The sequence below is a fragment of the Microbulbifer maximicatervae (SeqCode) genome (assembly GCF_052467325.1).
The window spans coordinates 4,036,936-4,267,621 of the sequence record NZ_CP174310.1 but is presented as its reverse complement, the minus strand read 5'-3'; the positions used below and the strand labels follow the sequence as shown (position 1 = coordinate 4,267,621).

Annotated in this window: 179 protein-coding genes, 1 tRNA gene and 1 pseudogene (2 of these 181 running past the window's edge); 57 read left to right on the top strand and 124 right to left on the bottom strand. The window is 51.4% G+C overall.

Translation table 11 applies throughout. From position 1 onward, the window contains the following. On the bottom strand, window positions 1-739 hold the 5' portion of the coding sequence (locus tag ACJJIE_RS19040; protein ID WP_444892671.1) for a DUF3667 domain-containing protein. 416 nt of this gene lie to the left of the window's left edge; the window shows 739 of its 1,155 coding nt (coding positions 1-739); it begins with the start codon at window positions 737-739; its stop codon lies beyond the left edge, outside the window. Window positions 740-971: 232 nt separating this feature from the next. Continuing rightward, window positions 972-2,261 carry an aminopeptidase PepB gene (gene pepB / locus ACJJIE_RS19035; protein ID WP_444892670.1) on the bottom strand — a complete coding sequence of 430 codons (1,290 nt, stop codon included), beginning with the start codon at window positions 2,259-2,261 and terminating at the stop codon, window positions 972-974. A 165-nt stretch (window positions 2,262-2,426) separates the two neighbouring features. Here pepB and ACJJIE_RS19030 point away from each other — a divergent pair, with 165 nt between their 5' ends. Then, window positions 2,427-3,845: a hypothetical protein gene (locus tag ACJJIE_RS19030; RefSeq protein ID WP_444892669.1), complete on the top strand. Its 1,419-nt coding sequence runs from the start codon at window positions 2,427-2,429 to the stop codon at window positions 3,843-3,845. Window positions 3,846-3,902: 57 nt separating this feature from the next. Here the strand turns inward: ACJJIE_RS19030 and ACJJIE_RS19025 are convergent, their stop codons facing one another. From ACJJIE_RS19025 to ACJJIE_RS18975, 11 genes are all read right to left on the bottom strand, one after another. After that, window positions 3,903-4,268: a thiol-disulfide oxidoreductase DCC family protein gene (locus tag ACJJIE_RS19025; protein WP_444892668.1), complete on the bottom strand. Its 366-nt coding sequence runs from the start codon at window positions 4,266-4,268 to the stop codon at window positions 3,903-3,905. 34 nt (window positions 4,269-4,302) lie between these two features. Continuing rightward, complete coding sequence (locus ACJJIE_RS19020; protein WP_444892667.1) at window positions 4,303-4,770, bottom strand: cupin domain-containing protein; 468 nt, start codon at window positions 4,768-4,770, stop codon at window positions 4,303-4,305. 53 nt (window positions 4,771-4,823) lie between these two features. Then, window positions 4,824-6,227 carry a rhomboid family intramembrane serine protease gene (locus ACJJIE_RS19015; protein WP_444892666.1) on the bottom strand — a complete coding sequence of 468 codons (1,404 nt, stop codon included), beginning with the start codon at window positions 6,225-6,227 and terminating at the stop codon, window positions 4,824-4,826. Between the two features lie 138 nt (window positions 6,228-6,365). Further along, complete coding sequence (locus ACJJIE_RS19010; RefSeq protein WP_444892665.1) at window positions 6,366-8,528, bottom strand: mechanosensitive ion channel family protein; 2,163 nt, start codon at window positions 8,526-8,528, stop codon at window positions 6,366-6,368. A 99-nt stretch (window positions 8,529-8,627) separates the two neighbouring features. Then, window positions 8,628-9,212 (bottom strand): DUF6515 family protein, encoded by a 585-nt coding sequence (locus ACJJIE_RS19005; RefSeq protein ID WP_444892664.1) that lies wholly within the window; start codon window positions 9,210-9,212, stop codon window positions 8,628-8,630. Window positions 9,213-9,327: 115 nt separating this feature from the next. Further along, window positions 9,328-10,584 carry a PepSY-associated TM helix domain-containing protein gene (locus ACJJIE_RS19000; protein WP_444892663.1) on the bottom strand — a complete coding sequence of 419 codons (1,257 nt, stop codon included), beginning with the start codon at window positions 10,582-10,584 and terminating at the stop codon, window positions 9,328-9,330. A gap of 77 nt (window positions 10,585-10,661) precedes the next feature. Then, window positions 10,662-12,761, bottom strand: a complete 2,100-nt coding sequence (locus tag ACJJIE_RS18995; protein ID WP_444892662.1) for a TonB-dependent siderophore receptor — start codon at window positions 12,759-12,761, stop codon at window positions 10,662-10,664. Between the two features lie 238 nt (window positions 12,762-12,999). Next, window positions 13,000-14,118, bottom strand: coding sequence for an efflux RND transporter periplasmic adaptor subunit (locus tag ACJJIE_RS18990; RefSeq protein ID WP_444892661.1), 1,119 nt, complete (start codon window positions 14,116-14,118; stop codon window positions 13,000-13,002). Next, complete coding sequence (locus ACJJIE_RS18985) at window positions 14,115-17,210, bottom strand: efflux RND transporter permease subunit (RefSeq protein WP_444892660.1); 3,096 nt, start codon at window positions 17,208-17,210, stop codon at window positions 14,115-14,117. Before ACJJIE_RS18985 ends, ACJJIE_RS18990 begins: the two co-directional genes overlap by 4 nt. 232 nt (window positions 17,211-17,442) lie before the next feature. Further along, complete coding sequence (locus ACJJIE_RS18980) at window positions 17,443-18,258, bottom strand: LytR/AlgR family response regulator transcription factor (protein ID WP_444892659.1); 816 nt, start codon at window positions 18,256-18,258, stop codon at window positions 17,443-17,445. A 4-nt stretch (window positions 18,259-18,262) separates the two neighbouring features. Further along, entirely contained in the window at window positions 18,263-19,351 is a 1,089-nt protein-coding gene (locus ACJJIE_RS18975) for a sensor histidine kinase (protein ID WP_282934512.1), read from the bottom strand. A 121-nt stretch (window positions 19,352-19,472) separates the two neighbouring features. Here ACJJIE_RS18975 and ACJJIE_RS18970 point away from each other — a divergent pair, with 121 nt between their 5' ends. Next, entirely contained in the window at window positions 19,473-19,943 is a 471-nt protein-coding gene (locus tag ACJJIE_RS18970) for an EVE domain-containing protein (protein ID WP_444892658.1), read from the top strand. Here ACJJIE_RS18970 and ACJJIE_RS18965 read toward each other — a convergent pair. The 3 genes from ACJJIE_RS18965 to bioD all read right to left on the bottom strand — a co-directional run bounded on the left by ACJJIE_RS18965 (window position 19,940) and on the right by bioD (window position 22,814). Next, the gene (locus ACJJIE_RS18965; protein ID WP_413664201.1) at window positions 19,940-20,131 is read right to left on the bottom strand and encodes a DUF3094 family protein; all 192 of its coding nucleotides are present in this window, start codon (window positions 20,129-20,131) and stop codon (window positions 19,940-19,942) included. The two genes, ACJJIE_RS18970 and ACJJIE_RS18965, sit on opposite strands and share 4 nt — an antisense overlap. Window positions 20,132-20,240: 109 nt before the next feature. Continuing rightward, complete coding sequence (locus tag ACJJIE_RS18960) at window positions 20,241-22,022, bottom strand: acyl-CoA dehydrogenase C-terminal domain-containing protein (protein WP_444892657.1); 1,782 nt, start codon at window positions 22,020-22,022, stop codon at window positions 20,241-20,243. 105 nt (window positions 22,023-22,127) lie between these two features. Continuing rightward, window positions 22,128-22,814 (bottom strand): dethiobiotin synthase, encoded by a 687-nt coding sequence (gene bioD / locus ACJJIE_RS18955; RefSeq protein WP_444892656.1) that lies wholly within the window; start codon window positions 22,812-22,814, stop codon window positions 22,128-22,130. A 232-nt stretch (window positions 22,815-23,046) separates the two neighbouring features. On the opposite strand from bioD, the gene ACJJIE_RS18950 reads away from it, so the two are divergent. After that, window positions 23,047-23,535 (top strand): L,D-transpeptidase family protein, encoded by a 489-nt coding sequence (locus ACJJIE_RS18950; protein WP_282934516.1) that lies wholly within the window; start codon window positions 23,047-23,049, stop codon window positions 23,533-23,535. A 46-nt stretch (window positions 23,536-23,581) separates the two neighbouring features. Here ACJJIE_RS18950 and bioC read toward each other — a convergent pair whose 3' ends face one another. From bioC to bioB, 3 genes are read right to left on the bottom strand one after another with little or no spacing between them, the layout of a single operon-like run. Next, window positions 23,582-25,126 (bottom strand): malonyl-ACP O-methyltransferase BioC, encoded by a 1,545-nt coding sequence (gene bioC, locus ACJJIE_RS18945; protein ID WP_444892655.1) that lies wholly within the window; start codon window positions 25,124-25,126, stop codon window positions 23,582-23,584. After that, a complete protein-coding gene (gene bioF, locus ACJJIE_RS18940) occupies window positions 25,123-26,316 on the bottom strand; it encodes an 8-amino-7-oxononanoate synthase (RefSeq protein WP_444892654.1) in 1,194 nt (397 codons plus the stop codon). Before bioF ends, bioC begins: the two co-directional genes overlap by 4 nt. After that, window positions 26,313-27,362, bottom strand: coding sequence for a biotin synthase BioB (gene bioB, locus ACJJIE_RS18935; protein WP_444894787.1), 1,050 nt, complete (start codon window positions 27,360-27,362; stop codon window positions 26,313-26,315). The genes bioF and bioB overlap by 4 nt, the downstream gene beginning before the upstream one ends. A gap of 180 nt (window positions 27,363-27,542) precedes the next feature. Here bioB and ACJJIE_RS18930 point away from each other — a divergent pair, with 180 nt between their 5' ends. Both ACJJIE_RS18930 and ACJJIE_RS18925 read left to right on the top strand, forming a co-directional pair. Then, entirely contained in the window at window positions 27,543-28,235 is a 693-nt protein-coding gene (locus ACJJIE_RS18930; RefSeq protein ID WP_444892653.1) for a ComF family protein, read from the top strand. 159 nt (window positions 28,236-28,394) lie between these two features. Continuing rightward, window positions 28,395-29,540, top strand: coding sequence for a beta-ketoacyl-ACP synthase III (locus tag ACJJIE_RS18925; RefSeq protein ID WP_413664188.1), 1,146 nt, complete (start codon window positions 28,395-28,397; stop codon window positions 29,538-29,540). A 135-nt stretch (window positions 29,541-29,675) separates the two neighbouring features. Here the strand turns inward: ACJJIE_RS18925 and ACJJIE_RS18920 are convergent, their stop codons facing one another. Both ACJJIE_RS18920 and ACJJIE_RS18915 read right to left on the bottom strand, forming a co-directional pair. Further along, on the bottom strand, window positions 29,676-30,164 hold the full coding sequence (locus ACJJIE_RS18920; RefSeq protein WP_444892652.1) for a DUF1203 domain-containing protein: 489 nt from the start codon (window positions 30,162-30,164) through the stop codon (window positions 29,676-29,678). 96 nt (window positions 30,165-30,260) lie between these two features. Further along, a complete protein-coding gene (locus ACJJIE_RS18915; protein WP_282934523.1) occupies window positions 30,261-30,806 on the bottom strand; it encodes a PadR family transcriptional regulator in 546 nt (181 codons plus the stop codon). Between the two features lie 242 nt (window positions 30,807-31,048). Between ACJJIE_RS18915 and alaE the strand changes: the two genes are divergently transcribed. The 5 genes from alaE (at window position 31,049) to ppc (ending at window position 37,501) form a co-directional block, all read left to right on the top strand. Next, window positions 31,049-31,546, top strand: coding sequence for an L-alanine exporter AlaE (gene alaE / locus ACJJIE_RS18910; protein WP_282934524.1), 498 nt, complete (start codon window positions 31,049-31,051; stop codon window positions 31,544-31,546). Window positions 31,547-31,584: 38 nt separating this feature from the next. Continuing rightward, the gene (locus ACJJIE_RS18905; RefSeq protein ID WP_282934525.1) at window positions 31,585-32,286 is read left to right on the top strand and encodes an aspartate/glutamate racemase family protein; all 702 of its coding nucleotides are present in this window, start codon (window positions 31,585-31,587) and stop codon (window positions 32,284-32,286) included. A 586-nt stretch (window positions 32,287-32,872) separates the two neighbouring features. Beyond that, a complete protein-coding gene (locus ACJJIE_RS18900; RefSeq protein ID WP_282934526.1) occupies window positions 32,873-34,033 on the top strand; it encodes a response regulator in 1,161 nt (386 codons plus the stop codon). A gap of 168 nt (window positions 34,034-34,201) precedes the next feature. Beyond that, window positions 34,202-34,555, top strand: coding sequence for a DUF4870 family protein (locus ACJJIE_RS18895; protein WP_282934527.1), 354 nt, complete (start codon window positions 34,202-34,204; stop codon window positions 34,553-34,555). A gap of 282 nt (window positions 34,556-34,837) precedes the next feature. Further along, window positions 34,838-37,501, top strand: a complete 2,664-nt coding sequence (gene ppc / locus ACJJIE_RS18890) for a phosphoenolpyruvate carboxylase (RefSeq protein WP_444892651.1) — start codon at window positions 34,838-34,840, stop codon at window positions 37,499-37,501. Window positions 37,502-37,572: 71 nt separating this feature from the next. Here the strand turns inward: ppc and ACJJIE_RS18885 are convergent, their stop codons facing one another. Then, complete coding sequence (locus ACJJIE_RS18885) at window positions 37,573-38,817, bottom strand: DUF945 family protein (protein ID WP_444892650.1); 1,245 nt, start codon at window positions 38,815-38,817, stop codon at window positions 37,573-37,575. A gap of 680 nt (window positions 38,818-39,497) precedes the next feature. On the opposite strand from ACJJIE_RS18885, the gene ACJJIE_RS18880 reads away from it, so the two are divergent. The 3 genes from ACJJIE_RS18880 to ACJJIE_RS18870 all read left to right on the top strand — a co-directional run bounded on the left by ACJJIE_RS18880 (window position 39,498) and on the right by ACJJIE_RS18870 (window position 41,605). Next, the gene (locus ACJJIE_RS18880; RefSeq protein ID WP_282934530.1) at window positions 39,498-39,884 is read left to right on the top strand and encodes a hypothetical protein; all 387 of its coding nucleotides are present in this window, start codon (window positions 39,498-39,500) and stop codon (window positions 39,882-39,884) included. Window positions 39,885-40,019: 135 nt separating this feature from the next. After that, a complete protein-coding gene (locus tag ACJJIE_RS18875) occupies window positions 40,020-40,958 on the top strand; it encodes an NADP-dependent oxidoreductase (protein ID WP_444892649.1) in 939 nt (312 codons plus the stop codon). 47 nt (window positions 40,959-41,005) lie between these two features. Continuing rightward, entirely contained in the window at window positions 41,006-41,605 is a 600-nt protein-coding gene (locus ACJJIE_RS18870; protein ID WP_444892648.1) for a DUF1287 domain-containing protein, read from the top strand. A gap of 27 nt (window positions 41,606-41,632) precedes the next feature. Here ACJJIE_RS18870 and ACJJIE_RS18865 read toward each other — a convergent pair whose 3' ends face one another. From ACJJIE_RS18865 to ACJJIE_RS18855, 3 genes are all read right to left on the bottom strand, one after another. Beyond that, a complete protein-coding gene (locus ACJJIE_RS18865) occupies window positions 41,633-42,487 on the bottom strand; it encodes an AraC family transcriptional regulator (protein ID WP_444892647.1) in 855 nt (284 codons plus the stop codon). Between the two features lie 80 nt (window positions 42,488-42,567). After that, a complete protein-coding gene (locus ACJJIE_RS18860; protein WP_444892646.1) occupies window positions 42,568-42,870 on the bottom strand; it encodes a DUF1330 domain-containing protein in 303 nt (100 codons plus the stop codon). 58 nt (window positions 42,871-42,928) lie between these two features. After that, window positions 42,929-43,360 carry a DUF4345 domain-containing protein gene (locus ACJJIE_RS18855; protein ID WP_444892645.1) on the bottom strand — a complete coding sequence of 144 codons (432 nt, stop codon included), beginning with the start codon at window positions 43,358-43,360 and terminating at the stop codon, window positions 42,929-42,931. A gap of 209 nt (window positions 43,361-43,569) precedes the next feature. On the opposite strand from ACJJIE_RS18855, the gene ACJJIE_RS18850 reads away from it, so the two are divergent. Next, complete coding sequence (locus tag ACJJIE_RS18850) at window positions 43,570-44,484, top strand: SDR family NAD(P)-dependent oxidoreductase (protein WP_444892644.1); 915 nt, start codon at window positions 43,570-43,572, stop codon at window positions 44,482-44,484. 117 nt (window positions 44,485-44,601) lie between these two features. Then, window positions 44,602-46,497 (top strand): multicopper oxidase family protein, encoded by a 1,896-nt coding sequence (locus ACJJIE_RS18845; RefSeq protein WP_444892643.1) that lies wholly within the window; start codon window positions 44,602-44,604, stop codon window positions 46,495-46,497. 67 nt (window positions 46,498-46,564) lie between these two features. On the opposite strand, the gene ACJJIE_RS18840 is transcribed toward ACJJIE_RS18845, so the two are convergent. Further along, window positions 46,565-47,413, bottom strand: a complete 849-nt coding sequence (locus ACJJIE_RS18840) for a putative porin (RefSeq protein WP_444892642.1) — start codon at window positions 47,411-47,413, stop codon at window positions 46,565-46,567. 579 nt (window positions 47,414-47,992) lie between these two features. Next, window positions 47,993-48,361, bottom strand: coding sequence for a hydroxymethylglutaryl-CoA lyase-like TIM-barrel protein (locus tag ACJJIE_RS18835; RefSeq protein WP_353057063.1), 369 nt, complete (start codon window positions 48,359-48,361; stop codon window positions 47,993-47,995). A gap of 146 nt (window positions 48,362-48,507) precedes the next feature. Between ACJJIE_RS18835 and ACJJIE_RS18830 the strand changes: the two are divergent. The 3 genes and pseudogenes from ACJJIE_RS18830 to ACJJIE_RS18820 all read left to right on the top strand — a co-directional run. Then, window positions 48,508-48,591, top strand: a pseudogene (locus ACJJIE_RS18830) (hypothetical protein); the annotation flags it as partial. A gap of 13 nt (window positions 48,592-48,604) precedes the next feature. Then, the gene (locus ACJJIE_RS18825; RefSeq protein WP_444892641.1) at window positions 48,605-48,859 is read left to right on the top strand and encodes a multicopper oxidase domain-containing protein; all 255 of its coding nucleotides are present in this window, start codon (window positions 48,605-48,607) and stop codon (window positions 48,857-48,859) included. 175 nt (window positions 48,860-49,034) lie between these two features. Continuing rightward, on the top strand, window positions 49,035-49,475 hold the full coding sequence (locus ACJJIE_RS18820) for a nuclear transport factor 2-like protein (RefSeq protein WP_444892640.1): 441 nt from the start codon (window positions 49,035-49,037) through the stop codon (window positions 49,473-49,475). A 271-nt stretch (window positions 49,476-49,746) separates the two neighbouring features. On the opposite strand, the gene ACJJIE_RS18815 is transcribed toward ACJJIE_RS18820, so the two are convergent. From ACJJIE_RS18815 to ACJJIE_RS18785, 7 genes are all read right to left on the bottom strand, one after another. Further along, window positions 49,747-50,646, bottom strand: a complete 900-nt coding sequence (locus ACJJIE_RS18815; RefSeq protein ID WP_444892639.1) for a hydroxymethylglutaryl-CoA lyase — start codon at window positions 50,644-50,646, stop codon at window positions 49,747-49,749. Further along, window positions 50,646-52,646 carry an acetyl/propionyl/methylcrotonyl-CoA carboxylase subunit alpha gene (locus ACJJIE_RS18810; protein ID WP_444892638.1) on the bottom strand — a complete coding sequence of 667 codons (2,001 nt, stop codon included), beginning with the start codon at window positions 52,644-52,646 and terminating at the stop codon, window positions 50,646-50,648. The genes ACJJIE_RS18815 and ACJJIE_RS18810 overlap by 1 nt, the downstream gene beginning before the upstream one ends. Window positions 52,647-52,651: 5 nt before the next feature. Next, window positions 52,652-53,449, bottom strand: coding sequence for an enoyl-CoA hydratase/isomerase family protein (locus ACJJIE_RS18805; protein WP_444894786.1), 798 nt, complete (start codon window positions 53,447-53,449; stop codon window positions 52,652-52,654). A gap of 72 nt (window positions 53,450-53,521) precedes the next feature. Then, the gene (locus ACJJIE_RS18800; protein ID WP_371838961.1) at window positions 53,522-55,129 is read right to left on the bottom strand and encodes a carboxyl transferase domain-containing protein; all 1,608 of its coding nucleotides are present in this window, start codon (window positions 55,127-55,129) and stop codon (window positions 53,522-53,524) included. A gap of 118 nt (window positions 55,130-55,247) precedes the next feature. Next, entirely contained in the window at window positions 55,248-56,417 is a 1,170-nt protein-coding gene (locus ACJJIE_RS18795; RefSeq protein WP_282934543.1) for an isovaleryl-CoA dehydrogenase, read from the bottom strand. A gap of 109 nt (window positions 56,418-56,526) precedes the next feature. Continuing rightward, entirely contained in the window at window positions 56,527-56,943 is a 417-nt protein-coding gene (locus ACJJIE_RS18790; RefSeq protein WP_413664166.1) for a MerR family transcriptional regulator, read from the bottom strand. A gap of 98 nt (window positions 56,944-57,041) precedes the next feature. Beyond that, window positions 57,042-58,154 (bottom strand): hypothetical protein, encoded by a 1,113-nt coding sequence (locus ACJJIE_RS18785; protein WP_444892637.1) that lies wholly within the window; start codon window positions 58,152-58,154, stop codon window positions 57,042-57,044. Between the two features lie 310 nt (window positions 58,155-58,464). Here ACJJIE_RS18785 and serB point away from each other — a divergent pair, with 310 nt between their 5' ends. Beyond that, window positions 58,465-59,574 (top strand): phosphoserine phosphatase SerB, encoded by a 1,110-nt coding sequence (gene serB, locus ACJJIE_RS18780; protein WP_444892636.1) that lies wholly within the window; start codon window positions 58,465-58,467, stop codon window positions 59,572-59,574. A gap of 428 nt (window positions 59,575-60,002) precedes the next feature. On the opposite strand, the gene ACJJIE_RS18775 is transcribed toward serB, so the two are convergent. Then, entirely contained in the window at window positions 60,003-61,946 is a 1,944-nt protein-coding gene (locus ACJJIE_RS18775) for a M1 family metallopeptidase (protein ID WP_444892635.1), read from the bottom strand. 311 nt (window positions 61,947-62,257) lie between these two features. Between ACJJIE_RS18775 and ACJJIE_RS18770 the strand changes: the two genes are divergently transcribed. After that, a complete protein-coding gene (locus tag ACJJIE_RS18770) occupies window positions 62,258-63,919 on the top strand; it encodes an alkaline phosphatase D family protein (RefSeq protein ID WP_444892634.1) in 1,662 nt (553 codons plus the stop codon). Window positions 63,920-63,987: 68 nt separating this feature from the next. Here ACJJIE_RS18770 and ACJJIE_RS18765 read toward each other — a convergent pair whose 3' ends face one another. Both ACJJIE_RS18765 and epmB read right to left on the bottom strand, forming a co-directional pair. Further along, a complete protein-coding gene (locus tag ACJJIE_RS18765; protein ID WP_444892633.1) occupies window positions 63,988-66,075 on the bottom strand; it encodes a GGDEF/EAL domain-containing response regulator in 2,088 nt (695 codons plus the stop codon). Between the two features lie 381 nt (window positions 66,076-66,456). Beyond that, entirely contained in the window at window positions 66,457-67,497 is a 1,041-nt protein-coding gene (gene epmB / locus ACJJIE_RS18760) for an EF-P beta-lysylation protein EpmB (protein ID WP_282934551.1), read from the bottom strand. A 751-nt stretch (window positions 67,498-68,248) separates the two neighbouring features. Between epmB and ACJJIE_RS18755 the strand changes: the two genes are divergently transcribed. From ACJJIE_RS18755 to epmA, 4 genes are all read left to right on the top strand, one after another. Further along, complete coding sequence (locus ACJJIE_RS18755) at window positions 68,249-68,959, top strand: iron-containing redox enzyme family protein (protein ID WP_444892632.1); 711 nt, start codon at window positions 68,249-68,251, stop codon at window positions 68,957-68,959. A 202-nt stretch (window positions 68,960-69,161) separates the two neighbouring features. Further along, complete coding sequence (locus ACJJIE_RS18750) at window positions 69,162-69,956, top strand: aldolase (RefSeq protein WP_444892631.1); 795 nt, start codon at window positions 69,162-69,164, stop codon at window positions 69,954-69,956. 313 nt (window positions 69,957-70,269) lie between these two features. Beyond that, entirely contained in the window at window positions 70,270-70,842 is a 573-nt protein-coding gene (gene efp / locus ACJJIE_RS18745; RefSeq protein ID WP_108731510.1) for an elongation factor P, read from the top strand. A gap of 53 nt (window positions 70,843-70,895) precedes the next feature. Next, window positions 70,896-71,849 (top strand): EF-P lysine aminoacylase EpmA, encoded by a 954-nt coding sequence (gene epmA, locus ACJJIE_RS18740; protein ID WP_444892630.1) that lies wholly within the window; start codon window positions 70,896-70,898, stop codon window positions 71,847-71,849. On the opposite strand, the gene ACJJIE_RS18735 is transcribed toward epmA, so the two are convergent. From ACJJIE_RS18735 to ACJJIE_RS18685, 11 genes are all read right to left on the bottom strand, one after another. After that, window positions 71,836-72,648, bottom strand: a complete 813-nt coding sequence (locus tag ACJJIE_RS18735; protein ID WP_282930216.1) for a GNAT family N-acetyltransferase — start codon at window positions 72,646-72,648, stop codon at window positions 71,836-71,838. The two genes, epmA and ACJJIE_RS18735, sit on opposite strands and share 14 nt — an antisense overlap. Window positions 72,649-72,740: 92 nt before the next feature. Then, window positions 72,741-73,568, bottom strand: coding sequence for a serine O-acetyltransferase (gene cysE / locus ACJJIE_RS18730; RefSeq protein ID WP_413664156.1), 828 nt, complete (start codon window positions 73,566-73,568; stop codon window positions 72,741-72,743). Window position 73,569: 1 nt separating this feature from the next. Continuing rightward, complete coding sequence (locus tag ACJJIE_RS18725) at window positions 73,570-74,556, bottom strand: SrkA family protein kinase (protein ID WP_444892629.1); 987 nt, start codon at window positions 74,554-74,556, stop codon at window positions 73,570-73,572. A gap of 159 nt (window positions 74,557-74,715) precedes the next feature. Next, entirely contained in the window at window positions 74,716-75,186 is a 471-nt protein-coding gene (locus tag ACJJIE_RS18720) for an ankyrin repeat domain-containing protein (RefSeq protein ID WP_444892628.1), read from the bottom strand. A gap of 56 nt (window positions 75,187-75,242) precedes the next feature. Continuing rightward, a complete protein-coding gene (locus tag ACJJIE_RS18715) occupies window positions 75,243-76,742 on the bottom strand; it encodes a catalase (protein WP_444892627.1) in 1,500 nt (499 codons plus the stop codon). Between the two features lie 165 nt (window positions 76,743-76,907). Beyond that, window positions 76,908-77,294, bottom strand: a complete 387-nt coding sequence (locus ACJJIE_RS18710; protein ID WP_444892626.1) for a DUF6632 domain-containing protein — start codon at window positions 77,292-77,294, stop codon at window positions 76,908-76,910. Window positions 77,295-77,319: 25 nt separating this feature from the next. Next, window positions 77,320-77,697, bottom strand: coding sequence for a VOC family protein (locus ACJJIE_RS18705; protein WP_444892625.1), 378 nt, complete (start codon window positions 77,695-77,697; stop codon window positions 77,320-77,322). A gap of 146 nt (window positions 77,698-77,843) precedes the next feature. Then, entirely contained in the window at window positions 77,844-78,260 is a 417-nt protein-coding gene (locus ACJJIE_RS18700) for a hypothetical protein (RefSeq protein WP_444892624.1), read from the bottom strand. A 197-nt stretch (window positions 78,261-78,457) separates the two neighbouring features. Then, window positions 78,458-80,395, bottom strand: a complete 1,938-nt coding sequence (gene acs / locus ACJJIE_RS18695; RefSeq protein WP_444892623.1) for an acetate--CoA ligase — start codon at window positions 80,393-80,395, stop codon at window positions 78,458-78,460. Window positions 80,396-80,611: 216 nt separating this feature from the next. Further along, a complete protein-coding gene (locus ACJJIE_RS18690) occupies window positions 80,612-80,977 on the bottom strand; it encodes a cupin domain-containing protein (protein ID WP_282930222.1) in 366 nt (121 codons plus the stop codon). Window positions 80,978-81,017: 40 nt separating this feature from the next. After that, window positions 81,018-81,512 (bottom strand): 2-thiouracil desulfurase family protein, encoded by a 495-nt coding sequence (locus ACJJIE_RS18685; protein WP_282930223.1) that lies wholly within the window; start codon window positions 81,510-81,512, stop codon window positions 81,018-81,020. Between the two features lie 169 nt (window positions 81,513-81,681). Between ACJJIE_RS18685 and ACJJIE_RS18680 the strand changes: the two genes are divergently transcribed. Continuing rightward, the gene (locus ACJJIE_RS18680) at window positions 81,682-82,599 is read left to right on the top strand and encodes a polysaccharide deacetylase family protein (RefSeq protein WP_444892622.1); all 918 of its coding nucleotides are present in this window, start codon (window positions 81,682-81,684) and stop codon (window positions 82,597-82,599) included. 44 nt (window positions 82,600-82,643) lie between these two features. Here the strand turns inward: ACJJIE_RS18680 and panD are convergent, their stop codons facing one another. Beyond that, a complete protein-coding gene (gene panD / locus ACJJIE_RS18675; protein ID WP_226647099.1) occupies window positions 82,644-83,030 on the bottom strand; it encodes an aspartate 1-decarboxylase in 387 nt (128 codons plus the stop codon). A 13-nt stretch (window positions 83,031-83,043) separates the two neighbouring features. Further along, window positions 83,044-83,892, bottom strand: a complete 849-nt coding sequence (panC, locus tag ACJJIE_RS18670; protein WP_444892621.1) for a pantoate--beta-alanine ligase — start codon at window positions 83,890-83,892, stop codon at window positions 83,044-83,046. A 293-nt stretch (window positions 83,893-84,185) separates the two neighbouring features. On the opposite strand from panC, the gene ACJJIE_RS18665 reads away from it, so the two are divergent. From ACJJIE_RS18665 to ACJJIE_RS18640, 6 genes are all read left to right on the top strand, one after another. Next, entirely contained in the window at window positions 84,186-84,854 is a 669-nt protein-coding gene (locus tag ACJJIE_RS18665; RefSeq protein WP_444892620.1) for a DUF6515 family protein, read from the top strand. A 236-nt stretch (window positions 84,855-85,090) separates the two neighbouring features. Continuing rightward, complete coding sequence (gene speA, locus ACJJIE_RS18660; RefSeq protein WP_282930227.1) at window positions 85,091-87,013, top strand: biosynthetic arginine decarboxylase; 1,923 nt, start codon at window positions 85,091-85,093, stop codon at window positions 87,011-87,013. A gap of 71 nt (window positions 87,014-87,084) precedes the next feature. Continuing rightward, entirely contained in the window at window positions 87,085-88,278 is a 1,194-nt protein-coding gene (locus ACJJIE_RS18655) for a saccharopine dehydrogenase family protein (protein WP_282930228.1), read from the top strand. A gap of 70 nt (window positions 88,279-88,348) precedes the next feature. Further along, entirely contained in the window at window positions 88,349-89,542 is a 1,194-nt protein-coding gene (gene nspC / locus ACJJIE_RS18650) for a carboxynorspermidine decarboxylase (RefSeq protein WP_282930229.1), read from the top strand. A 63-nt stretch (window positions 89,543-89,605) separates the two neighbouring features. Continuing rightward, window positions 89,606-90,478: an agmatinase gene (gene speB, locus ACJJIE_RS18645; RefSeq protein WP_444892619.1), complete on the top strand. Its 873-nt coding sequence runs from the start codon at window positions 89,606-89,608 to the stop codon at window positions 90,476-90,478. 111 nt (window positions 90,479-90,589) lie between these two features. Beyond that, complete coding sequence (locus ACJJIE_RS18640; RefSeq protein ID WP_444892618.1) at window positions 90,590-91,279, top strand: DUF6515 family protein; 690 nt, start codon at window positions 90,590-90,592, stop codon at window positions 91,277-91,279. On the opposite strand, the gene ACJJIE_RS18635 is transcribed toward ACJJIE_RS18640, so the two are convergent. From ACJJIE_RS18635 to rpsF, 8 genes are all read right to left on the bottom strand, one after another. Continuing rightward, on the bottom strand, window positions 91,269-92,354 hold the full coding sequence (locus ACJJIE_RS18635; RefSeq protein WP_282930233.1) for a winged helix-turn-helix domain-containing protein: 1,086 nt from the start codon (window positions 92,352-92,354) through the stop codon (window positions 91,269-91,271). The two genes, ACJJIE_RS18640 and ACJJIE_RS18635, sit on opposite strands and share 11 nt — an antisense overlap. Window positions 92,355-92,906: 552 nt before the next feature. Beyond that, window positions 92,907-93,095, bottom strand: a complete 189-nt coding sequence (gene csrA / locus ACJJIE_RS18630; protein ID WP_282930234.1) for a carbon storage regulator CsrA — start codon at window positions 93,093-93,095, stop codon at window positions 92,907-92,909. A gap of 664 nt (window positions 93,096-93,759) precedes the next feature. Continuing rightward, window positions 93,760-94,338 (bottom strand): hypothetical protein, encoded by a 579-nt coding sequence (locus ACJJIE_RS18625; protein WP_444892617.1) that lies wholly within the window; start codon window positions 94,336-94,338, stop codon window positions 93,760-93,762. A gap of 576 nt (window positions 94,339-94,914) precedes the next feature. Continuing rightward, the gene (gene dnaB, locus ACJJIE_RS18620; protein WP_282930237.1) at window positions 94,915-96,357 is read right to left on the bottom strand and encodes a replicative DNA helicase; all 1,443 of its coding nucleotides are present in this window, start codon (window positions 96,355-96,357) and stop codon (window positions 94,915-94,917) included. A 109-nt stretch (window positions 96,358-96,466) separates the two neighbouring features. After that, window positions 96,467-96,913, bottom strand: a complete 447-nt coding sequence (rplI, locus tag ACJJIE_RS18615; protein ID WP_282930238.1) for a 50S ribosomal protein L9 — start codon at window positions 96,911-96,913, stop codon at window positions 96,467-96,469. Window positions 96,914-96,949: 36 nt separating this feature from the next. Further along, window positions 96,950-97,792, bottom strand: a complete 843-nt coding sequence (locus tag ACJJIE_RS18610) for a hypothetical protein (protein ID WP_444892616.1) — start codon at window positions 97,790-97,792, stop codon at window positions 96,950-96,952. 43 nt (window positions 97,793-97,835) lie between these two features. After that, window positions 97,836-98,066, bottom strand: coding sequence for a 30S ribosomal protein S18 (gene rpsR / locus ACJJIE_RS18605; protein ID WP_108731487.1), 231 nt, complete (start codon window positions 98,064-98,066; stop codon window positions 97,836-97,838). Window positions 98,067-98,078: 12 nt separating this feature from the next. Beyond that, the gene (gene rpsF, locus ACJJIE_RS18600; protein WP_282930240.1) at window positions 98,079-98,522 is read right to left on the bottom strand and encodes a 30S ribosomal protein S6; all 444 of its coding nucleotides are present in this window, start codon (window positions 98,520-98,522) and stop codon (window positions 98,079-98,081) included. 307 nt (window positions 98,523-98,829) lie between these two features. Between rpsF and ACJJIE_RS18595 the strand changes: the two genes are divergently transcribed. Both ACJJIE_RS18595 and ACJJIE_RS18590 read left to right on the top strand, forming a co-directional pair. Beyond that, the gene (locus ACJJIE_RS18595; RefSeq protein WP_282930241.1) at window positions 98,830-99,657 is read left to right on the top strand and encodes an alpha/beta fold hydrolase; all 828 of its coding nucleotides are present in this window, start codon (window positions 98,830-98,832) and stop codon (window positions 99,655-99,657) included. A gap of 231 nt (window positions 99,658-99,888) precedes the next feature. Continuing rightward, window positions 99,889-100,695, top strand: a complete 807-nt coding sequence (locus tag ACJJIE_RS18590) for an isocitrate lyase/PEP mutase family protein (protein WP_282930242.1) — start codon at window positions 99,889-99,891, stop codon at window positions 100,693-100,695. A gap of 453 nt (window positions 100,696-101,148) precedes the next feature. Here the strand turns inward: ACJJIE_RS18590 and ACJJIE_RS18585 are convergent, their stop codons facing one another. From ACJJIE_RS18585 to rnr, 3 genes are all read right to left on the bottom strand, one after another. After that, window positions 101,149-103,077, bottom strand: coding sequence for an RCC1 domain-containing protein (locus ACJJIE_RS18585; protein ID WP_444892615.1), 1,929 nt, complete (start codon window positions 103,075-103,077; stop codon window positions 101,149-101,151). A gap of 588 nt (window positions 103,078-103,665) precedes the next feature. Further along, the gene (gene rlmB / locus ACJJIE_RS18580; protein ID WP_282930244.1) at window positions 103,666-104,421 is read right to left on the bottom strand and encodes a 23S rRNA (guanosine(2251)-2'-O)-methyltransferase RlmB; all 756 of its coding nucleotides are present in this window, start codon (window positions 104,419-104,421) and stop codon (window positions 103,666-103,668) included. Window positions 104,422-104,433: 12 nt separating this feature from the next. Further along, window positions 104,434-107,172, bottom strand: coding sequence for a ribonuclease R (gene rnr / locus ACJJIE_RS18575; RefSeq protein ID WP_444892614.1), 2,739 nt, complete (start codon window positions 107,170-107,172; stop codon window positions 104,434-104,436). 243 nt (window positions 107,173-107,415) lie between these two features. Between rnr and ACJJIE_RS18570 the strand changes: the two genes are divergently transcribed. Next, window positions 107,416-107,502: transfer RNA gene (locus ACJJIE_RS18570), tRNA-Leu, on the top strand. Window positions 107,503-107,665: 163 nt separating this feature from the next. On the opposite strand, the gene ACJJIE_RS18565 is transcribed toward ACJJIE_RS18570, so the two are convergent. From ACJJIE_RS18565 to ACJJIE_RS18555, 3 genes are all read right to left on the bottom strand, one after another. Next, entirely contained in the window at window positions 107,666-122,053 is a 14,388-nt protein-coding gene (locus ACJJIE_RS18565) for a filamentous hemagglutinin N-terminal domain-containing protein (RefSeq protein ID WP_444892613.1), read from the bottom strand. 59 nt (window positions 122,054-122,112) lie between these two features. Further along, a complete protein-coding gene (locus tag ACJJIE_RS18560; protein ID WP_282930247.1) occupies window positions 122,113-124,074 on the bottom strand; it encodes a ShlB/FhaC/HecB family hemolysin secretion/activation protein in 1,962 nt (653 codons plus the stop codon). Window positions 124,075-124,154: 80 nt separating this feature from the next. Beyond that, the gene (locus tag ACJJIE_RS18555; RefSeq protein ID WP_444892612.1) at window positions 124,155-126,788 is read right to left on the bottom strand and encodes a bifunctional serine/threonine-protein kinase/formylglycine-generating enzyme family protein; all 2,634 of its coding nucleotides are present in this window, start codon (window positions 126,786-126,788) and stop codon (window positions 124,155-124,157) included. A 589-nt stretch (window positions 126,789-127,377) separates the two neighbouring features. On the opposite strand from ACJJIE_RS18555, the gene ACJJIE_RS18550 reads away from it, so the two are divergent. The 6 genes from ACJJIE_RS18550 to ACJJIE_RS18525 all read left to right on the top strand — a co-directional run bounded on the left by ACJJIE_RS18550 (window position 127,378) and on the right by ACJJIE_RS18525 (window position 133,179). Then, window positions 127,378-127,866, top strand: coding sequence for an Hcp family type VI secretion system effector (locus tag ACJJIE_RS18550; protein ID WP_282930250.1), 489 nt, complete (start codon window positions 127,378-127,380; stop codon window positions 127,864-127,866). Between the two features lie 163 nt (window positions 127,867-128,029). Beyond that, window positions 128,030-129,937 (top strand): type VI secretion system Vgr family protein, encoded by a 1,908-nt coding sequence (locus ACJJIE_RS18545; RefSeq protein WP_282930251.1) that lies wholly within the window; start codon window positions 128,030-128,032, stop codon window positions 129,935-129,937. A 13-nt stretch (window positions 129,938-129,950) separates the two neighbouring features. Beyond that, a complete protein-coding gene (locus tag ACJJIE_RS18540) occupies window positions 129,951-130,529 on the top strand; it encodes a DUF6931 family protein (protein ID WP_108731475.1) in 579 nt (192 codons plus the stop codon). 3 nt (window positions 130,530-130,532) lie between these two features. Then, entirely contained in the window at window positions 130,533-130,826 is a 294-nt protein-coding gene (locus tag ACJJIE_RS18535) for a PAAR domain-containing contractile injection system baseplate protein (RefSeq protein ID WP_282930252.1), read from the top strand. 692 nt (window positions 130,827-131,518) lie between these two features. Beyond that, window positions 131,519-131,998 (top strand): DUF6795 domain-containing protein, encoded by a 480-nt coding sequence (locus ACJJIE_RS18530; RefSeq protein ID WP_444892611.1) that lies wholly within the window; start codon window positions 131,519-131,521, stop codon window positions 131,996-131,998. A gap of 26 nt (window positions 131,999-132,024) precedes the next feature. Next, window positions 132,025-133,179, top strand: coding sequence for a lipase family protein (locus ACJJIE_RS18525; RefSeq protein ID WP_282930254.1), 1,155 nt, complete (start codon window positions 132,025-132,027; stop codon window positions 133,177-133,179). A 97-nt stretch (window positions 133,180-133,276) separates the two neighbouring features. Here the strand turns inward: ACJJIE_RS18525 and tssH are convergent, their stop codons facing one another. The 18 genes from tssH to ACJJIE_RS18435 all read right to left on the bottom strand — a co-directional run bounded on the left by tssH (window position 133,277) and on the right by ACJJIE_RS18435 (window position 157,563). Continuing rightward, on the bottom strand, window positions 133,277-135,943 hold the full coding sequence (gene tssH / locus ACJJIE_RS18520; protein ID WP_444892610.1) for a type VI secretion system ATPase TssH: 2,667 nt from the start codon (window positions 135,941-135,943) through the stop codon (window positions 133,277-133,279). 41 nt (window positions 135,944-135,984) lie between these two features. After that, window positions 135,985-137,115 (bottom strand): type VI secretion system baseplate subunit TssG, encoded by a 1,131-nt coding sequence (tssG, locus tag ACJJIE_RS18515; RefSeq protein WP_282930256.1) that lies wholly within the window; start codon window positions 137,113-137,115, stop codon window positions 135,985-135,987. Beyond that, entirely contained in the window at window positions 137,079-138,908 is a 1,830-nt protein-coding gene (gene tssF, locus ACJJIE_RS18510) for a type VI secretion system baseplate subunit TssF (RefSeq protein ID WP_282930257.1), read from the bottom strand. The genes tssG and tssF overlap by 37 nt, the downstream gene beginning before the upstream one ends. Then, a complete protein-coding gene (gene tssE / locus ACJJIE_RS18505; protein ID WP_282930258.1) occupies window positions 138,908-139,381 on the bottom strand; it encodes a type VI secretion system baseplate subunit TssE in 474 nt (157 codons plus the stop codon). Before tssE ends, tssF begins: the two co-directional genes overlap by 1 nt. A gap of 5 nt (window positions 139,382-139,386) precedes the next feature. Then, window positions 139,387-140,901: a type VI secretion system contractile sheath large subunit gene (gene tssC, locus ACJJIE_RS18500; protein WP_282930259.1), complete on the bottom strand. Its 1,515-nt coding sequence runs from the start codon at window positions 140,899-140,901 to the stop codon at window positions 139,387-139,389. A 108-nt stretch (window positions 140,902-141,009) separates the two neighbouring features. Further along, entirely contained in the window at window positions 141,010-142,497 is a 1,488-nt protein-coding gene (tssC, locus tag ACJJIE_RS18495) for a type VI secretion system contractile sheath large subunit (RefSeq protein ID WP_282930260.1), read from the bottom strand. Continuing rightward, window positions 142,494-143,015 (bottom strand): type VI secretion system contractile sheath small subunit, encoded by a 522-nt coding sequence (gene tssB / locus ACJJIE_RS18490; protein WP_282930261.1) that lies wholly within the window; start codon window positions 143,013-143,015, stop codon window positions 142,494-142,496. The genes tssC (ACJJIE_RS18495) and tssB overlap by 4 nt, the downstream gene beginning before the upstream one ends. A 44-nt stretch (window positions 143,016-143,059) precedes the next feature. Next, window positions 143,060-144,355, bottom strand: a complete 1,296-nt coding sequence (tssA, locus tag ACJJIE_RS18485) for a type VI secretion system protein TssA (RefSeq protein ID WP_444892609.1) — start codon at window positions 144,353-144,355, stop codon at window positions 143,060-143,062. A 178-nt stretch (window positions 144,356-144,533) separates the two neighbouring features. Continuing rightward, window positions 144,534-145,304 (bottom strand): hypothetical protein, encoded by a 771-nt coding sequence (locus ACJJIE_RS18480; protein ID WP_282930263.1) that lies wholly within the window; start codon window positions 145,302-145,304, stop codon window positions 144,534-144,536. A gap of 145 nt (window positions 145,305-145,449) precedes the next feature. Beyond that, window positions 145,450-146,175 (bottom strand): SapC family protein, encoded by a 726-nt coding sequence (locus tag ACJJIE_RS18475; protein ID WP_444892608.1) that lies wholly within the window; start codon window positions 146,173-146,175, stop codon window positions 145,450-145,452. An 18-nt stretch (window positions 146,176-146,193) separates the two neighbouring features. Then, a complete protein-coding gene (gene tagF / locus ACJJIE_RS18470; protein ID WP_444892607.1) occupies window positions 146,194-146,868 on the bottom strand; it encodes a type VI secretion system-associated protein TagF in 675 nt (224 codons plus the stop codon). A gap of 14 nt (window positions 146,869-146,882) precedes the next feature. Continuing rightward, window positions 146,883-150,425, bottom strand: coding sequence for a type VI secretion system membrane subunit TssM (gene tssM / locus ACJJIE_RS18465; RefSeq protein WP_444892606.1), 3,543 nt, complete (start codon window positions 150,423-150,425; stop codon window positions 146,883-146,885). Between the two features lie 57 nt (window positions 150,426-150,482). Beyond that, on the bottom strand, window positions 150,483-151,346 hold the full coding sequence (gene icmH, locus ACJJIE_RS18460) for a type IVB secretion system protein IcmH/DotU (protein WP_282930267.1): 864 nt from the start codon (window positions 151,344-151,346) through the stop codon (window positions 150,483-150,485). A gap of 1 nt (window position 151,347) precedes the next feature. After that, window positions 151,348-152,685 (bottom strand): type VI secretion system baseplate subunit TssK, encoded by a 1,338-nt coding sequence (tssK, locus tag ACJJIE_RS18455; protein ID WP_282930268.1) that lies wholly within the window; start codon window positions 152,683-152,685, stop codon window positions 151,348-151,350. Between the two features lie 70 nt (window positions 152,686-152,755). Beyond that, on the bottom strand, window positions 152,756-153,415 hold the full coding sequence (gene tssJ, locus ACJJIE_RS18450; RefSeq protein WP_444892605.1) for a type VI secretion system lipoprotein TssJ: 660 nt from the start codon (window positions 153,413-153,415) through the stop codon (window positions 152,756-152,758). Continuing rightward, the gene (gene tagH, locus ACJJIE_RS18445; RefSeq protein ID WP_444892604.1) at window positions 153,393-155,177 is read right to left on the bottom strand and encodes a type VI secretion system-associated FHA domain protein TagH; all 1,785 of its coding nucleotides are present in this window, start codon (window positions 155,175-155,177) and stop codon (window positions 153,393-153,395) included. Before tagH ends, tssJ begins: the two co-directional genes overlap by 23 nt. Window positions 155,178-155,266: 89 nt before the next feature. After that, window positions 155,267-156,763 carry a type VI secretion system contractile sheath domain-containing protein gene (locus tag ACJJIE_RS18440; protein ID WP_444892603.1) on the bottom strand — a complete coding sequence of 499 codons (1,497 nt, stop codon included), beginning with the start codon at window positions 156,761-156,763 and terminating at the stop codon, window positions 155,267-155,269. An 80-nt stretch (window positions 156,764-156,843) separates the two neighbouring features. Next, the gene (locus tag ACJJIE_RS18435) at window positions 156,844-157,563 is read right to left on the bottom strand and encodes a transposase (protein ID WP_282930273.1); all 720 of its coding nucleotides are present in this window, start codon (window positions 157,561-157,563) and stop codon (window positions 156,844-156,846) included. Window positions 157,564-157,754: 191 nt separating this feature from the next. On the opposite strand from ACJJIE_RS18435, the gene ACJJIE_RS18430 reads away from it, so the two are divergent. From ACJJIE_RS18430 to ACJJIE_RS18420, 3 genes are all read left to right on the top strand, one after another. Further along, window positions 157,755-158,618 carry a Stp1/IreP family PP2C-type Ser/Thr phosphatase gene (locus tag ACJJIE_RS18430; RefSeq protein ID WP_282930274.1) on the top strand — a complete coding sequence of 288 codons (864 nt, stop codon included), beginning with the start codon at window positions 157,755-157,757 and terminating at the stop codon, window positions 158,616-158,618. Window positions 158,619-158,641: 23 nt separating this feature from the next. After that, window positions 158,642-161,725 (top strand): DUF6531 domain-containing protein, encoded by a 3,084-nt coding sequence (locus tag ACJJIE_RS18425; RefSeq protein ID WP_444892602.1) that lies wholly within the window; start codon window positions 158,642-158,644, stop codon window positions 161,723-161,725. A gap of 93 nt (window positions 161,726-161,818) precedes the next feature. Then, window positions 161,819-162,841 (top strand): succinylglutamate desuccinylase/aspartoacylase family protein, encoded by a 1,023-nt coding sequence (locus ACJJIE_RS18420; RefSeq protein WP_444894785.1) that lies wholly within the window; start codon window positions 161,819-161,821, stop codon window positions 162,839-162,841. A gap of 7 nt (window positions 162,842-162,848) precedes the next feature. Here the strand turns inward: ACJJIE_RS18420 and ACJJIE_RS18415 are convergent, their stop codons facing one another. From ACJJIE_RS18415 to ACJJIE_RS18355, 13 genes are all read right to left on the bottom strand, one after another. Beyond that, window positions 162,849-164,069, bottom strand: coding sequence for a lytic murein transglycosylase (locus ACJJIE_RS18415; RefSeq protein ID WP_444892601.1), 1,221 nt, complete (start codon window positions 164,067-164,069; stop codon window positions 162,849-162,851). Window positions 164,070-164,246: 177 nt separating this feature from the next. Further along, window positions 164,247-164,900, bottom strand: coding sequence for a PAQR family membrane homeostasis protein TrhA (trhA, locus tag ACJJIE_RS18410; protein WP_282930278.1), 654 nt, complete (start codon window positions 164,898-164,900; stop codon window positions 164,247-164,249). 141 nt (window positions 164,901-165,041) lie between these two features. Then, window positions 165,042-166,364 carry an adenylosuccinate synthase gene (locus ACJJIE_RS18405; protein WP_413664100.1) on the bottom strand — a complete coding sequence of 441 codons (1,323 nt, stop codon included), beginning with the start codon at window positions 166,362-166,364 and terminating at the stop codon, window positions 165,042-165,044. A 112-nt stretch (window positions 166,365-166,476) separates the two neighbouring features. Then, window positions 166,477-167,670, bottom strand: a complete 1,194-nt coding sequence (locus ACJJIE_RS18400; RefSeq protein ID WP_413664099.1) for an ATP phosphoribosyltransferase regulatory subunit — start codon at window positions 167,668-167,670, stop codon at window positions 166,477-166,479. A 199-nt stretch (window positions 167,671-167,869) separates the two neighbouring features. Continuing rightward, window positions 167,870-168,742, bottom strand: a complete 873-nt coding sequence (hflC, locus tag ACJJIE_RS18395; protein ID WP_413664098.1) for a protease modulator HflC — start codon at window positions 168,740-168,742, stop codon at window positions 167,870-167,872. 11 nt (window positions 168,743-168,753) lie between these two features. Beyond that, complete coding sequence (gene hflK, locus ACJJIE_RS18390) at window positions 168,754-169,908, bottom strand: FtsH protease activity modulator HflK (RefSeq protein ID WP_282930282.1); 1,155 nt, start codon at window positions 169,906-169,908, stop codon at window positions 168,754-168,756. A 186-nt stretch (window positions 169,909-170,094) separates the two neighbouring features. Then, complete coding sequence (gene hflX, locus ACJJIE_RS18385; RefSeq protein WP_444892600.1) at window positions 170,095-171,405, bottom strand: ribosome rescue GTPase HflX; 1,311 nt, start codon at window positions 171,403-171,405, stop codon at window positions 170,095-170,097. Window positions 171,406-171,536: 131 nt separating this feature from the next. Beyond that, window positions 171,537-171,821, bottom strand: coding sequence for an RNA chaperone Hfq (hfq, locus tag ACJJIE_RS18380; protein ID WP_020413623.1), 285 nt, complete (start codon window positions 171,819-171,821; stop codon window positions 171,537-171,539). Between the two features lie 191 nt (window positions 171,822-172,012). Continuing rightward, window positions 172,013-172,936 (bottom strand): tRNA (adenosine(37)-N6)-dimethylallyltransferase MiaA, encoded by a 924-nt coding sequence (miaA, locus tag ACJJIE_RS18375; RefSeq protein ID WP_444894784.1) that lies wholly within the window; start codon window positions 172,934-172,936, stop codon window positions 172,013-172,015. Window positions 172,937-173,006: 70 nt separating this feature from the next. Beyond that, entirely contained in the window at window positions 173,007-174,893 is a 1,887-nt protein-coding gene (mutL, locus tag ACJJIE_RS18370) for a DNA mismatch repair endonuclease MutL (RefSeq protein ID WP_444892599.1), read from the bottom strand. 45 nt (window positions 174,894-174,938) lie between these two features. Next, a complete protein-coding gene (locus ACJJIE_RS18365; RefSeq protein ID WP_444892598.1) occupies window positions 174,939-176,249 on the bottom strand; it encodes an N-acetylmuramoyl-L-alanine amidase in 1,311 nt (436 codons plus the stop codon). Between the two features lie 55 nt (window positions 176,250-176,304). Beyond that, a complete protein-coding gene (gene tsaE / locus ACJJIE_RS18360) occupies window positions 176,305-176,799 on the bottom strand; it encodes a tRNA (adenosine(37)-N6)-threonylcarbamoyltransferase complex ATPase subunit type 1 TsaE (protein ID WP_444892597.1) in 495 nt (164 codons plus the stop codon). After that, window positions 176,799-178,280: an NAD(P)H-hydrate dehydratase gene (locus tag ACJJIE_RS18355; RefSeq protein ID WP_444892596.1), complete on the bottom strand. Its 1,482-nt coding sequence runs from the start codon at window positions 178,278-178,280 to the stop codon at window positions 176,799-176,801. The genes tsaE and ACJJIE_RS18355 overlap by 1 nt, the downstream gene beginning before the upstream one ends. Before the next feature lie 134 nt (window positions 178,281-178,414). Here ACJJIE_RS18355 and queG point away from each other — a divergent pair, with 134 nt between their 5' ends. Beyond that, on the top strand, window positions 178,415-179,524 hold the full coding sequence (gene queG, locus ACJJIE_RS18350) for a tRNA epoxyqueuosine(34) reductase QueG (protein WP_413664092.1): 1,110 nt from the start codon (window positions 178,415-178,417) through the stop codon (window positions 179,522-179,524). A gap of 13 nt (window positions 179,525-179,537) precedes the next feature. Here the strand turns inward: queG and orn are convergent, their stop codons facing one another. Further along, a complete protein-coding gene (gene orn, locus ACJJIE_RS18345) occupies window positions 179,538-180,077 on the bottom strand; it encodes an oligoribonuclease (RefSeq protein WP_444892595.1) in 540 nt (179 codons plus the stop codon). Between the two features lie 86 nt (window positions 180,078-180,163). Between orn and rsgA the strand changes: the two genes are divergently transcribed. From rsgA to asd, 3 genes are read left to right on the top strand one after another with little or no spacing between them, the layout of a single operon-like run. Beyond that, entirely contained in the window at window positions 180,164-181,204 is a 1,041-nt protein-coding gene (gene rsgA / locus ACJJIE_RS18340) for a small ribosomal subunit biogenesis GTPase RsgA (RefSeq protein ID WP_444892594.1), read from the top strand. Beyond that, a complete protein-coding gene (locus tag ACJJIE_RS18335) occupies window positions 181,201-181,995 on the top strand; it encodes a sulfurtransferase (protein ID WP_444892593.1) in 795 nt (264 codons plus the stop codon). The genes rsgA and ACJJIE_RS18335 overlap by 4 nt, the downstream gene beginning before the upstream one ends. 25 nt (window positions 181,996-182,020) lie before the next feature. Next, the gene (gene asd, locus ACJJIE_RS18330; RefSeq protein ID WP_444892592.1) at window positions 182,021-182,884 is read left to right on the top strand and encodes an archaetidylserine decarboxylase; all 864 of its coding nucleotides are present in this window, start codon (window positions 182,021-182,023) and stop codon (window positions 182,882-182,884) included. A gap of 64 nt (window positions 182,885-182,948) precedes the next feature. On the opposite strand, the gene ACJJIE_RS18325 is transcribed toward asd, so the two are convergent. From ACJJIE_RS18325 to ACJJIE_RS18275, 11 genes are all read right to left on the bottom strand, one after another. Further along, on the bottom strand, window positions 182,949-184,301 hold the full coding sequence (locus ACJJIE_RS18325) for a cyclic di-GMP phosphodiesterase (RefSeq protein WP_444892591.1): 1,353 nt from the start codon (window positions 184,299-184,301) through the stop codon (window positions 182,949-182,951). Between the two features lie 170 nt (window positions 184,302-184,471). Next, window positions 184,472-185,551 (bottom strand): uroporphyrinogen decarboxylase, encoded by a 1,080-nt coding sequence (gene hemE, locus ACJJIE_RS18320; RefSeq protein WP_413664086.1) that lies wholly within the window; start codon window positions 185,549-185,551, stop codon window positions 184,472-184,474. Window positions 185,552-185,711: 160 nt separating this feature from the next. Then, on the bottom strand, window positions 185,712-187,130 hold the full coding sequence (locus tag ACJJIE_RS18315) for a glutamate synthase small subunit GltD family protein (protein WP_282930294.1): 1,419 nt from the start codon (window positions 187,128-187,130) through the stop codon (window positions 185,712-185,714). Between the two features lie 20 nt (window positions 187,131-187,150). After that, a complete protein-coding gene (gene gltB, locus ACJJIE_RS18310; protein WP_444892590.1) occupies window positions 187,151-191,599 on the bottom strand; it encodes a glutamate synthase large subunit in 4,449 nt (1,482 codons plus the stop codon). 343 nt (window positions 191,600-191,942) lie between these two features. Then, entirely contained in the window at window positions 191,943-193,028 is a 1,086-nt protein-coding gene (aroB, locus tag ACJJIE_RS18305) for a 3-dehydroquinate synthase (protein WP_444892589.1), read from the bottom strand. A gap of 67 nt (window positions 193,029-193,095) precedes the next feature. Next, window positions 193,096-193,617, bottom strand: a complete 522-nt coding sequence (gene aroK / locus ACJJIE_RS18300; protein ID WP_444894783.1) for a shikimate kinase AroK — start codon at window positions 193,615-193,617, stop codon at window positions 193,096-193,098. Then, a complete protein-coding gene (locus ACJJIE_RS18295; protein WP_444892588.1) occupies window positions 193,617-195,797 on the bottom strand; it encodes a type IV pilus secretin PilQ in 2,181 nt (726 codons plus the stop codon). The genes aroK and ACJJIE_RS18295 overlap by 1 nt, the downstream gene beginning before the upstream one ends. After that, window positions 195,797-196,327 (bottom strand): pilus assembly protein PilP, encoded by a 531-nt coding sequence (locus ACJJIE_RS18290; RefSeq protein WP_444892587.1) that lies wholly within the window; start codon window positions 196,325-196,327, stop codon window positions 195,797-195,799. The genes ACJJIE_RS18295 and ACJJIE_RS18290 overlap by 1 nt, the downstream gene beginning before the upstream one ends. Then, complete coding sequence (locus tag ACJJIE_RS18285) at window positions 196,324-196,941, bottom strand: type IV pilus inner membrane component PilO (protein WP_444892586.1); 618 nt, start codon at window positions 196,939-196,941, stop codon at window positions 196,324-196,326. Before ACJJIE_RS18285 ends, ACJJIE_RS18290 begins: the two co-directional genes overlap by 4 nt. Before the next feature lie 11 nt (window positions 196,942-196,952). Then, on the bottom strand, window positions 196,953-197,528 hold the full coding sequence (locus ACJJIE_RS18280; RefSeq protein WP_444892585.1) for a PilN domain-containing protein: 576 nt from the start codon (window positions 197,526-197,528) through the stop codon (window positions 196,953-196,955). A 1-nt stretch (window position 197,529) separates the two neighbouring features. After that, on the bottom strand, window positions 197,530-198,606 hold the full coding sequence (locus ACJJIE_RS18275; protein WP_444892584.1) for a pilus assembly protein PilM: 1,077 nt from the start codon (window positions 198,604-198,606) through the stop codon (window positions 197,530-197,532). Window positions 198,607-198,754: 148 nt separating this feature from the next. Between ACJJIE_RS18275 and ACJJIE_RS18270 the strand changes: the two genes are divergently transcribed. Beyond that, a complete protein-coding gene (locus ACJJIE_RS18270; RefSeq protein WP_444892583.1) occupies window positions 198,755-201,415 on the top strand; it encodes a penicillin-binding protein 1A in 2,661 nt (886 codons plus the stop codon). A 63-nt stretch (window positions 201,416-201,478) separates the two neighbouring features. Here ACJJIE_RS18270 and ACJJIE_RS18265 read toward each other — a convergent pair whose 3' ends face one another. From ACJJIE_RS18265 to pilG, 6 genes are all read right to left on the bottom strand, one after another. Continuing rightward, window positions 201,479-201,958 carry a chemotaxis protein CheW gene (locus ACJJIE_RS18265; RefSeq protein ID WP_282930302.1) on the bottom strand — a complete coding sequence of 160 codons (480 nt, stop codon included), beginning with the start codon at window positions 201,956-201,958 and terminating at the stop codon, window positions 201,479-201,481. Between the two features lie 35 nt (window positions 201,959-201,993). Then, entirely contained in the window at window positions 201,994-208,257 is a 6,264-nt protein-coding gene (locus tag ACJJIE_RS18260; protein ID WP_444892582.1) for a hybrid sensor histidine kinase/response regulator, read from the bottom strand. Between the two features lie 139 nt (window positions 208,258-208,396). Continuing rightward, window positions 208,397-210,538: a methyl-accepting chemotaxis protein gene (locus tag ACJJIE_RS18255; protein WP_413664075.1), complete on the bottom strand. Its 2,142-nt coding sequence runs from the start codon at window positions 210,536-210,538 to the stop codon at window positions 208,397-208,399. 160 nt (window positions 210,539-210,698) lie between these two features. Beyond that, window positions 210,699-211,238 carry a chemotaxis protein CheW gene (locus tag ACJJIE_RS18250; RefSeq protein ID WP_444892581.1) on the bottom strand — a complete coding sequence of 180 codons (540 nt, stop codon included), beginning with the start codon at window positions 211,236-211,238 and terminating at the stop codon, window positions 210,699-210,701. Window positions 211,239-211,254: 16 nt separating this feature from the next. After that, window positions 211,255-211,617, bottom strand: coding sequence for a twitching motility response regulator PilH (gene pilH / locus ACJJIE_RS18245; protein ID WP_108731421.1), 363 nt, complete (start codon window positions 211,615-211,617; stop codon window positions 211,255-211,257). A gap of 235 nt (window positions 211,618-211,852) precedes the next feature. Next, window positions 211,853-212,248 carry a twitching motility response regulator PilG gene (pilG, locus tag ACJJIE_RS18240; RefSeq protein WP_020413651.1) on the bottom strand — a complete coding sequence of 132 codons (396 nt, stop codon included), beginning with the start codon at window positions 212,246-212,248 and terminating at the stop codon, window positions 211,853-211,855. Window positions 212,249-212,598: 350 nt separating this feature from the next. Between pilG and gshB the strand changes: the two genes are divergently transcribed. From gshB to ACJJIE_RS18195, 9 genes are all read left to right on the top strand, one after another. After that, a complete protein-coding gene (gene gshB, locus ACJJIE_RS18235) occupies window positions 212,599-213,555 on the top strand; it encodes a glutathione synthase (protein WP_444892580.1) in 957 nt (318 codons plus the stop codon). Between the two features lie 92 nt (window positions 213,556-213,647). Next, window positions 213,648-214,559 carry an energy transducer TonB gene (locus ACJJIE_RS18230; protein ID WP_444892579.1) on the top strand — a complete coding sequence of 304 codons (912 nt, stop codon included), beginning with the start codon at window positions 213,648-213,650 and terminating at the stop codon, window positions 214,557-214,559. 34 nt (window positions 214,560-214,593) lie between these two features. Beyond that, window positions 214,594-215,178: a YqgE/AlgH family protein gene (locus ACJJIE_RS18225; protein ID WP_282930307.1), complete on the top strand. Its 585-nt coding sequence runs from the start codon at window positions 214,594-214,596 to the stop codon at window positions 215,176-215,178. 20 nt (window positions 215,179-215,198) lie between these two features. Then, a complete protein-coding gene (gene ruvX / locus ACJJIE_RS18220; protein ID WP_282930308.1) occupies window positions 215,199-215,621 on the top strand; it encodes a Holliday junction resolvase RuvX in 423 nt (140 codons plus the stop codon). A gap of 77 nt (window positions 215,622-215,698) precedes the next feature. After that, entirely contained in the window at window positions 215,699-216,616 is a 918-nt protein-coding gene (gene hemC / locus ACJJIE_RS18215; RefSeq protein ID WP_282930309.1) for a hydroxymethylbilane synthase, read from the top strand. Between the two features lies 1 nt (window position 216,617). Next, window positions 216,618-217,400 carry a uroporphyrinogen-III synthase gene (locus ACJJIE_RS18210; RefSeq protein ID WP_282930310.1) on the top strand — a complete coding sequence of 261 codons (783 nt, stop codon included), beginning with the start codon at window positions 216,618-216,620 and terminating at the stop codon, window positions 217,398-217,400. 120 nt (window positions 217,401-217,520) lie between these two features. Beyond that, entirely contained in the window at window positions 217,521-218,849 is a 1,329-nt protein-coding gene (locus ACJJIE_RS18205) for a uroporphyrinogen-III C-methyltransferase (protein ID WP_444892578.1), read from the top strand. Beyond that, on the top strand, window positions 218,846-220,096 hold the full coding sequence (locus ACJJIE_RS18200; protein ID WP_444892577.1) for a heme biosynthesis HemY N-terminal domain-containing protein: 1,251 nt from the start codon (window positions 218,846-218,848) through the stop codon (window positions 220,094-220,096). The genes ACJJIE_RS18205 and ACJJIE_RS18200 overlap by 4 nt, the downstream gene beginning before the upstream one ends. Window positions 220,097-220,184: 88 nt before the next feature. Continuing rightward, window positions 220,185-221,213 (top strand): alpha/beta fold hydrolase, encoded by a 1,029-nt coding sequence (locus ACJJIE_RS18195; protein WP_444892576.1) that lies wholly within the window; start codon window positions 220,185-220,187, stop codon window positions 221,211-221,213. A gap of 195 nt (window positions 221,214-221,408) precedes the next feature. On the opposite strand, the gene ACJJIE_RS18190 is transcribed toward ACJJIE_RS18195, so the two are convergent. The 11 genes from ACJJIE_RS18190 to metX form a co-directional block, all read right to left on the bottom strand. Beyond that, a complete protein-coding gene (locus ACJJIE_RS18190; protein WP_444892575.1) occupies window positions 221,409-221,738 on the bottom strand; it encodes a hypothetical protein in 330 nt (109 codons plus the stop codon). 307 nt (window positions 221,739-222,045) lie between these two features. Then, the gene (locus ACJJIE_RS18185; protein WP_444892574.1) at window positions 222,046-222,549 is read right to left on the bottom strand and encodes a hypothetical protein; all 504 of its coding nucleotides are present in this window, start codon (window positions 222,547-222,549) and stop codon (window positions 222,046-222,048) included. Window positions 222,550-223,132: 583 nt separating this feature from the next. Then, window positions 223,133-224,599 (bottom strand): 4-hydroxy-3-polyprenylbenzoate decarboxylase, encoded by a 1,467-nt coding sequence (gene ubiD / locus ACJJIE_RS18180; RefSeq protein WP_444892573.1) that lies wholly within the window; start codon window positions 224,597-224,599, stop codon window positions 223,133-223,135. 156 nt (window positions 224,600-224,755) lie between these two features. Further along, a complete protein-coding gene (rbp, locus tag ACJJIE_RS18175) occupies window positions 224,756-225,025 on the bottom strand; it encodes an RNA-binding regulator (RefSeq protein WP_020413665.1) in 270 nt (89 codons plus the stop codon). A gap of 275 nt (window positions 225,026-225,300) precedes the next feature. Then, a complete protein-coding gene (gene rho / locus ACJJIE_RS18170; protein ID WP_108731406.1) occupies window positions 225,301-226,560 on the bottom strand; it encodes a transcription termination factor Rho in 1,260 nt (419 codons plus the stop codon). Window positions 226,561-226,925: 365 nt separating this feature from the next. Next, window positions 226,926-227,255, bottom strand: coding sequence for a thioredoxin TrxA (trxA, locus tag ACJJIE_RS18165; RefSeq protein WP_282930316.1), 330 nt, complete (start codon window positions 227,253-227,255; stop codon window positions 226,926-226,928). 147 nt (window positions 227,256-227,402) lie between these two features. Continuing rightward, window positions 227,403-228,626, bottom strand: a complete 1,224-nt coding sequence (hemW, locus tag ACJJIE_RS18160) for a radical SAM family heme chaperone HemW (protein ID WP_444892572.1) — start codon at window positions 228,624-228,626, stop codon at window positions 227,403-227,405. Continuing rightward, window positions 228,610-229,227, bottom strand: a complete 618-nt coding sequence (gene rdgB / locus ACJJIE_RS18155) for an RdgB/HAM1 family non-canonical purine NTP pyrophosphatase (RefSeq protein WP_444892571.1) — start codon at window positions 229,225-229,227, stop codon at window positions 228,610-228,612. Before rdgB ends, hemW begins: the two co-directional genes overlap by 17 nt. Window positions 229,228-229,319: 92 nt before the next feature. Beyond that, window positions 229,320-229,769 carry a DUF4426 domain-containing protein gene (locus ACJJIE_RS18150; protein ID WP_282930319.1) on the bottom strand — a complete coding sequence of 150 codons (450 nt, stop codon included), beginning with the start codon at window positions 229,767-229,769 and terminating at the stop codon, window positions 229,320-229,322. 140 nt (window positions 229,770-229,909) lie between these two features. Further along, window positions 229,910-230,500 carry a methionine biosynthesis protein MetW gene (gene metW, locus ACJJIE_RS18145; protein ID WP_444892570.1) on the bottom strand — a complete coding sequence of 197 codons (591 nt, stop codon included), beginning with the start codon at window positions 230,498-230,500 and terminating at the stop codon, window positions 229,910-229,912. After that, window positions 230,500-230,686, bottom strand: the 3' end of a protein-coding gene (gene metX, locus ACJJIE_RS18140; RefSeq protein WP_444894782.1) for a homoserine O-succinyltransferase MetX. It continues 998 nt past the right edge of the window; 187 of the gene's 1,185 nt are visible here — the last part of the coding sequence; its start codon lies beyond the right edge, outside the window; the stop codon is at window positions 230,500-230,502. Before metX ends, metW begins: the two co-directional genes overlap by 1 nt.

The following is a 230,686-nucleotide window of genomic DNA, read 5'->3' as shown; positions in this document are numbered from 1 at the left end:
TTGGATCATCGGTCACCCTTTCTACATTTTTATGGGCACTCTCTACTTTGCGATTAATCCAATCTTCTACTGGATTAGGAAGCCACCCAATTTGCAAGAATTCTCTATCTAGCTCACTAATAGTCTCATTCAATCCTAAGGCCAGTTCCTCTTTAGAAAAATTCTCGGATCCATTTTGACCTCCATCAATCTCGCTTAAGCTTTCATTGAGCTCATGCAATTCACCGGTAAGGTTCGTATGACCGCTAATGAGATCTTTTTCAACATCTTCCAAGATAGCGATAGCATAACTATTATCAGCGTGCTTTTTTTTGCCTTCTCGAATATTTTCAATAGCATCGTTATAACCTTGGCTCGCTTTTTCAACATCTACTGACTCAGCCTTTACATTTCCGAAATTAATAGCCCAATCACTATTTATCTGGGTTACAAAGAAGCTGGTGAGACATAGAAAGATAAACAAGCGCACAGGGCTGACATAACGCACCCGTCGACCGGAGAAATACTCAGCGGTTAAAAATCCAGGTCTAAAAAACAGAGAGGGTATTGTTTTCCATGTGCGGGAATCAAAAGCAAGCAGGGTATCAAAAAAGTCTCCAATTACTGAGGAGAAATGACGAACCATGCCTTTAACCGGTTGACCACAGGCATAGCAATGGGGCCCCAATAGCTCTGCATGACAATTGGCACAATGGTTTGGATTATAATCCGAATTATTTGTAGAGGTTGCAGTGCTCATTACCGCTCACCGAATCACTGATTATCTTATTCACCTGGCAAAAGCTTCCAGGCCCAAGTATCTGCTAACGAACCAGAACTGAAATACCTCAATTAGCAGAACTCTACTAATATCCCGAATATCAGCTGGAGTACAATTTTTTTAATGACTTATAGGTATTAAGAGAGAGGTAAAAGAAACGCGCCGACTATTAGGCGCGTTTCGAAGGGAATTTGGCATAAATTGCCGGTTGCTAATTATCCAAAAGGAAGCGTGCAATTGTACGCAGGCCGTGCCCTTTAGCACCTGGCGCCCACTGATCATTGCCACTGGGCTGGTAAGAGCCTGAAAGGTCCATATGCACCCAATTGCGACCTTCATCCCGTACAAAGCGAGCCAGGAAGGAGGCTGCCGTAGATGCACCAGGACTTCCCTCAATACCAACATTGGCGATATCGGCAAAGTTGGACGGGGTTTGCTCAAGGTGGAAAGGCTCTAAAGGCAGTCTCCACGCCTTTTCATTTTCCTCAGAAGCTGCAGACAATACCTTTTGGGCTGCTTCATCTTCAAAACTAAAGACAGAGTTGAAATCCCGACCTACAGCCATCTTTGCTGCACCGGTCAGAGTAGCGGCATCCAATAACCAGCGAGGATCTTCTTCCGAAGCTGCAATTAAACCATCGGCCAGCACCAGGCGCCCTTCAGCATCGGTATTCAGTATTTCTACACTCACTCCGTTTTTATATTTAATAATATCGCCCAATTTAAAGGCATGACCGGAGATCAGATTTTCTGCGCAGCAGAGATAGAGTTTGACCCGCTTGTTGAGACCTCTGGCTATTGCAAGAGCCAAGCCTCCAGTTACCATGGCCGCGCCACCCATATCGGATTTCATTGTGGCCATGTTGTTGGACGGCTTAATGCTGTAGCCGCCGGAGTCAAAAGTAATTCCTTTACCCACCAAACACATATCAACCGGCGCCTGGTCATCACCCGTCGGGTTGAAGTCCACTTGTAACATCACCGGCTCACGTACACTACCACGCCCAACGTTATGGATACCGACAAACCCTTCACGCAGCAGGTCATCCCCGGCAACTATACGGTAAGTTACCGCACTGGGAGCCAGCTTTTGCAGCATTTCTGCAGCGCTCTCCGCCAATACACGCGGAGACACATCATCAGGAGTACCATTAGTAATTTCACGAACCCAGCGACTGGCATTTTCACGGGCGGCGAGTTCTTTTAACTCGGCGCTGTCATCAGTCCCCCAGTCAATTTTGTTGGATTTACGCGGGTTAAAAAAACCTGCCCAAAATGCCCAGCGGCTTTCAATGCTCCAGCTTTCTCCTTTGAGGACAACATCGTTGACCCCCATACCATCGAGCTTTCGGGCAGCTCGCTGCGCTGCAACCAACACAGCGCCTTTCGCAGCGCTAATATGAATATTGGCAGCGCTACCATCAAAGCTCAGCAGTGCTGATTCTCCCCAGGGTTCCGGCGCAAAGCCCTCAACCAAATGAATATGCATAGCCTTTGTCATACAACACCTATTTTGAAACTTGTGTACCAATTTTATCGGTATTTCTCCTGCATTCTAACAGGACATCAAAAATACTTGATGATTGCACCGCCACCGAGTCGACAGATAAACTGTGAACCAAGACAAAATAACTATTAAGTAGAGAAATTCGTTAGGGAAGAATAAATGGCTGATTCCTGCCACTATCACACTAGCAAGACTGCATCCTGGCAGTGCCAGCCCTGCAACCGTCAGTTCTGTGGCGAGTGTATTCCGGGTTCGAGTACCAATTACCATGGGCAGGGTCCCGAATGCCCGCTCTGCCGCGATAGCCTGGAATATATTGGAGCCAGTAACAACGCCAAGCCTTTTTGGCAAATGGGGCTATTTTACTTTCTCTATGCTTTTAAGCCTGGCCCTCTAACAATCATGGCTGTTGCAGCAGCGGGCAGTATGGCAATAACGTCAATGGGTCTTCTGGCTCTTGTCGCTTTGGTAGCCATTGTAGCTGTTGTATCCCGCTACAATCTCTTGGTCATCGAAAGACTCGCAGGAGGCCAACTGGAAGCCCCTCCACTGGCAGATGCACTTGATGGCAATGGTGCAATGTTATTTCTGAAAGTCATTGGAATGACATTGATCGCCGGTTTCGTTGGCTACAAGCTTGTACAATTTACTGGAAGCCTCAATGTCATAATGATTTATGCAGCCGCCCTGTCATTTTTAGCGCCGGCTGCAATGATTGCCTTAGCGCTTACCCATAGTTTGAGATCCGCAATCAACCCTCTCAAATTATTGGAATTTACCCTAATCATTGGCTGGCCCTATTGGTTGCTGTTAATTATTACCAATATCATTTCTTTCGCACCCAATATACTAATGGCCGTGGTCAGCGATAAACTGCCGGCTTGGGCAATTTTCCCGACCACGGCAGCCATTGTCTCTTACTTTTCCATCGTCTCAAGTGCTGTGATGGGATATATCTGCTTAACTCGACAGCAAAAACTGGGAATAGCTTCAATACAAGAAGATGATGAAAATTACTTAGAAGAAAATGAATTCCTGTGTAAGCGCGCTCGGGCTGAAGCGCAAATATTTTTACGCGAAGGGGACTTCAAGGGCGCTCGCCAGGCTTTGGTTGAAGGGTTGCGCCGCTTCCCTAACGACGAAACTCTTAATGAGCGCTACTACCGCCTTTTACTTGCTACTGATGATAAAAAAGCCCTTCAGGAGCTGGGGCCACATCTGTTAGAAAAATTTGTACAGATAAATCGCCCACATAAGGCAGCTGAACTGTATATGGCCACAGAGCCCAGCCCGCCTGTGGCTAAGCCCGAGATACGCCATGCACTAGCCAAGGTGCTATACCAACAGCATAAGTACCAATTGGCAGCACAGCTGCTCAATAATTTACATAAAGAGGCCTATCCACAACTCGATGCTGCCTATCTGTTATTGGCACAAGTGTATATGGATGGATTGGGTAGAGAAGACTTAGCAAAAAAACTACTGCACTTTGTCCGACAGAAATTTCCAGAGAGTACTTTGCGTTCTGAAATCGATACCCTGTGGAAAGTACTTAACAGCACTGCCGAAATTCACTAAATAGCAAAATATGGGTAGCCATCTATGGTGGCTACCCTAAACCTAGCCCGACATTCGCTACCAATGCTTTAGCGCCCGATTCCATAGATACAAACCTCGCGCAAAAACGTTGTAACCTTTATTCAAAAACCACCTAAGGCCGGCTAGCTTCGACACCCTAGCCTTCCATTGCTCCTTGGGAGAATTCTCCCAAATCGTAATAAAAGCCTCGTAGCCCACTTTCAGATTTCCATCCGCATCCAATACATGCAGCCGCTCACGGACGAACTCTAAATCTGTATTCAGTTCCTTGGCTTTATCTTCATCAATATGAACATCCTCCCAATCCACTTGGCAGGTGACGGACTTTTTCTTTTGTGCTGAAATTCCTGCGTTACAGACTGGACAAGCAGAATTATAAAAAACCCGAATCTTTTCAGGCATAAGCTAAAAATCCATTCTTTTCTACCGGCGAAAACTACTTAGGGTGGTCAATATCATCGCGGTTCACCAACTCCCAAGGTAAACCACTATTTCGGTAGATCCGCTGATTTTTTTCTGGGTAGTCGGCAACATCATGTTGCAGTCGCTGGCCTACAACTATGCAACGCAAGGTCACTTCTCCCACATTGCGCATCACATGAGCTGGGCCGCCAGCGGGGTAGCCAATAAAATCCCCTGCAGAAACCTGGTGGTGATCGTCATCAATACGCACCTCGGCCCTACCCTCCAGGATATAAACACATTCGTCTTCAAAATAGTGACAATGGAATTCTGTGGATTCATAACCTGGCTCGATTTCAATCATATGGAAACCAAAGCCGGATATGCCGGTAAGATCACCCAGGGACTTGTTTTTACGCACCGCATTGGCATTGAGGAAATGTACCTTGCGCTCCCCTTCCATCCCTGCAATTTCGGTCCCAGTCAAAATATAGCGACTCACTCTGCCCCCAATACATTACTTAATTATTTATAAGACATACCGAATTATGTTCTTCAACCTGAGGCAGCCATATCTTGGGTCATCTCTTTCACCTCGCGCGCGCGGCCTTCCTCACCCAGGCGACGATAGTAATTGACCAGAACCATTCCCAGCTTGGGAATCAAGGGGTGATTCACTCGCTGCTGTTTCAAGTGGCGCAGTAATTCCTCTAGCCACGGCCAGTCCTTTTCCTCCGCTGCACGCCGTGCCATCAATAAGTTTGCCTTTCCGGTGAGCGCCTTTGGACTTTTTGTTGCTGCCAAGTAGCGGCGATAGCCACTTGCCAGGGTATGGCCATCGATCTCCAGGTTTCCTGCCTGGGCAAATAAAGCGAGATTGGCCCGGTGGTAACCTTCACTCTCTGGCGCAGCTGAGGTCAGTTCTATATAGCGCTCAATCAGTGTTAAAGCCTGTGGATATTGCCGCACCGCTGAGGCTGCCGCTTCAGTGGCTTCCAGAATTTTTCCCTCTTCCAAAAAACGATCAATCCGCGACAAGGCTACCCTTTGGGGGGACGGGGCCTCCCCTTCCTCCGGCATAGGTTCCACCATCGGGCGCCAATACAACACCGCCAAAGTCAGGGCAAAACCCGCAAGTAAACCACCAGTATGGGCCCAGTAGGCAATGCTGGCATCTCCATACAAATAACCGAAAATCTCTTTACCCAACCACAGCGGTAACACCAGCAGCGCCGGTGCACTGAATTCGCCAAACATAAAACCAATGGTGTAAAAGAAACGTAGCCGGCGCACACCGTAAACCGCGACGAACATGCCCATAATTGCCGAGACCGCACCGGAGGCACCCACCATCGGTACATGGCTGCCGGATTCCACCAGCACATGCAGACCTGCTGCCGCCAATCCTCCCACCAGGTAGAGCCCTATAAACCACAACCCTCCCAGGGCCAACTCAACAGACAAGCCAAACAACAGCAGAAACACCATATTGCCGATAAGGTGATCCCAGCTTCCGTGTAGAAACATATGGCCAAAGGCCCCAGCAATACTCGGGTCTGCCGGTATCAGCCCCAGTGCGTTGCTACTGACCCTATCCCGCAGTTGGGCAAACTCCTGCCTCTGTCGTAACCACTCGGTCTCACCCTCTGCTTCGAGCTTCGGCAACAGCCAATGGTGGAATTCAGGGTTACCGAGGGATTCCCGGTAAAAAAACTCTTCCCCTTCCACACCCATCTGCGCTCTCCACTCTGGGTGCATTTCATTGACATACACAAGAAATCGTTGCTCTTCGAGGTCCGGTAAGTCACTCTCAAAATAGTAATCTTCAGCTTCCTGCCAGCGAGCTTCATCCCCCCCTTGATAGAAAACAAACATCAGCAAGTTAAGGGCAATCAACGCAAAACACATTAATGGCGGCCGGCGCCAGTCGGGTTTGTTTTGGATGGGGATGATCAGCACGGGCTTCCCTTATTGTGATTTCATCAGCGCCCTGTGAGAAAACGCAGTAACACCGGTAAATGAACTTGCACCGACACAAAGGCCAGTGGGCTGAAAATACTATGAAATCCCGGAGGTGTCATGCCAGCCGGACCTCACTTACTTCCTGGCGGTACGGCCAATGATCGCCGGAACATCCCAACTGCGCAGATGCAGATCTCTCTGAGGGAAAGGTACCTCTATACCCTTATCGCGAAATTCCCGCAACAACTCCAAGTTGTACAGGGCATAGGAGTCTCCCAGGGAAGTCACCATATTGCTGTTGACCCACACCACCAACTTGAAGTCGAGGGCATTATCTCCGAACCCCATCAGCCACACCTCGGTTTTTCGCTTCCAGTCTGTATGGGTGATATTGACTCGAGCGGCAGCTTCCAGGGCAGCTTCCCGCACCAAATCTGGGTCCGAGGCATAAGACACACCAAAGGGTACATGAATACGGCGCACAGGATCATCCAGTGTATGGTTAATAACCCGGCCCGCAACAAACTCAGTGTTGGGCACCAAGATATCCACATTGTCCCGCGTGGTAATACGGGTTGAGCGCACGCTGATATCGCGGATGCGGCCAAAAACGCCCGACTCCAGCTCCACCAGATCACCCACTTTGAGAGGGCGCTCAAACAGCAAAATCAAACCGGAGATAAAATTCGAGAAGATCGCCTGGAGCCCAAAGCCAATACCTACCGACAGGGCTCCAGCGACCAGGGCCAACTTGGAGGTATCCAGGCCCAACATGCTGAGCACCACAATCAGGGCCGCGGAAATAAAGATGTAGTGCAACACCCGCCCAAGATTGTACATGGAGGATTCACTGGCATGCTCCCTGCGCACAAGCCGGCGCAGGAAGGCCTGGGTGAGTCCAGACAATAGCCAGGCCCCCACCAAGACCACAATCATCTTGGCGATCAACCGCAGGGTTATCGGGTTCTGAGCAACGGTAAATAGCTGATAATCCGCCAACTTACGCCAGCGGTTATAAGCTTGTCTTGCTCCCAGTGCGACTCGTTCGCGCACTGTTGCCCACCACCCCTGGCGCTCCTTATAAACCTCCAGCTGGGCCTTTTCATAGCGCTGAATATCCTGTTCGAAGTCATTGGCGCGGGCCAAGCCACTGCCAATACGCTCAAAGTAAGACCACCAGCGACTCAGGTCTTCATTCTCTTCATCTTCGCGCCAGGCCACCACCTGGCGCTGGCGCACCGCCAACTCCCGTGACGCACTTTCAATCACAGAGTTGGCGTTTTCCAATAAATCCCGACTGATAATCAGGGGGCGCTCTTCGCCCTCTTCATTCAGGACCTCATTGATGGATTGCAGCAACTCACTTTTGCGTTTTTCCAGCTGCTCCTCCAACAAGTCCACTTCAAGCTGCATCAGGGTGAGGTCTTTCTGCATATTGATGGTGGGGTCAGTGGAGGGTTCTGTAGTGCTTTGAATACTGGTGCGGGTCGCAGAAATACGTTCGATTTTCTTTTCGTTCGCGGCAATATCCTTATCTATTTCCTCTGCATCTTTACTGGAGTAGACGAGGGTATCCAGAAGTCTCCGCAATTTAATTTCTGCGCTGTTAATCTTTTCCCGCCAGGTTCCCAGGAAAGTATTAACGGTACTCAACTGCTCAATAATATTCAGGTGATTTATTTGAGCTAAAAGTAGAGCCTGCGCCGCCTCATCCTCCTCTCGTCCACTGGAATCGCGCAGTACAATCACTTGTTTACGCAGTAAAGATAGAGACTGGGACTGGGTTGATTTAAGTTGGCGAGCCTCCAGTTCTACGCCTTTCAACCTACGTCGGCCACGGCTGATGGCAGAATCAGCCTTGGCCCAGTTCAATACCGTTGGGCTTTCTGGAAAATCCACATCCGGCATTAAAGGGACTTTCAGGTACTCCTCTCGTTTTTTCCAGGTAATTGCGATCCCTTGTAAACTTTGGCTAATCTTTTCTGCGCCTTCCTGTAAGGCCTCATCCTCCGGCAAATCCTTTTCCCACTCCTCCCAGCTCTTTGTGACCAAGCTAAGCCATTCTCGTCGCTCTTCGGGAGAAGCACTGGTCCATCCAGTCCACCAATCTGCAGAGGGGTCAGCAAAATCTGGAACCTCCGGCTTAAACTCCTTGGGTTTACTACCGGGAAGCTGGGCGACACTGGAAACAGAGACACAGACGACACTAAAGAAAAGGAGAAATGAAAGGGCGAGGTGAGGAAAAGAAAATTCTTTGCCGGCACTACAACGAGGGATGAAAAGGCTGGCACCCGGCATAAAATACTTCTATCCGTGAAAAAATCCGGCACTAATAAAATAGGCGCCTACTGGGCCATATTGTTCAGTGTAGCCCAGGGACTTCCCTGCCCCATGCATTTACCTGAAGCGCCGACTTTGACGCAAACATTTTCTGTATACCTTGCGATATTCACGCATAGCCTGCCTGGTTGTTTTACCAGGCTCACCCGTACGGCGCAGCAAATTTGCCGCCCGGGCTTCACAGTAAATATCCCAATCCTTACGATCGACTCGTTTACCCTCTGAGCGGTGCCGCAAATGGCGGGGCGGATACGCTCGGGGGTATATTTTCTTTTTCGGAGCTAGGGGATTGCGATTAACATGCTGCCAATTGGGAGGGGGCGTGACCACCACATATTGATTGTCCCTGGGGTCTAATAAGAAAAAGGTACCATTACCCGCAAGCATATAATGCTTGTTACCCAAGTTAATGGGGGTTCCAAAAGGTACTCGGGAGACCCGAGCTCCCAGAGGCGGCTCAATCCGGGTATAGGCGTCGGGGCCTTTGCGGTAGAAATAACCATTTTTATAAAAAACTGTCTGGTTATTCACTTCGATAGGCTCAGCTCCGGGAGGCAGGTGGTCCGATCGAACCTGAGACTCCGAAACAGAACAGAAGAATACAAGAAATAGGGTAAGCAGGGATCGCATGGCTAATGTCATCAGCAAATTGCAATCCGCTAAGGGTATGGTGCGAACAAGTCATCCCCAAGGCTATCCCAAGCGGTAACTAGAGCGCCATTAATTGCTCCAATTACCACTGGTCTAACCAATAGAGTTATACAGCTGTACTCGGCAAGGGAGACCTGCTATCCACCCGACTACTGACTGCCACACGACGTTTACGTAACCAGATTAAAACTCCAGTCACACTCAACATCGCAATCACCACCCCCATAATTGAAATAAGTATGCGACCAGGGAGACCGAGGATCCTACCGGAATGCACTGGAAATTGCGCCTGTACAAATAAGTCTGCTGCCGTCCCTTCCCAGGGGATAAAGTCTCCGAGATATTCGCCGCTGTGGCCATCAAAAAATAGAGCCTTGTGACCAACACCCCCGGCACCATGCCCTGCACTGGCATCAAAAAATTCAGCCCGATATATCCCCCACTCCCGGGCATACCACAGGGAATTCAGCGGTTGCTGCCAGCCAATCTGCGCAGCTTGGTTCTCTCCAATCGCGGCTATATCCCGAAAAGACAACGACGGGGTAATTGGATTGCTGTGATCGTTAGGTGTGCGCTCTTCCAAGGGCGACGGAGTCACATCTGATACCAGCGACATCAGAGGAAAAAACACTTCTCGATAGAGATTCAGCGAAAAGGCCGTAAATGCAATTGTCAGCAGCAGCGCCCAGGTCCACAGACTGAACGCACGATGTAAATCAAATGTGAGCCTGGCACGCCCAGCGCCGGCCTTAATCATCCATGCGGACTTCCAGCGCTGCCACCAAGTCCGAGATGGCTTGCGGGTGGATTTCTTGCGGCGAGGGAAAGTCACCGCTAACCCCACAAAGCAATCAATTGTCCATACCAGTGCAATAACACCCAGCAGCCAAATCCCCCAGTGATCAGTGCCCCAAAATTCAGGGATATGAAAACTGTAATGCAGCTTGTACAAAAACGACATTAGGGTTTCAGTTGTTATCGGCCAGACACGTCCCCACTCGCGCTTACCAACAATTTCTCCACTGGCCGGATCCACAAATACCTGGTTGTAATCCACCGCAAAGAATTTACCGGTAGCCGGGTCAATTCGAGGCTCTACCCAGAAATACTGGGTATGCCCAGGCTCCTGTACCAATTCAAAATAGGATATTTGGACTTGCGGCAAGGACTCTTCAAGCCGTTCTGCCAACTCGATAGAGGCTAAGGGTTCGCCGCTGGAAGTAGTTTTATATAAGTGGGGATTGAGCCACTCATCCAGTTCGTGATCCCAGGAGATAATAGCGCCGGTTAGCCCGGTGACTATCAGGAAGACCGCAGTAGCAAGCCCCAGGTAACGATGTAAAAGAACCAGGGTTTGACGCATAACATTTACCTAAAACTAAAAAACAGAAAACCCGGCACAAGTACCGGGTTAAACTGCAACGGAGTTAACTAGGCGCCTTAGTAGCGCCAGCTCACACTCAACTGTGCCTGACGCGGAGCGCCATAATAGCCCTGGGTCCAATAGAGGCTGTTGATATATTTCTCGTTGGTCAGGTTATCAATATTGAGGCCAACCGTTAAAGCATTAGAAATATCGTACTTGGCAAAGGCGCTAAGCAACGCATAGCTATCCTGCTCTACACGAACACCCTCGACAGGCTCAATGTAAATATCATCCTGCCAATTGATACCGCCGCCGAACTTCAAGCCTTGAACTTGAGGTAAATCGTAAGCCACGGCCACCTTCAGGGTGTTGCGCGGAATATAAGTGCGGACATCCTCACCGTCATCACCCACCACTTCACTTAAATGAGTGAAACCAAAGCTGATATTGAAGTTCTCAGTAATAGCACCGATTAATTCCAGCTCAGCACCTTTAGTGGAATAATCGAGCCCATTATAGGTATTTACACCATCAACAGTCCCAGCATACTCGCCAAGATTATTCAGGTTGGATTCGAACAGTCCAAAGCTGCCTGTTGCCTGTCCGCCTGCAAGGGAATATTTAACCCCGACTTCGGAACTATCCCCCTCTGCGACACCTAGCGGTGTAAATTCAGGGCTAACCCAAGACTGCGGAGTAAAGACTTCGGTAAAGCTACCATAGAGGGAGAAACTATCGTTCAGGTCAAAAGTGGCCCCCACATAAGGAACAGTTTCATCCGCCGAAGTGTCAGCATCAACGCCATAACTATAGCCGGATTGTTCCACTTCCATTTTGCGCGCACCGGCTAACAGGGACAGGCTATCAGTAACGTTCAGGCGAGTAGCAAAGTATAAAGACTTGTGCTCTTGATCGTCGTAGTGGCCAGTGTAATAAGCGTCGGTATCGACAAAGTCAGGCCGCGCCGTTGTGCCATTAGCCCAGTCACTGCCAAGAACCGGATAGCCGTCGAAGTAGCTGTAGAAAGATTGGCCGGTTAGTTCGATATCTGCATAGTTGGCACCCACCACCAATTCGTGATCGCGGCCGAACAAATTGTAGGTTCCTGACAGGAATACATCCGCAATCTTCTGCTTTTCATCCAACTTGTAGCCAAATGCATATCCATATAAACCCAGTTCAGTCTCTCTGTCTGGAGTACCGTAGACATACATCTCCTCGACATCCATATCGATTTCATTCTGGGTCAGTAATGCAGTGACGGACCAGTTTGCGGAAAGATCCTGCTTCAGTTCAACAAAAGTCTGGGCTCTGTCTACATTGCGGAAAGCCCAGTCCGGTGCCGTGCTTGTGGAAATATCGTAATCGGTAGCGCTGCCATTGGTATAGAAAAGTGGCAGGGCACCTGACATACTGCCATCGGCTTCACTGCGATTTTGGCTGTGGCCTAAGGTCAGGGTGGTGAAATCAGTCAAATCTGCTTCCACAATACCGTAGTAGACACTGCCGTCAGTTTCGTAGCGGTCAAGATAAGAGTCAGCCTGATCCTCTGCAACCACCAACCGTCCTCGGACGTTATCGCTGATAGAACCTGAGATATCTCCCTGGGTGCGCAAACGTCCCTCTTCACCGGCAACCAGATCTACACCCGCCTTGAACTCTTCTGTCGGACGCTTACGGATAAAGTTAACCGTCGCTGAGGGGTTAGCCAGACCTGTGGTCAGAGCTGCTGCGCCCTTCACCACTTCAACCTGGTCGAATGTCGCGGTGTCTTGATGCCCATGGGATAAACCAGAGGAAAAGGGAACACCGATTCCATCGTACTGGAAGTTCACAATATCAAAGCCGCGAGCTGTGTAATAAGTACGATCCGTCTCTACGTTCTCTACGGTTACCCCTGGGGTATATTTCAGCAGCTCATTAATATCCTGTAGGGCAAAGTCCTGGATTTGAGCTTGGGATACAGTTGTTACCGTTTGCGGAGTATCGTAAACAGATAGGCTTAGGCGAGAGGCAGTACTGGTCTCCTCCTGCTCTCCGTAGACACTGACTTCTTCCATGGTTTCAGCAGTTTCGCTTTCAGCAGACCAAGCAGAACTTCCCAGCGGGGCGAGCACGGCAGCAGCAATCCAGGCTGACAGCGCTTTTTTCTTCATTAAGCCGTTAATTTTCATCGGCTAAAACCTCATTCCAAATCAGTGAACGGTGCAGGGGCACCATAAACGGAGCGGATGATATTTGAAGAAATATACGCCAGTCAATGCGAATGATTATTATTTAGTCGATGTACCCACAAATAGTTTGGATGGGGAGGGAACATCATTGCTTGGTGAAAGATTAGGAGGGCCAGGGCGATCACTAGCAGCGGGTCACCCTGTATTTGATCAGAAGGCCTTCAGGAAAAATCAGGAATTAGCCACTGCCCGCCTGTAATGGCTCTTTATCTCGTACCACTTCCGACAGCACTTTAACTTCCTGTCCAGGCTGCAAGCGCTCAGCACCACGCACTATCACACGATCGCCCTTGGTGAGATCACCGCTTACCGACACCCATTCACCATCGCCACTGCCGATACGCACAGATAATCGCTCAGCCTTATCCTCCTCGCCCACTCGATATACGAAGGTATCGCCATTTCTTAAAACCAAGGCATCCCTTGGCACAGACATGGTGGCCTGCGCCTGCGCAATGGGCACAGAGACCTGTACCGGCATACCGACAATCCAGTCCCACTGCTCCGGCGCACTCTGTGGCAAAGTTACCATCAGCTTAACTCGCCGGGAGCGATCGCTGGCCACAGGCACAAATTGACGTACCCGTCCGCTAAATAATTGATCATCCACCCGAGCCTCTCCCGGCAGAGAGACAGAATCACTGCGCAGCGCCACTGTGTCACCGATGCGAATCAGCGGCAGGGCCGTCAGGGGAATATCCGCCTCCACTTCCATCTGTGACATATCCAGGGCTCGCAGTAATTCCGAACCGGTGCGCACATATTCTCCCGCCTGTAATTCGCGGCTCACCACTAGAGTGTCAAAGGGCGCGTCAATGGCTGTTTTAGATAATTCATAGGCCCGTCGGTCGCGCTCAATTTGAGCCGCAATCAGGTCCTGAGCCATTGCCTCACGCTCAGCCTGCTGCTCTTCCAATGCGGCTCGGGAGGTACTATTGGTTTCCGCCAACTTACTCAGTCGATTTAACTGAGCATCCATATAAGTCAACCGCGCACGCAATTGTGCGATACGACTGTCACTGTTGCGCAGCTGTAATCGCCAATGAGTACTGTCCAACTCGGCCAGGCGCTCACCCTTTTTAATAAAGCTGCCGGGTTCAGCGACAAATTCCAACACACCATCCAGTTCAGAAGAAACTAGGATATCCCGTCGGCTCACCACCTCACCTGCAGACCACTGGCTCGGAGCAATTTCCCGAACTTGGGCCCGATCCACCAATACCGCAATAGGGTCGCCCTGCGCCCATACGCCATTGGCACCCAGAGATAAAACGATTCCTGCGAGCAATTTCTTCATTGTGAACTCCTCAGGGCAAACCTTTCGCGCATAGCCGTAAATTTGGGTAGTGGCAGGCTGCCGGTTTGCAGTAATGCCGGCAATAAAACCAGGGTAAAGAGCGTGCTCACTGCCATGCCGCCCACAATCACTGCGGCCAGGCCGCGGTAGATAACACTGCCCTCACCGGGAGCAACCAACAGTGGCAACATGCCAAATACACTGGTCAGGGTACTCATAAAAATAGGGCGCAAGCGCAGGCGCAAGGCCTGCTCTACAGCGTCGACCCGAGTGCTACCCGCCATTTCTGCCGCTCGCGTCTGGTGTACCAGCAAAATAGCATTATTCACCACCAGGCCTAGCAGTATCACAAAGCCAATCATGGTGAGCAGATCCAGTGGTTGGAAATTGATCAGGTTTAAAATTTGTAGCGCCAACACGCCGCCCACTGTCGCCAGGGGCACGGTGAGCAATACCAGAGAGGCGTCCCGCAAGGAGCGGAACAGTGCACTCATCAGCAGGAATAAAATTAGCAGCGCTAACAGGAAATTCTTGGAAAGCGAAGCCAACGCCTTATCCAGGTCACTGGCATTCCCTCCCACCAAAATACTCCCGTCAGCGGGCAGAGCTTCGCGAATCTTCGGCAATACATCCGTTTCCAGCTGTGCGCGCACCTCTTCGAGGGACACATCTTCCGGCGGTACTATATTCAGTGTAATAGTGCGCCGGCCATCGACCCGGCGCAAACTGCCCGGCCCCACAGTCCGCTCCACACTGGCCAGCTGACTGAGTGGCACCACTTCTCCACGGGGCGTTACCAAAGGCGTATTTTGCAGTTGTTCGGGAGTACTCCAGGGCTGCGCTTTAAAAATAATATCCAGGCGCTTTTCACCGTCAAAATACTCGCCGACATAAAGACCATTGCCTAGCGTTCGAACCAGTCCGCCCATATCCTGGCGATTCCAACCCTGCTCCAGCATTGCGCGATCATTGGGGCGCACTGTCAATTCAGGTTCTGATAAAGATAAGCCTGGGTTGGTCTGCACCGGCGTTCCCGGCATCACCTCTTCAACAACCTCAACCCCAAGGGCAGCCGCACGCATCAATGCTTCGGCATCACGGGATTGCAGATGTAAAGCAATGTTTCGGTCACCACCGAATTGGCCAAACAGATTACCCCGGGCGGCGAATCCCTGGAAATCAGGAATATCCACCAGGATTTCTTCCCGCAGGATTCTCTCCATCTCCTTGGCTTGATCCATATCCTTAACCCGCACTCCCATAGTGCCGCCATTGGGCCAGGTGATCACGTAGTAGTTCTTCAGGGCTGGTTCGCGCTCACCACTCATGTAGGGTGCCATGCGCTTATCCAACTCGTTGACGATTTCTGTTTCTAAAGTTTTGGTATTAGTGGATGCAGGGAAATTCATCCACACATCGACCGCATCCCTTTTTACCGGCGGTAAATAATCCAGGTTTGGTAAGAATAAATAAGTCGCAACCATGGGCATTAATAAAAGCCCCCCGATCACCTGCCAACGGCGGGTCCTGGTACTCGTCAAAGCCATTACCCGCGCTGTTATTTTTTCCCACACTCGGGAGAGACGGTCTTCAGTAGAGATAGAGGGTAGCCACAGACGCGCAGCCAGGGGAACCACAGCCACCGCAACCAACAGGGAAAATACCACAGCCACAGCAATAGTCAGGGCCAGGTCACCGAAGACCTGCCCTTCGACACTGTTAAGGAAAAATACCGGCAGGAATATCGCAACGGTTGTCGCAGTACTGGCCAACAGTGCACCCCACACCTGGCCCGCACCCTGCTCCGCAGCCTCCTCTGCCCCCCGACCTTTTTCTCTCAGGCGCACAATATTTTCCAACACTACTATCGCAGCATCGAGCACCATACCGGTAGCGAAGGCCAGTCCCGCCAGAGAAATTACATTCACGCTGCGGCCTGCGGCCGACAGCATCACAAAGGTCGACAGTAATGAAATTGGAATCGCTGCGGCAACGATCAAGGTCGCACGCATGCGTCGCATAAACCACCAGAGGACTCCGACAGCTAATACGATACCCAAAATCATATTACCGCCGAGCAAGTTTAAAGCCCGATAAACAAATACCGATGCATCAAATGATTGCACCAGCACAAGCTGCTCAGCTTTCAATTTAGTTTCATTCAGCTCAGCGACTTTTTGCTTAACCCGCTCCAAAGTAGCCAGCATATTGGCATTGTTGGTACGGTTAATACGGAGAGAAACTGCCGGATTGCCATTTTGCGTGGTGACACCGCGGGATTCTGAAGGCCCCACCTTGACCTCGGCAATATCGCCCAGGCGCACCGGCTGTCCATTGCGCCACTCCAACACCAGTTCGGATAAGTCTTTGGGTTCATACTCGCCGACAAAGCGCAGTGTATAGCGACGCCGCCCAACGTCGGTAAATCCGCCGGAGACATCCCTGGCAGACGCCAGCTGCCGACTCACTGTAGGCAGCTCTACTCCCAGTTCAGCAGCTTTCCAGGGATCAAAAATAATCTGTAACTCTTCCTGTGCCGCACTCCCAGACTGGGCCTGGACACTGGCAACCCCGGGCACCGACTCCAACTCCGGGCGCAGTACATCTTCAATCAGGCCAGCGTAGTCATCCAGGTTATTCTGATTATCAGGTAATTTTTGCAGAAAGAAATAGGTCAGTGCTGTGGCATCGCCACCCCAGCCACCCAGCATTACTCGCGGTGGTTCCGCATCCCTAGGCAGTGGCGGCAGGCTGCTCATACGGCTGATAACGTCAATTAGCACCTTATTCATATCGGTGCCCATGGCAAATTCCAGATTTGCCCAGGCGCCGCCGCGACCCGCGTTGACTTGCATCATTTCCAGACCGGTAAGGCCCTGTAATACGGATTCGATCGGCTCGACAATTTCCGCTTCCACCTCTTTCGGTGCGGCCGCTCTCCAGCCCGCCTGAATAGCGATACGAGGATTGTCGATATCGGGGAAAAGTTGAACCGGCAGCTGGCTGGCGAGGAAAGCTCCAAGCAGAACAGCCATAACCACTGCGACCCCCGCAGCAGCGGGATTTTTTAAAGCGGCGCGTGTTAATGCCATTACTTCAGCCCCAGTTTTTTATTGGGACTGAAGGCTAGCGGAATATGAATTCCTTACAAGGCAATTGCGACTAGTTGCCAGGAAAATTCGATCAGGCCATGAAGAGCCCGTTTATTCGCCGGAAAGAAAATACAAATTCACAAAATAAAATCCATGTATTTAGAGGCAGCGCTATAGCTGAAAAACCCAGCTGCTTTGCTGCCTCAACCGAGAGCCATATAAAAGTTATGAATCAGAGGAAGTGCTGGACTTTATTTTTATAGCTGCGGCTCATTTTTAAACATTCACCGCTATCTAACACCAGATGGTATTCGCCATTAATATGGGCACGTATTTCCCTTACCCGACTTAAATTGACGATGGTTGAACGGTGTATGCGCTGGAAAAGTTTCGGATCCAACTGCTGCTCCAGTTCTTTCATGGTGATACGCATCACATGGGTCTCACCCCGAGCGTGCACACACATATAATCACCGGCAGCATCGATCCAGTCGATTTCACTGGAGGGCACTAAAGTTATTTTGCCCGCATCTTTCACTGCAATTTTGTCCGGATAGGCACTGCCGGCAAATTGCCCGCTAACCAGCTTCTGCTCCAGAGCCTCCGGGGATTCCTTGGTCAGGTCGGCAACAGCTTCGAGTAGTTGCTCTCTTTGGTTAGCGATATCAGCGTTGGCTCTCTGTTCCCTGACCCGGGTAAGGGCCAACTCCAAGCGCTCTTCTTCGATGGGTTTTAATACGTAGTCCACCGCATTGATTTCAAAAGCCTCTACCGCATACTGGTCGTAGGCCGTGACAAAAACTACATGAGGTAGAGAGTCCACCGGAATCAACTGAACCAGTTGCAAACCGTTTACGCCAGGCATCTGGATATCCACAAATGCTACATCGGGCTTCAGATCCAGTATTTTGTCTAACGCATCGCGACCATTGCCGCTCTCTGCAACCACCTCGATATTAGCCATCTGCTCCAGGCGCAGCCGCAAGCCGCGACGAGCCAGGGGTTCATCATCGACAACGATCGCCCTCAGGGTCTCTACTCCACTCATCTCTTTATTCCTGTTCAAAGGGAATACGAATATTTACCGACAAGCCCCCTTCTGGGCGGTTGCGGAAACGCACTCTCTGGTCATCGCCATAAAGGGCCTTAAGGCGCTCACAGGTATTGCGAATACCCACTCCGTAGCCTTTGCCAATCAGGCGCAGCTCCTCTTCCGACATGCCGGGGCCGTTATCGCTGACTTCCAATAACAATTCGCCGGCGAAAACCCGTGACTTGATGCCAATCTCACCGCCCCACTCCAGCTGTGAAATCCCATATTTGATCGCGTTTTCAACCAGCGGCTGCAACAGCAGGCTCGGCACCAAGGCCTGGGGGGACTCCCCCTGCAAATCCAGATTCACCCCTAAGCGATCGGCGAAGCGCACCTTTTCAATGTCCAGATACAACATCAGCGCCTCAACTTCCTTCGCCAGGGTGACCTTCTGCATAGGATCATTATCCAGGGAGTGGCGCAAGAATTGGGACAGGCGCGTCACCATATTGTTGGCCGTGCGCCCGTCATTATCGAGGATCAAAGTAGAAATTGCGTTGAGCGTATTAAACAGGAAGTGCGGATTTAACTGGTAGCGCAGCATTTTTAATTGAGCCTGGTGCGCCATTGATTCCGCCCGCAACGCCTTCTCCTGCTGGGCCTGAGAGGAGCGGTAATACTTGATGCCGTAATAGAGCGCCGCCCAGGTCATCAGAATCAGAAATGAATAGGTGAACCAGTAGATAGCCAGGAGTGCCGGGTGCTCATCACCATCGTGACCATAAAGCCACAGGGAGCCGGCGAATTTTATTGCTGCCCAAATCACCGCCGCCATGACCACCAGCAGTAAAGAGCCTAGCAATCGCATTGCTGGAGGCTTGCTCCACAGGCGGTGAAAACCCAAGCGCATGCTCTCGCTGAGAACAACCCCCGCTGTAGTGGCAACTATGATGTAGCCAGAGTGAATCCAGTGATCATTCACCCAGAAAAAACTGCCTACAAAGGTCAACAGCGTATAGCCCCCCCAACCAGAAAGCTGCAAGGCCCAGTACTGTGAGCGACGACTGGCCAGCTTCTGTGAGAGCCACTGAAGTGTTTTGCTTCCCATAATCTCCCGCTTATTGGGTAAAAATCTATGCGCCGATTTGACACTAATCGGCAGCTTCATACTAAATGGCGTCGAAAGCCGGCGAAACACCAACCGGCGCAGCAAAGAGACAAACTGCCGCATGACCTACTGGTTATTTAAATCTGAACCCGATGAATACAGCCTCCAGGACCTCGCTGCCGAATCCGGCGGTTGCGGTCGCTGGGATGGTATCCGCAATTACCAGGCACGCAATTTTTTGCGCGATAAGGTGAAGGAAGGAGATGGCGTGCTGTTTTATCACAGTGCCTGTAAGGTGCCGGCAGTTGTGGGCACCGCTGAAGTGGTTCGCTCTGCCTACCCCGATCCGGCCCAGTTCGACCCGGAAAGCAAGTACTTTGACCCCAAGGCCAGCGAGGATAAACCGCGCTGGTACTGCGTGGATATTCGCTGGCGAAGTGAGTACCAACGGCCGGTGCCCCTCGCAGAAATCAAGGGCATCCCCCAATTGGCTGAGATGGTGCTGGTAAAACAGGGGCGCCTGTCTGTCCAGCCAGTTTCCGGTGACGAGTGGCAGCTACTCCAGCAACTGGGAAGCTCCACGCCGCGCTAAACGATACCTTTTGTCTGGGCGATATACAGGCTCAGCAACGATAGCAGGGTCAATAACGCTAACAAGCCGAGTAACAGTACCCAGGGGCGGAAAGGCTTGCGTTCGACACTGTTGATGCCGGACTGCAGGTATTTATCGACCTTGGCTTGGTCTTCATCGGAGAGTTTCTTTTCGGAGGGATCTAACATGGGCACTTTCGCTCGTTATTTTTGTGCCCTGAGTTTAGGAGAAAGCTTTCTACAGCTCCACAAAAAAGCCCCGCAATGCGGGGCTTTTTAACACTTTCGCAGGGAGCGGTTAGAACAGCTCTTCCTCCAAGTCCATCAAGCTAGCGCTACCTGCATTGACACTGCCGGCCAATGCCTGGGTGCGTGGCAACAGGCGAGCGAAGTAGAAGCGCGCTGTCTTTATCTGGCCGTTGTAGAAGCTATCCGCTTCCGCTTTCGGCAGCGCCGCAGACACAATTTTCGCCCACATAAAGGCGTAAGCGACGTAGCCGAACAGGTGCAGGTACTCTACAGAAGCCGCACCCGGTGCGTGGGGGTCTTGCTGAGTAGCGGCAACCATATTCTCAGTTGCTTCACGCAGGCGTTGCATCTCTGCGATGAGCGGCTGGATAAACTCTGCCATTTCCTCGCGATCAATCTGGGCATCGATAAAGCCCTGTACATCTGCAGCAAACAACTCGAACAGAGCACCGCCAGTGGCTACAGTCTTGCGGCCCACCAGATCCAGAGCCTGGATACCATTGGTTCCTTCATAGATCTGGGTAATACGCACATCGCGCACCAACTGTTCCTGGCCCCATTCGCGGATATAACCGTGGCCACCGAAGACCTGCTGACCGAGGATGGTGCAATCCAATCCCATATCGGTAGTAAAGGCTTTGGCTACCGGGGTCAGCAAGGCAACCATATTCTCCGCGTTCTTTTTCTCTTCACCCTCGCCGAACTTGGAAATATCCAACCACTTGGCCACGTAAGTGGACAGGGCGCGGCCGCCATTGACCAAGGCTTTTTGGGTGAGCAGCATGCGGCGCACATCCGGGTGCACAATGATGGGATCTGCGGCTTTCTCCGGCTGCTTGGCGCCCGCTGGAGAGCGGCTCTGGATACGGTCGCGAGCGTATTCAACAGCATTTTGATAGGAGCGATCTGAGGCGCCGAGGCCCTGGATACCGACACCCAGACGCTCGTAGTTCATCATGGTAAACATGGCCGCGAGTCCTTTGTTCTCCTCGCCGACCAGCCAGCCCTGGGCACCGTCGAAGTTCATCGCGCAGGTAGCGGAGGCCTTGATGCCCATTTTGTGCTCGATCGAGCCACAGTTCACATCGTTGTGCTCGCCGATGCTGTTGTCTTCGTTCACCTTGTATTTGGGCACCAGGAACAGCGAGATGCCTCTCGGTCCCTTGGGCGCGTCCGGCAATTTTGCCAATACCAGGTGGATAATATTTTCGGACAGATCCTGGTCACCGCCGGTAATAAAGATCTTGCTGCCGCTGATGCTAAAGCTGCCATCGCCACGGGGCTCGGCCTTGGTGCGGATAATACCCAGGTCTGTACCGGCGTGAGGCTCGGTAAGGCCCATAGCACCAGCCCATGTTCCCTCATACATTTTGGGCAGGTATTTTTCTTTCAGTTCATCACTGGCGTGGGCATCAATCGCCAGGCAGGCGCCGTTAGTCAGAACCGGGTAGAGTGCAAAAGAGATATTTGAAGCATTGATCATCTCCTCAACCTGAGCGCCCAGCATTTTCGGCATACCCATGCCGCCGTATTCCGGGTTGCCCAGCAGTCCACCCCAACCGCCTTCACAGAAGGTGGCATAGGCTTCTTTAAAGCCTTTCGGCGTGGTCACCACACCGTCATTCCACTGGCAACCCTCTTCGTCGCCAGTGCGATTGATCGGATCCAGGGTGTTGGCAGCCAGCTTGGCCATCTCTTCGAGAATCGCATCTGCGGTCTCACGATCTACCGCTCCAGCCAACCCGGGCAATTCCGCCCAGAGTTTTTCCGCAGCAAATACCTCGTGAAGTAGGAAGTTCATCTCCCTTAGTGGCGCCTTATAGTCGGCCATACTCCCGGTCCTCATTCAAGTGTTTCAAACGCTCGTTTGAATCTAGGGCCGAAGCGTCCCAATGTCAACAGTCTCGGGCCCTTACAAGCCCGACATCTGCAGCGATCAGTGAGGTAGAAGCGGAGTTATATCCAGATATTGGGCACCATTGCGATAGTCCGCAGCGGTGTCGAATGGAAGGGTACCTAGCAGGGGGGCGGGCAAGAGAGCCTTCAATGTCTGCAGATTCTCATCGGCTCGAGCCATCCCATCACGGGTGAAATTAGCTACCCAACCCGCCAGCGGCAGACCGTCGCGACGGATCGCTTCAGCGGTGAGCAGTGCGTGGTTGATACAACCGAGCTGCATACCCACCACCAGTATCACCGGTAAATTCAGCTCCCGTGGCAATTGTGAAAGAAAGCTTCTTGGGCCCAGCGGGGTGCGCCAGCCACCAGCGCCTTCAATCAAAACCAGGTCGGCCCCTGCAGACATCACTCCCCGGCAGACGCCAGCCATCCGCGCAACATTTAACTGCTTACCCACCTCTGCGGCCGCTATATGCGGAGCAATAGCGGGCTCCAGGGCAAAGGGGTTTACTTGCTGGTAAGGCAGCTTCAGAGTCATCGCTTCCTGGAGCAAAAGGGCATCTTCATTGCGCAGGCCATCATCCGTGTGCTCACATCCAGACGCCACAGGCTTCACTGCCGCCGTTTGCAAGCCTGCCTCCGCCGCTGCTGATAACAGTGCGGCGCTCACATATGTCTTGCCGACCTCGGTGTCAGTACCGGCGATAAAATAGGTTTTTGCCAAGGCCTAACCCCCTCCTCCAATAAAAGTTAACTTTTTTCATGACGTGACTTTTCACGCCACTTAGATGGTGATAAATTAACCCGGTAGCGCAAATTTTGAACAAATCAAGCCGTACATCGATAAGAAGGCACGGGGTTGCGCTCACACAATAACCCCCTTTTAAAGGGGACAGACAGCAGGGATGCGGTGTCATTGCGAAATAACCGACAACTACCCGAACTGCTTAAAGACCATGCGATACCTGACCTTTGCCCTGCTCCTGCTGGTGCCAATCTTTGCTTCAGCGAAAGTTGATCCCGTTGACCACGTCGTAGTTTATAAGTCCAAGAAACTCATGCAGCTGATACGGGACGGCCGTGTCGTGAAAAGCTATACCGTGTCTTTTGGCGATAACCCCAGGGGACACAAGGTTCGCCAGGGGGACGAGCGTACCCCTGAAGGCCGCTACACACTGGACTGGAAGAATCCCAACAGCCGCTTTTATCGTTCAATCCACGTGTCCTATCCCAACAAGCAGGACCGTGCACGGGCAGCCAAAATGGGGGTCAGTCCCGGCGGTGACATTATGATCCACGGTATCAAGCCCCAGTGGTCCTACATGGAAAGGCACCTGCGCCGCACCAACTGGACCGATGGTTGTATCGCGGTGGCCTCCAACCGTGAAATGGACGAAATCTGGGCTCTGGTGAAGACGCCAATCCCTATCGACATCTACCCCTGATCTCTTCAATCTTGCACCCGGCTCCCTGCGTTGCGATAGGCGCAGGTCAGCCGGATTTTTTTGCCCTGCAAGCGGTGAGATTCATATAGATCACCTCGTAAGTTACCGGCAATCCACGCTCTTCCCGCTTATTCTCATAGGCCACGGACAAGCGCTGCAGTTTGCGTCGACCGGTCATACCTTTATCCGCCGCCCGGTTAATATTGTGTGCACCCACTCCCTTAAGCTCCCGCATCAACCGTCTCAGGCTATCAAAGTGCAGTAGGCGCAATTCATCCGTAACCAATCCGCTGAGACCACTGTGCAGTGCCGCTTCACGCCATTGCTCGGCGGGCAGGAACTGATTGACATGTACACCCCCATCCACTTGAGCCCAACTCTGTTTCAATTCCACCAGGGTTTTAGGGCCAAGGGTGGCAACCAGGCACCGCCCTTCAGGGGCCAGTATTCGCTGCAACTCAGCAAACAATTGCGGCAGGCGGTAGCACCATTGCAGCGCCATACTTGAAAACACCAAATCAATACTACCCGCCGCCAGAGGTAACTGTTCGGCATCGGCCGCAATGTAACCATCAGCTTCGGGTCTTTGCGTCCGGGCAAATTTCAGCATCCCCTCCGCCAGATCCAGGGCAATAATTTGCGCCTTCGGAAAATGCCGCCGCAACAGTTCAGTACCGAATCCGGTGCCACTGCCCAAATCGAGGATCGTACGGGGTGCCCAGCTGTCATCGGCTTGGGCCAACAGTTGCCGGCAGACTGCCCGCTGCAGATGGGCGCAATCATCGTAGCCCTGTGCTGCCCGGGTAAAAGAGCGAGCTACCGCAGCCTTATCAAACGGCTCATCCGGGGGATTTCCAATAGACTCGTGAAGCTCGAGTAGATATTCAGCAACGATGTCAGCCTTGGTGCAATGGGGTAAATGGCCCGTCTCGGGTATAACTTTAATAGTGCCCCCACACGCCTCAATGGACCGAGCAGCTTCAATGGGAACCAGGGCATCCCTGTCACCAAACAGGTGCAGTGCCGGCACGGACAGATGTTCCAGGTATTGGCGGTTATCCAACTCTGCCAGACAGCACAATGCTTCCCGCCAGGCATCACTATTTATTTGAGGTTTTTGTGCCTTAAGGTCTTTAAGCAAAGAGCGCATGGCGCTATCACCCCGTGCCAGTAGTGAGCAAAATCGCTCCCAGGTACTCTCCGGAGATGATGTAAAAGCATCGAAAAATGCCTTGAAAGTGCTCTCGGCCATGCCCGGCCAGCCATCTCGTTCCACAAAGCAGGCATTGGCAGCTATGGTCACTAACCCCAGAACTTTGTCCTGCTTCGCTATAGAAGCCAGGCGAACAGCAAGCATACCGCCGAGGGAGTGGCCAACCAGGATACAGCGAGGAGGAAGTTGCTGGTAAAGCTTCTGCAGCAAAGCTTCTAGTGGGGGCCAGTCTTCAGCACCTTGTGTAGCAAATCCAGGTAACTCAATACAGTGAAGTTGCACTTCTGTACGACGCGCCAGGGATTCTATAAGCGGCTGCCAAAGGTCTGCACTCCCGCCCCACCCATGCAGGAAAACCAAGTGTTCAACCCGTGTCACTTATCCAGTACCCCTGCGTCCTGCAAAATCTGCTGCAGCGCGCCTAGTAGCTCATCGATATCCTCGGCCCGGTGAGCCGCGCTCAGGGTAATGCGCAAGCGTGCAGTGCCCAGCGGCACTGTAGGCGGGCGAATGGCACCCACCAGGAACCCGCGCTCCTGCAATTCTCTGGCAACCGCCATCACGGTGTTTTCACAGCCCAACACCAGCGGCTGTATCGCACTGGCCGACGCCTGTAGAGGTAGGCCGAGCTGTAGTGCCCTGCGGCGGAAATAAGCGATATTTACCCGCAAGCGCCCTTGTAACTGAGGCTCATCGCGAATCAATTCGATAGCAGCCAAGGCGCCGGCAGCCACTGCTGGCGTCATTCCGGTGGTATAGATATAGGGCCGCGCAAACTGGGTGAGAAAATCTATCAGTGCCCGGGAGCCCGCAACAAAGGCACCGGCATTGCCAACCGCTTTACCCAAGGTACCCATCACAACCGGGGCTTGTTCCTGGGACAGCCCCGCCAGGGCACAGCTGCCCGCCAGTGGGTATGCTTCGCTACCCATTACGCCAAAGCCGTGGGCCTCATCAACCATTAGCCAGGCGTTGTATTGCTTACACAGGGTGGCAATCTCAGCCAGAGGGGCCAAATCACCATCCATGCTGTAAACGCCATCCACCGCTACTAAAGTAGCGCCACCCCGGCTAGTAGCGCGCTGCAATTGGCGTTCAAGGCCAGCGAGATCGTTATGGGCAAAGCGCAGACTGTTGGCGCCACTCAATCGGGCACCGTCAATCAGTGAGGCGTGATTAAGCCTATCCGAAACAATATTGTCGGCTCGCCCCAACAGGGCACAAATAGTGCCGATATTCGCCATGTAGCCACTCGAGAATATCAGTGCCGCTTCTCGCCCGGTTACCTCGGCGATGCACTGCTGCAAGCGGTGATGAATATCCAGGTGACCATTAACCAGGTGAGAGGCTGTGGCGCCTGCACCACACTCCGCTCCCGCCTTCTGTGCTGCGATGACTTCCTCGCGGCTGGCAAGCCCCAGGTAGTCGTTACTGCTAAATACCAGTAGCTCCCGCCCATCGACCCGGGCTCGCGGCCCGGGTGCGCGATCGAGGGTTTTTAGTTCCCGGTACAGATTCTGCTGGCGGCGCTCGGCGAGGCGCTGTTGCAGGACTTCATTCAGGGTCATTTGGCCGCGTCGTAGAAGAAGGCATCATTTTGCTGTTCGGTGATCTGCGCGTTCAATTCCGCTTCCACCTCAGCCTCATCGGCGTACTGCTGATACTCTTCTGGCTTAATACCCAGGCGACTGAACAACTGCATATCTTCGTTAGCTTCCGGATTTGCGGTCGTCAGCAGTTTTTCACCGTAGAAAATAGAGTTGGCGCCGGCGAGGAAAGCCATTGCCTGCATCTCATCGCTCATCTGCTCGCGACCGGCGGATAGGCGCACATGGGATTTCGGCATCATGATACGGGCCACAGCAATGCAGCGAATAAATTCGAAAGGATCCAGGTCCTTTTGTTCTTCCAGCGGGGTACCTGCGACTTTTACCAGCATATTGATGGGCACTGATTCGGGGTGCTCCGGCAGGTTCGCCAATTGCATCAATAACCCGGCGCGATCTTTATCGCCTTCACCCATTCCCACAATGCCACCAGCACAGACCTTCATTCCCGCTGAGCGCACTCGCCCCAAGGTTTCCAGGCGATCCTGGTAAGTGCGAGTGGTAATAATCTCACCGTAATATTCCGGCGAAGTATCCAAATTGTGGTTGTAGTAATCGAGGCCTGCATCCGCCAACTCCTGGGCCTGATCATCATTTAGCATGCCCAGGGTCATACAGGTTTCCATACCCAACGCCTTTACTTCTCGTACCATCTGGGTCACGTAAGGCATGTCTTTTTTCTTGGGGGAGCGCCAGGCGGCCCCCATGCAGAAGCGGGTAGCACCGCCGGCCTTAGCTGCCCTAGCCTCCTGCAACACCTTTTCAACCTTCATCAGTTTTTCCCGCTCCAGCCCGGTGTCATAGCGGGCACTTTGGGGGCAGTAGGCACAGTCCTCAGGGCAAGCACCGGTCTTGATAGAGCAAAGGGTACTGACCTGTACTCGATTGGCATCAAAATAAGCTCTGTGCACTTGCTGCGCGGTAAACATCAAGTCGCTAAACGGCATGGCGAAGAGGTCCAGTACCTGCTCGCGGGTCCAGTCGTGGCGGATCTCTGCGGCGGGCATTTGCTGGGCGGCAGTCACAGGGCGTACTCTCTCTGTTGCTTATTAAAATCGGATACTCACAGCCTGTTAGCAGGCTCTAGCGGCATCGATCAGCGGGCTTTAATTCAGCCTCTGCCGTTCAATCCACCAGACTGGCCAGTTTAGCCACGGCCAAACCGCTGTCAACTCGGAAGAGACGATATGGTTTACAAGCTTTTCAGTAGAAAACTTGCTCAAAGTCTGGCCCGCTGCCTGCTGTGCGGCGGAGCATCGGGAGAGGTTGGAGTCTGTTCTGCCTGCACTCAGGAACTACCGGCGCTAGGCAGCGGCTGCCGCTACTGCGCCATACCCTTGGCGGCGGCAAAAGATAATATTTGCGCGGCCTGTTTACAGAGGCCACCCGCCTTAAAGAAGATCAGTGCTGCCTGGCAATACGCTTACCCAATCAACCACTTAATCCAACATTTCAAATACCACCGGGACTTGGCCGCCGGACACAGCCTTATACAGCTAGCGGCCCGCCAATTGGGGCTTCCAGAGGATATGCCTGACATACTTACCCCGGTTCCTCTGCACTGGCGTCGCTATTGGCTGCGCGGTTACAACCAGGCTCAACTTATTGCCAGTGGGCTGGGGCAATACTGGTGCCTGCCAGTAGATCTGCAACTACTGCGCAAAACAACTTCCACCAAAACCCAGTCTCAACTCAGCCGCAACCAACGGCTGAAAAACCTGTCTGACAGCTTTGCCGTGCGCGGAGAAATATCGGGTGCCCATATCGGCCTGGTAGACGATGTTGTAACCACGGGAGCGACCCTAGAAATCATCACTCGCCAGCTACTCACAGCCGGGGCAAAACAGGTCAGCGCCTTCGTTTTGGCCAGAACGCCATGACTGTTCGGCGCGACTACAAATAGACCCATAGTCACCCCAACGTCACAATAGCTTACCTTGCCGTTCTGGCGCCTCAGTCCCCCACCTGCCAGCACTGCTAAGGTTCTAACAGCGACTAAATTGCCCGCATTTCTGTTGTCGCGGGCCAGGAATTCAGCGATGAGTGAATACAAGTTGCCACGGGGCATTGTCATCAGCGGCACAGGCCTGTGGACCCCACCGGAATCTATTAGCAATGAAGAGTTGGTAGATGCCTATAACACCCATGCCGAGCAGTACAATCTTGAGCATGCTCAAGAGATTGAGGCCGGTGAGCGCGCAGCAAAACCTTTCTCTTCTGCAGAATTTATCGAGAAGGCCTCAGGCATCAAGAGCCGCTATGTGGTGACCCGCGATGGCATCCTTGATCCGAAGCGTATGCGCCCCCTTATTCCCGAGCGCGCAGATGACGAGCTGAGTGTACAAGCCGAAATGGGCTTAAAGGCCGCCAGACTAGCCCTGGAGAAAGCCGGTAAGCAGGCGTCTGACATTGATTTGGTCATTGTCGGTGCCTCCTATATGCAGCGCGCCTACCCCGCTATTGCTATTGAAATCCAAGGTGCACTGGGTATCGATGGGTTTGCTTTTGATATGGAAGTGGCCTGCTCCTCAGCCACCTTCTCACTTCAGCGTGCGGTGGATGCGATCTGCTCAGGCTCAGCCAAAACTGTGCTGGTCATCAATGCCGAACTGGCCTCACCACAAGTAGATTACACCGACCGAGACAGCCACTTTATCTTTGGCGATGTAGCCGTAGCCAGCATTATCGAGCGCAGAGAAACCTGTACTGTCGAAAGCGCCTGGGAAATTCTCGGCACCAAAGCGAAAACCGTTTTCTCCAACAATATCCGTTCGAACTTTGGCTACACCGCTCGCGCCGCCGATGTAGACCCTTTTGGCCCCGGTAAATTGTTCCGTCAGAATGGCCGAAAGGTATTTAAAGAAGTTTGCCCCATGGCGGCATCTCATATCGAAGCCCACCTGCAAGAGACGGACACCGATCCTCACAGCGTGCGCCGCTACTGGCTCCATCAGGCCAATATCAATATGAACAACCTGATCGCCAAGAAGCTAATGGGTGACAATGCAAGCGTTGAACGCGCGCCCATCGTTCTGGACCGCTATGCCAACACGGCAAGTGCCGGTTCAGTTATCGCGTTTAATTTACACAGCGATGACTTGCAGGTTGGTGACCGGGGAATTATCTGCTCCTTTGGCGCAGGCTATTCCATTGGCAGCTTGGTATTGGAAAAAATCTCCATTTAATTTTGAAATCTTTTCGGAGTTCGGGAATAAATACTGAACTCCGAAACAACCACTAAAAAGACCGGTGGTTCTCACTACCAGTGACATCAGGATTTTATTAACCGGCGACCTGGCCTTCACAAATATCCATTAAAACTATGCGCGATCCAGCCGCAGCGCATAGCAACCATAAGCAGCGAAGCGCAGCAGAGCGAAATCAATCTCATCCTGCATGAAATATTCACTCACTTCTGTTTTTATTTGTTCGGGACCCACCAATTTCGCAGACACGATATGCTCTTCAGCGCTATAGGCGCGAAGCACTAGTGGCACATCACTCTTGAAATAATCTTCCGCATTATTATTTAGCGAGGGGAAGCTGTTCTGTGCTCTGAAGTTTTGTTCCGGCTGTGGCTGCGCCAGTACAAATACAGGCCCGTACTCCCGATAAGGACCGGCAAAAGAGAAAGGGCAGTAGCTGGCCAGGAGGATTTTCTCCCCGGGCCGTGCGCGCCGCCGCACATCACGACATGGCTCACCGCCCTGGGCGCTCAGCTGCCGTACCGGCTGCCCTAGATCATCTAGACCTGCTTGACGAACCTTTTCTAAAAAGTCTTCGCGGATAGGTGTTACGGTAAAAGTCATGGCTAAAGTCGCCCCACTTGCTAAAAGAGCGAGGTTACTGAACACCAAACAGCATCGCTGGCCAGATTCGGGCGCGTCATTCCAAGCGAGTAGCGGTCATTTTTTTACGGACTCTTCAAGCTCACTCAGCAGACCTTCCGCCCAACTGATCCAGGTCTTTTCCGCCTCAATACCCAAAAGCAGGGTTTGATGTGCCAACCAGTAGCGCTCCTGGAGCGCTGTATCACTCTTTAATACCCGCTCATTTTGCTCCTGGTAACTTTCCAGAGAGCTGCGATGTTGGCGCAGTTGGCCCTCCAGAGCATCTCGCATTTCATCCTTGCTCAGGTTGTGGCCGGCGAACATACGCACCAGGAAAGGCTCGCGAATCTTCTGCGGCGCACTGGGCTGAATGACCCAGTCACGCAGCTCGGCGCGGCCTAGATCCGTGAGGCTATAGACCTTCTTGTCCGGCTTGCCTTCTTGGGCCTGCTCCTCACAGTCCAGCAGGCCCTCCTCATGTAACTTGTGCAGCTCGCGATACATCTGCTGATGGCTGGCACTCCAGAAGTGGGAGACGCTGCGCTCAAAGCGCCGCTTAAGGTCATATCCACTGCCGGGCTCAATATCCAGCAAGGTGAGAACGGCAAAGCGCAGAGACATGTAAACTCCAACTCATCTTATGCAAAGAGTTGCATATTAACCGGAGCCAGCCATTTATGACCAGCTGCCGGGTTTTCATAACAAGATAATTAGATTAATAAAACATTAAAAAATAGGACAAATGTATCGACAGAAACTAACAGTCGAGATGTAAGGCTAGCTTTTATGCAAATTGGAGATATAATCGCCGGCTTGTCGCCAAAGTCGTTTAGGCGGCCACTGTCTACGAGGTTGTTTGCCCAATGTCCGCGCCCGCACTATCCCCATCCAGTCCAGATGCCCCAGATGAAAAGGCTTCTGGTGCGCGCCGGTGGGACTTTATGCTGGACATCTTCGCCATGAATAGCTTCTCTTGGGCTGTAGCGATCCCCATCGAGCTGGTTCTGGCGGGTATGAGTTGGAGCGAACACCTGAAAGTTCGCCTGATGGCCCTGGTATTCAATACCCTTATTGCCCGCCCATTCAGTATGTACCGCAACTGGATTGTGAACCGTTTCGGTGGTGGCGGTTTTATCAATGCCTACCTGGTAGACACCTTTGTATTTCTCAGCTTCCAGTTCCCACTTTATTTAGCCAATATGCGCCTCGGTGGCGTCAGCTGGGACGAAATAGCCACCGCCAGTATTACTTTTATACTAATCGCGGGGGCACTTGGACGACCCTATGGAATTTATCTCGACTGGGTGCGTCGAGTGTGGATTAATACGCTGGTGCCCCTGTGGAGCAAACGCGCAGCCTAGGGTTACCGAGACTCGATTAAGCATTACGAGAGAGGAACATGATTGTGTTGACCGATAACGCCATTGAAAACAGTTCCATGACCGTTGGCGTGGTCGCTGGCACTCCCACTGATACCCGCTTCGGATTGGATTTCCTCGCAGCACGCCAGCTTCGCGGAGTGGGTCTGTCCCTATCCTCGTCTCCCCAAGCTCAAACCCAATTACAGGCACTGGAGCGCGACGCCCTCACTCAGCAGCTGATCGAAGCTATAGAACAGCTTTATCAGGCTGGCGCCGAAGCGGCGATGATCTATTGCAACTCACTTTCCGGTGCAGTGGATATGTCGGCGGTGAAAGCTGCCTCCCCCATTGAGGTGGTATCCCCTCTCGAGGTGTATGCTGAACTTACCCAGCGCTACCGCAACTTTGGACTGCTCGCCGCCAACTGCCAGAGCTGCGCCAATATCGAGCGGGAAATACTCGAGCGCAATACAACCGCCAAAGTCATCGGTATTGGCAACTTGCAAATTGTGGAAGATATCGAGGACGGCCTCGCCGCAGAAATGATTGTTCGCCAACACGCTCTTGATGACTTGGTCGCGGCGCTGGTGAAAAGCGGCGTACAGATCCTGATTTTGGGCTGCACCCATTTCGATTATTTTTATCCGGAATTACTGGCTCACTGTGATGGTATTCGCCTATTCCTACCCTCTGAGCGTATGCTGCAATTACTGCAGGAACGTATTCCCCAGGCTGCCTGAATGCTAGATTCCGGCAGCAGTCCTGGCGCGATTTTCTCCAGGAGAGTTGCCGGACTACGCCCCCATCTAATAATTTGCCGCTAGATCCCTCTATGTAATCCGATGCAATCTGAGGATTACCTCTCCGCCAAATGCCACCCCGATCGAGCCCAGGGCAGAGTATCCGGGGCCGCCAAGCAACTCCTATATTGGTACAATCACTAAGGCGCCAACATTTACCACTTGGCAGAGAAAAAATTTCTCTTGTACCAAAAGCAGCCTTATTGCAGTATCAAAAATCTCCAATGTATCTGGATACCCATTACAGTAAGTCGTATTAAAACCCTTTTGGACTGCAGGATTTAGTCCAATTTAAATAACGTTGGTTACAAGGATGATAGAAACCACTTTATCTGGGGAAGCTCCCTCGTGTCACGTATTTTCGCGTGCCATCTATTTCGGTCTATTGGTATCGGGCTCAGTATTTTTATCAAGTACTGCACAAGCCGATGTTATCACCTCACTAAAAAGTCAGGTCCCGCTATTTTGGCTAGGAATTCCCACAGTACTTCTTTTACTAATTTGTGCAGTTGCAATAAATAGACATGTGAAATTTCGCCAGTTAGATCGCGACAGCAAAACCCAACTTAAAAATTTGAGTAAGGAAAATAGTAACCTTTTTCAACAAATGCACAGCCGAAATAGCGAATTTACCGCATTGGAAAAGCGGCTGTCCGATGCTCGCACTGAACTGGAACAATTGCGCCAAGAGAAATCAGACCTCCTGACCATAACCCGCCACCACTTACAGCACCCCTTGGATACGCTCCTGGGCACGTTAAATTTATTGGCTCGCAGTGAAGATAATAATACTCGCGCTCTGGTAGAGATCGGGAAAAGACAATTAAACAGTGCCCTAAAGTCCCTTGATAATTTACATCAATGCGGCGATGTCGAAACGGTGGAATTAAAACTACCCACTGAGAACCACCGCGTTCCCGGTAAGCAATTATCGGTTTTACTCATTGAGAACAATAAGCATGACACCCTTCAACCCACCTTGGAAACCATGGGGCATGAAGTGCAAAGGGAGTGCAATGGAATCGATGGAAGCAGCGCTGCGCTGCAAAAAGCATTCGATCTCATTTTAACTGATACTCACCTCCCACTAATGGATGGCGTTGAAGCAGTACGGGAAATCCGCCGAGAGAGAGGTGCAGAATTACCTATTTTTGCTCTATTACAAAATGCGAGCTCCGGCGACAAGGAGCGCTATCAAGCTAGAGGATTTACCGGCGTATTGACCCACCCCATCGGCGATCGACAATTAATGCAGTTATTGAGCTGGGCCGTTCGCCGGAGCCAGGGGGTCGCTGTTCCTCAAGGAGCGAAACCTACACGCCTTCTGAATACCAATACCCTATTCCGCTTGCGGGATACTCTGGATCATCATACGTTTGCTGAATTACTCAGTGAACGCACAGCCACCTTGCCCAAAAATATTACATCACTGACCAGTGCTATCACTGGTCGTCACTGGCTAGATGCTGAGCAGCAAGCACAAAAATTGGCTCGATCTTCTATTGAAGTCGGCCTCGAAACAATAGCAGCTCGCCTACGGACCCTGGCCGCAAACCTCTCTATCGATAGTGAGAGAGAGTACTGTCGCCAACAGCGCACAGAGTTACTTCAGTTGATGCGGGAATCCGTGCGCCAGCTAAAGTCCTGGCGCGAACGTAATGTACACACCGAGTGGGCGCTGAAGTGACTAACCGAACTGTGGCCCAATCATGAGCCACAGTTCTACCTCAGAGCACTGGCACGATGGCAAGGGCAACTGCAACCCATCGCACAAATAAGCCATCCCAGCGCAGCTAAGTTGAAAAGCGCTACTTGCACCACACTATATTGAGGTGAATAGCGAAGAGAAAAAATTATGTCAGAGCAGTATCCCGAGCGCACCCAGGAAGCCCGTGAACAAAGCGGGCGCGACCTGGCCATCATGGTTTACCTGATCCAGGCGATCAGTTTATTTACAGCAGTGCCATTTTTTATCGGGGTATTAATCAACTACTTTAAGCGCAGTGATGTTCGCGGCACCCTGGCCGAATCTCACTTCCGCTGGCAAATTCGCACCTTCTGGTTTTGGCTGCTATGGACCATTGTTGGCTCCCTAACCATTTGGGTGCTGGGGCTGGGCTATCTGATTCTGGCAATTAACTGGGTATGGGTAATCTATCGGGTTATTCGCGGCTGGTTGACACTGGTTGACCGGCGCCCAGCTTATTAATAGCAATTATTCCATTTGATGGGCCCAGTATCTTGGGCCCATCTACTTCTCAGTAAGAAATGAATCCAAGGTTTCCTTACTGAAATTACTGACTTTCACACCTCGTAAAAGACAAAAGCAGATTGACTAGCCATAAGGCTATACCAACTTTTCCTCATTTACTTTCTCAAGCCCTTATTCGCCAAAAGTTGCAGCTGCAACATTGCATGCTTCATCACAAAGTGTGCGAATATGCCTATCCGATTGACTTTCACCGCGTTGTTAACAGGGAGAAATAGATTCGTGAACCAGGACCAGAATGCCCCCTTGCGGGAAGATGTACGCCTGCTGGGTGAAGAGCTCGGCGCAGTATTGCGAAACCAAGTTGGCGAGCCACTATTTGATACCGTTGAGAATATTCGTCAGGCGGCTGTTGAAAGCCGCAGCAAAGGGGCTATGCAGGCCGATCACTTACGAGAGCTACTCGACCCCCTGGATGATGCGACCCTATTGGAAGTTGCCCGGGCATTCAGCCAGTTTCTAAACCTGGCCAATATTGCCGAACAGCGCCATCGCGAGAGACTGCACCGCCAGCACCAGCGCTTTCCCGGAGATCCCGATACAGACCGCGGCCTGCGACAGGTACTGGCAGAGTTAAGCAAAGCGGGGAAGTCTCCCGAGGAAATCCACGGGACACTAAAAGAGTTATCCGTAGAACTGGTCCTAACCGCTCATCCCACCGAAGTGACACGCCGCACCCTAATTCGCAAATACGATCGAGTTGCAGACCTGCTCAACACACTGGACAGGCCCGACCTGACCCCTGAAGAATCCCAGGATTTACGTCGCCACCTACAAGAACAGATCCTTTCCGCCTGGAGCACCGACGAGATCCGCCGCTCCAGGCCCACCCCAGTTGATGAAGCCAGGTGGGGCTTTGCCACCATCGAACAATCCCTGTGGCAGGCAGTTCCGAGGAGTATGCGGGAAATAGACAGTGAATTGGCCCTGGCCAAGCTGCCCCCATTACCGGTTGATTGGGTTCCCATCCACTTTGCCTCTTGGATGGGGGGAGACCGGGACGGCAACCCCAATGTCACCGCCAGCGTCACCCGGGAAGTTCTGCACCTAGCCCGCTGGATGGCCGCTGACCTCTATCTGCGCGATGTGGAAAACCTGCTCGCAGACTTGTCCATGCATCGCGCCAGCGAAGAACTTTTACAGCGCACTGGCCCCAGCCACGAGCCCTATCGCCTGGTGCTGCGCCAGGTTCGCGACCGTCTCAAAATAACCCGGGAAAAAATGGAGGCCCGCATTGGTCGACGTGCAGAGCCTTCCGGCCTCGCGTTTACCAGCAGCGAGCAGCTGGCCGACGAGCTGCGCCTGATCGACCGCTCCCTGCGCGATGTGGGCCTCTCAGCCATCGCCGATGGCCAACTTAAAGATACCCTGAGGCGACTCAACTGCTTCGGCATCACTTTATTGCGCTTGGATATACGACAGGAATCCACCCGCCACGCTGACACCCTGGATGCTATTACCCGCTATCTGGGTATGGGCAATTACAGCAGTTGGAGCGAAGAGGAGAAGCAGGAGTTCCTGGCGTCCGAGCTGGATAGCCGCCGCCCACTGGTAGACGAAAGCTTTTACCGCAGTGACTTTTGTGACGAAGAGGTAAGCGAAGTCTTACAGACCTGCAAGGTCATCGCCGAACAGGGTCCCGAGGGATTAGGTGCCTACGTTATCTCAATGGCGACCACACCTTCCGATGTACTCGCTGTAATGCTGCTACAAAAAATTGCCGGGGTGCAGGTGCCAATGCGAGTGGTTCCCTTGTTTGAAACCCTCGACGATCTCGATGGTGCAGCTACCACTATGAGTACTCTGCTGAATATCCCCCTGTACAAGCAGCGTGTGCTCGATGGCCAGGAAGTGATGATCGGCTACTCGGACTCCGCCAAGGACGCCGGCTTCCTGGGCGCCGCCTGGGCCCAGTACCGCACACAGGAAGCTCTCACCGGAATATTCCGCAACCACGGTATCCCCCTAACTCTGTTTCACGGCCGTGGCGGCTCCATATCCCGGGGCGGCTCTCCTACTCGTATGGCCCTGCTGTCGCAGCCACCGGGATCAATAGCCGGGCGTATTCGCGTTACCGAACAGGGAGAAATGATTCGCTTCAAATACGGCCGTCCCTCTGTAGCCGCCTACAACCTGGAGCAGTATGTCGCCGCAACTCTGGAGGCGACACTGATGCCCCCGGCAGAGCCGCGTTCGGAGTGGCGCGCGGAGATGGACCGGCTCACGGAAGTCTCCGTCGGCAACTATCGGGAAGTCGTGCAGGATGATCCAGCCCTAGTGGCTTACTTGCGCACTGTCACCCCGGAAACCGAGCTGAGCCGCCTGGCCCTGGGCAGTCGCCCGGCAAGGCGTAAACCCGGTGGCGGTGTCGAATCACTGCGGGCGATTCCGTGGGTGTTCGCCTGGACCCAGATACGACTGATGTTACCGGCCTGGCTGGGCACTGGCGCCGCCTTGGAGAATGCCCTCAAGCACGCAGATGAAACTGATATCTTGCGGGATATGAGCCGCCAATGGCCCTTTTTCCAAGGCGTTGTGGATATGCTAGAAATGGTACTGGCCAAGGCCGATCCCCGCGTTGCCTCCTGGTACGAAGAACGACTCACCCAGGATGCAGACCTAATCCAACTGGGTGTCAGTTTGAGAGAGCGACTGGCTCACACCGTAGAGGCCCTAAAACAGCTTACCGGGCGGGAGAGCTTGTTGGATAACAATCCCGTGATGCGCTGGTCCATCCGCGTGCGCGACCCCTACACTGACCCTTTGCACCTATTGCAGGCCGAGCTGATGGCACGTTTGCGCGAACGGGAAAGTGATGCGGTACTGGAAAGTGCGCTGATGGTCACTATCGCAGGGATTGCAGCGGGCATGCGCAATACGGGTTAAAAGACCACGGTAGCTGTGATGATACTGGGATTTGAGGCCTGCTTTTTTCACAACAGCAGGCCCCCAAGCAATCAGAATCTGCCGGTAAGTGCCATCACGAACAGGTCTGCCGGCAACTGCTCTCCATTCACCTCCAACTGGCCTCGGTTGACCTTGAGATACATTTGCAGCTCACCCTTGTCTTCGATCAGCAGGCCATAATCTCGCAGAAGCATTGCCTGCCCTACCAGGGGGGACTGCAAAAGCGCCTGCTCTGCAGCGCTAACGGTCATACTACCTACCAGCGGTTTGAGCCACTGATCGATCTCACTGGCACCTCGGCGGGAGGATTTGCGCATACCCCGCCAATCGATATCAGCATCTACTAACACAGGGCCATTGCGAGATTGAATCGCCAGCTGTTGCTCCAGGCGCAGCGGGCGACTCATTTCACGGGCCCAATTCCGTTCAGGGGCCGGCAACAATACACGCAGGTAGTGCCCCAGATCCGCAGTCTTAATTCTCGGCAAGGTCATCTGCTGGCGCACAGAGGTAATCGGTGTTGCCGAATCCACCGTGGGAAGCTTCAGGTCACTGATAATTTTCAGGGTCTGTGCCGCCAATTCTTCCAAGGTCAGGTCCAGGGTAACATCGCGCAATTGAACCGGCCCGGAATCTGATTCTGCCCTCAGCAACGACAATCGCAGCTCCGCATTACCGCCCTCGCCGGGCATATATTCAAACTCGCCTTCAAGGGGCTCGGTAAACAGTACTTCGATACCTTCATGAATATGGCGCAAGCTTCCCAGCTCCACGACACCGTTCAGCACAGCACCGCTGTAATCCGTAGATACGGCAATCTCCCCACCGTCAAACTCCAGCTCCCCGAGTGGGCCAGTATTTTTGAAAGGGTCTAAGCGGAGGGTATTCAGCACCCGGTTGTCGGCGGTAACCAGGGTCTCCAGAACTACCGGACTCGCCTGTAAAGCGCCATAAATGGACTCCAATTGAGCGCGCAATTCAGGCTGTAGTTGATCCAGCTCCAGCCGGGTCTCGGTATAAACCACACCCAGGCGCGGCCCCTTAGAGGTAAGCAACACCGGCCCATGATGGATCTCTGTATTGAGCTGGGTAGTGCCATCCGGCAATGCCACTTCAGTATTGGTTTCAGCACCAAACCATCCGCGTTCGTAACCCGTGGAATTCCCCCCCTGCAAGCGGCCCAACTGCTGCTTCCAAATTTCCTCTACTTTGGGGCCGATAAAACCCGGCGCAGCCAGCGCAGATATCACCATTAGGGCAAGCACAATAAATAGAAGTGAACGCAGTAGTTTCATAAAAAATCATCTAGCGAAGGGGTTTGCGCCGATGGTATCAGATTATGCAGCTATTAGTGCGACAAGAGCCTCGTTACTTGGTACGAGTGCTGAACATTCATCAACCACGGCATAAGGACCTACGACCCATTTCTAAAGAGCAGAATCTCGGCTTGTAAATTAGTAAATCTATATTTCAAAAGCTCTGATCAAGCCTAAGAAGAGGGGTTTGTAAGCGGCCATAAATTGAAATTGACCATTATGCTGGAGATCAGCTCACAAGTCTCTTGATCTCCTGTGGCACGCCTGAGTAATTTAATGGCTCGTTGACAGTTTTAAACAACAATGTAATTTTTTAAACCACCCTTTAACTTCCCCTTAATCAGAGCAATTTAAAATGGTAGGTAACAATCTATTTTTCTTGTATTTCAATCTAACCCAGATTCTTATCTCCACGATTTAGCTTTCTTACAAATACCTCAACAAAATAAAGGTCCTGATTACTATAAGAAAACCGCTATCTAGGAAATTTTTTGTTTTTTACCTATTCATGTAAAAAATAATTATTGAATTCATAACCGTTATCTCGATCGGATCTTAAAAGATACCTTTACAACAACCGAAACTTCCATTACCGCACGTTGGGACACTCCCCCAGTTTGAGTAGACTTGTGGCCAAACTAGGAGAAGGAGAAGACGTTATGCGATATCTTGTTTCAATGGTGCTCTTGTGTTCTCTCGCAGGTTTCAGTTATGCAGATGACCGCATGACGCGCCTCCCATCCAACGCTGAACCCGTGCAAATTCTCGGCAAGACTTATTATCAAAGTGGTAATACTTTCTATGCCTTTAATGAGCAGGGCCGTTATTTCTACAGAGTACAGCCCCCCACCTCTATTCGTAGTTATGAGAATCCCCGGGATATGTATATCCGCGGCTCACAACCTCGCCCCCAAACTTGGGGACTGACTAGAGACCAGGTAGAAGGCTGTATGAATGCCGCTGCAGATATGGCAAATGCTAACCCTGCAGTAGGTGGTAAGATTTATATTCGCGAATATAACCGCTGTATCAGTAACTTGCGCTAGCCATTGTGGCTATATTTACTGCTACAAGGGGCCTTCGGGCCCCTTTTTTCAATCGTTATTTTTTTACAGTTACTAAACTAGCAAGTCTTTCAACACACTAAAGCTATCAATCCTCTAATTTTAGAGCTGTGAAATATGCAAGCCGCTATTATCAGGTCTTATGGCAGCCCCATCGAAATGGCAGAGATGCCTAAACCTTCACCGGATAAAAATAGTATTTTAGTAAAGGTACAATCGGCCAGTATCAACCCCCTCGATAACTGGGCAATATCGGGGGCTTTACAAAACGTAATGCCTGTAAAAATGCCGCATATTGTCGGGTACGATGTTACTGGGAAAGTAGTAGAAATTGGCAGCGCTGTCAGAAATTTTAAAATTGGCGATCTGATATTTGCACGCCCCGATACAAATCAAGCGGGTACGATTGCCGAATACACTTCAATCAAAGCAATGGATGCAGCTATCCGCCCCTGCAATCTTTCCAACAATGAGTGTGCCGCTTTCCCTCTCGTGGGTTTAACAGCCTGGCAATCTCTCATTGAAGTGGGAAAATTACAGAAAGGGCAAAGAGTTCTTATCCACGCCGGCTCCGGCGGAGTCGGTACTATCGCTATACAAATAGCCAAATATATTGGCGCCTTCGTAGCCACAACCACCAGTGATGCCAACTTTACATTAGTCAAACGACTCGGTGCCGACACTGTTATCAATTATAAAACCGAAAAATTTGAGGAATTACTCAAGGATTATGACCTTGTACTCGACTCTTTAGGCGGAGAAGTATTAGAAAGGTCTGCCAAAGTTCTTAACAAACATGGTCTATTAGTATCAGTCTCCGTCAAAGCTAAAGGGTCAGATACCTTAATTGAAAAGATGAGGCAGCGCCTCCAACTAGTCTATTCATGGCCAAGTGGCACTACTCTCGCAGAACTTGCTTCATTACTTGAGAAAGGATTTTTGAAACCGGTTATTGATAGAGTCTACCCCATACATGAAACTCAAGCCGCACTCGACTACCTAAAAAAGGGAAGAGCCAAAGGTAAAATAGTTATTGATGTGTTGCAGGGTAAATAAACGATAGTATAGGATTTCAGCCTAGACTCAAAAAAACTGGAGCCCTAGTGAAACGGATATTTCTATTTTTGGGTACCCTGATTTCTGCCGCCAGTTATGCACAAAATATAACTTTGGCCGAAGCTGCTCTGGAGCGAACCTATCATAAAGTACGCTACGATCCTGCTTATGTGTCTATCCCCTATCCAAATGGAGATGTGCCGGCTGATACCGGTGTTTGTACCGACGTAGTGATTCGATCATATAGGAAGCTGGGGATCGATTTGCAAAAAGAAGTTCACGAGGATATATCGGGCCATTTTCAAGCCTACCCGTCTAAACGCATATGGGGACTTTCCAGGCCAGATAAAAATATTGATCACCGGCGAGTACCCAATCTACAGGCTTTTTTTACTCGCAAAGGGCAGTCACTCTCAATAAGTGACAAGGCAGAGGATTATCTACCGGGGGACATCGTTACCTGGATGCTGCCCGGTAATTTACCGCATATCGGTATTGTGACTGCGAAACGCTCTCAAAAAACCAACCGGTACTTGGTCGCACACAATATCGGGGCTGGACCCGTGCTGGAAGATATGTTGTTTTCCTTTAAAATTACCGGGCATTACCGATACAACGCCGGCCAGGCAACCGAAAAGATTGAGTAGCGAAAAAACTACGCTATTTCCAAGCGATTACGGCCTTTCTTTGACCGGGATATGGAGAAACATTTCCGCTGTCGGGCTGGCAACCTGATATCTGGGTGGGTACAGCTCAAAGTCTGGCCTCTCAATATAGTCGTAATTGGACTTTGGCAACCAGCTTCCCCAAATATACTTCAATGTCTGTTCCAGGGTGGTAATAGATCCACGGTGAACAAATTTTGCATATAGCTGCTCCGGTAGTTCCCGCGCCACCATACCCTCGGGTACCTGAGTCAGGTCAGCAACCGGCGCACAGCAGACATACTTAAACTGAATTTCATCACCAGCTTCCTCATAACACTCATAAATACCAAAAGATTCATCGCTGATACGATTGGGGATTTTATCCCTGTAGGGCCGAAATGCAGACCAGAGCTTTGGCAAGCTGAGATTTTCATGATCATATTCCTGCGCTACCCCCACCAATTGCATCGCAGGCCGAGAAATAATTTGTGGCTCCATGGATAGCTCATTTTGCAAAAAGTGCAGCATATGAGGGCTAAATTGATCCTTATACAACAACCGAAAAGGATCCTGCTGCTTTCGATACTGCGCCGGGGTTACATTAAATAAAGCTTTAAACGCGCGAGTGAAGGCTTCTTGGGAATCAAATTGGCACTCCATGGCAAGCTCAAGAATACCAATATCTTCACTCAACAACCTCTTTGCGGCGACGGTCAATCGGCGCTTACGCAAGTACTCTTTCGGTGAGTCCCCCACTAATGCCTTAAAAATACGACTGAAGTGATAGGTTGAGTAATGAGAGGCCGCGGCAATTTCATGAACAGAAATTTTGTCGTATAGATGCTGCTCTACGAAGTTGATACTTTTAAAAAATCGCTGCATGAGAGGCTCCTTTACTGCCTGTTTACGTTGGGACGGTGAGATTTTCGAGCAACACCTTCCCGCATTAGCTTGCCTTTAAATCAAATTCGCTCACTAGTGATAAAAAAGCGTAAATGGGTAAATGCCTTGTCCCTCAAAGGAATAATTGCCTGGTAGGCTGGATCATTAAAGAATGCATAGATCGCCTCCCGATCCGGAAAAGATACCACAACAAATGCCTTTGGTGACCGACCTCCGTCCAAGACCTCTTCCACATCATAAGAGGCAATAGGCACTCCTCCATACTGTTGCATTAATTGCGGTGCCAGACCTATATACTGATCAAATGCCTGCGATTCTTTCAGGTTTGGTGAAGACTCTATATGTAAAAATACTGGTAACAAAGCAATAACCTCTTAAGCGTAAATAACTTTTAGTTGCTTAACTAATAGCTTCTAATGACTAACCTTCAGAGGCTACTCGCCTATGCCAAAAAACCAGAAGTGGAACTATCGCAAGCTCAATAATCGTAGGGGGTAAGACCTGATCATCCACCAATCCAAATTCCAGAATATTGCTTAAGCGGCCCAGACCGCCAATAAAGAGGGATAAAGCCACGAAGTAAAACAATGCTTTATGTTTTTCGATATTGCTCAGGAAATACAGTAGAACCAACCCCTGGGCAAAGAAAACACCAAAGGCAAATCGATATTGATTATCCCCAAATCCTCTCAAGGGGCTATCCGGGCCAAAAATCATAGCACCACCACTCAGGGCAGCACTGCCATTCAGCCCTCCAAATGCACTGATACCACCGGGTACAAAACAGATCACCGCTAGCGCTACCACTAACAATTGGAAAATTTTTCTTTCTATAGAACTCGCCTGATTCATAGTGTCACCTTAGTTTGCCGTATTTGGAGTGATGACCTAATCATATTGGCCAGTAAGGCCCTATTTTTGATATTTCTTGCGGTCTTGGTATCCCACTAAGACAGCAAGAAATGTCAAAAGACGAGGCGCTTAACCGCTTATCTTTCTCTCCAACAGCCGGGTATATCCATATCCGGGCACCAGTTCCCAATATCCACAGAGACAGAAAGATGATTAAGAGTGTTTTGATTACCGGAGCGAATGCAGGCTTAGGCAGGGAATGCGCCAAGCAACTGGCGGAATACCAGCAGATTAACAAGATCTATCTCGGCTGCCGCAATCTGCACAAAGCCAAGGAAGCCCAGGCCGAGCTTGTGTCGGAAACAGGCAGGAATATCTTCGAAGTATTGCTGATCGATGTCGCGGATCAACAATCCGTGAAAGAGGCAGTTAACAACCTAGGCTCCCCAGTTGATGCCCTGGTTATGAATGCTGGTGGTACCGGGGGGAAAGAGTTTTACAACAAGACCCCCGAAGGAGTCACACAAATTTTCGCCGTCAACCTGCTTGGGCATGCTCTACTGACTAACGAGTTACTGAAAGCCAATAAATTAACCCAGACTGCTATCTATGCCGGCTCCGAGGCCGCTCGCGGCGTAGAAGAGATGGGTATGAAGCGACCAGACCTGAAAAGCGCCTCTGTGGAGGAATTTATGCAGATCTGTGAAGGAAAGCTCTATGCCAGTACCAAAGACGCTACGGTACCCTATGGTCCGATAAAGTATATGGGCGCCCTGTGGATGTCTTCCATGGCGCGAGAATTCCCCCATATCCGCTTCGTAACCATGAGTCCCGGGGCTACGGTAGGCACAGAGGGCTTCAATACACTGTCGTTATTCAAGCAATATATGATGAAGGGCATGATGCAGATTATGCTGCTACTTGGCAAAGTCCACAAAGTAGAAATAGGCGCCAAGCGCTATATCGATGCCCTACTGGATACAAGATCCTTCCGCACAGGTATTTTTTACGGCAGTGAACGCGGATTGACTGGACCTCTTGGTGAACAGCGGAAGCTTTTCCCGGACCTGGACAATCCTACCTATCAAGACAATGCCAAAACGGCGATCAATCGCTTTATCTAATGAAGGGTCGCATCAGGGAAGGGCCCTGTACACCCTTCCCTGCCCCCAAGTTAACGCCACCGATACCGCTTGTTTACCTATACTTGACTGTTAAATACTTACTGCTAAAAACAGCCAATGTTTCGGGTAATCTTTTCCCTGCTGTTGTTAATTCCCCTTGCCCTGACTGCTGCTGAAGATGTAGCTAAAGCAACTCCCCTGCGGCTGCTGGATCCAGCAACTGTGGATAAGTTCGTCAATGAACTGCCAATACCCGCAGAAATCCGCCCTCAGGGCTCAGCCCCGATTAAACTACCCGCCCGCCCCACTGAAGTTTGGATGGGGCTACGGGATAAGGAAGGCAAACGTTTAATGACAAAAGCCTGGGGTTTTGAATATGCAGGTCGCATCCACTCTCCTGGCCCTACTATTCGCGCCCGAGAAGGCCAACCGGTATTTGTACACTGGGCCAATGAGCTACCGGGTCCACATCTATTTCCTGTGGATAGATCCATTCACCTCGCCGACGTAAAAGATCCAAAAGCTGTACCTATGGTTATCCACCTTCACGGCGGGCATACAGAGTGGAAAAGTGACGGCAATCCCCTCGCTTGGTACACCCGCAATTATCGTGAGACGGGACCATTATTTGAGAAAAGGATTTACGAATACGACAACTCCCAGGATGCCGCCACTATCTGGTATCACGACCACACCCTGGGCATGACGCGCCTTAATGTTTACGCAGGTCTATTCGGTTTTTACCTGGTTGGCGATGACAATGAAGACCATCTGATACAGGAGAAGCTGCTCCCTGCAGAAGAGCGCACTTTTGTAGCCGCTATTACAGACAGCTTGTTTAGCTCCGATGGGCAGCTGTATTTTCCTGGCTGGAGGGACCAGCCTCCATCACCGGTTTCCCATGAGGTGGTTAAGGCCAATTGGCCCAATCCGTCCCATCTCGACGAATTTTTTGGCAATTTTATTCTGGTAAACGGTATGACCTGGCCCAAAGTCAGTGTCACTCCACACGTCTATCGATTGCGATTACTCAACGCATCCGATACCCGCACACTGATACTCAGGATCGACGAAAATACACCCTTTGTACAAGTCGGCGGTGACGGCGGATTTCTCGATTACCCTGTAAAATTGAACGAGTTGATATTGGCACCCGCAGAGCGAGCAGATGTTTTAGTAGATTTCAGCGGTTATGAAGGGCGTGAACTGACACTGCGAAACTTTGGACCGGATGTCCCTTTTAAAGGCTTTGTAGAGGCCAATGACCCAAAGAGTTCGATTCCACTTGTCTACAACCCGGGAGGTAAACGCGTATTAAGCGATGGACGCGGCGGCATCACACCAGCTACCGATCCAAATACTACAGGCCAGATTCTACAATTTCATATTGCTTCAGCACCGATCCCCCCCCCTTCTAATAAACAGAAATCAGAGATTAAAAATACCACTGGAGATTTAAAACTCAGCCTAAATACTCCCTTAGGCGCCCCACTTAATAGGCTTAACCAAGCCAGCCATACACGACAACTTGCCACCTACCGGTTGGACGATCCCTACGGCCGCAATCTACTCATGTTAGGTCCAGTAAAGGAGGGCTCCCTATTTTTTGAAGACCCTACTACAGAAATAATCCAACACAACGCCGTTGAGATCTGGGAAATATACAACCCTACAGTATCGGCTCATCCAATCCATATTCATCTGGTGGAATTCCAGGTACTGGATCGCCAGCCTTTTAAAGGAAAACTTATTGCCAAGCAGCAGAAATTTATGCATACAGATAAGATATTTCAGGGTGCACGCCTGGAAATAGAATCTCTACAGGGAAAACCCCTTCCACCACAACCAGAAGAAAGCGGCCCCAAAGATACGGTCATCGCCCTTCCCGGCCAAGTAACACGGGTAATTGCGCGCTTTGATCGAGAAGGCCTCTATGTATGGCACTGCCATCTACTTTCCCATGAGGATTACGATATGATGCGACCGTTTAAGGTTTTGCCGCCTAAACCATGAAATAGCCTTAGTTTCAAGCAATAACTGCAAAAGGATTTTGCCGGTCAAACCCTTTTGCCTTCTTCAATTAGAATTGCACCGTAACTCCCAATTCAAACTTATCTACTTCCGTATCCGTATTCCAACTGTTTTTGTAGATATCACTTCCAAAGCTGGAGTACTTAAATGGACTTCCTAACCTAGTACTATAAGAAGCCTCCACCGCAACGTTCCGGTTAAAAAAGTGAGATAAACCTACCTTGTAATCATTATTTTCATCATAACTAGCACCAAGGGAAGTACTCTTAGTAAAATAGTAATTGCTTCCAACTTCCCAGAAATCATCCCACTCATTATAATTTAAATAGCTAAACTCAATAGAGATGTACTGGACATCACCAATTTTTGAAAAGTATTTAGAGGAAAAAATCTGCCAATCAAAAACAATATCGGCAGAAAAGTCGAAACCAATATAATCAGTTTCATTTAAATCATAATTATAACGAAATTTACTATATGTATTGCCGTCAGTATTATAAAACTTCATCAAAAAGTTAGGAGTAAACATGTAACCTAAAGCTATAGTATTAAAGCTCTCACCTCCAAGATCTGCTATGTTAGCTCCCAGCACAAATCCATTTTCGGCAAAATATTCACCAGCGATTGCAAAACTATCGCTATTTGTAGACCCAATACTTCGATGGTAGTAAGCCCCAGACAAATTACTTGCATTATTAATAAACTCAAACTCTCTTAGAGGCCCAAGAGTTTCCTTGCCAGAAAAATAATAAGTTGATTCCGTAGAGAGTTCATCCCCTCCTCTTGCATTGAAATCCAAATTAGAATAACCGGCAGTAGTAATTGACTTATACTCTTCAGCAGTGGCATTAACAGCCATAAAAAAAACCAACGAGAGAGCTGCGAAATATATTTTCATTTTGATATCCTATTTTTTGAGCACTGAGTATGACCATCCACTCAAAAAAAGTTCAAAAAAATAAATCAAATTATATCCACTAACAGTGAAGGTGCGCCCAACAAACTCTATAGATCACTATCATTTTCTGTGGGAAATTCTGATGATTATCTCACCCCAAGGTTAGGTAATAAAAAGCGTGAAGGAAGGTCTACCCCAACGAAATATTCAAAGAATTCAACCTGAACCCACAAGAGATGCTGTATAGTCATAATTGTCAGCACAGCTCAAACAATGAAGTTGATAATAGAAAATCCAGCTACAGAAAGTGTGAGCATCAACCCACCTAATATTTAATCGACACTAGATAAAGGCAGAATCTATCTCTAACGGCCTTTAATCACAGGAGTATAATTTTTAAATCAGGTAAAGGTGGCCCCAACAAAGACGGCTTGTTAATATGTGAAGCGGGTTGTACACCGTGAAGAAAATTTTAACTTGTAGATAACGGGTTATTATTCTCCGTTATGTAGACTGCTACAAACTTGTAATTTCAGTAGTAAAAAACGTAGGATATAGCTTCTAGAGAGGTGTTTCACTCTAAACTCTAGCGATTAAATTCACATCAGGATAAATATAATCCCGATGTGAACCTATCAAAAACTCAACAAGGCACCAAAGTCTTAGCCACACGGGAGTTAGTCTCCCGCCCCTGCTGTTCAGAAATAAAGTTCCCAGCAACTGTATATCCACGCCAGTTCCAATACCCATGCCATTGAGCATATAAAGCACATCCTCACTGGCAACATTACCGGAAGCGCCACGGGCATAGGTGCAGCCGCCCAAACCAGCTAAGTCGGAATCTACTACTGCGACACTCATTTGTAAGGCCGCGTAGATATTGGCCAAGGCCTGGCCGCAGGTATCGTGGAAGTGCACCGCAAGTTTTTCCACGGGTACGCGGGCCATCACCTGTTTCAGTATACGCCTGGATGCCCCTACGACCCTAACTTGCTGATGGTAGGTCCAGTAAAGGAGGGGTCCCTTTTTTTGCGGACCCTACTAAAGAAGTAGTTCAGCACGACGCCATAGAAACCTGAGAACTATACAATCCCACCGTATCGGCCCATCCTATCCATATTCACCTTGTAAAATTTCAGGTGCTAATCCCTCAGCCTTCAAATGGAGCTTATCCCTAAGCCACAGAAATTTATGCATGTCGATAAGATATTTCAGGGTGCACAACTGGAAATAGAATCTCTACAGGGGAAACTCCTTCCACCACAACCAGAAGAAAGCGGCCCCAAAGATACGGTCATCGCCCTTCCCAGCCAAGTAACACGGGTAATTGCGCGCTTTGATCGAGAAGGCCTCTATGTATGGCACTGTCATCTGCTCTCCCATGAGGATTACGATATGATGAGGCCGTTTAGGGTGTTGGCGCCAAAGCCAATAAACAACCAGTAATCTATTAACCTTTAATCTCAGATAAAAAGTAAACACCTAAAAACTTATCGACAAGCCGAACAATAAATAAGACAGCAAGAAAAAGAATAGAACAAAACAACATTATCAATGGTTACAATCATCCAAGAAAACCAAAAACAACTCGGAATTGATCTGCACAAAATAAGTAATTACGATGAAAACACTAATAATATTAGTATTTTTTACACTGGCATCAGGGACAATTGCCGCTGAAACACCGGAATTAACAAAGGAAAACTTGAAGAAAAAAGCTGTCCTTATCAATGAGTTACAAAACAAAATGCTGATGAAGGGATCGACAGTCGAAGATATCGACAAACTATTTTCTCACTACACCGACGACTTTATCTATATCCATGAAGTTTATGGCGGAACCTATACCAGAGAGCACCTATACAACAACTCTATAAAGTATTTAAAGGAGGGAGAATATCAAATGACTGGCGCTAGATATAAAATTATATCAATCATCGCTGGTTACAAAGCAGTCTCACTTGAGCGGCAACAAATCTATCAAGGCGTTACCTCTAATCACTTAACAGTATTTGAATTTGAGGGTGATCAGATTTCTAGGATTATTGAATACTGGAAATAGGAATCTAATAAAATGTTAGATTAAAGAGCACTCTACATATCGTTAATTTCTGGCAATAAAAATCAACAACCAAGAGGGGATATTATTTCTCTAAGCGGGAAGCTGAGCAGACGCTTAAGGATTGAAATTTAAGAATTAACTGAGAAGGGGGGAGGCAAAATATCTTAGAACAGGCAACCCTGTTTATTTTAGCTCGGACAGAAATGATTCTAAAATTCTCTAAAAGGTCCTCTCCAGAAAAAACACTCTCTGGAGAGAACCCACTACTCACTCAGCAAGGCGCCAAAGCCTTAGCCACACGGGAGTTAGTCTCCCGCCCCAGCTGTTCAGAAATAAAGTTCCCAGCCTCTGCCAGCAACTGTAAATCCACGCCGGTTTCAATACCCATGCCATTGAGCATATAAAGTACATCCTCACTGGCAACATTACCGGAAGCGCCACGGGCATAGGGGCAGCCGCCCAGACCGGCTACGGCGGAATCTACTACTGCGACCCCCATTTGTAAGGCCGCGTAGATATTGGCCAAGGCCTGGCCGTAGGTATCGTGGAAATGCACAGCAAGTTTTTCCACAGGTACACGGGCCATCACCTTCTCCAGCATACGCTTGGCGGATTCCGGGGTGCCGACACCGATGGTGTCGCCGAGGGAAATTTCGTAGCAACCCATTTCCAATAGAGCGGCACTAACTTCTGCCACTTTGGCCGGATCAATATCGCCTTCATAGGGGCAACCAAGTACGCAGGATACGTATCCGCGCACGGGTATGCCGTCTTGCTTGGCTTTTTCCACCAATGGACGGAAGCGCTCAAGACTCTCAGCAATACTGCAATTAATATTTTTCTGGGTGAAGGCTTCTGAGGCCGCGCCGAATACGGCGACCTCATCGGCTTTGGCTTCCACTGCGCGCTCATAACCTTTTAAATTTGGCGTGAGCGCGCTGTAGATAACACCGTCTTTGCGCTGGATACCCACCAGCACTTCCTCGCTGGCGGCCATTTGCGGTACCCACTTGGGGCTGACAAAACTGCCGGCTTCAATAACCGACAGCCCACTGGCACTGAGCTTGTCCACCAAAGCGATACGGGTCTCCACAGAGATAGGCTGCTTTTCATTTTGCAGCCCATCGCGGGGCCCCACTTCGACGATTTTAACCTGTTTGGGCAAAGTCATTATTGCTCCTCCCCGGCAAAATCCACCAGCAGACTGCCGCCATCCACTAATTCACCTTCGGCACAGAAGAACTGCTGCACGGTGCCAGCGGCCGGAGCCCGCAGGGTGTGTTCCATTTTCATGGCTTCCATTACCAGTAGCGGCTGGTCTTTTTCCACCGTAGAGCCCGGCTCAACCAGCAGCGAAATTATGGTGCCGTTCATGGGGGCATCGAGGCCGTGGGCCTGGTCATTGCTCTCACCGATATCCGGTGGCAACAGCTTGAATTCCACCTGGGTGCCATCGATAAATACAGCACCGCCATCGCGGGTATCTACGGCGGAGAAACTCATGCGACGGCCATCCACCAACATCAAGTCCCGTCCCGGCAGAAGGCGAATCTCACCGCTGTTTTGTTCCTCAGGCATGGCATCACAAGTCCAGCGCAGGCTATCGCCCTCCGCAACAAAGCGAATTTGAGCGTGCTGGCCACGGTAGTCCACCGTCTGGGTGCGACTGCCAGCCAGAGCATTGCGCCAGTTATCGCCATTGTGCCAAGGAGAGAAACGATCCCGCTGAGGTGCGCTATTGCGCAGATCGCGCTCTTCACGCTGCTGCAAATAAGCGGCAATAGCAGCGCATTTCAGCGGCGTCAGTGTCTGCTCCTGATGCAGTACTTCCGCCTCGTAGTCCTCGATAAAGTGCGTCGAAATACAACCGCTGGCAAATGCCTGGTGATTGATCACTCGGCGCAGGAATTCAATATTGTGGCGCACACCGGCAATCTGATAATCGCGCAGTGCGCGATCCAATTTGGCCAGGGCTTCTTTGCGGGTGCGGCCGTGGCAGATTAATTTGGCGATCATCGGGTCGTAATGCACGCTGATTTCATCGCCGGTCTGCACACCGGTATCCACTCGCACACCCTCGCCTTCCGCCGGGGGCTGGTGGCGCACCAACACGCCGGTTGCCGGCAGGAAATCATTGTCCGGGTCTTCGGCGTAGATGCGCACTTCCATGGCGTGGCCGTTGATCTGCAGTTCATCCTGGCTCATGGGCAGGGTATCGCCAGCGGCAACTGACAGCTGCCAGGCCACCAGATCCTGGTCGGTGATCATTTCCGTCACCGGGTGCTCCACCTGCAGGCGGGTATTCATTTCCATAAAGTAGAAGGCACCGCTGGCATCCAGCAAGAATTCCACCGTGCCGGCCCCCACGTAACCAATCGCGTGGGCCGCGCGTAGGGCCGCTTCACCCATGCGGGCGCGCAGCTCCGGAGTCATGCCCGGTGCGGGAGCTTCTTCCACTACTTTTTGGTGGCGGCGCTGCACCGAACAATCCCGCTCAAACAGGTAGACGCCATTGCCCTGCTGATCACAGAACACCTGGATTTCCACATGGCGGGGACTCACCACATAGCGCTCTAGCAACATAATGTCGTCGCCAAAGGCATTCATGGCCTCACGCTTGGCAGCGGCCAGAGCTTCGTGGAATTCATCGGCACTGTCGACACGGCGCATGCCCTTACCACCGCCGCCGGCAGCAGCTTTCAGCAATACCGGATATCCAATGCGATTGGCATGGCCTTCCAACAGCTCTTCATTTTGATTGGTGCCGTGGTAACCGGGTACCAGGGGCACATTGGCCTCTTCCATAATACGCTTGGCTGCGGACTTGGAGCCCATCGCCTCAATCGCGCCGGTGGGTGGGCCGACAAAAATAATGCCGGCGCTATCGCAGGCGCGGCAAAACTCGGCATTTTCCGACAGGAAGCCATAACCCGGATGGATGGCATCGGCACCAGTCTGCTTGGCAGCACCCAATACTTTGTCGATATCCAGATACGAATCCCTGGCCGGGGCCGGACCCAGGTGCACCGCTTCGTCCGCCATCTGCACATGCAGAGCGTCGGCATCCGCATCGGAATAAACGGCGACAGTGGCCACCCCCAGGCGGCGCGCGGTCTTGATAATGCGACAGGCAATTTCGCCGCGATTAGCTATTAACAGTTTGCGAATCATAAAAATTACCCTTCGCTACCATTCATCCAACTGGGTGCACGCTTTTCCAAAAATGCACTCAACCCTTCCTGTCCTTCCGGCGACACACGCACGGCAGCGATCAGCGCGCTGGTCTGGCCCTGCAATTCATTGTTGATAACCCGGTTGGACATGGACATAGCCAGTTGCTTGGCCATGGCGACCGCTTTAGGGCCGTTGTCGGCAATGGCGTTCACTAATTTCTGCACGTGCAGATCCAGATCGGCCTCGGCACAGACTTCGGATACCAAACCGATCTGTTCCGCGCGCTCGGCGGAGAAACGCTCCGCTGTGACAAAGTAACGACGCGCATGGCGGGTGCCGATAGCATTGATGACATAGGGACTGATGGTGGCGGGCAGCAACCCGATTTTGACTTCAGATAAACAGAAGCTGGCGCGCTCAGAGGCCACCGCCATATCGCAGCAGCTCACCAGACCCACGGCCCCGCCAAAAGCGGCGCCCTGTACTCGCGCAATGGTGGGTGCAGGGAAAGTGTCGAGCTTGTACAGCATCGCAGCGAGCGCAGCTGCGTCGCGGCGGTTTTCCTCTTCTGAATAAGTCGCCATGCGCTTCATCCAGTTGAGGTCGGCTCCGGCAGAAAAGCTCTTGCCATTGGAGGCCAGTACCAACACACGTACAGCGGGGTTTTGCGCCAGGGTGTCAAAGGTGGTGGCCAGCTCGTGGATCAGTTCATCATCAAAAGCGTTGTGGATTTCCGGCCGGTTCAGGGTGACCGTGGCCACGCCCTCGCTATCCACTTCGCACAGCAATTTATCGCTCATTGTAATTCCTCGATTGGGGCGTCTCTCAAAAGCGGCTCCGGAACATTTCGCTGGCGCCGCAACCACGGTTCCTTACATACGGAACACGCCGAACTTGGTCTCTTCCGGCTCCTTGTGGCTGGCCGCAGCCAGGCATAGACCGAGCACACGGCGGGTATCCGCCGGATCGATAACGCCGTCATCCCACAAGCGCGCGGAGGCGTAGTATGGGTGCCCCTGGTGTTCGTAGTTATCCACAATCGGCTGCTTAAACTGGCGCTCTTCCTCTTCGCTCCAGGATTCACCCCGGGCGGCCATCTGGTCGCGCTTCACCTGGGCCAATACGCCAGCAGCTTGTTCACCCCCCATAACCGAAATGCGCGCATTGGGCCACATAAACAGGAAGTTGGGATCGTAGGCGCGGCCACACATACCGTAGTTACCGGCGCCGAAAGAGCCGCCGATAAGGATGGTAATTTTGGGCACCTTGGCGGTAGCGACAGCGGTCACCATCTTGGCGCCGTGTTTGGCGATACCGCCCGCCTCGTACTGCTTGCCCACCATGAAACCAGTGATATTTTGCAGGAAAACCAATGGAATCTTGCGCTGCGCACACAGCTCAATAAAGTGCGCGCCCTTCTGCGCACTCTCCGCAAACAGGATGCCGTTATTGGCAACAATTCCCACCGGATAGCCCTGGATACGGGCAAAACCGGTTACCAGGGTGGTGCCGTACAACGCTTTAAATTCATCGAACTCAGATCCGTCCACAACCCGCGCGATAATCTCGCGTACGTCAAACGGCTGGCGCGAATCTTTGGGCACCACGCCGTAAATGTCTTCCGGTGGATAAATCGGCTCAACAGGCTTTTGGATATCCAGACCAGGATTTTTGATACGGTTCAGGCGAGCTACAGAGCGGCGCGCTAACTGCAGGGCGTGTACATCATTATTGGCGTAGTGATCGGAAACCCCGGAAGTGCGACAGTGCACCTCGGCACCGCCGAGTTCCTCAGCGGAAACTTCTTCACCGGTGGCCGCCTTCACCAGGGGCGGGCCCGCCAGGAAGATGGTGGCCTGCTCTTTCACCATAATGGATTCGTCTGCCATGGCCGGCACATAGGCTCCACCGGCGGTGCAGCTACCCATAACCACCGCGATCTGCGGAATATTCTGTGCAGAGAGATTGGCTTGGTTAAAGAAGATGCGACCGAAGTGCTCACGGTCTGGGAAGACGTCGTCCTGGCGTGGCAAATTGGCACCACCGGAATCCACCAGGTAAATGCACGGCAGATTGTTCTGTTCGGCGATGGTCTGCGCGCGCAGGTGTTTTTTTACTGTGAGGGGATAATAGGTTCCACCTTTTACAGTGGCATCGTTAGCCACTATCACACAGGGCTGACCGGAAACGGTGCCGATGCCGGTAATAATACCCGCGGCCGGAACATCCTCACCGTAAACCTCGTGAGCGGCCAGCTGGGAAAACTCCATAAAAGGGCTACCCGGATCGAGCAGCGCATCGATACGGTCCCGTGGCAATAATTTTCCTCGCGCCAGGTGTTTTTCCCTTGCGCGCTCGCCGCCGCCCTGGGCGATGGCTTCCACTTTTTCGCGCAGGTCTGCCACCAGCGCCTGCATCTGCTCGCGGTTTTCGCCAAAGGCGGCGTCGCGCGTGTTTATTTTGCTCTGCAACTGATTCATAAAGTCCGATTCACTTTCCCGGAGAAAAGACCTCCACAGGGCGCAGCTTATTGCCGCAGTGCCCGGCTGGAGACAGCTGCCGCCGACAGGCGCCGGCGGCGAGAAGAAATGCCCAGCCTTAGCGGGTCTCTTTAAACAGCTCGCGACCAATCAGCATACGGCGCACTTCAGAAGTGCCCGCGCCGATTTCGTAGAGCTTGGCATCGCGCAGCAGACGACCAGTGGCGTACTCGTTGATGTAGCCATTGCCGCCCAGTGTCTGGATAGCCTGCAGGGCCATCTGGGTTGCGCGCTCCGCAGTAAACAGGATTACAGCGGCGGCGTCCTTGCGCGAGTCCTCACCGCGATCACAAGCCCGGGCCACAGCGTACAGGTAAGAGCGGCTGGCATTCAGGTCAGCGTACATATCGGCGATCTTACCCTGCATCAGCTGGAACTCACCGATGGCCTTGCCGAACTGCTTGCGCTCGTGAATATAGGGAACCACCACATCCAGGCAGGCCTGCATAATGCCAACAGGGCCTCCAGAGAGAATCGTGCGCTCGTAGTCGAGACCGCTCATCAATACGCGCACACCGCCGTTCAGTTCACCGAGGATATTTTCTTCCGGCACTTCACAGTCTTCGAACACCAGCTCACAGGTGTTGGAACCGCGCATGCCCAGCTTGTCGAGCTTTTGCGCCTGGGAGAAGCCGGCGAAACCGCGCTCAACGATAAATGCAGTGATACCACCGGAGCTGATGCCCGGCTCAGTGCGAGCGTAGATCACATAGGTATCGGCATCGGGACCGTTGGTGATCCACATTTTATTGCCGTTCAAAATAAAGCGATCACCGCGCTTTTCCGCGCGCAGTTGCAGACTTACCACGTCGGAACCGGAGTTGGGTTCACTCATGGCCAAGGCGCCTACATGTTCACCGGAACACAGCTTGGGCAGGTACTTGAGCTTCTGTGCATGGGTACCATTTTTGCGAATCTGGTTTACACACAAGTTGGAGTGGGCACCGTAGGACAAGCCCACAGAAGCGGAGGCGCGGGAGATTTCTTCCATGGCCACAGCGTGCGCTAGGTAACCCATATTGGAACCGCCGAACTCCTCTTCCACGGTCATACCCAGCAGGCCCAGCTCACCAAACTTTTTCCACATGTCCGCTGGGAACAGGTTGTCTTCATCGATCTGTGCCGCGCGCGGGGCCAGCTCCGCCTGGCAGAACTTGTACACCATGTCACGGAGCATATCGATGTCTTCACCGAGACCGAAATTCAGGGTTGGGTAGGAGGTGTTCATAACGGCTCCACTGATATTTAAAATGTCTTTAATTCAAATGACCGCCTTGGCGGCTGTTCAATACCACATGAGGCAACCGCGCCACTCTTGGCGCAGTGCCGAAATCTGTTCAGGAAGCGCTGCTGTCATCGCTTTGCGCCAGGGACTCACGGGCCCTGGATTCAGCTTCATCCAACTCTTCCATCAGGCTTTCGATATCCCGCAGTTGCTGTTGTAACTGCAGACGCTTTTGCGCGATCCGCTCCAATAGACGGTGCAACTGCTCCACATTGCCGTGGGCCGGGTCGTACATATCGATAATTTCGCGGCTCTCATCCAGAGAGAATCCCAGCCGCTTTCCCCGCAGGATCAGCTTTAGGCGCACTCGCTCCTCGGGGCTATAAATTCGAGTCTGGCCGCGACGCTCCGGATTGAGCAGGCCCTTGTCCTCATAGAAGCGGATGGCGCGAGTAGTGATATCGAACTCCCGCGCCAGCTCGGAAATGCTGTAACTATGGGGCTCCATTTGGCTTGCTTCTGCTTTCATAACGACTTCCTCAAGATGCCATCAAGCCTAGCAAGAGTTTACGTTAACGTAAACGTAAAGCACGCGCCAAAAAAGAACCCTGAGGCACTTCCAGTCACTTAGCCCACGGGGGTCCTGTGGGGAGTAGCCTCAGCACCAAGCAATTGTTGCAGCTGATTGTTGAGAAGTTTTTGATAGGAAGGAGTGAGGCCCGTCACTTCCAGCGCCCAACCGGCACCGTGATGCTCAATTCGCCCCACCAGGGAACTGTCCTCAAGAAGCTCCGGGTGTAAAAACATGCCGCGGGACTGGTTAAGTAGCTGATCGGCACAGAAATCCGGACTCTGTGGCTGGGATGGGACTACCGCCAGAGCCAGCTTCAAACCGGTCGCACGGCTAACGCTCTGCATCTCCCGCAGCAATAAACCACAGCAGACTGCGCGGAAGGCCGCATCAGTGCCAGAGAAATCCAGGCCGATCTGTGGCCCGGCGCAACTCAGGGGGGTGGCACCGTATATGCGCTGCAGCAAACGCATACGTCCATCTAGCTCCCGCTGCAAACCCTCCAGGGCGCTGCGACTTAACTGGTTGCCCAACTGCGCCCAGTTGAGGGGGCGAAGATAAAGCCCAACGCTGGGCTCGGTAACTTCAGCTACAGCTTGAGCAGACTCAGTGACTTGTGCGGGCAATTTGCGCTCCCGGGACAAGCTACCGGTAAGCAGGGCCGCAGCTGCACTAAATGGCAGGGCAAAAACGAGGGTCAGCAACAAGCTGGCCCAAGGGAAGGTAACGGAATTACCGGGCTCAAACGCTACGGTAATATTGCCGGCAATACTATCGTGCAGGACCACTGGCTCGGTGATCGTCTCCCCCTCTTTCAGGTCCCCCACTTCGGCCAGGGAATTCGATTCCACATCCTCAATTAAAATGCCGGAAACCATTGGAAGCTCCAGCAGTTGGCGAGCGATCAGCTGTAAGCTGATACGATCCCCGGCCACAATACTCTCCAGGCTCTGCCCCGCGAGAATAGTCGCAGCCGCCTTTGCAGTAATTCTGTCTCGCTCTATCTGACCATCGCGCTGCTGACCATAAAAATGCCCCAGTGCCGCCGCACAGAATATTGCCAGTGTCACCCAGATAACCAGTGCCAATAGGCGCTGACGGGCGCGTTTGGACAACTGTGCTAATTGAGCCGGTATTTTGCGAAGAATAGATACAATGGAAACTGACATAAACGGCGGCAGACATCTTGCGTATTGTTTTTTTACTATTGCCCCAGCTGTTTTGGAGCAGCGAGCATTTTAACGGTAGGCACCAAAATTGTGCATACCCAATTAATTCCTGAGCGATTGGTAAAGCAGGCGGCGAATTAGTTCAACTCAACTCGCACAATTCGAAAAGAAATTTTACTCCCCATTCGAACTGAGCCCATTAAAATCCCTGCTGACCGGCAATCAATGAAATTAAAGCCCGGCAATTTTAGCGAAGAATCTCATAAGAGCTATAATGCGCCGGACATTTAATTCAATCGGGACAGAGCTTATGGGTGATCAAATAAATTCACAGGAATTCCACCTCTCCCTGAAACAGATTTCCCAGGCTCCAGGAAGTGGCACCCTGCGCTACCTGAGCTATCGAGATCATACCGCCAAGCTCGGCCTGGAGTATTCCGGTGAAGCCCCTTTTCCCGGTGAGGCTACGGACTTTACCCCGCCCCCCGAAGAACCGAGTGCACTTGAAGCCATTTGGTGTATCACCCTGCTGAGCCCCTCTGCCTCCCTATCCCAACTCCAATACCTTCTGCGATTTTTTGATGAACAACAGTGGAGCCTATTCGCCGCTGATACTTTGGCACAAAGATGCGATCGCACCGTAATCCGCTTCCAAATTGATGGCGATCTCGATTTTGACACCGCGCGCCTGGCCTGCCTTGGAGTGGCCGATGAGTTGGGAGTAGACCTAACAATCCAGGCTTCTGTTACCCAGAGGGTGCCAAAGCTGGCGGGCTTTGATATGGATTCAACCCTCATCGATGCCGAGGTTATCGATGAACTGGCAAAAATTACCGGTATCGGTGATCAGGTCGCCGCCATTACTCAGGCCACAATGGCCGGTGACATGGATTTCTGCGAGAGCTTTAAACGGCGCATGGCCTTGCTAAAAGGGTTTTCAGAGCAGCGTTTGGCAGAAATTGCCCGGGAATTGCCGTTAAAAGAAGGGGCCTATGAATTGCTGGCAGCCTTGCGCGCACTGGGCTGCAAAACGGCACTGCTTTCTGGCGGCTTTACCTACTTCGCAGAATTCCTGCAGCGAGAGCGCCTGCCCCTGGATTATATCCATGCCAATGAACTGACATTTGCCGAAGGGGCCCTCACCGGCGAAGTAGTGGAACCCATTATTGATGGCGATCGTAAACGCAAGTTACTGCAGGAAATTGCCGGAAGCTTAGATTTGGCACTGGAAAGTGTGGTTGCTATGGGTGACGGCGCCAACGATATTCCCATGTTGAATTTAGGGGAGCTGGGTATCGCCATTCACCCCAAGCCCAAGGTGAGGCTACAGGCCCCCCAGGCCATCAATCTGTTTGGCCTGGACGCCGCCCTCTACTTATTTGGTCTCAATGACCAACAAATTGCCAAGCTCGGGGTATAACCCGGCTTAGCTCTTAAAGCATCGCGTGAGGAAAAGGGAAACTCGGCCGCTTGTTGTGATCTGTGCAAGCACTGGGCCCGGGTTTCTGCCCACAACTGGCAAGAAAAAGCCCCAGGACAACTATTAATAAAGCCCGTTTATACATAGGTGCCTCCCTTCCTGAGTAAAATCTCTGGGCAGCAGAGTACGCAAAGGCAATCCATTTGAACAGCCGTTTAATGATTTTTATGCCAGAAATCTGGCGTATTAATCACGCTACCGTACCAGTTCACTTAGCTATAAAAACAAACTGAAAGAATGCCCATAAAAAATATTTTGTGGAGCACAACTTTAGCATTAGCCAAAGTGGAAGGGAAAAAGAAAGGGGAGAGTTGCCGCAACTCACATATTGACCTATGGGAATTGCGACAACTGGGAAAAGAGAGCGATTAACTCTCTTTCTTACCGTAAATTACCAGGCTATTTACTTTCACCGTCAGCGGGTGATAACCCACCTTGGCGCGCTCAAAAATGCGTGCAGCCACATCTTTTTTACCGGTCTCAACCATATTGCGATACAGCGGGCGCAGGAACTTGTTGCGGCCGATACTGGTGAGGAAATTCTCAAGGCGCTCGAAGGCCGGCTCGTAGTCGTTGCGCACTGCAATCATCAGCCAGCTGAAAGCCACTTCGTTATTGCGGGATTCGGTCAGGCCAAAGGCGCCGTCCAATTCCTTCAACTGCGCTTCCGTCAGTTTCTCCGGCATACCATCGAGGAAGTACTTCCACTGGTGGAAAGTCCAACCTTTGGTATCGATATCCTTCGCCGCCAGTTTGCCGTCCAACCACTGTTGACGCACTGGATCTAATTTAGTGAAGGCATCGGACTGCGGATGCGGCGCACCTTCGGGAATACCCGGATCGAAGATCCACTGAAGGATACGATCGCGGTCCAGCTTGTCAGCGTGCTCAACCAGCAGGGTTTTGTCGAGGTACTTAACGAAGTCTTCGGTGGTGATGCTCTGGAAGGAGAAGTGGTTGAAGTACTCCATCAGGAAGCGGTCAAACGCTTCGCGACCTACTTTCTGCTCCAGCTCATACAGGAACAGGGAGCCTTTCTCGTAGGGAATATTGGAGAAGACTTCATCGGGGTCACGTCCGCGCAGGTCGATCGCCATAATCTCATCGCGAGGCTCTTTATCAGCCAGATCCGCTTGCAGGTCGTCATAGCCCAGGGCCATTTCCATCTGGTAGCGCTCATCACCGTAGACGAACTGCATAATGCGGTTAGTCAGGTAGGTGGTGAAACCTTCATTCAGCCAAAGGTCTCGCCAGCTGGCATTAGTCACCAGGTTGCCGGACCAGGAGTGGGCCAGTTCGTGGGCAATCAGGGCTACTAGGCTCTTATCGCCGGCGATCACCGTCGGAGTGATAAAGCTAAGGCGCGGGTTTTCCATACCGCCGAAGGGGAAGCTGGGCGGCAGAATCAGCAGGTCGTAACGATCCCAGTGGTAGGGGCCATAAGCCTTTTCGGTCACTTCCAGCATAGATTCGGTATCGGCAAACTCCGCCGCTGCAGATTCCAGCATGGAGGGCTCAGCGTAGACACCAGTGCGCTCGCCCATGGGCTTGAACTTCAGGTCACCAACCGCCAGGGCAATCAGGTAGGAGGGAATGCGCTGGGGCATTTCAAATTCGTAGACGCCATCTTTGGCCGCCTGCGGGTCATTGTTCGCACTCATGACTGCGCGCAGTTCTTTCGGAGTGCGTACAGTGGCGTTGTAAGTGATGCGAACTTTCGGGGAGTCCTGCAGTGGAATAAAGCTGCGCGCGTGAATCGCCTGGGCCTGGGTAAACAGGAACGGATGCTTTTTACCCGCAGTCTGCTGAGGCTCCAGCCACTGCACGCCAGAGGCGCCCGGCGCTGTACGGTAGCGGATAGTAATGCTGTCGGCATCTTCCGGCAGCTCAATATTCAGCGGAGTGCCCAGGTGACTGTCTTTCTCGCCCATGGAGAATTTTACTGGCGCGCCATTAGCGGATACAGAAACCACTTCCAGTTCGCGGGTATCCAGTACCATCGGCAGGTTCTTGTCGTTGAGACGCTTGAAGTCCAACTTGGCTTCACCTTCAAGAACCTTGCGGGAGAAGTCGACAGTCAGGTCCAGATCCAGGTGCTGAACCTGGTAATCATTGCTGTTGGCAAAAGAGTGGTAATCCACTCCGGACTGGGGCGCTTTTTCAACACCCGGCTTCTTCTCGATCACAGCGGACGCCTTCATCGGCGCGCTCGCACTGTCTAATTCGGCCTTGGAAGGCTCCGACTTGGAACAGCCACCGGCAACGGCAAGGCCGCCAACGATCAGACTGGTACACAGTAAACGGGGCAACATGGGTCTACTCCCTGAGTTCAGCTTTTCAATTTGCGCCACAGGATACCTGACAGAGCGCAGATGAGAAACGACAGGGGACTCTGCACCCACCGTAAGCGGGCACACCGATCCCCCGCTCGAGCCACAGCTACCGACGGTCATGCCGCGTTTTGCCAATAAACCAGATTAATGTCTCACTTTCGTCGCCTTAGGACGAATTTCATGACTAATAGCAGCAAGGGAAGAAAAATACTGACCAGGAATTAATACATCGTTCACTTTCCAGATTCAGACTGCGGCTCTTTTATAACAAGCACTATAAGGAGAACCCCATGTCTCTGTCCCGGAGGCGGTTTCTACAATTTTCCGGCGCAAGCCTGGCGGCCCTGCCCCTACTGAAAGCCTACGGTTCCGGCCAGGAGCCTTTCCAGCACGGCGTGGCCAGCGGTGACCCCCTGGCAGATCGCGTAATTCTCTGGACCCGTATCACCCCATCCGCCGATCCGGAATTCCAGTCCATGGTGCCCTACACCTGGCAGATCGCCCTGGACCCGGAAATGGCCATGGTGATCAATAGCGGCAGCGGTATTACCGGGCCCGATGTGGACTACACCATCAAAGTGGATGCCAGCGGTCTGCAACCCGGCACCAGTTACTACTACCGTTTCTACTCTAACGGTATCGACTCGCCCATAGGCCGCACCCGCACCCTGCCCATCGGCCATGTGGATAAGCTGCGCTTTGCGGTTACCAGCTGCTCCAACTATCCCATGGGTTATTTCAATGTTTACCGGGAAATTGCCCTGCGTGCAGACCTGGATGTGGTACTGCACCTGGGGGATTACATCTACGAGTACGGACCCGGTGGCTACGGTACCGGCACGGGCCTGGGGCGAGAGCCAGTCCCCGCCAAGGAAATGGTGGATATTCAGGATTACCGCCTGCGCTACGCCCAGTACCGCTCCGACCCGGATTTACAGGAGGTACACCGCCAACACCCATTTATCTGTGTCTGGGACGACCATGAAACCACTAACAACGCCTGGGCCGGCGGGGCTGAAAACCACAATGTCCAAGATGGCGAGGGCGACTGGTTTGTACGCCGCTCGGTAGCCAACCAGGCCTACTTCGAGTGGATGCCCATCCGCGATAACGGCATCTTTGATCTATTTGGTGACAGGGCCATCTACCGCAGCTTCCGCTTCGGCAACCTGATGGACCTGATGATGCTGGATACCCGCATCGCCGCGCGCTCCGAGCAGGCCAACTGGTTCGATCAGCAGACCGCCGACGACCCGGAGCGCAGCATCCTCGGTACCCAGCAGGAACAATGGCTGCACAGTAGCCTGACCCAGTCCCAGTCGGATGGCGTACGCTGGCGGGTATTAGGGCAACAAGTAATGATGGCGCAACTCACCCTGGCTCGGGATTTGTCTGTGAATATGGACCAGTGGGATGGTTACACCGCATCCCGCGAGCGCCTGTTCGACCACATTGCCGACAATAATATCGACAATTTTGTCGTCCTCACTGGAGATATCCACAGCTCCTGGGCCTGGGACCTGGCCAGCAATCCTTTCAGTATTTTGAAATACGGGCGCCTGACCGGACGCGGCGCCCTCGGCGGAGAATTTGTCACCCCCGGAGTAACCTCCAGCTTCCTGGACAAATCCCACCTGACGGATGTTGCAGCGATTGCTATGGACGGGTTAATACCACACCTCAAGTGGGTGGAGATCACCCAGCGCGGTTACCTGTTGATGGATGTTTCCCACTCCCGCGCCAAGGCCCACTGGTATCACGTGGATACAGTCACCAGTCAGAATTACAACGCCAGCCTGGCAAGGATTTATAAGCAGGAAGCCGGGCAGAACCATATCCAGCGTGCCTGGAGTGAGAGCACTTCCGGCGAGCTGGTGCCGGAGCCGGCACCGCAGTATGGCGCCCTGGCTCGCAATACCATTGCGGCCCTACGCAGCCGCTACAACGTCTGATTTACAGGCAATAAAAAACCGCACCCCTGTAAAGATGGTGCGGTTTTTTAAAGGCCTACCGCGAGAGTTTATTCGAGACTGAAATCGAAGTTCATATCCTCCGCCGGCGCCTGCACATAGTACCCCTGAATATAATCAGTACCGGTCTGCCACAAAGTCGGCAGCATACTGGCCTGCTCAATATGGGGCACTATCACCTTGGTATCCGCCTCACCCAAGCGCTGTACCAATCCTGCCAGGGAGTCACTGCTCTCGCCTTCATCCTGGACCTCGCGCACGAAGGAGGGATCGATCTTGGCGATATCCACTTTCACATGCTCAAGAGCCTTGAACGGATTGAGCCCGGTGCCGAAATGACAGACTGAAACGCGACAACCCAATTGCTGGACCTGAGTGGTAAAGTCCCGGGCCGCGTGCAGGTTGCTGTTGATATCCTCCTGACGCAACTGGAAGATCACCGTTCCCGGCGCAACCTTGGCAGCTTTGAAGGCAACCCCCAGCCAGCCGGGTAAGCTGCTGTCCACCAGTGAAGCAGTGGTGATATGCAGCATCAAAGAAATATTCTTACCCTCAGCCCTGGCGGCTGCAGCGGCCTTGATCGCGGTAATAATTACCCAGCGATCCATTTTCGCCGACAGGCCCGCATCGCCGAGTTCCTGCAGGAAGGCCAGCGGCGCCAGCTCTTCCTTGTCATCGAGCATACGCACCAATACTTCGTACAGTTGCTCGCCAGTTCCCTGCAAACTGAGAATTGGCTGGTAGAGCAGCTTCAGGCTGCCAGCTTCCAGCGCTTGTACCACCCTTGCACGGTGATAGGTATCGGCGTCGGCACCACCTTCAGTATCCGGCTCGTAGAGCGCAAAATTCCCACCTTTCTTCTCTTCACCCAAGGCCTGCTTGTGAGCAGATAGCGCTTGGTCCAGCACCTGTTGCGCACCACTGGAGGCCTCACTCATCAGGGAAATGCCGATAGAAGATGTAATTTGCAGGGTTTTGCCATCTGCATCGAAGATGGTGTCGGAAATCTTCTTCAATATATCCTGCGCGCGTTGCTCGATGCTGTCCGGAGTTGTATTCGGGCTGAGCAGGCAGAAGGCATCTTCACTGTAGCGGGCCAGGGTATCGCCACTGCGTTGGCAGGACTTGAGTAATTCCGCCATGCCTTTTTGCAGAGCATCGGCACCGGCCACCCCAACAACTTTTAACACTTCATCTTCAAAGCGATCCACTTCTATCAGCATCAGACCGCCGGTATTGTGGGAGTCCGCTGCAGATTTGATGCTGGAATCCAGTACCTGCAGGAAGTGCTGACGGTTGAAAAGCCCGGTCAGCGGATCGCGGTTCTTGATATCGCTGAGCTGCGCTTCCAATTGCTCTGTATCACCCCGGCGCGAGGCAATACGCACCTGCAGACAACGCTCATCGTCGTAGGTGGTACTGAGTACCTCTGCGCGAGTGGGCAGGGATTCGCCAGAGGCGGTCTTAGCGGTAAATTTCCACTCTTTCGCCTCCAGCTCATTGTTGTCGATAGCGCAGCTTTTGAGGAATTCACGCCCCTCTTCCTGCTCATTTTCAGCCAGCATATCAATCAGTGGCTGGTATTCGATGTCCTCGCCAGAATCGTAACCAAAGCGCTCTGCAAGGGAGTCATTGGCGTAGACAATCAAGCCATCAGAAATATAAGCGATGGCATCTTTGGAGCTATCAAGTAGCTCCTTGGCACGGTTAAGGGTCGCGTGATAGCGGCGGTCGTGTAGGCGAGCCTGACGGCGATTGGCGAGCGCCCCCAGCTCCCGCTGTATCACAAAGAGAAGGTGTTGGTCTTCATCCACCACTACGACATCGCGGGCTCCGAGCTTCAAACCTTCCACCACGGGTTGGGCACCGGTGCGCTCGGTCAGCATAATTACCGGGACATCTTTTTGCAGCTTGCTGATGGTGCGCAACGCCACTGAGGGGGGCACCTGAGTACTGCTTTCAGCCGCGATCACTAAATCCCAGGTTTTATCCTGGAGCAGGCGGTTAAACACAGCCTCGCTGGCCACATGCTGTGCTCGGTTGGGACGGCCTGCGTTGTGCAGCATACTCACAAGGCGCTGGGCTTCCGACGGGGTATCGTGAATCAGGAGAAGTCGTATTGTGTCGTTGCTACTCATTATTTGCTCTATTTTTTTAATGGCGGCACACAGCTACCGCTGGCGGTAATTTTAGGGGGCGTCAAGGATGGCATACAAGGGTAGATCAAACTGGTACCTGTGATCTAAATCACACAACGCTCCCCTATAAAAGCTTCCGCCTTTCCCATTTGCGAAACCACAGCCGCTAACCAAACTTTCCCAACCTAAGAAGCCCCTGAATACAGCGCTATAAAGCGAAATAGCAGCTGCTGAATAGGTCGACCGGCCAACTATATCTGGCACGGGCGTTACGGGGTTAGCCTAGATCAATTTGGCGATATTTATTCGCCCAACCTATTTCTCTTCATGAAAATCCCTGTCGAATACACAAAGACAACCCTTACAGCTATCAGCTGAGGTTTAGCTATGCTCAGCAACTACCGGGGACTTTGATGGGACGCCGGGGATTTCACGCACCAGTTTGGGTACCAGATAACCGGGTAACTGCTGGCGGAGATGTTCGATTAACTCCAGCGCTTTCGCATCAGAGACTTCAAAATGTGCGGCACCATTTACTCGATCCAGCTGATGCAAATAGTACGGAAGTACTCCTACTGCAAAGAGGGATTCGCTCAACGCGCCCAGCGCCTCACGACTATCATTGACGCCTTTCAATAGCACCGCCTGGTTGAGCAGGGTAACCCCTGCGCTTCGCAACTTTTGCAGTGACTCCCGCACCTCACTATCAATTTCATTGGCGTGGTTGCAGTGCAACACCAGCACGGGCTTCAAGCGGGAACCAGTAAACCAATCCAGCATTTTCTGGTTTACCCGGCTGGGAGCAACTATCGGGAGGCGGCTGTGAATTCGCAGCTTATCCACATGGGGAATGTCGGCCAGCTCATCAGTGAGCCAGGCCAATTGACGGTCACTCATTACCAAAGGATCACCGCCGCTCAGAATCACTTCGCGCAGCTCAGTGCGCGCGCGAATGTAGTCTAGAGCTGCCAGGCTCTGTCTGCGAGTTAAGTGGTTGTCGCCGTATGGGAATTCACGTCGGAAACAGTAACGACAATTGACCGCACACTGGCCCGCAGTGATCAGCAGTAGGCGCCCGTGGTATTTGTGAACAACTCCAGGCAGAGGGTTAGCTTCTGCCTCTTCGAGAGGATCTGAACTAAATCCCGGCACTTTCTCCAACTCATCCGCACCGGGTAAAACCTGTAACAACAATGGGTCTTCGGGATCGCCGCAACGCATGCGCCGGACAAAGGGGCGCGGCACGCGCAGGGAAAAGCCAGAAGCTGCTTGCAAGGCCTTCGGGAGCTTATGCGGGTCTAGCTGTAGTAATTGAATCAACTCTGCCGGATCAGTGACCAGATCAGACAACTCATCCTGCCAGCAGCGGGATTCCTGTGTGTCGATTAGCTCTATACCGGGGGCCGATGATGACGCCATCATGGGAATACACTACAAAATAAGAGATTGTATCAGATCCCCCGCTGCATTCTCCCGCTACCACTGACAGTGACGCCCCACATAGGGTGCCGTGACCAAGTAGACATGAGAATTCGCACAACTTCATTAAATAAACGGTATCTGTTTCAGCCCCTATCTAGCGAGTTAGTTAAGCCCTCAAATCGATTTCCCAGGGTAATTACATAAACTGAATTTATCTTTTCAGAAACTCCATAAACATAACCAACAAATCTCCATCAATCTTCTACGGAAAAATATCGGATAGTTGGACTATATCTTTAAGCAACCAGAACCTTAACTCTTCTTTACCTGATTTTAGGAGTAGACTCATTATCGGCGAAGCAAGTATTCACTCCACCTACCAATAAAAACTCCTACCTCACAAAACACTCCACTGCAATAAAGAAAATCTACACAGTCGACATTTCTACAGTGAATTCAGGGAGCAAAAAACATCCCCCCTTGATAAATCCGGCAAGGATAAAGCAAAGCAAAAATTATTTATTAATAAAATTTTTATCACTAGAAAAAACATCTTCCAAAAACCATCAGCAAATATCAAAAAATTCATAATTCCCTTATTCACAATAGGGATAATTCGGTGTTAATTTAAACGTCGACAAAGAGAAACCACTTTGTCAGCCCTGCCATAGGCGGGCACTACCAAGAAATAAATAAAACACCTAAAAGGTGTTCAAACAGTAAGTTTAGAATTACAAAAAGGAATTACTCAATGGAAATGCAGCTTGAATTGCTTGAAGCCAATAAAGACCTACTGATTGAGCAAACTCGCGCACATCCTTTCTTGAAGCGTTGCCGTGAAGGTTCCATTACGCTGGACGAATTAAAAATATTTTTGGTTCAACAAGGGATCTACAGTGGATTTTTTGTTAGATACCTCTGTGCAATGATGGCAAACCTCCCGAGTAACCACGAAGTCCTGGAGCTAGCCGAAAACCTAATGGAAGAGCTGGGCCTGGAACCAGATAGCCCCAAACCCCACGCAGAAATCTATCGCGAAACCCTCGAGCATTTTAATTTGACCCTGGAAAACGCGGAAGTTTTACCAGGCACTCAGCACCTGATCGATACCATGTTCAAAAACTGCCGGGACCTCAGGGCCAGTGCAGGGTTGGGTGCCCTATGCCTGGGAGCCGAAGCCTTGGTACCCGATTTATATACAGATATTGTTGCCGGATTCCGCTCTTGCGGCGTATCCGATGCAGAAATGCAATTTTTCCTGCTGCATATTGAATGTGATGACGGCCATGCAGAAACCATTCGCAATATTATGGTGGATATCGGCTCCAAGGATCCCAGCCAACTGGACATAATGCTTGAAGCCGGGCGCCACCTTGTAGAGGCCCGCTTACAATTCTTCGATTCTATTGAAACCGCCTACCACTCCACTAAACATAAAAAAGCTGAAGCTGTTACAGCTTAACTAGCAAGTACTTATCAACCCACTCACAGGTGTTGTTGGAGAAAGCACGGGCATAGGGAAATGCCACCAACATAAATTCGACAGAGATCGAATCATTTTGAGTTAGGTTTTTGAAAATTATTCTGCGATAAGAAAATAAAAAAGGAAAATTTATTAAATATCACAGAATTAATATGACTTGCTGTGAGAATTGGAGATAACAATGGCTGAAACACTATCACTGGCAAAAAACGAACTGGTTGAACGAGCCAGTGAAGCAATGAAACAGCACCTCAGCACCCCCGAGTGGTCTCTGAGAGAAAAGCTTGCGCTGACTTGTCGAATTTTATTTAACGATGGCCACGACTCCGGCCTGGCTGGGCAAATTACCGCCCGCGCAGAAAAACCCGGTACTTATTACACTCAACGCCTGGGCCTCGGCTTCGATGAAATTACCTCATCCAACTTATTGGAGGTCAACGAAGACCTCGAAGTACTGTCCGGAGAGGGCATGGCCAATCCAGCCAATCGCTTTCACTCCTGGATCTACCGGGCGCGCCCCGATGTAAACTGCATCGTGCATACCCACCCCATGCACGTATGTGCGCTTTCCATGCTGGAGCGCTCGCTAAAGATTTCCCATATGGACGCCTGCATGTTGTATGAGGATATTGCCTTCCTCAAAGACTGGCCGGGTGTACCCGTGGGTAACAGCGAGGGCGAGCTGATTTCCGCCGCTATTGGGGACAAGCGCGCAATCCTACTGGGACACCACGGCCTGATTATGGCCTGTCGCTCTGTAGAGGAAGCCTGTGTAATGGCGGTTCAGTGCGAGCGCGCTGCCAAACTGCAAATACTGGCTGAATCCGCCGGCACCATCCAGGATATTGATCCCGAACTGGGCCGCGAAGCCCACGACTGGATTCTCCAGGAAAAACGCACGCAAGCGACTTTTGCTTACTTTGTGCGCCGGATGCAGAGAAAAGGTTATGGCGGCGGGGACGACCCATTAAGTTAAGTGCTTTTGTGCAATGGGCCAAGGCCCATTGCACTGCCGGTTGCAGCAATAATTGCAGCTTGGCTATAACAACCGAAGCGCCTCCCCTCCATTTCTCTCTGGCTATTCGTTCAAGCTCCCACCCTCCTGTATAATCCCGCTCCATCATGCAGGGCTGGCGGTGAAGTCTCTTTTCCCCAGCCAGACGAGTTACCTGCGGCTACCATTTGTGGCGGAAGCGGAGGGCGTTAGCCCAGCCTTGGCCGGAATCGGCTAGAAACAAAAAACTCGTTAAAAATCATATAGATAAATGACTTAAAGGGCTCTATTTGCTATGGCTAGTTACTCCACTAACGAATTCAAGGGCGGCCTCAAGGTGATGCTGGACGGCGACCCCTGCTCAATCGTGGAAAACGAATTCGTCAAACCTGGTAAGGGCCAGGCGTTCAACCGCGTGAAGCTTCGCAACCTGAAAACCGGTCGCGTATGGGAACGCACCTTCCGCTCCGGTGAAAGCCTGGAAGCTGCGGACGTGATGGATCGCGAAATGGAATACTTGTACAACGATGGCGAGTTTTACCATTTCATGGAGCCCGAGACTTTTGAGCAGCACCAAGCCAGCAGCGATGCTGTGGGCGATGCTTCAAAATGGCTCAAAGAGCAGGATATCTGCACTGTAACCCTGTACAACGGCTCTCCGCTGGCAGTTACTCCGCCCAACCACGTTATCCTGGAAATTACCGATACCGATCCGGGCCTGCGCGGAGACACCGCCCAGGGCGGCACCAAGCCGGCCACTTTGGCTACCGGCGCTGTTGTGAAGGTTCCTCTGTTCCTGGAAATCGGTGAAACCATCAAGGTAGACACCCGCACCGCCGAATACCTGGGCCGTGCCAAGGAAGACTGAGCACCTCCTCTCCTCGAGCGGCCTACGGCCGCTCACCTCCAGAGCTACCCCCCATGAGCACAGATACCTGGCGCCCCACCGCCACTATTGCAGCCCTGCGCCAACGCGCTGCGCTACTCGCTGAAATACGCACATTTTTTGCTGAGCGAAATGTTGTAGAAGCCGAAGTTCCGGTGCTATCCCAGCGCGCCACCAGCGACCCCCATATCGAGTCCATCACCACCGAATGCCGGGGTGAAAGCGCCTACCTGGCCACCAGCCCGGAATTTGGTTTAAAGCGTTTACTCGCCGCAGGACTCGGAGATTGCTACTACTTGGGTAAGGCTTTTCGCCAGGGCGAATCCGGCGGTCGACACAACCCCGAGTTCACCATGTTGGAGTGGTACCGCTGCGGTTGGGACGATCACCAACTGATGGAGGAGGTCGCCAAGCTGCTCTGCGGTATTTTGGCGACGGACCAGGTTCAGTCCCTCAGTTACCGGGAATTGTTTTTACAAGAGCTGCAACTGGACCCCCACAGTGCCAGCGAAGCCGAGCTGATTTCCTGCGTTAAGCGGGAAATGGAATTGTCTTTTGTACCCCGTGAACGCAGTGAGTGCCTGGACCTGCTGATGAGCCACCGCCTGGAACCCACCATGAGGGAGGGCATCACCCTGCTCTACGACTTCCCCGCAGAGCAAGCGGCACTGGCAAAAGTCGTAGCGGACGAACAGGGGACCCCCGTCGCCAGGCGCTTCGAAGCCTATGTCGGTGGATTGGAACTGGCCAATGGCTATTGGGAGCTGACCGACAGCGTGGAACAGCAGCGCCGCTTTGAAAAGGATCTGGAATACCGCCGTGCTAACCAGCGCCCTGTACACCCCTTTGAAGAACGTCTGGTTGCGGCCCTGGATCAAGGCATGCCCGAGTGCGGCGGGGTCGCGCTGGGAGTCGACCGACTGCTGATGTTAAAAGCCGGTTACCAATCGATTGATGAAGTTATCGCCTTCCCTTTCAGTCGGGCTTAGCGGCCGCCGGCGCCGGAGTGTATTGATAGCGGGCAACCTCGCCAACTGCAAAAAAGCCACTATCGAGCAGTAGCTGCTGACGATCCGCCGGCACTAAAGCCACCAGATTTTTATGGTGGCTACCCTGGGCAGCGGTTAGCAGATGCTTGAACAGGGCCCGACCAATCCCGCGACCCCGGTAGTCCGGAAGCGTCACCATGTCATAGAGTCCCAGTGCATCCGCTGCCGCAAACAGGCACCCAGCGGCAACCGGCACACCATCCAGCTTAGCGAGAAATAATTTCAGTCGCCCGCGTCGCTGCTCGGGAATTTCCTGCAGGCCCTGATAGAAGTGCGCCAACTGTGCCCCCTCCAGCTCCCCTGCCGCCGCTGCCTGCACCGCGCCGTAATCAGGCAAGGCCTCCTTTTTCACCGCACTAATAGTCAGCTGTTCCACTACCGGAACCTCGGCAACGCTGAGTCGGGGTATCTCGGCGGCCATAGCTACCAGGGACTGGCGCCGCTTTAGCCCAAGCTCATCCAAAGCGTCATTGTCCAGGGGTTTGGAGGCACTGTGCCAAAGAGTGAAGGGGCTGTGCCGCTCGGCAAAATAATCCAGCGCAAAACGCTGAATAATGCGCGGTGGCATTACCATATTGGAAATCACCTGATTGAGCCCAATGGAAGGCAGGCCGCTATCACTGCGGACAATACCTGTAATTTCCTTGGTGCAATCCGGAGTTACCAGGCTCGCGCGGTAATCCGCATAAGCCTCCAAATTTCGGCAGGTAAGATTTTTAGCGCTGAGACTATATTTCATGGGTCAAAGGATAGTGCCAAGAACAGTGCCGTTGCATCATTTCCCCAGTGATCCCAGCCCCGCAGCCGGTGTTCGCTACGGGGCGACAAGCCTTACTTCTGTACTTGCGACAGGGCACACTGATCCATGGATAATGCCGGTTCAGCACAGGTGGCTGCCCCGACAACTTTTGCCGGCACTCCGGCCACTAACACCTTTGCCGGTACCGTTTTAAGAACCACACTTCCGGAAGCAATTTGGGCGCACTCGCCAATTTCAATATTGCCCAGCACCTTGCTGCCCGCACCGATTAAAACCCCGTGGCGGATTTTCGGGTGGCGGTCCCCGCTCTCTTTGCCAGTGCCGCCCAGTGTAACGGACTGCATGATGGAAACATTGTTTTCCACTACAGCCGTTTCACCTATAACGATACCGGTCGCGTGATCCAGCAATATACCGTCACCCATACGCGCAGCCGGGTGAATATCCACACTGAATACGACAGAGACACGGTGCTGTAAGAACATAGCCAGGGAGCGGCGCTGCTGCTGCCACAGCCAGTGGGCCACACGGTGAACCTGCAAGGCGTGAAAGCCCTTAAAGTACAGGAAGGGCTCGTGCAGGGAGTGACAGGCGGAATCCCGCAGGTAAATTGCGTTCAAATCCGCTCGCGCCGCATGCCCTATGGAAGGGTCAGCTTGTAGCGCCTCATCGATAACCTCGCGAATTAACAGCGCCGGTGCCACCGCATTGTCCAGCTTGTTGGCCAGGTGAAAGCTGAGCGCCGCCTCCAGGGAATTGTGGTTCAGGATGGTCGCGTGTAGAAAGCTGGCCAGGATCGGCTCCCGCTCTACCTGCTGCGCCACCTCTATACGAATCTTCTCCCAGATCAGATCCGCCTCAGCCTCGGTGCATGTCGCATCCATTATTGCTTTCTCCATGTTACACAGCCCCCAGGGTCAACGGGGGCTCCAGCAGCGCAGACTGCTGCTCGCGCAATGCCAGTATATGCTCTGCCCAGTAACGGGCAGTATTAAACCAGGGAAACGCCTGGGGAAAAGCCGGGTCCTGCCAGCGTCGCGCCAACCAGGCGGCGTGGTGCATCTGCCGCAGGCAGCGCAGAGGCTCCACCAGCTGCAACTGCTGGGGATCAAAACTATAGAAGGTTTCATAGCCTTCCAACACTGCATCCAGGTAAGCGGTTTGCTCTGCGCGATTGCCGGAAATCAACATCCAGATATCCTGGATCGCCGGCCCCATCAGGCAGTCGTCCAAGTCCACAAACCAGGGAGTCTCATCCCGCCACAGGAAGTTGCCACTGTGACAATCACCGTGCAAGCGCAGCATATCCCAGTCCCGCTCAAACAGCGGGGCTATCTGTTCGATAATGTGGCCCGTGACGGAAGCGTAAGCCTCGCGGTTCTCACGTGGCAGGAAATCTCCATTCAGGATAAATTCCCGGCTATCGATTGCGAATCGCTGCAAAGTGAGGGATGGGCGATAGCTGAAAGGTTTGGCGCTGCCGGCCGCATGAATGCGACCCAACATGGTCCCCACCTGCTCCAGGTGATCAAAGTTATCCAGCTCCAACTGGCGACCACCCCGTCGGGGGAAAAGCGCAAAACGGAATCCAGCGGACTCCATTAGGGTGCGCCCATCAAACTGTATCGGTGCCACCACAGGAATTTCGGCCTCTGCCAGCTCCAGGGTGAACTGATGCTCCTCTAATATCTGCTCATCACTCCAGCGCCCCGGGCGATAGAACTTGGCAATCAACGGCTCAGCATCCTCAATACCCACCTGATAGACGCGGTTTTCATAACTGTTCAGAGGGAAAATACGCGCATCGGAAATCAGCCCGGTAGTCTCAACACAGTCGATCACCACGTCCGGCGTGAGGGCTTCATAAGGATGATGATTCGAGGTCATAGTGGGTACCAACTGGATTGCAGCTGGCTATGCTAACGCGGTCGCGGGGGCCGGGACAAACTGAGAAATGTGCCGCAAGCTAAAGCGGCCAACTCAAGAGGATTCCACGCAGGACAGGAGCGGTGACACCATCCAATGCCAACCGCACAAAAAACTGTCTTAGTCGCCATCTGCCCGCTGTTGCTGCAATAGTCGAACCATCTGGTCACGACCAAAGACTTCGGCAAAATCCTCTGCGGAGTGGCCGGCCTTATTCACCTGTTGCGAATCGCAATCCTGCTTTAGCAGGGTTCGTGCAAGGGCAAACTCACCGCGAAAAATCGCTGCCATCAGCGCAGTATTGCCACGGCGATCCTGGGCACAGGCATCTGCACCTCTCTGCAACAGGTAATCCACAGCTTCCCCGTTGCCGTTGTAAGTGGCAATCATCAGTGCGGTGTAACCTTTCGGGTTGCGGACATCCAGGGGAAAACCCGCTTGCGAAAATTCACGCAGCACCTCGGTATCGCCAATCCTGGCTGCAGCAAAATAATACTGGGAGAGTTCGGTAAAATCAGATTCCGTTTTTTCCGGCTCCCCTGCCTGAACCCCCAGGGTGAGAAAGAGTAGTGCGAATAAAAATGATCTCATAATTTCACCTGTATAAATTTAGCGGGCGACAGAGGTCGCCCGCACTTGGGTAAAAATTACCGGGCCAGTTTTTTCACGCGATCCAGATTTCCACCAACTGCTTTGGTTAAGCGCTGTCCGTAGTCCTTGTCCGCTTGGTAGAAGTGACTCAGCATAATGTGCTTAGTGTTTTCATCACTCACTTTACCCAGATCACCAGCGAGGTTTTCAATCAGATTCTGACGCTCTTCAGAACTCAGGCTGCGGTAGAAAGCACCCGCCTGGGAAAAAGGAAGTTTCTTTTCAATGGCCTTTTGCTGGGTGCTGCCATTCAATGCCTTGTTGCTATAAAGACCTTTGGGGTCCTCGGTGCGCGCATCGATACGGCTCGGCTGATAGTTCACATCTGAAGTCTGTTGGCCGTAATTACCCGCCCCATCCTGGTTCCAGTTACTTACTGCAACACGGGGACGGTTGATAGGCAATTGCTGGTGGTTGGCCCCCAGGCGATACATTTGCGTATCGGAGTATGAGAATACACGGCCCTGTAACAAGCGGTCTTCCGAAGGCTCAATTCCCGGAACAATATTGGCCGGCGCAAACGCGGATTGCTCAGTTTCCTGGAAGAAGTTAGTGGGTACACGGTTGAGTGTCATGGTGCCCACTTTGGTTTCCTTCACGTCCAACCACATTTTGGTGGCGTCCAAGGGGTTGTAATTAAAGCTGTTAAGCTGGGAGGGCTTCAGTACTTTAATAAACAGATCCCACTGAGGGTACTCGCCTTTTTCAATCGCGGCATACATATCGCGAGTTGCGTGACTGAAGTCCTTGCTCTGAATTTCTGCTGCCTCTTCCGCAGTCAGGTTCTTGATACCCTGACGGGTTTTCCAGTGGAATTTCACATAGTTCACTTCACCCTTGTCATTGATAAATTTATAGGCGTGAACACCCCAGCCATCCATCTGACGCAAGTTGGCCGGTGTACCGTAATCGGAATAGACCCAGCTCAGCATATGGGTGGATTCCGGCACATGGCTGAAGAAATCAAAGAAACGGTTGGGGTCCTGTTGATTAGTCACCGGGGAGGGCTTCAGGGAGTGAACCATATCCGGGAATTTAATCGCGTCGCGGATAAAAAATACCGGCAGGTTGTTACCCACTAAATCCCAGTTGCCTTCTTCCGTATAAAACTTGGTGGCAAATCCACGGGGATCGCGCAGGGTTTCCGGGGAACCTTTTGAGTGGATTACTGTTGAAAAACGCACAAACACTGGCGTTTTACTACCGCGCTCAAACACCGCTGCGCGGGTTAAATCACTGAGGTCAGCCGTCGCAACAAATTCACCGTGAACACCAGTTCCACGAGCATGAACTACACGCTCGGGAATACGTTCACGGGCAAAACGCTGCAATTTTTGAATCAGTTGAACATCTTGCAGCAAATTACCGCCATTTTCTCCAGCAGTTTGTGCGTTCTGGTTGTCTCCGACAGGTGCGCCATTATCGCGAGTCAATGTCTCTGCATTGGCACCGCCTATCAGACCGATAGTTAATGCAAATAAGGGTAAGTATTTCATGGGATTATTTATCTCTACTGCCATCTCTATTACAGGAGTAGAGCTTATAGGGGAGAACAATAAGCGGGAAATTAGACCTTGTTATCGCTCTTATAGCAGGGATCAATAACGGTGAGTCAGAAAGAGCAATTCAGATTTTTTAGCAAGTCAAAATAAAGTAAATGCTCAATCAGATTTTTCTTGCTTGGGCATAAGGTACCAAAGTACAGCGGCAATCAAAAAAAGTGCGGGAATATCTCCCATCAAATTGATGCGCTCTGTTTTATCCACCAATGCCTGCACCAACATAATGACGGCGTGTACAAGGCTAGACCATATAGTGAACCAAATTAAACTGGCATTTGCGGCGGGATTTTTTGCAGCGCGTATCAAGAACACCCCCAAGGTAACATAAATACCGATAATCATTTGCTCGTATTCTGGCTGCCGTGGGGTCCAGCCCCACCCTTCCGGCCAAATCCACATCATCATCGGGTAAATCGCCAGAATAAAAAGCACTCCTACAACGACCAGCGCTATTGGCAGGTATTTTGCTCGAGTTACCTCGTTCATAAATTACTCCCAAATCTCGATCGACTTATTCCTGTAAGTCCCCCGGTAAATGACACACCACTTCCAGGTTATGTCCATCGGGATCAAGTACGTAGGCGGCGTAATAATCCGGGTGATATTGTTCGTAGACAGCCGGTGCGCCATTGTCTTTACCCCCGGCCTCCAGGGCCAAGCGATAGAACTCCCTGACCACCTGCCGCTCTTCAGCGCGAAAGGCGATATGCAATTGTGGAGTGGTGCTGGTCCCTCCACGAATCCAGAGTTCCGCTTTATCCGCCCAGCCAAAGCCCGCCCAATCCTCAAACTCCATCACCAACTGGTATCCCAGCGGCATCAGCGCCTGCTGATAGAAGTCCTTACTGCGTTCATAGCTGTGCACATAAAGGCGAATATGATCAAGCATCGTATAAACCTCGGGAGGGAAGCGGATACTTCTGCAAGATAGCCTAGAGAGGGCGGCAGCGCCGACTTTTAAACGTACGAGACAAAGAGGAGGTTGTGGCAGGTGGTTCACTTCATGCAATCATACCCGCCACTGCAAGGTTGGGATTAGGGGGAGATATACCAGTGATAAATACCGTAAGAAGCGACGCCCAGACCAAAGAACAGCTGCCCCACCAACAAAACCCTGAAAGCGAAAGTGTAACGGGCCAAGTCACCTCGACGAATGGCATCGTTGGAAAAAATTCTCGCTTCCTCCGGGAATCCCATTTCCAGGGTTTTCAGTGCCGGAACTGCAAGCTTGAGAAGCTGGCGGCTGCGAATGTCCATCAGCCAAAATACAGTGACCAGTATGACCACAAACCCTCCCAGCAACGCCAGGATTAGAGGGTGGAACTCTTTCTCCATGGCAGTGAAAATCCCGCCCTCAACAAACATCGTTAACACAACAAAAAAATTAAAAACCTTGAGACGCTGATCGGCAGCGAAGCGGTAGTGATCGCAGAGGTACTGTCCCTGTTCCAAACGGAATCTCCTTAGCTGTAAATACCCTTAAAACATTATCCGGAGTTAGAGGGTTACTAACTGTGCAAAGCAGCAAGCATTTACTTGTCTATTTAGCTGAAAATGGCGCAAAAACCGGGGAGGAATTTAACTTCCTGCCCCAATGAAAAAGCCGGGCTATGCCCGGCCAATAAAGCCTTCACGCGCCAAACCTATGGTCAGCGATTTTCGCGGTGATCAATCAATGCGTCAACCACAGTGGGATCGGCAAGAGTGGAAACGTCTCCCAGATTATCCAGCTCATTGCAGGCAATCTTCCTCAGAATACGCCGCATGATTTTGCCGGAACGGGTTTTTGGCAGTGCAGGCGCCCATTGGATAAAGTCAGGCTTGGCAATTGGCCCTATCTCCTTGCGGCAGAGCTCAATTAATTCAGCCTTCAGCTCATCACTGGGCTTATGGCCAGATTTGAGCATTACAAAGGCATAAATCCCCTGCCCTTTGATATCGTGGGGATAACCTACCACCGCCGCCTCCGCCGTATCATTGTGCAGTACCAGGGCGCTCTCGATCTCCGCTGTTCCCAGGCGGTGTCCAGAGACATTTAACACATCGTCAATGCGCCCAGTAATCCAGTAATAACCGTCACTATCGCGGCGGGCGCCATCACCGGTAAAGTAATAACCGGGGAATGCGGAAAAATAAGTATCCAGCATTCTCTGGCGATTGCCGTACACATCCCGAATCATGGAGGGCCAGCTCTTTTTAATCACCAGAGAGCCTTCACCCTCCCCTTCAATCTCCCGGCCTTCACTATCCAGCAGCGCGGGCTGGACGCCAAAGAAGGGCCGGGTTGCCGACCCGGGTTTCAGAGCCATGGCACCGGGCAGTGGAGTGATCATCTGTGCACCGGTTTCAGTCTGCCACCAGGTGTCCACAATCGGGCAGCGCTCATCGCCCACTACGCTGTAATACCACTCCCAGGCTTCCGGGTTTATGGGCTCACCCACGGTGCCTAAAAGTCGCAGGGAACTGCGCTCGGTGGCTTTTACAAACTCGTCACCAGCGCCCATCAGCGCCCGAATCGCTGTCGGCGCGGTGTAGAAAATATTGACCTGATGCTTATCCACAACCTGCCAGAAGCGTGAGGCATCCGGGAAAGTGGGCACGCCCTCAAACATCAGACTGGTGGCCCCAGCGCACAGGGGTCCATAGACGATATAGCTGTGCCCAGTGATCCAGCCCACATCGGCAGTACACCAGAAAATCTCTCCCTCGCGATAATCAAAGGTATATTTGAAAGTCATGGTGGCCATCAGCAGATAGCCGGCAGTGGTATGCAGGACCCCTTTGGGTTTACCGGTAGAGCCCGAGGTATAAAGGATAAACAGCGGGTCCTCCGCTCCCATTACTTCAGGCGCGCAGTCCGGCTCCATCTCACCTATGGATTCGCCATACCAGATATCCTGCTTGCTATCCCAGTCTACTGGTGTGCCCGTATGTTTAACCACAATAGTCGTATGCACATTAGGGCAATCCACCAGCGCTTTATCCACATTGGCTTTCAGCGGTACTCGCTTACCGCCGCGAACCGCTTCATCAGCAGTGATCACCAGGCGACAATCGGAATCGAGAATACGGTCTTTCAGGGACACCGGGGAGAAACCACCAAATACTACCGAGTGCACAGCGCCGATACGGGCACAGGCGAGCATGGCGTAGGCCGCCTCCGGGATCATCGGCATATAAATACACACCCGATCCCCCTTTTTAACTCCCCGGGATTTCAGCAGATTGGCCAAGCGACACACATTTTCGTACAGGCTCTGATAACTGATCGCCTTACTGTCAGCGGGATTATCTCCCTCCCACAGAATTGCGGTCTGCTCGCCACGGCTTGCCAGGTGCCGATCGATACAGTTCACGGTCACATTCAACTGGCCATCGGAGAACCAGGCGGTATGGCCTTTGTGCAGATCCTCCTCAAGAACCTGGGTGAACGGCTTGTCCCACTGCAAAAAGTCCTTGGCCTGTTGTGCCCAAAACGCCTCTGGGCTTTCCACCGACTGGCGGTACATTGTCTCGTAGTCTTCGGCGCTAATAAGCGCATTGGCAGCAAAACCGGGGGAGACTGGGCGGGTATGCACTTCAGACATCATCTTCTCCTTTATTATTAGCGTGGCATGGCTAGCCTAGAGAAATCTGAGTTTATTAGAGCTTTATTCTTGTCACTTTATAACATAGCCGCTGCGAAACAGTCCCCTCATCTCAAAATTAGGCATGGGCCGAGGACAATCCAACGCAGGCCCTGAAAGGTGCAAGTTAATCAGACAAGCAAACAGCAAAAGAAAGTTGATTAACAGCTCAATCACTTAGATCCAGACATCATTTTTCGCAGTTAGATCTCCACCGGCATCGCCCGTATTAACAACCCCTTTAGGCTCAATCAATAGTACTTCACATTCCTGTTCAGCTCTGGGTTTATGCTCCACACCCTTAGGTACTACCGTCATCTCACCAGGTCCAAGGGATATGACACCATCGCGAAACTCGATCTGCATATGCCCGGAAACTACAACAAACACCTCATCGGTAACGGGATGATCATGCCAGGTAAATTCACCCTGGATCTTAACCAGTTTAAACTGGTAATCGTTCATCTCGGCAATCACTTTAGGGGACCAGTGCTCTGAGAACAGGTTCAATTTTTCTTTAAAATTGATAACTTTAGAATTCACTTTTATACCTACCTTTAATATGACTATATATCTGGAAAACTTATTTATCTCTGGATACTTCCAAAAGTTTTCTAAGCCTGCCCACAATATTCTGGTTAAATACCTGTATACCCTCCCTCTTCAGTAGCGCAGATACAACGCCAGAACCAACTATTTTCGCACCAGAAAAACTACCATCGTAAATATAATCACTACCACATGATGGGCTATTTTCCGTAAGTACTGCGTACTTAATATTGTGCTGCAGACACAGCTGTAATGCCCGTTTAGCTCCCCGTATAAATTGCTCAGTTAAGTCTTCGTTATTTATCCCTAAAACTTTGGCTGAGCCCGCTAAAACCTCTACACCCCTACCGCCGCTAATCTCAGCCGGCACCCTGGGAACAGGCAGTCCGGCTACAACCTCTGGACATAGAGGTACTATCTCTTGAGTTTCTATAATCCAATCAAAGTGATTGTTGTGGACCTCAACATGACTACCGTTGTAACGCACAGCACACCCCAGGAGACAAGAACTCACTAATATTTTTGCCATATACACCCGCGACCAAAGTGGACACAATAGAGAACAATGTTTAAACGATGCTTAGATTACCCATATAGATTGCCCAGCAAGTAAATTAAGACAGAAAACCGGCGAACCGAGACAAATAAATCCAAACTTAGCAAACGGCCTCTATATTAACTTACAAGAGAAATAAACCATGCAGCGCTCAATCTTTATTTTGATAAGCTACCTGTTAATAATTCCTGTGGTTAATGCCAAACAACTGGCCATCACATTCGATGACGCTCCCCGCAAAGCCGACGGTTACTTTGACGGGCCCACTCGGGCCAAAACGCTCATTGAAAGCCTGGAACAGCATAAAATCGGCAAAGTAGCCTTCTTTTCCAATACCCAATCCTTCGATAAAGAAGGATTGGAACGGATGCACCGCTACGATAAGGCTGGGCATATTATTGGCAATCACACCCATAGCCATCCCAATTTTCTGGAAACAGGGCTATCCACTTATCAAGAGGATTTTTTGCAGGCCCACCAGCTGCTTCAACAATTTGACAACTTTAAACCCTATTTTCGCTTTCCCTATCTGCGCGAGGGAGAAACTGTCGAAAAACGCGATGGTATCCGGGATCTACTACAGAAAAATAACTATCAAAATGCCTATATCACCTTAAATAACTACGACTGGTATATCGAGGAACTTTTCCAAACAGCAGTGAAAGACGGAAAACCAGTTGATATGGAGAGACTCTCCAACTTTTATGTCGACGTTCTTATGGCGAGCATTAAGTACTACGACGATATGGCAATTAAATATCTCGGGCGATCCCCAAAGCACGTGATACTGTTGCATGAAATGGATATTTCAGCCCTGTTTATTGGTGATCTGGCTGAACGACTGAGGAAGGAAGGCTGGGAGATAATTCCTTTAGAGGAGGCCTATCGGGACCCCATCGCCAAATACCAACTCGCCCAACCGATTAAATATAACCCTGGCAGAATCGGCGAAATCGCTTTAGCTAAAGGACAAAAGAAAAATCTCTGGCACTACACCCTGGACGAGTCCTACCTGGAAAAGAGGTTTAATCAGGAAGTGTTATTAATGTCTGGTCAATAAGCAGCGGGGATGCTACAGGGCACAACGCCCTGTAGCGAGAAGAATCAGGCTTCGGCTAGCTGAACCGGAATGGTATTAGTGCTGCGTTCTACCTTGTTGTTCTCATCCAGGTAGACCAGCTTGGGCTTATGGCTATCGGCCTCTGCCTCATTCATCTGCGCATAGGAGGCGATAATAATACGGTCACCCACCTGCACCCTGCGGGCAGCAGCACCGTTCATGGAAATAATACCGGAGCCGCGCTCGGCGAGGATCACATAGGTGTGGAAGCGCTCACCATTGCTCACATTGTAAATATCGATTTTCTCGAATTCGCGCAGGCCAGCCAGCTCTACCAGGTCCTCATCAATTGCACAGGAACCGTCATACCAGAGTTCGGCCTGAGTCACTGCGGCCATGTGCAACTTGCACTTCAACATTTCAATTTGCATAGTTGGATGCCCCTCAGAGTTCCAGGGAAACATTGTCGATCAGGCGCGCTGCACTGGTGTACATAGCTCCCAGGATCGTGATTTCTTTATCGTCATCTGCCGCTGGCTGTAAATCCTTGCTGTAACAGATGGAGAAGTAGTCAACTCGAAAGCCACTCTCTTCAATTCGCTTGCGCGCCTCTGTCTCGAGGTCGGCGAAATCCCGGCGTCCAGCCACAATTTCATCCTTAGCCCAGTTAAGTAACTGGTTGAGTACAGCAACCTTCGGTCGCTCTTCCGCAGTGATATAACCATTGCGAGAGCTCAATGCCAAGCCATCTTCCTCACGGTGCACCGGCGCCGCCACAATTTCCACCGGCATACACAGGTCTTCCACCATACGGCGAATCACTGCCAACTGCTGGAAATCCTTGATTCCGAAAATGGCCTTATCCGGCTGCACAATATTGAAAAGTTTCGCCACTACGGTGGTAACCCCTTCAAAGTGACCGGGGCGACTGGCGCCGCACAGGACATCGGTCATTGCCGGACAAACCACGCGGGTCTGCTGGTCCATGCCATTGGGGTAAATTTCACTCTCATCCGGATGAAACAGGAAGTCACAGTCCGCTTCGCGCAGCCTGGCCATATCCCGCTCCATAGTGCGCGGATACTTATCCCAATCCTCGTTCAAACCGAACTGCAGTCGGTTGACGAAGATGGATACCACAACCAGATCGCAGTGTTGCTGGGCGATTTTGACCAGCTCTATATGGGCATCGTGCAAATTGCCCATGGTTGGCACAAAACCGACGGTCTTGCCGTCTTTGCGGGCCTGGGCCAGCGCCTCGCGCAGACTTGCTACGTGGTGGAAGACTTGCATCTTGCTACCGCTCACTATGAATCAGCGCGGCATCATACTCGCTGAGACCAGGTGTCTCAACATAGCAAAATTGCCGTTCTCTATAAGGTTTCGCCGCAGAATCCCGCCTGTGGCCCCACCAGCCAGTCACCGCCAAAACCTGAACTACTGGTCACCAGAAGCATTATCGGCTGCCGCCGAATTTTAACGCATTCAGTTCAGGAAGTGTTCAGACCCGCCAAGGCAAACTTCACGCCAAGATACACAAAAGACCTGAATTGAAAGAAAAGAGCCCAGTGCTCGGGAGAGATGTTATGAGACACCTCACTACGGCTATCGCCACCCTAAGTCTGCTGCTGATCGCGGCACCCGCCCTGTCCGAGTCGCATCGCGGGCACCAGCGCGCCATGGACGACCACCACAAATATGGGAGAGCCGAACGCGAGCAACGCCATATAGAGCGCAACCACAGTAAGCAGCATCAGAAGCAGGAAAAAAAGCAACGCAAACAGGAACGCAGGGAAGAACGTCAGCACCGCCGCGAAGTGCGCAATGCCTATAAAGCAGGCTATAGCAAAGGTTACGATAAAGGACATCGAAAAGGGCACAATAGCGGCCATCGTCACGAGTACCGCGCCACCTACAGGCCCCGATACCGCCATGGGTACAGTGGACACCGCCCTCACTACCGTCCCTCACACTACGGTTACGGCTACCGCTGGCGTCACCTGCCAAAAAATTTCGTCAGCATCAGTATTGGTGCTGCGGGTTTCTACTACAGCGATGGGATTTTTTACCGCCCAGCTACTTCTGGCTACGTAGTAGCACAGCCCCCCCACGGCGCTATCGTGCACAGCCTGCCGGCTTCAGCGCTAACCGTAGTTGTGGGTGGACACAATTACTACGTGGCCTACGACACCTACTACCTGTGGGACCACAGCCATCGCGGCTACCGGGTTGTCCCCAGACCCGGCGTGATTTAGTACCCAATACCATCCCCCCTGCGTGCGGCCTCCGGGCCGCCTTTTTTCCAGTCTGCCTCCCTGTATTAATTGCCAATTACGGCACCCTGTCACTGCGAGCAAAAGCACCGCTGTAATACTGCTTGTCCATTTACTTTTTTATACACAAAAATTAGCGTTTTTTTATCTATAGTTATTGCTTTCCGGCCCTGCTGGGCCCAAGATTCGCGCCCGCCAAATATCAACAGAAAGGCGCCATGAAGAAGCAACAAGTAAAAGACTGGACTTGCGAAGATTCGGCCGAACTCTACGGCATCCGCAATTGGGGCGCCGGATATTTCGATTTGAACGAAAATGGTGAAATTTCACTGCAAGTCGACGGCCCCAACGGGGTATCACACAGCGTTTCCCTAATGGACATTGCCCGAGGCGCCACCGAGCGCGGCCTGGGAATGCCCCTGCTATTGCGTATTGAGAATTTACTCGAAGCGCAGATTGCCCGGATTAACGAATCCTTTGCCCGCGCTATCGATGACTGCGGCTACGGCAACGTTTTTCGCGGTGTATTTCCCATTAAGGTGAATCAGCAGTGCCAGGTGATTGAAGAAATTGCCAATGCCGGCCGCCGTTTTAATCACGGACTGGAAGCAGGCAGTAAAGCGGAGTTAATTGCCGCGCTGTCCATTCTGGATAACACCGAATCCCTGATCGTCTGCAACGGTTACAAGGACGAGGAATTTATTAACCTCGGTCTACAGGCCCAGCGCCTGGGCGTGCAGGTTTTCTTCGTCGTGGAAACTCCCTCGGAAGTAGAAACCATTATCCGCTGCGCCGAGCGCGAGCAGGTGCGCCCGAATATTGGCGCCCGGGTAAAGCTCGCCTCGAAAGTTGGCGGCTACTGGAATGCAACCAGCGGCGACCGCAGTATTTTCGGCCTGGGCAGTAACGACCTGATCGCCATGGTCGATCAACTGCGCAATCACGATATGCTCGACTGCCTGAAACTACTGCACTACCACCTGGGATCACAGGTACCCAATATCCGCGATATCCGCACCGGAGTTTTGGAAGCCTGTCGCTACTACGCCGATCTGGTGGAAGAAGGCGCGCCCATGGGCTACCTGGACCTGGGCGGTGGCCTGGCAGTGGATTACGATGGCAGCAAGACCAATTACACCCACTCCAAGAATTACTCCCTGGATGAGTACTGTGTCGATGTAGTGGAAGCCATTATGGGCACCCTCGATAGTGAGGGGGTCGAGCACCCGGTAATTATCACCGAATCCGGCCGCGCCACTGTGGCTTACTCCTCAGTGCTGCTGTTCGATATTCTCGACACCACCCGTTTCGAACCGGTGGAACTCGAACACACCAGGATCAGCGAGGGCGACCACCAGATGCTGCTCAACCTGCAGGACGCAGTGCGCAGTATCACCCCCAAAAACCTGCAGGAGAGCTACAACGACGCCCTCTACTATCGCGACGAGGTGCGCTCCCTATACCTGCACGGCCAGGTGAGCCTGCGCGAGCGCGCCAATGCGGAAAACTTGTTCCTGCAGGGCGCCCAGGATATTCGCAAACTACTGGATGAAGCCGAGGAGATTCCTGCAGATCTGCAAGCGCTGCCGGAGGTACTGTCGGATATCTACTACGCCAATGTGAGCGTATTCCAGTCGGTGCCGGATATCTGGGCTATCGACCAGGTATTTCCATTGTTGCCGATCCACCGCCTCGACGAAGCACCGACCCGCTCCGCCATCATCGCCGATATCACCTGTGACTGTGACGGAAAGATCGACCGCTTTATTGGCCGGGAAAAAGAGCAGAAAACCCTGCCGTTGCACGAACTAAAAGATGGCGAAGACTATATCCTCGGCACCTTCCTGATCGGCGCCTACCAGGAAACCCTGGGCGACCTGCACAACCTGTTTGGGGACACCAACGTGGTGAGCGTGCGCATTCAGGAAGACGGCAGCATCGACTTCAGCCATGAGATTCACGGCGACAGTATTTCCGATGTACTGAGTTACGTAGAATATCAACCCAAAGCGCTGTTCGAGCGCTTCCGCCGCCTGGCGGAACGCGCCGTTAAACAGGGGCTGATTACCGCTGCCCAGCGCAAGCAGATTCTGCAGACTTATACCGCCAGCATGAGCGGATACACCTATTTCGAAAAGTAAGTTTGAATAATAAGGCGCCAGCGCCTTTGAAAAGATAGCGGCAGTAAAAGCCGCAGATTAAGGAGATCTTTATGGCCAACGTACTGATCATCGGCGCCGGCGGTGTCGGCCAGGTGGTTGCACACAAGTGCGCACAGGTTGCTGAAGTATTTGAAAATATCACCCTGGCAAGCCGCACCAAAAGCAAGTGCGACAAGATTGCCGCTATGCTGCCGCGCAAAATCGACACCGCTGAAGTAGATGCGGACAATGTGCCTGAATTGGTAAAGCTGATCGAGAAAGTGAAGCCGGACTTGGTCATCAACGTGGCCCTGCCCTACCAGGACCTGCACATTATGGATGCCTGTTTGGAAACCGGCGTGCACTACCTGGACACCGCCAACTACGAGCCGCCGGAAGAGGCCAAGTTCGAGTACAAATGGCAGTGGGCCTACCAGGAAAAGTTCGAGAAAGCCGGCCTGATGGCTCTGCTGGGCAGCGGTTTCGATCCCGGCGTCACCAGTGTATTTACTGCCTACGCCAAGAAGCACCACTTCGATCGTATCCACACCCTGGATATCCTCGACTGCAATGCCGGCGACCACGGCCTGCCGTTCGCCACCAACTTCAACCCGGAAATTAATATCCGCGAGATCACCGCCAACGGTCGCTACTGGGAAAATGGCCAGTGGGTTACCACCAAGCCGATGGAAGAAAAACGCGTATTCAACTTCCCCGAAGGCATTGGCGATAAGGATATCTACCTGCTGTACCACGAAGAGCTGGAATCCCTGTCCAAGCACTTCCCGGAAATTGAGCGCGCGCGTTTCTGGATGACCTTTGGCGAGAGTTACCTGAAGCACCTGGAAGTCCTGCAAAACGTCGGTATGACCGGCATTGAGCCAGTGGAATTCCAAGGCCAGCAAATTGTACCTATCCAGTTCCTTAAAGAGCTGCTGCCAGACCCCGCCAGCCTCGGCCCACTGACCAAAGGCAAGACCTGCATCGGCAACATTATCCGTGGCACCAAAGACGGCGAAGAGAAAATCTACTACGTCTACAACACCTGCGACCACCAGGACTGCTACAAAGAAGTTCAGTCCCAGGCGATCTCTTACACCACCGGTGTCCCGGCAATGATCGGTGCCAAGATGATGCTGGAAGGCAAGTGGATGAAACCCGGCGTGTGGAATATGGAACAGATGGACCCAGATCCCTTTATGGACGACCTGAACAAGTACGGCCTGCCCTGGCAGGAAACCTGGCTGGATAAACCTTTCCAGTAAGCCGTACTTTTCTCAGACCTCCGGGGTGGGCCCCAGCGCCCTCCCCAACGCACCAGGATATAACGCCCCCATGGACCTCACTCCCCGCGTTGACTACTTCGGACACTTTGATCCCTACCGCGTACCCTCACCCTGCTTCGTCGTGGATGAGATCGCCCTACGCGACAATTTGGCACTGCTCGCCGACGTACAAGAGCGCAGCGGCGCCAAGGTACTGGCAGCGCTCAAAGCCTTTTCCATGTTCAGCACTGGACCCATCGTGGCTGAATACCTTTCCGGCACCTGTGCCAGTGGCCTGCACGAAGCCAAGCTGGGTTACGAAGAGTACGGCGGTCGCGACAAAGGCAAGGAAGTCCATGTATTTAGTGCCGGTTACAAGGACGAGGAACTGCGCGAAATACTGCAATTCGCCCACCATGTGGTTTTTAACTCTTTTTCCCAGTGGAAGCGCTATCGGGAACTGTGCCTGGATATGCAGAAGCAGCGGCCAGAGCTAAGTTTCGGCTTGCGGATTAACCCGGAGCACTCCGAGGGCCACACCGATCTCTACGATCCCTGTGCCCCCTGCTCACGCCTGGGAATCGTGCGCTCGCTGTTTGAAAACGAGTCCCTTGAGGGCATTAGCGGCCTGCATTTCCACACTTTATGTGAGCAGGATTTCAAACCCCTGGAGCGCACTATCGCTGCGGTAGAGGAAAAGTTTGGCGACCTGATTCCGCAGATGGAGTGGATCAATTTTGGTGGTGGCCACCACATTACCCGCCGCGACTACCAGGTGGACGAACTAGTCGAAGCGGTGCGCAATTTTGCCGAAAAATACGATGTGCAGGTTTACCTGGAACCCGGCGAGGCAATTTCCCTTTTCGCCGGTATCCTTGTGGCCGAGGTAGTAGACATCACCTGGAATGGCGAAAACCAGGCCATCCTGGACGCCTCCGCCACCTGCCATATGCCCGATGTGCTGGAAATGCCCTACCGACCGGAAATTACCGGCGCCGCTCGCCCCGGTGACCTTCCCCATACCTATCGCCTGGGTGGGCAAAGTTGCCTCGCCGGCGATAGCATCGGCGAATACAGTTTCAGTCAACCATTGCGGATTGGCGAACGCCTGGTATTCGAGGAAATGGCCTATTACACCATGGTAAAAACCAATACCTTCAACGGTATCCCCCTACCCGCAATTGCCCTGTGGAACTCGGATACCGACGATTTGAAGATGATCAAAGCTTTCGGCTACGAGGATTTCAAGGAACGCCTCTCTTAAATAGTGCCGATAGAGATAGATGCGGCAGGCAATGAGTTCTTGCCTCCGCCAGAGGACCAGTAGATGTTGTCAGAAAACGAATACCCCATTTTTCTCGGCTCCGAGATCGAGCAGCCGAAGCCGGAAGACGCCCTCTTTCACATTATCCCCATCCCCTATGAAGAGACCGTCTCCTACGGCGGCGGCACCGGCAAGGGCCCAACTTCCATTCTGGAAGCCTCCTGGCAGCTGGAGACTTTCGACAATTTCTCCAATCCCTGCGATCTGGGCATTTACACTCGCTCACCGGTCTCGGTTTCCGGCCCCGCAGAACAGGTGATGGACAATATCGCGGCAGCCACCAAAGAGGTATTGGCACTGGGCAAGATGCCGGTGGGTATCGGCGGCGAACACTCCGTGACCTGGGGCATTATCAAGGGGCTACTGGACGCCGGTGAAACAGACTTTGGCGTAGTGCAAATCGATGCCCACGCCGACCTGCGCGATCGCTATGAAGGTCACAAACACAGCCACGCCAGCGTGATGCGTCTAGTGGTAGAAGCCGGTGTTCCCCTGTTCCAGCTGGGAATCCGCGCCTATTGCGAAGAGGAAGTACAGGCCCGCAAGGACCACAACGTAGGCTACCTGGATGCCCACCAACTGGTGCCCAACAACGTGCAGGAATTCCAGTTACCGGAGAATTTCCCCAAGAAAGTCTTCTTTACCCTGGATGTGGACGGTATGGACCCATCGGTCTTCCCTTCCACCGGCACCCCGGTACCCGGCGGTCTCGGCTGGTACCAGACCCTCAACTTATTCGAATCTGTTGCGCGACAAAGAGAGATAATTGGCTTCGATCTGCTGGAATTTGCGCCGATCGAGGGCTTTCACGCCTATGACTTTGCCGCCGCACAACTGATGTACAAATTGATGGGAATCATCCAGCGCAACCGCTGACTGCAGCTCCAGGCTCCGGCACTTTGACAATTCTTAACCAATTAACCTGTCTTTAATGTCAGTTTAAGAGTTAGTATGTCAAATGTGAGTAATCACTTCGCTGGAGAGACTGTGAATAAACTGAATGTCGTAATTGGCGCCAGTGCGTTCCTGGCACTGGCCGCTTTTGCCTTTAGCCCACCCGCCGATGCGCGCGGTTATGAGCGCGGGGGAGATCATCGCCACCACCACCGTGGTGGAGGTTATCGCGGACCACGTATTTCGATCGGATTCATTGCACCCGTTCTACCTGTGGGCCATGTGCGTGTCGCAGTCGGCGGACGCCCCTTTTACTACCATGGCGGACATTTCTACCGCCACGGCCCTCGTGGTTATGTGGTTGTCGCTGCCCCCCTGGGCGCCTCGGTAGTCACCCTGCCAACTAGTGCTGTGAGAGTCCAAGTAGGCGGAATTACTTATTACCAGTACGCCGATGCCTATTATCAATGGCACCCGGCTACGCGCACTTATGTTGTGGTAGCACCACCCGCAGTGGCTGTAGCTCCAGCACCCGTGGCCGTTGTTCCTGCGCCAGCGCCGGCTGTAGCAGTCCCCGTTGCAACGGCAGCAGCTCCCGCTACTGTGCCTGCAACCCCGGACCCTGGCCCCCAGGGCTTCCAGCCCGGACAAGTGGTGGAAACCTTACCCAAAGGCTACGCCGCTGAAATTATCAATGGCATCCAGTACTACCGCTATGGCGGCAATTACTTTATGCCGACCCAGCGCGATGGCCAGGAGGTCTACGTAGTCGTCAAGCTGTAAGCGCGGCTTCGCTTTGCAGCCCGTGAAAACGGGCAAACTGCCCCAGAGCCCGGTGGTAGCTCGCCTCTAGCGAGACACCGGGTTTCTTATTCCAGTGCAGGGCCTCTACCCTCAATACACCCGCATCCCGATCAGCCTTCAAGTCCACCTGCCCCACGAATTGGTCGCCATATAAAATCGGTAGGCAAAAATAGCCATAGCGGCGCTTGGCCGCCGGCACATAGCACTCCAATTGATATTCAAAATCAAACAACCGGCGCAGGCGTTTGCGCTGCAATATCAGCGGATCAAATGGGGATAACAGGCGCACTTTGCGAGATGGTCGTACCGGCTCCCAGTCCAGGTGCTCAGTGAGCATCAGCTCTTTTCCCCACTGCGTGAGTTCGCCGGTTGCCAGCATACGCTTAATTGCCAGCTGGATTAGGGGTTTGTCTTCCCGGCGCAAGTAAGCAATTTCCTCCGCTCGGCCAATCCCCTGGCACCCCAGAAAAGTGCGCACCAGATGGCTGCCGTACTCAATTTCCGAGGCGGCATTGGTCGGGATATTTGCCGGCAGTATCCGCTCCGGGAGATCAAAGACTTTTTGAAAGCCCTCCCGGTGGCTGACCATCAGCTCACCTTCATGAAACAACTGCTCCAGGGCTTTCTTCTCATCGGACCACTCCCACCATCCACTCTTGGTGCGCACAAAATCGCTGGCCCTCAGCGCGCCCTCCTCTCGCACACGATCGAGAACATAGCGGCACAACTTGGCATTCTTCTCAAACCAGTGGCGCTGACCCGCGCGGATACGATCCATACGCACCCGTGCATAGTGGTAATGGGCCATTGGCAGATAGGCGGCGGCGTGGGACCAATACTCGAATATTTCGCGACGTTGCTCCGCTTCAGCCAGGTGTGTCTCGCGGTAGCGGGGCAGGCGATTGTAGAGCTGGTGATGGTGGGCCCGGGTAATTCGCTGAATGGCATCCAACTGCAGGGCCCCCAGATGTTGTAACAACTGCGACAGCCCACCGCTCCAAGGGTTGTGGATAAATTGGCGCTGCAGCACCAGTGCGCGGATCTTTTGCTCCATTAGCAAAGTGCGGTTCCCCTTTACCGATGAACAGTAAATACTCTAAAACTCTCAAGGTATAAATTAAAGAGCCCCTGAATAACTCCGCAATATCCCTGCGGGTATTGCAGGCTACCGATGTTAGGCGCAACTCGCCGCAAATGGCTAGCCCTTTGCAAGAACTGCACTTTAGGGCTTGCAGAGACATCACGGAGGTGTGCAGAAATTTCCTGATTTAAAACAAATCGATAAACCTATATATATCCCGAATTCAGATGCCCATGCTTTCAACATATTTGAAGAAATTACTACTGGGGAGGAAGGAAAGAATACACTTCACTCGAGACACGCTGTGAATACATCCCTGTAAGCTCCTAATCGGCATCCATGCCTCATAGGGTCCCGAGCGCAGTGTATTATTTCCTTCTCCCTTTTTAGTAAATATAACCAGAAGTGAAAAGAAAGTGGCAGCAGCGGATGAGTCAAACCATTACCTTTTGTGCCGTGGGCTGCACGAAAACTGTAGATTAAACTTACCGCTGTGCCAGGCAGTCCATAGCCACAACTAGACTCTCAACAACTTCCATTCCTCTGTGTTACTTCCTTTCGGACACGTATATATATTTCTTCACGGTGCACGGGTAAGGATTTTGGAGCACGTATTCCTATCTTCACCTGATTACCCTTAACTTCCAATACGGTGACTGACACATTACTCCCTATCCTTAAGTTTTCACCTGTACGGCGCTTTAAGATCAACATAGTTATTGCCTACTGATACTCAAATCATGGGTAGCCCCTCCGTAATGGAAGGCCAAAAAATAATGTTTTAGGGAAATACGGGGTGGTGCGCGGGAACGGTAGGCGAAGAAGAAGAAAAGGCGGGCACTACGCTCCCAGAGCTTGGGGAATCGCTCCAAGCCGCTGAATGTTCTCCACTTTATTGAAGACGAGCGGGTTTCTAGCGTACTATGCATATAGCCATCTTGATAGGGTCTTTATCAATTTGGTCAGCTGGCCCCTGGTGTTCGCCCACCTTGGGTCAGCGCCTTTTACTTACTCTTACGTCACACTACCGTTCTCCTTTGAGGGGAGGGTTGTTGAGAAAACTCTTAGATATTTTGATTCTCTCGAATCCCTTTGGCCACCGGCCTTCAGAAAGCCACTAAATCACAGCCAAAATACCGATAAATATCTATCGATTCTACGCAGCTTTGATACTAAAACAAACTTAATAAAATCCAATAAGATAATTTTTGTGCCAATTTTTCATGTGCAACTATAAAAATTTATCTCACTACAAAATTGAAAATTAGAAATATAAGAACGAGCTTTTAAAAACAGCCGTAAGATAGTATATAAATTATTTATTGATGCTCCATGGCAGGCCGCTCCCGAGCTCTTAAGCTATATTGATAAGGCGAGACTATTTTGAATTGGCAGAAAGAAGAGCTGTACTAAAGCTCAAGCCTTCCAGATCGAATTCTTCGCAAAGATTTTTGAATTTTTCATTGCAAAAGCAAACTGAACACCCTTCCCAATAGCTCCTGAATAATAGCTTTTCCCTGGCCTCTTCACCAAATACTAACGATTTAATAGTCTGTGTGTCTGGCTCGCTATAGAAACTACGCGATAAATCTGGACTCAAATCAGTCAGGTTATTAAATAAGTAATAGTTATACCCTGAAACATTTAAAGGAAGAAATTCACCATAGTCATCCAGCATCAGGCGAAAGACAGCATGCGCCCTCTCTGAAAAAACAAGGTTGGGTCCCGACCAGATACAAATACTGGGGATCTTAACTGCCTCAGGAAATGCTGGTGAAGACTGGAAAACTGTTTTTATTGGCCCCCAATAGCCAGCTAGCTTCTTTTCCTTTATCCCCATATAGACAAAATCCATAATATGATCATCAGCATTTAGTTGATCAGCAATATCCTCCACATCAAGGGGTATCTCCTTGTATATTGCAGGATTGGTAGTTAACCTATAAATCTGTTTCATACCCTGTTCCAATCTATATTCTCAGGCTCTAAAATCTCCCTTGGATATCCACTGCCTTTTAGCTTTAAATCCTTTAAAGCTCTTAAAAAAAACCATCAACTAATGTGAGTTCCATATTCACAACGACCCCTGCTTCATAATTATATCCATATAATGGATTGTGGATGGGGCGGTCAGGGATTGACCAGGAAACGGCCTTAAAAAGGGAGGCTATTTCTTACCTATGATTATTTATAGATTTCCTGAAGAAAAAGAATACGCAGAGTACTACGCTGAACGCCCATCCCCCTTAATCCAGTAACGCGCAGAACAATCTTGAGCATCCATAGACTTAATTTAGCGGCACTGCTCCCTTTCAGCCGGGTGGGACTCGCGGCAAAGGGAGGCAATGGTAGAGCTGGTGGTGGACCCGGGTAATTCGTTGGAGGGGGCCCAGGTGTTGCACCAACCCCAACAGCCCTTCAGTCCAGGAGCTATGGATAAATTAGCGTTTTAGCACCAATCTTTTTTTTCGCATAACAAGAGGTGGCTCCCCTAGGTTCGGATATTCGACAGCCGCAAACCTAGCAGAAAGGCTTATTCGCCCTGGTAGTATTCCGGCGCCAGATTATCGAAGCGAGTGTATTTGCCCACAAAGGCTGCGCGGCAGGTGCCGATCTCACCGTTACGCTGCTTGCCGATAATCAACTCGGCCATCCCTTTATCCGGGCTGTCCTCGTTATAGTATTCATCGCGGTAGATAAACAGGATCACGTCAGCGTCCTGCTCGATCGCCCCGGATTCCCGCAGGTCCGAGTTCATCGGCCGTTTGTTGGGGCGCTGCTCTACTCCCCGGTTAAGCTGCGACAGGGCAATCACCGGGCACTCGTATTCTTTCGCCAGCGCCTTGAGAGAGCGGGAGATCTCGGAGATCTCCTGGGTGCGGCCCTCGGTAGACCCCTTCACCTGCATCAGCTGCAAGTAGTCCACCATAATCATGGCGGGCATACTCTTGGCCTCGGCGTCTTCGCGGCTTAACTTGGGATTCTCGCGCATCAATTTGTTGATGTGATCGCGCACTGTGCGCTTGGTACGGGCGCGCACCTCGCTGGGACTCAGTGCCGGCGTATCGTCGATATACAGGGACTTGCCTTTCATCTTCTGCACGGCGCTGGATAGCTTGGGCCAATCCTCTTCCTGCAGCTTGCCGTTCCTGATGCGCCCCTGGTCGATACGACCAATAGAGGACAACATCCGCATCACCAGGCTGTCCGAGGGCATCTCCATACTGAAGACCAGAGTCGGGCTCTCCTGGCAGAGCATGGCGCTCTCGATAAAGTTCAATGCCAGTGCGGTCTTACCCATGGAGGGACGCGCGGCGAGAATAACCAGTTCGCCCGGCTGCCAGCCGGAGGTGCGCTGGTCCAATTCGGTAAGACCGGTGCTGATACCGGTGATATCACCCTCGGTCTTGAACAGCTCATCGATGCGCTCGACAGTCTTTTTCAGCAGCGTATCCACGCCGACAAAGCCGCCCTCTTTGGCGCGCCCCTCGGCGATTTCCGCCACGCGGCGCTCGGCCATCTGCAGCAGGTCGGCGGAGGCAAGGCCGCCGGGATTAAAACTGGTGCGGCTGATCTCACCGGCAGCGGCGATCAGCTGGCGCAGCATGGAGCGCTCACGCACGATCTTGGCGTAGGCGACGATATTCGCTGCGGAGGGAGTGTTTTCGGCCAATTCCGCCAGGTAGGCAGGGCCACCCACTTCACCGAGTAGGTCGCGGCTGGCGAGGCCTTCGGCGAGGGTAACGATATCCAGGGGCTGTTCGCCATTACTCAGCTCACCCATAACCGCAAAGATCTTGCGGTGACTGGCGCTGAAGAAATCCTCTTCACTCAGCTGTTCGGCAACGGCATCAATACGGCCCGGGTCCAGCATCAGGCCGCCGAGCACAGACTGCTCCGCCTCTACCGAATGCGGCAGGGGTGAACTCTCTTCGCTGTGGATCTCTTCTTCAGGGGCGGCGTATTCGTCGATCATGGAACTTTACTGGATAGTAAAAACAAAACAGGCGCTGGACCCGATAGGGTGCAGCGCCCGATTGTAGCGCGGCTGGCGCCCGAAGCACCAACCGTTCGTCAACAAAACCTTACTCGGCTTCGATAACGACTTTAACTGCAGCAATTACGTCGGAGTGCAGCTGTACGTCTACGTCGTACTCGCCCACTTCGCGCAGCGCGCCTTCCGGCAGCTTAACTTCAGCTTTAGCTACTTCAACGCCACCAGCAGAGATCGCTTCAGCGATGTCGCGAGTGCCGATAGAACCGAACAGCTTGCCTTCGTCGCCAGCGTTAGCAGCGATGGTAACAACCAGGTCGGCCAGCTTGGTAGCGCGGCTCTCAGCTTCAGCCAGCTTAGCGGCAGCAGCGGCTTCCAGTTCAGCGCGCTTAGCTTCGAACTCAGCAATGTTAGCGGCGGTAGCAGCAATTGCCTTACCAGTCGGCAGCAGGAAATTGCGGCCAAAACCGGCTTTAACATCAACGCGGTCACCCACGTTGCCCAGTTTGCCTACTTTATCGAGCAGAATAACTTCCATCTCGGTTTCCTCAATTTCTGTATTGTGCGGGCGCGCTTATTTGGAAGAGCGTCCGCGAATATCTATCCAGCTATCTACCAGGGCCAGGCCGCAGAGGAAGCCCGCCAGGGGCAGCCCTCCAATCACCAGCATGATGTACATCGCCACCAGGGGACCTACCCCCCAACCGCGACTGGCAACCAACCAGTGGACCAGGGCAATACCAGCTACCACCATCGGGAACGCAATCACCGCTCCCCAAAATGCGTAGCCTGGGGTTACCAAGCTGACTACCCACAACAACATGCTTGTCGCTGACAGCCACAGGGGCAGGCGCAGCTGGTGGAACTCCTGGCGGAAACCGCCGGGGTTGTACAGCAGGGCCTGCCAGTAACGCCCCAGTACCAGAGCCAATGTGGCACTTATCGCCGAAATCAGGCTCAGGTAACCGGTAATTTGCAATTCACCCGCAAATATCTGCTTCAGTTCATCCATTGGAACAGTATTGGGCTGTTCCGCTGCATTCTCGACTGCCTGCAAGAACCCTTGCATCAGTCCTCCACTGAAGAGAGAGGTCAGCAATATGCCTGCTGCCGATACCGCCGTTACAGCCACCAGGCCAGTGGCCCAGGAGCGACTGCTGCGCAATGCCATGGCGCCGCAAAAAACTGCAACAAAATGGCCTGCGGATATACCAGTCACCAGTGGTGGTACATGACCACTCATACCCATAACGACAATCGGCAACAGAGCCCAGGCCAAAACCATCAGGCCGTCACTGCCGCCTCGACGCAAACTCACCAGAGCGAGAATTGCCGGGCTTATCAGCGGAATCCCCAACATGGTGAGGATTACCGCCCTGACGCGTCCGCGCATAATAAATTCAGCTACGGCGCGCATATCTAGATAGCTTCTCTATTAATGAGTCTAAGCAAACTGCGGCTTAGGCTTCGTGGCTGTCCGTGTACGGCAGCAGGGCCAGGTAGCGAGCGCGCTTGACCGCAGAGGCCAGCTGACGCTGATACTTGGCTTTGGTACCGGTAATACGGCTAGGAACAATTTTGCCAGTCTCGGAGATGTAGGCTTTCAGGGTATCGAGATCTTTGTAGTCGATACGCTTAACACCTTCAGCGGTGAAACGGCAGAACTTGCGACGACGGAAAAAACGTGCCATCTGATAATCCCCTTACTCTTCGCTTTCAGCGTTATCGGAAGAAGCTTCTGCAGCGTCGGAAGAAGCTTTCTCTTCTCCGGCGCGCTCGCGACGCTCGGTGCGCTCTGCACGGGCAGCTTTGCGCTCACGGCTTTCTTTTTCCGCTTTCATGATCGGGCTCTCTTCAGTGATCGCCTCGTCTTCACGAATTACCAGATTACGGATAACCGCATCGTTGTAACGGAAGTTGGTAGTCAGTTCCTCAAGGGCTTCTTCAGAACATTCTACGTTCATCAGAATGTAGTGAGCCTTGTGGATCTTGTTGATCGGGTAAGCCAGACGGCGACGGCCCCAGTCTTCCAGACGGTGAACCTGTCCACCGCTCTCCTTGATGGACGCAGTGTAGCGCTCCACCATGCCAGGTACCTGCTCGCTCTGGTCCGGGTGAACCAGGAATACAATTTCGTAATGACGCATTTTAGCTCCTTACGGGTTAATCAGCCTCTCGGACAGTCCGATGAGGCAAGGAGTACAACGGGCACGGATAAACCGGGCCCATTGCGGGCGGCGTATTCTAGGCAGTTGTGGGATTGGTTGCAAGTTGATCAATTAATTCAAGCCCAGTGCCTTCGCCCACCCAGTTGCAAGTTGATCAAGATGACCACCCTGCCACCTTTTTGATTTCCCTGATTTGGCGGATTGGGACACAGCACTGCGCGGTCTGGTCATGGGTTTGGCAAGCTGGCTTCGCCTATGATGCCGGACTGCTAACGGGAGAAGTACCATGCCCCAACAAACCCACCAATTAGAATTTGGCGCCTTCCAGGTACCAGTAACCACAGTACACAACGGCGAAGGCCCCCTGGTATTGGTACTTCCCGCGATGGGCGTACCGGCCAACCGCTACCGCCTGCTCTTGGAAGAATTGCAAAAGCTCGGTTACAGCACCGCTATCAGCGAACTGCCCGGCACCGGGGAGAGCCTGCCGCGCCCCCACCGAAATGCAGACTACGGTTACAACGATCTGGTGTTTTCATTTATCCCACAGTTAATCCAACTGCTGGAACAGCAATTCCCCCAGGGGCCAACACTGATTCTCGGCCACAGTATCGGCGGCCAAACCAGTACGCTGGCGGCCCGCGCCGGCCTCACCGGTAACGCCAAGGTTGTCAGTATCGCCTCCGGCCATGTGGACCACCGCAGCTGGAGTGGCCTGCACAAGTACGCCATCCTGCTCTTCGCCTCAATTGCCAGTGTGACCTCAAGCCTGCTGGGTTATTTCCCCGGTGCGCGCATGGGATTCGGCTGGCGCGAAGCCCGCAGACTGATGAAAGACTGGGCACGATCCATATTTAGCGGCCGCTTTGCACCGGAGGATCGCTTTGGGCAAATGGAAAAGACAAGCCAGCCCACCCTGCATATTGCGCTGGACGGCGACCCCTTCGCCCCTATCCAGGCCGCCCGCAAATTAGCGGCAATCGTCGGCGGTGAAACCCGGGAGATGCAACCTACCTACCCCAAAGGCAATCCTCACCTCAGCTGGATCAAGAATCCCGCCCCCGTAGTTGAGGCGGTACAGCAGTGGCTACATAAAGATCCCGCTCTCAACTGATTTTCCTTTTTTCCTTTTTCTGTCTCTTTCCTACATGGCTAAGAAAGTAATTCACAGCTTTCTCGGCCATGCATTAATAACACTTGTCTGCTCCCCCCTCTCCCACATCGCAACCAACAACCTTAATTGCCCTTCCAGTTTTCACGGTTCAGTTCCGATTGTGGCCAGTGAACCAATCTCTTGAGCGGTAAATTCACTACTCAAACAACATCGCTCAAGTAGGTTATCCCCATGAACAACAGCCCATTCAATACCTTCATCAAGTTGCACCAAACTGACTCCCCATTGATCCTGCCAAATGCGTGGGATGCTGCCAGCGCTTTAATCTGCCAAAACACAGGCGTCCAAGCAGTGGGCACCAGCAGTGCCGCCGTCGCCTGGTCGCTGGGTTATGCCGACGGCGGTACCCTGCCAGTTGAGGAACACTTAAGCGCTATCGCACGAATTGCCCGGGTAACCTCTTTACCTCTGAGTGTGGATATTGAAGGTGGATATTCCCAAAATCCCAAACAGGTAGCTGAGCTGGCCTGTAACATGGTTGCGCTGGGCGTTGCAGGCATCAATATTGAAGATGGTAATGACACCCCCGAATCTCTTGGCGAAAAAATCAGCGCTATTCGCCAAGCGCTTAACGGCCGCCCGCTTTTTATTAATGCCCGTACCGATGTTTATCTCAATGCACTCGCCAGCGGTGATAAAGCGGTAAATATGTGTGCAGAGAGGTTAGAGCTTTATCAGAGTGCCGGTGCTGACTGCGGCTTTGTGCCTGGGCTCTCTTCCATTGAGGAGGCAAGGAGTTTGGCAGCGGGTATCGACCTGCCAATCAATATTATGCTGCTTCCGGATATGGCCCCTCTATCGGATTTTTCTGCCGCAGGTATAAAACGTTTTAGTACCGGACCGGCTTTATTCCAGTCTGTCTACGGGCACTTAAGCGAATCATTAAAGCCGCTGACAGTGGTTAAAAGTGATAACGGTTTGTTTGGCAATGCGCTGGACTACGGTACATTGAATTCTGCATTTGTTGAGAGTATTTAGAGAGAAGCTTATAGCCAGGGTATATCAGTTTATGGCTTTTAGCTATTTACGGGGATTCTTTAGCTAACCTTCTGCACAAAACAAAAAGATAAAATAAGAAAGGGTCAGAAGAAAATATTGGGGGTATATGATTCTAATAGCGGACTGGAACAGAAATCCCAATAAAAGATCCATCAGAAAACTGCTGTCACGCAAATAGCTATTACCGGGATACCCCACTAAAAATATGAAGTAATCTTTTGAGCTGCAAATAAAATATTATTTGTACGAGGTATATTTAGCAAAGCAGATGGATGCTAGACAGCTAATATATTTATCTTGGCAAGCCGACAATCAATAGCTACCTGATTGTCGGCTTAAGGCATACCAGTCTGTAATATCCACCAGATCAACCGGCAGCATTACCATCAGAAGTCAGTAAACCGCTCCCAATTCCAGCAATATAATTTCTATTTAATAGAAATCAATCTCACTGCTGTCGCCAGCCCCTGTTTCATCGCCCCAAGTCACCACAGACTTGTCATCTTTTATTGCTGCAAAGGATGAATAATTGGTAAAAACCTCCAACACCCCACTCTCTAATTGATCACTGACACTGCTAGTATCAGTATAGTCACTGAGCCCCCAACTAATTACCGATCCATCAGCTTTTAGCGCGGCAAAACCCACATTACTCGCACCACTATAGGGATAAATCATTGCCACATCTCCAGTTAACTCAGCACTAACCTCGCTGCTATCGCCACCCCGGTCAGAAGAACCCCAGGTAACGACCGAACCATCTGATTTTAAAGCGGCATAAGCATAATTAGCAGTAAAGAGAGTTTCGACATCGCTCGCAATCTGATCACTCACTTCACTACTATCGCCACCATAGCCAGAACCACCCCAGGTAACCACCGAGCCATCTGATTTAAGGGCTGCTATAGCTCCGGCAGTTGCAAATACATCAACAACACCGCTGGAGAGTTCTGTGCTCACAGTACTGCTATCGCCACCATAGCCAGATGCACCCCAGGTAACGACCGAACCATCTGACTTAAGTGCGGCAAAGGAAACTTCCGATGCAAAGATAGTTTCGACTTCACTGGAGAGTTCCGCGCTAACGGCACTGCTATCACCACCGAGATCCTCGTCCCCCCAGGTTACAACAGAGCCATCTGACTTAAGTGCGGCAAAAGCATATCTATTCGGAAAGACAGTCACTACATCACTGGAGATTTCTGCACTAACGTCGGTGCTATCACCACCTTCATCTTCGTCTCCCCAGGTCACTACAGAACCATCAGATTTCAGTGCAGCAAAAGCATCTTTGCTTGAGACAATAGCCACTACATCACTGGAGATTTCCGTGCTAACGTCACTGCTATCGCCACCGACAGTTGCGCTTCCCCAGGTTATTACGGAACCATCGGATTTCAGCGCTGCAAATGCATATTCTGATGAATAAATATTAACAACATTATCAGCTAGGTCCGCACTCACAGAGCTGCTGTCTCCACCATAATCAGCAACTCCCCAGGTAACAACAGAACCATCAGATTTTAATGCCGCGAAAGCAGAATTCGCAGAAAAAATCTCAATAACATCTCCGGTTAAGTTGCCACTAACCTCACTAAAGCTGACATAATCATCATCTTCATCATCGGGCCATGACACAACCGAGCCATTATTTTTTAATGCCGCAAACTTATACCGGGACGAAAAAATTTCACGCACATAGACAAGGTGTTCAATTTCCATATCCGCCGTTTCACCGCTAAAGGAGGCGGTCAAGGTAGCTGAGCCACTCTCCAGTGCGGTGATAAGGCCAGCCTCTACCGTCGCCAAGTTGGTATCGCTTATCGACCACTCCGCTTCTTCTGTAACATCTTCTGAGGAGTCATCGTCATAGTAAGCGGTGAGATAATATTGATCAAAATTTGAGGTATCCCTGTCCAGCTGTACGCTTTCAAGGATAGGGGCCAACTCAACATCCACCTCAGTATCCACCCCTTCATAGGAGGCATACAGAGTAAATGACCCACTATGTAGCGGGGTGAGCAGCCCGGCATCCACCGTTGCCAGGTCAGTGTCACTCACGGACCAATCCGCATCACCCGTAACATCAACGGAAGAGTCATCACTGTAGTAAGCCGTTAAAAAATACTGGTATTCATTCGAGCTATCTTGTTCCAGCCCAATACTTTCCAATGTAACGGTTTCTGTGGTGCCGTTACCGCCACTACTGCTTCCGCCACCACCACAAGCACTGAGTAGACCAACCGTGAGCGTTAGTATTCCCAGGCGTAAAATGTGCAAAATGTGCAAAATGTGCAAATGCCAAGACTGATATTGGCCTTTAATTCCATTCATATAAACCCCCTCCAATAAAGCCGTCATAATAAAAAGCCAAGTGCCATATAGCAATTAAAATGGCTTTCGAATTGCAAATATTTCGACTCACTCCAACTATATAAGCATCATAAAAATCAAAACATTAAAGGATAAAGCCCTACCTTTATATTTGAATAAATACGAACAAGATATACAGATACAGGAGTACCACTTAAGGCACTCAACCCCAATACCCTGGAGGTTTCCACTTACTATTGCGATTAAAAAACAATTTTTTAACCTGCATTTAGATCTATATTTTTATTGGAAAGCTTAAGCTGCGGTAAATTAGAGATAATTAAATACGGGCATTTAAAAATTAAGCTCCGCCTTCCCCAAGAGGAATTTCACGAAAACAATATCGCTGTATAAAACTGGCAATCCGCCGATTATTATTTATCAAAAAATATAACCATGGCGAATCTAAAACCGCTAAGTATATCCGTAAAGCACGGCAACTGCCGCTAACCTATGGTTACGTTAATGAAGTCAAGGTATAAGTTTTGTAAACGAGTCTCTGAATAGTTCGGTAAGGCCTCTGGCTTTCAGAGGCCCCATAAACTTTCCTCAGTCCGCACATCTCATACAGGCTACTTAGCCGTTGCGCTGACGCACAGCCTCGAACAGGCAAACACCCGTGGCAACAGAAACATTCAAGCTGCTGACCTCTCCCGCCATAGGAATTTTAATCAGGTGATCGCAGTGTTCCCGGGTTAAGCGCCGCAAGCCGCTGCCCTCGGCACCCATAACCAGCGCCAGGGGGCCGGTTAATTGGCTTTGGTATACATCCTGTGTCGCCTCACCGGCTGCACCATATATCCACACTCCCGCCTGCTGCAGCTGCTGCAGTGCGCGAGCCAGGTTAGTCACGGTAACAAAGGGTAATACTTCGGCAGCGCCGCAGGCCACCTTGCGGGCTGTTGGTGTCAGCCCGGCGGATTTATCTTTCGGCGCAATCACCGCATGTACTCCGGCAGCCTCTGCCGAGCGCAGGCAGGCACCCAGGTTGTGGGGATCAGTCACTCCATCCAGCACTAATAAGAAAGGTGCTTCCCCCCGCTGATCCAGTTTTTTCAGCAGGTCGAACAGGAATTTTTCATCGTGTACCTTTGTTTTGCCAGAACAGATAGCAACGACACCCTGGTGATTAGCGCCATCCTCTACTTTGTCATCCAGCGCTCGCCGGTCAATAAAGCGCACGGCAATATCATTTTTTTCTGCCTGCTGAATTATTTTTTGCAGGCGCTGGTCCTTGCGTCCACGCAGTAGCAGAAGCTCCGATACATTCTGCGGAGAACCTTTTAGGAGGGCCTGCACCGCGTGCAGGCCATAGATAACTTCCTGACTCAATTTATTCCTCGATCACTTTTTCTTTTTACTGCTAGAAGAAACCTTTTTCTTCTTTTTTAACTTACCCGAACGGGTTTTGGCGTTTTCAGCCTTTTGCGCGGCTTTACGGGCAGCCACTGCAGGCCGCTTTCCGCCTTTGCGTGTCGGGGTACGCTTTTTAATCTTGCGTTTGGGCTGGGCATCTTCGCTTTGCCCGCCTTCACCTCGCCTATTGAGCGGCTCTTTTTCCGGTTTTGCTACAGGGGCTTCAACACTGGCCTCTACTGGCACAGCCTCATCTGATCCCACCTTGCGCTTGCGGAAAGGCGAGGACTTGGCTGTGGTTTCGGTATGCTTGGCCCAGGGGTTAGCACTGGTATTGCTGGGTTTTTCTTTTTTATCGCGGCCCCGGCGCTCGCGTTCCAACTGATGTTCTACTGCCATTTCCATAGCGCGGGCACTCACCCGCGTACTCTCTTTCTTTTTCTTCGACTCACGCTTTGCGCGTGGGACCAGTTCATTCAAGGTGAAATCCACCTTGCGCTCTTCGAGATCCACCCGTGCAACCTGCACGGTGACAGAATCACCCAAATGGTAACGCTTGCCACTGCGCTCCCCGATAAGACGCTGGTGCGCCTGCTCAAAACGATAATAGTCTTTGGGCAGGGCAGTGACATGAATCAGGCCCTCCACGTAGAGTTCATCCAACTCCACAAATAACCCAAAGCCGGTTACCGCACTGATAACACCGGAATAGGTTTCGCCCACATGGTCCTGCAGGTATTCACATTTTAGCCAGCTAAGCACATCCCGGGTCGCATCATCGGCGCGCCGCTCGGTCAGCGAACACTGCTCCCCAAGTTGCAACATGGCCGGCATGTCGTAGGGTAAAATCTGCTCACGAGCTATCGGCTTGGCACCGGGCACAGAGTGAACTTTTTTTGCCACCGCAGCTTGATTGGCGCTGCCGTTGCGTATCAACCAGCGCAGCGCCCGGTGCAGGAGCAAATCCGGATAGCGGCGAATCGGGGAGGTGAAATGGGCATAGGCCGGGTAATCCAAACCGAAGTGTCCGCGATTCTCCGGCTGGTAAACCGCCTGGTTCATAGAACGCAGCAGCATCACCTGAATAATATGCGCATCTGCACGGCCCTCAATCTGCTCCATCAGGTCCTGGAAGTCTTTGGGCTGGGGCTCACCACCACCGGGAAGGCGCAATCCCAATTCACCCAGGTATTCGCGCAAATTACTGAGTTTTTCCTCTTTGGGCGCATCGTGTACCCGGTAGAGTGCGGGCAGTTCCGATAGCTCCATCAGACTCGCCGCGCTGACATTGGCCGCGAGCATACACTCTTCGATCAGCTTGTGAGCATCGTTGCGCACCACCGGAATAATCCGCTCAATTTTTCGTTGGGCGTCAAATATTATCCGGGTCTCAGTCGTCTCAAAATCAATAGCACCCCGGCGCTCCCGCGCTTGGCGCAACGCCAGGTAGAGGTCGTGGAGATTGTCCAGGTGTGGGGTGAGGGTCGCAAATTGCTTGCGGGCACCACTGTCGCGGTTATCCCGCTCATCGAGTATTTGCCCTACCTGGGTATAAGTCAGGCGCGCGTGGCTGCGCATAACCGCCTCAAAGAAACGGTAATCCTGAATTTCACCGCTTCGGGTGATGTGCATTTCGCAGACCATACACAGCCGATCGACATCGGGGTTCAGGGAGCAAAGGCCGTTGGACAATTTCTCCGGCAGCATGGGTACAACGAAATCCGGAAAATAAACCGAGTTTCCACGGCCGTGCGCTTCCTCATCCAGCGCACTACCCGGACGTACATAGTGGGAAACGTCGGCAATGGCCACCAGCAATTTCCAATTGCCATCGGGTAAAAGTTCACAGTAGACCGCATCATCAAAATCCCGCGCGTCTTCACCATCGATAGTAACCAATGGTAACTGGCGAAGATCCACCCGGGATTTCTTGTGGTCCTCAAGCACTTCATCGGCAATTTCATTGACCTCGGCCGTCAGTGCACTGGGCCAGGTGTGGGGAATTCCGTAATTGCGAATCGCAACGTCAATCTCCATACCCGGGGCAAGGTGGTCACCGAGAACTTCGCTAACCTCACCTTGCGGCACTTTATCCCGGCCCGGTTGGGTAACAATTTTTACTACGACATACTGGCCGTGATCGGCTCCGGCGGTATCCTCAGAGGCCACCATAATATCCAGGTTAATACGGGGATTGTCCGGGCGCACAAAACAAATACCATTTTCCCGGTACAGACGCCCAGCCAGCTGCTCGGTATTGTGCTTGATCACCCGAACAACAGCGCCCTCGCGTTTACCGCGAAAACCTCCGGGCGTTTCCCGCACTAATACTTCGTCACCATCAAAGACTTTGCGCATCTGTCGGTGGGATAAAAAAAGATCGGTGCCGCCATCGCTGGGGATAACAAAACCAAAACCGTCCCGGTGCCCCATAACCCGGCCGCGTATCAGGCTCATTTTATCCAGAACACCAAAATCACCGGCACGGTTGCTGGCAATCTGCCCATCCCGGGACATGGCGATCAAACGGCGCCGCACCCCTTCGCGGCGATCCTCATCGGTTATTTCCAGTAAATCGGCCACCGCTTCCCAGGGCACAGGTTCCGCCTGCTTCTCAAGGACTTGTAACAAGTACTCCCGACTGGGCACGGGCTTTTCATATTTCTCTGCCTCGCGCTGGGCATGAGGGTCAATATTGAAGGGGTCTGAGGTATTTTTTTGAGTCAAAACAGCATCCGTTGTTGGGCAGTTGCCAGGGTTGGCAACCTCCGGAGATTATCCGGCCATAAAGAAAGGCGGCGCCGATGGTGGATTCCTGGTCAATAATTCGCCGCTATTGCACGCATTATAAGCGATTTCGCCGATTTTCCCGACCCAAGAAAAAAATGTTGAAAAAAGCGCAACGCAGCCGTTGACACAGGGGGGGCAGATCTCTATAGTTCGCGTCCTCAACGGAGCACACGTTGAATTGCCCAGGTGGCGGAATTGGTAGACGCGCTAGCTTCAGGTGCTAGTGACCTTACGGTCGTGGAGGTTCAAGTCCTCTCCTGGGCACCAATTCCAAAAAGGCTGACTCGCAAGAGTCGGCCTTTTTTCGTTTGGGCGATTAATTTTCCGGCCTTCACTTTTAGCTCTCTCCTTCTCAAATCCCTGCCAGGAAAATTCCGGGCACAAAAAAAGCCGGCCCTGAAGACCGGCTTTTTGCAAAGGAGAGTTTACTTTAGTGCCCTGCACTGCCTCCATTAAAGTCCCCAAGATCTACAGCGATATCGCTGGGTGCATCGCTGGTACCCAGCTCCAGTTCAGCATCAAACTTAGGTGTGGTTTCCGCCTCCTCAGCAGCTGAAGCTACGGCAGGACTCAGCTCTCCAGACTTGAGACGCATCTCAGGGGAGTTCACTGCATCGACACCACTACTGTAAGGCTTCACAGCACTAAAGATCGCGGGGTCTACATGGCTGAAATCCTCTACCGCATTCTGAACTGCTGATTTGAGGCCCTGGGATGCCTGGGCACCAGCAACTGACTGCAGCTCGTCACCAGTACTGGTAACCGTCGGGATCTGGCCAATAAAGTCGGGCTCATAGTAACTGACGGAATAGATATCCAGTGTATTGGTGACATCCATGCGGAGAGGGTTAGTCGCCTCACCAATAATGGTCCACAGCTCAGTTTCTGTTCCCAGGGTCACAGCGGATGCAGTGATATGGGTATCTCCGTAAGTTTCAGCGGTCAGGATGCCAAAGCTGGAGCTGGCCAGGGAGACAGTGCCCCGCCCTGCATCGATCTCGTCAATCACAAGATCTCCAGCAGCGAGCACACTGATATCGATATCCGCGCCCGAAGTGGCAACACCCAGGACACTAACATCCGTCTCAATATCTACATCGCCACCAACAACCAGTTCGGCACGATCAGCGGTCAAGCTACCGCCGATTGTGTCTGTTGAGCTGCTGGTGACATAAATATCGCCCTCACCATCGTAGCCCAACCGCATATCGCTGAACTGGAGTCCGGCCCCGTTTTTATTGAAGCTTTCGGATCTATTTCCGCCATCTTCAAAATCAAATGCACGATCGGTCAGGACGGTAATACTGTCAGAGGTGTTATCCAGATATTCGAAGCCTGTGAAGCTAAAGTTACCTACCTGGTTGCCACTGCTATAAATCTCCCAGGTAGCACCGGACAGGTTGTATTGGAAATCATCAGATCCGCCACCACCAGCAAGCTCTACATCCTGGCCAATATCAGTTTCTACCGTCAGCAGGTCATTGCCAGCACCAAGGGAAATACTGTCAATCACAGTGCCGGAGAAGGTGACGGTGTCACTGCCTGCACCAGTATCAATCCCGGTGAGTTCACCACCGTTTAAATTAAACTCGTCAGCACCGGAACCGGCAGTAATAGACTCGATACCGGTAATCGTGAGTGATTCCCCACCACTGGAAACTGTGTGTTCAGAGTCATTGATATCCCAGACGGCATCAATATCTGCACCATAAACAGTATCTGTGCCGGAACCTGCAGCAACACTATCCAGGTCGGCAAACGTTACTCCGCCAATCGTCATGGTATCCAGAGCGCTAAACTCATACTCACCATCGATATCCTGGCCAATATAACTTCCCGCCCCTTCTACGAGTTCGAGGTTATCAAAATAGACGGTCAAGCCATTTACTTCAGCCTCTACACTGCCTTCGACAAGTGAGTTGCCGGAGCTCGTGGAGGTCCAGGTAGCGCCATCCGCACTAACGGTGTCGCTACCACCTGCGCCATCTACCGTTTCCAGCCCACTGAAGTCGATGCCCGCAACACTGATATCGCCATCGGAGCTAAGGGTAAAGTCATCGTCACTGTCAGTGGCCACCAGGGTGTCATTACTACCCGACGTATTTACTTCTTCAAGGCCGGTAAAACTGATGCCCGCAGTTTCCAGTGCCTGATCCCCCTGCAACTGGAACTCAGCAGAATCGTAGGTGTTTGTCAGGACGGAAGTGACCGCACTGGAAATGTTATAGAAGGACAGTGAGCCAGCAGCTACCTGGTTATCAGTACCCGTTAATGACAGGCCATCACTGTAGGCGCTGGCATCCAGGCTATCATCACCGCCATTGCCATCCACCGCAGACATGCCGGATACGGTCATGCTGTAAACTTCTACATCCGCATCAGACTGGAGCACAAATGCATCATCATTGGTTGTAGCAACCAAATCTGCATTTACGGCGGTGAGATTATCGATGTTGGTAAAAGTGATGCTGCTGTTAACGGCTTCGTTATCAGTTCCCGTGAGGCTCCAATCTGCACCGTCTGCACCAGTAGCAGTATCATCACCCGTTCGAGCGTTAATGGTACTCAATCCGGTAAAGGCGATACCGTAGCTGGTCGCGGCATTATCACCATCTATAGTGAAGCTATCCGCGCCAGTAGTGCCTATCAGCGCTGAAGTCACGGCACTGACGATGCCATCAAAAGTCAGGCCAGCCACCGTTACCTGATTATCGGTGCCGGTAAGCCTCAAGCTATCGCTATAGGCGCTGGCGTCCAGGCTGTCATCACCACCCTGACCATCGACAGCAGACATACCGGAAACGGTCATGCTGTAGACTTCGATATCACCAGTCGACTGCAGCGTAAAGGCATCTGCACTGCTGCTTCCCAACAGATCGGCATCGGTTACAGCAAGGCTATCGACACCGGCGAAGCTAATGCCACTGCTGCTGGCTTCATTATCATCCCCTTCCAGAGTCCAATCAGCACCGCTAGCGCCAATAACACTATCGCTGCCAGAGCCCGCCTCAACGGTATCCACCTCGGTAAAGTTAATTCCGGCGACCTCTAAGGCATTATCACCGGTGATGGTGAAGCTATCCGCATCACTGGTACCGGTCAGCACTAAGGTCTCTGCATCTGAAATGCCGGAAAACACTAAGGTGCCGGCGCTGACTTTTTTATCCGTGTCGGTGAGGGTCAGGCCATCGGTAAAGTTCGTGGCATCCAGGATGTCATCACCATTGCCAACCACCTCGGACATGCCGGAGACCGTCATATCATTGACTTCGACATCGCCGCCAGAGGTTAGGAGAAACGTTTCTGTACTGTTGCTGTAACCCTCAAGGTTGGCATTGACGGTAACCAGGGTTTCCACGCCGGTAAAGGTGATACCGTGATTGGTCGCCTCATTAGTATCGCTTCCCAGGACCCAGTTTTGACCGCTGGCCCCGGTGACACTGTCTGTGCCATCCATGGCGTTAACGCTGTCAATATCGCTGAAGGCTATCTGATTGGCCTTCAGGGCTTCATTGCCTGTTACCTCGAAGGTATCGTTCCCCGCCGAACCTTCCAGGTCACCGCCACTGACACTCTCAATATCGCTGAAGGTGATTGAGCTTGTAGTCGCCTCATAGTCATCACCAGTCAGGGTTACGGTGCTGATCGCAGTAACACTGTCACTGCCTGTTCCCGCATCCCCCGCATCGACCGTGTCCACACTGCTAAAGTTGATGCTATTGGCAGTTAGGCTGTTATCACCGGTTACGACGAAGCTATCTGCTGAATCAGAGCCTTCGAGGCTATCCGCAGTGACGCTTTCAATATCACTAAACGTAATTAAGTTCGTTTCGGCTTCATAGGCTGTGCCGGTCAGGGTTACGGTGCTGATCGCGGTAACACTGTCACTGCCGGTTCCCTCATCCCCGGCATCGACCGTGTCCACACTGCTAAAGTTGATGCTATTGGCAGTTAGGCTGTTATCACCGGTCACGACGAAGCTATCTGCTGAATCAGAGCCTTCGAGGCTATCCGCAGTGACGCTTTCAATATCACTAAACGTAATTAAGTTCGTTTCGGCTTCATTGGCTGTGCCGGTCAGGGATACGGTGCTGATCGCGGTAACACTGTCACTGCCTGTTCCCTCATCCCCCGCATCGACCGTGTCCACACTGCTAAAGTTGATGCTATTGGCAGTTAGGCTGTTATTACCGGTCACGACGAAGCTATCTGCTGAATCAGAGCCTTCGAGGCTATCCGCAGTGACGCTTTCAATATCACTAAACGTAATTAAGTTCGTTTCGGCTTCATAGGCTGTGCCGGTCAGGGTTACGGTGCTGATCGCGGTAACACTGTCACTGCCGGTTCCCTCATCCCCGGCATCGACCGTGTCCACACTGCTAAAGTTGATGCTATTGGCAGTTAGGCTGTTATCACCGGTTACGACGAAGCTATCTGCTGAATCAGAGCCTTCAAGGCTATCCGCAGTGACGCTTTCAATATCACTAAACGTAATTAAGTTCGTTTCGGCTTCATTGGCTGTGCCGGTCAGGGATACGGTGCTGATCGCGGTAACACTGTCACTGCCTGTTCCCTCATCCCCCGCATCGACCGTGTCCACACTGCTAAAGTTAATGCTATTGGCAGTTAGGCTGTTATCACCAGTTACGACAAAGCTATCTGCTGAATCAGAGCCTTCGAGGCTATCCGCCGTGACGCTTTCAATATCACTAAACGTAATTAAGTTCGTTTCGGCTTCATTGGCTGTGCCGGTCAGGGATACGGTGTTGATCGCGGTAACACTGTCACTGCCTGTTCCCTCATCCCCCGCATCGACCGTGTCCACACTGCTAAAGTTGATGCTATTGGCAGTTAGGCTGTTATTACCGGTCACGACGAAGCTATCTGCCGAATCAGAGCCTTCGAGGCTATCCGCCGTGACGCTTTCAATATAACTAAACGTAATTGAGTTCGTTTCGGCTTCATTGGCTGTGCCGGTCAGGGTTACGGTGCTGATCGCGGTAACGCTGTCACTGCCTGTTCCCTCATCCCCGGCATTAACCGTGTCCACACTGCTAAAGTTGATGCTATTGGCAGTTAGGCTGTTATCACCGGTCACGACAAAGCTATCTGCTGAATCAGAGCCTTCGAGGCTATCCGCCGTGACGCTTTCAATATCACTAAACGTAATTGAGTTCGTTTCGGCTTCATTGGCTGTGCCGGTCAGGGTTACGGTGCTGATCGCGGTAACGCTGTCACTGCCTGTTCCCTCATCCCCGGCATTAACCGTGTCCACACTGCTAAAGTTGATACTATTAGCAGTTAGGCTGTTATCACCGGTCACGACAAAGCTATCTGCTGAATCAGAGCCTTCGAGGCTATCCGCCGTGACGCTTTCAATATCACTAAACGTAATTAAGTTCGTTTCGGCTTCATAGGCTGTGCCGGTCAGGGTTACGGTGCTGATCGCGGTAACGCTGTCACTGCCTGTTCCCTCATCCCCCGCATCGACCGTGTCCACACTGCTAAAGTTGATGCTATTGGCAGTTAGGCTGTTATCACCGGTTACGACAAAGCTATCTGCTGAATCAGAGCCTTCGAGGCTATCCGCAGTGACGCTTTCAATATCACTAAACGTAATTAAGTTCGTTTCGGCTTCATTGGCTGTGCCGGTCAGGGATACGGTGCTGATCGCGGTAACACTGTCACTGCCTGTTCCCTCATCCCCGGCATCGACCGTCGTCACGCTGGTAAAGCTGATATTTGCAGCATCCAAGGCGTTATCACCGGTGATGGTGAAGCTATCCGCATCACTGGTACCGGTCAGGGCTAAGGTCTCTGCATCCGAAATGCCGGAAAATACCAGGGTGCCGGCGCTGACTTCATTAGTGCTACCGGTGAGGGTCAGGCCATCGGTAAAGTTCGTGGCATCCAGGCTGTCACTACCGTCGCCAACCACCTCTGACATGTCGTAAACCGTCATATCATTGACTTCGACATCGCCGTCGGAGGTCAGAACAAACGCATCCGCATTGCTGCTACCCTCAAGGTTGGCACTCACGGCAACCAGGCTTTCCACACCGCTGAAAGTAATACTGCTATTGGTTGCTTTGTTATCTTCAGTAGTCAGGGCCCAGTTTGCACCACTGGCACCAGTCACACTATCGTCACCGTCTGCGGCATCAATAGTAGTGCCAAATCCTGTCACAGTAATCTCATTGGCTGTGACTTCTGTAGCGCTCACTACGACAAAAGTATCGTTATTGCTAGAGCCGGCCAGGGTGCCGGCAGCTGTGATACTTTCAATATCGCTAAAGGTAATGGAGCTTGAGGTTGCTTCATTATCATTGCCGGTCAGGCTTACGGTGCTGGTCGCAGTAACACTGTCACTGCCTGTTCCCTCATCCCCAGCCTTAACTGTCGTCACGCTGGTAAAGCTGATATTTGCAGCATCCAGGGCGTTATCACCGGTGATGGTGAAGCTATCCGCATCACTGGTACCGGTCAGCACTAAGGTCTCTGCATCTGAAATGCCGGAAAACACTAAGGTGCCGGCGCTGACTTTTTTATCCGTGTCGGTGAGGGTCAGGCCATCGGTAAAGTTCGTGGCATCCAGGCTGTCACTACCATTGCCAACCACCGCTAACATACCGGAAACCGACATCTCATTGACTTCGACATCGCCGTCGGAGGTCAGAACAAACGCTTCTGCACTAGAGGTACTCACAAGGTTGGCATTGACGGCAACCAGGGTTTCTACGCTGGTAAAGGTGATACCGTAGTTGGTCGCCTCATAATCATCGCTTCCCAGGGTCCAGTTTTGACCGCTAGCCCCGGTGACACTGTCTGTGCCAGCCATGGCGTTAACGCTGTCAATATTGCTGAAGGCAATCTGATTGGCCTTCAGGGCTTCATTGCCTGTTACCTCGAAGGTATCGCTCAACCCCGAACCTTCCAGGTCACCGCCACTGACACTCTCAATATCGCTGAAGGTGATTGAGTTTGTAGTCGCCTCATAGTCATCACCAGTCAGGGTTACGGTGCTGATCGCGGTAACGCTGTCACTGCCTGTTCCCTCATCCCCGGCATCGACCGTGTCCACACTGCTAAAGTTGATGCTATTGGCAGTTAGGCTGTTATTACCGGTCACGACGAAGCTATCTGCTGAATCAGAGCCTTCGAGGCTATCCGCCGTGACGCTTTCAATATCACTAAACGTAATTGAGTTCGTTTCGGCTTCATAGGCTGTGCCGGTCAGGGTTACGGTGCTGATCGCGGTAACGCTGTCACTGCCTGTTCCCTCATCCCCGGCATCGACCGTGTCCACACTGCTAAAGTTGATGCTATTGGCAGTTAGGCTGTTATCACCGGTTACGACGAAGCTATCTGCTGAATCAGAGCCTTCAAGGCTATCCGCAGTGACGCTTTCAATATCACTAAACGTAATTAAGTTCGTTTCGGCTTCATTGGCTGTGCCGGTCAGGGATACGGTGCTGATCGCGGTAACGCTGTCACTGCCTGTTCCCTCATCCCCCGCATCGACCGTGTCCACACTGCTAAAGTTAATGCTATTGGCAGTTAGGCTGTTATCACCAGTTACGACAAAGCTATCTGCTGAATCAGAGCCTTCGAGGCTATCCGCCGTGACGCTTTCAATATCACTAAACGTAATTAAGTTCGTTTCGGCTTCATTGGCTGTGCCGGTCAGGGATACGGTGTTGATCGCGGTAACACTGTCACTGCCTGTTCCCTCATCCCCCGCATCGACCGTGTCCACACTGCTAAAGTTGATGCTATTGGCAGTTAGGCTGTTATTACCGGTTACGACAAAGCTATCTGCCGAATCAGAGCCTTCGAGGCTATCCGCCGTGACGCTTTCAATATAACTAAACGTAATTGAGTTCGTTTCGGCTTCATTGGCTGTGCCTGTCAGGGTTACGGTGCTGATCGCGGTAACGCTGTCACTGCCTGTTCCCTCATCCCCGGCATTAACCGTGTCCACACTGCTAAAGTTGATGCTATTGGCAGTTAGGCTGTTATCACCGGTCACGACAAAGCTATCTGCTGAATCAGAGCCTTCGAGGCTATCCGCCGTGACGCTTTCAATATCACTAAACGTAATTGAGTTCGTTTCGGCTTCATTGGCTGTGCCGGTCAGGGTTACGGTGCTGATCGCGGTAACGCTGTCACTGCCTGTTCCCTCATCCCCGGCATTAACCGTGTCCACACTGCTAAAGTTGATACTATTAGCAGTTAGGCTGTTATCACCGGTCACGACAAAGCTATCTGCTGAATCAGAGCCTTCGAGGCTATCCGCCGTGACGCTTTCAATATCACTAAACGTAATTAAGTTCGTTTCGGCTTCATAGGCTGTGCCGGTCAGGGTTACGGTGCTGATCGCGGTAACGCTGTCACTGCCTGTTCCCTCATCCCCCGCATCGACCGTGTCCACACTGCTAAAGTTGATGCTATTGGCAGTTAGGCTGTTATCACCGGTTACGACAAAGCTATCTGCTGAATCAGAGCCTTCGAGGCTATCCGCAGTGACGCTTTCAATATCACTAAACGTAATTAAGTTCGTTTCGGCTTCATTGGCTGTGCCGGTCAGGGATACGGTGCTGATCGCGGTAACACTGTCACTGCCTGTTCCCTCATCCCCGGCATCGACCGTCGTCACGCTGGTAAAGCTGATATTTGCAGCATCCAAGGCGTTATCACCGGTGATGGTGAAGCTATCCGCATCACTGGTACCGGTCAGGGCTAAGGTCTCTGCATCCGAAATGCCGGAAAATACCAGGGTGCCGGCGCTGACTTCATTAGTGCTACCGGTGAGGGTCAGGCCATCGGTAAAGTTCGTGGCATCCAGGCTGTCACTACCGTCGCCAACCACCTCTGACATGTCGTAAACCGTCATATCATTGACTTCGACATCGCCGTCGGAGGTCAGAACAAACGCATCCGCATTGCTGCTACCCTCAAGGTTGGCACTCACGGCAACCAGGCTTTCCACACCGCTGAAAGTAATACTGCTATTGGTTGCTTTGTTATCTTCAGTAGTCAGGGCCCAGTTTGCACCACTGGCACCAGTCACACTATCGTCACCGTCTGCGGCATCAATAGTAGTGCCAAATCCTGTCACAGTAATCTCATTGGCTGTGACTTCTGTAGCGCTCACTACGACAAAAGTATCGTTATTGCTAGAGCCGGCCAGGGTGCCGGCAGCCGTAATACTTTCAATATCGCTAAAGGTAATGGAGCTTGAGGTTGCTTCATTATCATTGCCGGTCAGGCTTACGGTGCTGGTCGCAGTAACACTGTCACTGCCTGTTCCCTCATCCCCAGCCTTAACTGTCGTCACGCTGGTAAAGCTGATATTTGCAGCATCCAGGGCGTTATCACCGGTGATGGTGAAGCTATCCGCATCACTGGTACCGGTCAGCACTAAGGTCTCTGCATCTGAAATGCCGGAAAACACTAAGGTGCCGGCGCTGACTTTTTTATCCGTGTCGGTGAGGGTCAGGCCATCGGTAAAGTTCGTGGCATCCAGGCTGTCATCACCGTCGCCAACCACCTCCGACATGTCGTAAACCGTCATATCATTGACTTCGACATCGCCGTCGGAGGTCAGAACAAACGCATCCGCATTGCTGCTACCCTCAAGGTTGGCACTCACGGCAACCAGGCTTTCCACACCGCTGAAAGTAATACTGCTATTGGTTGCTTTGTTATCTTCAGTAGTCAGGGCCCAGTTTGCACCACTGGCACCAGTCACACTATCGTCACCGTCTGCGGCATCAATAGTAGTGCCAAATCCTGTCACAGTAATCTCATTGGCTGTGACTTCTGTAGCGCTCACTACGACAAAAGTATCGTTATTGCTAGAGCCGGCCAGGGTGCCGGCAGCCGTAATACTTTCAATATCGCTAAAGGTAATGGAGCTTGAGGTTGCTTCATTATCATTGCCGGTCAGGCTTACGGTGCTGATCGCGGTAACGCTGTCACTGCCGGTTCCCTCATCCCCGGCATCGACCGTGTCCACACTGCTAAAGTTGATGCTATTGGCAGTTAGGCTGTTATCACCGGTTACGACGAAGCTATCTGCTGAATCAGAGCCTTCAAGGCTATCCGCAGTGACGCTTTCAATATCACTAAACGTAATTAAGTTCGTTTCGGCTTCATTGGCTGTGCCGGTCAGGGATACGGTGCTGATCGCGGTAACGCTGTCACTGCCTGTTCCCTCATCCCCCGCATCGACCGTGTCCACACTGCTAAAGTTGATGCTATTGGCAGTTAGGCTGTTATTACCGGTCACGACGAAGCTATCTGCTGAATCAGAGCCTTCGAGGCTATCCGCAGTGACGCTTTCAATATCACTAAACGTAATTAAGTTCGTTTCGGCTTCATAGGCTGTGCCGGTCAGGGTTACGGTGCTGATCGCGGTAACACTGTCACTGCCGGTTCCCTCATCCCCGGCATCGACCGTGTCCACACTGCTAAAGTTGATGCTATTGGCAGTTAGGCTGTTATCACCGGTTACGACGAAGCTATCTGCTGAATCAGAGCCTTCAAGGCTATCCGCAGTGACGCTTTCAATATCACTAAACGTAATTAAGTTCGTTTCGGCTTCATTGGCTGTGCCGGTCAGGGATACGGTGCTGATCGCGGTAACACTGTCACTGCCTGTTCCCTCATCCCCCGCATCGACCGTGTCCACACTGCTAAAGTTGATGCTATTGGCAGTTAGGCTGTTATCACCGGTCACGACGAAGCTATCTGCTGAATCAGAGCCTTCGAGGCTATCCGCCGTGACGCTTTCAATATAACTAAACGTAATTGAGTTCGTTTCGGCTTCATTATCATTGCCGGTCAGGGTGACGGTGCTGATCGCGGTAACGCTGTCACTGCCTGTTCCCTCATCCCCGGCATTAACCGTGTCCACACTGCTAAAGTTGATGCTATTGGCAGTTAGGCTGTTATCACCGGTCACGACAAAGCTATCTGCTGAATCAGAGCCTTCGAGGCTATCCGCCGTGACGCTTTCAATATAACTAAACGTAATTGAGTTCGTTTCGGCTTCATTATCATTGCCGGTCAGGGTGACGGTGCTGATCGCGGTAACGCTGTCACTGCCTGTTCCCTCATTCCCGGCATTAACCGTGTCCACACTGCTAAAGTTGATGCTATTGGCAGTTAGGCTGTTATCACCGGTCACGACAAAGCTATCTGCTGAATCAGAGCCTTCAAGGCTATCCGCCGTGACGCTTTCAATATAACTAAACGTAATTGAGTTCGTTTCGGCTTCATTGGCTGTGCCGGTCAGGGCTACGGTGCTGATCGCGGTAACGCTGTCACTGCCTGTTCCCTCATCCCCGGCATTAACCGTGTCCACACTGCTAAAGTTGATACTATTAGCAGTTAAGCTGTTATCACCGGTCACGACAAAGCTATCTGCTGAATCAGAGCCTTCGAGGCTATCCGCCGTGACGCTTTCAATATAACTAAACGTAATTGAGTTCGTTTCGGCTTCATTATCATTGCCGGTCAGGGTGACGGTGCTGATCGCGGTAACGCTGTCACTGCCTGTTCCCGCATCCCCGGCATTAACCGTGTCCACACTGCTAAAGTTGATGCTATTAGCAGTTAGGCTGTTATCACCGGTCACGACGAAGCTATCTGCTGAATCAGAGCCTTCAAGGCTATCCGCAGTGACGCTTTCAATATAACTAAACGTAATTGAGTTCGTTTCGGCTTCATTGGCTGTGCCGGTCAGGGTTACGGTGCTGATCGCGGTAACGCTGTCACTGCCTGTTCCCTCATCCCCGGCATTAACCGTGTCCACACTGCTAAAGTTGATGCTATTAGCAGTTAGGCTGTTATCACCGGTCACGACGAAGCTATCTGCTGAATCAGAGCCTTCGAGGCTATCCGCCGTGACGCTTTCAATATAACTAAACGTAATTGAGTTCGTTTCGGCTTCATTGGCTGTGCCGGTCAGGGCTACGGTGCTGATCGCGGTAACGCTGTCACTGCCTGTTCCCTCATCCCCGGCATTAACCGTGTCCACACTGCTAAAGTTGATACTATTAGCAGTTAAGCTGTTATCACCGGTCACGACAAAGCTATCTGCTGAATCAGAGCCTTCGAGGCTATCCGCCGTGACGCTTTCAATATAACTAAACGTAATTGAGTTCGTTTCGGCTTCATTATCATTGCCGGTCAGGGTGACGGTGCTGATCGCGGTAACGCTGTCACTGCCTGTTCCCGCATCCCCGGCATTAACCGTGTCCACACTGCTAAAGTTGATACTATTAGCAGTTAGGCTGTTATCACCGGTCACGACAAAGCTATCTGCTGAATCAGAGCCTTCGAGGCTATCCGCCGTGACGCTTTCAATATAACTAAACGTAATTGAGTTCGTTTCGGCTTCATTGGCTGTGCCGGTCAGGGTGACGGTGCTGATCGCGGTAACGCTGTCACTGCCTGTTCCCGCATCCCCCGCATCGACCGTGTCCACACTGCTAAAGTTGATGCTATTGGCAGTTAAGCTGTTATCACCGGTTACGACAAAGCTATCTGCTGAATCAGAGCCTTCGAGGCTATCCGCCGTGACGCTTTCAATATAACTAAACGTAATTGAGTTCGTTTCGGCTTCATTGGCTGTGCCGGTCAGGGTGACGGTGCTGATCGCGGTAACGCTGTCACCGTCTGCTCCCCCATCCCCTGCATCAACCTTGGTCACATCACTAAACCTGATGCCTTTGGCCCTTAGACTGTTATCACCCGTCACCTCGAAGCTATCTGCTGAATCAGAGCCTTCGAGGCTATCAACACTCATAGTGTCAATATTACTAAACGTAATTAAGTTTGTTTCGGCTTCATAGTCATTGTCGGTCAGGGTCGCAGTGCTGATTGCTGTGATATTGTTATCACCACCACCCAAATCAACTTCTTCAATACCAGAAAAGGAAATGGTATCGAGGGAAAATGCGTTGTCACCAGTAATGGTTATATCATCGTTATCATCTGACAATGTGAATTTATCTGAATCACTGCTGCCTGTAATAGTACCGACATTACTTACAGTAAGGTCGCCCAACGTATTTTCTGTTGCATCAGATCCGGTATCACTATATGAGTCATAACCTACGGTTAAATCAAAATTATAAACATCGATAGTGCCTGAGTTAGTAAAAGCTCCGCCGGCCTGAATAATCAGGTCACTACTACCAGTGGCCTTAATAGTGGCTTTTGAATCGACTGTCACATCACTGTAAGAAGTTAGCGTGAGTGTTGTATCCTCGCTCCAGCTAATACTTTCATTAACTAGGATGCCGTAGCCCCCATCATTTCTTGACTCTCCTGTATCAGTGACATTAATTACATAATTATTATTCTCTAGTCCTTCTTCAATTGATCCTGCGGTAATACAGTTCGACGCATCGCCACAGTCACCGTCACCCACGATATCCATCCAACCCGGGTCCAACAACCAGGTGCCGGTCTCCCCATCCCCATAAGCAAGGGTGGAAACAAACATGTTGTCTTCATCCAGATTCAGGTAAATCTTGCCGGAAGTTTCTACCAGGCCGCCATCACCGCCGTCTTCCCCTGACTCGGCGAGAATCGTACCGCCAAAATCAGTAGTGTCATCGGCCCAGACAATAACGGTGCCACCATCGGCATCGCCAACACCGCTGGCATCGATATTGGCTTCTGCCGTGACCATGGTGGTTTCGGCATTGCGAACATCTTCATTATTCCCCTGGTAGTCGCCGCCAATAAGGACTTCACCACCGGAGGAAGTACCACGGGCATCAATATTCCCGCTGACAACAACTTCATCACCCAAAACAGCAACGTAACCGCCACTGCCAGAGTCAGCGACTACCGAAATATCTCCGCTGTGCTCAGCAAAATCGCCCTCCAGGACAACCTCACCACCGGCGCTGCCGGATGCATCCAGAGTTCCACTATTGACGACTCCGGAACCCGATCCAAACAGGCGGATCTTGCCTCCGCTGGTATCAATACCACGAGCGGTTATTGTGCCTTCATTGTTTACTGCGGCAGTAAACAGGTCGCCGGAAACACTGGCTTCCATCACAACTTGGGCGCCGTCAATGGAGCCTTCGTTTAATACGGCACTATCGAGGCCGAGGTCATTTTCCATAACCTCTTTAGTTACTTTGAGGCCGATCAAGCCATCCGCATCAAAAGTTAATAAAGCTTCATCAGCTGCTGCCAGGGTAACAAGTTCTGCACTGATTAAACCGCTAGAGGCATTTGTTACCTGCTTACCAACCAGGACTGCGCTGGACGCATTAATTACACCCCGGTTAATAACAACCCCTGAGGAACCCGACTCGCCTTTAAAGGCAAAATCGCCGTTCATAAAGTCTTCAGGGCTCATATCGAGCCCGGACGCGGTTATCGCACCGACATTAACTGTGGCTGTTTCAGTAAAGAGAACCCCCCGCGGGTTCACCAGGATAACGTGGCCATTGGCTTCTATCGCACCCTGGATCGTGGTGACATCCTGATCCAGGATTCGGTTCAGTACGATAGAGGAGGAGTCCGGCTGCAGGAATTGAACCAGTTCCTCTTCACTTAAATTAAAAGAATCCCAGTCGATTGATAACAGGTCTGTTACCTGGTCGACCGTTGTTGTGGCCCCATCGACATCGATGGTGCCGCTACCGCCGGTTACCACACCGCCTTCAGGTCCAGCATGAACCATCGGACTGATCAGCCCTGCAAACAGGCCTGCATAGGCAAAACTTGATACCTTAATGGCACTTGCTAATTTTCTTAACTCAAGCTTTTTGTCTTTGGCTTTCATACCAGCACCTTGCGAAGAGGAACCTTGCTACTTTTAAGTTTCGAGGAAACAGTATTTGTTCAGTTATAAAAAACGGAGAAATCAGCGTAGACGGTGGGTTCGTCTTCACCAATTGCAATATTCGTTATCGAGGAACTCGACATAATTGGCCAAGCGACAGAGACCTTACTTGAGAAGCTGTCACTCCAATTCATCTTAAACAGCATTCCGCCTCCGGAGAATCGAGCCCAGTCATCCTCCACAGTCTCCTCATAGTTATTCACATAGCCATAGCCCACATCGGCAATCAGTGCTACTTGGAAAATGTCATTTAAACGCTGATTAAACAGGATCGGGTTCATGAACTCAGGGAAGTTGAGGTACCACTCTGCGGTAACCACTGCCCCAATATCTGCAGAGAAATCTCTTGCTGAGAACGCGCGCACGCCATTGGCGCCACCGAGGGATAATTGCTCAAACCCTGGCAGATTACTCTCACTGTATTGAGCTCTTCCTTTCACGATTAACCTTGAACGATCATCAGTAAAAGGCATGGGTAAAAAGAGCAGTGAGCTGGTGTTAATTGCCAGTTTATTAAAGTCGTCCCCTCTTCCCTCTTCAACCGTATTTTGATGCTCACCATATTGTGCTGTAGCACTCAAAACATTGAGCATTGGAATGAAGCCACTGGAAAGGCTATCCATATAAAAACCGACTTCACTGCCATAGACGTGGTCATTAGTGAATTCAATAATGCCATCAAGGTCTGATTTCTTTTCTGTCAGACCGAAAGAGCCAGTGAGATTGAAATCCCTGGAGCGTCGGAATTTATGGTCTAAAGACAATGCATAACTTTTATTAACACCGGAAATTTCCAGTAAGTTAATTACGTTATCTTCATCGGTCTCATCGTAAAGACTAAATTCATTATGATCGGCAGATATTTCCAGGCGGGTGCGAGGGCCAAATAACGGGAAGCTATATCTGAACTGGCCGAGGTCAGAACCAAAATCGTCATCTGACTCAGGGTTTGATTTCAAATATCCCAGGGTCAATGCATCACCAAACCCAAGGGGGTTCAACCAGTCGACAGTTGCGTAAAGTCGCTCACTACCGGTATACAGTGAACCGTGGTTATCAGCCCTGAAAGTTGCACGCCAGGAGTCTGATTCGCGCACTTTTAAATTGAGCTTGGTTTCACCAGGGTTATCCCCCGCACTGAAATACCCAGTAACATTTAATCCGGGCAAGTCGTTAAGTAAATATAACCCTTCCTCGATATTCTCATGATTTACCAGGTGGCCGCGCTGCTCTTCGAAGGGCTCCGCCAGTTTTTCGTCTGAGTAATTTTCGTTATCTTCTGCAACAACCTGTCCGAGGAGTCCCTCTTGTACAGTAAGAGTGACCACCCCATTTTCTACATCTTGAGCGGGAATTTGCACTTGGGCCAAAAACAGCCCCTGGCGACGATAGAAGCTTGTCAGTTCTGCGGCGATCTCTTCGAGATCTCCATAACTTAAGCCTCTTTCTCTATTTTGTTTTTCAATTACACCGACCAGTTTCTTGAGCTCCGCTGGCCCCAAGCCACCTGGATTAAACTGGGCGTTCATGTTGCCGAGCAATATTGCCAGCTCTTCAAGGTTATCTACGGTGTAACCGCTAGCGAGGATTTGATCCTCTTTCATGAATTTTGCCCGAAGGTCCTCTGCCATTTCCTCTACAACTTCTCGGGAAATACCAAACTCTGGAAACTCTTCTAAGCGGTGAAACTTGAATTCTTTTACAGTGATCCGCGGTCCCTGGTTCCTCTCGGAGACTTCAGGGATTTCAGTGTTTAAGTTGGGGTCTTCTGCTTCATAAGTACGCTGCAGGAAATCTTTAGTTACATCCACCTCAGTAATTGTGGAGGTATCCTGATTAAAGGCTTCCCGGACCCGGCTGCGAAAACTGGATCCATCATCCTGGGCAAAAACCGGTACTTGCGATACAAGAAAGCCAGCACCAATAAATAATGCCAACTTACTTTTTTCTAGCCCAAGCATATTTCCCCCAGTTCTAATCTCTAAATTTTTAATCTAACCAACTTGACTATCGTATCGACATTCGCTGGTAATTGTTTAACCTAGTTAACATCTCTAACGATACGGAAACCGGTGAATTCGTCGGGCTGGCCATTATGGAGTTTCTTGGTTGTTGCCAGGCAGCGGCTCATCGGGTCAATACGACTTCCCCCGAGAGCAAGTAATTCACCTTCTGTACCCAGCCCCCACTCCTGGACATTACCTACCGCATTCAGCAGCCCAAATCCGTTGGAGGACCCGGCCCGGGTGGGAACCATTTCAGCGCCTTTTTCGATGCCGCCATACTTCAAGTGGCAGTTTCGATCCGCCACCTCGTCCTCTCCCCTGGCACTGGCGGCTGCAAACCACTCCTGTTCCGAGGGCAAGCGGTAACGATAGCCTGTCTCATCACTAAGCCAGCTTAAATAAGCCTCCGCTGTTGCCAGGGACAGGTTATTGGCCGGCAGCCCTGATGCAGCCGGGGTCTGCTCCCCGCATTGACCAGCTATACGGCAGAATTGAGCCAACTCGGTGCTGCTGACCTCGTACTTACCCACTGCCAGCGACCTGCCACTCAACCCTTTGATCACGACCATTGTCGGCCCTCTGCTACCATCCGCTAAGCGATCGCGGCAGGTATAGCGGTCGCCTCTGCGACCACTTCCGGGGACTAAATGGCCGCAGAAGTCCAACTTGAAATCTTTCAATGGTTGGTATGCAGGCAGGAGAGCCCTGAACTGATCAACCAGGACCTCTGTTTGAATTGGGTCTTTCATACCCAGGTTGGTTGCGCAATTCACAAGCTCTTCACCCACTACAGGGCGTATCTGCAAGGCTTTTGCACTATCCAGTTTTGCCAGGCGGGCCAACTGGGAGCCTACTGAGGAGGCGCTCATTGTAAAACCACAGGTAAGCGCAACTTCCATATCATCAAGAACAGCGTCGATCTGCTTTTGCTTGAGGGCAGCCAGACGGCGGCGTTCCGCGCGCTCTTCAGCCAAACGGATGCGCTCAGCCTCACGCTCTTCTGCGATCCGCTCCGCCTCTAGGCGCGCACGCAAGCTCTCTCTATCATTCGCCAGCTGAGTCTTGATAGCTTCGGCTTCTTTTGACTCGCCATACCAGTTGGCTACACCCGCTAGCATGACATCGGCCTGATCGAGGTTACCCAGATTTAACTGACCCGTTGCAGCGGCGAGGAAAAGTTCTGAGACCTGGCGACGGGAAGAATCCAAAAATTCTTTATCCACAGGGTTCAGCTCGGAGTATTCCTCTAACTCCAGCTGAAGATCCCGCTCCCAGGCTGGGGTCAAAATACTCAAGCCAATCAGCCGGGTGATAGCCTCTTTCTTGTCGCTAATGCGCCGGGCCAATAACTCCTGCTCATGCTTAAGCTCAAGCTCAACCCTGACTCGCTCTTGCTCTGCAGCATTTTGCTGCTGCAGGTGGCCGTAACCTACAACTGCGCCCCCCAGAACCATCACAAACGCACTGCCGAGCACCCACTTCCAGGCATGGCTAACAAAAAATGCCTGGACGAATTTATCAACTGTACTTGTACGATTTTCCCGCTTCAGCTCAAGTGCTGACTCAAGCGCCCGCCACTGCCGGCGGTTGAGCCCTTTGATCCGCTTGGGCCGTAAGCCTTGCTCCAAGGCTTTGTCTGCTGGCGTTTTGTTGTAAGGGTGGCGACCGCAGAACAGCTCGTAGGCAACACACCCCAGTGCATATACATCATCACTCGGTGCCGGCTCTGCCCCCTTGAGCATCTCAAGGCTCGCATAGGCCGGGGTGAGAGCTCCGAGAGTACCTGCATCAAATACTGTGGTTTCACCAGCCTTATTAGCGATGCCACCCTCAGAAACTGCTCGGGCAATACCGAAATCAAATACCTTTGCACCCTTTTTATTGGTGACAAAGATATTGCCCGGTTTAAAGTCTGAGTGAACAATCTTGTGGGAGTGGGCGTATATCAGGGCCTGGGAGATATCCCAAAATACCGAGCGGGCACGCTCTGGCTCCAGCCCCACATCCGCATGATCGCGTAACAACTTGTCCAACGGAGCACCCTCAAGGAACTCCATTGTCATAAATACGCGATCCCCATCACGGTCAAAGTCGTAAACCGTTACGATATTAGGGTGCGCGAGGGTCTGAGACTTCCGTGCTTCCCTCTGGAGGGAGATAAATGCATCAGGGTGCTTTTGGAAGTCATCATTAAGCAGCTTGATAGCGACATAGGGCTCGCTGTCATTGGCTTCTAACTTCCGGCGGTCCAGAGCTTTGTAAACCGCTCCCATTCCCCCTACACCCAGAAGCTTATCCAGCTCAAACCGGCCTTTGATCACCGTTTTGGTCACGGCATTTGAGCCGGCCGCCTCCAGAGGCTCAGACAATATAGCTGAATCGGCAGAGCCCCCACCCAAAACCTCATCAACCCCAGCTGCATCCCCTGTTCGTCTTGGGGTGGACACAAAAACTGTCGCATCAGAGCTAAAACCGGCGGCAGCCGAGGGGATTACAGGTTGCGCACCTTTAACAGGTTGAGCACCTTTAATGGGGGGGTGATCATTGGCTCCGGTCTTATCCTGCTGGACAATGACGGTGATATCACCATCTTCTGTCAGCCCACTGGTAGATTCGCTCGAGCCCGGCGGAGTGCCACTCGGCCGAACAATACGTGTCTTATCGTTCAATTCCGCCTCCATGGAAAACCATTACGACACATCCAAATTCGCAAAAGCTTTGTTATTGGTCGATTGGGTAAGGCAATAAAGTAGGGTGCGAAGTATATCGAACAGCCTATGGGGCAACAATGAATCAATATTCAAATAAATTTGCCTTAACGCGCCATCAAACTATTATTCGAATCCAGCCCCCGAAATCATTGAGCATTACCTCTTTAAAGGGGTGGATTACATATTATTACATAGCGAGTTTATCAAAATAGTACGGTTAAATGCTTTCAAATAGATGTTCGCCTGTCAATCAATATCCATGACCAAAATCATCAACTTAGCCTCAACAATGAGTTGTTAATTTTTATAAGTAAAAAAATAGTGTCAGAGTCAATTAGAGCAAACAGGCAGAATCCGTAACAGCTGAAAACCGCTTCGCGAAATTAGTGCCAGAGTCGATTAAATAACTAGAAAATTAGTTTTTTTTTCGCGTTCTCTTTGTTTAAATCACCTCAGTTGCTACCGCGACAACAACCTAAACAACTGCAAGTCGCGATGGTACGGAATTAACCACCAACATCACACGCCAACCAATGAGGGACACCCCATGGCTATTTACATGAACTACAACGACAAAGCTGTAAAAGGTAATGTTACTGCTTCTGGCTACGAAGACTGGATTGAAATTGACAATCTGCACTTCGGCGTTGGCCGTGGCATCACCATGGAAGCCGGCGCTATGGCAAACCGTGAAGCTTCTCGCCCAAGCCTGAGTGAATTAACTTTCAGCAAGCGCTTGGACGCAGCTTCCGGCGGCCTGCTCAAAGCTTCTGTAACTGGTGACGAAGGCGTTAAAGTAGAGATCCACGTAGTTCAAACCGGTGCGAACTCTGTTGAGAAGTATGCTGTTTACAAACTGGAGAACGTCCTGATTTCTTCTTACAGCACTTCAGCTTCTGCTGGCGGTCCTCCCTCTGAGTCTGTTGCTCTGAGCTACGCCAAAATCGAAACTGAGCTCAACCACGCTGACAAGAGCAACAAGAACCCAACCAGCATGCGTGTTGGATACTGCCTGGAAACTGCCAAGGCCCTGTAAGCCAGATCAAAGTGCGATCTGCTTACAAAATGGTCTGCGGAAACCCCGCAGACCATTGTCTGGCAGTTCTTTAGCTGAGCGCTTACCGAGCTTTCAGCTAAAGAACTGAATACACAAAACTATTACTACTCTCAAGGCACCGTAGGGATAGTAGGGGCTGCCCATGACTACATTAAATCAAGATAGAAGACTAATTAAGGTCGACAGCCCGCTCGGTACCGATGCGGTAATCGCTACCAACTTACAAGGTGAAGAGCATATATCCAAACTCTTCCGCTACGAAGTTCAGCTTCTCTCTGATGATCATGCCATAGACCAGAAAGATATCGTTGGTAAGGCCATCACCATCTCTGTACATCATTCAGAAACCCCTCGTTATATCAATGGTTACGTAACTCAGCTATCTCTTCGCGATGTTACCGCAGAAGGAATACGTAGCTATAGCGCCACAGTTCAACCGGGCCTGTGGTTTACCAGCCTCGGGGGCTCCAACAGAATCTTCGAAAAGAAATCAGCAAAACAAATTCTTGAAGAAGTATTGGGTGAATACAGTAAGGTTATCAAAGTAAGCACCAAGTTAAATGCTGAATATATAACCCGCGAATACTGTGTGCAGTTCGATGAAAGCGATTTTGAATTTATCAATCGCCTTATGGCTGAAGAGGGAATCTCTTACTACTTCAAACACTCAAACGGGCAACACGAGCTTGTTCTCTGTGATGATAGCCAGGACTTCTATGACTGCGACAGCGAGCAAATAGAATACGATGGTGGAGGTAGCCACCCAACAAAAAATACTATCAGTAGCTGGCAGCGAAACTTTAATTATCACGGTGGCGGTTTTGAGTTAAAAGATTACTGTGAATTTACCGCTACAAAAGACAATAAGCAGCAGGTTAAAACCACCAGCCAGCTAAATGATGTCAGCAATTATTTGCGCGGAATGTATGGGTTAAACCACTTCCAGGCAGATGGCGAAAATAAACATAAATTTACCGATAGCTACCACAAGGCGCTCGCGGAGCGCTCCATGGAAGCGCAGGAAGCTTTATTTGACGTAAGCCATGGCCGCAGCGATTGCCCTTCATTTACAGCTGGCGGCCGCTTTAATTTTGATCACACTGTATCTTCAGAGAAAGGTAAGTATCTAATTACCTCTGTACATATCTCTGCAAGCGATAGTAATAGCGACGCGACTCATTTCCACAATACATTTAGCTGTATTCCTGCAACAGTAACACCAAGGCCTGAGCCCTCTATCTTTGCGAAGAAAGTTCACTCTCCACAGGTCGCACGGGTTCTTGAAGTTAAGGCTACAACCTCAGATAACTCTCAGGACCCCTATACCCAAATCAAAGTGAAATTCCCATGGAACTCACAGCAAAACAGCTGCTGGGTACGGGTAATGCAATCTTTTGCTGGAAAAAACTGGGGGGCAAACTTTGTTCCCAGGGTAAATCAGGAAGTTATTGTAACTTACATAAATGGTGACCCAGATAGGCCGCTGATTACTGGGGCTGTATACAATGGTGACAACCCAGGACCCAATTACACAGCAACTCAAAGCGGCTGGAAAACCGAGTACGAAAGTAGCGCCTTTAATGAACTTCGCTTTGATGATAAAGGCGGGAGTGAAGAAATTTATATGGAGGCAGGTAAAGACCATAACTTTGTCGTCCATAATGACCAAACAGGCAAGATAGAAAACAAGCAGACCCTAGAGGTTAAGCAGGATCGCTCTATTACGGTTACCGATGGCAGTGAAGTTGTTACCATCGCAAAGGGTGATCAAAAACTTAATGTCAGCAAGGGTAATCAGGTTGTAACTATCGGGTCGGGAAATCATACGCTCAAAGTCAGTAAGGGCTCGCAAACTACCGATGCTATGGGAGCAATTAAGATTACTTCCAAAGCATCTATAGAATTGAAAGTTGGCAGCAGCAGTATCAAACTAACTCCAGCTGGCATCACCATCAAAGGAACAATGCTCTCCTGTAAGGGCGACGCTACTGCGGAAGTTAAAGGTGGTGGCATGCTGACGCTGAAAGGCGGCGTCACCATGATTAATTGATGGGGAGATAGCAATGACAGACCTCATTAAAGTAGAAGCATTAACAGCCGATGAGCTTCTCAAGAATTTTGAAGTTAGTGACGAGGCAGAAGAACACCTGGTGCCAGATACCGCACCAGAAGTCAGTATAAACCGCCTTGTAGATGCCGGTTTATTTCCAGATGCAATTAAGCTATTAGCTCACGGCCTCCCTAAGCGGGAAGCCGTATGGTGGGCCTGTCTCGCTGCTCGAGACATCCAGGGGCCACAAACTGATGAAGACAATGTTAATGCTTTGAATGCAGCGGAGACTTGGGCGAAAAAGCCTAGTGAGGAAGCTCGATTACGCTGCAAGCTGTTTGGTGAAAAAACTAAACATAAAACTCCTGCGAGCTGGGCCGCTACTGCAGCAAGCTGGTGTCATGGCAGTTTAGCTGCTGAGGGTGAGCCTGTGGTAGAGCCACCCGAGCATCTATATGCTCACGCGGTCGCCGGCAGTGTCACTCTTGCTGCCGTGTTATCTGACCCTGTTGATCCAAATAAGAGATTCATGCGCTATATGGAGCAAGGCCTTGACCTGGCCAGAGGCGGAAATGGTAGGGCTGAGGGATAAATCATGGGAAAACCAGCTTCTCGTGTTGGTGATATGCACGTATGCCCAATGGTCACTGGCACTGTTCCCCATGTAGGCGGCCCAGTACTTAGCCCAGGAGCCCCAACTGTTATTATCGGCGGAATGCCTTCAGCCACTGTGGGAAGCAGCTGTACCTGTGTCGGTCCACCAGATAGCGTCGCAATGGGAAGTACAACGGTAATGCTGCAGAAAAAACCTGCAGCGAGAATGGGCGACACTACCGGCCATGGTGGAAATATAGTTATTGGCTGCCCTACAGTGTTAATAGGCGGATAAACTGGGACTATCTTGGCTGATTACTAATTTCGGCGTAACGGCATAGATAAAATTGGAGACCAACTCTCCCCCCAAGCAAGATCACCTCATATCTATAGTGAAGAACATTGAAACGTGTCCGCTTTTTTAAGTGGACCGTTCCAACGCATCGCAACCGCTAAACAAAGATAGCGGCTAAAAAATTGACCTTAATCCGCAAGGTAATATTTCTCGCGATATAAAAATATCGCCTTCTTTATTAAGATGTTTCGCCACCTGCAATGGGTGAGCTATTTCCCCATCAAAAATAATTTATATCAAGAAGTCTTTGCCAAGTATATTAAAGCTTACTTAGACAGACCGAGAACAAGCAATTCAACAGTCAGGCACTCAGTCAAAGCAAGCGGAAGCTGTCTAGCCGCTAGAGATACTCTATCAACTAAAACCTCAACCTTAAAAGAGAGGCAAGCCAATCTTATTCCGTTAAAATTAGCACAAAAATACCAATTAAATATAAACAATATGTTTATAACAACCACAGCATAATAATTAAAATATTTCACACAAAGCAAATACAACATATTCCAAAAGCGGAATATTTGAATATTTTTGAAAACAACATTTACCCAAATTAACCTAAGGCAAACTTAGAGTTAACAATACAAGCAATCAAACAACAATTACCTTAATCAAAAAGGTTTGAGCATTTCAGCATGCATAAAAAATATATATTTAATTTATTTTCAATATTTTTTCTATTAATTCTTGTGTCACCTGGAGGAACTTACGCTATGGCTTCTTTTAATCCTTTTAAAGCTTGTACATTTTCAGAAATGAAAATCAAGCTAACCTTAAATGGTAAGCCTATATCAGGAGCCCAAATTACACGCTCAATCCAATGGCAAAAAGAATGGGTAGATACCTTCACATCAGATGAAGATGGGGTTGCTGTTCTCCCAGCTAAGTTTTCAAACTCCTTAACCCAGGTCTTACCTGTTGAATTTGTTGTCTCTCAGGCTATTGACGTCAACTATGAAGATAAAAATTATGAGATCTGGGTTTATGCAAAAAGAAACCCCGGGGAAAACTCCGAAATGGGGAAACCTTTTAACTTAACTTGCGAGCTAACTGACGAAACCAGACTGGAAGAAGTATTCGATTCCGCCCTATTGACTTCATGCCAATTTAATTGAATAAAAACAAAAGGAGTAGATATATTATGCTGAGTCCGAAATATACTGCAAAACTTGCTGCAGATACTTACCTGGTAAAAGAAAGCAGGACAAGGAAATTATTCTATGAATTGTATAAAAATGATTTTGACATAGATGAAAAAATAACAAACAAAATAGATGCCGAGGCCGGCGCTTTTATTTTCTTGAAAAGCACTGACGCAAGAGGCATAGCGACCCTAGGAAAAGGACAACATAAAGGACAGGCTTTCTTTAGTATTTTAGGTACTGATAGCCTGTACGATCTATTAACAGACCTAAATACTGGAGTTAGGCGATTCCATACTGGTGGCGCTGTACACCAGGGATTTTATTATACTTTCGAATCTCTATTACCTCAGCTCGAAAGATTTGTACAAAACCTGCCTAGTGATATTCACACCATTAATTGCCTTGGTCACAGCCTTGGCGGAGCGATAGCTACACTTGCTGCAGATTGGCTATCATCCAATACAGAAAAATCTATAAAACTGTATACGTTTGGTAGCCCAAGAGTTGGGCTTGACCACTTCGCAAGCGGCTGTAAACGCAAACTTAAATCCGAAAATATTTATCGCGTTTACCATCGCGCAGACCCCGTTCCTATGGTCCCCACATGGCCGTTTATTCATGTTCCAAATGGTGGTACCGGGGATTTTGAATTACCGACCCCCAGCCACAACCCTGGAACTAATCACAGCAGTAAAACTTATGTAAAGTCTGTTTCCCCCAACGGAACCAGTCTAGATTGGGACACAGTAAGACTTAGAAAACCCAAAGGCAATATAGAAAAAAGCGTTGAAGCATGGTTAAGATCAGATGGAGTCCTATCCTTAACCTTAAATACAGCATGGATAGCTGGTGAAGCACTACTGTGGGTTCTTAAAAAGATAGCTCACCTTGCAGGAATTTCTCTGGTAGTGGCAGGTGGTACTACCTTCACGCTTCTCGATAGACTTGCGATCTTCCTACACAAGGCTTATGAAATCAGCAAGGACATCTCTTTCTGGGTATTGCGGCTTATCCGCAGATTAGCTCAGCTTATTGGTATAGCTGTTGTGGAGGGTGCCGATATCACTGTCTCCTTTATACGCATGATATTTTTACGCATGCACCATATGGTATCGGAATTGGTAATGAGAGCAGGCAGAGGCAACCAGTAAATTTTCATTAAAACCAGTTGTATCTTTATGGTTATTAGTGGTAACTAGCCCAGCAGTAAAATCTAACAGCATTACTGCTGGGCTAATTCGCTCTACGTTATTCTACGGTGTAGCTGAAATCTCCCTCTTCTGTAGCAGAGACTTTAATTGCTTTAACTTCTTCACCCCTTGCCATTTTATCCAGGCATTCACTCGCTAATTCTGGCAACAAGGTTTTGTTCAGAATTACTTCAATATTTCGAGCACCTGTATCTGCTTCGTGACAACGAGCAACAATGTTAATTAGAACATCTTCATCGTAACTGAAGGAGGCTCCGTAATGCTCATGAACACGCTTCTCGATCTTGCGCATGTTAATTCTGCAAATTTCTACCAGGTTCTCATCATCGAGAGGGTAGTATGCGATTACATTCGCTCGCCCAAGGAATGCGGGCTTGAATTTCTGCAACAAGTGCGGACGGATATTATCCATTAACACATCAGGCTCAGGCTTTTCTTCAACTTGATTAAAGATAGCCCTGATTGCATCCTCTCCCGCGTTGGAAGTCATTATTATCACGGTATTCTTGAAGTCGATGTCCCTTCCCTCACCATCCTTAATAGTGCCCTTATCAAAGAGGTTATAGAAGACATCCTGTACGCCGGGGTGAGCTTTTTCCATCTCATCCAGCAGGATTACAGAATAAGGTTTGCGACGTGCGGCTTCCGTGAGTACACCACCTTCTCCATAACCGACATAACCGGGAGGAGAGCCCAGGAGCATAGATACTTTATGCTCTTCCTTAAATTCAGCCATATTAATGGTTGTGATATTTTGTTCACCACCAAATAACTCATCGGCCAGTGCAAGAGCAGTTTCTGTCTTACCTACACCACTCGTACCACAGAACATAAACACGCCTACTGGTTTACGTGGATCTGTCAGTCCCGCGCGAGAAGTACGAATCGCCTGAGCTACTGCTTCAATTGCATGAGGTTGGCCAATAACACGCTTGTTCAGGCGCCCTGCCAAAGTTTTAACGGCGACAATCTCATCACTAACCATCTTACCAACGGGAATCCCGGTCCAGTTAGCAACCACCGCAGCAATCGCCTGCTCATCAACAGCAGGTTGCATTAATGGGGTATCACCTTGAATGGCCTCAAGCTCAGCAGTTAATGATTTGAGCTGTTGCTGATAATCAGCTAGCAGGGCTTCGTCTGGGGTTTCTTCACCGCCATCCTGAGCCTTCATAAACTCAACATCAATTTGGTCGCGGAGCTGTTGAATCTGCCCAATTAATTCATTTTCTTTAAGCAGCTGCTGCTCAAGAACCTCTAAACGCTCTTCTTCAGAGGATTTAAATTCTTTAAGCTCAGCCAATTGCTCTTCATGCTCACCCATTGCTGCGTTTTCACGCTCTAGTTTTGCTAAGGTGGTATTAGTACGATCAATATTAATTCGAGCATCCTCAATCGCACCTGGAGTAGCAGACTGACTCAGAGCGACACGGGCACAAGCAGTATCCAGCAGACTGACGGACTTGTCTGGTAGCTGGCGCCCTGGGATATAACGATGGGATAGTTTGACTGAAGCTATAATTGCCTCATCTAAAATTCGTACTTTGTGGTGCTCCTCTAGTGAGGTTGCAATACCACGCATCATGTCAATCGCATTACTCTCATCGGGCTCCTCAACCTTTACTACCTGGAATCGACGAGTTAACGCGGGATCACGCTCAAAGTACTTTTTATATTCTGCCCAGGTTGTAGCGGCTAAAGTGCGAAGTTCACCGCGCGCCAAAGCTGGCTTCAGAAGGTTTGCCGCATCGCCTTGACCTTCCTTACCTCCCGCACCAATCATCGTATGCGCTTCATCAATAAACAAAATAATTGGTGTAGCAGATGCCCGCACTTCTGAAATTACAGATTTCAGGCGGTTTTCAAACTCTCCTTTTACACTTGCGCCAGCTTGCAGTAAGCCCAGATCTAGCGTGCGCACTGCAACACCACGAAGAGGTTCGGGCACATCACCACTAGCAATACGAAGTGCAAAACCTTCAACTACCGCAGTCTTACCAACACCCGCCTCACCAGTCAGGATGGGATTATTCTGGCGCCGGCGAGTAAGGATATCAATACATTGGCGAATTTCTTCATCACGCCCAAGTACAGGATCAATCTCACCTTTTTTTGCTCTCTCGGTCAAATTGATGGTGTATTTATCTAATGCCGGAGCTTTAGAAGCTGCCGCAGCGACTGCTGCTGCACCATCACCCATATCTGCAGCTGCACTAATATGGCTGGATTCACCACTTTGCCCAAACATTGCACGAGCAGTTTCACGAATAGATTCCGGGGCGATTTCTTTAAGTTCTGGGCAAGACTCTAAAATTTGGCGACGAGAAGTTTCTTCCAATAAAAGCGCTGCCAATAAATGCCCAGAACTAATTGCTTTATGACCATAGTCAATGGAAGCCAACATCCAGGCATTCTTTGCAGCTTCTACAATGGTAGGAGACAAAGAAGGGGGACGGCTGCTACCAGCACGGAACCCGGCAATTGCAGTAGCCAGTTGCTTGGCAAAATTCGCCGGATTACAGTCGTGCTTTTCGAGCAAGTGGTACAAGTCGGTATCAGACTGGTCCAGTAGTTTTAACAACCAATGCTCTAGTTCAACATTGTACTGGTTCTGCGATAAACATAGCCCCGCAGCCCCTTCAAGTGAATCCCGCATATGCGGTGTCATGGTATCAACCAATCTCTTCAAGTCGATATTGATCACGTTGATTATCCTTTCCTAAATAATAATGTTGTTAATTGTACTTATGCAGCAGGTAAAGCTTCATCAGGTGGAATATTGTCTGCACTCAAGGTAATCTGAACCAGCCTCTCTCCATCTTGCTCACTGGCCATATGAGTATTCCATCCCAATAATGGCTCATTCTCAGCTTTTCTATTTAACTGAATTGGTGCTACTTGGCTGGTTGAAAGTGTCACTGACAACTCGAAATCCATTTCAATGCCAGCACTAAAACGGATAAATTCCTTAAGTGACTCTAATTTCTTCGTACCAGGTGCAATAGTCATATATTGCTCATAAGGCATTGACTCGATAATTACCTGGAATTTATTTTGGGCCTGGAAACAGTGCGTACCCAAAATGGTGTTTACACCCAGGCAATTATTAACCCCATTGGGCGCCTGAACGCTCGGCAAACGACACAGAATATCATCGGGCAATTCATCCCACTGCCCTTGAAACTGCTCAATACTTACAGATAAATCAAAGAAGTGCTTAATCATGCTGGATAAAGCAGTTGCTGAGCAGCGTCCACTGGAGAGGTGCCCACCCATGCCCACAAGCGCTTCGTCTGGCATGGGCATACGATAGCGCATTTCACTGGTCCCAAGCCCAGCTAAAGAAGCAAGAGCTTGGGTAAACTTGTCTGGCTCTCGGGAATTCTGTAAACGCTGCCGCTCATAATTCACCGGTAACTGATACTTATGCCAAGCCTGGTAAAAAAGTGAAATACTGCGGTGATTAAACATATCAAGGAAATCACGCAGCGCGGTACTTTTTTCTCTGAGTTCCCTTTGCACAAGCTCTGTCAGGTAATAAGGCAATACCCCCTGACTACCGATTAACCCCGTGAACCCCACTTCCATTTGCCATTGGTGTGAATCGTCTTCATTAGGGTCTTCATGCTCAACAGCCTTTTTCTCTAGACGCAGGACATCTGAGCCTGTAAAAGACAAATTAGGTTGGGAGCTAAATTTTATCAATTCTTTAGCAGGTGGAGCCGCACTGGCTATTGGCTCCTTATTAAAATTAGCACCTGCTAAATGAACCGCCCGCTCGACTAACCTTACCGCTTGAAAAAAATCAAAGTTATAAGGCTCTCGACGCAAGCGCTCAATTACAGTAACGCTTTTTCGCCGGCTCGAGGTGGCCATCGCTTCAACTCCCCATCCCTATCACTCATAGTGGCAATCAGTTTTGTAAATGAATTAATCGAGCAATAAAGCCCAAGAAAACGCTCTATTATACTGGCAAATAGCAATGGGCTTGTTCCATTTAGCATCATAGAATCAAGCTCAATTTCAACTTCTGTACCACGACACAACACTACACTTTGGTCAATTTGAATTGGTGCAGTGACGGGCTTGGTATTAAGCTTTAACAATGATTCAATCAGGTTGCGAGTGCTCGCAGAATCACGAAAATCATAAAGCCTAAATATTTCTTTTAGAGCATTACACCCTTCTGGTCCGGATAAAGATAGGTGATTCAAGTTTAGATGAGAGATAAGCCTCCAATACCCCCTCTCCCGACGAGGAGGCCTCAACGTTGCTGTTGGGGAGACCACACAACTAATTCGACTTACCGGTAAATCGCCATCAACAACTTCCAAGTAAGGCTGGGCATTACCATTGGGTAGCTTTTTAGCCAGATTTCTATTACAACAGGTTAGTTTTATATCTAAAGTCTGATCACTAATTCTATGTGGATTGAAATCTAGATCGACTAAAGTAATATCGATCTCAGACGCCTGCTCGTTTCGATGCTCGCCTTCAATTACATCTCTACGACGGCTATACCAGAAAGCCGACTGATCTGCGTGGTGTTTACTATGCTGAATACCATAGAAGGGCCGGTAATTAGTTACTCCTCCATCACCATCAGTCGCTGCGACTTGATCAATTGAATATATTTCCAGGCCTTCGCTGCGACGAGCATCAGGAACCACATGGTAATTATATTGCGTGTGACTGAGTGGTATCGGGTCTGCACTTTGCTTAAATAGATTTACAGCCGGAGCACATCCCAAAGCAAACATACTTGGGCTAAGTTGCTTTTCTAATTCTTCATGAGTCTCAGACAAGTAAAAATATAAATTTAATGTGTCTTCAAAATTCTCATTTAGAGCCTCACCAACATCAAGCACATCCAAAAATAAGAACTTTTCTGGAAAAGCAAAATATTCTGTGAGTAACCTATACCCTACAAATGCGGTATCAGGATATGGCAACAAGCCTTCGTCCGGACTAAGGCCCACTTGCTGTATTTTATCTGATGAGATAAAGGTCGGCTTAGGATCACTCTCTCCACTAGCAACAACAAGCTGTACACATTTACTTAAAATTAAATCATATAAGCTATATATGTGAGACGGCTGTCCACGCAAGAAGAAGCGTAGATTCTTTAAGTCCAGGTCAGAAAATTTCAAACTTGGGCTAAACGTTTTTAGCGATAGTTTTAGAACTGCGTTAGCTCCCTGAACGTCATTACAACCTGGCGCTATGAAAGGCCTTGGCATAAGGCTGGCGCTTACAGCCTGAAAAGGACAAATCTCTGCTGGGTAACACGTTGTGAATCGACAGGTTTGCCCATGAAAACTATCACTCTCCAGTAGAGTTTCTTTTTCTACAGGAGTTATCGCATCCAAATCCTTCTCGGGTTCAAACTGAACAATTGCACAGGATGGAATTGGGCGAAGATAGTGGGGATAAAGAGTCTCCAGCATTGCATCTGTTAACTCTGGGAAATCATCGCTTAGCTTTTGCTGAACTCTGGCATTCATATAAGCAAAACCAGACAGCAAACGGCCCACTAGAGGGTCATCGACCGTATCTGCATTTAGCTGAAGCCTAGATGCAGCAGCAGGGTGCATTTTTGCAAATTCAGCAGATGTTTGCTGAATAAATGCAAGTTCACGCTCATAGAGATCTATTAATTTTTCACTCATCACATAATCTCTGAAACATCAACCAGCTGGGTAACCGGATTGAGTGCCGAGTCAAATACAATTACTTCTGATGCTGGATTAACGTGTAATACTGCTTCCACCCGAAAGCGAATGCTCGGATCTTCAACATCTACCTGATCTTGGGTAGTCACTTTGACCGAGCGTATTCTCGGTTCAAAATTTAGAATTGTTTTTTCAATATCCCGGCAAAATTGTTTTCGGCTAGTCGCTGAAGTCAGGTTTACTGTTGATAGGTCCGGCAATCCATAGTTAACATTAGACTTCTGTAAATTTTCATGAGTTGCCGGCGCGGAAATACATTTGTATCGTGTATTGAATAAGTATTCCAAATCACGGCGCACCCCTTCGCGGAGCTGTCTCAACACTTGGTGAGATTGATGCACATCCATTTTATTAGACGATTGCAACAGTCGATCAAGCACCGGAGCCAATAAACGCTTTTCTCTCACCATAATAATTAATTAGCTCCTGCGCCAATTGTTGCCAGAGCTGTTGTAAGCTTCAGTTCGGATACAAGATGATCAACGGTATAATGGCTCTTAAGGTGAATAACACTTTGATAGCTACCTGCCTTTCCTGGCTCATCCATTACTTGAACACGAGATTCCCGCAGTGGATATCTAGCCTGCATTTCCCAGGAAAGATCATCTCTACCTGTCGTATAGTCATTTAACCAGCTCTGTAACTTCCGCTCGCAGTCTGCTGCATTCAAATAGGAGCCGACCTTATCCCTGATCATTACCTTGATATACTGAGCAAAACGGGAGGCGCAAAGGATTTGCTGTAACATCGAGCTAATACGCGCATTAGCTGTTGCAGCCTTAGTGGAATATTGCTGTGGCCTTTGTAGTGACGGAACACTATTAAAAGCGCTGTACGGAGTATCATAACAGTGACTTAGGCAAACATAGCCCAGTTCACTTAATTCTCTCTCTGCAAAATCAGTAATCAAAATCGAGGTAGCCATCTGAATCATGCCAGGACTACTATCTACTCGATAAGGCATCATCGGTAATTGAGTCACGAGCCCTCCGCCCAGGTGGTCGCGAGCAACCCCCCTGACATGTGAAAACCACCCAACCTCACTAAATTCTCGAATTAATACAGCACCTAAAGCAAAGCAGGCATTACCCCATAGATAATTTTGGTTATGTGACGCTCTTACCTGTTCTTGAAATCTCAGACCTCGATAGCAAGAAAACTCTTGATTATAAGGTTCCCTCATCAGTATTTGGGGGAGAGTTATCGCAATAAAGCGACTATCTTCCAAATCTCTAAGTCCACTCCATCGAATATATTCTTTTTGACGAAAAACCTCAGAAAAATTAATGGGCTTTGCCAGGTCTGAATACTTGTCGACACCAAAAAGCTGTGGTGCCGAAGAACAAATAAAAGGAGCAAATGCTGCAGCCGCCGTATGAGCTATACCTTGTAAGGTAAAAACATCGTCATAAGGATGGTCAGGTAAAGGACGGTGAGATACGTAGTAATCCCCAAGTAAAAAGCCAAAAGGCTCGCCTCCAGGGGTACCAAATTCTTCATTGTATACAAGGTGAAATAAGCCAGATTGATCAAAGTCTGGAGCTCTCTCAATATCTTTAGCCAAGTCCTTCCAACTGGCATCCAGGACTTTGATCTTGATATTGTCAGCGTGTGGTGTATCAAACACCAACAGGGATAAACCTCTCCAACTTGCTTCCAGCCGCTGAAACTTCTCGTTATGAATTATACGATTTAACTGATCACAAATTAACTCGTCCAGCTCTGCGATAATTCTACTTAAGTATTGACGAACGGAGTAATTCTCTCTATTTGCACAAGAGCACAATTCCGTTAGCCAGTATTCAAATGCAAAAAAATCATCCGGTTCTTGCAGAAATTTTCTGAGTTCATTCTGCTGCCCTCTCGCCAATTTTTTCGACAGAATATCAGATTGATTTTCTGCTATTTGGTCATGTCCTGCACGGGGCACCGGTATACTCCAACTAGAATTATTGTTTGAATAAATGACGATATAACTTAGACCTTGAATAAGGTCCTGTGAAGAGAAGGCCCCACCCAGAAGGGTGAGGCCAGAACATTATCCCGCAGATGGGATATTTGCCACCATGCGCAGAGATGTCGTCAATTCTTCCATCTGCAGCCAAGGCCTCAGGTAGGCTACTGCACTGTAACATCCGGGCTGACCAGGAATTTCTTTAACTTCCACCCGAGCCTCAGACAGCGGATATTTCGCTTTCATTTCTGCACTGGCATCAGGGTTAGCATTTGTATACTGGGAGATCCACTTATTCAGCCAGCGCTCACAATCACTCGCTTCCATAAAGGAGCCCACTTTATCCCGTGCCATTACTTTTAAGTAGTGAGCGATACGAGAAGTTGCCATCAGGTAAGGCAGACGTGCAGAGATTTCCGCATTGGCAGTTGCATCGGGGTCGTCGTATGCCTTTGGCTTTTGGGCACTTTGAGCACCAAAGAATACAGAGTAATCGGTATTCTTGTAGTGACACAGAGGCAGGAAGCCCTGAGCACTGAGTTCAGCTTCTCGGCGATCGGTAATTCCGATCTCGGTGGGGCATTTCTGGTCGAGATCACCATCATCACTCTTGAATACGTGAGATGGAAGCCCTTCCACTTTACCGCCACCTTCAGCACCACGGATAGCGGTACACCAGGAATTCTCAGCAAATGCTTTAGTCATGGTGGTACCCATAACATAAGAAGCATTCATCCAGCAGTATTGATCGTGCTCTGCAGGGCGGGAAACACCGTCTTCATCCACCTCGAACTCTTCAAAGTCAAATGCTTCAATCGGCTTGGTGTTAGCACCATAGGGAGTACGGGCCAGAGTGCGGGGCATAACCAGCGATACGAATCGGGAGTCTTCACTATCACGGAAGCTACGCCATTTAATATATTCGGCAGACTCAAAAATACCACCCAAGTCTCTCGGCTTGGAAAGCTCTGTATAGTCATCAAAGCCAAACATGCCGGCACCTGCCGCAGCAACAAACGGACAGAAGCCTGCCGCAGCAACATTGGACATCTTACTTAGGAGCTCGATATCTTCTGGATGACTGGTGAACTCGAAATCACCAATCATTACACCGTAAGGCTCACCACCAGCAGTGCCAAACTCTTCTTCATAAATTTTCTTGAAGGTCTGGCTCTGATCGAACTCAACCGCTTTGTCCAAATCGCGGAACAACTCGCGCTTGCTCAGGTTGAGCATACGAATTTTCATGGTCGCACCGGTTTCGGAATTCATTACCAGGTGATTTAGACCACGCCACGACCCTTCCAGCTTCTGGAATTTCTCGTCATGTAAAATCGCAGACAACTGCTTAGACATAGCTTTGTCAATCGCGCTTACAGCGCTCTTGATAGTCTGAGTCAGGCTGCGGTCCCAGGTAACAGTCCCCTTCAGGACCTGCTCCGTCAGATTCGCAAGTAAATCTTGCGCTTCTTGGGGAGCAGTTTGCTTGGTTGCGGCAATAGCCTGGTCGAGAAGGCTTGCTGACTGTTCTTCAGCCTCACTGCCTGCAACATTTTCTACTTCTGTACTCATTCTGAATCCTCTCCTTTATCCTCACCCAAGCCCAGCTGCTCAGAAATTGCGCTGACATTTTCAGTACTCTGAAGGATATCCTCGAGCACTTTCTCAAGCTCTTCTGAACGATCGGCCTTACTCAGCAAATCGCGTAATTTACTGCGGGCTTCTAGTAACTGTTTGAGAGGCTCAACCTGCCCAACAATTTTTTCTGGTGAAAAGTCATCCATATGGTTGAAGTCGAGATCAACAGCCATTTTGCTGCCGTCATCAGATAGGGTGTTCTCCACCTGAAGATTCAGCTTGGGATTTACTTTGCCCATCACATCGTTGAAGTTGTCGCGGTCGATTTGGACAAATTTACGATCTTTCAGCGCCTTACGATTCTCTGCGTTATCACCAGAGTAATCACCCATAACGCCAGCCACAAAAGGAAGCTCCTTTTTGACTTCGGCTCCGTTAGTTTCAACATCGTAAGTGATATGTACACGAGGCTTACGCACACGCTTAAGTTTATTGTGGATGCTTTCAGACATCTAAGGTCTCCTTTCCGACTTTAGGGACTGCTGTTCTTAGTTAATTACCAACCAGTGCTGGCTTCTTCTTGCGGTTGCTCACCCCAACCTTCATCAGAGACTGGCGCGGATACACCTTCACTAGGTGTATCTGCGGCAACCGCAGGAGCTGATGAAGTGCCACTTGTAGTCACTGGTGGGGTTATATATTTTTGTGTATCCGTGCCATCGAGGCGAACTCCCGTCAACTGCGAGTAAAGCGCCTTCGAATGGTCATCGGGTAGCAATTCAGACATCAGTTCAGACACTGTCATTCGTCCCCAGCCTATCAACCTTTCTAGGCCAGGAGCCAGCGGCGTATGGGGCTCATAAGTACGGAAATACTTTGCCGCCTGCTCGAGCAACTTTAAAGCATCTTCCCTGGATACCACTGGACCTGAGGGAATAGCCACTGCACCTGTAGAGACAGTAGCAACTGCAGCACCCGCTGCCTGCTCCTCACCTGTAGGCTCCTCAGAAGATTGCGACTCCAGCTCAACTTGAGCCTGCTCTAGAGATTCCAATTTGGCTTTATAAACAAAGCGGCTTGTTCTCAACACCTCATCCAGCAGGGATGAAATATTAGTGGAGGGAGGTGCATCATGGCCACAGCTTTTCCGCAAACTGCCATTGATTGCCTTGAAGTGCTCAATCGCTCCCTCAATTGTCTGAATCAGGTTCTGAGCCCATTCCGCGCTCGCGCTACTTACACATTGGTCGACCTGTTCGTAGCTATAACCCAGAGTCTCTATTCGAGCAGCCTTCGCATCCTCATCTGCGATCTTGTCAGCATCTCGGGCTTGCTGATATTGGAAGAATGAGAAATCTCCATAATCACCTTCTGGGGTAATAGCGGCGCTGCGAATGGGCATCATCAAGGTGCCATCTCCACCATCACCATTCAGGCCCGTAATGGGGGCAACCTTGGTCTCAAGACCATCCTCGTCTGGCAAGGGGTACAGGCCTTCCCAGTGCTGCTCGATCAATGAGTCAATCAGTTGCAGGCCATCTCTTAAGCCAATAAAACCGTGCAGGCGAATCAAGGCTTCGGTATACCAACTGGCAACCTCCAAATCCTTGCTCTTTTTCCCGAGGATGCCTTCAGCGGCCTTGGCCACATCTCTCCACGGCGCTAACAGATCTGTATCTACATCGTCGAACATCGCTGAGCGCTCAGCGGCCCGCGCGCTGTTGCGTGCATCTTTGATCGAGTAGTAATCAGAAGTCGGCGAACGATCCTCTCGGATATCATCCCCTACGGGGTTATCCTCTGAGATTGGAGCAACTAGTTCATCGATATTTATCGTGTTTGGGAATGCCATCAAAAAAGGCCCTTATACCGAATCAAATCCTTTAATCAGAATTCTGAGAAGAGTACACGTTGTAGATATCTAATCAAGGCAAATAATGCGCTTGGTACCTATTACTTTAAAAAACACGTGCAGTTGACTATTTTACGCTATTTATTTTTGTTAAATTTTGGCTTCTTATTCCAAGCCATTACATAGGAACTAGTGTTGATTCGCAACTGCTCGGACTAGTCATAACTTTAAATGTGGCAAAAATATGCAAGAATTCAGATCTACTGTTTTCAAAGTTCTCTAAGGATGACCACAAAAACACAGAATAAAAACTATCCTGACACTCAAAGAATGTGACTAAGTAGCGAACTGGCGTTTTTGTTACCTCGGCAGACATCTCATAGATATGGCCATTTTGAGTGTTACTTATCAATGGTTCCGGCCCGGATATAAGGGCTCCGTTATCAACCCGAGTCAGGCACTGTTCTATTTGAGCTTTACCGAAATGGTCGACCGATAATTCCTGAGGAAGCTGGGACCGATCTTGCTTCAGCACAATTAAATAGCGGTTTAATTCTGGATTCCCCGCCTGAATTACCGCCTCGCCATTCAAATTGTCAAACTTTTGCCAGCCAACCGGAATACCAATTGAAATTGTCCCCGCTGCATTGCCCATAAATTCAAGAGCAGGAGGCAAAGGAGAGCCACCACAATTACTGGACTTTGCAGTACAGTGTATTAAATGATCATCCAAATTGAGCTGCGTATGCCAACCGGCCTCCCAGAATTTTTGCATTAGCTGGCAGGCTTCCACCCTGTCGTCAGTAATTTTAATTTGAGATTTCGTGCCTGTAAGAAGTCCTTTAATCTGACTGAACCCCAGTCCAAATTCACGACCTAGTGCGGCTATTGCATAGCGCCGCTCTACAGAACTTCTTATCTCCCCGGTAAAAACTATTCCATAAGACATACCAGTAACCTTAGCTTCCTGCTCTGATAATTTTTTGAAAAACCAGAACCTCTGATACGCTTTTTCTGACTTTGATCAGATCTTATACGTTTTCTTTCTTAATCGTTCTGGATCAACAATCCTTAAATTAAAAACCAAGCTCCCATCAATGAAGAACTTTTGAATAATTTTTTTTATGCAGCGCCCTTAGATTTGATGATTGAAGTAGCGAAAACAAATGTGCATAAATAAATGGTAGGCAACCCATATCGCGTAATTTTAAGAATTCTGTAGCTCCAAGCTTTCGCACCTTATCTTCCGAAATACAGTAAACTCCTTTCAGTTTATGTTTTGTTTCACCGGGCAAATCTATATTTATTTCTTGCTCTTTAAGTAAATCAAACTTCTGCAGCGATTCAACAAACTTCCAGGTTTGTAGTTTTTTAAGGTGTATATTTTCCAACTCTCTTTGCGCTGCTAAAAGGTGTTTACTTGGCTCTCCATTATGCTCAAACAAAGCAACCCCTTGAGAGCTGTCTTTACTCGCGCACAAGAGAGAAGACTCAACACAAACATATGCATTGGATAAGTCATCCTTTTTGTATCTCAAGTAAAAAGGATGACTGCGAATAGAAACGGGAATATAGTCCCCTTGCCATCGACCTTCTTGCCAAAAAAGATTTTCCCCTGGAGTTACGCCAAGCAGCGCACAACTTTCAAGTTTTCCCGTCTCTTTTGACTTTGTAAATATAATGGGGCTTGTACGAGAGACCGATATAAACTCAGACAATAGAATTGGACAAATATGTAAATTCTTACTATGTGAAAGATCATGCTTAAGCAATCGATAGTTTCTGTGTTTCTTCTTATCTAGAACAACCAACTGTCTCACGTCACCCCCTAAATCCCATCATAATTGTTGCTGTTGTCGCACACCTAGCATTGAGCTATAGAGCTCGGGGCCCGGCAGTGAGGGAGAAAGTAAAGCCGTCGGCGCCAAATGTTGTGAGCCCTCACTCCACCAAAGACTATAGGTTGAAAAGGTATTCTTTCCCATTTGCCCCAGTAACCCAGCAAAACTTCTTTCCAAGTTGTTTGATTGTCCTGAAGAAATTATGAAACCCTCCTGCGCTGGAGGCAGGGAAATAATGCCTGCCCCCTCAGGAGGAGGACTAAATGCCTCACATAACTGATCTGCATGCAACATATTTTGCAGGGCTGTAATTGCTAACTCAGATAAACTCTGGAACCAATTTTTAGCATCTGACATAAAAGCAAATGCATCTATTATAGGGGAAAGGGGCGTAGCAAATGTTAAAGGGAAGTAGCGCCCAACACTATCTACGCTAGGCACTAAAATTCCTGCCCATGCATTGGCGTCAATAACCCCTTTGCAGTGAACAAATCGCCAAATAGGGCTGGTCAAGTAGTAGTCCAGCCACTCTTGACCTACCAATTCACGCGATCCAAAAACGGCACGCTGAAGCCACTCATCCCATACCGAGACAAAACTGCCGGGCAGCTGCCGCTGAACAAAGTCCCCATGCCCAGGCAACTTACCAAAAATACCTACTGTATTCTGCAAATCACGTACTCCGTCTACAGGCTCTCTGGGCATCGATATCCACGCAGCAAGCTACGATCAAAAGGATTGTTAACATTAGATGCGATTAATTTAAATTGAGCTTTGCGCCCTTCCTCTGAGAAGGTAACAAAGTGCTCCGCATTGCTGCGTCCTGCTTCCAAGTCGGAACTCGCCAGTAATCTGTACCACGCCCAATCCCCTTCAAAGTGCTTACGATGTACCGTCTCGTTTAAATCTTCGAAGATGATACGCACACGGTTACTTTCACCACCTTGCCAAGTCAGCTTTTTAGCAGTTTTCGGGCCATGGGAATAAGGTACTCGCTGCTCACCTAATTCAAGTTCAAACAAGCGCACACTTGAGTCCAGTTTCGTTGGTTCAATACGGAAAGAATATGAAGCTCCCTCACCGATACTAAAGAAGGTTTTGCGGATACGCTCTGCTCTCCGAAGCTGAGAGAGTGCCTCTCGAGAAAGACTGATTCCCTGCCCTTCAACATACTTAATTTTCCAGTTTCTGGTATCCACAAAGGGCTTCAGGTACTGATTAACAAATTTCTCTTCAATGCCCCCCGGCTTAAAGTACTGGTTAAACTCCATTACCGGCACTTCCTGCTCTCGGTCACTTCGTAGGGGATATCGATTAGCCAAGCTATTGCTATAGCTTTGATACACTTCTTCTCGCCAAACGCGATTGATATGTGCTTTCGTCTTGGCCATTACAAGCCCCCAAGCACTATCAGCGATATCAGTTAACCACTGATCAAATGGTGCTGGCGCATTAGCAGCTTTGACCCGGAGTTGCTTAATGGCATCACTACCGCCTGCGAAGCGCGCTTTTGCTCGACCAAAAGCGGCCTGATTAGAATCTGGGGCGCTATCAATCTCCGTTAGATACTCCTGAATTTGATTGATCGTCGTAAGGTACTCTTGGATCCTAGCCGGCCGACCTTTTTCACTCTGGGTGATTCTTTGAATTTCTTCAAACCTCACATCCACGATGTTGGGCTTATAGTGATCCTGTAAAGCGCTAGTGGCGCCACCTAATGCTGCTTGCCCGAGTTTTCGAGTGGTGCTCGATACTGGTAAAGGTACTCCTGAAGCATCAACAGGTACCTCAGGGCGCAGAGTTAAGCGCGTGTTATCAGAGGTAATCTCCGTAATCGCCAACAATGGCGAATAGATCGGATCAGACAGTTTTGACAGGACATCCAGAGCTTGGGAGGTACTACCAAATCTTTGGATCTTGAACCCACCAATAAAGCCCTGCCAGCGCTGTAAGTACTCACCCAAATAGATTCGCTTCACTTCCTCACCGAGTTTTTCCCGATCGGCTTCAGTAAAGTCCTCTCCACTCAGATCACCGCCATAAATCCAGCGCTCTTCAGCCATATTTGTCATTAGCTGAGAGTCTGCTCCAAAGTCCAACTCTTTATAGCCAGCTTTGGTGTAAAGGAATGGGATCGTAAAGCTTGGACTATTGGCCCCCATACCAAAAATTTGCTGGGTGTCACCTCCAATTTCCTGGTAGAGGTCTACAGGAGTCAATCCGAAATCACTATTTTGTAACTGAGCAAACAAACGCTGAGGTACTGGGATTCGACGTAATTGCTGTCTTGCTCGAGCCACTACTCTTTCATTTGCCTCAATTGAACTGGGCAAAGGTTGAGTAAATAGCTGGTCCAGATGGTAACGTAGCTCTTCTTGCCGAGCCGCTTCACCTGGCAGTTGCCGCTCCCACCTTGATGTGTAATAAGCTTCTATAGTTTTCAGGTCCAGCTTATCCTTGTTGAAGAACATCAAATAGGTTTTGAGTGTACTTACCAGCGCAGGATCATTACTACCGAGACGACTCAGGTCACTTTCAATATCACGCAGCAAGGCGGGCAGGTAAATAAACTCTAGCTTATGTCGATAAAGATCATTTGCTGCCGTATCTATTCTGGTGTCATATAGCCCCAAATTAGCAATCCAAGGGTGCTCCTCGCGGTCATATACTGCGCTGGCACGCTTGAGAGGCTCAAGCAAGTTCAATGCACTGATAGGCGTAATACTTTTGCCCTTCAGCTCATTTTCCGCACCTTGGTATTCACTTAGGTTCTCACTGACTTCACCCATGGATAATTTGTTCTGCGCAAGGCTTCCACTCCACAGGAAAATGGCTCCGACAAAGCCGGCCGTTAAGGTGGCAAATACCCCCCGGCGCAACCAAAGATTGGCCGACTCAATCCGGCGATTAACGCCTACAAGCTCTGCCTCAGGAAAAACCACATCCTTAAGCAGCCTGTTTAAGAAAAAGCTCTTCCCAACACCTTGGAATTTCGGTCCTACACTTCGCTCCAACCCAAAGTCAGCGGTTACAGAGGACATCATTCGGTCAACAGGGCTACCTTCCTGTGTGCCACTGGTAAAATAAACTCCCCTGACCATCGGTACTGTTTCATAGCGATTTGGGCCAAAAGTTTGTTTTACAAAATCTGCCAGGATATCCGTTAGGCTCTCCATTCGAGCAGGGAAACCTTGCAGTAATGCCCGCTTCTCTATATTTCGCTCCTGATGGACACGCCATAAAACTCGCTGGTTCAAACGCTCTATCAGTTGCTCAAATTCACCTTTAAAGTTATCGAGAGGGGCACCAACTGTTGCATTGGCTTCGCGGGGGAAGCTCATTCCCCAAACTTGTTCACGCTCAGCTTGTGAGAGATTATCAAAAAATTCAGTAAAACCTGCCACCAAGTCACATTTTGTGAAAGTGAGGTAGATAGGAAAACGAATTCCCAGCTCTTGCTGAAGTTCATTTACTCGCTGACGAAGAACTTTTGCTTGGTGTTGTCGCTGCTCTTCTGTTTGCACCATTAAGTCTTGCAAACTAATTGCAACCAAAGCGCCGTTAATCGGACGTCTACGACGATACCTTTTTAACAAGCTCAAAAAAGCCTTCCAGGCACTATTATCGTAAACCCGGTGGCTATCTTGGGTTGTATAACGTCCAGCAGTATCAATTAATACTGCATCATTGGTGAACCACCAATCACAGTTACGGGTACCACCTACCCCACCGAGAGCTTCTTTCCCATGACTCTGAGCCAAGGGAAATTCCAACCCGGAGTTCACCAAGGCCGTTGTTTTACCACACCCGGGAGGACCAATAATGATGTACCAGGGAAGTTGATAAAGGGATACCTGTCCCTTGTCTGACTTGAACCGGGCACTGCGTAACACACTCATTGCTTCACGGAAGCGACCTGAAAGGGCTTCCATCTCCTCAAGAGAGCGCTCTTCGTCTGGATCTGCAGAATCAGCTTCTTGGGACTCTTCAATGCCTTTAATTAAAGCTTGATTTTGGCGCCGTTCCACCAGCCACTGACTAAGGTTCCACACCAGCCAAATAGCAAAAATAAAGACGATAATCGTTAGCCGGACAGAGTGCGAAAGCGTGGCATTATCGCTGCCAAACTTAATGTAATCAGCCGCAAACCAAATAAGAAGGGAAAGGGCTGACAACCCTATAAACCCCAGCACCCACTTATTGGTAAAAAAATTACGCAAGTGTTTCATGAATTGCTCCATCTTCCAGAGTATCTATCGCACCCCGGATCAATATCAGCCCGAGTGTTACCCTTCCCCTTGCGGAGACTCACTATCACTTTTGGACAAATCTAAAATTTGGTCTGCGACTGGTGTCGTCGTTTCATATAACCACCAGCGATAACCACTGTAAGTTGCAACTAACAAGCCCAGGACCACACTCATAATCACCCATAGGGGAATGTAGTGAATAAGCCGTGACTTTCGCTCTACACATCCCTCCCAGCGCGGCGAAAGATCTCTATCCATTGGCTGCTTGTGTTGCTCAATTGTTCTGTACAGCTCATCACGAATTTGTTCTATCTGCTCATGCCCACGTTGCACGAGTCGATATTTGCCCTGAAAACCTAGGCTTAAACACAGATAAAAGAGTTCGAGCAATTCCAGATGACTTGCGGGGGTTTCCAGCATTCGCTGTAATATGACAAAACACTTCTCCCCACCAAATGTCTCCTTGTGGAATAGACTGAGCAGGGAGTGCTGGCTCCAACCGCTGGCAGTCCCCCAAGGTGTTGTCAAAACTACCTCATCTACAACAGTGCAAAGCAGATAACGGGCAGTTAGTACTGACTCTGGCGTAAGGGCAAGCTGCTTTGCTTCCCTTTCGAAGCTTTGAATTTCCGTGGTAAGCCGTTTATGCAGATCAGGAACATTAGCGTGATTCATTGTTGTACGTAACTTAATGATTACGCCTAACAACTTTGAGGCCGCAGATACTAACGGGTTAAGGCTATTGCGCACCTGGGCCTCGACAGGGGCATCCTGGCTGGCAAAGAATTGTGGCTGGGCCTGAGCTGCTGTCGGTGCCGCCGCAGCACCGGGTGTTGGAATCAAAACTGTTCTATCACCGGCATTGGGCGCTCGCGGCGGAGTAAAACTATCATTACTCATATCAATTATTCCTTATAGCCCAGAGTTCCATGGTCAATCCAGGAAACTCAGCGCCAAGATGTACCGCAAAACCGCCCGAACGAGTCATGGCTTGCCACAGTTCTCCGCTACGCTCGACTTCAAAGTAAGTAAACCCAGCATGGTAAGGAATTTGTCGAGGAGCTACAGGCAGCGGACGCAGAGTCAAACCAGGCAGCTGTGCAGAGATTAGCTCTCTAATCGCTTCGACAGGGGCGACCTTCGCCTGTGTCGGGAATCGGCTACGCAATAGGTCGCCAGGCATATCGGCTTTAGCAGCCATAATAAAGCTGGCCGACTTTAATAATGATGGGTCCGTAACGGGCGCAACATAAATTCCAAACTTGCGCTGAACCAACTCCATTGCGATCGCTGTTTGCTCCAGTACAGTGGACAGAGACTGCCTAAGCGCCGAAAACAATCCGGCAAAGCTAACCTGTAAATCTTCATGGGCATAAGCAGGAATTTCTGGAGGACGTTTGGACTGAGAAGTAAAAGTCGAAAGCTCACCGGCCAACTGGAGCAATTCAAGAAACAAGCTATGCGGATGCAAGCGAGGCTGAGCCGTAATTTGTTTCAAAAGAGGCTCAAAACGGTTTATTACTTGCAGCAATAAATAATCAGCAATTTCTGCAGAGCCACTACGACCACTATCACTTAGGCGATGGCCTAGAGCTGAACCTCGGTGATCAAGTAACCCTTTAACTTCTTCAATATACGCATTGATTACCGAGGAGGTCTCCGCATTTAGCAACGGCGGAATATAGTCAGCATCCAACTCCACCGGCTTTTCCGGTTGGCGCTCTTTAATTCGGGCAACGCCAACCGCAGCGTAACCGCTGAGGTCATCACTGCCCAACTTCAGACAAGCCCTTAACTTTCCGACCTGAATCCGTGCGGATTCACCGGATGACGCAGCACTATTTCTAGCGTCAAAATTCGAAGCCTGATAACGAGCCTGAGGGAAATCCTCTTGATCCCTAATAGACTCCTGGCTACCCGGGCGCTTCATCGGCACACACAGGTAAACTACTTCATCGCGAGTATTAACCGGAACGTCCAAAACATCCGGCAAATGCTCAGTCTCAGGGGCAAGTATCGGAGTGCCATCTGGAAAAACAGCTTTCACTCTCGATAGAGAAATTTTCCCCATCGATAACGGTTCGCTGTCAATTGCCAGTTCCACAATCCCCCAGGTGTAAGGTCCAAGGGGAGCTGTGCGCGCTTCGACAAGCTGTTCGAGATAGCGATCCTGTTGTTGAAAATGCTGAGGGCGCAAAAACATACCCTCGCTCCAGATCACCTTATTGTTTGCCGACATAAATGTTCCTTAGAAAAGCTCGCATAATATTTTTAGGGCAAAAGTTATTACCCTAGCAATAACTTTTGCCCTACTGAGATTGCTGCATATCAGGGAGCGTCTTTTTCATTCGTTCATAATCTTCTTTGGAGATAGTCACTGTATCTCCATTTTCATCATCGTCACCGCGAGTAGTCAGCTTTGCCCTGCGGCGCTTGGCAATATCTTCGGGCGAACCAATTCGCGTATCGGCAAGCGATACCTCATATTCATTTTTCTTGTGATCTGTAATTGGCAGCACCATTAATGCCTGAGCATCTTGATACTGTACAAACTCCGCTAATAGACCGATATATTTAACATCTGGTGTAAGTGCCAGTTCTTCTATTCGCTGCTCTCCCGGAGCGAGTTCCTTGAGAATCACCGTATCAATCAAGTCATTACCCAAACGCGATTGCGCATTTTCATAAAGATTCAGGAAGTCTTCACGAGCAAACTGGCGCTCATCCGCAAGCATAAATACTCGGATAACGACGGGTGAAGCTCGGCCATCATCATCGGGGTTTATATCATTTTGCGTTTCAACAACTAATTCGAGGCTGGTATCCAGGTTTAACGTTCGCCTTGTCGTTTGACAACCGACAACTGCGACAGTCAGAACCGCTATTAAACTGAGTTGAAATAGTTTCTTAATCGACACAAGCAATTCCCTCTTTTTCGTCAACTTATTAATTTGTAATATTTCGAGCATTTTTTAACTCTGATAACTGATTTTCATATGTAACTGCAAATTCATCACCAAATAACTTGCGATAGCAATTATCTGGATCACCTACTAGCTCCCTGTAAATTGCAGTGAATCCTTCCCATTTTTTTGCATTTTTGTTTCCAAAAACACCGGAAGTATTTCCCAGTCTCCGCTCAATGTTCTCAGGGCTAAAGAATTTGAGCATGGCACTGTAACCAGCTCTCATTCCAGCCAAAACCGCAACTTGATGATCTGACAAATCATCAAAACTATCTTTCACTGCCTCAGCCGGATTCATAAACGCACCGGTACCCGCAAACATAGCTTCCAGAGCATCCCTTTCTGTAACACTGAACTTCAGAGGGTTGTTGGCCTCTGTTTGAATCATGGTTCTCTGAACACGCAACTCATTCTTAATACTGTTTCGCGCGCGTAAAAGGTCAATGAGACGAGCCACCGTCTCTCGCACAATCTCTGCAGCTTGTTGGTCCGCCTGTTGTAATTGGGCTGGATTCATATTCAGGCCGAGGGTGGAGGCAAAAACACTACCCCCAGAGGCTCCCATGGGTTGTGCAGCTGGCGGCTGTTGCAAATGCGAAAATTGTTGGGCCTGAGTTGCCATATCAGGTTGCGGGGGCACCATATTGGGTTGCGGGGTTGCCATATTCGGTTGCGGAGTTGCCGGCCCCGTACTAAACCCTGGAGCGCCATCGACTTGCTGCCCCTGCATAGCAGCAAAAGAACCAGCGAAGGGGTTATCCTGCGCTGGTGGAGTTACTGGCTGCTGGGTAACCTGCACGGGCGACTGAGGCTGCGCAAGCTGGGGCTGGGGCTGGGGCTGGGGCTGGGGCTGTATAGCCTGAGGTTGTGGTATCGGAGCCACCACAGGCTGCGACATTTCCTGGAATCCCCCCATTGGAGCTTGGGGCTGGGGAGGTGCCATTTGAGGTTCGGGCACTGCAACTGTTTCAACAACAGGCTCCGGCACCGGCTGAGGGTTTAGCTGCATTGAGTGCTGGTCAGCTGGTACATGGTCTTCTGCACTTCCATCTTTCCACCACTCATCATCAGACCACTGATTACCCGATTGCTGTTGATCAGTAGAACCTAATAACCCTCCCATTGGTGATGCTTCTGGAGCACCACCAGCGAGGCCGGACTGACTAAAGGTGGCAAGCGGATCTAGGGGAGCCGATTCCGCAGTAAGGAGGCTATCGCTGGAAGGGGTATTACTCTGACCGCCTAACCCCACTGAACCCCACTCCCCGGTTTCAGCAGCACCTGTAGGTGCGCCTGAACCCGGCTCAAGCCAACTATCTAATTCCTTTGCTTCAGCCTGGCTTTGCATTTTTGCCATGGCATCTGCACTAAACGTTGTCCGATCCGAGGTATCGAGAAAATCTGCACTGCCCAGCCCTTTGGGAAGCTCCCCTTGCTCTTTGGGCTTACGCAATGAAACTTTTAATTTATATTCTCCGAGAACGATAAGATCGCCCTCTTTTAATGGAACCTGGTTTCCCTTCCCTAGCGGATTTTCCGAATCATTGTAATAAGTACCATTAGTACTTGTATCTACCAAAAGATATTGATTTTCAGCAAAGGAGATCTGTGCGTGCTTTGAGGAAACCACCCGATCCGGATCAGGTAAAACCCAATAATTATCGGCAGAGCGACCCAGACTGCCACCAGCTTTCGTGAACAGTTTTGTATGTTTAAGCATATTGGCGCCAGAAGGGTCGGCCAATACAGATAGAATTAGATCCATTTATTCCTGACTCACAATAGTGGTTTATTCAAGGTCTTCAGGTAAATCTTTTGCTGATTTAATTCTGCAAAAATCCAGTCCTTGGGCAGTTAAGCCCAAGGACCTTTGAGTGTACCGCCCCCGAGGGAGTTAAAACGTGGAAGAATTACCTGATCACTGCCCTGTACCGAACGCATGGTACTAATGCCCGCCTGCATAAACTTTGCAGCTGAGCGATCTGTCAGTAGTGCTTCTGCGCATGGAGTTAACAACTCCCCATGCGGTAACTTGCGTAAATGAAGGGGCAAATTCTCATAACTTGCGGATGATGGAGTCTGTAGCTTGCCAGTCAGAGAAAAATCTTGGCAAACAGCTAAAGCCAACAGGTAAACACTATTTCCCCAAAGATAATATTCATGCCCCTGTTCAGAGGTTAACTCTTCAAAATCAAAAAACTCGGTAGTCGATGTATCTTTTCCAAAGGGAAGTCTCAGCATAAACCTGGGAGCTGCCAGTGCTACATGTTCACTAGCGGAGTATTCCCGTACAGCCTGCCAACTTTCTGCAAACTGATCACTCAAGGGGTAATACCAATCATCTGGGTCTACTGAACCCGATAAATTTGGACATCCCGCTAGTTTTGGATCTCCCCCCAGTAAGAGAGCACTACTTGCCGCTTCTGCTATCGTCGACAAATCTATCAAAAGATGCAGATCTCGCTCTTCATCAGTAATGAAATAGTCACCTATGACCAGGTTGTAGGGAATATTTCCTGCCGCGGTTTCGCGCTCAACCAACAATTTAAATGTCTGTGATTTTTCCAGATCACTTTCAGCTTCAGCAAAATCAGCAAGGAGTTCTTCTTTGCTGACATCTATTAAATAAAAATCCAGATTTCCATGCTCTTCCACACGCCTTAACAAAAGCTGCAGGCTCAACCAGCTGGCCTCCAACTGGCGAAAATCACTGTGATGCATCAATTTACGCATTGCATCAGAGGTAGCCTCAGCCAGTGCATTTAAGTACTCAGCTTGACGGGGATCTTCACTTTTCTGCACATAAGGGGCGACAATATCTTTTATAAGCTGGTCAACCTGGAAGGTACTTTGCCCCTCTTTAGCATTGCGTTCACGGCCCGCAGCCAGAATCTCATCCAGGATTGACTGCTCACTGTTACGCGCTTCCAAGCCTGGCTGAGAAGCCAACTCTGGCTTCCACTGTTGAATCTCTTCAGCAGCTTGCTGGAATTGGCGAGGGTCCAGCAATCTGCGCTCCAGCTCAATAAACTTCTTAAATAAGGGCAGACGGCTATATAAATAATCTGGGTGCAAATCATCGAAACAAGGTAGACCCAAGGGGCGGTCCAATACGGGTAGCTGTAATCTCACCGCCAGATCTGCAAAAACCCCCTCAAAAGTATCGCGGTTCAGCAGATATACCCTTCGACTGGAAATCGTATCGGGTTCACACTGACGACGACTTGCCCTTCCACTGAAGTCACCCAGGATTGCTACTTTCAATCGATCAGTGCCTGAATCCATAACTGTTTTTTCCTTATTGTTATCGCCAAGGATCTGAAATCCCGCTGAAATGCTGGGCCTACTCACAATTTGTCACCTGCTGACAGGGCTTAATCGCCCTGATTATTTTGACCTGTTAATGCCTACTGCTCATTTTGGGGCTTCAACTAGGCAGTATCTACAGCTTCTTTTTCGCTTTTATTTGCCTTTTTGGGCCGGCCCCGTTTAAGCGGTCGCACCCTTTGGTTAACGATCTGTTCAATTTTCTCTTTAAATGCATCCCCGCCAAGTACATGGCCTAACTTAATCGTTTCAGCGATGTAGTCGAGCAGCTTTCGATCAAAACTGTACTGAAACAACTCTCTGTAGGATTGCGCCCGCTCCACCACAGTGTCGCCAAGAGACAGATATAAACGATGATCTTTAATCAAATTATCTTTTTTAATATTCACATGGTGGTTAAAACTTGACCACTCATAATTCTCTAGGGAGTCTGCCAATCCCAAATACAAGGGGCGCAGCTCTACATACCGGTAGCAAGTCAACAAGTACGCGTCAGAATCAATCAAGCTAGACTTGTATCGCCCTCGCCACAGAGTCCCTGAACGCTTATAGCGGTGGTTTATAAACTGCACATAGCGGCGCCCAAGGGATTGCATCATAGATGATATCCCATCCAGTATCCTGGGCGTAGCTATGATCTGGATCATATTAGGTAATAAAACATATGCGTGAACGTCAACGCCATATTGGTCTGACGCGTTACGCAAACTAATCAAATAATATTGATAATCTTCTTCATCATAAAAGCAGGGCAGATTGTTGTGTCCAACCTGCACAATATGCTGAGGAACATTTATCAAATTGAGCCGGGGCAAACGAGGCATTTTGCCTATAGATCCTTTGTTATCAGGCGTAAAGCCTTTTCTGTAGAGGGCATAAAGCCCTTATTATCGCAAATCAGTGAAAAGTATTTCAAACTTGGCATTCGGGCAAGTTAACATTACCCTCGGTGATCGGCTGTATTACTATTACGCCGCATTGTAATGCTTTTTATTAAAGGGGAGTTGCACCAGACATGGATCAAATTAGTCTGGCGGTCAACGGGCGCACTGACATTGGTCAGGTTCGTGAGGAAAACGAAGATAGTATTCGCTGGCACGCGTCGGCGGAGCAGCCCTTTGCCTATATTGTGGTAGCCGATGGCATGGGCGGTTATACGGGCGGTGCCACCGCCAGTAAAATCGCAGCTGAGACAGTTCAAGCCCATCTCGATGACCTGCTGAAACATACTTTTTTCTCCTGCACCTCTGAACAACAACAGCTTATATTGCGCGCGACCCTTATAGACGCAGTAAACAGCGCAAATACAGCCCTCATCAACACTAAAAACCTAAACCCCCAGTTCTCTAACATGGGGACAACACTGGTTGCTGCGGTTATGTGGCGCGACTTTTTAATTGTTGCGCACGTTGGGGATTCTCGCGCGTACCTGTGGAACAATTATGGATTGCAGCGTCTTACAAGAGATCACAGTGTTGTACAGGAGATGATTGATTCTGGTCAATTGACCCCCGAACAGGCCAAAGAATCCAATATTCGCAACCATATTACCCGTGCCTTAGGCGTTTCCAATAATGTGGAAGCGGATATTAACAGCTGGAAACTTACACAAAACGCACTCCTTTTGTTATGTAGTGACGGCCTCACCGAGTATCTTGATGATCACGCGATAGAGCGTGTGCTAGCTACTCATCGACCAGCGCTGGAATGCGTATATCGGTTTATTGACGATGCGAATCGCCTCGGAGGGCGAGATAATATTACTGCGGGAATACTGGAATACTCCTCGCAGCCACTACACCAGATTCTCCCTCACGAACAAAATGTTACTGAACGTCCCAAATCCCCAGACGTAACAATTCGAAAGTTACACCGCTAATTTGATCTACCGGATAATGCAATATGACACCGGAACGTCTTACCCAGCTGATACCCCACTTACTCGACACGCTCACCCCCCCCGAAATCAACCTTTCCCACGAGAGCCCTGCATCAGCCGCACGCTGGCTCTCCCAGATTGAACAAATATCAGAAAATTCGATAAGCAATCTACAGAGGGAGGATATTTGGCCTGAGCTGCCAAAGATAACCGCCAATCGTTACAGTATTGATTCGGCACCTGTAGTGCCCCTCTTGTATGAAGCTGACAGCTTTCCAACCCAATTAACCAACACTCCTGGCGTTAACCCTGCAAATGAGGTAATTCCAAGCCTGGAACGTTCACATCAGGTCGCTGGGCATATTATCAGCGCAACTGGGGAAGTCGCTTTTGAGCGGACAGATGTAACCATTCCTGGACCATTGCCATTTGAGTGGAAACGCTACTTCCGATCATCCCTTAGTGAAGACGTCGGTATTGGTGCCGGTTGGCGGCACTCTCTAAGTGAAAGACTTGTTGTGCATGACAATAGTGTCAAGCTGATCACCGCAGAAGGCAGGTCTGTAAGCTTCAAATTACCTGCCATTGGACACGGCAGCTACAACCGCTTTGAACGGTTGATGCTATTTAGGCAGAGCCTACACAGTTATCGTTTGACGACATTTGATCAACACCACAAAATTTTTCGCGCTGACGGTGTAAATAGTGCCCTCCCCCTTGCAGAGATAAGAGATCAATTTGGCAATGCATTAACAATTGACTATGAAGAAGGCTTACCTAAAAAAGTAGTCAGTTCATGGGGCCGTGTTATTGAATTTCATTGCCAGAACGGTCATATCTCTAACTTAGTAAATAGTCATGCCGTAGAGGGGCAAAACAGCCTCTGCAGTTACAATTATTACGAGGGCCAGCTACTCGAAAGTTGCAGTGGACTTAGTAAGGAGAGCTACCAATATAACAACACACAGCTAGTTCACCTGAAAAACAGCCATTTCGGAAGCTATAGATTTACATATGATGCGTACAACCGGTGTCACTTACTCAACTCGAATGAGTTAACCACTCACTTAAGTTGGCACGCGAGTAATAATACCTGCACTATCGAGCCAGAACTTTCCAGTCCAATTTATATACGCTTCAATAAGTACGGCCAAAGAATCTCTAAACAGCAACAAAGCCGCACCCTTACCTGGCTATTTGACTCTTATGGCAATCTCTGTGAAGAGATAAAGGCAGATGGCAACAGGCTTTTTTATCGTCATGATGAATTCGGCCGACTGGTTCGCTCCACCTCCAACAACAGTAGCAGTCGATATCTTTATGACGATCGAGGCTACCTGAGTGCAGCTCTCATTAACGATGAGACATTGTGGCAGTACCAGTTTAACGATCAGGGGCGCCCAGAACGCATTATCGATCCGGCAAAACAAACCTGGAAGTTTCTCTACACAGATCGGGGCCAACTCACACAGATTCAGGACCCCGAAGGGGGCAAAGTAGACTTCAGCTGGGATGGGCAAGGTCAACTACAAACGGTACGTAGGGAAGAGAAACAACTGGGGTTTGAGTACGACCACTGGCAGCGAATCACTTCAATAAAAATGAATGGCGAAGTATGGAGTGAATGGAGTTATGGTAATGCCGGTGAATTGCGTGAAGCCCGCCTCGGTATTCACCAATACGGTTTGGACTACTCCGATCGCGGCCTGCCCAATGCCATTCATGGAGATAGCGGCCAAAGCATCCTTTGTGATTATGACAACGCCGGCAGGCCCACCTATATCAACTTTGCCGATGGCAACAATTGGAAGCTAAGCTACTCCCCGAAAGGCGAACTGACCTGCCTGGAGAGCCCGGCGGGAAATTACTATTGGAAATATGACAGCCACGGGCAATTAACTAGCCATAAAGCCCCTCAGGATCGGATCTGGCGCTGGCACTACAATATCAACGGTAGCCTGCATGAGTATTGTGATAATGATTCCCGCTGGTACTTTAATTACAATAACAGCGGAGAATTAACCAGTATTCGCAATAACAGCGGCCAAAATAGTGAGTTCCACTACGACCAACAAGGCAGGTTGGTTCAAGCAGACAACTCGCTCTCCTCCGTTCGCTTCAAATACGATAGTCGCAGCCGAGTGATTGCGGAACATCATGATAGTGCCGAGATCCGGGACTTCAGCCTTCAGTACCAGTATGACAACCGTGGTTGGCTAAAGAGTGCCAGTTCTGACAACCTCGATTTGTCTTATACATTTGCCCCTTCTGGGGCTCTGTATGGGATCGATGCCAACGGCGAAGCCATAGTGCGTACCGAGCCTACAGATCGGGGCATCCTGCAGGTTCAGGGAGAAATTCGCAGCAATCACAATTATTCATTTGGGCGCTTGATTGGCCTGGAATGTGGTCAAACCCTTTCCTGGCATTTTGATAAATCCCCCTCTCTACAAATGACCAACCCCCTGCGAGCTCAACAAAGTCCGCCACAATCCCAAACCGAAAGCGATAAGCGTGGCAATGTTATTTGCGAGCGCAATATTCCTGGCCGAAAAGACTATCAGTATCAATACGATGGCTGGGGCCTAATGAGCCATGCGGAGTGCGGGGAGTTTAAAACTTACTTCCGCTACGATCCTTTTGGCCGGCGGCTAAGCAAAACCTGCACTCACCGAAAATCCACGCGCCAACGGCGTGTTGTCACTATCTGGAGTAGCCTTGGTATTTGGGGGGAAGCTCATAATATTGACGGCAAATCCCGAGGCCTAAGCCACTGGATTCACCAACCTCAAACCAATGCCATCTTATGCCAATGGACTACTGACAACATCGAATACTACCTTTCCAACCCCGATGGAAAACCGCTGGCGATTTTCGATGCCCAAGGCACCGTGCAATGGTCCCAAGGTGGTGAGACCGGGGAAAAAGGTAAGGACCCCCACAATCAGGGGCCTAGCGCCTGGCGGGGAACTAACTTGCTCGCGGATGTAGAGACCGGGCTGTGGTACCACCCCTCAGGCTACTGGAGCCCTGCCCTCGGTATCTGGCTAAATGGGGACCGCTCTCATAACTTGACGACTTCTGCCCAATCAATCGGGCAGCTGTAGCGAAGTACTCGGGCAGCTGCATCAACATTTGCTGCCCGGGTCAACTCTTATCTGCCTATACACTATGGGAATATCTATTTGCCCGTGAGTGTTATGGAAGAGCGCTCGGATTTTGAGATCGGTGGGGTCCATGTCGCCAGGGGCGAGTCCTGCCATATTGATCTGCCCGTTGTGCGGCTTTACACAAGCACAGAAATGGCAATCCCGGTTTATGTGCAGCGCGGTAAAAAAGATGGCCCCAGGATGTTCGTTTGTGCCGCCATACACGGTGACGAACTCAACGGTATTGAAGTAATAAGCCGGCTTATCCAAAGCGGCCGCTTGAAGTCATTGCGCGGGACCCTGGTTGCAGTTCCAATGGTTAATGTTTACGGGGTACTGCAGCACACTCGCTATCTACCTGACAGGCGCGACCTAAACCGCTCGTTCCCAGGGTCGGCAAAGGGGTCTCTCGCCGCACGTATGGCTCACGTCTTCCTCAAGGAAATAGTCACCAAATGCGACTATGGCATCGACTTACACACAGGAGCCGTACATCGCAGTAACCTTCCCCAAATTCGCGCTAACTTGGACGACGAGCAAACCCGAAAACTCGCCAAGGCCTTCGGTGTTCCCGTGCTACTCAACGCTTCTATTCGCGACGGATCCCTGCGCCAAGCAGCCGCGGATCTCGGGGTGAGAGTATTACTGTATGAAGCTGGTGAAGCCCTGCGCTTTGATGAACTCAGTATCCGCGCGGGTGTTAAAGGTGTGATCAATGTGATGAAGCACCTGGAGATGTTGCCGCAAACCCGAAAGACAAATGTGATAGAGCCATTTGTTGCTCGACGCAGCGGTTGGCTTCGCGCGGGGGATAGCGGCATCGCCAATCATCTTAAGGCACTCGGGGACCAGGTCTACCGGGGCGACCTGCTGGCGACCATTGCAGATCCATACGGCCAGGAACTGGACCAACTGATCTGCAATGAGGATGGAATCATTATTGGGCGACAGAATATCCCTCTGGTCCAGGAAGGCGAGGCGATGTACCACATCGCCTACTTCCGTGAACCCGAGGGTGTTGTCGAGAACCTGGAACTACTCCAGGATACGCTCCTACCGGATGAGAACTTTTAGGGAGTCCCTATTGTTTCTTCAACAACTCCAGGACTTCCTTGCTCGGGTAGCCCTGAACTTCAACGCCGGTACTCTTTTCAAATTCACTCACCGCTTTGCGGGTACCCGGACCTGCCTTGCCATCAATTTCTCCGGTGTAAAACCCTTTTTGTTTGAGCAACTTCTGCAACTCTTCCACTTGAACACTATCCAGTGGAGTAAATGGGCGCTTCCAATCATTTACCAAAGGCGCACCGCCGCCAATCCGGTCTGCCAACAGACCTATGGCTATCGCATAGCGATCTGAATTGTTGTAGCGCTTGAGGACAAAGAAGTTCTTGAACACTAAAAATGCCGGGCCATTGCGGCCGTCTGGTAACTTTAATTCGGCAATGGCTTTTTTGTTGGGAAAGGGCTCACCATTAGCTCGTGTGACACCAAGCTTTTCCCATTCGGCTACCGACATCTTTCCCGCAGGCATTTTACGAGCGGGAATATTGACCTCATAACCCCAGGGTTTTCCTCGCTGCCAACCGTTACTGGATAGCAGGTTGGCGGCAGTCGCGAGCGCATCCGGAATGGAGTTCCAGATATCCCGTTTACCATCACCATCGATATCCACCGCATAGGCTTGATAACTGGTGGGAATAAATTGAGTATGTCCCATAGCTCCGGCCCAGGAGCCCAACAAGTGCTCACCCTCGATATCACCGGCCTGCAAGATTTTTAGCGCGGCCAGCAGCTGCTGACGGCCAAACTTTTTACGCTGGGGATCCGCATAGGCGAGTGTTGCCAGTGAGCGAATGACACTGCGCATTACCTTGTCGTTGCCGAGGATGCCGCCAAAACTGGATTCCACAGACCAGATTGCAAGCAGGATATTGGGGTCCACCCCGAAGCGCTTCTGGATCTTGTCCAACCAGGGCTTCATTTTTTCTTTTTCCCGCTTGCCTCGTTCGATCGCTCTCTTTTGCACCCGATTATCAAAGTACTGCCACACCGGTGCTTTGAATTCGGGCTGATAGGCTGCGCGATCCAGAACCCATTGGTCTGGAGAAGTGATTCCTTTAAAGGCTTGGTCGTAAACCTCCGCAGAGATTCCACTCTTGATCGCGGTTTTACGGAACTCCTTTACCCACTGTTCGAAGGCCGGATCGGCTTTCTCTTGTGCATGGGTATTGGAAACCAGGAGAACCGCGCTTATCGCGAGGATGGCAGACAGATATTGAAACCATTGCAATTTGGGCATGGAGTTACCTTCGACACAACTTTTGCTCGCTCAAGGGTAGAACGAGCCACTCTTATCCGAAAGGTGGATTGGCCGGTAACCGTTGAACATCCCACCTACTATTAAACTGGACAGTCACATGAGAGGGAAGTTCGTGCTGCTCACCTTTAGGGTGAGCTCTGCCGCAAAATGGGAAGATTAGGGAATGACGTAAAACAGCACCGCAAAGAAGTGCAATATACCGCCCGCCAGCACAAAGAGATGCCAAATTGCATGGTGGAAGCGCAGGCTGCGCCAGAGGTAAAAAGCGATTCCGCCGGTGTAGCAGAGACCACCGAGAACTAACAGCCACAAACCGCCAGTTTCCAGGCTATCCGACAGCGGCTTGATAGCAGCCACCACGACCCATCCCATCAAGGCACTGAGAGTGATAGACAGAGCTCGAATCTTCTTCAGCGGAGTGAACTGAATAATCAATCCGATCAGCGCGAGCCCCCAAATAATACCGAACAGCCACCAACCCCAAGGGCCCCTCAGGGTAACCAGGGTGAAGGGAGTATAGGTTCCAGCAATCAATAGAAAGATTGACGAGTGGTCCAGGGTCCGCAGTATCGCTTTGGCGCCGATATGGCTGACTGCGTGGTACAGCGTGGAGGCTAGGAAACAAAGTATCAGGGTGGAGGCATAGACGCTGGAGCTGACAATATGCCAGGCGTCCCCGCGCAGGGCAGCAAATCCGGTCAATACACCCAGACCGGCAATCGCCAGAAGCGCTCCAACACCATGTGTCACACTGTTGGCGATCTCTTCAGCAAAACTGTAACGACTGGCAACGGAAACGGAAGATGACATAAATTAGCCCGGTTAAATTCAGGTCATAAGCCTGCGTGTAGTGCACGACCAATAACTTGGAACAGGTCTAATGATCAGAGGCCTCACTTAAAATAGCAAGGCCATCACCAGACTGCATATTCACAACCGGACGGTCAGGGCTTAAACGCTAGCGTTGTGAATACCCATTTCGCACAAAGCGGAAGATTCGCGAACAATAGTTTCGTTGCGATCTGGGCCTGTAGAAACAATGTCTACCGGAGCGCCCACCAGCTCTTCGATTCGAGCGATATAGGCGCGTGCATTGGCCGGCAAATCCGCTTCACGACGCACACCGAAAGTATTCTCTGTCCAACCGGGCATAGACTCATAAACCGGCTCGACACCTTCCCAACCTGCGGCATCAAAAGGTACTGGTACTTCTTCACCAGCGCTGTTGCGGTAGCCCACACAAACCTTTACCTCCTCGAGGCCATCGAGAACATCCAGTTTGGTCAGGCACAGGCCAGAAATACTATTGATTCGGATCGCGTGGCGCACAGCAACAGCGTCAAACCAACCGGTGCGGCGCTGGCGGCCAGTGGTAGCGCCAAACTCGTGACCTTTTTCACCCAGGTGACGACCAACTTCGCAGTCCAGCTCAGTTGGGAAAGGACCACCGCCAACGCGGGTGGTATAGGCCTTGGTAATGCCCAATACATAATCCAGGTACAGAGGACCAAAACCAGAACCAGTAGCGGTACCGCCAGCAGTGGTATTAGAGGAAGTTACGAACGGGTAGGTACCGTGGTCAATATCCAGCAGGGAACCCTGGGCGCCTTCGAACAGGATATGCTCTCCGTTCTCTCGCGCTTTGTGCAGGTGATCGGCAACGTCGGTGATCATCGGCACCAGTTGCTCGCGCCAGATTTTGGCCTGCTCAACGGTGTCCTCATAACTGACCGGATCAACTTTATAGTATTCGGTCAGAGCGAAGTTGTGGTAATCAATTAGCTCTTTCAGCTGGTGGCAGAAGTTATCCCAGTTGCACAGATCACCCAGGCGAAGACCGCGACGAGCAACTTTATCTTCGTAAGCGGGACCAATACCGCGACCTGTAGTACCGATCGCTTTGGCGCCGCGTGCTTTTTCACGGGCCTGATCGAGGGCAACATGTACTGGCAAGATCAGCGGACACGCCGGGGAAAGACGCAGGCGCTCGCGAACAGGAACTTCACGCTCTTCCAGCTCAGCCATCTCTTTCAGCAGCGCCTCCGGGGAGAGCACCACACCATTGCCGATCAAGCAGGTTACGCTGGGGCGCAGGATACCGGAGGGAATCAGGTGCAGTACGGTTTTTTCGCCATCGATAACCAGGGTGTGGCCCGCATTGTGACCACCCTGGAAACGCACTACCAGCGAGACCTTCTCGGTTAGCAAATCGACAATCTTGCCCTTGCCCTCATCGCCCCACTGGGTACCCAGTACTACTACATTCTTGCCCATCTGTATAAATCTCTAAACTCAGGTTTTTCTCTGCGGGAGCCGGGGCCCCACATAAATGGATGTCTGCGGGTAGGCCCGCGCGATAATAGGCACATCCACTGCGCCCGAAAAATCAGTCTCGTGGTTTTACTACCCACGAATCACCCTCAGCAACCAACTCTCGGTCACAGCGGGAATCCAGTTCACTATCGGCACCACCAGCGAGGGCTGTGATGACGACTTCACCTTGAGCCCGCAGCTCGTGAATCGCCTTCCACAGTTCAGCGCCCTGGGAGCCTCTGACATCTGGCGCCAATATCGCAGCGCCCTCTTCAACGGCAGCGCTGCCCAGATTACTCAATGCCACCAGGTCACTACTGAAGCCTGTTGCTGGGCGATCGCGCCCAAACACGGCCCCGATACCGTTGTAGCGTCCACCGTTGGCCAATGCCTGGCCGTGGCCCGGTGTGTAGGCGGCGAATACCAGACCTGTTTCATAGTCGTAGCCGCGTACTTCACTCAAATCGAAGAACAGTGTCACCTCTGGATAGCGCTCATTCAGAGCCTCAGCTACCTGCCTCAAATCGGAAACTGCCGCCAGCAAATTTTGCGGGGCTCCAGAAAAGAGTTCGCGGGCCTTATCTAGGCATTCCCGTCCCCCAACCAGCCCCGGGAGCGCCTTCAGCCACTCGGCAGCCTTCTGGTCGCCAACATTCTCCTCAACCCACTCGCACAGATCAGCAGTCGCCTTGCTCTGTAACATTGCCAACAGGGCGCTGCGCTGCTCGTCATTGAGGCCCGCCGCTTCAACCAGACTCTGGTAAATCGCGACGTGGCCCAGGTCCAGGTGCACTTGGCTGACACCCGCTACCTGAAGGCTTTGCAGCATCAGCGAGATCACCTCGAGGTCTGCACCGAGGTTGTCCACTCCAAACAGCTCCGCACCAACCTGTATCGGCGCTCGCGAGCCCATCGGGGTTCGCGGCTTGGTGTACACCACCTGACCGGCGTAGCAGAGGCGGTTGGCGCCTCTGCGGGGAAAACTGTGGGCATCAATCCGGGCAGTCTGCGGAGTCATATCCGCGCGTATACCTAAAGTGCGTCCAGATATCTGGTCGGTAACCTTAAAGGTGCTCAGATCTACATCATGGCCCATCCCGATCAGGAGGGACTCGGTGAATTCCAACATCGGCGGTATCACCAACTCATACCCCCAGCAGTGGTAGAGGTCCAGTAGTTGGCGGCGCAGAGTCTCCAATTGCACGGCATCCGCAGGCAGAATTTCTGCAATGCCATCCGGTAACATCCAGCGATCGGCTTGAGTCATGATGAAATGAATTCGTCAGCGAAGAAATTGCGGTGCCACAGCGCTTGCCACAAACGAGCCGCAGCACTTCCCACAAAAAAACCGGGCTGGGCCCGGTTTGCGTGATTTTAGCATCAAGTGCTAACAGGAAGGTAGGGTTATCGAATCTAACCCGGCGCCTGTAGCACCAGTTGCCCAGTGCTACATAGCATTTTCAGCCCTACTCTCCTTTCGGGTCTTTCAGGTAGCGGAAGAATTCGCTATCTGGATCGACCAGCATCATATCTGACTTGCTCCGGAAGGACTCCTTGTAAGCCTGCAAACTGCGGGTAAAGCGGTAAAACTCCGGATTCTTGCTGTAGGCCGCAGCGTAAATAGCTGCCGCCTCTGCATCACCCGCACCGCGTAACTCTTCCGCCTGGCGGTAGGCCTCAGACTCAATCACCACTCTTTGGCGATTGGCATTAGCCTTGATACGCTCACTGGCCTCCTGACCCTTGGCGCGATGATCCCGCGCCTCCAGCTCACGACCAGCGCGCATACGCTGGAACACAGACTCGGAGACTTCCGGCGGCAGGTCAATCCGCTTGACGCGCACATCAATCACATGCACTCCCAGGTCATCCTGAGCCACCTTATTCAGGTTTTTAGTGATCTCCGCCATCAACTCATCGCGCTCGCCACTGACTACCTCATGCAGATCACGCACACCAAACTCGTTCCGGAGCTGATCATTGATCCGCTCCGACAGCAGGCGCACCGCATTGCGATCGTCACCACGAGTGGCGATATAAAACTTATCCACATCAGAGATTCGGTATTTGGCATACGAATCAACCATCATGAATTTGTTTTCACTGTTGAGCATACGAACGGGGCTGGAATCCACCGTCTGAATACGCGCATCAAACTTGCGCAACCTTTCCGCAAAAGGGATTTTGAAGTAGAGACCCGGCTCGGTGTAGGTGCGCACCAGCTCACCAAAGCGCAGTAACACGGCTTTTTCAGTCTCTTTCACTACAAAGGCGCTGGAAGAAAGTACCAATACTCCAACCAGGATGACAACAATGATACCCAGTGTTTTGTTATTCATATCATCCCCTCCTAGCGAATAGTCTGACTGCGACGGGTGCTGGCGTCATCCCGACGAAGGCGCTCAATAACACGCTGATAGACTTCCTCAATCATTACAGGCGAGGTGTCCTGGCTTTGGGCTGCTCGCGCTGCTCCAGCGCCGCCTTGCGCCAATTTATCTAGCGGCAGGTACATCATGTTATTGCCACCCTCTACATCCACCATCACTTTGGAGGTGTTGGCCATCACATCCTGTACCGCATCCAGGTAGAGACGCTCGCGGGTAACTTCCGGGGCACGCTCATATTCAGCCAGCAGTTTCTCAAAGCGTACAGCTTCACCTCGGGCACTCTCGATGACGCGGGCTTTGTATGCCTCGGCCTCTTCGATAATGCGCTGAGCCTGACCACGGGCAACCGGGATTATCTGGTTAGCATCAGCCTGAGCTTCATTTTGCAGACGCACCTCGTCCTCACGGGCTTTGGTCACATCGTCAAACGCATCCTGCACTTCGCGCGGCGCCTTAGCATCAGTGAGGTTAACCACATCAATGCGTATACCGGTCTGGTACAGGTCCAGGTATTCCTGTAATCGCTCCTGCGTATCGGCAGATACTTGGGTCCGGTTCTGGGAAATCACACCGTTTAAAGTGAGAGAGCCCACCACGTGACGAAGGGCGCTGTCGGTGGCTTCCTGCAAGCTCTTCACCGGATCGCGAACACGCAGTACAAAAGACTCAGCATCCCCAACCTGCCACTGCACAGTGAGTACCACTTCTACGATATTGGCGTCTTCCGTCAGCATCTGACCGGTAGTGCGCTCAGTACGCACCTCAGTCATATTGACCTTGGTTACGTTATCGATAAGCGGCGGATTCCAGTGCAGGCCGGCAGATTCCGTGGAGTGGTATTTGCCCAGGCGCAAAACAACCGCCTGTTCGTTGGCGTTGACCTGGTAAATCCCCAGGCCGCCATAAATCAATACGGCGAGACCAATAACCAGCACCCAGGGAAATTTGACAGAGTCGCCACTTGGGCTGCCGCTGCCACCACCACCAAACAGGCCACCTAGTTTCTGCTGAATTTTTCGCAGTAGTTCATCGAGATCGGGCGGGCCTCCGTTATTGCGGTTACCGCCACCACCCCAGGGGTCTTTATTGTTACCACCCGGCTCATTCCAGGCCATTTAACTTACTCCAACTATGATCACTTAATCTTTTACTTCGGCGGATTCTAGCATCCATTGCCGACAAAATATTGCCGACAGGCCCTAGCCTGAGGCAAGTGGGCAGTCTGCGGAGACCAACCCCGAACAAATTCGACTAAAGGTCGCAATATGACCTGAATTTTAAAATCAATGCTTATACGACAACTACTCGGCAATGGGTTCTTCCAAAACCCATTCCGGCGCGTCATTGCCAGCAATATGTGGCGCCAGCAGACGCTGGAAATCACTACGCGGCAATAATATTTGCAATTCGCAGTCACCATTGTCGCGGTAGACTTCCGACTGCACCGCATTAATTTCAAATAGCTGCGCTCGCAGCCTGGACTGATGAGGCTTCACTACCAGTTGCCCGCGCACCATTTGCTCGCCCAGGCGCTCGGCAATAGCCTCAATTAAAAGTTCACAACCCGCACCTGTTACCGCAGAGAGCCAAACTGCCCGGGGTACACCCTGATCATCCCGGTCTATACGCGGTTCAAAATCTGCCAGCAGATCAATTTTGTTATAAACCACCAGTTGCGGCAGTTCCGAAGCATCAATTTCCTCCAGAACCGTTTGCACCTCTTCCATCAGGTGTAATCGGTCATCTGCCGCAGCGTCCACCACATGTAGAAGCAACGTCGCACTGGCGGCCTCTTCCAGGGTTGCCCGGAATGCCTCTACCAGTTTATGCGGCAAGTGAGAGACAAATCCCACAGTATCAGCCAATACCATGGCGCCAACATTGGGTAATTCAACCCTGCGCATGGTCGGGTCGAGGGTGGCAAACAATTGGTCCCTGACATAGACATCTGCATCGGTCAGGCGATTAAATAGGGTCGACTTGCCCGCATTGGTGTAGCCAACCAGAGATACGGTGGCCATTTCTGCCCGGGAGCGCGCGCGGCGCCCCTGCTCCCGCTGGCGGCGTACCTTTTCCAACCGCTTCTCGATTGAGTCTATGCGCGCGCGCAGCAGTCGCCGGTCTGTCTCCAACTGGGTTTCACCGGGCCCACGCAGGCCAATACCACCCTTTTGCCTCTCCAGATGGGTCCAACCTCGCACCAGCCGCGTTGCCATATGGCGTAGCTGGGCCAACTCCACCTGAAGCTTACCCTCGTGAGTTCGCGCACGCTGGGCAAAAATATCCAGAATAAGCCCTGTGCGATCCAGCACCCGGCACTTTAATTCGCGCTCAATATTGCGCTCCTGACTCGGAGACAGGATGTGATCAAAGATAACCAGGGCGGCTTCCTGATATTTGACTACCTGGCGAATCTCCTCCAATTTACCTCGGCCAACAAAGGTCTTTGGGTCTGGAGTGGCGCGCTGGCCGAAAATAAAACTGACAGGATCTGCTCCGGCAGATAGGGCCAACTCCTCAAATTCACGAGGGTCGTCGGGACTGTCGATGGCGGAGAGTTCTAGGTGTACCAGTACTGCGAGCTCACCGGATTCCGGTCGATCGAAAAACAATGGGAATTCTCTATTGCGAAAAGGGCGCGATAAGCCCTGACTGAGGTAACAACCGGCAAGCCCTGCAAGGGGCTCACCGAGCTGCTGGCGCCCCGGCAAAACGGGGTGCAGGTGAAATTGATACGGATCTTTTAGCTAAAGGATTCGCGCTCACCGCCTTCACCATTACCCTCGCCGCCGTGCTGGGCTGCGGGATTCAATAGCGGTACGCGCACTGCACGCGACGGAACAACCGTAGAAATGGCGTGCTTATACACCATTTGGCTCACAGTATTTTTGAGTAACACCACGAACTGGTCGAAGGATTCAATTTGCCCTTGGAGCTTGATGCCGTTTACCAGATAGATAGAAACCGGAATACGCTCTTTGCGCAATACGTTGAGGTAAGGGTCTTGTAAGCTGTGCCCTTTTGACATCTTTTTTCTCCTTGTCAAAAAGCTGAATGCGGTATGCAGGCCGCAATCGCACCCGCGAAGAGCGCGGATCAAAAAACGACTGAGGTTGAATACGCGTATAAGTAGTGTAGTAGCGAGCCGGAAAAGGCCGGACTCTGTGAAAACTGACTGAACGGGCTTGTCGTTTAATAGCCCAACCACGTTATGGATGCTTAAGCGAGAAATTTCAAGGCTTCTGCCAATATTTCGTCATTCTCACGCACCCCACCTTGCTCATCCTGAGTGTACAAAGTTAGCAGGTCTGGCCAGCGCCGCAGCCAGGTTAACTGGCGCTTGGCAAGCTGCCTCGTCGCCGCAATTCCAGCGGCCACCATATCATCGTAATCGGTTTGGCCTTGCAAGTGTTGCCAAACTTGCCGATATCCCACCGCGCGAATTGCCGGTAAGTCCTCGTGCAGGTCTCCCCGGTCCAGCAGGCCCTGGACTTCATCAATAAAGCCCGCCGCGAGCATCTTGCGAAAACGCAGTTCAATACGCTGGTGAAGCAGGGATCGATCGCGGGGCATAATGGCCATCTGACACACTTGGTACTGCTCCTGTATTCCCCCAGCTTCCTGCTCGCGACGCAACTGCGAAAGCGGAACACCGGTAAGGCGGTAAACTTCCAGCCCCCTTTCGATACGTACCGAATGGTTGGGATGTAGCTCAGCCGCCAACTGCGGGTCCACCTGGGCCAGCTCCGCATGCAGTGCAGGCCACCCTTCACGCTCTGCGCGTGCTTCAATTTCTGCTCTCACCGCTGCATCCGCTTCAGGCAATTTTGCCATGCCTTCCAACAGAGCGCGGAAATACAACATAGTTCCGCCAACCAGTAATGGCACTTTACCAGCGGCAGTAATTTCTGCCATAGCTTCCAGCCCATCTTTGCGGAAGCGACCTGCCGAATAAGACTCAGACGGGTCACAGACATCGATCAAACGGTGAGGGTATGCAGCTAGCTCTTCTACTGAGGGCTTGGCCGAGCCGATATCAAGGCCTCGATATACGAGAGCAGAATCAACACTAATTAGTTCCACGGGCAAACGATCGGCGAGCGCCATGGCCAGATCCGTTTTGCCGGAAGCCGTTGGACCCATCAAGAAAATTACACGGGGCTTATCACCCGGCAAGCTGTTATTCAAACTACCACCCACTTCTGCCGCGTACCTATTGGCCGCGCATAAACCACTTATCCATATCTGCCAGTTTAACCTGGGTCCAGGTCGGGCGACCGTGATTGCACTGGCCACTGCGCTCCGTGCGCTCCATATCCCGCAGCAGAGCATTCATTTCCGGGATTGTCAGACGTCGGTTTGCGCGAACAGAACCGTGACAAGCCATTGTCCCCAGCACTTCGTTGATGCGCTCACCAATACGGGCGCTGTCGCCTTCGCCGAGCAGGTCCGAGAGTACATCGCGCACAAGCTGTTCCACTTCCGCGCCGTGCAGCATTGTGGGTACCTGGCGCACCAGTAAGGTCTCCGGACCGGCCCGCTGCAATACGAAACCAAGCGCGGTAAACACCTCGCTGCGCTCCTCGAAGCAGTCCGCTTCCCGATGGCTGACGGCCAGGCTTACAGGAACCAGAAGGGGCTGAGCCTGGATTCCACCGGCCGCATAAGCCACTTTCATCTGCTCATAGACAATGCGCTCATGGGCAGCGTGCATATCGATAACAACCATCCCGTGCTCGTTTTGCGCGAGAATATAGATTCCATGCAACTGCGCCAGAGCAAAGCCCAGCGGCGGCACTTCTGATTCACTTTCAATGCCCACACTGGCCCCTACGGTCGCCCCGGAAGACGCTTGTGGCACGGGCACTGGCCTGCTGGTAGGGGCATCCTGCGGCTGTTGTGTCGCCGGGGATGAGTCCTGATACGGTTGGTGCAGAGCGCCGTAAGCGTTCATCTGCTCGCGCAGATTTGAGGGCGAGGGGCGATTGCTGAGTGGCATTTTATGCTGCCCGGCAAATTCACCGGCCTGCAAACCCGTGACCTGTTCCTGGCGCTCCTGCTCTGGCTCGCTTTCTATTTCCTCTTTCTGCCCCGGGCGCACATCCGCCAGGGCCCGGTGCAAACTGCCAAACAGGAAGTCGTGTACCAGGCGACTGTCTCGAAAACGCACTTCGTGTTTGGTCGGGTGCACATTCACATCGACGGAAGCCGGGTCCAGCTCCAGATAAAGTACAAATGCCGGATGGCGACCGTGGTACAAAACATCGGCGAACGCCCGGCGCACAGCGTGGCTGACCACCTTGTCGCGAATAGCCCGGCCATTGACGTAAAAGAATTGTAAATCGGCCTGGGAGCGCGAGAATGCGGGCTCCGCAACCCACCCCCACAGGCGCAGGCCGCTGCGCTCCACATCGATATGCAGCGCATTCTGCATAAACGCCGGTCCACACACCTGGGCCACACGGCGCTCCATTTCCACCCGCCCGGTGCCCGCGCGCAGATTATGCACGCCCTTGCCGTTGTGGCGCAGGCTGATAGAGACATCAAATCGGGACAGCGCCAAGCGCTTAATCGTCTCGTCAATGCGATTGAATTCTGTTTTTTCTGTGCGCAGGAATTTCCGCCGAGCGGGCGTATTGAAGAACAGGTCGCGCACATCCACCGTGGTGCCACGGGGGTGAGCCGAGGGCGCGAGCTGTGCCTGCATGTCGCGGCCCTCCGCACTTACCTGCCACCCCTTGCCGCTTTCATCGCGGCTGCTGGTCAATGCCAGGCGCGCCACCGAGGAAATACTGGCGAGGGCCTCACCTCGAAAGCCCAGGGTGGCCACCGCCTCCAGATCCTCCAAAGCGTGAATCTTGGAAGTCGCATGGCGGGCCAGGGCCATTGGCAGGTCTTCCCGCTCAATGCCCTTGCCGTTATCGCGCACTTTCATGCGCTTGCTACCCCCGCCGTCCACATCGACCTCAAGTCGTGTAGCGCCCGCATCCAGGCTGTTTTCCAGCAACTCCTTGATCACTGATGCCGGGCGCTCAACGACTTCACCAGCCGCAATCTGGTTGGCGAGGCGGGGAGAGAGTTGCTGGATTTTATCGTGCATGAATTTGGCCTGTTAATGCTGCAAGGACCGCTCGACACTGAGGTCTCAGCCGGAAGGAATGCTCAGGGTCTGCCCCACTCGAATCACGGAGTTCTTGATGCCATTCGCTCTCATCAGAGCGGCGACGGAGATATTATATCGCGCCGCGATACCCGAAAGGGTCTCCCCGCGGGCGATAACGTGGTTGCGAGACTTATCGCTCTGGTTGGCGGCGAGCCAGGTATCCGCCGGGGGGCGACTCTTAAAGTGCGCCACTATACCGTCACTGAGCTTTTGCGCCAGCTTGCGCTGGAAACTGGGATCGCGCAGGCGTTTCGCTTCCTGGGGATTGGTAATAAAACCCGTCTCCACCAAAATTGAAGGCACATCCGGCGAACGCAGCACCGAGAAATTGGCCTGCTCCACCTGTTTTTTGTGCAGGTGAGTGACGGTGCCAATCTGTGACAGCACACTGGCGCCGATATCCAGGCTGGCATTCATGGTGGCAGTCATGGAAAGGTCGAGCAATACGCCAGCCAGGGTGTCATCCTTATCGCCCAGGCTCAAACTGCCGGCACCACCGATAAGGTCGGACTCGTTTTCCCGCGCGGCCAAAAAGCGGGCGGTTTCACTGGTTGCCCCCCGGGAGGAGACCGCATAGACCCCCGCGCCACGGGCATCTTTGCGGGTAAAGGCATCGGCGTGGATCGACACAAAAAGGTCCGCACGCATATTGCGCCCAATTTTTACCCGTTCCCGCAGAGGGATATAGTAATCCCCTGTGCGCACCAGTTTGGCAGTAAAGCCCTTCTCACCGTTTATCTTTTTGTGCAGCTGTTTGGCAATCGCCAGCACCACATCCTTTTCCCGCAAGCGACCGGGACCGGAAGCCCCGGGATCTTCCCCGCCGTGCCCAGCATCAATGGCGACAATGATATTGCGTTCACTACTGACCTGCTCCAGCGTCTTCTCGCTGCCTTTAACCTCGTCGTAAAGGTCAATCACCAATCGATCCGGCAGGTTTTCATGGCGCCGCAGGGCAAAGCTGCGCGGATTCGCCTGCTGCTTTAGGTCCAATACAACCCGTAGATCTTTTTTATTCTGACGGGCATGGCGCACCCGGGCGATCGGCGTCTTGTCCAGGTCCAACTTGTCCAGCTCAGCCTTCAACTCGGTATCAGAGAGATCGACAACCACCCGGTGGGGGTCCTTGAGGGTAAATAACTTGTGCTCTGCCGGGCCGCTTAAATCAAAAACCAGACGCGTATGGTCGGGTGCTCGCCAGACGCGCACACCTTCCACTTGCGTCGCAGAAGCTGGCAGGAAAACTGCCAGCCACAGCGCGACAACGAACAGAGACCGCCACATAAAACTCATTACTTCCCAGCCCCTTTGCTTATTGGTATCAGTATTTCCCTGCGTTCAGGTCTTTTCAGGATGCTCGCAGCAGCTTTTGCAGCAGGTCTATTACCCACTCACCCTGGGGCGAGCGCGCGATTAACCTGAGCTGGCGACCACTTTCCGGTACTTCCAACTCAACTTCCAAGTCTGGAGCCGGCAATATGCCCTCACCCCGCTCGGGCCACTCTACAAGGCTCAAGCTCTGAGCAGAGAAATAATCCCGCACCCCCATAAACTCCAACTCTTCCGGGTCACCCAGACGATAGAGGTCGAAGTGGTAAACCCGGTGAGCCTCGAGTTCGTAGGGTTCCACCAGGGTATAGGTGGGGCTCTTTACCGCACCCTCGTGCCCAAAGGCCCTCAGTACCCCACGACAAAAAGTTGTCTTTCCCGCGCCCAGCTGACCATTTAAATACAGCGTCAGTCCCTGTTGCAGGCCCGCCGCGAGACAGGCCTGCCCGAGCGAGCTGCCGCCGGATACGGTGGCTGCTTCATCGGCCAAATGTAATTTCAATTCACTCGCCATCAATCTACCAAACGTCTAATCCAGGGCAATAAATCCGTAGCGAGTAATCCCCGCATACCCTCTTCGGCAGCGCGATTACCCGCCTCTCCGTGTAACCACACCGCCAATCGGGCAGCCTCCACCAGCGGCAAGTGCTGGCCAATCAATGCTGCAACAATACCGGTGAGGAGGTCTCCCATACCACCGGAAGCCATGCCCGGGTTACCGCTGTTGATAAGGTCAACACCACCATCATGTGCAATCAGGGTGCCTGCGCCTTTTAATATCACCACGCCACTGAATTTTTGCTGAACTGCAATAGCAGCTGCGCGCGGATCGGCGAGCACCTCGGCGGTATCACAACCCAGGAGGCGGGCGGCCTCCCCCACATGTGGGGTTAACACCCAGTCATCCCGCCGGACTCCGGCCAGAACCCGGCCCTCAGCGAGAATATTCAATGCATCGGCATCTACGACCAAGGGCGCCTCAGCTCGGCCGGCTCGCGCCAGCAGCTGCTCACTCCAGGGGGAGCGTCCCAAACCGGGGCCCACTGCAATCACGCTGGGGCCTTTGAGCAGCGGTTCCAGCTCCTGCCCGGAAATCACCGGATGAGCCATCACTTCTGGACTGCGAGTTAACGCTGCGGACAAATGCTCAGGGCGGGTCGCCAGGGAAATCAGCCCGGCTCCACAGCGCGCTGAGGATTGCGCAGCCATCAATGCGGCACCGCCAAATCCGGTATCACCGCCGACAACCAAAATATGGCCAAATTGGTTTTTAAAGCTATCGGCAGCGCGCGCTGGCAGGCGACGGATGGCATCAGCCTCGTATCGCATAACCAAAGGCTCAACTGCTCGGTAGGCAGCCTCAGGTGCCCCCAAACCTTCGAAAATTACCTCTCCGCAGAGCGCCGGGCCGCGACCGCAGTAGAGCCCCATTTTGCGGCCGATAAAAGTCACCGTTATATCGGCACTGACCGCCTCGCCGGCACTGCCGGTATCGGCACTCATACCGGAGGGGATATCCACAGCCAACACCGGGCCAGGGCTTTTGCGGATTCGCTCAACCGCATGCGCCACGCCGGAGCGCAGCTCACCGCTAAAGCCCGTTCCCAGCAATGCATCCACAATCAGTGTATTGGCATCCGCCGTATCCAGTTCTGCGAGAGAGTTCACCACCTGGACACCTTCCCGGCAGGCGTACTCATAGGCCTCCCAGGCATCGCCACTCAGGTGCTGAGGATCGGTACACGCATAAACGGTGACCGGGATTTTCTTTTGCGCGGCGAGGGCGGCAATCACATAGCCATCCCCACCGTTGTTCCCACCACCGCAGAAAACCTGGAGGCGGCCGATCTCCGGCCAGTGCCTGCGTAGATGTGAAAAAGCCGCGCGACCGGCGCGCTTCATCAGTTGAATGGAGGGGATTTCCAGTGCAGCAATCGTCTGTCGATCCAGCTCACGTACCGACTCGGCACTGTATAGAGGTTGAGGCGTGTCCATGCAGCTCCCGCGATGTGGTCAAGAATTCATCTGTGGCAAAATAGGCAATTACATCGCCATCGTTTGCGCCAACCGCAAAGTATACCGCCCCGGCCAGGCATTGTGCTTGCAGGGAATATCGAGCCGCTTTATCTATGACCGAATCACTGCTCGCCGACTTAGCCCAACAGATCAAAATTTGGGGCAGAGAACTGGGCTTCCAACAAGTGGGTATTACCGATTGCCAGCTGGAGGAGGAAGGGGAACGCCTGCGCGCCTGGATTGATGCGGGCTATCACGCTGATATGGACTGGATGGGCGCTCACGGTGAGAAACGCTGGCGCCCCGAATTATTGGAGCCGGGAACACTGCGGGTAATCAGCGTGCGTCTGGACTACCTGCCGCCGGACACCCAGCCGATTAAAGTGTTGAAGGATTCGAGTAAGGCCTATGTATCCCGCTATGCGAATGGCCGCGATTACCATAAGTTGATCCGCAAACGCCTGGCCAATCTATCAAAGCAAATTGATACCTATTGCGCCGAGCGGGGCATTGAATCGAAAGGTCGGGCTTTTACCGACAGCGCCCCGGTAATGGAGAAGGCCCTGGCAGCCAAGGCCGGCCTGGGCTGGATTGGTAAAAATACTCTGGTACTGAATTCGACCGCCGGCTCTTACTTTTTCCTCGGCGAAATCTACACCAACTTGCCACTCCCCATAGATATCAGCGAGGAGCATGATCAGTGTGGCGACTGTGTCGCCTGCCTCAGGGTTTGCCCTACCGATGCCTTCATCGATGACCGTACCCTGGATGCGCGGCGCTGCATCTCCTACCTCACTATTGAAAACAAAGGCCCAATCCCTGAGGAATTTCGCGAGCCCATCGGCAACCGAATATACGGCTGTGACGACTGCCAGATAGTGTGCCCCTGGAATAAATTCGCCAAGCCCACCAAGGAAAAAGATTTTCATCCCCGACACGGACTGGACAATGGTGAGCTACTGAAGTTGTTTACCTGGAGCGAAGAGGAGTTCCTGCGCAAGACTGAGGGTTCGGCCATTCGCCGAATCGGCCACGAGCGCTGGCTGCGCAACCTGGCTGTTGCCTTAGGCAATGGGGAGGCCACGCCCGAAGTCATCAATACCCTGGAAAGTGCGCGCGCCGGCGCCACGCCCCTGGTTCTGGAGCATATCGATTGGGCGCTGGAGCGGTTGCGCAGCGGGCGCAGGCGCAAGCGTAAAATCAAACGCAAGCCCGCTGGCTAATCGGGAGTGGGGGTCAGAGGCGGAAAAAAGTCTCGCGGTAGTGGCGCAATTCCTCAATAGAATCGCGGATATCGTCGAGCGCCAAATGGCTGCTGTGTTTTTTAACTCCATCCAAAACCTCCGGGCGCCAGCGACGAGCCAATTCCTTCACCGAGCTGACATCCAAGTTGCGATAGTGGAAATAGGACTCCAACTCCGGCATATATTTCACCAGGAACCGGCGATCCTGGCCGATAGAGTTGCCACACATGGGAGATGCTCCCTCAGGGACCCACTGTCGCAAGAACTCCAGGGTCTCCCTCTCCGCGTCCCTTTCGGAAATACTGGATTCTTTGACCCGAGCTACCAGCCCGGAACCACCGTGCTGTTCGGTATTCCATTCATCCATTGCATCTAGCAAGGCATCGCTCTGGTGAATGACCATTGAGGGACCCTCGGCGAGAATCTCCAGGCGTGAATCCGTCACGACTGTGGCAATTTCAATAATGCGCTCTTTGTCCGGATTCAGGCCTGTCATCTCCAGGTCAATCCAGATCAGGTTGTTCTGATCCACAACGGGTCTCCTCAAACTTTCCGCGCAAGTTACCGCAACTACCCTGCAATAGCTATAATCCGCCGCTAGTCTCCAGGTGCTAGTGCATGAGTAAACGCAAATTAAATCGCCGCCAACAGTGGCGTATCAACAAAATCCAGCAGGAACGTGAAGCCCGCGCCCGCAAGCGTGAGCAATCTGCCGAAGAGGCCCTGGAAGAGGGGCAACTGGGGCAGGAACAGATCGGCCTGGTTATCGCCAACTATGGCACACAGGTTTTAGTGGAGAGCGAGAGTGATCCGAGCCTGCGCCAGCGCTGCCATTTGCGCGCCAATATCGAAACCCTCGTGACCGGCGATCGCGTTGCCTGGCACCCTGCCAGCGAAGACAGCGATGGGGGCATTGGTGTTATCGGGGCGCGCCTGCCGCGCAATTCCGAGCTACAGAGACCCGATCGCTACGGCGACCTGAAAACGGTCGCCGCCAATATCGATCGCATATTGATCGTTATCGCCCCCTACCCCGAACCCTTTGCCAATGCTATAGACCGCTACCTGGTAGCCGCAGAGACCACCGGCATAGCACCCATGCTGCTGCTCAACAAAACCGACCTGATCGATGAGCGCAATCGCGATTCATTGGAGGAGCTACTCGCCCCCTACCCGGAGCTCGGCTACCCGGTTTTACGGTTATCGACCAAAACTGGCGAGGGCCTGCCGGAGCTGCTGGAAACCCTTGCGCAAGGATGTAGCGTTTTTGTAGGGCAGTCCGGGGTGGGCAAGTCATCCCTGGTCAACGCACTGCTTCCCAGTGCCGGCGCCCGCACCGGTGCCCTGTCAGAGGCCACACAGAAGGGGACTCACACCACTACAGCGGCGGAACTGTTTCACCTGCCCAGTGGGGGTGATCTGATAGACTCCCCAGGCATTCGCGAGTTTGGACTCTGGCATATGGAGGAGGCCGCCCTACTGGAAGGGTTTGTCGAATTCCGACCGTTTATAGGACACTGCCGCTTTCGCGACTGCCGCCACCAGGGCGAACCCGGTTGCGCTATCCAGGAGGCTCTGACCGATGGAAAAATTAGCGAGCGCCGCATGAATAGTTTTCTGCATTTGCGCAACAGCCTGGAATCGGAGAACAAGTTTTGAAACTGATCATCGAAGCGGATGAGCTCGCGACTCAGCTTGAGCGCGAAGAACTGCTGATTGTCGACCTCAGCTCACCCCACAATTACCTCAACGGCCATATCCCAAGGGCCGTTCACCTGCCGTTCCAGGCGCTGATGGCTGGCACCGCGCCCGCACCGGGCAAACTTCCCGGTATCGAACAGCTGACCCAAGTATTTCAAGCTATCGGCTTGAAGCCGGAACAACATGTGGTCGCCTGTGACGACGAAGGTGGCGGTTGGGCTGGGCGCTTTTTGTGGACCCTGGAAATGATAGGCCACCGCAATTACAGCTACTTGAATGGTGGCATGTTGGCCTGGCGAGGCGCCGGCCTTCCTCTCACTACCGAGGCACCGGATATCGAGCCGAGTGATATTCAAATCACCGTCAACAGCACAGCTGCGATGGACGCCCAGCAAATCCAGGATCAACTGGGCAATGATGAACTCCTTGTTTGGGATGCTCGCTCACCCCAGGAATATCGCGGTGAGCGGGTCCTGGCCATGAAGGGCGGTCATATCCCGGGAGCAATCAATTGCGAGTGGACCCAACTGATGGACCCGCAAAAAGACTTGCGTATTCGTGCGGATGCCCGCGAATTCCTCGCTGCACTGGGAATTGATAGCTCACACAAGATTGTCACCCACTGCCAGAGCCATCACCGCTCCGCTTTTACCTGGTTAGTGGGCAAGTCCCTGGGATTGGATATCCGTGCTTATCCAGGCTCCTGGAGTGAGTGGGGCAATTTGCCCAATACGCCGGTACAGCAGTAGATACATTGAGAAAAGACGTAGATTTATGAACCCTAAACTTTTTGCCGCCCTGCAATACCTAACGCCGCAACACGCACTCTCCCGTGCAGCCGGTTGGTTGGCGAATACAGAACTCAAGTGGATCAAAGATCCTTTCACCCGCTGGTTTGTGGAGAAGTACGGTGTAGATATGCAGGAGGCCAAAGAGAGCGACTGCACTGCCTACCGCACCTTCAATGAATTCTTTACCCGCGAGTTGGTAGACGGAGCCCGCCCCATTATCGAAGGGCAACACACCCTCGCCAGCCCCGCCGACGGCGCCATCAGCCAGCTGGGCCAGATCCATAACGGCCGTATTTTCCAGGCCAAGGGTCACGACTACAGCCTGGTTGAACTGGTGGGTGGTGATCCCAAGGTGGCCGCGCAATTTAATGACGGGCACTTCGCCACCGTGTATCTGTCACCGAAGGATTATCACCGTGTGCATATGCCCATGGCCGGCACCCTGCGCAGCATGACCTATGTGCCCGGACAACTCTTCTCTGTAAATACGGTAACTGCAGAAAACGTTCCGCGCCTGTTCGCGCGCAACGAGCGTCTGGTCTGCGTATTCGATACGGAAGCCGGCCCTATGGCAATGATCCTGGTGGGTGCAATGATTGTCGCCGGTATCGAAACCGTATGGGCCGGACAAGTCGCTCCAATCCAGCGCAAAGTCATCAATACGGATTATCTGGAAAAGGCACCTGTCCACCTGGAGAAAGGTGAGGAGATGGGACGCTTTAAGCTGGGCTCTACCGTCATTATGCTATTTGGCGCAGACCAGGTGAGCTGGCTCGACCAGCTTGAAGCCGAGTCTCCCGTGCGCATGGGTGAGCATTTCGGAAATTTACTATCCGGCAAGGACTGATTAATAAGGAACAGCGGCAGTCTTTAGGAGGTTCCTAAACTGCCGCCTCGGGAAAAAAGAACGTTTATTTTGTCAGGCGCGTCAGCAGCTGCCCCAGTCGGCCACCGCGGAATAAATAATTGTCGCGAATATTCGCCGCATCCACCTGGGGGTAAGCTCCGGGTTCTATATCCCTGAGGATACTGATCTTTTCCTCGACACTCATCTTGCCACGCTCGATAAGCTTCTGTTCTCGATCCTCAACTTCAGCTAAGTCACACAGGCGAGGCTTGCTGAGCGTCTGTTTTTGCCCATCGAGAACGATCATTACCTTTGGTCGCAAGCGCCGGTCGTAGGTCTGTTCCACCACCACGCCGACTTCTCCGGTGGACAACTCCACCTGAGTACCCGTGGGATAGAGGCCAATAGCCTGAATGAACTCCACTACCAACTGTTCCTGGTAGGCGATACCTCTCAGGTCATACAACTTGGCAACTGCCCGGGATGGCGCTACCGGCTCACTGGAACCTCTTGGATTAGTGGCTTCATCATAGAAAGTCACTATTCCGCACATGCGCGCCAACACTGAAATCCTGTCACCGCGCAAGCCCTCAGGGTAACCACTACCATCGTGGCGCTCGCAGTGGGCACTAATGACTTCGATAACCTTCGGATCTATTTGTGGGTCTGCCGACAGCATCTTGACGCTGTGCTGCACAAACTTTCGATACTCCAATTCACTGCGCGGGTCGCGCTGCTTCATCTGCAGCACTTCCCCGTCGATAGCCAGCTTGCCTACATCCTTCAGCAGAGTAGCCACCCCGAGCTTTAGTAAATCACTGCGTGAAAGACCGATATGGCGGCCGAATAGCACCGCCCAAATACTGGCACGCACCGAGTGACTGTAGGTGTGCTCATCCTTATCTCGCACACGAGCCAGCCAGGCAAACGCATCGGGACTGCGCAGCACACTTTCTACTAAATCCTCAACGACTTGGTTGACCTGCTGCACCGGTATGGGCCTGTTGTTGGAGACAAGCCCCATTACCTCATTCATACCATAGAGGATCTGGCCGTGGAGCTTGCGCGCATTACTGGCTTCCCGTTGCGCCGGCTGCGGAGGGGGGTATTTTTTATGGGAAACAGTGACAGGTTTGCAGGGGATAGTGACCGCTGTGCGGCCGGAAGCACGGCCCTTTGCGGAAGTGTCGCTGCCCCCGAGTAATCGTCGCAGGGTAACTCCGGCACTGCCGACAGTTTTGTGTATATCGACATAAACAAACCGGCAGTATTTCTGTAGCTGCCGAATTTCTTCCAAATCGCGGATATAAAAACCCTGCAGCGCAAATGGAGTGCGTGTCCAAGGCCTGTCGAGCTTGGAGACAAACATGCCGCGCTGTAAATCACCGACAGAAATTTTTGCTTGTTCGATTGCCACTGGGGAAGGTGCCGACAACTGTAGTTAACGCTAAAACGCTGCCCTGAAAGACCCCGTGGCGTAAGATCCTCGGTCCTCTGGGCAAGCTCACCTTTATATCATGGAGAGATATTAAGGTTCACCCGCCCAAAGTGAGACTGTATTCACAGACTCAGGGATCAGTGGCCAATTTAGGCGTGATATTGGGCTGACAGCTCTACCACAGCTTCAATCATGGCTCCGGCATGTTTGGGATCTACCTTCGGGGTAATTCCGTGACCTAAATTGAAAACGTGGCCACTACCCTGACCAAAAGACTTCAAAACAGCCGCCACTTCTGTGCGAATTCGTTCGGGACTCGCGTAGAGAACAGCTGGGTCCAAGTTACCTTGCAGGGCCACCTTGTCTCCCACTCGGGCGCGGGCACTGCCAATGTCTGTAGTCCAATCCAAGCCCAGGGCGTCAGCGCCGGTATCAGCCATTGCTTCCAACCACTGACCGCCTCCCTTAGTGAACAGGATGGCCGGCACTCGACGACCGTCGATTTCTTTAATCAGCCCCTGGAGAATTCTCTGCATATATTTCAGGGAGAATTCACGATAAGCACTGTGGCTGAGTGCCCCGCCCCAGGTATCAAAGATCTGTACGGCCTGGGCACCAGCGCGAATCTGGGCGTTCAGGTAATCGGTAACAGAGTCGGCCAGCACCGTGAGTAACTGGTGCATCAGCTCAGGGCGGTTGTAGAGCATTTCCTTACAGCGGGCAAAATCCTTGCTGGAGCCACCTTCAACCATATAAGTCGCCAGCGTCCAGGGGCTGCCGGAGAAGCCGATAAGCGGCACGCGACCATTCAACTCGCGGCGGATGGTGGACACGGCATTCATCACATAGTCCAAATCCTTTTCGCTGTTCACCACTTCCAGGGCTTCGATATCGGCCGCCGTGCGCAGGGGCTTGTGGAACTTTGGGCCCTCGCCTTCAGAGAAGTAGAGGCCCAGGCCCATGGCATCGGGAATAGTCAGGATATCGGAAAACAGAATGGCGGCGTCCAGCGGGTAGCGCTCCAGGGGTTGCAGCGTTACCTCACAGGCCAGCTCAGTATTGCGGCACAGATCCATAAAGCTGCCGGCTTCGGCGCGGCTGGCTCGATATTCCGGCAGGTAGCGCCCCGCCTGTCGCATCATCCACACAGGCGTTCGATCCACTGGCTGGCGCAGAAGGGCGCGAAGAAAGCGGTCGTTTTTCAATTCGGACGGTTTGGTATCAGACATAGGCACACCGAGCGGGCTAAAAAAACGGGCATTGTACAGGGGCTTGGCCGCTATACACAGGGTGGCAAAGATATTGCGAGGTGCCTATTGGGACTGGCACAAATGTGCACGGAATAATTGGGCAGTGAGGGACCCTGCCCCCACTGCAAATCAGAAACGATTAAATATCCAGGTAATCGAGGATACCTTCACCGGCCTGGCGCCCTTCCCAGATAGCGGTCACTACCAGGTCGGAGCCGCGCACCATATCACCGCCGGCAAACACCTTCTCATTGGAGGTCTGGAATTTGTATTTTTGTTTTTCTGGAGCGACGACGCCACCCCAGTCGGCAACTTCAATATTGTGCTGCGGAAACCACTCCGCCGGGCTGGGGCGGAATCCAAAGGCCACCAGAACAATATCCGCCGGGATAATTTCTTCAGAACCGGGCACCACCTGAGGGCGACGGCGGCCGTTTTCATCGGGCTCACCGAGCTCCGTAGTAACCACTTTAACCCCGGCCACCTTGCCATCTCCAACGATCTCAACCGGCTGGCGATTGAACAGGAACTGTACGCCCTCTTCCTTGGCATTGGCCACTTCCCGACGAGAGCCAGGCATATTTTCTTCGTCGCGGCGGTAGGCACAGGTTACGCTCTTGGCGCCCAATCTAATCGAGCTGCGGTTACAGTCCATGGCGGTATCACCACCGCCGAGAACCACCACACGCTTGCCCTCAACCGAAACAAATTCCGAGGCGTCGCGCTCCCAGCCCATATTGCGATTTACGTTGGCAATCAGGAATGGCAAAGCATCGTGAACACCGGGCAAATCTTCACCGGGGAAGCCGCCCCTCATGTAGTTGTAAGTGCCCATCCCCATAAAGACAGCATCGTAGTCATTGAGCAGCTGCTCAAAACTGATGTCCTTACCCACCTCAGTATTGAGACAGAACTCAACGCCCATCTCAGTAAACACTTCCCGGCGCTGCTGCATTACCGACTTTTCCAGCTTGAACTCGGGAATACCAAAAGTAATCAAGCCACCAATTTCCGGGTGCTTGTCGAATACCACCGGCTGCACGCCGTTGCGCACCAAAATATCAGCGCAGCCCAGACCCGCCGGGCCGGCACCAATCACCGCTACTCGCTTGCCCGTTTTCTCAACATGACTTAAGTCCGGGCGCCAACCCAGGGCGAAGGCTGTATCGGTAATATACTTTTCCGCATTGCCGATGGTGACCGCACCAAAGCCATCATTGAGGGTACATGCACCCTCACAGAGACGATCCTGGGGGCAAACCCGGCCACAGACTTCCGGCAGGGTATTGGTTTCGTGGCAGAGTTCGGCTGCCTCAATAACATTGCCCTCGCTGATCAACTTCAACCAGTTGGGAATGTAGTTGTGTACCGGGCACTTCCATTCGCAATAGGGGTTGCCACAATCCAGGCAGCGGTGCGCCTGGCTGGCCACCTGCCGCTCACTGAAAGGCTCATAAATTTCAACAAACTCGCCGGTGCGGGTGATGATGTCCTTCTTCGGCGGGTCGATGCGACTTACGTCGATAAACTGGAAGTCATTGTTCAGTCTGTCTTTCATACTGTTTCTCCACCCCGCCTTTATTCGCCGCGCTTGCGCACGTCGGAAAGAAGATCTGCAAGGCTCGCCGCCTTTGGTTTAACCAGCCAGAAACGGCTCAAGTAATCATCGAAGTTATCCAACAACTCGGCGCCCCAGGCGCTCTGGGTCTCCGCCGCATACTCCTCGATAACTTCGCGCAGGTGACTCTGGTGTGGCTCGAGAATTTCGCTGCTGATTCGGCGCAGTTCGATCAACTCATGATTGCAGCGATCAAAGAAATCCCGCTCCATATCCAGGACATAGGCAAAGCCACCGGTCATACCGGCGCCGAAGTTAAATCCGGTGCGCCCGAGAACCGCGACCATACCCCCGGTCATATATTCACAGCAGTGATCTCCCGCCCCTTCGACGACCGCAAAGGTACCGGAGTTGCGCACGGCGAAGCGCTCACCGGCACAGCCCGCCGCAAACAACTTCCCGCCTGTGGCACCGTAGAGACAGGTATTGCCGACAATACTGGTTTCCTGAGAGGCGAATGAGCTACCTTGCGGCGGTCGTATAACCAGCTTGCCGCCAGCCATACCTTTGCCCACATAGTCGTTGGCATCGCCATCCAGGTACATTTCCAGACCACCGGCATTCCACACGCCGAATGACTGGCCGGCGACCCCTTTGAGGCGCAGTTTCACCGGAGCTTCAACCATGCCCTGGTTACCGTAGCGCTTGGCGATCTCACCGGATAGGCGCGCACCCAGGGATCGGTCACAGTTGGTCACGTCGTAGCTGAACTCGCCACCTTTGAAGCCTTCGATGGTAGGCAGGATATCCGCCACCATCCGCTCCGCCAGTTCGCCCTTATCCCAGGGGTCATTGGTGGCGGACTGACAGGTTTGCGGCTTGCTGTCCAACAGCTCATCCGTATGCAATAAAGGCGCGAGATCCAGCTTTTTCTGCTTGTCAGTTTCGCCATCCAGCACGCGCAGTAAGTCCACACGCCCCACCAACTCTTCCAGGCTGCGCACCCCGAGCTTGGCCATCCACTCGCGGGTCTCCTCGGCGACAAAACGGAAGAAGTTCATCGCCATTTCTGCGGTGCCGATATAGTGCTCGTCACGCAGGTCCTTCTTCTGGGTGGCGATACCGGTGGCACAGTTATTCAAGTGGCAGATGCGCAGATACTTACAGCCGATCGCCACCATGGGTGCCGTACCAAAGCCGAAGCTCTCGGCACCGAGAATTGCCGCCTTGATCACATCGAGGCCGGTTTTCAGGCCCCCATCGGTTTGTACCCGAACCTTGCCGCGCAAATCATTGGCGCGCAGGGTCTGGTGGGTTTCCGCCAATCCCAGCTCCCAGGGCGACCCGGCATAGCGAATCGAGGTGATTGGGCTGGCCGCTGTGCCGCCGTCGTAGCCGGAGATGGTGATCAAATCCGCATAGGCTTTGGCAACACCCGCAGCAATAGTGCCAACCCCGGGCCGCGATACCAGTTTTACCGAGACCAAGGCATCGGGATTGACCTGTTTGAGGTCGTAGATCAGCTGCGCCAAATCCTCGATGGAATAGATATCGTGATGCGGCGGCGGGGAAATCAGGGTCACGCCGGGCACCGAATAGCGCAGCCGCGCGATCAACTCGTTGACCTTGCCACCGGGCAGCTGGCCGCCTTCACCGGGCTTGGCGCCCTGGGCTACCTTAATTTGCAATACCTCTGCATTTACCAGGTAGTGCGGTGTTACGCCAAAACGACCGGAGGCAATTTGCTTAATCTTGGAAACTTTATCAGTGCCAAAACGAGCTGGATCTTCACCGCCCTCGCCACTGTTTGAACGCCCACCCAGGCGATTCATCGCTTGGGCCAAAGACTCATGGGCTTCGGGGGACAGGGCCCCCAGGGACATGGCCGCCGTATCAAAGCGACGCAAAATCTGCTCTGCCGGCTCCACATCTTCCAGAGCTACCGGTTCGATGTTCTCCTTGAAGTCCAGCATATCCCGCAATGTCGCCACGGGGCGCTGGTTAACCAGCTCCGCGTAGTCCCGCCACGCGGCATAGTCACCGGTGCTGGCAGCGCGCCGCAGGGTAGTCACCACATCCGGGTTAAATGCGTGATACTCCTGGCCGTAGACAAACTTGTGCAGGCCGCCGGGGGAAACAGGTTTGCGGGCTTTCCAGGCAATTTCAGAGCGGGCCGCCATATCGGCTTGCAACTCGGGGAAGCCGGCACCTTCAATGCGAGTGGGCGCTCCGGGGAAACACAGGTCCACCACATCCTTGGAAATACCCACCAGCTCGAACAGCAGTGCACCGCGATAAGAGGCAACGGTGGAAATGCCCATCTTGGACAGGATCTTTAACAGGCCCTTGATAATGCCGTTGCGGTAATTTTTCTGCGCCTCAGCGGCATCCAGCAGCAATTCACCGGTATCGATCAGGTGATTGATAATGCTGTAGGAGAAATACGGGTGTACTGCGGTGGCACCGACACCAACCAAACAGGCCAACTGATGTGCATCGCGGGCGCTGGCGGTATCCACCACAACATTGGAGTCACAGCGCAAGCCCGCATGTACCAGGTGGTGGTGCACCGCGCCTGTCGCCAGCAGTGCATCGATTGGCAGGTGCCCCTCGCGAATATCGCGATCGGACAGCACTACAATCACAGCCCCCGCCCTCACCGAGGCTTCAACTTTGGCGCAGAGCTGTTCAATCGCCGACTTGAGATCCTGTTCAGCGGGGTCGTAGTTCAGGTCGAAGATCTCCGCTTCGAAGCCCGGGCGATCAAGTGATAAGAGTGCCGTGTACTTCATATGGGAAAGTACTGGCGAAGACAGGATTACCCGGTCCGCGTGCTCGGGAGTTTCCTCAAATACTGATTTCTCTCGACCCAAGCAGGTCTCCAGAGACATCACCACGGTTTCCCGCAGGGGGTCAATTGGCGGGTTGGTTACCTGGGCAAACTGCTGGCGGAAGTAGTCGTAGAGCGAGCGGTTGTAACGAGACAAAACCGCCATCGGCGTATCATCGCCCATTGAACCAACTGCTTCCTGCCCCGCTTCAGCCATGGGCCGGACGACTTTGTCACGCTCTTCCAGGGAGGAGCTGAACAGCTTTTGGTAGACCTTGAATTGCTGGTGGGAGAAGTTGTTGTCCACCGGCGCAGTAACCAAAGTAGAGCGGATACGGCGTGCTTTATCCTTGAGCCAACGCTTATAGGGCTGTGCCCGCTTGAGCATATTATCGATGTCAGCGGTGTGGTAGAGCTTGCCCTCTTGGGTGTCCACCGACAGCATCTGCCCCGGTCCTAGGCGGCCCTTAGCCACAACATCTTCAGGGGCGTAATCATACACGCCCACTTCGGAGGCCACGGTGATCAGGTCATCCTTGGTAATCACCCAGCGCGAGGGGCGCAAGCCGTTGCGGTCCAGGGTACACACGGCATAGCGGCCATCCGTCATCACCAATCCAGCCGGCCCATCCCAGGGCTCCATATGCATGGAGATATATTCGTAAAAAGCGCGAAGGTCCGCATCCATTCCTTCAACATTTTGCCAGGCCGGCGGCACTAGCATGCGCACGGCCCGGTGCAGCTCCATGCCGCCCGCCAACAGCATCTCCAGCATGTTGTCCAGGCTGGAGGAGTCGGAACCCTCGCGGTTAACCAGGGGCACCAGCTCATTCAGCTCTGGAATCAGGTCAGTGGCAAATTTACTGGTGCGGGCAACAGACCAGTTGCGGTTGCCGGTAATAGTGTTGATCTCACCATTGTGCGCCAGCAGGCGGAATGGCTGGGCCAGGGGCCAGCGGGGCATGGTATTGGTAGAAAAGCGCTGGTGGAAAACACAGATCGCGGTTTCCAGGCGCGGGTCGGCCAGTTCTGGGAAAAACTTGGGCAGATCAGCCGGAATCATCAGGCCTTTGTAGGAGAGGACACTGGTTGAAAGGCTGGCGATATAGACTTCGCTACTTAAGCGCAACTCGGCTTTGCGACGGGCCACATACAGACGGGCATTGAATTTCGCCTCGCCGAGGGGCTCGTCCGCATCGTTGATCAGCAGTTGCTCAAAGTGCGGAAGGCAATCCCGGGCAATGGGGCCCAGGCATTCCGGGTTGGTCGGTACGGTGCGCCAGCCGACGGTCTTTAGGCCCTGAGCTTGCAACTCAGTTTCGAGTATTTTGCGGGCTTTATCGGCCTCGGCTTGATCCAGTGGGAGCATGATTGATCCCACTGCGTAGGTTGCTGTCAGCTCAGCACCAAACAGGGTCTTGGCTTCTGCGCGGAGGAAAGCATCCGGCTTTTGCAGCAAAAGACCGCAACCATCACCGGTTTTACCATCGGCGGCAATACCGCCCCGGTGGGTCATGCAAGTGAGGGATTCAATGGCCGTCTGCACCAACTTGTGACTTGCCACACCGTGCAAATGAGCGATCAGACCAAAACCGCAGTTGTCCTTAAACTCATCCAACTGATACAGACTGCTACCCATAGAATTCCTCGTCGCTATCGATTGGGGGACCACTGGCGCTTAAAAAAAAGAAGTGCCTGTTATGGGCGAATGTCACTTTAAGCTTCGCGCTACGCTCTCCTGCGGTCCCTTGGAAAAAGATCCCGAGATAAAAAAAGCCCTCTGCTGGGGCTTTTTTTGTTGTTATTGGCGGTTTTTTGCCCCGCCTTTCCTTTCGGGGGGGCGCAATATTACTTGCCCAACACTACATTTTCAACTTTTAGCAGTGTATTAGTCTGTCAAATCAAATAAAACCAAACTTATCTTCTGCCAACTAGCCTTTCTAGTACCCAGTCCTATTTTTAAGACAATAAGAGCAGGGTTGTCACTCGGCACCACAATTTTTAAGTGCATTTATAATCATTTTTCTGGGGGTATCATCGACAATAATTGCTTCTCCCAACGCCTTTAGGAGTACTAAACGCAATTTTCCGTCCAACACCTTCTTATCCACCTGCATTACTTGGAGGAATTCAGCGGTTGTCATAGCTTGCGGTGCCTGCTGCGGCAAATCAGCCGCCTCTAGCATCGCTCGCAACCGTTCCACCAGCTCTGCATCGATATCCCCGCGCAATCTGGATAACTCCAGCGCCATGACCATGCCGGCGGCAACAGCCTCACCGTGTAACCAACTGCCATACCCCTGCACTGCCTCAATAGCGTGGCCGAAGGTGTGGCCAAGATTCAGTATCGCCCTACGACCACTCTCGCGCTCATCACAGGCAACAACATCCGCCTTATCGGCGCAGCAGCGCTCAATAGCGTAAGCCAGTGCTGCGGGCTCCCGCGTTAGTAACTTTTGTAAATTCTCCTCGATCCATTCGAAGAATGGGCTGTCACAGATCAATCCGTATTTAATGACCTCGGCGAGGCCTGCGGAAAATTCACGTGCAGGCAATGTGGCAAGGGTATCGGTATCCGCAAGGACAAGGCGGGGCTGGTGGAAGGCGCCAATCATATTTTTACCAAGGGGATGATTAACGCCGGTCTTTCCCCCAACAGAGGAGTCAACCAAAGACAGCAGGGTAGTCGGTACCTGAATAAAGTTAACCCCGCGCTGATAACAGGCTGCAGCAAAACCGCACATATCTCCAACGACACCACCGCCCAACGCGATTAGTGTCGTAGTGCGGTTGTGACGCTTTTCCAGCAGCACATCAAAAATTCGATTCACTGTGTCGAGTGATTTAAAAGCTTCACCATCGGGAAGCTCGACAACATCCACTTTATCGAGCCCTTTTAGCCCTTCCAATAATGTCGCCAAATAAAGAGGAGCAATAGTTTCATTGGTAACAATGCAAACTTGCCGGCCTTTAATGTAAGGGAGGATATATTGCGCGTCACCGAGCAAACCTGAACCAATAATTATCGGATAACTACGCTCGCCGAGTTCTACGTTAAGGCTTTGCATACTGCTCTCAATCCCCTAGTGCTTATCTCAACAGAAGTGAGACGCACTTTAGCACAGACGCTTGGGACTAATCGTACAGTAGGCTGCCTAGGTGTTCTGCGACCAGGAGGGATGCTTGCTTGGGGGAGAGGTCATTGGTGTCGCAAATAATATCTGCAACCTCACGATACAGAGGCTCGCGTTCCTGCAAAATTTCCGCAATACGCTGACGGGGGTTGGGTACACGAAGCAACGGGCGATTGGTATTCTTAGAAGTGCGCTCTAAGAGCTGATCGATATTGGCCTGCAAATAAACTACATGGCCATATTTTTGTAGCTGGCGTCGATTCTCTTCCAGCAAAACTATTCCGCCGCCGGTACCGATAACCTGGCACTCACCCAGGCAGAGCTCTTCCAATATTTCACTCTCACGACGGCGAAATCCGGCTTCGCCTTCCACATCAAAAATCCAGGGAATATCCGCACCAGTGCGCTCTTCCAGCACTTTGTCGGTATCGGCAAAAGGCAGCTGCAATTGCGCTGCCAACAACCTGCCGATCGTAGACTTGCCGGCCCCCATGGGGCCGATCAGGAAAATAGAGCGGGTGATCACTTAGAGTAGAAAGCCTCGTCTTCAAGAATACGCGGTGTGATAAACATCAGGATCTCACGTTTATCATCCGTGCGTATAGTCTTTTTGAACAAGTTGCCAAGGTAGGGAATGTCACCCAGCAGAGGAACCTTTGTTTCACTCTCTACGACGGTACCTTCAAAAATACCACCGAGAACAATTGTTTCTCCATTACGAACCAATACTTTGGTAGCTAAGGTATTGATATTAATAGAGGGGACCTCACCAGCTCCGACACTGACATATTCTCCAACACTATTCTGTTCAATATTTAGAGACATAATAATATTGTTATCTGGTGTGATTTGAGGGGTCACATTCAGTTGTAATACCGCCTCCCGGAAAGTGATTGAAGCAGCTCCGGAAGACGTAGTTTCTTGATAAGGAATCTCAACACCAGACTGAATATTGGCTTCTTGTTTATCTCCAGTGACAACTTTAGGCTGGGAAACTACTTCGGCGAGGCCACTGTCTTCCAAAGCGGATAATTCCAAACCAAGGAAGAAGTTTTCTTTCAAAATGGCATAAGCAAGACTTCCTGCCGGGTTACTTACTCCAAGGTCTACTATCATTGGGTCAAATTGAGTTTCAGAAGCTACATCACCAATAGAGGTACCGTCCTCTAGCCAGCTACTAGCGGAGGCTAGGCCATAACTATTGTCAGTGATATCAGTATAATCGGCAAAGTCCCATTGAACTCCCAGCTCACGCTGAAAGTCACTGGTAGCAGTTACGATTCTCGCCTCGATCATGACCTGGCGAATAGGAATATCAATAACCTCGATTAATTCTCTGAACTGAGCAATCTTGTCTTCAGTATCCGTCAAAATAATCGTATTGGTTCTCTCATCCACGATCGCACTTCCGCGGGAAGATAACATCGTTGGGGTATTAGAGTTATTACTACTGCCTCCGCCGGCAAATCCACCTTGTCCAGACCCGTTATTTTGCCCTCCGGAAAAGAGCTCAAACAGCTCTCCTGCGTCAGCATAACGAACACTGATATATTCTGTTCGCAGCGGAGCCAACTCTTCCAATTGCTTACGGGTTTCAAGTTCCTGGCGTTCTCTCTCCGCAATTTCGGCCGCTGGAGCAACCATAATGACACTGCCTTCCTGACGCTTGTCCAAGCCTTTAGCCTTAAGAATTAGGGCTAATGCTTGGTCCCAAGGTACACCATCTAGTCGAAGTGTAATACGACCTTCAACAGTATCACTTGCCACTAAATTAAGGTCAGTAAAGTCCGCTATTACCTGTAAAACCGAGCGGACTTCGATATCCTGGAAATTTAGCGACAGTTTCTTTCCATCAAACTGAAATTCTTTCTCTTTCTCGCGAATTTCTTGGGCGGAGAGAGGCTTGACACTGAGAACATACTCAGTATCTGCTTGGTAGGCCAAGTAATCGTATTCAACGTCACTTGGATCTACAGAAATAACCGTGTTGCGACCATCATAATCCACGGTTATTGAGCTAACAGGGGTAGCGAAATCCGTAACATCCAGTCTCTGGCGCAAAGCTTCTGGCAGCTCTGCCCCCAGGAAAGTTAAGTAGATTTTTCCGTTCGTGCGTTCAACATCGATATTAACGGCGGGGTCAGTCAGGCTAACGATAACCTTACCCTCACCTTCTTCACCTCTACGAAAATCTACATTGTTGACGGCTACGTTACTTGTAACTTGGAACTGCTTCGCGCCCCCTAAATCCAAACCACTATCATGTGGAGTTGCGCTGGCAACCTGGACCTCATTTTCTGAAGCCTCAGCCCCTATCTCCATTATCAACTGATTGCCCTGGCGCTCACTTGAGTACACAGGAAGCTCATCAAGGTTCACGATCAAGCGGGTACGATCTTCACTAGAGACAATCACTGCACTGCGGGCAGCACCAATACCTAGCGAATACTTCTTCTGGGGGAGTGAACTTTCAACTCCTGCGAAGTCCAATACGATTCGAGCTGGCTGTTCTATTGTGTAGCCTGTTGGCTCCGGAGGTGCCTCATTGAAGGTTAGGCGAAGCTGGACTCGACTACCGGGAAGCTCTGCAAATTGAATATCATTGAGCTGGTTTACCTGGGCATGCGCAACTGGAAGCATCAATAGGCCAACCAGTAACAGTTGGATTCGCACCATAAAAATGGCAAACTGCTTAATGTTCATTATCCGTTGTCCCTCTCTTCCAACGCCAGTGCCCGTGGCCGCTCAATCCAGCCTCCGGTGCCATCCGGTATAATTTCTAAAATATCGAGCTGTGCATTAGTGGCATTCACCACTCGGCCGTGATTTTTTCCGAGATAATTACCAACCGTAATACGGTGAATTCCTCCATCACCGTCATTGACCAGAGCCCAGATTTGGCCATCCCGGGACAAACTGCCAACCATCGACAACGCATCGAAGTTAACCCCTTCCAGAAGCTCTCTTTGACGCGTTAAATCCGGAGCGATATCAAGCCTACGCCCGACTATACGCTGTTCAGACTCGAGAACCGGGCGGGTAAAAGGGCTTCTTTGGGCGGCAGCAACGTAGATGTACGGACTGTATGGAGTAAATGTAGGGATTGGCTCAATTTGCCCCTTCGGTTGGCTTTCCACCTTAGCCATGCGATCGCGTAATTCGCTGTGATCTGAATTGGAGTCACACCCAACTATAGAGAGCAATGCGGCCACGATCGTGAGGTATCTGATCATCCCTCTTCACCCTGATCTTTGTAGCGATAGGTTTTGGCGTTAATCGTCATGTTGAGTAAACCGCCTTGTTTATCATTTACAATCCTAAAGTCGTGCAGAGTGACTATTCGCGGCATACCCGCAATACCACTAACAAAGGCTCCAAACTCATGGTATCCACCTTTCACGGATATCTGGATTGGCAGCTCCACATAAAACTCTCCGACTCGTTCTTTTTGCAAGCCAATATCATTAATCGTTAGGCCACTGCCCCGGCCATACTCATCAATATCTTCAAGCAGGCCAGGCACTTCAGTGTCTTTGGGGAGCTGTTTGAGCAGTGCACCGAATGTTAAATCCATTTCTTCTAATTGGGCGCGGTAGGCATCTAGATTGGCAGCCTGCTGGTGCTTAGTCTCAAATTGTTTAAACAACTGTTGCTCCTTGCTCTCTGCAAGTTCCAGCTGCCTGTAACGATCTTTGATTAAAGCGTAATAGCCGAGACCAACAATTACTGTCGAAATAATAATCAACAGTGCTATACGTCCAGGCAGGGGCCAAATTCCCATACGGGAAAAATCAATATCGCTGAGATCAAGCTCATTTATCTGCTTTAGTGTATCTGTCAGTGCCATGGTCCGATCCCTTATTTTCTCACAGCGCTTTGTTCTTCATCTTGCTTTCTGCCCGTAACGTTGACCGTCAATTTGAAAGAACTCGCCTGCTCGCCAAATCGTGGACTGGCGGTAACTCCGGCCAAAGCTGGAGAGTCATACCAATCTGACTGGTCAAGATTTCGCATAAAAGAAGAAACACGGTTATTAGATTCTGCCACACCTGAAATAGATAGTTTATTTCCTTTCCGTTCAATTGAATTAAGCCAGAGACCTTCAGGTGTAGCCTGAACAATCTCATCAAAGTACCGCACTGCAAGTGGTCTGTTGCCTTGCAGCTCCTGAATTACCCGCATCCGGTCAATCAATTCCTGCCGGCGCTTCTTCAGGTCCTTAATCTCTCTTACTTGGATATCTAACTCTTTAATCCTATTTTTCAGGATTTGATTAGCAGCATTTTGATCAACTATCTGTTCATCAACAATCTTCATCCAGCCAAATACAGCAGCGGCCACGATAAGAACAACCGCAACCATTACCTGCTGAAATTCTTTTTGCTTTTGTGCGCGATATTCTTGGCGCCAAGGCAGAAGGTTAATCTTTGCCATATCAGTAGTCCTTCTCCCTCATCGCCAGGCCAGTGGCAATCATTAATGAGGGGGCTTCGTTTGCCAACGCCTGGCGATTTACCCGTGAAGACACACTCATTTTCAGGAATGGATTAGCAACCAAGGTAGGGCGACCCAATTTCTCACTAATCAGTTCCCCAATCCCCTCCATGGCGGCAACCCCACCACCGAGAAGGATATGGTCAACATCACTATATGAAGTAGAGGAATAGAAGAACTGTAAGGACCGGGTTACCTGTTGCACAACTGCATCGCGGAACGGCTCCAATACCTCGGCAAAATAGTCGTCGGGCAGCCCGCTCCCCCCCTGGCGTTTTGCTAGGCTCGCTTCTTCAACTGAAAGGCCATAGCGGCGCTGAATCTCATCGGTAAGCTGGCGCCCTCCAAAGAGTTGTTCACGGGTATACACCGTTTTGCCATCCACAAGGACCGACAGGGCACTCATGGTCGCCCCAATATCGATTACTGCAACCACCAATTGCTCTTGCGGGGGAAGTTGATCTTCCAGTAGCGTGTAAGTACGCTCAATAGCGTATGCCTCAACATCCACTACACCGGGTTCCAGTTCCGCCTCGCCCAACGCTGAGATCCGCTGTTCAATATTTTCTGTACGGCACGCCGCAAGTAAGACCTCCATCTGGCCTTCACCCTTTTCGGATGGCCCCTGTACCTCAAAATCCAGACTGACCTCTTCCAACGGATAGGGGATATACTGATCGGCCTCAATTGCGATTTGGGCTTCCAAAGCCTCATCATTGAGGTCCGCCGGCATTTCAAGGGTTTTGGTAATCACAGCCGAGCCAGACACAGCAACAGCGGCTTCACGCAGGCGGGTCTTGGAGCGTCGTACAACTTTGCGGATAGCCTCAGCCGTCGCCCCCACATCATTGATATTCTTATCAACTACGGCATTGGGTGGGAGAGGTTCCACGGCGTAACTTTCGACACGATATTTATCGCCGTTGCGACTTAGCTCCAGCAACTTGACCGCTGTAGAGCTAATATCGAGTCCCAACATGGCCTTGGGGCCTTTGTTCAGAAAAGGGAAAATTCCCATTTTTTCTTATCTTTTCCGTGGGTTATGAGGGTTTGATGTTATAGCACTTTAAATTAACGCTTCAACCTGCATTTGCATAGGTAATAGCGCACAATATTCGTATAATTATTCACCTAATCACTTTGATGAAGTACACAGAAGCAGTTTCATGACCGTAAAAGCCCGCAATCGTCTGCTCGCACTGCTTTGGCTCGGCCTTGCCGGTGTAGCCGCTACAGCAATGGCCCTGGCCAGTATCTATCTCTACCTCAAACCGGGGTTGCCCTCAGTGGAGAGCCTCCGCGATATCCGCTTACAAACCCCTCTTAGGGTCTACTCACGGGATATGAAGCTAATCGGTGAGTTCGGTGAAAAGCGGCGCAACCCTATCACGATCGAGCAAACGCCAGAACCCTTTATCAAAGCGATTCTCGCCGCTGAGGATGCAAGCTTTTACTCCCACAATGGTGTTTCCATCAAAGGTTTGATGCGGGCGGCCTCGCAGCTGATTAAGACCGGCTCTATCCAGTCTGGCGGTAGTACACTGACAATGCAGGTGGCGCGCAACTTCTTTCTCAGTCGAGAGCAGCGTTTTGTGCGCAAGTTCAATGAAATTTTGCTATCGCTGCAAATCGAGCAAGAGCTGACCAAGGACGAGATCCTCGCCCTTTACATCAATAAGATCTTCCTTGGAAACCGCGCCTATGGTTTCCAGGCTGCAGCTCAGGTGTATTACGGCAAAGATATCAAGGATCTGAACCTGGCTCAGTGGGCTATGATGGCGGGACTCCCCAAAGCGCCATCAACCTTCAACCCTCTCGCCAACCCCTCCCGAGCCTTGGTGCGCCGCAACTGGATCCTGATGCGGATGCTCGATCTCGGCTATATCAACCAGGATCAATATAACCAATCTATCACTGCGCCAGTAACAGCCAGCTATCACAGCCGCGACCTCGACCTGGATGCGCCCTATATCGCCGAGATGGCACGGAAGGAGGCGGTAGACCTCTTTGGCGACAACGCTTATACCGACGGCTACCAGGTCATAACAACGGTAGACAGTCGCCTGCAGGAGTCGGCTCGCAATGCGCTTCAGCATGGTCTGGAAACCTATGATGCGCGCCACGGCTATCGTGGCCCAGAACAGCGTCTTGCACCAGAATTGCTGCAAGATAGCGACCAACTTATCGATTTACTCAACGAGATTCCGATTCTCGGCGGTTTGGAACCCGGCGTTGTCACCGCAGTAGAACCCAAGAAACTTCAAGTTCAACTGAGAGATAGGCGCGTAATTGAATTGCCTTGGAGCAATGGGCTCAGTTCTATCAGGCCCTATATTTCTGAGAGCGCTCGGGGCGCTCGCCTTCAGTCCGCTGAAAAAATGTTTGCGCCCGGAGATGTTATTCGGCTGCGCAAGGTCGTTAAGGAAAAGAAAGAGAGCAACTCCAGTAGCGAGATGATCGCCACTGCTGTAGATGAGCCCCTTCAGGCCGATCCGTTTGCGGATCCAGAGAGCGGTGATACCAAGCCTGCTGAACCCCAGGTGACCGAAGAGTGGGTTCTAGCCCAGGTCCCGGAAGCACAGGGCGCCCTGGTATCTATTGAGCCCGAAGATGGGGCTATCCGCGCCCTTGTCGGTGGTTATGACTTCCGCCAGAGCCACTTCAATCGGGCCACTCAGGCTGCCCGGCAACCCGGCTCCAGCTTCAAGCCCTTTATTTACGCCTCGGCGATCGAGCGCGGATATACAGCGGCGAGCATTATCAATGATGCCCCGATTATCTTTGAGGAAACCAACCTGCAAGATGTATGGCGGCCTGAAAATGACGGGGGGACCTTCCTCGGCCCGACCCGCCTGCGTATGGCGTTGTACAAGTCCCGCAATATGGTCTCAATCCGGTTGCTGCAATCCCTAGGACTGGACTACGCCCTGGGCTTTGTCGAAGGCTTTGGGTTTGAGCGCAGCAAGCTCGCCCGCAACCTGACCATTGCTCTAGGTAGCTCCGCTCTCACGCCCTTGGAGATGGTGCGAGGCTATGCCGCCTTCGCCAATGGTGGCTACCGAGTGGAGCCCTACCTGGTTGACCGGGTATTGGATGTTAATGGCGAAGTCCTGTATCAGGCACTGCCTCTCACTGTATGCGATAACTGTCCCGAGCCAGGCACAGGCTCTGAAACTCTGTCCGCTGAACCCGTCGATCTCGCGGAATTACAGCTGGAAGGACAAGGGGTCGATCAAGGTGAAGAGCCAGCAGAACTACACGTACTGCCCGTTGGCCCCCTCGACCCGAGCAAGAGCCAAGCGCGTCCTCGCGCTCCGCGAGCCATGTCCGCAGAGACGGCATACATAATGGATTCGATGCTCAAGGATGTTATCAAAAAGGGTACCGGGCGCCGCGCTCTGGCGATGAAGCGCGGTGATATTGCCGGAAAGACCGGAACCACCAATGGTCCACGGGATGCGTGGTTCTCGGGTTACAGCCCCTACCTGGCAACCAGTGCCTGGGTTGGCTTCGATTCCTATGGCGAACTGGGTAAAAATGAATACGGTGGCTCAGCCGCCCTGCCTATCTGGATCGATTTTATGAGCAGTGCCCTCGAAGGTCTTCCCGAGCGCCACCTGGCTCAACCAGATGGCATAGTTACGGTACGCATCAACCCCCAAAATGGCTTGCGCACCTCTTACGGCGGCATGTTTGAGATATTCAGGACCAACCGGGTGCCCGGCCGCGAAGTGTATAACCCATATCGCAATCGCTACACCGATGAAGATATGGATATGCCCAGCCAGGATGGCCGGGAGGATTCTTTACCGGAAGAGCTGTTCTAAGCGAACAGCCCAATCAAAAAAGGGGCCTCAGGCCCCTTTTTTGGTGATACATCGCAAAACAACTCAGTCACTGCGATAGCGCAAGCAGGCCCGCTCTAATCCCTGCAGGTCGGGAATAACCGCCTCCTCACCAGAAAGCGCCACATGCATTAACTCTCCAGGGCTTAGCGGCTGCTCTCGCAGTGCCAACTCCTCAGGGGTAACCCGTACCAGGCGCGGAGTGCCGCGCAAGAGCAATGCAAAATACGGCAGCTCACCATCGGGATTTCCCGTACTCAGCACCGCAATACGCCCCTCTTCTGCAACTGCTCCCAAGGCACCACCACGCATCACTTCAAAAGATACCACCGGCAGGCGCTGTTCCCGCCAAATCAGATCTCCCAAATACCACTCGGGTACATCTTGAACTGCCATCGGCGTCTGCATTGCAACAACCTCTGAGAGGCTGTCCACCGGCACCAGCAGCTGCCCCTGCTCAAGGGGCAATAACAGGCTGCTCACTTCCTGGGGGACATCTACCGGCAGCGCTTCAACTTCACTCATTGCCTATCTCTATATTATTCCTGATATTTGCCGTCTCAGCTTCCGACAGCTTCGGCATCCGCGTACTCACGAATAGCCGCCAGCAGTACATCTTCCTGGTAAGGCTTACCCAGGTAGTGGTTAACTCCCAGGGACATAGCGTGATCGCGGTGCTTATTACCGGTACGCGAGGTGATCATTACGATAGGAATATCGCGCAGGCGGCTGCTGGAGCGAATATGGCGGGCAACCTCGAAGCCATCCATACGCGGCATCTCAATATCCAGCAAGATCAGATCCGGGATCTTATCTTGCAGCTGGATAACCGCATCCTGACCATCCTTTGCAGTGCTAACCAGATAGCCCTCTCGCTCCAGGAAGCGCGTAGTTACCTTGCGCACTGTAACCGAGTCGTCCACAACCATAACGGTCTGCTGGCGCGCCTCCTGCTCGGACTGCACTTCAGGCTCTTCCAGAATTTGAAGCTGTGGCACTTCCGGCCTTGCCAGCTGAGTGGCCTGGCGACGCAGCAGGGCGTGTGCGTCGAGAATCACCACGACGCTACCATCACCAGTTACCGTTGCACCTGATACCCCTTGAACCCCGGAGAACTGCGGGCCGAGGCTTTTCACTACAATCTCGCGACTGCCCTTAATGGCATCCACCTGTAACGCCATAGCGTGCCCTTCAGAGCGCACCAACAGCACGGGCAGTTGCATATCATCGACACTGAGCTTAGGTTGGGCGCCAGACTTCAGCAGAGTACCGAAATAGCTAACCTGATAGAGTTCTCCAGCGTATTCGAAACGCGCGTCATCTGAGCGATAGTAGTGCTCCAGCTCAAATGGGCTGAGGCGCACAATACCTTCGATAGTATTCAGCGGCAGTGCAAACAGGTCATCGCCAATTCGCACCATCAAAGCGCGATTAACCGAAACTGTGAACGGCAGACGAACGACAAATTCTGTTCCTGCGCCTGCCTCTGAGTTGATATGGACGCTGCCACCGATCTGCTTCAGCTCGGCAGATACAACGTCCATTCCCACACCCCGGCCAGAGATCTGGGTAACTTTTTCTGCAGTGGTAAAACCGGCCTGCAGAATGAACTGAAGAATCTCATTATTCGAGAGCTCAGCATCCGGCCTCATCAGGCCATTTTCCACCGCCTTTTCACGCACCCGGATCAAATTGACACCGGCACCATCATCGCGGATGGTGAGGACAACTTCACTGCCCTCCCTTTTCAGCGCCACATCGATACGCCCACGCTCAGACTTGCCAGCAGCCAAACGCTCCTCTGGCATTTCAATGCCGTGGTCCACAGCGTTGCGCAGCATATGCTCCAGTGGCGCAACCATACGCTCCAACATGGACCGGTCCAGCTCGCCTTCAACGTTGGAGAATCCCAACTCGACCTGCTTGCCCAGCTCAGCACTTACTTGGCGCACGATGCGACGCAGGCGCGGTACCAGACGGGAGAAAGGTACCATGCGGCTGCGCATCAGACCTTCCTGCAATTCGGTATTTACCCGGGACTGCTGGAGCAACAGGGTCTCTGTATCCCGCGCCTTGTTATTCAGAGTGGAGCGCAGCTCCATCAAGTCAGATGTGGACTCCAGCAGGGAACGGGATAACTGCTGAATAGACGAGTAACGGTCCATTTCCAGCGGATCGAAGTCGCCGTCCTGTTCTGCCAACTGCTCCTGGCGGAACAGGATCTGAGCCTCGGTCTCGCGGTCCAGGCGGCGCAGCTGTTCGTTGAGACGCACCAGCGTCACATCCATCTCGTCTAGGGCGAGACCGAACTCACTCATCTGCTCTTCAAGACGACCACGGGAAATTGCAGTCTCACCGGCGAGGTTTACCAACTCCTCCAGAAGTTCAGCAGCGACACGTACCATCTCCTGGGGCTGGTTCCGGGTCGGTGCCGCTACCTCCTGCTCTGCATTACCGGCCTTGCGGATAAACGGCAAAACGTTATCGCTTTCCTGACCTACAGCGATCTCGGGCAGCTGCGTAGCAACTACATCAGCATCCGGCTGAGTACTCTCGGCCGCAATGACTTCATCACCTTGTTCCGCATCCGCTACGAGAACAGTTTCTTGAGGTTGTTCGTCTGAAACTTCAGATTCAATCACTGCTTCTGCAGCTGCCGAGTTAGCCGGCTTCTGATCCGCCCAATCGGTGCTGACCAGCTGTACAAAAGCATCAAGCTGTTCACCAGCCATCCAGGCGCGAACTGTCTCTACTCCATCGGCGAGACGATCGTGGATACCATGGGCATTGGCGAAGAAATCTGCGGAGGGCCGATCGTTGTCGCGCATGCCTTCGATCACCGTTTCAAAACGGTGAGCTACTTCACCCAACCCCATTAGGCCAGCCATACGTGCACCACCTTTAAAGGTGTGCAATACACGCTTCAGGGCCTCACCTTGCTCGCGACCTTCCGGCTGCTCTTCCCAACTCTGGATCAGTTCCTCCAGCTCATCGGTAAGATCTCCCGCCTCCTCCATAAAGACATCGACAACATCCGGGTCAATGTCTGCCAACAACTTCTGTAAATCGACTGATTGAGCGGAATCCTGTGATGACACCTCGCTACCCGGTTGCTCGATAGCCAGGTCGCCAGCAGGTTCAACTTCAGGTGCAGAGAAGGGTTCTTCAAATTGAAAAACATCCTCAACGGCGGCCTCAACTTCTATGGCCTGCAATTGAGGAGTTTCCGAATCCTCAGCCTCGCCATCGAGAGATTCCCCGTCGTGCGACTGTAATACAGGTGGCTCAATCCACTCATCAGGGGATGCTTCTGAAACCAGAAGCTCGGTTACTTCCGTGGGCTCCGGCGCCTGCTCTTCAGGCTCGGCAATAGCCAGTGCTTCGCTATCGATTCCCAGTTCATCGAGGTCGTAGTCATCTTCTGCTGATGAACTGGTTTCCTCACCCTGAGCCAGGTAGCGAAGCGCCTCTTCCACAGCTTCGCTGACTTCAGGGAGGTCTTGTGCTGCTGCTACTGCATCGATTAAATCGAGCAACTCATTGTGTCCCTGCTCAAGAGAGGCCCATAGCGCGGGCTCCTGCTCAAGGTCACCAGCAAGGACTTTGCGATAAACATTCAGCAACAGCTCAGCGAGCTCAGCCAGGATCGGCAACTGCGCTCGGCTGGCCGCCTCCTGCAGAACATTGAGCTCATCAGCGACCAATACAACACGACTTTTATCTGCCGGGTCGGCGCGCCACTCAGTCAGCATTTGGTCTGCATCAAGTAGCACCCGCATGCCATCAGCCATCAAGACTTCGAGAAGCTGGGGATCGACCGCGCGAGGTTCATTCGCCTCGCGCTCGCGAATCAAGTGGCCTACAGAGCGCTCCTGCAATTCAGCAACGCGAGCAAGGAACTGTTCCGATTTCTCTATTGCGAGAGGCTCTGAAGAGCGAATCTGTTCCAGCACTTCACGCACATAGGTGGCGCTATCATTGATCAGATCAAAAATATCTGCATCGATAGGCACCTGATAAATACGCAGCTCTTTAGCGAAGCGCTCCAGTGGCGCCATAATTTCGGCAACCACTTTGACTTCCGCCATATGTGCGGAGCCTTTTAGTGTGTGGAGTGCCCGGTGCATTGGGTCGCTCGGAACACCATACAAAGGCGCGGCAGCCTGCATATCCAGCAGATACTCATCTACGACATTGAGGTGCGTCTCTGCCTCCTGGGCAAAAATTTCCCAGAGTTGAGCCAGGTCTTCTCCGGTGTCCTCAACAACGTCAACTGCCGCGACACCGCCTGCACTTTGGGCTTCCAGATCAGCGGGCATCTCTCCCGCACTTAGCTGCTCAGCCCAAGCTTGTAACTGCAGGGTAAGCTGCTGATCGGGGTCGCTCTGTCCGTGTTTAAACGCCTCAATCATTGAGGGGAACTTCTGATACACCTGCTCAATCAGGTATACATGGGCAGGCCCGGGTTTCACACTGCCATCGATAACCCGGTTGAGCATATTCTCCACAGACCAGGCCAGTTCACCAATATCCAGGGCCTCGACCATACGGCCCGACCCCTTCAGGGTATGGAAGCCCCGGCGAAACTCTACCAGGGCATCCTGATTGGCAAAATTGGCAGCCCACTCCGGGAAGTAGCAACTGATATGCGCAAGAACTTCCCCGGCTTCTTCCAGGAAGATCTCGATAATTTCATCGTCAATCAGGCTCTCAGTGTCATCACCGAGTTCCTCCGTCGTATCCGCGACCTCTGCAACTGCAGCAACCGGCTCAACCTCAGCAGACTCTACCATCGGTACAGCTTCAATGAAGTCAGCAATCTCAGCAGGCGCTTCCTCAGCTTCAGGAGCCTCTATCCCAGTTTCAACTTCAAGTGTCGGGGCAGCTTCAACCTGAGGAGCCCCATCAGAGAACCAAGACTCCTCCGGAACAGACTCTCCATCGATTTCCAGCTCGGACTCCACAACAGAATCTGCTTCATCGACAGGCAGCTGCAAAGTTATGGCAGATGACTCTTCCGCATTTATTTCAGCTTGAGAGTCCAGAGATTCGTCAGAAACCGCAGTGGCTTCGTCATCGGGGATTAAATCGTAATCAATAAGATCTGGCAGTTCGGGTTCTGATATCGGGGACGCTTCCAGACTGGCGTCGGCCTCACTCTCGTCGACGATCTTCAGCGAAACGCCCAAAGCCTCTACGCTATCTTCAGCCAGTGCCAAAAGCATTTCTGCATCAGCCAGACCTTCCGCACGACGCTCCAGGTAGTATTCAACACTGGTAATGGCATCTGCCAGAGTATCCAGCATTGTCCATTCGGGCTGTTCTCCAGCCTCAATCAGGGAGCTGCCAATATAGCGGTTGCAAGCGGAGATGATTTCACCCGCTCGCTGGTAACCCACCATTTCGAGACCACCACAGACTTCCTGTAAACGCTGTGGCACACGACTCAGGTAACTGATATCCCAGTGGCTGGCCACATACTCCATGACCGCTTCTTTTACCGCTTCCAGACCGAGTCTGGCCTCGCGTAATACAGAGTCAGTGGCGTCGCCCATAATGGGCTGCTCATCGTCGACTTTTTTATTGCGATCGACGGTGGCGGCAAGCGCTGAATCAAGCTGAACCAATTCCCCGGCGGCACGCATCAGGTACTCTTCAACGTCAGTGCCACGGGAGGCGTCGCGAAGGTCTTCGTAGACACTGCGAGCGCGAACCCGCTGCGCCTCCAATCCCAAAATACCGAGTGTATCCGCGAGACGCTTGGCCACTGCGGCAGTGTCAGACAGCGAGGGTTGTTCTGTATCAGTTGTACTGGGCTCCAGTGCTTCACGCACCAACTGCAGTTCATCGCGCACTGCAGCAATTGCACTGCCTAAGGCTTCTGGCCCCATCGCCAATACGTCTTCAGTATCCGGGCGAGGTGTACCGGGAACTGCCTTATCTAGTGCGAAGCGCTGGTAGAGTTTCTCGCAGTGCGGCCCATTCGGACCGGCGAGGTAGACATAAAAAAGTAGGTTGCGCAGAAAGTCCTGATCCAGGCGCGCATCCAATACCTTTGCGCCACGCCCCTGCAACAACCTGAATTCAATATCCACCTTGCGCAGTAAATGGCGCAGTGCGGGCTGCACATTAATACGGTGCTCGCCGAGCGCCTCCAAAATACCGAACAGTACTTCCCACAGGGATTGGCGACAGCTGCCACTGTAGAGCAGCTGCATTTTTTCAATAATTTTGGTGAGGTAAGCCAGGCTTTCGCCACTGTTTACATCCCGGATCAGACCCGCAGCCGCAACGTGATACATCTTGCGCAACTTGGTGACCAGGTCATTTAAACGGGCGCTATCGGCAACGAGGGGCTGGCGCTTTCCAATCACCATTGCCAATGAAGACAGTTCTGGCGAGAAAAGCGCTCCTTCACTGATCAATCGCTCGCGGCGCACTGCGCGCAAGTCATTCATCAGGGGAAGTAAGAGAACGGCATTGTCACGACGCTGAAAAGAAACCTTTTCGAGGTAAAGGGGCAACTCCAGCAATGCGCGCATCAAAAATTCGCGCGTCTCGTCGGTATTTTCAACCGCACCAGTGGCTAGGGCCTGGATAAGTTGCTCCATCTCTTCTGCTAACATCGCGGCACCACTGAGCTGTGCCATATGTAAGCTGCCGTGCACCTGGTGCACCAGCGACAAGCTGTTTTGCAGAAGAGAGGCACCCGTATCGGGTTCTACAGCGAACGTCTCAAGAAATTGGCGCGCTTGTGCCAAAGTCTCGTTAATTTCACCGATCAGCCAATCCAAGGCCATGAAGTTCGGATTGTCGTGACTCACGCCAAGTCCCCAATAATTTATTCAGTACTCAAGCGCTACAGTTTTCTGCGAGAAAAACTCGCGGATTTATCGGAAGCAATTCCGTGCGCCCCTTTTGCGCCCGGCCAACTTTCATAATGGCCGGGCATTATTGTGTGGGTTAGGCCAGGGCCCGGTCTTCGCGGGACTCCAATGAATGAGTATCTTCACCTTCAATAGCGAAAGTATCTGTATCCATTTCCGGCAACTCCACGTCATACAGCTCGCTGTTGCTTTCAACACTTTCCTCTTGCGGAAGTTTGAAACCGGCAACGGATTCGCGCAGTGCGCTGGCAGTTTGCGCCAAGTTACCAATGGACTGGGCGGTAGCTTGGGTACCCGCAGAAGTCTGCGAGGTAATTTCCTGAATCACGTTCATCGTGTTGGAAATGTGGCCTGCAGACGAAGCCTGCTGACGAGCAGCGTTAGAAATGTTCTGAATCAACGATGCCAGGTTGTTGGATACACTTTCAATTTCTTCCAGTGCAACACCCGCATCCTGGGCCAGACGAGCTCCACGTACCACCTCACTGGTGGTTTGTTCCATGGAGATTACCGCCTCGTTGGTATCGGACTGAATCGCTTTTACCAGACCTTCGATCTGCTTGGTTGCAGCTGCAGAGCGCTCCGCAAGTCGCTGTACCTCATCCGCAACCACCGCGAAGCCTCGGCCGGCATCACCGGCCATACTCGCCTGGATCGCGGCATTCAATGCAAGAATGTTGGTCTGGTCGGCAATGTCGTTAATCAAACTTACGATATCGCCAATTTCCTGGGAGGATTCACCCAGGCGCTTAATTCGCTTGGAGGTATCCTGAATCTGCTCGCGGATGTTATCCATGCCTTTGATGGTGTTCTGTACCACCTTGGCGCCATTACTTGCGATATGTACCGAGCGCTCGGCTACCTGGGCAGATTCAGAGGCGTTGGCAGATACCTGGTCAATGGTGACCGCCATTTCGTTAACCGCAGCGGAAGCTCCGGCGATCTCCTGCGCCTGGTGTTCAGAGGCCTCGGCCAAGTGCAGTGCAGTCTGCTGGGTTTCCTGGGACAAGCCAGATACTTCCTGTGCAGCACCATTAATCCGCGATACCAGCACACGCAGCTGGTCAATAGTAAAGTTAATGGAGTCGGCAATCGCACCAGTAAAGGCTTCGGTTACCGTTGCAGAGGTGGTCAAGTCACCGTCGGCGAGGTCGGCCAGCTCGTCCAGCAGCTGCATAATCGCGTGCTGGTTACGCTCGTTGGTATCTTCCTCTTTTTTCAGGTTTCGGCGGGTACCGGAGAATGCCATCGCCATCATACCGAAGATCAACAAAACGAAGACCAAAGCCAGTGCAGCAATGGTCAAGTTGTTGGGCTGGCGATCATCTGAAAGGTTTACGATTCGGTCATTCAGCGTACTCAATGCTTCAATCAGCTGGGGAGATGACGCGATAATGCCGTCAGAGGCCTGGCGGGTAGCAAACAGGGCTGGAGTTGCTTCGAAGATATCCCGTACGGAGGTGCTTACGAAGCCGAACAGCTCAGTAATTTCATCCAATGAGTGGCGAGCCTCTTCATCGGTAATACGGGAAATCCCCATCACCACATCGCCGCTCTTCATACCGTCAACCACCTTACCGAAAAGACTGGCGTCGGTATTAAACTGGTCAGCGGCGGCTTCGGCATCATCGCCACCTTGGAGCATTTTATCGATATTTCGACCAATACGCTCCGCACGCCATACCTGCAACTGGGCCTGTTCCACCTGATTTGCCGGGGCGTTGTTAGCCAGCAGAATTTCTACAATATTGTTGTGCTCCGCCTGTAATTCCGGAAGCGAGTCACTCAGCGTTGAAGCGATATCGTTAAGAAATACGATGGTTTCCTGGTTGCCGATAATCGTGTCGACCTGCTCGCGCAAGCTGCGCCAAACCTGATCGTAGGCAGACAGCTGAGCACCCAGGGCGCGGCGACTATTGTCATCCATTCGCTGAAGCTGGTTCCAGGCATTAGCCATTTCTTCGGTAACATTTTCCAGCTCGGTAAAGGCCTCACTATCGCCTGCGGTTGCCGCCGGCGCATAGGAAACTACCTGATAGGAAAGGGCCCGCAACTCGGCGACTTGCTGCAGGTACTCTTTATCCTGCTCGTCTCGAGTCTGTACCAAATAAATACTGACAATAAGCCCCGCCAGCGTGGCGAGTACCAGTAGACCTAATACCAGCGCGGCAGGGTTACTGCGCAGCGCGGAAAAGGAACTCTGGGAGCCTGGTTTCATAATTTACTCCTAGCGGGCCATTGCATTAGGCCGGTTTAATACCACTTTAGTTTTAACGCTTTAATGACAAGACCCCTCAGTCAGTGCTGTACATCCCTGCACTAATTGCGGGCCATCCGGTCGACCACCCTCGGCTACCGGAAAGAAAGAACTGGATTAGTCAGCGTAAAGCTGCATCCATAAAACGCGCATCCTTGATCAGTGCCCGCATATCGAGAACGAGCCAACGATGCTGCTGTAAAACAAACTGGCCGTGCACCATTGGCGCAAATGGTTCACTCAAATCTGTCGGTGCCTCACGGGCATACTCAAACGCCAAGTGCTGCATCCCAAACAATTTATCCACGATAAGCCCCACGTAGGTCTTATCCCTCTCGAGCACCAAAACACGACGTTGCTGGCGCGGACCTGAGAGGTAGCCGCCATAAAAAGCTGCGAGATCAATAAGGGGAAGCAGGCGACCACGAACATTAGATACGCCTTTTACCCAAGGCTGAGCGCCCGGAATAAAGGTGTGTTGTGGCACTTCGAGCAATTCCACAACGTCATCCATGGAGGCGACAAAGTGGTTATCCAGAAGAGAGAAACCGATACCGGTCCAGTAGGGTTTGATTTCCCGGCGGCCAGGCAGGCCAGTGGCCTGCGCTTTGGCGCGCCGTGCAATATCAACCAGAGCTAAATAAGGTGTTTGTGACTGCACTTTTCGCAGCTGGCTATTAGGCCAACACCTCCCCGATCGCATCCAGCAATTTGCTCTCATCGACAGGTTTGGTCAGGTAAGCCCTGGCTCCCTGGCGCATACCCCAGACACGGTCTGTATCCTGATCTTTGGTAGTTACCATAATGATCGGAATTTCACCGGTATTGCTGTCTTTGCTCAATTGGCGGGTGGCCTGGAAACCGTTGAGACCCGGCATCACAATATCCATCAGGATCAGGTCGGGGCGTTCGGCGCGGGCTACTTCAACTCCGCTTTCACCGTTGGGAGCGGTGATTACTGCGTGGCCATTTTTTTCAAGAATGGTTGTCAGCTTATGTGTTTCTGTAGGAGAGTCATCAACTATTAGTACTCTTGCCATCATTTCCCCCATGACATCTTTTCGGCAACAACTACTGCGCTCGGCGGTTTTTGTTGTGATTATCCTCGCTAGCATGTGCCGAGATGCACTATGACTACCGATAGTGTGGGTACAAAAATCAACCGGTCTGTAACAACCGGAAAATCTGTACTCTAATTAAATTTTGGTACCGAGCTTGTGGGCACAATGCCCACAATGGAGTCCGTTATCTATATTTTCTTTTTCTGTAGGCCACTTATGCGGCATGGTGCGGCTTGGCATGAGCGGAAATAGCACCCAGCAGCTCGCTCTTACTAAAAGGTTTGGTCAGATATTGATCGCAACCAACAACACGCCCTTTTGCCTTATCGAACAAACCGTCCTTACTCGACAACATTACAACAGGGGTGGAGCGGAATTCGCTGTTATTTTTTATTAACGCACATGTTTGATAGCCATCCAGGCGCGGCATCATAATATCGACAAAAATGACATCCGGACGGGAGTCCGCGATTTTTGCTAACGCATCAAAACCGTCTGTCGCGGTGACCACGGTACAGCCCGCCTTTTGCAGCAACGTCTCCGCAGTGCGGCGAATTGTCTTACTGTCGTCGATCACCATGACAGTCAGACTTTCCCAGTTAAGCTCCATAGTCTTTTTTGAATCCCCTGTTTACTTATTTTCGGGCACGCGAAAACTTTAGTTGCGCCCTTTTTTCAAACCGCTTGCGGGGTCCGGGCGCCTAGCCTGGCGAAGGTCGCACGCTGAGACGAACTTTTATCACAGAACCCCAGGCGAATCTAGCTGAGTCGACACACTGCAGGCGACGCAGTTCAAATTATCACCACTTATACATTCATTGGAGGTATTGCGTTAAGAAGGTTGCACCTTCGCAAAGCTGCTCTTACCTTATCTATCCAACAACGCTGGTAGCGGCCACAAATTTGGGAGCAAAACCAGTGATAACTGGGATAGAGATACCCAACGATTTGGAAACCCGTATGAATTATTCCCTCGGTGTGGTGATGGACCCCATCGCCCAGATCAATTTTAAAAAAGATACGACGCTTGCACTGTTACAAGCCGCACAAGATTGTGGTTTCCAGCTGTTTTATTTCGAGCAGAGCCATCTTTACCTGGAGAGTGGGCGCGCAACTGGGCGCGGCTGCCCTATGCAGGTTTTTGATGATGAGAATCGTTGGTTTTCTCTGGAAGAGTCCAGAGAAATGCCTCTCGGCGAGCTGGATGTAATCCTGATGCGTGTCGACCCCCCCTTTGATAATGAATATATTTATTCCACTTATATTCTCGAAGCCGCAGAGCGCGAAGGTGCAACGGTAGTCAACAAGCCCCAGGCGCTACGCGACTGCAATGAGAAAATTTTTGCGACAAGTTTCCCCCAGTGCTGCCCACCGGTTCTAGTCAGTCGCGATATGGCCAAGCTGCGGGAATTTCACCGAACTCATCAAGATGTCATTTTTAAACCTCTAGACGGTATGGGCGGTGCGGGCATCTTTCATTGCAAACCGGACGGCGCCAACTTGGGAGCAATTCTGGAAATGCTCACCGATCACGGCCGCCAGCAAATTATGGCGCAACGCTACATCCCCGAAATCAAAGACGGGGATAAGCGTATCCTGGTCGTTAACGGTGAAGCAATTCCCTACTGCTTGGCGCGAATTCCGGAAGCGGGGGAAACTCGTGGCAACCTTGCAGCCGGCGGACGCGGTGAAGCACGTCCCCTCACCGATAGGGACCGCTGGATCGTTGAGCAAGTCGCTCCTACTTTGAAGGAAAAAGGTCTGTTATTTGTCGGGCTGGACGTTATTGGTGACTACCTAACAGAAATTAACGTCACCAGTCCCACCTGTGTACGGGAAATCGATGCCGCTTACAATACAAACATCGCAGCTCGACTAATGAGCGGCATCACACACCTGTTGGCACAAAAAAGGTAAACTGGGTGTTTGATAACCCTCAGGGCGATTTACCACTGGGTACAAGGCTGTGTGATATACACGCCCGAATAAGTAGTAGTTGATAATAGATAATGAATTCCTCTGCCAACGCGACACAACTTCACGCAATACAACGTGATCGCTTTGTGTTCTCATTATTTCTTGCCGTCGCCCTGCACGTGCTAATTATCTTTAAGCTGGTTATTAACAAGCCGGAAGGGGCTCAGGCGCCGCCAACGCTTGAAGTAACACTTTCTCTGCAAAATTCCGCTCAAGCACCTGAGGATGCCTATTACTTGGCACAACACAACCAATTAGCCAGTGGTACTGCTGACTCTCCCAAAGAGTTATCCACTGAGCGCCGTGCAGAGTTTGCCGATACGCAAATTCATCGAGTAAACCCGTTACCCCAACAACAAGCTGCACGACCAGCTGAACAGCGACGCCTATTAGTTACCACAATTGGTGAAAGTCCGATTCAAGCTCCCGAACTTTCAGCGGAAGACAAGTTTTCTACGGAAAAACGCGGCGATGCTCCCAATGACCTGCCACTGAGTAACCCAAGAATAGCCAGCTTAGAGGCGCGCCTCGATAAAATTCGCCAGACTATTGCCGAGCGCCCCAGAGTTCGCAGGCTAACTTCTGTAGCTACCAGGGCTTCTGCAGATGCTGCATATTTACATGAGTGGCGCCAGAAAATAGAAGCTGTTGGCAACGATAACTTCCCGGAAGAAGCCCTGGAGAAACAAATTAGTGGCGAACTGCGAATGATGGTTAGACTACTTCCCACCGGAGCAGTCGAAAAAGTTGTTATCCTTCAATCTTCTGGTGAGCGTATTCTCGACGATGCGGCCCAACAAATTGTGCGACTGGCTGCACCTTTCGCCCCATTCCCAGCAGAGATAAAGAGCGAAGTGGACCGACTGGAAATCATCCGGACCTGGCAATTCGAAAGAACCGGGGGACTCACTACTTCTGCAGGGGATCTGCCCAGCCGAGGCTAAAATAGGCTTTCAACTGGCGGTTTATTAGTGATCTATGCCGAATTCGAATATTGATAGCGACCTGACTCACGGAAACCTGCGCGGCCAATTCCTTCTGGCCATGCCCGGCATGGAGGACCCGCGCTTCAAGCACGCTATCGCACTGATTGTTGAGCACAATAGCGACGGTGCCATGGGCATAGTAATCAATATGCCCAGTAAGGTGCACTGGCACGAGGTATTCGAGCAGCTGTCTCTGGAGGATCTCAGCTTGCGCGGTGACGAACCAGTTCTACTGGGCGGTCCCATGTCACCAGAGCAGGGATTTGTACTGCACGGCACCGGCATGCACTTCGACTCTACCACCGAAATCAATTCAGATATCAGCCTGACTGCCTCCAAGGACATCCTCGAATCCCTCGCCGCAGGACGCGGCCCTGACGATGTACTACTCGCCCTCGGCTACGCGGGCTGGGGGCCCGGTCAGTTGGAGCAGGAGCTGACAGAAAACGCCTGGCTGACACTGCCGGCAGAGCCCGAAACCCTATTCGCCACACCGGTCGAAAAACGCTGGCAAAGCGCCGCCGCCCGCCACGGCATCGATCTTTCCGGCCTCGGCTCCCAAGCTGGGCACGCCTAACAGAAAAATTACTGCCCCCTATGAATAAACCCGTCACAGCGCTAGCTTTTGACTTTGGAACCCGCTCGATTGGCGTAGCTTACGGCCAGAGCCTTACCGGTGGAGCACGGGAACTGGCCCCACTGCCCGCTAAAGATGGCAAGCCCAATTGGGACTCCGTCGAAGGCCTGATCAAAGAGTGGCAGCCCCACCTTTTACTGGTTGGCCTCCCCCTCAATATGGATGGCAGCGAAAGTGAATTTGGCGTGCGTGCGCGAAAATTCAGCCAGCGCCTGCACGGTCGCTATGGACTACCGGTAGAGCTGATCGACGAGCGTTTAAGCACTCGAGCCGCCAAGGAAGAGGCTAACGAACGCGGACATCGTGGCAACTACGCAAAAGACCCAGTGGACTCAATAGCCGCACGGATAATTCTCGAAGACTGGCTGCGCACCAGGGGCTAGCCCCTCGACTACAGAGAGCCTCACTGCATTGCGACTCTGTTAGAATGGCCGCTTCAACCAATAAGTGATTGAGCCGCATGTCTATAGATCGTATTCGCATTGCCACCCGACAGAGTGCTTTGGCTCTGTGGCAGGCCAACTATGTCAAAGACCGCCTGCAACAGGCGCATCCCGAACTTCTTATCGAGTTACTGCCCCTCACCAGCCGGGGTGACCAGGTTTTGGACATCCCACTAACCAAAGTGGGCGGCAAAGGCCTGTTCGTTAAAGAACTGGAAGTGGCGATGCTCGAAGGCCGTGCGGACATCGCAGTTCACTCGATGAAAGATGTCCCCATGGAATTCCCCGAAGGACTTCACCTACCGATTATTTGCGAGCGTGAAGACCCCCGCGATGCCTTTGTCAGTAATATTTATGACAGCCTTGATGACCTACCCCAGGGAGCAGTAGTCGGCACTTCCAGCTTGCGCCGACAGTGCCAATTACTTGCCCGTCGCCCGGACCTCAAAGTCACCTTTTTACGGGGCAATGTGAATACCCGACTGGCCAAGCTGGATGCCGGCGATTACGACGCAATCATCCTCGCTGCGGCCGGACTGCTGCGACTTGAGATGCCGGAACGCATCCGCAGCTTCCTGGCAACAGACATCCTGCTCCCCGCTGGTGGACAGGGCGCAGTGGGTATCGAGTCGCGCCGCGATAGCGAACTGGAAGCCTTGATCCAACCGCTCCACTGTCCGGAAACCGCAGCCCGACTCAGTGCGGAGCGCGCCCTGGTTAAGCGCCTCAACGGCGGCTGCCAAGTGCCTATCGGCTGCTACGCCGAGCTGGATGGTGACACCCTGTGGTTGCGCGGACTCGTTGGCAGTCCCGATGGCAAAACCATGATACATGCCAACAATCGTGGCCCTGCCGCTGAGGGAGAGCGCCTGGGTACTGAGCTCGCGGAACAGTTACTGGCCGATGGTGCCGATAAAATCCTCGCCGCTATCTGATATGAGCGATCTCACCTCCGACCTTCTGCAGGGCAAACGTATTCTCAGTACGCGGCCAACGCAGCAGGCTGATAACTGGTGTGCGCTACTGCGCAGCCTGGGGGCCCAGGTAGATAACATCCCCATGCTCGGCATAGAGCCAATTGAGGATCAAGCTGCCATACAGGCCTTAAAAAACTCAATCCTCGATTTCGATCAAACGGATGTCGCGATCTTTGTTTCCCAGAACGCCGTGCGCTACGGCGTAGACTGGCTTGAAGATTATTGGCCACAGTTTCCCCAGGGTCCTCGCTTTTTGGCGATCGGCGCAGCAACCGCAAGCGCCCTGGAAAAGCGCGGTATACCCAGCGAGCAAAGTGGCAATACGATGAACTCCGAGGAGCTGCTGCGCCTACCCTGTTTACAGCAGTTGGATGGGAAAAGAGTCCTTATTTTTCGCGGCTCCGGTGGCCGCCCTCTTATCGGCGACACCTTGAGTGATAGGGGTGCGCGAGTAACTTATTGCGAACTCTATCGGAGAGTGCTGCCACCGGAGGCTGCAACCTCCCTGGCTGAGTATAAATTCCAACCCGATATTATCAGTGTGCACAGCGGTGAAACACTCGATAACCTGGTTACCTGTATCCGCCAGATAAACCGCAATACACTCTTTGAAACCGCTCTTATCTGCCCGAGTATACGAGTTGCCAATCGGGCAAATGAGCTTGGTTTTGCCCGTTGCTATAGCGCGCTAAATGCCGGCGATAACGCTATGCTGGAAACACTGCGTAAAGCCCTCGGCTGATTTGCTATCGAATTCTCGACCGCTTTGCGCTAAAAATCTTAAAACGGCGTTTAGCCCGCTATTAAGGCTCGCGCCACTCGTTATAATCTGACGACATTTTCCACCTGCGCCGCCATACCCATGACCGATAAAAAAGATCAAAATATAGCCGCGACCAATGAGCCCCCGGAAAACACAAAGCCTGTAAAAGGCAAAAGTAATTTCGCCAAAGCCTCAGAGGAAAAAGCCTCTACTGGTAAAGCCAGCGGGGGTGCTGCGGCCAGTAGATCCAATGGGCTGTGGTGGTGGCTACTGTTCATCCTCCTTTTGATTGCTGTGGCCTCACTGGCCTGGTTTAACTCTCCTCAGCTGCGCGAACACCTTGGCGCTTACCTCAACTATCTTCCCGGAAAAACGGCAGCCCCGGAGAGCACCACCACTATTACCCCTGCAACGGAAGTGCCGGTTGCCGCTGAAAACACCACCCAAGCGCCGACCTCCAATATCACTTCGGAAACCCCAGCTGCTACCCCTGCCCCAACTGAACCCCAAACCCCCGATTATTCCGGGGAGTTCAATCAGCTGGAGCAGGCCGATGCCAATTTACGCAATCAACTGGAGCGACAAAATCGCACTATCGCCCAACTGCAGCAGCAACTGGCTTCCATGCAGCGCAGTGTCACCGCACAGGGAAACCGCTTGGGTCAGCTGGGAAATGTAAGCCGCGACGATTGGCAATTGGCTGAGGCAGATTATCTGTTGCGTCTAGCCAATCAGCGCCTGCTTCTCGAAGACGATAGTCGCGCTGCGCTGGGGCTGGTCGAGCGCGTGGACGAGATATTGCGCGATGTGGACTTACCGGATCTGTACGGGGTACGCCAACAGCTTGCCCGTGATATCACCTCACTGAAGCTGGTCCAAAACATCGATCGCCAGGGTTTATACCTCCGTCTCAGCGCCTTGGAAGAACAGCTAATCCGCACAAATATCCAACCACAATTCGATATGGCTTCGGCAGAACAACCCAGTGAAGAGCAGCCCACCATTGAGGAGAGTGCCCCCCTATGGAAGCGGGAGTGGCACAACTTCACCCGCTTCATGCGCGAATCGGTGCGCCCCATTGATGGAGACATCAACCCGGTAATGCTGTCCCCACAGAGTGAAGCTCGCTTTCGCCAGACTCTGCGCCTTTATATGGAGCAGGCCCAACTGGCATTGCTTCGCGGCGATACCACGGTTTACAGGGACGCTCTGGATAGTGCGCGGTCGCTACTACTCAGTTACGGCACTGCCAGTCCGCAGCGCGATGCACTGGCCCAACAACTGACGGACCTTAGCAAACAGCGCATCCAGGTCGAAATGCCCGATCTCAGCGCCTCCCAACTTGCCCTGCGCAATTATATTGAGCGCTTACACAAAACATCCGGCACCGCCGCACCAACTGCCTCGCAACAGGAGGAGAACCAGTGAAAAAACTGTTCTTCACCGCACTGGTACTACTGCTGCTCGGCGCTTTTCTACCGGAGGCTATTAACAATTATCCCGGCTACCTGGTAATCGGTATTGGCGGTGAGCTGAATAAAGGCTACGAGATGAACCTCTGGTTCGCAATTTTCTCGCTGGCAGCAGCCCTAATTATCCTCTTCTTTGCCATTTGGCTGGCTCGCAGTATCTTTCGCGGATTCCGAGGTAGTGTCGACCGGCTGAGATTTGGTCGCCAGCGTGTAGCGCGCCGACGCCTGACCAGCGGCTTGGTGGAATTTATGGAGGGCAACTGGTCCCGGGCGCGCCGTCAGCTGCTGAAGAGCGCCCCTCGATCTGAAGCCCCGCTGATCAATTATTTGGCGGCAGCGCGCAGCGCCTTTGAGCTGGGCTTTCGTGAGGAGGCTAATGAATTACTCGCCAAAGCGGAGGCCTGTGGTGAAGATACCCGCCTGGCTGTAGCCCTAAGCCAAGCTCGTATGCAGCTCCTCGATAAACATTACGAGCAGTGTATTGCCAGCCTGGAGCGCGCCAAGCAGCTCGAGCCGAAACATCCTGCCCTGTTACAACTTCTCAAGCAGGCTTATTACCTTCTGGGTGACTGGAGCCGTCTTCGCGCACTACTGCCCGAATTGGAGAAACATGCGAACATGCCCGAAGCTGAGCTGCACCAGCTTGAACTCGAGGTGTATCAACATCAGCTGACCGAAGCAGCTAATCGCAAAGATATCGATAAATTACACAATACCTGGCAAAGCCTGAGTGGCCGCTGGCAACGCAACGAAGCCCTGCGCAGCCTCTACGCACAGCAACTGCATCGGATTGGTGAAGATACAGAGGCAGAGAAGCATTTGCGCTGGCTACTCAATCGAGCTTGGGACCCCAAGCTTGCCGAACTCTACGGCTGCTTGGTGGGGGCCGCCCCTGCGGCACAAATATCAGCAGCTGAAGGTTGGCTGAAAGAGTATGGGGAGAGTGCCGCACTGCTAACCTGTCTCGGACGCCTCTCAATGCGCAATGAACTTTGGGGCAAAGCTCAGCAATATTTTGAGAAAAGCCTGTTGTTGCGCCAAGATCCCGCTACCTCCGCTGAACTGGCTCGCCTATTTCAATCCCTTGGGGAAAAAGATAAAGCAGCAAAACTCTATGAGGAAGGCTTACTACAAGCAGTCAAGGACTTGCCCCAGTTGCCTATGCCCAGTCAAGGCACTCCCCTACTAGGCGCTCACGCCTGAGTCATCTCCCCTGAAAGGCCGACGGGCCTTTCAGCCACTCCCCAATTGCCCCTATAGTGAACTCCCGTTTACCAATAAGGACACGGCTGTGACCCTCTTTGTGCGCTACATAGTTGCCTTACTTTTTACCGTCAGTGTGTTTTTTACTGGCCATGCATCCGCTGAATATTCAGTAACTCCTCAAGATAAAGCCTTAACTGATTACGAATATCCCTATCCAGTTCATCACTTTCATTTCGAACAACAGGGGCAACCACTGGCAATGGCCTTTATGGATGTACCTCCTGCAGAGGGTAGAGATGCAAGAGGCACGGTACTCCTGTTACACGGTAAGAATTTTTCGGCGGCTTATTGGAAGGAGACTATCTCCCAACTCAGTCAGCTAGGGTACCGGGTTATAGCGCCGGACCAGATCGGTTTCGGAAAATCCAGTAAACCGTTAACCCAATACACTTTTCAGGGACTTAGCAACAATACCAAGGTTTTATTGGATAAATTGAAAATAAAAGAGGTTATGGTAGTTGGGCACTCTATGGGAGGCATGCTGGCTACCCGGTTTACCCTGATGTACCCGGAGCGAGTCAAAAAGCTAGCACTTGTAAACCCTATAGGCCTTGAAGACTGGAAGCGATGGGTTCCCTATGAACCTTTGGACCAAGCGATTGCTCGCGAAAAAAAACAAACTCCAGAATCTATCAAACGCTACATGAGTAAAGCCTACTTTTTTGAGCAGTGGCGCGAAGAATATAACCCGCTACTGGATATTCAAGCTGGCTGGACCCTGGGACCCGATGCGGCTCATATGGCAACCGTGGATGCCCTAACCTCCGAAATGGTATTCACTCAACCGGTACTTTATGAGTTTGCCAATATCAAGGTGCCCACCCTACTGATTATAGGTACCCGAGATCGAACAGCTATTGGCCGCGCCCGTGCGCCTGAAGCTGTACAAGAAAAATTAGGCCGGTACGATCAATTGGGCAAGCGTACAGCAGCAGAAATCCCCAAAGCCGAATTAGTTGAGATGGAGGGGGTTGGACATTTACCCCAGTTCGAAGCCTTTCCAACTTATATTGATGTTTTAAGTAAATTTCTTGCGGCTCCTATTGGAAAGTAGGACCTACAGCCTGCCCAGTAGAAACCCTATCTAGGAAACACATTATTGGCACGGAGGCTGATGTGTAGAACATCCATTTTCAGAAAGTTATAGCTTGCACACAAGGAAACTATTAGTAATCAATGATAGTGCAAATGGCGATTTAACATTCAATAAGTCGCCGCTTGCAGATTTTCTACGAGAATTTATTTCGTTTTAAACAGCCCAGGGCAATCCCACAAAGAGTAGCATGGCAAAATAAGTAATTACCCCTTGCAAAAGGGAGATTAGAATAGCCTTTAAAAAACCCGTACCAAGTACCAGCATATAGGCAATAGCAGCCAGGGGAATTGTCATTAAAATCCCAGCGCTATCCGTCACACCCGGCAACATGCCGCCAACAATTCTTTGAATAATTAGGGCCAATAGCAAAGCGAAAAGACAATAAAATACACCCGTATTTTTCGCCCCCAACATGGCAGCTGCCAACTTCAGAGGCAGAACAAGAACTGCCACCATAATAATTACAAAAATAATTAATTCCATTTGTTACCTCTCCATTTAATTTTAGTTATTTACTCACTTCCAACTTCTACCGTTTCCCAACTCCAGGAATTAGATATCCACTTGTTTTCAATGCAGCATGTCGTCATACGCAAAAACACAATCCGGGCATAGCGCGCACTGTCACCCCATGCCAATAAGCTGGCAACAGCATGCAAATTCAGTCGCGAATCATACTTATATAAACCAAAACCACAATAAAGTTCACAAATAAAAAAGCTGGCGCGAATTTCGCTCCAGCTTTGAGAAATAATACATCTAAACTATCAGTTAATAACGATTTGGCAGCTTATTTACGTACCAGAGTCAAGGATGAGGGTAACTGCTCCCCGTTCTTCAAGTAAGTCTCTTCCCGTTGTAACTTGCCGTTACCTAACCAGGTAAAAGTGAGGCTATCCAGACGACTCTTACTGTCCAAAGTAAAATTAGTTACATCCTTGAAAGAGAATGCCAAAGTATCTTCAGCACTATTTTTTTGCCAGCTTAACCTGGGCTGATTACCCTGGGGGCAATAGTGCGTCACTATTAAATTGTCGTTATCCAAGTGGTAGGCCGTCAGGGAATGTTGGTGCCCGTTATAGAGCCAACTTTCCAGTACCACACTTCCCCCAGCTGTATCGGAAAAACTAATAACAAAATCGTCATTTTCCGCCCCTTCCTCTCGCCACTCTCCGGCTAGCCCTTTGATCCTCTCAAAAATTGCCTCTGCACCATTATCCTGGCTGGCAATCACAGGCTGAAATATTTCTATCCCAAAAAATAGAACTACTAGTTTTGATAAATTCCCTATCATATTCTCATCCAACCTTAGAAAAATACACAACAAGAAAGAACCTCCTAAAAATAAAAATTTCCGGAGTAGTCATCCTACAGTTGTTTTTTATATTTTCATGAGACAAATAGCAATACGCTTCATCGAATTCTCCGATTTAATACCCATGTCTCTGCTCATCAAGATAATAAACTATATTTAATTTCTAATTCAAAAATAAATGCCGACAAATACACTCGGATTAGCCCCCACACTTTTATTCTGGCAATGGCTATTCAAGGTATGGCTGCCTACCAAATAACTACAGATATAAACTCTTCGATATTATTATTTACAGCATTTTATTCCTGCTCACTTGGTACTAATACCAAAATATGAAAACAACTATCCCTATCAGGCGTACTAAATAAATTCTCCTCATTAAAGCATTCCTTATAGTTAATTCAGAGCCACGGTCGACCCCATACCTAACTGCGACGCCAGCAATAAAAATTATATATGTAGAGAAAGAGGAAAAATAAAGAGTGACCGCTAAGCGGTCACTGTACTGAGCGCCATCAGAGGCGCTTATTCGGACGGGGGTGCTGAGAATATAACGCCGTGCTTATTCGAGGCCCAATTTAGACCATATTTCATCAACCTTTTTAACCACATTCGGGTCGCGCTCAATAGGTACACCCCACTCCCGACTAGTTTCACCTTCCCATTTATTAGTCGCATCAAAACCTATTTTTGAGCCTAAACCGGAGACCGGCGAAGCAAAATCCAAATAATCAATCGGAGTATTTTCTACCATCACCGTATCCCGCGCCGGGTCCATACGCGTGGTCATCGCCCAGATTACATCTTTCCAATCCCTGGCATTGACGTCTTCGTCAGCGACAATAACAAACTTGGTGTACATAAACTGACGCAGGAAAGACCAGACACCCATCATTACCCGCTTGGCGTGACCCGCATACTGCTTCTTCATGGTGACCACGGCGAGACGGTAAGAACATCCCTCCGGCGGCAAATAGAAATCGACAATTTCAGGAAATTGCTTTTGCAGGATTGGCACAAAAACCTCGTTTAAAGCCTCGCCTAAAATCGCAGGTTCATCCGGTGGGCGCCCGGTATAGGTGCTGTGGTAAATGGGATTTTTACGGTGCGTAACCTTCTCTACCGTAAACACAGGGAAGCTGTCCACTTCGTTGTAGTAACCGGTGTGGTCCCCATAGGGCCCCTCATCAGCCATATCATCGGGATAGATAAATCCCTCCAGAACATATTCGGCACTGGCAGGCACCTGAAGATCACTGAGTAAGGCATCAGTCACTTCTGTCTTATCCCCCCGCAGCAGGCCGGCAAAGGCATACTCAGACAAAGTATCCGGCACCGGGGTAACGGCCCCCAGAATTGTGGCGGGATCGGCACCCAGGGCAACAGCTACCGGATAGGGTTCACCGGGATGCTTCTTACACCAGTCCCGATAATCCAGCGCACCCCCGCGATGACTGAGCCAGCGCATTATCAGGCGGTTCTTTCCGATTAATTGCATCCTGTATATGCCCAGGTTTTGCCGTTTCTTCTCAGGCCCTCGGGTAATTACTAAGGGCCAAGTGACCAGCGGAGCGGCATCTCCCGGCCAGCAGGTTTGGATTGGCAGCTGATGAAGATCAACCTGATCCTTCTCAAGGACCACCTGTTGGCAAGCGGCACCCTTTACGACTTTTGGCCCCATATTCAGGACCTGCTTAAAGACCGGCAACTTCTCCCAGGCATCGCGGAGATTTTCCGGTGGCTGCGGCTCCTTGAGAAAAGCCAGCAGTTCTCCCACTTCACGCAGTTCGGCAACACTCTCTCTTCCCATCCCCAGGGCGACTCGCTCTGGTGTTCCGAAAAGATTGGCAAGAACTGGGGTCTCAAAGCCTACCGGGTTCTCAAACAACAATGCAGGCCCCTCAGCTCGCAATACGCGATCGGAAATTTCTGTCATTTCCAAAATGGGGTCAACAGGGTGCTTGATTCGTTTTAGTAGGCCGCGCTTTTCCAGCAACTTAATAAAGTCGCGTAGATCTTTATATTTCATGGGCTAACAAGGCGTGACTATAAACCAGAGCGCAGTGTAAAACAGAAGGCGCAGGATGGGTAACAACACACCAATTGGAATGAAGAGAGAGGAGGGAGGGAGTCGCGGCTCGCAAGCCTGGGCTGCGAGCCGCGGAAATAATAAGCTTTTTACAGCTTAGAAGCGGGGGCGACGCGGACGATCTTCGCGAGGCTTAGCTTCGTTAACGCGGATGTTACGGCCAGACAGCGGTTGGTCGTTCATCTCTTCGATAGCTTTGCGCGCTTCATCGTCGTTAGGCATTTCTACGAAACCGAAGCCTTTAGAGCGGCCAGTCTCACGGTCGGTGATAACAGTAGCCCGAGAGATCTCTCCGAATGCACCAAAAGCTTCGTGCAGGTCGTCAGAGGTTACCGCGTAGGCCAGATTTCCAATATAGATATTCACAAAAGGTTCTCACTAGGTGTGTGGGCTGTCGTGCAGTCACAAATGGATAACCAGCTCCACCAGATTAACCATTTGAGATTGGCCCTTTGCGGAGAAATAAACCCCTGGGCCAATTCAGTAAGGCGCGTTGCCTAAAATCCATATCAAGCGCCACAATGTGGAACTTTATATGCCTATTGGCTCGCCTTTTCAACAGTAATAGACGCAATTAATCGTCTTATTCTGCTCCTAATAAATAAAGAGCGCCTTTTTAGGCGCTACTTTATATACAAAAATTATTTCCGTTTCATGGATAGGAAGAATTCGTCATTTGTCTTGAAATCTTTCAATTTATCCACTAGGAATTCAGTCGATGCAACATCTTCCATATCGTGTAACAGCTTACGCAAAATCCACACTCGCTGCAGCTCGCCCTCAGGCATTAACAGCTCTTCCCGGCGAGTGCCGGATCTGCGCACATTAATGGCCGGATATACGCGTTTTTCAGCAATTTTGCGATCCAGCTGCAATTCCATATTACCGGTACCTTTAAATTCCTCGAAAATCACTTCGTCCATTTTCGAGCCGGTATCGATAAGTGCAGTAGCAATAATAGACAGACTTCCGCCTTCTTCAATATTTCGCGCTGCCCCAAAGAAGCGCTTCGGACGCTCTAAGGCGTGAGCATCAACACCACCGGTTAATACTTTACCGGAGCTAGGAACTGTTGTGTTGTAAGCGCGAGCCAGGCGGGTGATAGAGTCGAGCAAGATAACCACATCTTTCTTGTGCTCAACCAGGCGCTTGGCTTTTTCAATTACCATTTCCGCTACTTGTACGTGACGCGCCGGTGGCTCGTCAAAAGTAGAGGCAACAACCTCACCGCGCACGGAGCGCTGCATTTCTGTCACTTCCTCAGGACGCTCGTCAATCAGAAGTACGATCAAATGGCACTCTGGATTATTGCGCGTAATGGCCTGTGCCATATTTTGCAACATGATTGTTTTACCGGCCTTCGGCGGCGCAACAATCAAGCCGCGCTGGCCTTTCCCGATTGGAGCTACAAGATCAATAATACGACCAATCAGGTCTTCGGAGGAGCCGTTTCCGCACTCGAGGGTGAGGCGATCGTTGGGGAAAAGAGGAGTGAGGTTTTCGAAAAGAATTTTGTTACGTGCGTTTTCCGGTTTGTCAAAATTAATTTCGTTAACTTTTAATAAGGCAAAATATCTTTCACCTTCTTTCGGTGGGCGAATCTTTCCGGAAATTGAGTCACCCGTACGTAAATTAAATCGGCGAATCTGACTTGGAGATACATATATATCATCCGGTCCCGCAAGATAAGAGGAGTCAGCAGAACGCAAAAATCCAAAACCATCTTGAAGGATTTCTAATACGCCGTCGCCATAAATATCTTCACCGCTTTTGGCGTGGCGCTTGAGGATATTGAAAATAATATCCTGCTTGCGCGAACGGGCCAGGTTTTCAAGGCCCATGCCTTTGGCTATTTCAATCAACTCTTCAATGGGTTTGGTTTTTAATTCGGAGAGATTCATACCAATTGCTTATTAATGTTTCTGTTGTCATATGGCGCGGACACGCCTGAAATTTTGAGGAGGGGTTTGATATTAGAGATTAGCTCGTTTATTTACCCGATACACCTAGGTACCTTTTCCTACCAAGACCACAGTACTCAGTAAACTTTTGCTCTCCATAATCAATTTATGGAGCATTATCAGAACAAGTTCAACTCGAGGAGTATACGCGCCGGGGATGGTCAGGGACCCTGTGGAGGGGCGTTTTGTCAGCTCGTCTCATTTAATTCAAGACCGCTGAACTATTTCAGAATTACAGCCAGTATAACGGGTGTTTCCAATCCTGCAAAGAAATTTACCCCCTTTGCAGGATGGAAACGACAGTCTTACAGCTGACCGTCGATAAACTCAGTCAGCTGCGCGCGGGACAGTGCGCCGACTTTAGTACCTTCGACATTGCCGCCTTTGAACAGCAGCAGCGTGGGGATACCACGGACATTGTATTTGGCCGGGCTCTCTTTATTCGCATCAACGTCTACTTTTACGATCTTCAACTTATCGCCGTAGTGGCCTGCCAGGTCTTCCAGCACTGGAGCGATCATCTTGCACGGACCGCACCACTGTGCCCAAAAATCTACCAACACCGGGCCTTCAGCTTTGAGAACTTCTGCTTCGAATTCAGCGTCAGATACGTTGACGATTGAGTGCTCGCTCATATTGCATTCCTGTTCTTTAGTTACTCGATGCGTGGGCACCGCCAACGCATCTTCTCACGGTCACAGCGGTGGTTATACAGCTGCGATGCACCATTGCCCTCAAAATTGGGGCGCAAAATGGGATTTCAAGTCTTTCCTGCCACAGACTTACGCCTGCTCCAGGAAGCGCTGCAAAATCTCATCGATATAGTCAAAGCCAAAAGCCGTGGCAGCAACCCGCTTATCGAGACACTCTACAAGCTCCATTGCCATCAGGGTAGGCCATTGTTTTTGCAGCTCGGACATCGGCAGCCCGGTGTAGCGGGTAAAAGTATCACTGGGAACACCATCCGCCAGGCGAAGGGCATTCATAAGAAACTCCAGTGGCAAATCCTCATTCTCAACCCTGTCAGTATGGGGTTCGGACAAGGCACTATGCAGCAGCTCGGGATGTTGCCTGGCGATAGACAAGTAGTCCCTCGGAGTACGTGTGCGACGACTGCGCAGAATTTGCCCAGTTTCAGCTAGGGTTACCTTGCCATGAGCACCTGCACCAATCCCCAGATAATCTCCGAATGACCAATAATTAATATTATGGCGGGATTCAAGTTCGGGTTTGCTATAAGCCGACACCTCGTAACGACGATAGCCCTCGGACGCCAGTAGTTCGCGTCCGCTGCCCTGCATACTGGCGATCAGCTGGGAGCCGGGGGTGACTGGTGGCGCACTGTAGAATGCAGTATTTGGCTCAATCGTTAATTGGTACCAGGAAATATGCTCTGGAGCCAAGGAAATTGCTCGGCGCAAATCGCCAAGGGCTTCTGCCTCAGTCTGATTGGGCAATCCGTGCATCAGGTCGAGGTTAATATTGTCAAAGCCCGCGCGACGCGCCATCGCCAGGGCACCTTCGGCCTCTTCTCCGCTGTGAATACGTCCCAACTGCTGTAGCTGATTGGAATCGAAGCTTTGCACTCCAATAGAAAGACGGTTAACTCCAGCAGATCGATAGCCAGTGAACTTGGCTTGCTCAAAAGTGCCGGGGTTGGCCTCCAGGGTTATCTCGATCCCCTCAGCAAAACCCACCACCTGCTCAGCAGCCTCCAGGATCTGCCCAATTGCTTGGGGGGAGAACAGGCTCGGCGTACCACCACCAAAAAAGATGGATTGTAATTTTCGCCCGTGCACCCAGGGCAACTGGCTGATCAGATCCAGGCGCAACTGCGCCACATACTCGGATTCCGGTAGGGCGTAGTCGGAATTAGCCCGGTCTCTATCAGCCTGGTGGGAGTTGAAATCACAATAGGGACATTTGCGCACACACCAGGGGATATGGATATACAGGCTCAGCGGTGGCAGCTGTAATTCAGCAATCTGATCAGGCAAGGTCGGCACCCTGCATATTTTGCTGCCATAAAAGCTCAAATTGAGACATAGCCTGGGCCCTGTGGCTCAGTCGATTCTTCAAGTCTCTCGGCAGTTCAGCGGAGGTCATTCCCTCAGATTCAACAAAAAACAGCGGGTCATAACCAAAACCCTGCTCTCCCGCCGGCTCCCGCAAAATTGTCCCGCTCCACTTTGCACTAGATACCAAAGGCACCGGGTCATCCCATTGCCGCACAAAAGCCAACGCGCAGTGGAAACTGGCAGTGCGATGCTTAGATTCAACATCAACCATGGCCTCCAATAACTTCGCATTGTTTTTTTCATCAGTCGCCCCGACACCTGAGTAGCGTGCAGAGTAAATTCCCGGCGCACCACTCAATGCATCTACCGACAGCCCGGAGTCATCGGCTAATGCCGGCAGGCCACTGATACGGCTGGCGTGGCGGGCCTTAATCAAAGCATTCTCAATAAAGCTCAATCCGGTCTCATCAGCGTCACTTACCCCAAAGTCAGACTGAGGAAGAACCTGTATATCCCATGAGGCGAACAGCTGTGAAAATTCGCGAAGTTTGCCGGCATTACCGCTGGCAAGAACAATTTTATTTACCATATTGCTTCAAACAAAAAGCGGGCCTCGGCCCGCGGTGAATCTTAAAGAAGGGGTTTCGACCAGCTCTCAGCTAGCGGAACCTTGGCAGATGTCTATCGGTTCAATCTGCGACGGAAAGTAATCGTCTCACTTTTACCATTGGGCAGCTTGATATCTACGTTAAAGGTAAGGGTCTCCTCATCCTCAAAGCGCAGGGGTGCGAGATAGTAAACAGCATCCCCTTCCCGAATTTCTTTGAACTTAAGTGGTCTTGACTGCTGGATCAGGTTGGTAGCTGTGCCAGACATCTCAGCGCTGAGGCCATGGGTTCCGCCCTCTTTCTTGACGACAGAGACATTTACATAGGCCCGATCTTTTGCTCGAGCCAACTGGTACTGACGGGCGATATCCGGCTGGATAAAATCGCTATTGAACACTGAATAGACTACTCGATAGTCGCCAAAATCAGCGTAGTTCTTAATCGTACGCGCTTCTTGCGCGGCAGCGCCGACAGATAAAAATAGCAAGGCCACAAAAGCAGCCAGGGTAAGGATGCGTTTCACGCTCCACCTCCAGTTGTTATAGGCACCACCTCTCCCAGCAGGTTTGGTGGTCAATTCCAGTCAGGCTCCCTCAGGAGTGCCTTTCTCGATCTATTTATCGCGCCAAAGTCCTCCACAAAAGAGCTGGCGCAAATCTTAGTTTAGCGAGTTAGGTGATAGATGGCTGTCTCACCAAACAAATTTGGTAAAAAGTCTTTGAGTGCCCGCCCAACCATGGACTCAGAAACCACTTGCCGATGCAGAATCGCCCAGCCGTTTTCCCTGCATAACACCTCAAAGTCTGTAAAAGTACAAAAGTGAATATTGGGAGTGTCATACCATTCGTATGGCAATAAGTCGGATACTGGCATGCGCCCGGAGAATGCGAGGTGCCAGCGGGCCTTCCACTGCCCAAAATTGGGAAACGTAATAATGCAATCCCGCCCAACCCGGAGCATTTCCTCTACCACTAAATGAGGCTGACTCAAGGTTTGCAGTGCCTGGGTCATCACCACAGCATCAAAGCTGCCATCAGCAAAATTTCCCAGCCCTGTATTCAGATTTTGCTCGACAACATTGACCCCACGGGCCACACATCGCTCTATTTGCTCGGGATCAATCTCCAGGCCATAGCCTTTCACATTTTTATTTCTCCCCAGCTGATCGAGCAGCGCACCATCGCCACAGCCGAGATCGAGAACCCGGCTGTTGGGAGCGATCCATTCCTGGATCACATCCAAATCTATCCGCATCAGTACACCTCCTCAGCAATTTCTGCCGCAACTCTCTGCATATAGGCACGAAATACACCTTCATAACGACCATTGGGCAGCAGGAAGGCATCGTGTCCCATTGCTGACTCTACTTCGGCATAGCTGACTGGAATATCCGCGTGCATCAGGGCATCGGCGATTTCCCTCGAGCGCTCCGGCGCAAAG

What these genes read in the sequence shown, in the direction of transcription:
- ACJJIE_RS18255 (WP_413664075.1), bottom strand. Translation starts at nt 210,538, where the DNA reads ATGAAACCAGGCTCCCAGAGTTCCTTTTCCGCGCTGCGCAGTAACCCT.
- ACJJIE_RS18530 (WP_444892611.1), top strand. Translation starts at nt 131,519, where the DNA reads ATGCATAAAAAATATATATTTAATTTATTTTCAATATTTTTTCTATTA.
- ACJJIE_RS18815 (WP_444892639.1), bottom strand. Translation starts at nt 50,646, where the DNA reads ATGACTTTGCCCAAACAGGTTAAAATCGTCGAAGTGGGGCCCCGCGAT.
- ACJJIE_RS18735 (WP_282930216.1), bottom strand. Translation starts at nt 72,648, where the DNA reads ATGAAATATAGTCTCAGCGCTAAAAATCTTACCTGCCGAAATTTGGAG.
- ACJJIE_RS18985 (WP_444892660.1), bottom strand. Translation starts at nt 17,210, where the DNA reads ATGGCATTAACACGCGCCGCTTTAAAAAATCCCGCTGCTGCGGGGGTC.
- ACJJIE_RS18835 (WP_353057063.1), bottom strand. Translation starts at nt 48,361, where the DNA reads ATGGCCCGCGTACCCGTGGAAAAACTTGCGGTGCACTTCCACGATACC.
- ACJJIE_RS18525 (WP_282930254.1), top strand. Translation starts at nt 132,025, where the DNA reads ATGCTGAGTCCGAAATATACTGCAAAACTTGCTGCAGATACTTACCTG.
- trhA (WP_282930278.1), bottom strand. Translation starts at nt 164,900, where the DNA reads ATGTCATCTTCCGTTTCCGTTGCCAGTCGTTACAGTTTTGCTGAAGAG.
- ACJJIE_RS18725 (WP_444892629.1), bottom strand. Translation starts at nt 74,556, where the DNA reads ATGACCTCGAATCATCATCCTTATGAAGCCCTCACGCCGGACGTGGTG.
- ACJJIE_RS18355 (WP_444892596.1), bottom strand. Translation starts at nt 178,280, where the DNA reads ATGGACACGCCTCAACCTCTATACAGTGCCGAGTCGGTACGTGAGCTG.
- ACJJIE_RS18975 (WP_282934512.1), bottom strand. Translation starts at nt 19,351, where the DNA reads ATGGGAAGCAAAACACTTCAGTGGCTCTCACAGAAGCTGGCCAGTCGT.
- ACJJIE_RS18565 (WP_444892613.1), bottom strand. Translation starts at nt 122,053, where the DNA reads ATGAAAGCCAAAGACAAAAAGCTTGAGTTAAGAAAATTAGCAAGTGCC.
- ACJJIE_RS18230 (WP_444892579.1), top strand. Translation starts at nt 213,648, where the DNA reads ATGAATTCCTCTGCCAACGCGACACAACTTCACGCAATACAACGTGAT.
- acs (WP_444892623.1), bottom strand. Translation starts at nt 80,395, where the DNA reads ATGTCTGAAGTGCATACCCGCCCAGTCTCCCCCGGTTTTGCTGCCAAT.
- tagH (WP_444892604.1), bottom strand. Translation starts at nt 155,177, where the DNA reads ATGGATCTAATTCTATCTGTATTGGCCGACCCTTCTGGCGCCAATATG.
- asd (WP_444892592.1), top strand. Translation starts at nt 182,021, where the DNA reads ATGAACCCTAAACTTTTTGCCGCCCTGCAATACCTAACGCCGCAACAC.
- rdgB (WP_444892571.1), bottom strand. Translation starts at nt 229,227, where the DNA reads ATGGTAAATAAAATTGTTCTTGCCAGCGGTAATGCCGGCAAACTTCGC.
- ACJJIE_RS18820 (WP_444892640.1), top strand. Translation starts at nt 49,035, where the DNA reads ATGAAAACACTAATAATATTAGTATTTTTTACACTGGCATCAGGGACA.
- ACJJIE_RS18840 (WP_444892642.1), bottom strand. Translation starts at nt 47,413, where the DNA reads ATGAAAATATATTTCGCAGCTCTCTCGTTGGTTTTTTTTATGGCTGTT.
- ACJJIE_RS18655 (WP_282930228.1), top strand. Translation starts at nt 87,085, where the DNA reads ATGGCCAACGTACTGATCATCGGCGCCGGCGGTGTCGGCCAGGTGGTT.
- pepB (WP_444892670.1), bottom strand. Translation starts at nt 2,261, where the DNA reads ATGACAAAGGCTATGCATATTCATTTGGTTGAGGGCTTTGCGCCGGAA.
- ACJJIE_RS18855 (WP_444892645.1), bottom strand. Translation starts at nt 43,360, where the DNA reads ATGAATCAGGCGAGTTCTATAGAAAGAAAAATTTTCCAATTGTTAGTG.
- ACJJIE_RS18590 (WP_282930242.1), top strand. Translation starts at nt 99,889, where the DNA reads ATGAACAACAGCCCATTCAATACCTTCATCAAGTTGCACCAAACTGAC.
- ACJJIE_RS18865 (WP_444892647.1), bottom strand. Translation starts at nt 42,487, where the DNA reads ATGCAGCGATTTTTTAAAAGTATCAACTTCGTAGAGCAGCATCTATAC.
- ACJJIE_RS18785 (WP_444892637.1), bottom strand. Translation starts at nt 58,154, where the DNA reads ATGTCAGTTTCCATTGTATCTATTCTTCGCAAAATACCGGCTCAATTA.
- ACJJIE_RS18560 (WP_282930247.1), bottom strand. Translation starts at nt 124,074, where the DNA reads ATGCTTGGGCTAGAAAAAAGTAAGTTGGCATTATTTATTGGTGCTGGC.
- rpsR (WP_108731487.1), bottom strand. Translation starts at nt 98,066, where the DNA reads ATGGCACGTTTTTTCCGTCGTCGCAAGTTCTGCCGTTTCACCGCTGAA.
- ACJJIE_RS18205 (WP_444892578.1), top strand. Translation starts at nt 217,521, where the DNA reads ATGACCGATAAAAAAGATCAAAATATAGCCGCGACCAATGAGCCCCCG.
- ACJJIE_RS18680 (WP_444892622.1), top strand. Translation starts at nt 81,682, where the DNA reads ATGCAGCGCTCAATCTTTATTTTGATAAGCTACCTGTTAATAATTCCT.
- ACJJIE_RS18755 (WP_444892632.1), top strand. Translation starts at nt 68,249, where the DNA reads ATGGAAATGCAGCTTGAATTGCTTGAAGCCAATAAAGACCTACTGATT.
- ACJJIE_RS18430 (WP_282930274.1), top strand. Translation starts at nt 157,755, where the DNA reads ATGGATCAAATTAGTCTGGCGGTCAACGGGCGCACTGACATTGGTCAG.
- ACJJIE_RS18720 (WP_444892628.1), bottom strand. Translation starts at nt 75,186, where the DNA reads ATGAGATCATTTTTATTCGCACTACTCTTTCTCACCCTGGGGGTTCAG.
- ACJJIE_RS18960 (WP_444892657.1), bottom strand. Translation starts at nt 22,022, where the DNA reads ATGGCCGACTATAAGGCGCCACTAAGGGAGATGAACTTCCTACTTCAC.
- ACJJIE_RS18625 (WP_444892617.1), bottom strand. Translation starts at nt 94,338, where the DNA reads ATGAAACAGATTTATAGGTTAACTACCAATCCTGCAATATACAAGGAG.
- tssA (WP_444892609.1), bottom strand. Translation starts at nt 144,355, where the DNA reads ATGGCATTCCCAAACACGATAAATATCGATGAACTAGTTGCTCCAATC.
- ACJJIE_RS18635 (WP_282930233.1), bottom strand. Translation starts at nt 92,354, where the DNA reads ATGGAGCAAAAGATCCGCGCACTGGTGCTGCAGCGCCAATTTATCCAC.
- ACJJIE_RS19030 (WP_444892669.1), top strand. Translation starts at nt 2,427, where the DNA reads ATGGCTGATTCCTGCCACTATCACACTAGCAAGACTGCATCCTGGCAG.
- ACJJIE_RS18970 (WP_444892658.1), top strand. Translation starts at nt 19,473, where the DNA reads ATGACCTACTGGTTATTTAAATCTGAACCCGATGAATACAGCCTCCAG.
- panD (WP_226647099.1), bottom strand. Translation starts at nt 83,030, where the DNA reads ATGCAAATTGAAATGTTGAAGTGCAAGTTGCACATGGCCGCAGTGACT.
- hemC (WP_282930309.1), top strand. Translation starts at nt 215,699, where the DNA reads ATGTCTATAGATCGTATTCGCATTGCCACCCGACAGAGTGCTTTGGCT.
- ACJJIE_RS18285 (WP_444892586.1), bottom strand. Translation starts at nt 196,941, where the DNA reads ATGGCACTGACAGATACACTAAAGCAGATAAATGAGCTTGATCTCAGC.
- ACJJIE_RS18210 (WP_282930310.1), top strand. Translation starts at nt 216,618, where the DNA reads ATGAGCGATCTCACCTCCGACCTTCTGCAGGGCAAACGTATTCTCAGT.
- tssG (WP_282930256.1), bottom strand. Translation starts at nt 137,115, where the DNA reads ATGGCCACCTCGAGCCGGCGAAAAAGCGTTACTGTAATTGAGCGCTTG.
- ACJJIE_RS18710 (WP_444892626.1), bottom strand. Translation starts at nt 77,294, where the DNA reads ATGAACGAGGTAACTCGAGCAAAATACCTGCCAATAGCGCTGGTCGTT.
- ACJJIE_RS18545 (WP_282930251.1), top strand. Translation starts at nt 128,030, where the DNA reads ATGACTACATTAAATCAAGATAGAAGACTAATTAAGGTCGACAGCCCG.
- speA (WP_282930227.1), top strand. Translation starts at nt 85,091, where the DNA reads ATGAAGAAGCAACAAGTAAAAGACTGGACTTGCGAAGATTCGGCCGAA.
- ACJJIE_RS18765 (WP_444892633.1), bottom strand. Translation starts at nt 66,075, where the DNA reads ATGAGTAGCAACGACACAATACGACTTCTCCTGATTCACGATACCCCG.
- cysE (WP_413664156.1), bottom strand. Translation starts at nt 73,568, where the DNA reads ATGGAGAAAGCAATAATGGATGCGACATGCACCGAGGCTGAGGCGGAT.
- tssE (WP_282930258.1), bottom strand. Translation starts at nt 139,381, where the DNA reads ATGGTGAGAGAAAAGCGTTTATTGGCTCCGGTGCTTGATCGACTGTTG.
- ACJJIE_RS18535 (WP_282930252.1), top strand. Translation starts at nt 130,533, where the DNA reads ATGGGAAAACCAGCTTCTCGTGTTGGTGATATGCACGTATGCCCAATG.
- tssF (WP_282930257.1), bottom strand. Translation starts at nt 138,908, where the DNA reads ATGAGTGAAAAATTAATAGATCTCTATGAGCGTGAACTTGCATTTATT.
- ACJJIE_RS18280 (WP_444892585.1), bottom strand. Translation starts at nt 197,528, where the DNA reads ATGGCAAAGATTAACCTTCTGCCTTGGCGCCAAGAATATCGCGCACAA.
- efp (WP_108731510.1), top strand. Translation starts at nt 70,270, where the DNA reads ATGGCTAGTTACTCCACTAACGAATTCAAGGGCGGCCTCAAGGTGATG.
- gltB (WP_444892590.1), bottom strand. Translation starts at nt 191,599, where the DNA reads ATGGGTAGCAGTCTGTATCAGTTGGATGAGTTTAAGGACAACTGCGGT.
- trxA (WP_282930316.1), bottom strand. Translation starts at nt 227,255, where the DNA reads ATGAGCGAGCACTCAATCGTCAACGTATCTGACGCTGAATTCGAAGCA.
- ACJJIE_RS18800 (WP_371838961.1), bottom strand. Translation starts at nt 55,129, where the DNA reads ATGAATCAGTTGCAGAGCAAAATAAACACGCGCGACGCCGCCTTTGGC.
- ACJJIE_RS18905 (WP_282934525.1), top strand. Translation starts at nt 31,585, where the DNA reads ATGATTGTGTTGACCGATAACGCCATTGAAAACAGTTCCATGACCGTT.
- epmA (WP_444892630.1), top strand. Translation starts at nt 70,896, where the DNA reads ATGAGCACAGATACCTGGCGCCCCACCGCCACTATTGCAGCCCTGCGC.
- ACJJIE_RS18995 (WP_444892662.1), bottom strand. Translation starts at nt 12,761, where the DNA reads ATGAAAATTAACGGCTTAATGAAGAAAAAAGCGCTGTCAGCCTGGATT.
- ACJJIE_RS18585 (WP_444892615.1), bottom strand. Translation starts at nt 103,077, where the DNA reads ATGACGGCTTTATTGGAGGGGGTTTATATGAATGGAATTAAAGGCCAA.
- ACJJIE_RS19025 (WP_444892668.1), bottom strand. Translation starts at nt 4,268, where the DNA reads ATGCCTGAAAAGATTCGGGTTTTTTATAATTCTGCTTGTCCAGTCTGT.
- ACJJIE_RS18435 (WP_282930273.1), bottom strand. Translation starts at nt 157,563, where the DNA reads ATGCCTCGTTTGCCCCGGCTCAATTTGATAAATGTTCCTCAGCATATT.
- ACJJIE_RS18750 (WP_444892631.1), top strand. Translation starts at nt 69,162, where the DNA reads ATGGCTGAAACACTATCACTGGCAAAAAACGAACTGGTTGAACGAGCC.
- ACJJIE_RS18275 (WP_444892584.1), bottom strand. Translation starts at nt 198,606, where the DNA reads ATGGGAATTTTCCCTTTTCTGAACAAAGGCCCCAAGGCCATGTTGGGA.
- ACJJIE_RS18885 (WP_444892650.1), bottom strand. Translation starts at nt 38,817, where the DNA reads ATGAAACTACTGCGTTCACTTCTATTTATTGTGCTTGCCCTAATGGTG.
- ACJJIE_RS18595 (WP_282930241.1), top strand. Translation starts at nt 98,830, where the DNA reads ATGCCCCAACAAACCCACCAATTAGAATTTGGCGCCTTCCAGGTACCA.
- bioF (WP_444892654.1), bottom strand. Translation starts at nt 26,316, where the DNA reads ATGACCCTGAATGAAGTCCTGCAACAGCGCCTCGCCGAGCGCCGCCAG.
- ubiD (WP_444892573.1), bottom strand. Translation starts at nt 224,599, where the DNA reads ATGAAATATAAAGATCTACGCGACTTTATTAAGTTGCTGGAAAAGCGC.
- ACJJIE_RS18880 (WP_282934530.1), top strand. Translation starts at nt 39,498, where the DNA reads ATGCGATATCTTGTTTCAATGGTGCTCTTGTGTTCTCTCGCAGGTTTC.
- ACJJIE_RS18915 (WP_282934523.1), bottom strand. Translation starts at nt 30,806, where the DNA reads ATGTCTCTGCGCTTTGCCGTTCTCACCTTGCTGGATATTGAGCCCGGC.
- tsaE (WP_444892597.1), bottom strand. Translation starts at nt 176,799, where the DNA reads ATGGCGAGTGAATTGAAATTACATTTGGCCGATGAAGCAGCCACCGTA.
- ACJJIE_RS18950 (WP_282934516.1), top strand. Translation starts at nt 23,047, where the DNA reads ATGCGATACCTGACCTTTGCCCTGCTCCTGCTGGTGCCAATCTTTGCT.
- ACJJIE_RS18185 (WP_444892574.1), bottom strand. Translation starts at nt 222,549, where the DNA reads ATGATAGGGAATTTATCAAAACTAGTAGTTCTATTTTTTGGGATAGAA.
- ACJJIE_RS18420 (WP_444894785.1), top strand. Translation starts at nt 161,819, where the DNA reads ATGGAAGAGCGCTCGGATTTTGAGATCGGTGGGGTCCATGTCGCCAGG.
- ruvX (WP_282930308.1), top strand. Translation starts at nt 215,199, where the DNA reads ATGAATAAACCCGTCACAGCGCTAGCTTTTGACTTTGGAACCCGCTCG.
- ACJJIE_RS18665 (WP_444892620.1), top strand. Translation starts at nt 84,186, where the DNA reads ATGAGACACCTCACTACGGCTATCGCCACCCTAAGTCTGCTGCTGATC.
- ACJJIE_RS18190 (WP_444892575.1), bottom strand. Translation starts at nt 221,738, where the DNA reads ATGGAATTAATTATTTTTGTAATTATTATGGTGGCAGTTCTTGTTCTG.
- tssM (WP_444892606.1), bottom strand. Translation starts at nt 150,425, where the DNA reads ATGAAACACTTGCGTAATTTTTTTACCAATAAGTGGGTGCTGGGGTTT.
- rpsF (WP_282930240.1), bottom strand. Translation starts at nt 98,522, where the DNA reads ATGCGTCATTACGAAATTGTATTCCTGGTTCACCCGGACCAGAGCGAG.
- nspC (WP_282930229.1), top strand. Translation starts at nt 88,349, where the DNA reads ATGGACCTCACTCCCCGCGTTGACTACTTCGGACACTTTGATCCCTAC.
- ACJJIE_RS19010 (WP_444892665.1), bottom strand. Translation starts at nt 8,528, where the DNA reads ATGCCGGGTGCCAGCCTTTTCATCCCTCGTTGTAGTGCCGGCAAAGAA.
- ACJJIE_RS18365 (WP_444892598.1), bottom strand. Translation starts at nt 176,249, where the DNA reads ATGAGTTTTATGTGGCGGTCTCTGTTCGTTGTCGCGCTGTGGCTGGCA.
- ACJJIE_RS18850 (WP_444892644.1), top strand. Translation starts at nt 43,570, where the DNA reads ATGATTAAGAGTGTTTTGATTACCGGAGCGAATGCAGGCTTAGGCAGG.
- ACJJIE_RS18795 (WP_282934543.1), bottom strand. Translation starts at nt 56,417, where the DNA reads ATGAACACCTCCTACCCAACCCTGAATTTCGGTCTCGGTGAAGACATC.
- ACJJIE_RS18980 (WP_444892659.1), bottom strand. Translation starts at nt 18,258, where the DNA reads ATGAGTGGAGTAGAGACCCTGAGGGCGATCGTTGTCGATGATGAACCC.
- ACJJIE_RS18315 (WP_282930294.1), bottom strand. Translation starts at nt 187,130, where the DNA reads ATGAAAGACAGACTGAACAATGACTTCCAGTTTATCGACGTAAGTCGC.
- icmH (WP_282930267.1), bottom strand. Translation starts at nt 151,346, where the DNA reads ATGAGTAATGATAGTTTTACTCCGCCGCGAGCGCCCAATGCCGGTGAT.
- tssK (WP_282930268.1), bottom strand. Translation starts at nt 152,685, where the DNA reads ATGTCGGCAAACAATAAGGTGATCTGGAGCGAGGGTATGTTTTTGCGC.
- hflK (WP_282930282.1), bottom strand. Translation starts at nt 169,908, where the DNA reads ATGGCCTGGAATGAGCCGGGTGGTAACAATAAAGACCCCTGGGGTGGT.
- ACJJIE_RS18295 (WP_444892588.1), bottom strand. Translation starts at nt 195,797, where the DNA reads ATGAACATTAAGCAGTTTGCCATTTTTATGGTGCGAATCCAACTGTTA.
- speB (WP_444892619.1), top strand. Translation starts at nt 89,606, where the DNA reads ATGTTGTCAGAAAACGAATACCCCATTTTTCTCGGCTCCGAGATCGAG.
- ACJJIE_RS18895 (WP_282934527.1), top strand. Translation starts at nt 34,202, where the DNA reads ATGTCAGAGCAGTATCCCGAGCGCACCCAGGAAGCCCGTGAACAAAGC.
- ACJJIE_RS18225 (WP_282930307.1), top strand. Translation starts at nt 214,594, where the DNA reads ATGCCGAATTCGAATATTGATAGCGACCTGACTCACGGAAACCTGCGC.
- pilH (WP_108731421.1), bottom strand. Translation starts at nt 211,617, where the DNA reads ATGGCAAGAGTACTAATAGTTGATGACTCTCCTACAGAAACACATAAG.
- ACJJIE_RS18270 (WP_444892583.1), top strand. Translation starts at nt 198,755, where the DNA reads ATGACCGTAAAAGCCCGCAATCGTCTGCTCGCACTGCTTTGGCTCGGC.
- serB (WP_444892636.1), top strand. Translation starts at nt 58,465, where the DNA reads ATGGGTGATCAAATAAATTCACAGGAATTCCACCTCTCCCTGAAACAG.
- ACJJIE_RS18770 (WP_444892634.1), top strand. Translation starts at nt 62,258, where the DNA reads ATGTCTCTGTCCCGGAGGCGGTTTCTACAATTTTCCGGCGCAAGCCTG.
- ACJJIE_RS18990 (WP_444892661.1), bottom strand. Translation starts at nt 14,118, where the DNA reads ATGAAGAAATTGCTCGCAGGAATCGTTTTATCTCTGGGTGCCAATGGC.
- ACJJIE_RS18400 (WP_413664099.1), bottom strand. Translation starts at nt 167,670, where the DNA reads ATGACTCAAGCCGATCGCTGGATGTTACCGGATGGCATTGCAGAAATT.
- ACJJIE_RS18825 (WP_444892641.1), top strand. Translation starts at nt 48,605, where the DNA reads ATGCATGTCGATAAGATATTTCAGGGTGCACAACTGGAAATAGAATCT.
- ACJJIE_RS18925 (WP_413664188.1), top strand. Translation starts at nt 28,395, where the DNA reads ATGAGTGAATACAAGTTGCCACGGGGCATTGTCATCAGCGGCACAGGC.
- ACJJIE_RS18875 (WP_444892649.1), top strand. Translation starts at nt 40,020, where the DNA reads ATGCAAGCCGCTATTATCAGGTCTTATGGCAGCCCCATCGAAATGGCA.
- panC (WP_444892621.1), bottom strand. Translation starts at nt 83,892, where the DNA reads ATGCAAGTCTTCCACCACGTAGCAAGTCTGCGCGAGGCGCTGGCCCAG.
- ACJJIE_RS18685 (WP_282930223.1), bottom strand. Translation starts at nt 81,512, where the DNA reads ATGGCAAAAATATTAGTGAGTTCTTGTCTCCTGGGGTGTGCTGTGCGT.
- mutL (WP_444892599.1), bottom strand. Translation starts at nt 174,893, where the DNA reads ATGCACGATAAAATCCAGCAACTCTCTCCCCGCCTCGCCAACCAGATT.
- ACJJIE_RS18550 (WP_282930250.1), top strand. Translation starts at nt 127,378, where the DNA reads ATGGCTATTTACATGAACTACAACGACAAAGCTGTAAAAGGTAATGTT.
- hfq (WP_020413623.1), bottom strand. Translation starts at nt 171,821, where the DNA reads ATGTCAAAAGGGCACAGCTTACAAGACCCTTACCTCAACGTATTGCGC.
- metW (WP_444892570.1), bottom strand. Translation starts at nt 230,500, where the DNA reads ATGCGGATAGATTTGGATGTGATCCAGGAATGGATCGCTCCCAACAGC.
- epmB (WP_282934551.1), bottom strand. Translation starts at nt 67,497, where the DNA reads ATGATGGCGTCATCATCGGCCCCCGGTATAGAGCTAATCGACACACAG.
- ACJJIE_RS18540 (WP_108731475.1), top strand. Translation starts at nt 129,951, where the DNA reads ATGACAGACCTCATTAAAGTAGAAGCATTAACAGCCGATGAGCTTCTC.
- ACJJIE_RS18715 (WP_444892627.1), bottom strand. Translation starts at nt 76,742, where the DNA reads ATGAAATACTTACCCTTATTTGCATTAACTATCGGTCTGATAGGCGGT.
- ACJJIE_RS18920 (WP_444892652.1), bottom strand. Translation starts at nt 30,164, where the DNA reads ATGACTTTTACCGTAACACCTATCCGCGAAGACTTTTTAGAAAAGGTT.
- tssJ (WP_444892605.1), bottom strand. Translation starts at nt 153,415, where the DNA reads ATGCTCGAAATATTACAAATTAATAAGTTGACGAAAAAGAGGGAATTG.
- ACJJIE_RS18775 (WP_444892635.1), bottom strand. Translation starts at nt 61,946, where the DNA reads ATGTTGCCCCGTTTACTGTGTACCAGTCTGATCGTTGGCGGCCTTGCC.
- pilG (WP_020413651.1), bottom strand. Translation starts at nt 212,248, where the DNA reads ATGGAGCTTAACTGGGAAAGTCTGACTGTCATGGTGATCGACGACAGT.
- aroB (WP_444892589.1), bottom strand. Translation starts at nt 193,028, where the DNA reads ATGCAAAGCCTTAACGTAGAACTCGGCGAGCGTAGTTATCCGATAATT.
- alaE (WP_282934524.1), top strand. Translation starts at nt 31,049, where the DNA reads ATGTCCGCGCCCGCACTATCCCCATCCAGTCCAGATGCCCCAGATGAA.
- hemE (WP_413664086.1), bottom strand. Translation starts at nt 185,551, where the DNA reads ATGTCTGATACCAAACCGTCCGAATTGAAAAACGACCGCTTTCTTCGC.
- csrA (WP_282930234.1), bottom strand. Translation starts at nt 93,095, where the DNA reads ATGTTGATCTTAAAGCGCCGTACAGGTGAAAACTTAAGGATAGGGAGT.
- ACJJIE_RS18790 (WP_413664166.1), bottom strand. Translation starts at nt 56,943, where the DNA reads ATGAAAGCAGAAGCAAGCCAAATGGAGCCCCATAGTTACAGCATTTCC.
- ACJJIE_RS19005 (WP_444892664.1), bottom strand. Translation starts at nt 9,212, where the DNA reads ATGACATTAGCCATGCGATCCCTGCTTACCCTATTTCTTGTATTCTTC.
- ACJJIE_RS18810 (WP_444892638.1), bottom strand. Translation starts at nt 52,646, where the DNA reads ATGATTCGCAAACTGTTAATAGCTAATCGCGGCGAAATTGCCTGTCGC.
- ACJJIE_RS18805 (WP_444894786.1), bottom strand. Translation starts at nt 53,449, where the DNA reads ATGAGCGATAAATTGCTGTGCGAAGTGGATAGCGAGGGCGTGGCCACG.
- ACJJIE_RS18405 (WP_413664100.1), bottom strand. Translation starts at nt 166,364, where the DNA reads ATGGGCAAGAATGTAGTAGTACTGGGTACCCAGTGGGGCGATGAGGGC.
- ACJJIE_RS18415 (WP_444892601.1), bottom strand. Translation starts at nt 164,069, where the DNA reads ATGCCCAAATTGCAATGGTTTCAATATCTGTCTGCCATCCTCGCGATA.
- rho (WP_108731406.1), bottom strand. Translation starts at nt 226,560, where the DNA reads ATGAATCTCTCCGAATTAAAAACCAAACCCATTGAAGAGTTGATTGAA.
- ACJJIE_RS18845 (WP_444892643.1), top strand. Translation starts at nt 44,602, where the DNA reads ATGTTTCGGGTAATCTTTTCCCTGCTGTTGTTAATTCCCCTTGCCCTG.
- ACJJIE_RS18930 (WP_444892653.1), top strand. Translation starts at nt 27,543, where the DNA reads ATGGTTTACAAGCTTTTCAGTAGAAAACTTGCTCAAAGTCTGGCCCGC.
- miaA (WP_444894784.1), bottom strand. Translation starts at nt 172,936, where the DNA reads ATGGGTCCAACGGCTTCCGGCAAAACGGATCTGGCCATGGCGCTCGCC.
- queG (WP_413664092.1), top strand. Translation starts at nt 178,415, where the DNA reads ATGACCGAATCACTGCTCGCCGACTTAGCCCAACAGATCAAAATTTGG.
- ACJJIE_RS18965 (WP_413664201.1), bottom strand. Translation starts at nt 20,131, where the DNA reads ATGTTAGATCCCTCCGAAAAGAAACTCTCCGATGAAGACCAAGCCAAG.
- ACJJIE_RS18425 (WP_444892602.1), top strand. Translation starts at nt 158,642, where the DNA reads ATGACACCGGAACGTCTTACCCAGCTGATACCCCACTTACTCGACACG.
- ACJJIE_RS19000 (WP_444892663.1), bottom strand. Translation starts at nt 10,584, where the DNA reads ATGCGTCAAACCCTGGTTCTTTTACATCGTTACCTGGGGCTTGCTACT.
- dnaB (WP_282930237.1), bottom strand. Translation starts at nt 96,357, where the DNA reads ATGATCGACGAATACGCCGCCCCTGAAGAAGAGATCCACAGCGAAGAG.
- ACJJIE_RS18705 (WP_444892625.1), bottom strand. Translation starts at nt 77,697, where the DNA reads ATGCTTGATCATATTCGCCTTTATGTGCACAGCTATGAACGCAGTAAG.
- bioB (WP_444894787.1), bottom strand. Translation starts at nt 27,362, where the DNA reads ATGCCCGCCGCAGAGATCCGCCACGACTGGACCCGCGAGCAGGTACTG.
- ACJJIE_RS18480 (WP_282930263.1), bottom strand. Translation starts at nt 145,304, where the DNA reads ATGTCTTATGGAATAGTTTTTACCGGGGAGATAAGAAGTTCTGTAGAG.
- rsgA (WP_444892594.1), top strand. Translation starts at nt 180,164, where the DNA reads ATGAGTAAACGCAAATTAAATCGCCGCCAACAGTGGCGTATCAACAAA.
- ACJJIE_RS18610 (WP_444892616.1), bottom strand. Translation starts at nt 97,792, where the DNA reads ATGCGCGCCGTAGCTGAATTTATTATGCGCGGACGCGTCAGGGCGGTA.
- ACJJIE_RS18290 (WP_444892587.1), bottom strand. Translation starts at nt 196,327, where the DNA reads ATGATCAGATACCTCACGATCGTGGCCGCATTGCTCTCTATAGTTGGG.
- hflC (WP_413664098.1), bottom strand. Translation starts at nt 168,742, where the DNA reads ATGAATAACAAAACACTGGGTATCATTGTTGTCATCCTGGTTGGAGTA.
- ACJJIE_RS18265 (WP_282930302.1), bottom strand. Translation starts at nt 201,958, where the DNA reads ATGAGTGAAGTTGAAGCGCTGCCGGTAGATGTCCCCCAGGAAGTGAGC.
- rplI (WP_282930238.1), bottom strand. Translation starts at nt 96,913, where the DNA reads ATGGAAGTTATTCTGCTCGATAAAGTAGGCAAACTGGGCAACGTGGGT.
- tssC (WP_282930260.1), bottom strand. Translation starts at nt 142,497, where the DNA reads ATGAGTACAGAAGTAGAAAATGTTGCAGGCAGTGAGGCTGAAGAACAG.
- gshB (WP_444892580.1), top strand. Translation starts at nt 212,599, where the DNA reads ATGAATTATTCCCTCGGTGTGGTGATGGACCCCATCGCCCAGATCAAT.
- tssB (WP_282930261.1), bottom strand. Translation starts at nt 143,015, where the DNA reads ATGTCTGAAAGCATCCACAATAAACTTAAGCGTGTGCGTAAGCCTCGT.